The organism is Thauera sp. DNT-1 (assembly GCF_055393985.1).
Map to the genome: position 1 here is coordinate 2,308,587 of NZ_AP043752.1, position 223,997 is coordinate 2,532,583.

At 68.9% G+C, this 223,997-nt stretch carries 215 protein-coding genes, 1 tRNA gene, 2 pseudogenes and 1 riboswitch (2 of these 219 cut by a window edge); of the genes and pseudogenes, 121 read left to right on the forward strand and 97 right to left on the reverse strand.

Annotated elements, in window-relative coordinates:
• The 6 genes and pseudogenes from ACZ5PP_RS10625 to ACZ5PP_RS10650 form a co-directional block, all read left to right on the forward strand.
• Positions 1-184, forward strand: the final stretch of a protein-coding gene (locus tag ACZ5PP_RS10625; protein ID WP_464825982.1) for a Wzz/FepE/Etk N-terminal domain-containing protein. Its footprint begins 659 nt before the window's first position; 184 of the gene's 843 nt are visible here — the last part of the coding sequence; its start codon lies beyond the left edge, outside the window; the stop codon is at positions 182-184.
• A gap of 55 nt (positions 185-239) precedes the next feature.
• Positions 240-539, forward strand: a pseudogene (locus tag ACZ5PP_RS10630) (transposase family protein); the annotation flags it as partial.
• Positions 540-634: 95 nt separating this feature from the next.
• The gene (locus ACZ5PP_RS10635) at positions 635-1,861 is read left to right on the forward strand and encodes an oligosaccharide flippase family protein (RefSeq protein WP_464825983.1); all 1,227 of its coding nucleotides are present in this window, start codon (positions 635-637) and stop codon (positions 1,859-1,861) included.
• Positions 1,858-2,976, forward strand: coding sequence for a GDP-mannose 4,6-dehydratase (gene gmd / locus ACZ5PP_RS10640; protein WP_464825984.1), 1,119 nt, complete (start codon positions 1,858-1,860; stop codon positions 2,974-2,976). Before ACZ5PP_RS10635 ends, gmd begins: the two co-directional genes overlap by 4 nt.
• Before the next feature lie 37 nt (positions 2,977-3,013).
• Positions 3,014-3,985 (forward strand): GDP-L-fucose synthase, encoded by a 972-nt coding sequence (gene fcl / locus ACZ5PP_RS10645; RefSeq protein WP_464825985.1) that lies wholly within the window; start codon positions 3,014-3,016, stop codon positions 3,983-3,985.
• Positions 3,986-4,191: 206 nt separating this feature from the next.
• The gene (locus ACZ5PP_RS10650; protein WP_464825986.1) at positions 4,192-5,577 is read left to right on the forward strand and encodes an undecaprenyl-phosphate glucose phosphotransferase; all 1,386 of its coding nucleotides are present in this window, start codon (positions 4,192-4,194) and stop codon (positions 5,575-5,577) included.
• Positions 5,578-5,747: 170 nt separating this feature from the next.
• On the opposite strand, the gene ACZ5PP_RS10655 is transcribed toward ACZ5PP_RS10650, so the two are convergent.
• Positions 5,748-6,389 carry a Uma2 family endonuclease gene (locus ACZ5PP_RS10655; protein ID WP_464825987.1) on the reverse strand — a complete coding sequence of 214 codons (642 nt, stop codon included), beginning with the start codon at positions 6,387-6,389 and terminating at the stop codon, positions 5,748-5,750.
• A gap of 98 nt (positions 6,390-6,487) precedes the next feature.
• Between ACZ5PP_RS10655 and ACZ5PP_RS10660 the strand changes: the two genes are divergently transcribed.
• From ACZ5PP_RS10660 to rfbC, 4 genes are all read left to right on the forward strand, one after another.
• Positions 6,488-7,051 carry a Uma2 family endonuclease gene (locus ACZ5PP_RS10660; RefSeq protein ID WP_464825988.1) on the forward strand — a complete coding sequence of 188 codons (564 nt, stop codon included), beginning with the start codon at positions 6,488-6,490 and terminating at the stop codon, positions 7,049-7,051.
• 202 nt (positions 7,052-7,253) lie between these two features.
• Positions 7,254-8,807 (forward strand): phosphomannomutase, encoded by a 1,554-nt coding sequence (locus tag ACZ5PP_RS10665; protein WP_464825989.1) that lies wholly within the window; start codon positions 7,254-7,256, stop codon positions 8,805-8,807.
• Positions 8,808-9,138: 331 nt separating this feature from the next.
• Positions 9,139-10,017 carry a glucose-1-phosphate thymidylyltransferase RfbA gene (rfbA, locus tag ACZ5PP_RS10670; RefSeq protein WP_138860718.1) on the forward strand — a complete coding sequence of 293 codons (879 nt, stop codon included), beginning with the start codon at positions 9,139-9,141 and terminating at the stop codon, positions 10,015-10,017.
• On the forward strand, positions 10,014-10,550 hold the full coding sequence (gene rfbC / locus ACZ5PP_RS10675; RefSeq protein ID WP_043744885.1) for a dTDP-4-dehydrorhamnose 3,5-epimerase: 537 nt from the start codon (positions 10,014-10,016) through the stop codon (positions 10,548-10,550). Before rfbA ends, rfbC begins: the two co-directional genes overlap by 4 nt.
• Positions 10,551-10,940: 390 nt before the next feature.
• On the opposite strand, the gene msbA is transcribed toward rfbC, so the two are convergent.
• Complete coding sequence (gene msbA, locus ACZ5PP_RS10680; RefSeq protein ID WP_464825990.1) at positions 10,941-12,701, reverse strand: lipid A export permease/ATP-binding protein MsbA; 1,761 nt, start codon at positions 12,699-12,701, stop codon at positions 10,941-10,943.
• Between the two features lie 399 nt (positions 12,702-13,100).
• A complete protein-coding gene (gene polA / locus ACZ5PP_RS10685) occupies positions 13,101-15,920 on the reverse strand; it encodes a DNA polymerase I (protein ID WP_464825991.1) in 2,820 nt (939 codons plus the stop codon).
• A 23-nt stretch (positions 15,921-15,943) separates the two neighbouring features.
• Between polA and ACZ5PP_RS10690 the strand changes: the two genes are divergently transcribed.
• The 12 genes from ACZ5PP_RS10690 to ACZ5PP_RS10745 all read left to right on the forward strand — a co-directional run bounded on the left by ACZ5PP_RS10690 (position 15,944) and on the right by ACZ5PP_RS10745 (position 25,122).
• Complete coding sequence (locus ACZ5PP_RS10690; RefSeq protein WP_004300686.1) at positions 15,944-16,669, forward strand: LOG family protein; 726 nt, start codon at positions 15,944-15,946, stop codon at positions 16,667-16,669.
• 45 nt (positions 16,670-16,714) lie between these two features.
• Positions 16,715-17,035 (forward strand): DUF2782 domain-containing protein, encoded by a 321-nt coding sequence (locus ACZ5PP_RS10695; RefSeq protein ID WP_004300684.1) that lies wholly within the window; start codon positions 16,715-16,717, stop codon positions 17,033-17,035.
• Entirely contained in the window at positions 17,032-17,598 is a 567-nt protein-coding gene (locus ACZ5PP_RS10700; RefSeq protein ID WP_012586161.1) for a DNA-deoxyinosine glycosylase, read from the forward strand. Before ACZ5PP_RS10695 ends, ACZ5PP_RS10700 begins: the two co-directional genes overlap by 4 nt.
• A gap of 30 nt (positions 17,599-17,628) precedes the next feature.
• Positions 17,629-18,585 carry a homoserine kinase gene (locus ACZ5PP_RS10705; RefSeq protein WP_276658551.1) on the forward strand — a complete coding sequence of 319 codons (957 nt, stop codon included), beginning with the start codon at positions 17,629-17,631 and terminating at the stop codon, positions 18,583-18,585.
• 50 nt (positions 18,586-18,635) lie between these two features.
• Positions 18,636-19,643 (forward strand): BPSS1780 family membrane protein, encoded by a 1,008-nt coding sequence (locus tag ACZ5PP_RS10710; RefSeq protein WP_464825992.1) that lies wholly within the window; start codon positions 18,636-18,638, stop codon positions 19,641-19,643.
• Positions 19,644-19,656: 13 nt separating this feature from the next.
• Positions 19,657-20,460, forward strand: coding sequence for a BPSS1780 family membrane protein (locus ACZ5PP_RS10715; RefSeq protein WP_245537136.1), 804 nt, complete (start codon positions 19,657-19,659; stop codon positions 20,458-20,460).
• On the forward strand, positions 20,450-21,160 hold the full coding sequence (nadD, locus tag ACZ5PP_RS10720; protein ID WP_273422753.1) for a nicotinate-nucleotide adenylyltransferase: 711 nt from the start codon (positions 20,450-20,452) through the stop codon (positions 21,158-21,160). The genes ACZ5PP_RS10715 and nadD overlap by 11 nt, the downstream gene beginning before the upstream one ends.
• Before the next feature lie 30 nt (positions 21,161-21,190).
• The gene (rsfS, locus tag ACZ5PP_RS10725; RefSeq protein ID WP_464825993.1) at positions 21,191-21,538 is read left to right on the forward strand and encodes a ribosome silencing factor; all 348 of its coding nucleotides are present in this window, start codon (positions 21,191-21,193) and stop codon (positions 21,536-21,538) included.
• Positions 21,539-21,635: 97 nt separating this feature from the next.
• Positions 21,636-22,106 carry a 23S rRNA (pseudouridine(1915)-N(3))-methyltransferase RlmH gene (gene rlmH, locus ACZ5PP_RS10730; RefSeq protein WP_004324525.1) on the forward strand — a complete coding sequence of 157 codons (471 nt, stop codon included), beginning with the start codon at positions 21,636-21,638 and terminating at the stop codon, positions 22,104-22,106.
• Between the two features lie 206 nt (positions 22,107-22,312).
• Complete coding sequence (locus ACZ5PP_RS10735; protein ID WP_004324523.1) at positions 22,313-22,933, forward strand: Maf family protein; 621 nt, start codon at positions 22,313-22,315, stop codon at positions 22,931-22,933.
• Positions 22,934-22,946: 13 nt separating this feature from the next.
• Entirely contained in the window at positions 22,947-24,401 is a 1,455-nt protein-coding gene (gene rng / locus ACZ5PP_RS10740; protein WP_004324521.1) for a ribonuclease G, read from the forward strand.
• Positions 24,402-24,558: 157 nt separating this feature from the next.
• Positions 24,559-25,122: a Uma2 family endonuclease gene (locus ACZ5PP_RS10745; RefSeq protein ID WP_004324519.1), complete on the forward strand. Its 564-nt coding sequence runs from the start codon at positions 24,559-24,561 to the stop codon at positions 25,120-25,122.
• A gap of 57 nt (positions 25,123-25,179) precedes the next feature.
• On the opposite strand, the gene ACZ5PP_RS10750 is transcribed toward ACZ5PP_RS10745, so the two are convergent.
• The 5 genes from ACZ5PP_RS10750 to ACZ5PP_RS10770 all read right to left on the reverse strand — a co-directional run bounded on the left by ACZ5PP_RS10750 (position 25,180) and on the right by ACZ5PP_RS10770 (position 29,899).
• A complete protein-coding gene (locus ACZ5PP_RS10750; RefSeq protein WP_004324518.1) occupies positions 25,180-25,893 on the reverse strand; it encodes an ABC transporter ATP-binding protein in 714 nt (237 codons plus the stop codon).
• On the reverse strand, positions 25,890-26,639 hold the full coding sequence (locus ACZ5PP_RS10755; protein ID WP_004324516.1) for an ABC transporter ATP-binding protein: 750 nt from the start codon (positions 26,637-26,639) through the stop codon (positions 25,890-25,892). Before ACZ5PP_RS10755 ends, ACZ5PP_RS10750 begins: the two co-directional genes overlap by 4 nt.
• The gene (locus tag ACZ5PP_RS10760; protein WP_464825994.1) at positions 26,636-27,598 is read right to left on the reverse strand and encodes a branched-chain amino acid ABC transporter permease; all 963 of its coding nucleotides are present in this window, start codon (positions 27,596-27,598) and stop codon (positions 26,636-26,638) included. Before ACZ5PP_RS10760 ends, ACZ5PP_RS10755 begins: the two co-directional genes overlap by 4 nt.
• 8 nt (positions 27,599-27,606) lie before the next feature.
• Positions 27,607-28,527, reverse strand: coding sequence for a branched-chain amino acid ABC transporter permease (locus ACZ5PP_RS10765; RefSeq protein ID WP_012586168.1), 921 nt, complete (start codon positions 28,525-28,527; stop codon positions 27,607-27,609).
• Between the two features lie 199 nt (positions 28,528-28,726).
• Positions 28,727-29,899: an ABC transporter substrate-binding protein gene (locus tag ACZ5PP_RS10770; RefSeq protein WP_464825995.1), complete on the reverse strand. Its 1,173-nt coding sequence runs from the start codon at positions 29,897-29,899 to the stop codon at positions 28,727-28,729.
• A 530-nt stretch (positions 29,900-30,429) separates the two neighbouring features.
• On the opposite strand from ACZ5PP_RS10770, the gene ruvA reads away from it, so the two are divergent.
• From ruvA to ACZ5PP_RS10785, 3 genes are all read left to right on the forward strand, one after another.
• A complete protein-coding gene (gene ruvA / locus ACZ5PP_RS10775) occupies positions 30,430-31,032 on the forward strand; it encodes a Holliday junction branch migration protein RuvA (protein ID WP_004315748.1) in 603 nt (200 codons plus the stop codon).
• A gap of 64 nt (positions 31,033-31,096) precedes the next feature.
• Complete coding sequence (gene ruvB, locus ACZ5PP_RS10780; protein ID WP_004315749.1) at positions 31,097-32,152, forward strand: Holliday junction branch migration DNA helicase RuvB; 1,056 nt, start codon at positions 31,097-31,099, stop codon at positions 32,150-32,152.
• Between the two features lie 15 nt (positions 32,153-32,167).
• Complete coding sequence (locus tag ACZ5PP_RS10785) at positions 32,168-32,521, forward strand: hypothetical protein (protein ID WP_043744869.1); 354 nt, start codon at positions 32,168-32,170, stop codon at positions 32,519-32,521.
• Between the two features lie 99 nt (positions 32,522-32,620).
• Here ACZ5PP_RS10785 and ACZ5PP_RS10790 read toward each other — a convergent pair whose 3' ends face one another.
• The 6 genes from ACZ5PP_RS10790 to ACZ5PP_RS10815 form a co-directional block, all read right to left on the reverse strand.
• Positions 32,621-33,133: a helix-turn-helix domain-containing protein gene (locus tag ACZ5PP_RS10790; RefSeq protein WP_004315751.1), complete on the reverse strand. Its 513-nt coding sequence runs from the start codon at positions 33,131-33,133 to the stop codon at positions 32,621-32,623.
• A 230-nt stretch (positions 33,134-33,363) separates the two neighbouring features.
• Entirely contained in the window at positions 33,364-34,278 is a 915-nt protein-coding gene (xerC, locus tag ACZ5PP_RS10795) for a tyrosine recombinase XerC (RefSeq protein ID WP_004315752.1), read from the reverse strand.
• 4 nt (positions 34,279-34,282) lie between these two features.
• Complete coding sequence (locus tag ACZ5PP_RS10800) at positions 34,283-34,939, reverse strand: DUF484 family protein (protein ID WP_004315753.1); 657 nt, start codon at positions 34,937-34,939, stop codon at positions 34,283-34,285.
• Positions 34,940-35,091: 152 nt separating this feature from the next.
• Positions 35,092-35,925, reverse strand: coding sequence for a diaminopimelate epimerase (gene dapF, locus ACZ5PP_RS10805; RefSeq protein WP_004315755.1), 834 nt, complete (start codon positions 35,923-35,925; stop codon positions 35,092-35,094).
• A 17-nt stretch (positions 35,926-35,942) separates the two neighbouring features.
• Positions 35,943-36,815: a lysophospholipid acyltransferase family protein gene (locus ACZ5PP_RS10810; RefSeq protein ID WP_004315756.1), complete on the reverse strand. Its 873-nt coding sequence runs from the start codon at positions 36,813-36,815 to the stop codon at positions 35,943-35,945.
• Entirely contained in the window at positions 36,812-37,756 is a 945-nt protein-coding gene (locus ACZ5PP_RS10815) for a lysophospholipid acyltransferase family protein (RefSeq protein WP_004315757.1), read from the reverse strand. The genes ACZ5PP_RS10810 and ACZ5PP_RS10815 overlap by 4 nt, the downstream gene beginning before the upstream one ends.
• Positions 37,757-37,898: 142 nt before the next feature.
• On the opposite strand from ACZ5PP_RS10815, the gene ACZ5PP_RS10820 reads away from it, so the two are divergent.
• From ACZ5PP_RS10820 to ACZ5PP_RS10865, 10 genes are all read left to right on the forward strand, one after another.
• A complete protein-coding gene (locus tag ACZ5PP_RS10820) occupies positions 37,899-38,939 on the forward strand; it encodes an IS630 family transposase (RefSeq protein WP_464825996.1) in 1,041 nt (346 codons plus the stop codon).
• A gap of 173 nt (positions 38,940-39,112) precedes the next feature.
• On the forward strand, positions 39,113-40,276 hold the full coding sequence (metK, locus tag ACZ5PP_RS10825; protein ID WP_004315758.1) for a methionine adenosyltransferase: 1,164 nt from the start codon (positions 39,113-39,115) through the stop codon (positions 40,274-40,276).
• Positions 40,277-40,574: 298 nt separating this feature from the next.
• Positions 40,575-41,648, forward strand: coding sequence for a calcium/sodium antiporter (locus tag ACZ5PP_RS10830; RefSeq protein WP_004315759.1), 1,074 nt, complete (start codon positions 40,575-40,577; stop codon positions 41,646-41,648).
• Between the two features lie 192 nt (positions 41,649-41,840).
• Positions 41,841-41,945: riboswitch (S-adenosyl-L-homocysteine riboswitch) on the forward strand.
• Positions 41,946-42,047: 102 nt separating this feature from the next.
• The gene (ahcY, locus tag ACZ5PP_RS10835; protein ID WP_012586171.1) at positions 42,048-43,463 is read left to right on the forward strand and encodes an adenosylhomocysteinase; all 1,416 of its coding nucleotides are present in this window, start codon (positions 42,048-42,050) and stop codon (positions 43,461-43,463) included.
• A gap of 91 nt (positions 43,464-43,554) precedes the next feature.
• Positions 43,555-44,412 (forward strand): TlyA family RNA methyltransferase, encoded by an 858-nt coding sequence (locus ACZ5PP_RS10840; protein ID WP_464825997.1) that lies wholly within the window; start codon positions 43,555-43,557, stop codon positions 44,410-44,412.
• Positions 44,409-45,242 carry a methylenetetrahydrofolate reductase [NAD(P)H] gene (gene metF / locus ACZ5PP_RS10845; RefSeq protein WP_004300233.1) on the forward strand — a complete coding sequence of 278 codons (834 nt, stop codon included), beginning with the start codon at positions 44,409-44,411 and terminating at the stop codon, positions 45,240-45,242. Before ACZ5PP_RS10840 ends, metF begins: the two co-directional genes overlap by 4 nt.
• A 245-nt stretch (positions 45,243-45,487) precedes the next feature.
• The gene (locus tag ACZ5PP_RS10850; RefSeq protein ID WP_464825998.1) at positions 45,488-47,464 is read left to right on the forward strand and encodes a TonB-dependent receptor plug domain-containing protein; all 1,977 of its coding nucleotides are present in this window, start codon (positions 45,488-45,490) and stop codon (positions 47,462-47,464) included.
• Between the two features lie 6 nt (positions 47,465-47,470).
• Positions 47,471-48,022, forward strand: coding sequence for a YfiR family protein (locus tag ACZ5PP_RS10855; RefSeq protein ID WP_012586174.1), 552 nt, complete (start codon positions 47,471-47,473; stop codon positions 48,020-48,022).
• Positions 48,019-50,784 carry a response regulator gene (locus ACZ5PP_RS10860; RefSeq protein WP_012586175.1) on the forward strand — a complete coding sequence of 922 codons (2,766 nt, stop codon included), beginning with the start codon at positions 48,019-48,021 and terminating at the stop codon, positions 50,782-50,784. The genes ACZ5PP_RS10855 and ACZ5PP_RS10860 overlap by 4 nt, the downstream gene beginning before the upstream one ends.
• Entirely contained in the window at positions 50,781-52,892 is a 2,112-nt protein-coding gene (locus tag ACZ5PP_RS10865; protein WP_464825999.1) for a putative bifunctional diguanylate cyclase/phosphodiesterase, read from the forward strand. The genes ACZ5PP_RS10860 and ACZ5PP_RS10865 overlap by 4 nt, the downstream gene beginning before the upstream one ends.
• On the opposite strand, the gene ACZ5PP_RS10870 is transcribed toward ACZ5PP_RS10865, so the two are convergent.
• Entirely contained in the window at positions 52,885-53,400 is a 516-nt protein-coding gene (locus ACZ5PP_RS10870; RefSeq protein ID WP_004300241.1) for a YfiR family protein, read from the reverse strand. The genes ACZ5PP_RS10865 and ACZ5PP_RS10870 overlap by 8 nt on opposite strands.
• On the reverse strand, positions 53,397-55,412 hold the full coding sequence (locus ACZ5PP_RS10875) for a TonB-dependent receptor plug domain-containing protein (protein WP_464826000.1): 2,016 nt from the start codon (positions 55,410-55,412) through the stop codon (positions 53,397-53,399). Before ACZ5PP_RS10875 ends, ACZ5PP_RS10870 begins: the two co-directional genes overlap by 4 nt.
• A 69-nt stretch (positions 55,413-55,481) precedes the next feature.
• On the opposite strand from ACZ5PP_RS10875, the gene ACZ5PP_RS10880 reads away from it, so the two are divergent.
• Entirely contained in the window at positions 55,482-57,386 is a 1,905-nt protein-coding gene (locus ACZ5PP_RS10880; RefSeq protein ID WP_464826001.1) for a GGDEF domain-containing response regulator, read from the forward strand.
• Positions 57,387-57,594: 208 nt separating this feature from the next.
• On the opposite strand, the gene ACZ5PP_RS10885 is transcribed toward ACZ5PP_RS10880, so the two are convergent.
• Positions 57,595-59,112: a helicase HerA-like C-terminal domain-containing protein gene (locus ACZ5PP_RS10885; RefSeq protein WP_464826002.1), complete on the reverse strand. Its 1,518-nt coding sequence runs from the start codon at positions 59,110-59,112 to the stop codon at positions 57,595-57,597.
• A 273-nt stretch (positions 59,113-59,385) separates the two neighbouring features.
• Between ACZ5PP_RS10885 and ACZ5PP_RS10890 the strand changes: the two genes are divergently transcribed.
• The 5 genes from ACZ5PP_RS10890 to ACZ5PP_RS10910 all read left to right on the forward strand — a co-directional run bounded on the left by ACZ5PP_RS10890 (position 59,386) and on the right by ACZ5PP_RS10910 (position 62,207).
• The gene (locus tag ACZ5PP_RS10890; RefSeq protein ID WP_004300250.1) at positions 59,386-60,111 is read left to right on the forward strand and encodes a YebC/PmpR family DNA-binding transcriptional regulator; all 726 of its coding nucleotides are present in this window, start codon (positions 59,386-59,388) and stop codon (positions 60,109-60,111) included.
• Between the two features lie 67 nt (positions 60,112-60,178).
• Entirely contained in the window at positions 60,179-61,060 is an 882-nt protein-coding gene (locus ACZ5PP_RS10895; protein ID WP_004300252.1) for a DMT family transporter, read from the forward strand.
• 34 nt (positions 61,061-61,094) lie between these two features.
• Entirely contained in the window at positions 61,095-61,412 is a 318-nt protein-coding gene (locus ACZ5PP_RS10900) for a heavy metal-binding domain-containing protein (RefSeq protein WP_004300255.1), read from the forward strand.
• Positions 61,409-61,960, forward strand: a complete 552-nt coding sequence (gene ruvC / locus ACZ5PP_RS10905) for a crossover junction endodeoxyribonuclease RuvC (protein WP_004300257.1) — start codon at positions 61,409-61,411, stop codon at positions 61,958-61,960. Before ACZ5PP_RS10900 ends, ruvC begins: the two co-directional genes overlap by 4 nt.
• A 171-nt stretch (positions 61,961-62,131) precedes the next feature.
• Positions 62,132-62,207, forward strand: a tRNA-Lys gene (locus ACZ5PP_RS10910).
• A 307-nt stretch (positions 62,208-62,514) separates the two neighbouring features.
• Here the strand turns inward: ACZ5PP_RS10910 and ACZ5PP_RS10915 are convergent.
• From ACZ5PP_RS10915 to ACZ5PP_RS10935, 5 genes are all read right to left on the reverse strand, one after another.
• Positions 62,515-62,643: a hypothetical protein gene (locus ACZ5PP_RS10915; protein ID WP_012586180.1), complete on the reverse strand. Its 129-nt coding sequence runs from the start codon at positions 62,641-62,643 to the stop codon at positions 62,515-62,517.
• Positions 62,640-62,957 carry a HigA family addiction module antitoxin gene (locus tag ACZ5PP_RS10920; RefSeq protein WP_012586181.1) on the reverse strand — a complete coding sequence of 106 codons (318 nt, stop codon included), beginning with the start codon at positions 62,955-62,957 and terminating at the stop codon, positions 62,640-62,642. Before ACZ5PP_RS10920 ends, ACZ5PP_RS10915 begins: the two co-directional genes overlap by 4 nt.
• Positions 62,958-62,978: 21 nt before the next feature.
• Positions 62,979-63,260 carry a helix-turn-helix domain-containing protein gene (locus ACZ5PP_RS10925; protein WP_012586182.1) on the reverse strand — a complete coding sequence of 94 codons (282 nt, stop codon included), beginning with the start codon at positions 63,258-63,260 and terminating at the stop codon, positions 62,979-62,981.
• Entirely contained in the window at positions 63,253-63,579 is a 327-nt protein-coding gene (locus tag ACZ5PP_RS10930; RefSeq protein ID WP_041589916.1) for a type II toxin-antitoxin system RelE/ParE family toxin, read from the reverse strand. The genes ACZ5PP_RS10925 and ACZ5PP_RS10930 overlap by 8 nt, the downstream gene beginning before the upstream one ends.
• Before the next feature lie 432 nt (positions 63,580-64,011).
• Entirely contained in the window at positions 64,012-64,593 is a 582-nt protein-coding gene (locus ACZ5PP_RS10935; protein ID WP_004300281.1) for a phasin family protein, read from the reverse strand.
• Between the two features lie 149 nt (positions 64,594-64,742).
• On the opposite strand from ACZ5PP_RS10935, the gene ACZ5PP_RS10940 reads away from it, so the two are divergent.
• From ACZ5PP_RS10940 to ACZ5PP_RS10980, 9 genes are all read left to right on the forward strand, one after another.
• A complete protein-coding gene (locus tag ACZ5PP_RS10940; RefSeq protein ID WP_156147823.1) occupies positions 64,743-64,916 on the forward strand; it encodes a hypothetical protein in 174 nt (57 codons plus the stop codon).
• Positions 64,917-64,958: 42 nt separating this feature from the next.
• The gene (locus ACZ5PP_RS10945; RefSeq protein WP_004301215.1) at positions 64,959-66,281 is read left to right on the forward strand and encodes an IS1182 family transposase; all 1,323 of its coding nucleotides are present in this window, start codon (positions 64,959-64,961) and stop codon (positions 66,279-66,281) included.
• A 176-nt stretch (positions 66,282-66,457) separates the two neighbouring features.
• Positions 66,458-66,982, forward strand: coding sequence for a methyltransferase family protein (locus tag ACZ5PP_RS10950; protein ID WP_231570732.1), 525 nt, complete (start codon positions 66,458-66,460; stop codon positions 66,980-66,982).
• A gap of 599 nt (positions 66,983-67,581) precedes the next feature.
• Positions 67,582-68,250, forward strand: a complete 669-nt coding sequence (locus tag ACZ5PP_RS10955; RefSeq protein ID WP_245537134.1) for a response regulator transcription factor — start codon at positions 67,582-67,584, stop codon at positions 68,248-68,250.
• A 140-nt stretch (positions 68,251-68,390) separates the two neighbouring features.
• Positions 68,391-69,224, forward strand: a complete 834-nt coding sequence (locus ACZ5PP_RS10960; protein ID WP_043744847.1) for a MipA/OmpV family protein — start codon at positions 68,391-68,393, stop codon at positions 69,222-69,224.
• A gap of 39 nt (positions 69,225-69,263) precedes the next feature.
• Positions 69,264-69,656, forward strand: a complete 393-nt coding sequence (locus ACZ5PP_RS10965; protein WP_012586189.1) for a response regulator transcription factor — start codon at positions 69,264-69,266, stop codon at positions 69,654-69,656.
• A 48-nt stretch (positions 69,657-69,704) separates the two neighbouring features.
• Entirely contained in the window at positions 69,705-71,555 is a 1,851-nt protein-coding gene (locus tag ACZ5PP_RS10970) for a sensor histidine kinase (RefSeq protein ID WP_464827053.1), read from the forward strand.
• Positions 71,556-71,739: 184 nt separating this feature from the next.
• Positions 71,740-73,476, forward strand: coding sequence for an arylsulfatase (locus ACZ5PP_RS10975; RefSeq protein WP_464826003.1), 1,737 nt, complete (start codon positions 71,740-71,742; stop codon positions 73,474-73,476).
• A 42-nt stretch (positions 73,477-73,518) separates the two neighbouring features.
• Positions 73,519-74,304 (forward strand): hypothetical protein, encoded by a 786-nt coding sequence (locus ACZ5PP_RS10980; protein ID WP_464826004.1) that lies wholly within the window; start codon positions 73,519-73,521, stop codon positions 74,302-74,304.
• Between the two features lie 57 nt (positions 74,305-74,361).
• Here ACZ5PP_RS10980 and ACZ5PP_RS10985 read toward each other — a convergent pair whose 3' ends face one another.
• The 9 genes from ACZ5PP_RS10985 to ACZ5PP_RS11025 form a co-directional block, all read right to left on the reverse strand.
• Positions 74,362-76,734 (reverse strand): mechanosensitive ion channel domain-containing protein, encoded by a 2,373-nt coding sequence (locus ACZ5PP_RS10985; protein ID WP_464826005.1) that lies wholly within the window; start codon positions 76,732-76,734, stop codon positions 74,362-74,364.
• Positions 76,724-78,982 (reverse strand): tetratricopeptide repeat protein, encoded by a 2,259-nt coding sequence (locus ACZ5PP_RS10990; RefSeq protein ID WP_464826006.1) that lies wholly within the window; start codon positions 78,980-78,982, stop codon positions 76,724-76,726. The genes ACZ5PP_RS10985 and ACZ5PP_RS10990 overlap by 11 nt, the downstream gene beginning before the upstream one ends.
• Before the next feature lie 77 nt (positions 78,983-79,059).
• On the reverse strand, positions 79,060-79,731 hold the full coding sequence (locus ACZ5PP_RS10995; protein WP_464826007.1) for a DUF3313 domain-containing protein: 672 nt from the start codon (positions 79,729-79,731) through the stop codon (positions 79,060-79,062).
• 212 nt (positions 79,732-79,943) lie between these two features.
• Positions 79,944-80,723: a proteasome-type protease gene (locus tag ACZ5PP_RS11000; protein ID WP_464826008.1), complete on the reverse strand. Its 780-nt coding sequence runs from the start codon at positions 80,721-80,723 to the stop codon at positions 79,944-79,946.
• Between the two features lie 64 nt (positions 80,724-80,787).
• The gene (locus ACZ5PP_RS11005) at positions 80,788-81,735 is read right to left on the reverse strand and encodes an alpha-E domain-containing protein (protein ID WP_004300303.1); all 948 of its coding nucleotides are present in this window, start codon (positions 81,733-81,735) and stop codon (positions 80,788-80,790) included.
• 37 nt (positions 81,736-81,772) lie between these two features.
• Entirely contained in the window at positions 81,773-83,203 is a 1,431-nt protein-coding gene (locus ACZ5PP_RS11010; RefSeq protein WP_004300305.1) for a circularly permuted type 2 ATP-grasp protein, read from the reverse strand.
• Positions 83,204-83,362: 159 nt separating this feature from the next.
• Positions 83,363-84,325 (reverse strand): transglutaminase family protein, encoded by a 963-nt coding sequence (locus ACZ5PP_RS11015; protein ID WP_004300307.1) that lies wholly within the window; start codon positions 84,323-84,325, stop codon positions 83,363-83,365.
• 10 nt (positions 84,326-84,335) lie between these two features.
• A complete protein-coding gene (locus tag ACZ5PP_RS11020) occupies positions 84,336-86,942 on the reverse strand; it encodes a circularly permuted type 2 ATP-grasp protein (RefSeq protein ID WP_464826009.1) in 2,607 nt (868 codons plus the stop codon).
• Positions 86,943-86,948: 6 nt separating this feature from the next.
• Positions 86,949-90,425 carry a transglutaminase family protein gene (locus ACZ5PP_RS11025; RefSeq protein ID WP_464826010.1) on the reverse strand — a complete coding sequence of 1,159 codons (3,477 nt, stop codon included), beginning with the start codon at positions 90,423-90,425 and terminating at the stop codon, positions 86,949-86,951.
• 418 nt (positions 90,426-90,843) lie between these two features.
• Here ACZ5PP_RS11025 and ACZ5PP_RS11030 point away from each other — a divergent pair, with 418 nt between their 5' ends.
• The 4 genes from ACZ5PP_RS11030 to ACZ5PP_RS11045 all read left to right on the forward strand — a co-directional run bounded on the left by ACZ5PP_RS11030 (position 90,844) and on the right by ACZ5PP_RS11045 (position 93,955).
• Positions 90,844-91,962: a VanZ family protein gene (locus tag ACZ5PP_RS11030; RefSeq protein ID WP_464826011.1), complete on the forward strand. Its 1,119-nt coding sequence runs from the start codon at positions 90,844-90,846 to the stop codon at positions 91,960-91,962.
• Positions 91,963-92,118: 156 nt separating this feature from the next.
• The gene (locus ACZ5PP_RS11035; protein ID WP_012586197.1) at positions 92,119-92,442 is read left to right on the forward strand and encodes a (2Fe-2S) ferredoxin domain-containing protein; all 324 of its coding nucleotides are present in this window, start codon (positions 92,119-92,121) and stop codon (positions 92,440-92,442) included.
• Entirely contained in the window at positions 92,439-93,095 is a 657-nt protein-coding gene (locus ACZ5PP_RS11040) for an alpha/beta hydrolase (RefSeq protein WP_464826012.1), read from the forward strand. Before ACZ5PP_RS11035 ends, ACZ5PP_RS11040 begins: the two co-directional genes overlap by 4 nt.
• A gap of 248 nt (positions 93,096-93,343) precedes the next feature.
• Positions 93,344-93,955 carry a glutathione S-transferase gene (locus ACZ5PP_RS11045; protein WP_464826013.1) on the forward strand — a complete coding sequence of 204 codons (612 nt, stop codon included), beginning with the start codon at positions 93,344-93,346 and terminating at the stop codon, positions 93,953-93,955.
• A gap of 71 nt (positions 93,956-94,026) precedes the next feature.
• On the opposite strand, the gene ACZ5PP_RS11050 is transcribed toward ACZ5PP_RS11045, so the two are convergent.
• Genes ACZ5PP_RS11050 through ACZ5PP_RS11060 form a run of 3 tightly spaced genes read right to left on the reverse strand, consistent with a single transcriptional unit; the run spans position 94,027 to position 94,717 of the window.
• On the reverse strand, positions 94,027-94,170 hold the full coding sequence (locus ACZ5PP_RS11050) for a type II toxin-antitoxin system YoeB family toxin (RefSeq protein WP_464826014.1): 144 nt from the start codon (positions 94,168-94,170) through the stop codon (positions 94,027-94,029).
• 3 nt (positions 94,171-94,173) lie between these two features.
• Positions 94,174-94,452, reverse strand: a complete 279-nt coding sequence (locus ACZ5PP_RS11055; RefSeq protein WP_464826015.1) for a Txe/YoeB family addiction module toxin — start codon at positions 94,450-94,452, stop codon at positions 94,174-94,176.
• A complete protein-coding gene (locus ACZ5PP_RS11060) occupies positions 94,436-94,717 on the reverse strand; it encodes a type II toxin-antitoxin system Phd/YefM family antitoxin (protein ID WP_012586201.1) in 282 nt (93 codons plus the stop codon). The genes ACZ5PP_RS11055 and ACZ5PP_RS11060 overlap by 17 nt, the downstream gene beginning before the upstream one ends.
• A 196-nt stretch (positions 94,718-94,913) precedes the next feature.
• On the opposite strand from ACZ5PP_RS11060, the gene ACZ5PP_RS11065 reads away from it, so the two are divergent.
• Both ACZ5PP_RS11065 and ACZ5PP_RS11070 read left to right on the forward strand, forming a co-directional pair.
• Entirely contained in the window at positions 94,914-95,165 is a 252-nt protein-coding gene (locus ACZ5PP_RS11065; RefSeq protein ID WP_012586202.1) for a type II toxin-antitoxin system Phd/YefM family antitoxin, read from the forward strand.
• Positions 95,165-95,593, forward strand: coding sequence for a type II toxin-antitoxin system VapC family toxin (locus ACZ5PP_RS11070; RefSeq protein ID WP_464826016.1), 429 nt, complete (start codon positions 95,165-95,167; stop codon positions 95,591-95,593). Before ACZ5PP_RS11065 ends, ACZ5PP_RS11070 begins: the two co-directional genes overlap by 1 nt.
• Positions 95,594-95,623: 30 nt before the next feature.
• On the opposite strand, the gene ACZ5PP_RS11075 is transcribed toward ACZ5PP_RS11070, so the two are convergent.
• Positions 95,624-96,052, reverse strand: coding sequence for a putative toxin-antitoxin system toxin component, PIN family (locus ACZ5PP_RS11075; RefSeq protein WP_464826017.1), 429 nt, complete (start codon positions 96,050-96,052; stop codon positions 95,624-95,626).
• Positions 96,049-96,273 carry an AbrB/MazE/SpoVT family DNA-binding domain-containing protein gene (locus tag ACZ5PP_RS11080; protein ID WP_012586205.1) on the reverse strand — a complete coding sequence of 75 codons (225 nt, stop codon included), beginning with the start codon at positions 96,271-96,273 and terminating at the stop codon, positions 96,049-96,051. The genes ACZ5PP_RS11075 and ACZ5PP_RS11080 overlap by 4 nt, the downstream gene beginning before the upstream one ends.
• A gap of 87 nt (positions 96,274-96,360) precedes the next feature.
• On the opposite strand from ACZ5PP_RS11080, the gene ACZ5PP_RS11085 reads away from it, so the two are divergent.
• Complete coding sequence (locus ACZ5PP_RS11085) at positions 96,361-96,570, forward strand: hypothetical protein (RefSeq protein ID WP_464826018.1); 210 nt, start codon at positions 96,361-96,363, stop codon at positions 96,568-96,570.
• A gap of 2 nt (positions 96,571-96,572) precedes the next feature.
• Positions 96,573-97,007: a putative toxin-antitoxin system toxin component, PIN family gene (locus ACZ5PP_RS11090; RefSeq protein WP_464826019.1), complete on the forward strand. Its 435-nt coding sequence runs from the start codon at positions 96,573-96,575 to the stop codon at positions 97,005-97,007.
• Positions 97,008-97,187: 180 nt separating this feature from the next.
• On the opposite strand, the gene ACZ5PP_RS11095 is transcribed toward ACZ5PP_RS11090, so the two are convergent.
• Positions 97,188-97,520 carry a hypothetical protein gene (locus ACZ5PP_RS11095; protein WP_464826020.1) on the reverse strand — a complete coding sequence of 111 codons (333 nt, stop codon included), beginning with the start codon at positions 97,518-97,520 and terminating at the stop codon, positions 97,188-97,190.
• Between the two features lie 374 nt (positions 97,521-97,894).
• Here ACZ5PP_RS11095 and ACZ5PP_RS11100 point away from each other — a divergent pair, with 374 nt between their 5' ends.
• Entirely contained in the window at positions 97,895-98,245 is a 351-nt protein-coding gene (locus tag ACZ5PP_RS11100; protein ID WP_464826021.1) for a pilin, read from the forward strand.
• Between the two features lie 172 nt (positions 98,246-98,417).
• Here ACZ5PP_RS11100 and ACZ5PP_RS11105 read toward each other — a convergent pair whose 3' ends face one another.
• A complete protein-coding gene (locus tag ACZ5PP_RS11105; protein ID WP_004300513.1) occupies positions 98,418-99,779 on the reverse strand; it encodes an IS1380 family transposase in 1,362 nt (453 codons plus the stop codon).
• A 174-nt stretch (positions 99,780-99,953) separates the two neighbouring features.
• Here ACZ5PP_RS11105 and ACZ5PP_RS11110 point away from each other — a divergent pair, with 174 nt between their 5' ends.
• The 8 genes from ACZ5PP_RS11110 to ACZ5PP_RS11145 all read left to right on the forward strand — a co-directional run bounded on the left by ACZ5PP_RS11110 (position 99,954) and on the right by ACZ5PP_RS11145 (position 111,159).
• Positions 99,954-101,888 (forward strand): hypothetical protein, encoded by a 1,935-nt coding sequence (locus ACZ5PP_RS11110; protein WP_464826022.1) that lies wholly within the window; start codon positions 99,954-99,956, stop codon positions 101,886-101,888.
• On the forward strand, positions 101,863-102,804 hold the full coding sequence (locus ACZ5PP_RS11115; protein WP_464826023.1) for a glycosyltransferase family 2 protein: 942 nt from the start codon (positions 101,863-101,865) through the stop codon (positions 102,802-102,804). Before ACZ5PP_RS11110 ends, ACZ5PP_RS11115 begins: the two co-directional genes overlap by 26 nt.
• A gap of 2 nt (positions 102,805-102,806) precedes the next feature.
• Positions 102,807-104,012, forward strand: coding sequence for a glycosyltransferase (locus ACZ5PP_RS11120; protein ID WP_464826024.1), 1,206 nt, complete (start codon positions 102,807-102,809; stop codon positions 104,010-104,012).
• Between the two features lie 25 nt (positions 104,013-104,037).
• A complete protein-coding gene (locus ACZ5PP_RS11125) occupies positions 104,038-105,744 on the forward strand; it encodes an ABC transporter ATP-binding protein (protein ID WP_464826025.1) in 1,707 nt (568 codons plus the stop codon).
• A gap of 77 nt (positions 105,745-105,821) precedes the next feature.
• On the forward strand, positions 105,822-106,841 hold the full coding sequence (locus tag ACZ5PP_RS11130; protein WP_083768713.1) for a glycosyltransferase: 1,020 nt from the start codon (positions 105,822-105,824) through the stop codon (positions 106,839-106,841).
• Positions 106,842-106,859: 18 nt separating this feature from the next.
• On the forward strand, positions 106,860-108,902 hold the full coding sequence (locus tag ACZ5PP_RS11135; RefSeq protein ID WP_464826026.1) for an HAD family hydrolase: 2,043 nt from the start codon (positions 106,860-106,862) through the stop codon (positions 108,900-108,902).
• A gap of 7 nt (positions 108,903-108,909) precedes the next feature.
• A complete protein-coding gene (glf, locus tag ACZ5PP_RS11140) occupies positions 108,910-110,019 on the forward strand; it encodes a UDP-galactopyranose mutase (RefSeq protein ID WP_012586215.1) in 1,110 nt (369 codons plus the stop codon).
• Between the two features lie 15 nt (positions 110,020-110,034).
• Entirely contained in the window at positions 110,035-111,159 is a 1,125-nt protein-coding gene (locus ACZ5PP_RS11145; protein ID WP_043744811.1) for a glycosyltransferase, read from the forward strand.
• 26 nt (positions 111,160-111,185) lie between these two features.
• Here the strand turns inward: ACZ5PP_RS11145 and ACZ5PP_RS11150 are convergent, their stop codons facing one another.
• Genes ACZ5PP_RS11150 through ACZ5PP_RS11165 form a run of 4 tightly spaced genes read right to left on the reverse strand, consistent with a single transcriptional unit; the run spans position 111,186 to position 112,621 of the window.
• Entirely contained in the window at positions 111,186-111,632 is a 447-nt protein-coding gene (locus tag ACZ5PP_RS11150; RefSeq protein WP_043744809.1) for a type II toxin-antitoxin system VapC family toxin, read from the reverse strand.
• On the reverse strand, positions 111,632-112,027 hold the full coding sequence (locus ACZ5PP_RS11155) for an antitoxin (protein WP_231570729.1): 396 nt from the start codon (positions 112,025-112,027) through the stop codon (positions 111,632-111,634). The genes ACZ5PP_RS11150 and ACZ5PP_RS11155 overlap by 1 nt, the downstream gene beginning before the upstream one ends.
• A 35-nt stretch (positions 112,028-112,062) precedes the next feature.
• Positions 112,063-112,443, reverse strand: a complete 381-nt coding sequence (locus ACZ5PP_RS11160; protein ID WP_043745551.1) for a helix-turn-helix domain-containing protein — start codon at positions 112,441-112,443, stop codon at positions 112,063-112,065.
• The gene (locus ACZ5PP_RS11165; RefSeq protein ID WP_231570727.1) at positions 112,391-112,621 is read right to left on the reverse strand and encodes a type II toxin-antitoxin system HigB family toxin; all 231 of its coding nucleotides are present in this window, start codon (positions 112,619-112,621) and stop codon (positions 112,391-112,393) included. Before ACZ5PP_RS11165 ends, ACZ5PP_RS11160 begins: the two co-directional genes overlap by 53 nt.
• Before the next feature lie 334 nt (positions 112,622-112,955).
• Between ACZ5PP_RS11165 and boxC the strand changes: the two genes are divergently transcribed.
• Together boxC and boxB are read left to right on the forward strand one after the other, a co-directional pair.
• Complete coding sequence (boxC, locus tag ACZ5PP_RS11170; protein WP_464826027.1) at positions 112,956-114,632, forward strand: 2,3-epoxybenzoyl-CoA dihydrolase; 1,677 nt, start codon at positions 112,956-112,958, stop codon at positions 114,630-114,632.
• A 59-nt stretch (positions 114,633-114,691) separates the two neighbouring features.
• Complete coding sequence (gene boxB, locus ACZ5PP_RS11175; protein WP_043744803.1) at positions 114,692-116,113, forward strand: benzoyl-CoA 2,3-epoxidase subunit BoxB; 1,422 nt, start codon at positions 114,692-114,694, stop codon at positions 116,111-116,113.
• Positions 116,114-116,213: 100 nt separating this feature from the next.
• On the opposite strand, the gene ACZ5PP_RS11180 is transcribed toward boxB, so the two are convergent.
• Positions 116,214-116,552, reverse strand: coding sequence for a hypothetical protein (locus ACZ5PP_RS11180; protein ID WP_197068786.1), 339 nt, complete (start codon positions 116,550-116,552; stop codon positions 116,214-116,216).
• A gap of 129 nt (positions 116,553-116,681) precedes the next feature.
• Here ACZ5PP_RS11180 and ACZ5PP_RS11185 point away from each other — a divergent pair, with 129 nt between their 5' ends.
• Together ACZ5PP_RS11185 and ACZ5PP_RS11190 are read left to right on the forward strand one after the other, a co-directional pair.
• Positions 116,682-116,930, forward strand: a complete 249-nt coding sequence (locus tag ACZ5PP_RS11185; protein WP_464826028.1) for a CDGSH iron-sulfur domain-containing protein — start codon at positions 116,682-116,684, stop codon at positions 116,928-116,930.
• 10 nt (positions 116,931-116,940) lie between these two features.
• Positions 116,941-117,504, forward strand: coding sequence for a histidine phosphatase family protein (locus ACZ5PP_RS11190; protein ID WP_464826029.1), 564 nt, complete (start codon positions 116,941-116,943; stop codon positions 117,502-117,504).
• A gap of 60 nt (positions 117,505-117,564) precedes the next feature.
• Here ACZ5PP_RS11190 and ACZ5PP_RS11195 read toward each other — a convergent pair whose 3' ends face one another.
• A complete protein-coding gene (locus ACZ5PP_RS11195) occupies positions 117,565-118,137 on the reverse strand; it encodes a Uma2 family endonuclease (RefSeq protein ID WP_464826030.1) in 573 nt (190 codons plus the stop codon).
• Positions 118,138-118,250: 113 nt separating this feature from the next.
• A complete protein-coding gene (locus ACZ5PP_RS11200) occupies positions 118,251-118,808 on the reverse strand; it encodes a hemerythrin domain-containing protein (protein ID WP_004307717.1) in 558 nt (185 codons plus the stop codon).
• Between the two features lie 206 nt (positions 118,809-119,014).
• On the opposite strand from ACZ5PP_RS11200, the gene cutA reads away from it, so the two are divergent.
• From cutA to nusB, 6 genes are all read left to right on the forward strand, one after another.
• A complete protein-coding gene (cutA, locus tag ACZ5PP_RS11205; protein ID WP_004307720.1) occupies positions 119,015-119,362 on the forward strand; it encodes a divalent-cation tolerance protein CutA in 348 nt (115 codons plus the stop codon).
• Between the two features lie 93 nt (positions 119,363-119,455).
• Positions 119,456-121,297, forward strand: coding sequence for a protein-disulfide reductase DsbD (gene dsbD / locus ACZ5PP_RS11210; protein ID WP_464826031.1), 1,842 nt, complete (start codon positions 119,456-119,458; stop codon positions 121,295-121,297).
• 58 nt (positions 121,298-121,355) lie between these two features.
• Complete coding sequence (locus tag ACZ5PP_RS11215; RefSeq protein ID WP_276661492.1) at positions 121,356-121,964, forward strand: riboflavin synthase; 609 nt, start codon at positions 121,356-121,358, stop codon at positions 121,962-121,964.
• 34 nt (positions 121,965-121,998) lie between these two features.
• Positions 121,999-123,090: a bifunctional 3,4-dihydroxy-2-butanone-4-phosphate synthase/GTP cyclohydrolase II gene (gene ribBA / locus ACZ5PP_RS11220; protein WP_464826032.1), complete on the forward strand. Its 1,092-nt coding sequence runs from the start codon at positions 121,999-122,001 to the stop codon at positions 123,088-123,090.
• A 17-nt stretch (positions 123,091-123,107) separates the two neighbouring features.
• Entirely contained in the window at positions 123,108-123,611 is a 504-nt protein-coding gene (gene ribH, locus ACZ5PP_RS11225) for a 6,7-dimethyl-8-ribityllumazine synthase (protein ID WP_004307727.1), read from the forward strand.
• Entirely contained in the window at positions 123,608-124,108 is a 501-nt protein-coding gene (gene nusB / locus ACZ5PP_RS11230; RefSeq protein WP_004307729.1) for a transcription antitermination factor NusB, read from the forward strand. Before ribH ends, nusB begins: the two co-directional genes overlap by 4 nt.
• Before the next feature lie 382 nt (positions 124,109-124,490).
• Here the strand turns inward: nusB and ACZ5PP_RS11235 are convergent, their stop codons facing one another.
• Positions 124,491-125,510 carry an META domain-containing protein gene (locus ACZ5PP_RS11235; RefSeq protein WP_464826033.1) on the reverse strand — a complete coding sequence of 340 codons (1,020 nt, stop codon included), beginning with the start codon at positions 125,508-125,510 and terminating at the stop codon, positions 124,491-124,493.
• Positions 125,511-125,707: 197 nt separating this feature from the next.
• Here ACZ5PP_RS11235 and hypA point away from each other — a divergent pair, with 197 nt between their 5' ends.
• From hypA to ACZ5PP_RS11350, 23 genes are all read left to right on the forward strand, one after another.
• Complete coding sequence (hypA, locus tag ACZ5PP_RS11240; protein WP_464826034.1) at positions 125,708-126,049, forward strand: hydrogenase maturation nickel metallochaperone HypA; 342 nt, start codon at positions 125,708-125,710, stop codon at positions 126,047-126,049.
• A 285-nt stretch (positions 126,050-126,334) separates the two neighbouring features.
• Positions 126,335-127,303 carry a hydrogenase nickel incorporation protein HypB gene (gene hypB / locus ACZ5PP_RS11245; RefSeq protein WP_464826035.1) on the forward strand — a complete coding sequence of 323 codons (969 nt, stop codon included), beginning with the start codon at positions 126,335-126,337 and terminating at the stop codon, positions 127,301-127,303.
• A complete protein-coding gene (locus ACZ5PP_RS11250; protein WP_464826036.1) occupies positions 127,300-128,643 on the forward strand; it encodes a Kae1-like domain-containing protein in 1,344 nt (447 codons plus the stop codon). The genes hypB and ACZ5PP_RS11250 overlap by 4 nt, the downstream gene beginning before the upstream one ends.
• A 2-nt stretch (positions 128,644-128,645) precedes the next feature.
• A complete protein-coding gene (locus tag ACZ5PP_RS11255) occupies positions 128,646-128,912 on the forward strand; it encodes a HypC/HybG/HupF family hydrogenase formation chaperone (protein WP_012586228.1) in 267 nt (88 codons plus the stop codon).
• A 36-nt stretch (positions 128,913-128,948) separates the two neighbouring features.
• Positions 128,949-130,130 carry a hydrogenase formation protein HypD gene (gene hypD / locus ACZ5PP_RS11260; RefSeq protein ID WP_464826037.1) on the forward strand — a complete coding sequence of 394 codons (1,182 nt, stop codon included), beginning with the start codon at positions 128,949-128,951 and terminating at the stop codon, positions 130,128-130,130.
• On the forward strand, positions 130,127-131,188 hold the full coding sequence (hypE, locus tag ACZ5PP_RS11265) for a hydrogenase expression/formation protein HypE (RefSeq protein ID WP_464826038.1): 1,062 nt from the start codon (positions 130,127-130,129) through the stop codon (positions 131,186-131,188). The genes hypD and hypE overlap by 4 nt, the downstream gene beginning before the upstream one ends.
• 165 nt (positions 131,189-131,353) lie before the next feature.
• A complete protein-coding gene (locus ACZ5PP_RS11270) occupies positions 131,354-132,160 on the forward strand; it encodes a YXWGXW repeat-containing protein (RefSeq protein WP_276662887.1) in 807 nt (268 codons plus the stop codon).
• A 152-nt stretch (positions 132,161-132,312) separates the two neighbouring features.
• The gene (locus ACZ5PP_RS11275; protein WP_004330253.1) at positions 132,313-133,110 is read left to right on the forward strand and encodes an amino acid ABC transporter substrate-binding protein; all 798 of its coding nucleotides are present in this window, start codon (positions 132,313-132,315) and stop codon (positions 133,108-133,110) included.
• Between the two features lie 162 nt (positions 133,111-133,272).
• Positions 133,273-133,923, forward strand: coding sequence for an amino acid ABC transporter permease (locus tag ACZ5PP_RS11280; protein WP_004326833.1), 651 nt, complete (start codon positions 133,273-133,275; stop codon positions 133,921-133,923).
• 34 nt (positions 133,924-133,957) lie between these two features.
• Positions 133,958-134,710 (forward strand): amino acid ABC transporter ATP-binding protein, encoded by a 753-nt coding sequence (locus tag ACZ5PP_RS11285; RefSeq protein WP_004326831.1) that lies wholly within the window; start codon positions 133,958-133,960, stop codon positions 134,708-134,710.
• 799 nt (positions 134,711-135,509) lie between these two features.
• Positions 135,510-136,763 (forward strand): urea ABC transporter substrate-binding protein, encoded by a 1,254-nt coding sequence (urtA, locus tag ACZ5PP_RS11290; RefSeq protein WP_004326830.1) that lies wholly within the window; start codon positions 135,510-135,512, stop codon positions 136,761-136,763.
• Positions 136,764-136,947: 184 nt separating this feature from the next.
• On the forward strand, positions 136,948-138,579 hold the full coding sequence (gene urtB / locus ACZ5PP_RS11295) for an urea ABC transporter permease subunit UrtB (protein WP_464826039.1): 1,632 nt from the start codon (positions 136,948-136,950) through the stop codon (positions 138,577-138,579).
• Positions 138,580-138,589: 10 nt separating this feature from the next.
• The gene (gene urtC, locus ACZ5PP_RS11300; RefSeq protein ID WP_012586234.1) at positions 138,590-139,834 is read left to right on the forward strand and encodes an urea ABC transporter permease subunit UrtC; all 1,245 of its coding nucleotides are present in this window, start codon (positions 138,590-138,592) and stop codon (positions 139,832-139,834) included.
• Positions 139,831-140,697, forward strand: a complete 867-nt coding sequence (gene urtD / locus ACZ5PP_RS11305; RefSeq protein WP_464826040.1) for an urea ABC transporter ATP-binding protein UrtD — start codon at positions 139,831-139,833, stop codon at positions 140,695-140,697. The genes urtC and urtD overlap by 4 nt, the downstream gene beginning before the upstream one ends.
• Positions 140,698-140,703: 6 nt before the next feature.
• Entirely contained in the window at positions 140,704-141,396 is a 693-nt protein-coding gene (urtE, locus tag ACZ5PP_RS11310; RefSeq protein ID WP_004329020.1) for an urea ABC transporter ATP-binding subunit UrtE, read from the forward strand.
• A gap of 218 nt (positions 141,397-141,614) precedes the next feature.
• Positions 141,615-142,493: an urease accessory protein UreD gene (locus tag ACZ5PP_RS11315; RefSeq protein WP_012586236.1), complete on the forward strand. Its 879-nt coding sequence runs from the start codon at positions 141,615-141,617 to the stop codon at positions 142,491-142,493.
• 38 nt (positions 142,494-142,531) lie between these two features.
• On the forward strand, positions 142,532-142,834 hold the full coding sequence (ureA, locus tag ACZ5PP_RS11320) for an urease subunit gamma (RefSeq protein ID WP_004324669.1): 303 nt from the start codon (positions 142,532-142,534) through the stop codon (positions 142,832-142,834).
• Positions 142,835-142,845: 11 nt separating this feature from the next.
• Positions 142,846-143,199 (forward strand): urease subunit beta, encoded by a 354-nt coding sequence (locus ACZ5PP_RS11325; RefSeq protein WP_004324671.1) that lies wholly within the window; start codon positions 142,846-142,848, stop codon positions 143,197-143,199.
• Entirely contained in the window at positions 143,199-144,950 is a 1,752-nt protein-coding gene (ureC, locus tag ACZ5PP_RS11330; RefSeq protein WP_012586237.1) for an urease subunit alpha, read from the forward strand. The genes ACZ5PP_RS11325 and ureC overlap by 1 nt, the downstream gene beginning before the upstream one ends.
• A 37-nt stretch (positions 144,951-144,987) precedes the next feature.
• A complete protein-coding gene (gene ureE, locus ACZ5PP_RS11335) occupies positions 144,988-145,536 on the forward strand; it encodes an urease accessory protein UreE (protein WP_004324675.1) in 549 nt (182 codons plus the stop codon).
• Positions 145,533-146,306, forward strand: a complete 774-nt coding sequence (locus ACZ5PP_RS11340) for an urease accessory protein UreF (RefSeq protein ID WP_157277058.1) — start codon at positions 145,533-145,535, stop codon at positions 146,304-146,306. Before ureE ends, ACZ5PP_RS11340 begins: the two co-directional genes overlap by 4 nt.
• A complete protein-coding gene (ureG, locus tag ACZ5PP_RS11345; RefSeq protein WP_004324680.1) occupies positions 146,303-146,980 on the forward strand; it encodes an urease accessory protein UreG in 678 nt (225 codons plus the stop codon). Before ACZ5PP_RS11340 ends, ureG begins: the two co-directional genes overlap by 4 nt.
• Positions 146,981-147,018: 38 nt before the next feature.
• Positions 147,019-147,600 (forward strand): HupE/UreJ family protein, encoded by a 582-nt coding sequence (locus tag ACZ5PP_RS11350; protein ID WP_004324682.1) that lies wholly within the window; start codon positions 147,019-147,021, stop codon positions 147,598-147,600.
• Positions 147,601-147,630: 30 nt separating this feature from the next.
• Here the strand turns inward: ACZ5PP_RS11350 and ACZ5PP_RS11355 are convergent, their stop codons facing one another.
• Positions 147,631-148,521, reverse strand: a complete 891-nt coding sequence (locus ACZ5PP_RS11355) for a LysR family transcriptional regulator (RefSeq protein ID WP_464826041.1) — start codon at positions 148,519-148,521, stop codon at positions 147,631-147,633.
• A gap of 114 nt (positions 148,522-148,635) precedes the next feature.
• Here ACZ5PP_RS11355 and ACZ5PP_RS11360 point away from each other — a divergent pair, with 114 nt between their 5' ends.
• Complete coding sequence (locus ACZ5PP_RS11360; protein ID WP_273424608.1) at positions 148,636-149,238, forward strand: cysteine hydrolase family protein; 603 nt, start codon at positions 148,636-148,638, stop codon at positions 149,236-149,238.
• 604 nt (positions 149,239-149,842) lie between these two features.
• Here the strand turns inward: ACZ5PP_RS11360 and amaB are convergent.
• The 4 genes from amaB to ACZ5PP_RS11380 form a co-directional block, all read right to left on the reverse strand.
• A complete protein-coding gene (gene amaB, locus ACZ5PP_RS11365) occupies positions 149,843-151,348 on the reverse strand; it encodes an L-piperidine-6-carboxylate dehydrogenase (protein ID WP_043744755.1) in 1,506 nt (501 codons plus the stop codon).
• A 19-nt stretch (positions 151,349-151,367) separates the two neighbouring features.
• Positions 151,368-152,507, reverse strand: coding sequence for a saccharopine dehydrogenase family protein (locus tag ACZ5PP_RS11370; RefSeq protein ID WP_043744753.1), 1,140 nt, complete (start codon positions 152,505-152,507; stop codon positions 151,368-151,370).
• Positions 152,508-152,604: 97 nt separating this feature from the next.
• Positions 152,605-153,969, reverse strand: coding sequence for an ABC1 kinase family protein (locus tag ACZ5PP_RS11375; protein WP_043744751.1), 1,365 nt, complete (start codon positions 153,967-153,969; stop codon positions 152,605-152,607).
• A 53-nt stretch (positions 153,970-154,022) separates the two neighbouring features.
• A complete protein-coding gene (locus ACZ5PP_RS11380; protein WP_043744745.1) occupies positions 154,023-154,484 on the reverse strand; it encodes a DUF3429 domain-containing protein in 462 nt (153 codons plus the stop codon).
• A 239-nt stretch (positions 154,485-154,723) separates the two neighbouring features.
• Between ACZ5PP_RS11380 and ACZ5PP_RS11385 the strand changes: the two genes are divergently transcribed.
• From ACZ5PP_RS11385 to ACZ5PP_RS11400, 4 genes are all read left to right on the forward strand, one after another.
• A complete protein-coding gene (locus tag ACZ5PP_RS11385) occupies positions 154,724-155,716 on the forward strand; it encodes an NAD(P)/FAD-dependent oxidoreductase (RefSeq protein WP_043744742.1) in 993 nt (330 codons plus the stop codon).
• Between the two features lie 87 nt (positions 155,717-155,803).
• Positions 155,804-157,384 carry a cryptochrome/deoxyribodipyrimidine photo-lyase family protein gene (locus ACZ5PP_RS11390; protein ID WP_043744740.1) on the forward strand — a complete coding sequence of 527 codons (1,581 nt, stop codon included), beginning with the start codon at positions 155,804-155,806 and terminating at the stop codon, positions 157,382-157,384.
• 18 nt (positions 157,385-157,402) lie between these two features.
• The gene (locus tag ACZ5PP_RS11395) at positions 157,403-157,549 is read left to right on the forward strand and encodes a DUF2256 domain-containing protein (RefSeq protein WP_169316034.1); all 147 of its coding nucleotides are present in this window, start codon (positions 157,403-157,405) and stop codon (positions 157,547-157,549) included.
• 66 nt (positions 157,550-157,615) lie between these two features.
• Positions 157,616-159,124: a DASH family cryptochrome gene (locus ACZ5PP_RS11400; protein WP_082047800.1), complete on the forward strand. Its 1,509-nt coding sequence runs from the start codon at positions 157,616-157,618 to the stop codon at positions 159,122-159,124.
• Here the strand turns inward: ACZ5PP_RS11400 and ACZ5PP_RS11405 are convergent.
• The 5 genes and pseudogenes from ACZ5PP_RS11405 to ACZ5PP_RS11425 all read right to left on the reverse strand — a co-directional run.
• Positions 159,109-160,125 (reverse strand): annotated as a pseudogene (locus ACZ5PP_RS11405) (DMT family transporter); the annotation flags it as partial. The gene ACZ5PP_RS11400 and the pseudogene ACZ5PP_RS11405 sit on opposite strands and share 16 nt — an antisense overlap.
• Complete coding sequence (locus tag ACZ5PP_RS11410) at positions 160,008-160,394, reverse strand: group II truncated hemoglobin (RefSeq protein WP_043744734.1); 387 nt, start codon at positions 160,392-160,394, stop codon at positions 160,008-160,010. The pseudogene ACZ5PP_RS11405 and the gene ACZ5PP_RS11410, both read right to left, overlap by 118 nt.
• 448 nt (positions 160,395-160,842) lie before the next feature.
• Positions 160,843-162,351 carry an exonuclease domain-containing protein gene (locus ACZ5PP_RS11415; protein ID WP_464826042.1) on the reverse strand — a complete coding sequence of 503 codons (1,509 nt, stop codon included), beginning with the start codon at positions 162,349-162,351 and terminating at the stop codon, positions 160,843-160,845.
• Positions 162,352-162,423: 72 nt separating this feature from the next.
• The gene (locus ACZ5PP_RS11420) at positions 162,424-162,627 is read right to left on the reverse strand and encodes a heavy-metal-associated domain-containing protein (RefSeq protein ID WP_004316756.1); all 204 of its coding nucleotides are present in this window, start codon (positions 162,625-162,627) and stop codon (positions 162,424-162,426) included.
• Between the two features lie 77 nt (positions 162,628-162,704).
• Positions 162,705-163,901, reverse strand: coding sequence for a glycosyltransferase (locus ACZ5PP_RS11425; RefSeq protein WP_012586252.1), 1,197 nt, complete (start codon positions 163,899-163,901; stop codon positions 162,705-162,707).
• A 162-nt stretch (positions 163,902-164,063) separates the two neighbouring features.
• On the opposite strand from ACZ5PP_RS11425, the gene ACZ5PP_RS11430 reads away from it, so the two are divergent.
• Positions 164,064-166,631: an EAL domain-containing protein gene (locus ACZ5PP_RS11430; protein WP_276662968.1), complete on the forward strand. Its 2,568-nt coding sequence runs from the start codon at positions 164,064-164,066 to the stop codon at positions 166,629-166,631.
• 579 nt (positions 166,632-167,210) lie between these two features.
• Here ACZ5PP_RS11430 and ACZ5PP_RS11435 read toward each other — a convergent pair.
• The 7 genes from ACZ5PP_RS11435 to ACZ5PP_RS11465 all read right to left on the reverse strand — a co-directional run bounded on the left by ACZ5PP_RS11435 (position 167,211) and on the right by ACZ5PP_RS11465 (position 173,885).
• Entirely contained in the window at positions 167,211-168,047 is an 837-nt protein-coding gene (locus ACZ5PP_RS11435) for an EcsC family protein (RefSeq protein ID WP_004316752.1), read from the reverse strand.
• Between the two features lie 64 nt (positions 168,048-168,111).
• A complete protein-coding gene (locus ACZ5PP_RS11440; RefSeq protein WP_012586254.1) occupies positions 168,112-168,780 on the reverse strand; it encodes a DsbA family oxidoreductase in 669 nt (222 codons plus the stop codon).
• Positions 168,781-168,940: 160 nt separating this feature from the next.
• The gene (gene trhP, locus ACZ5PP_RS11445; protein WP_464826043.1) at positions 168,941-170,359 is read right to left on the reverse strand and encodes a prephenate-dependent tRNA uridine(34) hydroxylase TrhP; all 1,419 of its coding nucleotides are present in this window, start codon (positions 170,357-170,359) and stop codon (positions 168,941-168,943) included.
• Between the two features lie 130 nt (positions 170,360-170,489).
• Positions 170,490-171,254, reverse strand: coding sequence for an enoyl-CoA hydratase-related protein (locus ACZ5PP_RS11450; RefSeq protein ID WP_138861052.1), 765 nt, complete (start codon positions 171,252-171,254; stop codon positions 170,490-170,492).
• A gap of 273 nt (positions 171,255-171,527) precedes the next feature.
• Complete coding sequence (locus tag ACZ5PP_RS11455) at positions 171,528-172,253, reverse strand: hypothetical protein (RefSeq protein ID WP_464826044.1); 726 nt, start codon at positions 172,251-172,253, stop codon at positions 171,528-171,530.
• Between the two features lie 958 nt (positions 172,254-173,211).
• On the reverse strand, positions 173,212-173,379 hold the full coding sequence (locus ACZ5PP_RS11460; protein ID WP_464826045.1) for a death-on-curing protein: 168 nt from the start codon (positions 173,377-173,379) through the stop codon (positions 173,212-173,214).
• Positions 173,376-173,885: a type I restriction-modification system subunit M N-terminal domain-containing protein gene (locus ACZ5PP_RS11465; RefSeq protein WP_464826046.1), complete on the reverse strand. Its 510-nt coding sequence runs from the start codon at positions 173,883-173,885 to the stop codon at positions 173,376-173,378. Before ACZ5PP_RS11465 ends, ACZ5PP_RS11460 begins: the two co-directional genes overlap by 4 nt.
• Before the next feature lie 239 nt (positions 173,886-174,124).
• Between ACZ5PP_RS11465 and ACZ5PP_RS11470 the strand changes: the two genes are divergently transcribed.
• A complete protein-coding gene (locus ACZ5PP_RS11470) occupies positions 174,125-175,873 on the forward strand; it encodes an arylsulfatase (protein ID WP_464826047.1) in 1,749 nt (582 codons plus the stop codon).
• Between the two features lie 4 nt (positions 175,874-175,877).
• Positions 175,878-177,941 carry a cytochrome c3 family protein gene (locus ACZ5PP_RS11475; RefSeq protein WP_464826048.1) on the forward strand — a complete coding sequence of 688 codons (2,064 nt, stop codon included), beginning with the start codon at positions 175,878-175,880 and terminating at the stop codon, positions 177,939-177,941.
• Positions 177,942-177,967: 26 nt separating this feature from the next.
• Here ACZ5PP_RS11475 and ACZ5PP_RS11480 read toward each other — a convergent pair whose 3' ends face one another.
• Together ACZ5PP_RS11480 and ACZ5PP_RS11485 are read right to left on the reverse strand one after the other, a co-directional pair.
• Positions 177,968-178,786 carry a helix-turn-helix domain-containing protein gene (locus tag ACZ5PP_RS11480; RefSeq protein ID WP_464826049.1) on the reverse strand — a complete coding sequence of 273 codons (819 nt, stop codon included), beginning with the start codon at positions 178,784-178,786 and terminating at the stop codon, positions 177,968-177,970.
• A 40-nt stretch (positions 178,787-178,826) separates the two neighbouring features.
• Entirely contained in the window at positions 178,827-179,294 is a 468-nt protein-coding gene (locus ACZ5PP_RS11485) for a winged helix-turn-helix transcriptional regulator (protein ID WP_273424062.1), read from the reverse strand.
• Positions 179,295-179,427: 133 nt separating this feature from the next.
• On the opposite strand from ACZ5PP_RS11485, the gene ACZ5PP_RS11490 reads away from it, so the two are divergent.
• Positions 179,428-180,753, forward strand: coding sequence for a D-amino acid dehydrogenase (locus tag ACZ5PP_RS11490; protein ID WP_464826050.1), 1,326 nt, complete (start codon positions 179,428-179,430; stop codon positions 180,751-180,753).
• A 394-nt stretch (positions 180,754-181,147) separates the two neighbouring features.
• Positions 181,148-182,233, forward strand: a complete 1,086-nt coding sequence (gene alr, locus ACZ5PP_RS11495; protein WP_276662933.1) for an alanine racemase — start codon at positions 181,148-181,150, stop codon at positions 182,231-182,233.
• 113 nt (positions 182,234-182,346) lie between these two features.
• Here alr and ccmI read toward each other — a convergent pair whose 3' ends face one another.
• From ccmI to ACZ5PP_RS11585, 18 genes are all read right to left on the reverse strand, one after another.
• On the reverse strand, positions 182,347-183,570 hold the full coding sequence (ccmI, locus tag ACZ5PP_RS11500) for a c-type cytochrome biogenesis protein CcmI (RefSeq protein WP_464826051.1): 1,224 nt from the start codon (positions 183,568-183,570) through the stop codon (positions 182,347-182,349).
• Entirely contained in the window at positions 183,567-184,172 is a 606-nt protein-coding gene (locus ACZ5PP_RS11505) for a cytochrome c-type biogenesis protein (RefSeq protein WP_464826052.1), read from the reverse strand. Before ACZ5PP_RS11505 ends, ccmI begins: the two co-directional genes overlap by 4 nt.
• Positions 184,162-184,755: a DsbE family thiol:disulfide interchange protein gene (locus tag ACZ5PP_RS11510; protein WP_004314212.1), complete on the reverse strand. Its 594-nt coding sequence runs from the start codon at positions 184,753-184,755 to the stop codon at positions 184,162-184,164. Before ACZ5PP_RS11510 ends, ACZ5PP_RS11505 begins: the two co-directional genes overlap by 11 nt.
• A gap of 18 nt (positions 184,756-184,773) precedes the next feature.
• Entirely contained in the window at positions 184,774-186,750 is a 1,977-nt protein-coding gene (locus ACZ5PP_RS11515) for a heme lyase CcmF/NrfE family subunit (RefSeq protein ID WP_012586282.1), read from the reverse strand.
• 1 nt (position 186,751) lies between these two features.
• Entirely contained in the window at positions 186,752-187,195 is a 444-nt protein-coding gene (gene ccmE, locus ACZ5PP_RS11520; RefSeq protein ID WP_004314208.1) for a cytochrome c maturation protein CcmE, read from the reverse strand.
• The gene (gene ccmD / locus ACZ5PP_RS11525; RefSeq protein WP_004314207.1) at positions 187,192-187,422 is read right to left on the reverse strand and encodes a heme exporter protein CcmD; all 231 of its coding nucleotides are present in this window, start codon (positions 187,420-187,422) and stop codon (positions 187,192-187,194) included. Before ccmD ends, ccmE begins: the two co-directional genes overlap by 4 nt.
• Positions 187,422-188,207 (reverse strand): heme ABC transporter permease CcmC, encoded by a 786-nt coding sequence (ccmC, locus tag ACZ5PP_RS11530; RefSeq protein WP_004314205.1) that lies wholly within the window; start codon positions 188,205-188,207, stop codon positions 187,422-187,424. Before ccmC ends, ccmD begins: the two co-directional genes overlap by 1 nt.
• Before the next feature lie 57 nt (positions 188,208-188,264).
• A complete protein-coding gene (gene ccmB, locus ACZ5PP_RS11535; protein ID WP_004314203.1) occupies positions 188,265-188,933 on the reverse strand; it encodes a heme exporter protein CcmB in 669 nt (222 codons plus the stop codon).
• The gene (gene ccmA, locus ACZ5PP_RS11540) at positions 188,927-189,553 is read right to left on the reverse strand and encodes a cytochrome c biogenesis heme-transporting ATPase CcmA (protein ID WP_012586284.1); all 627 of its coding nucleotides are present in this window, start codon (positions 189,551-189,553) and stop codon (positions 188,927-188,929) included. The genes ccmB and ccmA overlap by 7 nt, the downstream gene beginning before the upstream one ends.
• 118 nt (positions 189,554-189,671) lie before the next feature.
• Positions 189,672-190,292 (reverse strand): NapC/NirT family cytochrome c, encoded by a 621-nt coding sequence (locus ACZ5PP_RS11545; RefSeq protein WP_004314200.1) that lies wholly within the window; start codon positions 190,290-190,292, stop codon positions 189,672-189,674.
• 23 nt (positions 190,293-190,315) lie between these two features.
• Complete coding sequence (locus ACZ5PP_RS11550) at positions 190,316-190,768, reverse strand: nitrate reductase cytochrome c-type subunit (RefSeq protein WP_004314198.1); 453 nt, start codon at positions 190,766-190,768, stop codon at positions 190,316-190,318.
• Positions 190,765-191,700 carry a quinol dehydrogenase ferredoxin subunit NapH gene (napH, locus tag ACZ5PP_RS11555; protein WP_004314196.1) on the reverse strand — a complete coding sequence of 312 codons (936 nt, stop codon included), beginning with the start codon at positions 191,698-191,700 and terminating at the stop codon, positions 190,765-190,767. The genes ACZ5PP_RS11550 and napH overlap by 4 nt, the downstream gene beginning before the upstream one ends.
• The gene (gene napG / locus ACZ5PP_RS11560) at positions 191,697-192,590 is read right to left on the reverse strand and encodes a ferredoxin-type protein NapG (RefSeq protein WP_040829263.1); all 894 of its coding nucleotides are present in this window, start codon (positions 192,588-192,590) and stop codon (positions 191,697-191,699) included. The genes napH and napG overlap by 4 nt, the downstream gene beginning before the upstream one ends.
• 68 nt (positions 192,591-192,658) lie before the next feature.
• Positions 192,659-195,205 (reverse strand): nitrate reductase catalytic subunit NapA, encoded by a 2,547-nt coding sequence (gene napA, locus ACZ5PP_RS11565; RefSeq protein WP_004314193.1) that lies wholly within the window; start codon positions 195,203-195,205, stop codon positions 192,659-192,661.
• A 1-nt stretch (position 195,206) separates the two neighbouring features.
• Positions 195,207-195,461, reverse strand: a complete 255-nt coding sequence (locus tag ACZ5PP_RS11570; RefSeq protein ID WP_004314191.1) for a chaperone NapD — start codon at positions 195,459-195,461, stop codon at positions 195,207-195,209.
• Entirely contained in the window at positions 195,458-195,994 is a 537-nt protein-coding gene (gene napF / locus ACZ5PP_RS11575; RefSeq protein WP_041589718.1) for a ferredoxin-type protein NapF, read from the reverse strand. The genes ACZ5PP_RS11570 and napF overlap by 4 nt, the downstream gene beginning before the upstream one ends.
• 125 nt (positions 195,995-196,119) lie before the next feature.
• Positions 196,120-196,764 carry a two-component system response regulator NarL gene (narL, locus tag ACZ5PP_RS11580; RefSeq protein WP_004314188.1) on the reverse strand — a complete coding sequence of 215 codons (645 nt, stop codon included), beginning with the start codon at positions 196,762-196,764 and terminating at the stop codon, positions 196,120-196,122.
• A complete protein-coding gene (locus ACZ5PP_RS11585; RefSeq protein WP_004314186.1) occupies positions 196,761-198,674 on the reverse strand; it encodes a histidine kinase in 1,914 nt (637 codons plus the stop codon). The genes narL and ACZ5PP_RS11585 overlap by 4 nt, the downstream gene beginning before the upstream one ends.
• Positions 198,675-198,930: 256 nt before the next feature.
• Between ACZ5PP_RS11585 and ACZ5PP_RS11590 the strand changes: the two genes are divergently transcribed.
• Entirely contained in the window at positions 198,931-199,632 is a 702-nt protein-coding gene (locus ACZ5PP_RS11590) for a Crp/Fnr family transcriptional regulator (protein WP_012586286.1), read from the forward strand.
• 53 nt (positions 199,633-199,685) lie between these two features.
• Here the strand turns inward: ACZ5PP_RS11590 and ACZ5PP_RS11595 are convergent, their stop codons facing one another.
• The 7 genes from ACZ5PP_RS11595 to ACZ5PP_RS11625 all read right to left on the reverse strand — a co-directional run bounded on the left by ACZ5PP_RS11595 (position 199,686) and on the right by ACZ5PP_RS11625 (position 207,132).
• Positions 199,686-201,134 (reverse strand): exonuclease domain-containing protein, encoded by a 1,449-nt coding sequence (locus ACZ5PP_RS11595; RefSeq protein WP_012586287.1) that lies wholly within the window; start codon positions 201,132-201,134, stop codon positions 199,686-199,688.
• Between the two features lie 112 nt (positions 201,135-201,246).
• Complete coding sequence (locus tag ACZ5PP_RS11600) at positions 201,247-201,435, reverse strand: DUF3460 family protein (RefSeq protein ID WP_004301132.1); 189 nt, start codon at positions 201,433-201,435, stop codon at positions 201,247-201,249.
• Between the two features lie 87 nt (positions 201,436-201,522).
• Positions 201,523-203,730 carry a RelA/SpoT family protein gene (locus ACZ5PP_RS11605; protein WP_004301131.1) on the reverse strand — a complete coding sequence of 736 codons (2,208 nt, stop codon included), beginning with the start codon at positions 203,728-203,730 and terminating at the stop codon, positions 201,523-201,525.
• A 17-nt stretch (positions 203,731-203,747) separates the two neighbouring features.
• Positions 203,748-203,963: a DNA-directed RNA polymerase subunit omega gene (gene rpoZ / locus ACZ5PP_RS11610; protein ID WP_004301130.1), complete on the reverse strand. Its 216-nt coding sequence runs from the start codon at positions 203,961-203,963 to the stop codon at positions 203,748-203,750.
• Between the two features lie 2 nt (positions 203,964-203,965).
• On the reverse strand, positions 203,966-204,580 hold the full coding sequence (gene gmk, locus ACZ5PP_RS11615) for a guanylate kinase (protein ID WP_004301129.1): 615 nt from the start codon (positions 204,578-204,580) through the stop codon (positions 203,966-203,968).
• A 132-nt stretch (positions 204,581-204,712) separates the two neighbouring features.
• Complete coding sequence (locus ACZ5PP_RS11620) at positions 204,713-206,041, reverse strand: ethylbenzene dehydrogenase-related protein (RefSeq protein WP_138861736.1); 1,329 nt, start codon at positions 206,039-206,041, stop codon at positions 204,713-204,715.
• A 224-nt stretch (positions 206,042-206,265) separates the two neighbouring features.
• On the reverse strand, positions 206,266-207,132 hold the full coding sequence (locus tag ACZ5PP_RS11625) for a YicC/YloC family endoribonuclease (RefSeq protein ID WP_012586290.1): 867 nt from the start codon (positions 207,130-207,132) through the stop codon (positions 206,266-206,268).
• Between the two features lie 91 nt (positions 207,133-207,223).
• Between ACZ5PP_RS11625 and ACZ5PP_RS11630 the strand changes: the two genes are divergently transcribed.
• From ACZ5PP_RS11630 to ACZ5PP_RS11660, 7 genes are all read left to right on the forward strand, one after another.
• Entirely contained in the window at positions 207,224-208,171 is a 948-nt protein-coding gene (locus ACZ5PP_RS11630) for a serine/threonine protein kinase (RefSeq protein WP_276656702.1), read from the forward strand.
• A 9-nt stretch (positions 208,172-208,180) separates the two neighbouring features.
• Complete coding sequence (locus ACZ5PP_RS11635) at positions 208,181-209,104, forward strand: PP2C family protein-serine/threonine phosphatase (RefSeq protein ID WP_012586292.1); 924 nt, start codon at positions 208,181-208,183, stop codon at positions 209,102-209,104.
• Positions 209,105-209,113: 9 nt separating this feature from the next.
• A complete protein-coding gene (gene rph, locus ACZ5PP_RS11640; protein ID WP_464826053.1) occupies positions 209,114-209,845 on the forward strand; it encodes a ribonuclease PH in 732 nt (243 codons plus the stop codon).
• Between the two features lie 36 nt (positions 209,846-209,881).
• Positions 209,882-210,487, forward strand: coding sequence for an RdgB/HAM1 family non-canonical purine NTP pyrophosphatase (gene rdgB, locus ACZ5PP_RS11645; protein WP_464826054.1), 606 nt, complete (start codon positions 209,882-209,884; stop codon positions 210,485-210,487).
• Positions 210,488-210,521: 34 nt separating this feature from the next.
• Positions 210,522-211,745 (forward strand): radical SAM family heme chaperone HemW, encoded by a 1,224-nt coding sequence (hemW, locus tag ACZ5PP_RS11650; protein WP_043744666.1) that lies wholly within the window; start codon positions 210,522-210,524, stop codon positions 211,743-211,745.
• Between the two features lie 87 nt (positions 211,746-211,832).
• A complete protein-coding gene (locus ACZ5PP_RS11655; RefSeq protein WP_231570724.1) occupies positions 211,833-212,084 on the forward strand; it encodes a FitA-like ribbon-helix-helix domain-containing protein in 252 nt (83 codons plus the stop codon).
• Complete coding sequence (locus ACZ5PP_RS11660) at positions 212,081-212,506, forward strand: type II toxin-antitoxin system VapC family toxin (RefSeq protein WP_004301098.1); 426 nt, start codon at positions 212,081-212,083, stop codon at positions 212,504-212,506. Before ACZ5PP_RS11655 ends, ACZ5PP_RS11660 begins: the two co-directional genes overlap by 4 nt.
• A 114-nt stretch (positions 212,507-212,620) precedes the next feature.
• On the opposite strand, the gene ACZ5PP_RS11665 is transcribed toward ACZ5PP_RS11660, so the two are convergent.
• From ACZ5PP_RS11665 to ACZ5PP_RS11695, 7 genes are all read right to left on the reverse strand, one after another.
• Positions 212,621-213,070, reverse strand: a complete 450-nt coding sequence (locus ACZ5PP_RS11665; RefSeq protein WP_245537140.1) for a DUF2703 domain-containing protein — start codon at positions 213,068-213,070, stop codon at positions 212,621-212,623.
• Between the two features lie 208 nt (positions 213,071-213,278).
• The gene (locus tag ACZ5PP_RS11670; RefSeq protein WP_464826055.1) at positions 213,279-216,503 is read right to left on the reverse strand and encodes an efflux RND transporter permease subunit; all 3,225 of its coding nucleotides are present in this window, start codon (positions 216,501-216,503) and stop codon (positions 213,279-213,281) included.
• Between the two features lie 16 nt (positions 216,504-216,519).
• Positions 216,520-218,073, reverse strand: coding sequence for an efflux RND transporter periplasmic adaptor subunit (locus ACZ5PP_RS11675; protein WP_273423616.1), 1,554 nt, complete (start codon positions 218,071-218,073; stop codon positions 216,520-216,522).
• 14 nt (positions 218,074-218,087) lie between these two features.
• Positions 218,088-219,395, reverse strand: coding sequence for a TolC family protein (locus tag ACZ5PP_RS11680; protein WP_464826056.1), 1,308 nt, complete (start codon positions 219,393-219,395; stop codon positions 218,088-218,090).
• A 131-nt stretch (positions 219,396-219,526) separates the two neighbouring features.
• Positions 219,527-219,874, reverse strand: coding sequence for a copper-binding protein (locus ACZ5PP_RS11685; protein WP_374616214.1), 348 nt, complete (start codon positions 219,872-219,874; stop codon positions 219,527-219,529).
• A 102-nt stretch (positions 219,875-219,976) separates the two neighbouring features.
• Positions 219,977-220,477 (reverse strand): cupredoxin domain-containing protein, encoded by a 501-nt coding sequence (locus tag ACZ5PP_RS11690; protein ID WP_464826057.1) that lies wholly within the window; start codon positions 220,475-220,477, stop codon positions 219,977-219,979.
• Positions 220,478-220,637: 160 nt separating this feature from the next.
• Entirely contained in the window at positions 220,638-221,102 is a 465-nt protein-coding gene (locus ACZ5PP_RS11695) for a hypothetical protein (protein WP_464826058.1), read from the reverse strand.
• Between the two features lie 186 nt (positions 221,103-221,288).
• Between ACZ5PP_RS11695 and ACZ5PP_RS11700 the strand changes: the two genes are divergently transcribed.
• The 3 genes from ACZ5PP_RS11700 to ACZ5PP_RS11710 form a co-directional block, all read left to right on the forward strand.
• A complete protein-coding gene (locus ACZ5PP_RS11700) occupies positions 221,289-221,969 on the forward strand; it encodes a heavy metal response regulator transcription factor (RefSeq protein ID WP_012586307.1) in 681 nt (226 codons plus the stop codon).
• Between the two features lie 2 nt (positions 221,970-221,971).
• Positions 221,972-223,375, forward strand: coding sequence for a heavy metal sensor histidine kinase (locus ACZ5PP_RS11705; protein WP_004322385.1), 1,404 nt, complete (start codon positions 221,972-221,974; stop codon positions 223,373-223,375).
• Between the two features lie 459 nt (positions 223,376-223,834).
• Positions 223,835-223,997 carry the beginning of a hypothetical protein gene (locus ACZ5PP_RS11710; protein ID WP_004322380.1) on the forward strand. 488 nt of this gene lie beyond the right edge of the window, so only the first 163 of its 651 coding nucleotides appear in the window; the start codon lies at positions 223,835-223,837; its stop codon lies beyond the right edge, outside the window.

Here is a 223,997-nt window from a genome sequence, read left to right on the forward strand (position 1 = left end):
GACGCCGCCGCAGACCCGCCCCACCAAACTGATCGGAGAAATCACCGCCCCGGCCAAACCGTCGAAGCCGAAAAAGGCGCTCGTGCTAGCGCTTGCGGCCGTGCTCGGTTTGACAGGCGGCGTGATGCTTGTCTTCGTGGCGGAATTCGTTGCGAGGATTAAGGCCAACGGCGCCCGCGCCTGACGCGTGGGCTCGGCTTTTGGCGGAGAGCGTGCGTGCAACGCAAAGAGTATCCCTGATGAACCGTCTGGACAAAATCAATGATCGACGCAAGCCGAGTCACGGCACCTTGCACGACTTCCGGGAGCTCTTGGTCCGCCTCATCGCTGCGGTGCTCTCGGGCCGCGATATGGTCGAGGACATCATCTTCTGGGCGCGCACCAAGGAGACGTGGCTGCGCCGTTTCCTCGTGCTCAAGAACCGCAACCTGTCAGAGGAAGCTTTACTCCCGATACTGCGTGCGCTCGATCCGACCCAGTTCGAGACCATGTCCCGGCGCTGGGTCGGCGTCGTCGTGAGTGCGCTCAGCGCCGACGCTCCAGCGTGCCGTTACATTCTCGAACGAAACCACCCGTCGAAAAAACACAACCCAAAACCCCCAAGCGGGCAATACATAGCTGCACTGAGCCACAATTGAGTAAAAAAATCTCAAGTAAATTAAGTATCTTGTGGGTCGCTTTCTCACTCGCCCTGCCTGCAGCATTTAACTTTGCCTTCTTGATTTTCGCAGCAAGAAATCAAACGATTGAAGAGTACGGCGCCATTGTTTTCGCCATCACCGTTAGTGTATTTATCAGCTCATTCTCAGATCTTGGCCTTCGAGACTTCCTCTTAACAAAAACCGCACTGAACCACAACCTATCAAAAGAAAGCAGCCTATTTTTCAATGGGACATTATTTTTCACAATCTTCACTACGGCAGCGTTTCTATACACTTACTTTTCCGCATCAGAACCGGCTTCAGCGATATTCGTATTACTACTGACGCCCGAAGCTTACGCTCTTGGCGTCTTGCAAAAAACACTATTCTTAAGATATCAAAAAGAAGACGACCTCATCTCCTTCTCAAAAATTGACTCACTTGCAAAAATATCCATTTCCGCAGCGAAGATCGCCGTCTATATTCAAACCAAGGACGCTTTTTACGCATTCTTGCTTTCCTCACTATCCAACTTGTCTCTATACGCAATCTGGCTCTTAAAGACACACCGAACGCAACAGGAGCCCCCTCCCCTATGGAAGATTGCAAGAAGCTCTGTTACGGAAATACTACCAAGGTACAGAATCTGGATTTTTTACACCCTATCTTTTTTCTCTTTTTATCTCTACTCCACCGCCGATAAGCTTATTATCGCAGGAACGCTCGGCGAGACGAAGCTCGCACTTTATATGGCAGCATTTTCGTTCGTCTCTCTTGGCCAAATTTTTGTCTCAGCCGTCTGGTCGCTTTACATGCCTAAGATATCGCGAGATTCAAAGGCAATCTCCAGAAAAATACTTTTCTCGCAAGCCATCCTTGCAGGCTGCTTTTTCTTTTTGATTTACCAGTTTCTCGGACCACCAGCGATCGAACTTCTCTTCCCTTCCGGCTATTCTGAATCCACAATAACAATTTCGATCCTATCGCTTTACTTTTTATTTAGATTTCCAAATGTAGTATTTGAAATCTACTGGGTCGCAGAAGAGCGCTACGATGCTTTTGTCAAACTTCGATTAATTACCGCAGCAATCAGCGTCACTGCAAACAGTCTTTTGATACCAACTCTTGGGTTTCAGTTTGCCGCTTGGACCATGGTTTTTTCCGAACTCCTCCTGCTCTTGCTGATCGTATTTTTTGAGACTAAGCCAACAACAAAATGAAAACAGCCCTCGTCACCGGCATCACCGGCCAGGACGGCTCCTACCTCGCCGAATTCCTCCTCGCCAAGGGCTATGAAGTCCACGGCATCAAGCGCCGCGCCTCGAGCTTCAACACCCAGCGCATCGACCATATCTACCAGGACCCGCACACCCCTAACCCGCGCATGGTCCTGCACTACGGCGATCTCACCGACTCGTCCAACCTCACCCGCATCCTGCAGCAGGTGCAGCCCGATGAGGTCTATAACCTCGGCGCACAGTCGCACGTGGCGGTGAGCTTCGAGTCGCCCGAATACACCGCCGACGTCGACGCCATGGGCACGCTGCGCCTGCTCGAAGCCATCCGCCTGCTCGGCCTGGACAAGAAGACGCGCTTCTACCAGGCCTCCACCTCCGAGCTCTACGGCCTGGTGCAGGAGATCCCGCAGAAGGAGACCACGCCCTTCTACCCGCGCAGCCCCTACGCAGTGGCCAAGCTCTACGCATACTGGATCACGGTGAACTACCGCGAGGCCTATGGCATGTACGCCTGCAACGGCATCCTGTTCAACCACGAGAGCCCGCGCCGCGGCGAGACCTTCGTCACCCGCAAGATCACCCGCGGCCTGGCCAACATCGCGCAGGGGCTGGAACAGTGTCTCTACATGGGCAACATGGACGCGCTGCGCGACTGGGGCCACGCCAAGGACTATGTCCGCATGCAGTGGATGATGCTGCAGCAGGATCAGCCGGAAGATTTCGTCATCGCCACCGGCGTGCAGTACTCGGTGCGCGAGTTCATCCGCTGGTCGGCGGCGGAGTTGGGCATCACGCTACGCTTCGAGCGCAAGGGGATCGAGGAGCGTGCGATCGTCGAGCACATTGACGGCAACAATGCCCCGGCGCTGAGGGCGGGCGATGTCATCGTGCGCATCGATCCGCGCTATTTCCGGCCTGCCGAGGTCGAGACCCTGCTCGGCGACCCGACCAAGGCCAAGGACAAGCTCGGCTGGACGCCGGAGATCACGGTGCAGGAGATGTGCGCCGAGATGGTCGCCGAGGACCTCAAGGTGGCGCAGCGGCACGCCTTCCTGAAGGCGCACGGGCACGACGTGCCGGTGGCCGTTGAAAATTGATCGACTTGGAGATCGCGGCTTGCGCCGCTCCTACAGAATGAACCCGACTGACACCATTTTCGTCGCTGGCCATCGCGGCATGGTCGGCTCGGCCATCGTGCGCCGCCTGCAGGCGCTGGGCTGCACCAACATCCTCACCGCCGGCCGCGACGCGCTCGACCTCACCGACCAGCACGCAGTCGATGCCTTCTTCGCCACCCACCGCATCGACCAGGTCTATCTGGCCGCGGCCAAGGTCGGCGGCATCCACGCCAACAACACCTACCCGGCCGAGTTCATCCACCAGAACCTGATGATCGAGGCCAACCTCATCCACGCCGCCCACACGCACGGCGTGCACAAGCTCATGTTCCTCGGCTCGTCGTGCATCTACCCCAAGCTCGCCGAGCAACCGATGAAGGAAGAAGCGCTGCTAACCGGCCTGCTCGAACCCACCAACGAGCCCTACGCCATCGCCAAGATCGCTGGCATCAAGCTCTGCGAGAGCTACAACCGCCAGTACGGCCGCGACTACCGCAGCGCCATGCCCACCAACCTCTACGGCCCGGGCGACAACTTCCACCCCGAGAACAGCCACGTCATCCCGGCGCTGATGCGGCGCATCCACGAGGCCAAGCTCGCGAATGCGCCCGAGGTTGTGATCTGGGGCAGTGGAACGCCGATGCGCGAGTTCCTGCATGTGGATGATCTGGCCGAGGCCGTGGTGCATCTGCAGAACATTCCGCAGGAGCGCTACGCCAGCGAAACCGAGCCGATGCGTTCGCACATCAATGTCGGCACGGGGACGGACGTGACCATTCGCGAACTGGCCGAGACCTTGGTTAGCGTGATCGGCTACCAAGGCACGCTCGTATTCGACGCCAGTAAGCCGGATGGGACGCCGCGCAAACTGATGGATGTCAGCCGACTGGCGCGACTCGGGTGGCAGGCACACATTTCGCTCCAGAATGGCCTGCATGAAGCCTACGCGTGGTATCTCGATAACACGAAGAAAACCCGATCATCATAATTCAATGAGACTGCCCCCTTGCCCGCGAAGTCGCCATTCTCACAGCACAAAACCGTATTCACTTGCGAGTCTAACTTTGGCGCCCCCAACGCAGCAGCATGCTCACTACGGTTGGTGATCTCTAGAAAGAATGAAGGCAACTGCCAAGGTGAACGCGAACACCCGAGCCTCTTTATCGGCTCTCACCTAAGCAGTATTCAAGCTTAATGCCTAACTCCCTCCGCTATTCCCCCACCTTTGCCGAGCGCTACCCCGTTGCGCTGATAGCCGCGTTGATCGACGTCGGCATCACGGTTTTCGGCGCTTATCTCGCCTATTTCCTGCGCTTCTCGCAGCTGGGAATGAGCACGCCCTACGTCCTCGCGACGGCAGTCTGGACTGGTGTGGCGGTTTTCTGCCTGTTCGTGGTGGGCATGTACGGCGCATGGCGCGGCAAGGGCTTCGGCTCGCAGGCTGCGCACCTCCTCGCGGGCTGGCTGCTTGCCGGTGCGGCGATGACGATGATCGGCTTTTTTGCAAAGCACGGGGCCGAATACTCGCGGATCTGGTTCCTTTCGACGCTCGGGATCAGTGCTGCGACGAGCATCGGGCTGCGCTTGCTCGCACACGTGGCCTTGCGTCATGCCCGGCGGGCAGGCCGGAACTTGAAGCAGGTCGTCCTAGTTTGCCCCGGTCGCGGGAACCTGCCGCGGCTTCCGGCCGAGAAGGTGCTGCACGAGCAAGGCTATTCGCTGGCGGCGGTCCTCAACTGCGCTGAGCCCGAGGACTGGCTCGCCGCACTTCCCGATCGGGTGAATGCGGCCATGGCTCATGAGGTCTGGTTGATGCTGCCCTTGAAGGACGGCGCCTTGATCCATTCCGCCGTCTATGCGCTGCGCCACCACGTGGTCGCGGTGCGCTTCATGCCGCAGCTGAACGATCTGCCGCTGCTCAACCACCAGGTAAGCCGGGTCGCGGGTTTCTACTCGATCGATTTGAGCGTGACGCCGATGGACGGCACGGCGCGGATCGTCAAGCGGGTGGAGGACGTCGTGATCGGGGGGCTGATCTTCCTGATGGTCCTGCCGGTATGCGCGCTGATCGCGTTGGCGATCAAGCTCACATCGCCTGGGCCGGTATTGTTCAAGCAGTACCGGACGGGGATCAACGGGCGGAATTTCAAGGTGTACAAGTTCCGCTCGATGGTGGTGCATGCGGAGGCGAAAGGACAGGTGACGCAGGCGAAGAAGGGCGACGCGCGGCTGACGAAGATCGGCGCATTCCTGCGCCGGACGAGCCTGGACGAGTTACCGCAGTTCTTCAACGTGCTGCAGGGGCGGATGTCGATCGTCGGCCCGCGACCGCATGCGCTGGCGCACAACGAGTACTACAAGGACTTGGTGGAGTCCTACATGCAGCGCCACAAGGTGAAGCCCGGCATTACCGGCTGGGCGCAGGTGAATGGGCTGCGCGGCGAGACCGACACCGTAGAAAAGATGCAGGCCCGAGTGGAACACGATCTCTGGTACATCGACAATTGGTCGCTGTGGCTGGATTTGAAGATCATCTTCTTGACGGTGTTCAAGGGGTTCGTGAATCCGAATGCGTATTGAGACGAGGTGTGCCCGGGCCAATCCTCCGTAGGAGCGGCGCAAGCCGCGAATGGTGCGCTTCCGATACGCACCACGCTCGTTCGACCGCCGGATTCGCGCCTTGCGGCGCTCCTACATGAACCGACGCGGGCTGGCCCCTATGTAGGAGCGGCGCAAGCCGCGAATGCGGCTTAGAGTTCGACGTCCTCGTACAGACCGTCAAGTGTCAGTGCAGCCCCGACGCTTTCCAGGCGCACCACATCCCCCTCTCCCGCCGGATGCAGCACCCACAGCCCTTCGCTGTTCTTGCGGAAAAGGTCGGCGTGCTTGCGGTCCTGCTCAATCAGCAGGTACTCCTGCAGGGTGTCGATCTGCTGGTAGTGCTCGAACTTGCGACCGCGATCGAACGCGGCGGTGGAGTCGGAGAGAACCTCGACGATCAGCGCCGGGTGCTGCTTGGCGAGGCTGGCCTCGGGCTGGCGGTCGTGCGGGTCGCAGGTGACGAAGACATCTGGGTAGAAGACGGCGTCGGCGCGGTCGACGCGCAGCTTCATGCCGGAGAGGAAGGCGCGGCAAGGCTTGCCGGAGAGTGCGGCACGGAGTTCGGCGTAAGCATTGCCGAGGATCGTGTAATGCGCATCCGTGCCACTGGACATGGCGAACACCTCGCCGCCGAGGTACTCGTGGCGTTCGGGCTGATCCTCTTCCCACGCCATGTAAGCGTCGATGCCGAAATCGGGTCTGCGCTTGGGCAAGTCCATGGCGGGAACTCCTTCGTTTGGTCGAGCATAGCGGGTCGATTCGGGAAAGAAAACCGGGGTCAGGTCTTTCATTTGCTCGCCGCCCCGCCCGTACCCTTCGGCGTGCATCGAGTGCCCCGCCCTCGCCCTGCTAGACTTCAGCCATATCACGGATCGGGAGCTCGCCCATCATGGCCCTGCCTCAACCCGCCGCGCGCTTCGAGCGCGCGGATTTCTTCGCCTGGGAGGCCGAACAGCCCATGAAGCACGACTACGTCGCCGGCGAGGTGTTCGCCCAGGCCGGGGCACGGCAGGATCATGTGGTCGTGGCACTCAACATCGCCGCCTCGCTGCGCCAGAAGCTGCGCGGCACGCCCTGCCGGGCCTACATCTCCGACATGCAGCTCGAGGTGATGCAGGCGGATGCGGTGTTCTACCCCGACCTGATGGTGAGCTGCCACCCCGAAGACCTCGCCGCCGAGCGCGTGCTGCATCATCCGCGCGTGATCATCGAGGTGTTGAGCGACAGCACCGCCGCCTACGACCGCGGTGCCAAGTTCGCCGCGGTTCGCATGCTCGACAGCCTGCAGGAATACGTGCTGGTCGACCCGGAGCGACGCAGCGTCGAGATCTTCCGCCGCCTGCCCTCCAACGACTGGCTGCTCGCCACCGGCGACAGCGCGCGCGGCCTGGTGCTTGCGGCACTGGAGCTGGAGATCGGGCTGGACGAGGTGTTCGAGGACGTCGGCGCCTGAGTCGCGGCAGCAAGAACGGTGCCCCCGGTTCTGCCTCTTGTAGGAGCGACGCAAGTCGCGATCCCGACGCCCCGGATCCCAATACGCCCGGTACAGCCGCAGCGCCGAATCGCGACTTGCGTCGCTCCTACAAAACACCGCAGCGCGCCCGGCACGCGAAGACGAGATCGATTTTCTCCACCCCCCGATTCACCGACATCCGATGAACACACGACTCCACCACCTCGCCGAGGCCCACAACGCGCGCTTCGGCACCAGCGGCGTGCGCGGCCTCGTCAGCGACCTCTCCGACGCGGTCTGCTACGCCTACGCGCAGGCCTTCCTGCGCAGCATTGCGACCGACAGCGCGCGCGTCGTCGTCGGCCACGACCTGCGCCCGAGCAGCCCGCGCATCGCCGCGGCCTGCATCCAGGCAATCCGCGACGCGGGACGCGAGGCGGTGTTCGTCGGCGCCCTGCCCACGCCCGCGCTCGCCTACTACTGCGCGCTGCAGCGCGCTCCGGGCATCGTCGTCACCGGCAGCCACATCCCCTTCGACCGCAACGGCATCAAGTTCTATCGCGCCGACGGCGAGATCGACAAGGCGGACGAGCAGGCGATCCTCGATGCGGAGGTGGCGGTGCCCGATGCGCTGTCGCCGGCGCCCCTGCCCGCGGTGGACGCCTCCGCGCTGGAGGCCTACGTGGCGCGCTACACCGCCTTCTTCGGCGAAGGCGCGCTCGCCGGGATGCGCGTGGCGCTGTACGAGCACTCGAGCGTGGCGCGCGACGTGCTGCGCACGGTGTTCGAGCGCCTCGGCGCCGAGGTCCTGTCGCTCGGGCGCACCGACACCTTCGTGCCGATCGACACCGAGGCCGTGCGCTCCGAGGACATCGCGCAGGCGCGCGCATGGGCGCAGGCGCATCGCTTCGACGCCATCCTGTCGACCGACGGCGACGCCGACCGTCCGCTGATCGGCGACGAGACCGGCACCTGGCTGCGCGGCGACGTGGTGGGCATCCTGTGCGCGCAGTATCTGCACGCCGACGTGGTGGTGACGCCGGTGAGCAGCAACACCGCAGTGGAGAAGTGCGGCGCGTTCCGGCAGGTGCTGCGGACGCGCATCGGCTCGCCCTACGTGATCGCCGGAATGGACACGCAGCGCGGCGCGGGGCGGGTGGTGGGCTACGAGGCGAACGGGGGATTCCTGCTCGGGAGCGATGTCGAGTACGGGGAGGCGATCGGGGCAAGTGCGGCGGAAACCGCCGGCGTTGGGGCGGGCAGCGTTGGGACGGGCGGCTTTGGATCTGCCGAAGTTGCGACGGATGGGCCCGAGGCGACGCAGAAATGCTTGCCCGCCGGCGCAGCACGGCTCAAGGCCCTGCCCACGCGCGATTCGCTGCTGCCGATGCTGGCCCTGCTGGCCATGGCGCGCGCCAAGGGCTGTCCAGTGTCGCAGCTGGCCGATGCCCTGCCGCGCCGCTTCACCGCGAGCGACCGCATCCAGAACGTGCCGACCGAGTTCAGCCGCGCCTTGATCGCGCGCCTGCAGCAGACCCCCGCGGAGGCGGCCGCGCTGATGGCGCCGGACGCCGGCGACGTGATCGCGATCGATACCACCGACGGCTTGCGCACGAGCTTCGCCACCGGCGAGATCGTGCACCTGCGCCCCTCCGGCAACGCCCCCGAGCTGCGCTGCTACGCCGAGGCCGCCGACGAGCCCCGCGCCCGCGCCCTGTGCGATGCCTGCCTCGCCCGCATCGCCGCCTCCGCGTAGGAGCGACGCAAGTCGCGATGGGCCGTCCAGACACCGATCCGCTGCGGACATCCGAACGCCGCGATCGCGACTTGCGTCGCTCCTACAGGCCAAGCCGAGCGCCAATGAACGCGCCGGTTCCCGTAGGAGCGACGCAAGTCGCGATCGCGGCGCCTGACCACGCAAGGACCGCATCGATGGCTCCCCGCACGCACGACGTGCATCGCGCCCTCCGACGGTCACGCCGGCGGCTCGATGGCGTAGACTTCCAACCGGAAACGACTCGCACCCCATCGCCGCACGCACTTCGTCACCAGACCGTCCGCTCCCTCTCACCCAGGACCTTCGAACCATGAAAGGCATCATCCTCGCCGGCGGCTCCGGCACCCGGCTGCATCCGATCACGCGCGGCGTCTCCAAGCAGCTGCTGCCGATCTACGACAAGCCGATGATCTACTACCCGCTGTCCGTGCTGATGCTCGCCGGCATCCGCGAGATCCTGGTGATCTCGACCCCGGACGACCTGCCCAACTTCCGCAAGCTGCTCGGCGACGGCTCGGACTTCGGCATCGCGCTGAGCTACGCCGAGCAGCCCTCGCCCGACGGCCTGGCGCAGGCCTTCCTGATCGGCGAGGATTTCATCGGCGACGACCACGTCTGCCTGATCCTGGGTGACAACATCTTCTACGGCTACGGCTTCAGCGCCATGCTGCGCGAGGCGGCGCGCCGCGAGCGCGGGGCGACGGTGTTCGGCTACCACGTCTCCGACCCCGAGCGCTTCGGCGTGGTCGAGTTCGACGCCAGCGGCAGGGCGATCTCGATCGAGGAGAAGCCCAAGGCGCCCAAGTCGAACTACGCGGTCACCGGGCTGTACTTCTACGACAACTCGGTGGTGGAGATCGCCAGGCAGGTGAAGCCCTCGGCACGCGGCGAGCTCGAGATCACCGACGTCAACAACGCCTACCTGCAGCGCGGCGATCTGCACGTGAGCCTGCTCGGACGCGGTTTCGCCTGGCTGGACACGGGCACGCACGATTCGCTGATGGAGGCGAGCCACTTCGTGCAGACCATCGAGGCGCGCCAGGGCCTGAAGGTGGCCTGCCTGGAGGAGATCGCCTACAACCAGGGCTGGCTGTCGGCCGCGCAACTGGCCCGCCAGGCCGAAGCGCTGAGCAAGACCGGCTACGGCCAGTATCTCAAGCGCCTGCTGCGCCAGGAGGGCGGGCAATGAAGGTGATCGAGACCGCACTGCCCGGGGTGCTGATCATCGAGCCGAAGGCCTTCGGCGACCACCGCGGCTTCTTCCTCGAGACCTTCCAGGTCGAGCGCTACCGCGAGGCGGGCATCACCCTGCCCTTCGTGCAGGACAACCACTCGCGCTCGCAGCGCGGCGTGCTGCGCGGGCTGCATTTCCAGACGACGCGCCCGCAGGGCAAGCTGGTGAGCGTGAGCCGCGGGGCGGTGTATGACGTCGCGGTGGACATCGACCCGAGCTCGGCGACGTATGGCAAGTTCGTCGGCGTCGAGCTCAACGACGACAACCACCGCCAGATGTGGGTGCCACCGGGCTACGCGCACGGGTTCTGCGTGCTCAGCGAGGTGGCGGACTTCCAGTACAAGTGCACCGATTTCTACTTCCCGGCGGACGAGGGCGGTCTGGCATGGAACGACCCGGACGTGGGGATCTCGTGGCCGATCGAAGCGCCGCAGCTGTCGGCGAAGGACGCGAACAACCCCCGCCTGCGGGATCTGAAGCGCGCGTAGGAGCGACGCGAGTCGCGATACACGGCTCCGATGCGGATCGCGGTCGGTCCATCGCCCGAGCGCGACTTGCGTCGCTCCCACGAAAACCGGCGCGGGCGTAGATGTAGGAGCGACGCGAGTCGCGATGCACGGCTCCGATGCGGATCGCGGTCGGTCCATCGCCCGATCGCCACTTGCGTCGCTCCTACGAAAACCGGCGCAGGCGTAGATGTAGGAGCGACGCGAGTCGCGATGCACGACTCTGATGCAGATCGCGGTCGTTCCATCGCCCGATCGCGACTTGCGTCGCTCCCACGAAAACCGGCGCGGGCCTAGATGTAGGAGCGACGCGAGTCGCGATTGCGGCGGCGGAGCGATCGCTGCGCGGCTCGATACGCGCACGATCGCAACTCAAGCTGCGGCGTCCGACTCGATCCCCATCGCCTGCAGGCGCGCGTAGACGCCGCCGCGGGCCACCAGCTCCGCATGCGTGCCGCGCTCGACGATGCGGCCGGCCTCCATCACCAGGATCTGGTCCGCCTTCTCGATCGTCGACAGCCGGTGCGCGATGACGATGGTCGTACGTCCCTCCATCAGGCGCTCGATCGCCGCCTGGATCAGCCGCTCCGACTCGGTATCCAGCGCGGACGTCGCCTCGTCCAGAATCAGGATGGGCGCGTTCTTCAGCAGCGCGCGCGCGATCGCGAGGCGCTGGCGCTGGCCGCCGGAAAGGAGCACGCCGTTCTCGCCGATCTCGGTATCGAAGCCCTGCGGCAGGCGGTCGATGAACTCGCGCGCGTTGGCCGCTTCGGCGGCGGCGACGATCTGCTCGCGGCTGGCGCCGGCGAGCTCGCCGTAGGCGATGTTCTGCGCCACGGTGCCATTGAAGAGCGTGACCTGCTGCGTCACCAGCGCGATATGGTGGCGCAGGTTGGCCAGCCTGTAGTCCTCGACCGCAACGCCATCGACCAGCAGCCGGCCCTCGTCGTGCTGGTAGAAGCGCGGGATGAGGTTGGCGAGCGTGGATTTGCCGCTGCCGGACTTGCCGACGAGCGCGATCATCTGGCCGGGTTCGGCCTTGAAGTCGATGCCTTGCAGCGCCTTGCCTTCGGCGCCGGGGTAGGTGAAGCCCAGCCCCGTCGCCTCGACGCGGCCGACGACGCGCTCGCGCTCGACCGTGCCGGCGTCGGGCTCGGGCGCCTCGTCGAGCTGCTCGAAGATGCTGTCGGCCGCGGCCACACCGCGCTGGATGCGCGCGCTGACGCCACCCAGCAGCTGGATCGCGCGCGGCAGCAGGCCGGCGGCGGTGATGTAGGCGACCACGTCGCCGGCCGAGGCGTCGCCGCGCACCTTCAGCACGGTAAAGAGCAGCAGGCCCATCGACGAATACACGATCAGGTGCATCAGCGCCGAGAAGGTCTCCTGCGTGCGCACCATCTTCAACTGGCGCCGGGTGTTGTCGGTGCTCGCCTTGCGGAAGCGCGCGGATTCGTAGGCCTCGCCGCCGAAGCTGCGTACCACGCGGTAGCCCTGGATGGTCTCGGAGGCGACGTGGGTGACCTCGCCCATCGAGGTCTGGATGTTCTTCGACAGGCGGCGGAACTTGCGGCTGGCGTTGGACACCAGCCAGGCGATCGCGGGCAGCACCACGAGCAGGGTCAGGGTGAGGCGCCAGTTCATCCACAGCAGGTAGCCGAGCAGCGCGACGACGGTGAGGCCCTCGCGGAACAGGATCTTGACCGCGTCGGTGGCCGCGTCGGTCACCATCGACACGTTGTAGGTGATCTTGGAGACGAGGTGGCCGGAGTTGTGCGCGTCGTAGAAGCGGTTGGGCAGCACCAGGAAGCTGCCGAAGAGCTGGGTGCGCAGGTCGTGGATGAGGCCGAGCGAGACGCGCGAGATGCCGTAGTTGCCGAGGAAGGTGCCGAGGCCTTCGACCAGCGCGATGACGACGATCATGAGCGGGATGGCGAAGATCAGGTCGAGCGCGTCCACCCAGGGCAGGCCGGTGGCGATCGGCGCGTCCGGGGTGGCGAGGCCGTCGATGAAGTATTTGAGCACGCTGGCCAAGCCCGCCTTGCAGGCGCCCGCGATGGCGAAGCCGAGGATGCTGAGCGCGAAGTAGCCGATGAAGGGTCGGGTGTAGCCGAGCAGGCGGAGGTAGACCTTCATGCTGCTCGCGGGCGGCTTCTCGACGGCGGGGGCGGGCGTGCTGGATGCGATCGGTTCGGGTACGGCAGTCATGGCCCGGATGATATGCCAAGCCCGCAAGCGCGCGGCAGGAACGATGGCCGCGGCGTTTCTCGTAGGAGCGACGCGAGTCGCGATCACGGCGCTTCCGGGACCGCCTGCGTCATTCGACCGCCGGATCGCGACTTGCGTCGCTCCTACCGGAGACTCCGGAAGCGCGGTGGTTCTCGTAGGAACAACGCGCGTCGCGATTGCGGCGCTTCCGGGACCGCCTGCGTCATTCGACCGCCGGATCGCGACTTGCGTCGCTCCTACCGGAGATTTCGGAAGCCCGGCGGTTCTCGTAGGAGCGACGCGAGTCGCGATTGCGGCGCTTCCGCCTCAGTGGGCCTCGTCCCAGTTGTCGCCGGCGCCGACCTCCACCAGCAGCGGCACCTTCAGCGTGGCGACGCCGCCCATCAGCCGGGGCAGCTCTTCCCGCACCGTCTCGAGCTCGGCCCCGGGTACCTCGAGCACCAGCTCGTCGTGCACCTGCAGCACCAGCTTCGACTTCAAGCCGGAGGAAGCCAGCCAGGCGTCGGTCGCGATCATCGCCTTCTTGATGAGGTCGGCGGCCGTGCCCTGCATCGGCGCGTTGATCGCCGCACGCTCGGCGCCGGCGCGGCGGCCGGCCTGGCTGGCACGGATGTCGGGCAGGTAGAGGCGACGGCCGAAGACGGTCTCGACGTAGCCCTGCTCGCGCGCCTCGGCGCGGGTGCGGTCCATGTACTCTGCAACGCCGGGGTAGCGCGCGAAGTAGCGGTCGATCCAGGCCTGCGCGGCGGCGCGCTCGATGCCGAGGTTCTTGGCCAGGCCATGCGCGCTCATGCCGTAGATGAGACCGAAGTTGATCACCTTGGCGTAGCGGCGCTGCTCGCTCGTCACCTCGGCCGGCGCCACGCCGAAGACCTCGCCGGCGGTGGCGCGGTGCACGTCCTCGCCGCGGGCGAAGGCTTCGAGCAGGCGGGCGTCGTCCGACAGGTGGGCCATGATGCGCAGCTCGATCTGCGAGTAGTCGGCCGAGACGATGAGATGATCGCGCGGCGCGATGAAGGCGGCGCGGATGCGGCGGCCTTCGGGCGTGCGGATCGGGATGTTCTGCAGGTTGGGCTCGGAGCTCGACAGCCGGCCGGTGACCGCGGTGGCCTGCGAGAAGCTGGTGTGCACGCGGCCGGTGCGCGGATTGACCATGCGCGGCAGCTTGTCGGCGTAGGTGCTCTTGAGCTTGGACAGGCCGCGGTGCTCGAGCAGGAGCTTGGGCAAGGGGTAGTCCTCGGCGAGCTTCTCCAGCACCTCCTCGTCGGTGGAGGGCTGGCCGGTGGCGGTCTTCTTGACCACGGGCAGGCCGAGCTTGCCGAACAGGATCTCGCCGAGCTGCTTGGGCGAGCCGAGGTTGAAGGGCTGGCCGGCGAGCGCATGTGCCTCGCCCTCGAGCGTGTACAGGCGGCGGCCGAGCTCCTCCGAGTGCTGGCCGAGCAGGAAGGGGTCGATCAGCACCCCGGTGCGTTCCATGCGCTGCAGCACGCCGAGCACCGGCATCTCGAGCTCGCGGTAAAGCGCTTCGAGCTGCGGCAGGGCCTGGAGCTGCGGGCACAGGTGCTGGTGCAGGCGCAGGGTGACATCGGCGTCCTCGGCGGCGTATTCGGTGGCGCGCGCGACATCGACCTCGTCGAAGCCGATCTGCTTGGCACCCTTGCCGCAGACCTCCGTATAAGGGATCGTCGCGAGGCCGAGATGGCGCTTGGCGAGCGAATCCATGTCGTGCGCCTTGTCGCTCTCCAGCACGTAGGATTCGAGCAGGGTGTCATGCGCGATGCCGCGCAGCGCGATACCGTGGTTGGCGAGCACGTGGGCGTCGTACTTGAGGTTCTGCCCGAGCTTGGCGTGCCGGTCGGATTCGAACCAGGGCCTGAGCCTGTCGAGCACCTCGTCCAGCGGCAACTGCTCCGGCGCCTCTGGCAACTGCGCGGCACCGCGGTGCGCCAGCGGCAGGTAGGCCGCCTCGCCCGGCTCGACCGCGAAGGACATCCCGACCAGCCTGGCCGCCATCGGGTCGAGGCTGGTGGTCTCGGTGTCGAAGGCGGTGAGCTCGGCAGCGGAGATCTTCGCCAGCCAGGCGTCGAAGGTCGGCCAGTCGAGGATGGGAAGATAGACCGGGGTCAGGTCTTTCATTTGCTCATCCGCGGAGATTGCGCACACCCCGCCCTCCCCTGGCGTCGTGGTCGCAGCCTCGGAAATCGGGGTCTGTCCCCGATTTTCCTGGCGGTCGAAGCGGCGCGCATCGGACGCGGCCTTCGAGGCGGCGACACTCTCCGCACCGCCATCCAGATCCTTCAGCCATGACTTGAACTCGAAGCGCTCGTAGAGCGCGCGCAGCGCCGCCTTGTCGTCCGCGCGCGCCGGCAGCTCGTCCAGCCCCACCGGCAGCTCCACATCCGTCGCCACCGTCACCAGCTTCCGGCCCAGCGGCAGAAAGTCCAGATGCCTGCGCAGGTTCTCGCCGACCTTGCCGCCCACCTTGTCGGCGTTGGCGACGAGGTTGTCGAGCGTGCCGTACTCGGTCAGCCACTTCACCGCGGTCTTGGGACCGCACTTCTCCACGCCCGGCACGTTGTCCACCGTGTCGCCCACCAACGCGAGGTAGTCGACGATGCGCTCGGGCGGCACGCCGAACTTGGCCGCCACGCCGGCCTCGTCGAGCACTTCCTCGCTCATCGTGTTGACCCAGCGCACGCCGGGGCGCACGAGCTGGGTGAGGTCCTTGTCGCCGGTCGAGATCACCACCTCCCAGCCGCGCTCGAGCGCCAGGCGGGTGAGCGTGCCGATGACGTCGTCCGCTTCCACGCCCTCCACCGACAGCAGCGGCCAGCCCTCGGCCCGCACCGCCTCGTGCAGCGGCGCGATCTGCGCGCGCAGGTCGTCGGGCATCGGCGGGCGGTGGGACTTGTATTCGGGATACCAGTCGTCGCGGAAAGTCTTGCCCTTGGCGTCGAAGACGCAGGCGCGAAATTCTGCCTTGTAGTCGCTTTCCAGCCGCCTTAGCATCGACAGCACCCCCCGGATCGCGCCCGTCGGCTCGCCCTGCGAATTGCGCAGGTCGGGCAGGGCATGGAAGGCGCGATAGAGATAGCTGGAGCCGTCGACGAGCAGCAGGGTGGGCATTCCGAATCCTAGAGAACAACAACATGACCGCGAAAGACAAACTCCCCCGCAGCGTGCCCGACAGCACCGCACCGCGCTTCAACGCGCGCGAATCCTGGCGGATCTTCGGAATTATGGCAGAGTTCGTGGAGGCGACCGAACGCCTGGCGGCGATCCGGCCGGCGGTCTCGATCTTCGGCAGCGCACGCACGCCGCCCGACCACAAGTACTACATGCTCACCGAAAAGATCGCCCGCCTGCTGTCGGATTCGGGCTTCGCGGTGATCTCGGGCGGCGGTCCGGGAATCATGGAGGCGGCCAACAAGGGCGCCTTCTTCGGCAAGAGTCCCTCGGTGGGGCTCAACATCCAGCTGCCGCTGGAGCAGGCCGCCAACCCCTACCAGGACATCTCGCAGACCTTCCAGCACTTCTTCGCGCGCAAGTTCATGTTCGTGAAGTTCGCCACCGCCTACGTGGTGATGCCGGGCGGCTTCGGCACCCTCGACGAGCTGCTCGAGGCGATGACGCTGATCCAGACCAGGAAGAGCCGCAAGATTCCGATCATCCTGGTGCACCGCCCGTTCTGGCAGGGCCTGCTCGACTGGCTGCGCGAGCGCCTGGTCGCCGAAGGCATGATCAACGCCGAAGACCTCGACCTGGTGCAGGTGATCGACGAGCCCGAGGAGGTGGTCGAGGCCATCTTCAAGCATTACGAGCGGCGCGGTTTCCAGCCCCTTCCGGCCGAGCGCGAGATGATGCTGAACCTTTGAGTGCCGCATTACCGGCTAGAATTGCAGCATCTTCCGGAGAACATCATGCGCCGCACCCTGATCGTCCTGTGGCTGGCCGCCGCCGTGCCGGCCTTCGCCCAGCAGCCCGCGAACCTCGAACCGATCCCCGAGCCGCCGCCGATGCCCGCCGAGGGCGCAGCCGACGAACCCGAGGTCACCATCGTCAAGCGCGGCGAGGACACCGTCACCGAATACCGCCTGCGCGGCAAGCTCTACATGGTCAAGGTCACACCGCCTCACGGCGTGCCCTACTACCTGATCGACAAGGAAGGCAACGGCCAGATGGTGCGCCACGACGGCACGCCCGAACTCGCCGTGCCGATGTGGGTGATCAAGTCCTGGTGAGCACGACCGCCGCACCGCTGGTGCGCAGCTTTGCCCCGCTGTTCCGCGCCGACGCGCGCGTGCTGGTGCTCGGTAGCATGCCCGGCACGGCCTCGCTCGCCGCCGCGCAGTATTACGCGCATCCGCGCAACGCCTTCTGGCCGATCATGGGCGCGCTCTTCGGCGCCGGAGCGGAACTCCCCTACGCGCAGCGGCTCGAGCGCCTCGCCGCCGCCGGCGTCGCGCTGTGGGACGTCATCGGCCGCTGCGAGCGCGCCGGCAGCCTCGACAGCGCGATCGCGCCCGACAGCATCGAGGCCAACGACTTCGCCGGCCTCTTCGCCGCCTGCCCCGACATCGGCCACGTCTTCTTCAACGGCACCGCCGCCGAGACCGCCTTCCGCCGCCATGTGCGCGGCCGCATCGCGCTGCCGCCGCTGCACTTCACCCGCCTGCCCTCGACCAGCCCGGCGCACGCCGCGCGCGGGCTGGAGGCCAAGCTCGCCGCCTGGCAGGTCGTGAAGGCTGCAGCGCACCGCGCGGCCGCAGCCCGCATCGACATCCCGGCCGCCCAGGCCGCCTGACCCCATCCGACCGTCTTACCCGGAGTCCGCATGTCCGTCTTCACCCCCGTTCCCGAATCCGTGCTCGCCGACTGGCTCAAGGACTACGCCATCGGCCGCCTGGTGGAACTCGAGGGCATCTCGGCCGGCGTGCAGAACAGCAACTTTTTCGTCACCACCACGCTCGGGCGCTACGTGCTGACGCTCTTCGAGGGCATCCCGCGCGCCGAGCTGCCCTACTACCTGCACCTGATGGCGCACCTGTCGCGCCACGGCCTGCCCGTGCCGGGCCCGATCGCCAACCGCCACAACGAATACCTCGGCACCCTGCAGGAGCGCCCCGCCGCACTGGTGGTACGGCTCTCTGGCCGCTCCGAGATGAGCCCCGGCCTGGCGCATTGCGGGAGGGTCGGCGCCATGCTCGCCGGCCTGCACCTGGCCGGCCAGTCCTACGGCCGCCGCCAGGAAAACCCGCGCGGCGCCGCCTGGCGCGCCGCCACCGCGCAGGTGCTGCGGCCCTTCCTGCCCGCCGACGAACAGACCCTGCTCGACGCCGAGATCGCCTTCCAGGCCACGATCGACGTCGCCGCCCTGCCCGCCGGCGCGATCCACGCCGACCTCTTCCGCGACAACGTGCTGTGGGACACCGATGCCGACGGCGGGGTGCGCATCGGCGGCGTCATCGACTTCTACTTCGCCGGCTACGACGCGCTGCTGTTCGACGTCGCCGTCACCGTCAACGACTGGTGCTCCACCCCCGACGGCGGGCTGGATGCCGAGCGTGCCGCCGCGCTGCTCGACGCCTACCACGCCGAGCGCCCTTTCACCGACGCCGAGCGCGCCGCCTGGCCGGCCATGCTGCGCGCGGCCGCGCTGCGCTTCTGGATGTCGCGCGCGGCCGACTTCCACCTGCCGCGCGCGGGCGAGATGGTGCTGGTGAAGGACCCGAACGAGTACCGCGACATCCTGCGCCTGCGCATCGCCGCGGCGCCGCCCCTGCCGCGCTGACGCCGCCCCACCCGCTCTGTCACGCCCGCCCCATCCCCGACCCGACGCCGATGAACGCCACCCTGCCCCCGCCCCGCCGCCCGCATCCGCCGCCGCCCGCCCCCGGCGACGTGGTGCCCGGCCACGCCCTCGACTGGCTCGCCGCCGGGTGGCGCATCTTCATGCGGGCGCCGCTGGTGTGGGCGCTGCAGGCGCTGATCTTCTTCGTGATCCTCGCCGCGCTCGGCATGGTGCCCTTCCTCGGCTGGGCGGCCGCACCCGTGACCCTGCCGGTGCTGGTCGCAGGCATGCTCTCCGGTGCGCGCTCACTCGACCGCGGAGACCGCCTGCACGTCGGCCAGCTCTTCGACGGCCTGCGCCAGCATGCCGGCAACCTGCTGCTGGTCGGCCTCTTCCACCTCCTCGGCCTGCTGCTCGCGGCGCTGGCCGCGGCGGCGATCGGCGGCAGCGCGATGCTCACCGGCGCGGCGGCGGGCGCGCTCGGCGCGATCGCCGGGGCGGGCGTCGCCGCCGGCGGCATGATGCTCGGCGTGGTGGTGTTCACCGTTTTGTGGGCCCTGCTGATGATGGCGCTGTGGTTCGCCCCGGCGCTGGTGATGCTGCACGAGGTCGCGCCGCTGGATGCGATGAGGCTGTCCGCGCGCGCCTGCTTCCACAACCTGCTCGCCTTCGTGGTGCTCGCCGCGCTGCTCTACGTGCTGGTGTGGGTGGCGATGATCCCCGCCGGCCTGGGCATGCTGGTGCTGGTGCCGATGATCGCCGGCGCGCTTTACGCGGCGTGGAAGGAGACCTTCTCGCCGCTGCTGCCGGCCCCCGCGGCCCCGCCCGCGCCCGCAGCGGGGGCGACGTCGGGCGAAAGCGTCCCGCCCGCCCCCGTGCTGCTCGCGCCTGCGGCCGACCCCGCGCCCGATGACGCAGCCCCCTCCGCGGCACCGCCCGCTCCCGAACCGGGCCCCCACCCGGACCTCGCGCCCGGCTCCACTCCCGCCCCCGCGCCCGGCCCCGAATCCGATCCGGCTCCCGACTCCGCGCCAGCGGACACGCCCCCGAAACCCTGACCCCTGGAAACGAATGCAAGCACGACAACTCCCCATGCCGCGCGGCTGGGCCTGGCTGCGCGAAGGCCTGCAGCTGTGGCGGCGCAATCCGGCGCTGCTCACCTTCGCCACCTTCGGCTACCTGCTCTCAATCATCGTGATCAGCCTGGTGCCGCTGCTCGGCCAGCTCGTCGCCTCGCTGCTGATGCCTGCGCTCTCGGTCGGCGTGCTGAACGCCTGCCGCGCCATCGACGGCGGACGCAAGACCGGTCCCGACGTGCTCTTCTCCGGCTTCAAGTCCAACCTGCAGGGCCTGGTGGTGGTCGGCGGGCTCTACCTCGCGGCCACCCTGGTGGTGCTGATGCTGGTGATGCTGGTCGACGACGGCAGCCTGGCCGCTGTGATGCGCGGCGAGGACATGGACGCGCAGGCCGCGGCCGACTCCTCGCTCGGTTTCACCCTGGTGGTCGGCCTGGTGCTGAGCACGCCGGTGATGATGGCCTACTGGTTCGCGCCCGCGCTCGCCGGCTGGTGGAAGCTGCCCGCACCCAAGGCGATGTTCTTCAGCTTCTACGCCTGCCTGCGCAACTGGCGGCCCTTCGTCGCCTACGCGCTCGGGCTGGCGATCTTCGCCGGCCTGCTGCCCGGCCTCGTGGTCGCGGTGCTCGGCCTGCTCTCGCCCACGCTGGGCAGCGTGGCCGCGCTGCCGGTGCCGCTGATCATCCTGCCGATCGTGTTCGCGAGTTTCTACACCGCCACCCGCGACGTGTTCGGCCTCCCCGAGAGCAACCCCGCGCGCGATCCCGCCGCACTCGACGACGCGCGCGATGGCGACTGAGCCCGCGCCTTCGCCGGCCAGAGCCGCTTTCGAGCCGCCCGCCCGGGCCCCGCTCGGCGTGCTCGGCGGCACCTTCGACCCCATCCACACCGGCCACCTGCGCCTCGCCGAAGAAGCGCGCGAGGCGCTCGGCCTCGACGGCGTGCGCTTCATCCCCGCCGGCCAGCCGCCGCACCGCGGCGAGCCCGGCAGCACCGCCGAGGACCGCCTCGCCATGGCACGGCTCGCCACCGCCGGCAACCCCGGCTTCAGCGTGGACGACGGCGAGGTGCGCGCGCAGCAGAAGAGCTACACCGTGCCCACCCTCGAGCGCCTGCGCGCCGAGATCGGCCCGCAGCAGCCGCTGGTGCTGATCCTCGGCGCCGACGCCTTCGCCGGGCTGCCGACCTGGCACCGCTGGACCGATCTGTTCGCGCTCGCCCACATCGCGGTCGCCAACCGCCCCGGCTACGCGCCCCACGGCCGGCGCTGGCCCGCCACCCTGTCGCCCGCGCTCGACGCCGCCTGCGCGGGCCGCCACACCGCCGACCCCGCGGATCTGCGCCGCGCACCGGCGGGCCGCGTCGTCCCCTTCGACATGACCCCGCTGGCGATCTCCGCCTCGCTGATCCGCGATCTGGTGCGCGACGGCCACAGTGCCCGCTATTTGCTGCCGGAATCGGTTCTCGACTATATTGCCGCGCACCATCTCTACCGCTGAGCGCCCCGCGCCGGCCCACACAGGATCCGAATGGACACCCCCTCCCTCGAAAAGATCGTCGTCGCCGCCCTCGAAGACATCAAGGCACGCGACATCGAAGTCATCGACACCTCGAAGCACACCCCCCTCTTCGACCGCATCGTCGTCGCCAGCGCCGAATCCGGCCGTCAGACCCGGGCGCTCGCGCAGAACGTGCACGACAAGGTCAAGGAAGCCGGCGGCGAGATCATCGGCACCGAAGGTCAGGAGACCGGCGAGTGGGTGCTGGTCGACCTCGGCAACATCGTGGTGCACGTGATGCAGCCCGCGGTGCGCGCGCACTACAAGCTCGAGGAACTCTGGAACACCCCGCCGTCCAGCCGGCGCAACGCCGCCTGATGAGTAGCGCCCCGCGCGAGCGGCCGCCTGCGTACGGCGCGGGTGGCGGTCGCGTTTTTCGACGCATGCTCGTCCACGCACGCGCGCAGGTTCAACCATGAAACTGATCATCGTCGCCGTCGGCCACCGCATGCCCGCCTGGGTGCAGGCCGGCTTCGACGAGTTCGCCCGCCGCATGCCGCGCGAGCTGCAGTTGCAGCTCGTCGAGGTCAAGGCCGAGCCGCGCAGCGGCGGCAAGACGGTGGAGGCGATGATGGCGGCTGAGGCCGCGCGCATCGAGGCCACCCTGCCGCCGCGCTGCCGCCGCGTGATCCTCGACGAGCGCGGCGCCGACCTGAGCACGCTGGCGCTCGCGCGCCGGCTGGAGTCCTGGCAGGGCGCAGGCGACGACGTCGCGCTCATCGTCGGCGGCCCCGACGGCCTCGCCCCCGCGTTCAAGGCGGGCGCCCACGAGGCCATCCGCCTCTCCAGCCTCACCCTCCCCCACGCCTTGGTGCGCCCCCTGCTGGCCGAGGCGCTCTACCGCGCGTGGACGGTACTCAAGAACCACCCCTACCACCGCGAGTAGCGCCTGCAGCATCGGCCGATCGCGACTTGCGTCGCTCCCACACGAACCACCGCGCCTCCGAAGGCGCCCGTGGGAGCGACGCGAGTCGCGATTGCGGCGGTGATGCCGGCACGGCGGCGCGGGCGGGCGGTGAAACCCGTTAGAATCGCGCCACCCGAGCCCGACCGGCGCCGACCGGCGTCGCGGATCCTGCGGAACGCCATGCCATGACCCTCACCCCGCGCATCTACCTTGCCTCCACGAGCCCCCGCCGCCGCGAACTGCTGCGCCAGATCGGGATCAATTTCGACGTGCTGACCTTTCGCGCCGGCGAGCGCGGCGAGGACGCCGACGTCGACGAGACCCCGCTGCCCGACGAAGCGGTCGAACGCTACGTCGAGCGCCTCGCGCTCGCCAAGGCCCAGGCCGGGATGCGGCGGGTGCTGTGGCGCAAGCTGCTGCCGCATCCGGTGCTCGCCGCCGACACCACGCTGGAGGTCGACGGCGAGATCGTCGGCAAGCCGCGCGAGGCCGCCGAGGCGCACGCCATCCTGGAGCGCCTGTCCGGCCGCCGCCACCGCGTGCTGACCGCGGTCGCGATGAGCGACGGCGAGCGCACGCGCAGCCGGCTGTCGGTCAGCGAGGTCGCCTTCCGCACGCTGAGCGAGCACGACATCCGCCGCTACATCGCCACCGGCGAACCCTTCGACAAGGCCGGCGCCTACGGCATCCAGGGTCACGCCGCGATCTTCATCGAGGAGATCCGCGGCAGCTACTCGGGGATCATGGGCCTGCCGCTGTTCGAGACCGCCGCCCTGCTCGAGATCTTCGGCCACCCCGTCCTGTGAGCACACCCCGTCCATGAGCATCGAATTCCTCATCAACTTCACCCCGCAGGAAACCCGCGTCGCGATCGTCGAGCAGGGCGTGGTGCAGGAGCTGCACGTCGAGCGCACCGCCAGCCGCGGCATCGTCGGCAACCTCTACCTCGGCAAGGTCGTCCGGGTGCTGCCCGGCATGCAGTCGGCCTTCATCGACATCGGCCTCGAGCGCACCGCCTTCCTGCACGTGGCCGACATCTGGAGCGACCGCCAGAACGGCGAGGGTGCGCGTCCGATCGAGAAGATCCTCACCGAAGGCCAGAGCCTGATGGTGCAGGTGCTCAAGGACCCGATCGGCACCAAGGGCGCACGCCTGTCCACCCAGGTCAGCCTCGCCGGCCGCCTGCTCGTCTACCTGCCGCAGGAAAAGCACATCGGCATCTCCCAGCGCATCGAGGACGAGGCCGGGCGCGAGGCGCTGCGCAGCCGGCTGGTCGCGCTGGTGCCCGAAGACGAGCCGGGCGGCTTCATCGTGCGCACCATGGCCGAATCCGCCACCGACGCCGAGCTCGCCGCCGACATCGCCTACCTGCGCAAGCTGTGGCGCGAGATCTCCGGCTCGACCGTGGGCCTGTTCCCGCCGAAGCTGCTGCACGAGGACCTCGGGCTGGGCCAGCGCACGCTGCGCGACCTCGTCACCGACGAGACCTCACGCATCCGCGTCGACTCGCGGGAGAACTTCCAGAAGCTCGCCGCCTTCGCCGCCGAGTACACGCCGCAGGTGCTGCCGCTGCTCGAGCACTACAGCGGCGATCGCCCGCTCTTCGAGCTCTACAGCGTGGAGGAGGAGATCCAGAAGGCGCTCGCCCGCCGCGTCGATCTCAAATCCGGCGGCTACCTGATCATCGACCAGACCGAGGCGATGACCACCGTCGACGTCAACACCGGCGGCTTCGTCGGCGCGCGCAACTTCGACGACACCATCTTCAAGACCAACCTCGAGGCCAGCCAGGCCATCGCCCGCCAGCTGCGCCTGCGCAACCTCGGCGGCATCATCATCATCGACTTCATCGACATGGAGAACGTCGAGCATCGCGAGATGGTGCTGGAGGAGTTCCGCAAGGCGCTGTCGCGCGACCACACCAAGATGAGCATCAACGGCTTCACCGCGCTCGGCCTGGTGGAGATGACGAGGAAGCGCACGCGCGAATCCCTCGCCCACCTGCTGTGCGAGCCCTGCCCCACCTGCAGCGGCCGCGGCGAGGTCAAGACCGCGCGCACGGTGTGCTACGAGATCCTGCGCGAGCTGCTGCGCGAGGCACGCCAGTTCAACGCCCGGGAGTTCCGCGTGCTCGCCGCGCCCAACGTGATCGACCTCTTCCTCGACGAGGAGAGCCAGTCGCTGGCGATGCTGTCGGACTTCATCGGCAAGAAGGTCTCGCTGCACGCCGAGGGCAGCTACACCCAGGAGCAGTACGACATCGTGCTGCTGTGAGCGTGGCGGGGCTCCCCGCCCGCAGCGCCCCTTGGCGCGAACACCCGGCCGACACCGCGCGCTGCCGCGCGGTCCGCGGGCGTGCTGGCCGGCACGAGGACTGCCACCGTATCATTCGTCGTCGATCTGCCGCCCACCTGCCGCAACGGAGGCCCTCATGAGCAACGCCCTGGCACGCCCCGCCCCGATCAGTGTCGAGGACTACCTCGAAGGCGAGACCCGGAGCGAAATCAAGCATGAATACCTCGACGGCGAGGTGGTGGCGATGGGCGGCGCCAGCGCGAGGCATGGCCTGGTCGTCACCAGCCTCGGCCTCGCGATCGGACCGCACGCCCGCCGCAAGGGCTGCCAGCTCTTCATCGCCGACATGAAGGTCCGCGTCGAGCACACCGGCCAGACCTACTTCTATTACCCCGACATCGTGCTGGCCTGCGCGCCCGACGACCGCGAGACCTATTACCGCCGCAGTCCCTGCCTGCTGGTGGAGGTGCTGTCGCCGAGCACCGAGCGCATCGACCGCCGCGAGAAGCTCTTCGCCTACCAGGCCATCCCCTCGCTGCGCGAATATCTGCTCGTCGATCCGGACAAGCGCTCCGTGGAGATCTACCGCTTCGGCGACCCGGTGCGCCACGAGACCTGCGCCGAGGGCGCCTTCCGGCTGGACTGCCTGGATACGGAGATCACGCTGGACGAGGTGTACGCCGACGCCGAAGCGCCCTGAAGCCCGCCGGCTCGGCCCCCCCCCGGTCGCGCCGCGAAGCGGGAGCGTCCGCCCCGCTCACACCCCCAGGTAGCGCCCCCACAGCTCGCGCCGCGCGTCCAGCTCGGCCGAGCTGCCCTGCCAGGTAATGCGCCCGCGCTCCAGGATGAGGTTGCGGTCGGCGAGCGCCATCAGCCTCTCGACGTATTTATCCACCACCAGCGTGGTCTGCCCCTGCGCCTTGAGGAGCGCGAGGCAGCGCCAGATCTCCTCGCGGATCACCGGGGCGAGGCCTTCGGTGGCTTCGTCGAGGATCAGCAGGCGCGGGTTGGTCGACAGCGCACGCGCGATCGCCAGCATCTGCTGCTCGCCGCCGGAGAGCTGGTTGCCGAGGTGGTCGGCGCGCTCGGCCAGGCGCGGGAAGAGCGCGTAGAGCCGCGCCGGCGTCCATGGCTCGGCGACGCCATTGCGGCGCGCGGCGAAGGCGACGAGGTGTTCGTGCACCGTGAGATTGGGGAAGCACTGCCGGCCCTCGGGCACGATCGCCACGCCGAGGCGGGCGATGGCGTCGGCGCGCTCGGCGTGGATCGGACGGCCTTCGAAGACGATCTCGCCGCGCTGCGGGCGCAGGCCGCCGACGATCGTGCGGATCGTGGTGCTCTTGCCCATGCCGTTGCGCCCGAGCAGCGCCACCACCTCGCCGGCGCGGATGTCGAAGTCGAGGCCGAACAGCACCCTGCTGGTGCCATAGCCGGCCTCCAGGCCGCGGCAGCACAACAGCGGCGCGTTCATCCCGCCACCTCTGTCCCCAGATACACCGCCTGCACCTCGGCATGCCCCTTGATGTGGGCGGCGTCACCCGAGGTCAGTACCTTGCCGTACACCAGCACCGAGATGCGGTCGGCGAGCTGGAACACCGCGTCCATGTCGTGCTCGATGAGCAGGATCGCGGTCTCGCCGGCGAGACCGCGGATCAGCGCCACCATCTGCTGCGAATCCTCCGGTCCCATGCCGGCCATGGGCTCGTCGAGCAGCAGCAGCCTGGGCCGCGCCGCGAGCGCGAGCGCGAGGTCGAGCCGCTTCTGCAGGCCGTGGGCCAAGGTGCCGGCGTTGCGCTCGAGAACCTCGGCCAGGCCCGTGCGCTGCGCCAGCGCCTCGGCGCGCTCCTGCAGCGCGTGCTCGGCGTCGCGCCGCGACAGGCAGCGGAAGCTCGACCCCGCCTGCGCCTGCACCGCGAGCAGCAGGTTGTCGCGCACGCTGTCGTTGCGGAACACGCTGCTGATCTGGAAGCAGCGCGCCAGGCCGGCACGGGTGCGCGCGTGCGGCGTCAGCGCGGTCAGCTCGACACCGTCGAGCACGATGCGCCCGGCGTCCGCCGGCAGCAGTCCGGAGATCAGGTTCACCAGGGTGGACTTGCCCGCGCCGTTGGGGCCGATCAGCGCATGGATCTCGCCCGCCTCGACGGCGAGGGAGACATGGTCGGTGGCGAGCAGGCCGCCGAAGCGCTTGACCAGGCCCTCCGCCCTGAACAGGCTCATCGCGCGCCCTCCTGGCCGGCGCGGCGCTCGAGCAGCGCCGCCACGCCCTGCGGCGCGTGGAACACCACCAGCAGCAGCAACAGCCCGAGCGGCCAGTGCCAGTAGTCCGTGTACAGCTTCAGCACCTCCTCCAGCGTCAGCCACAGCGCCACCCCGAGCGGCGCGCCCCAGCGCCGGCCGGCGCCGCCGAGCATCACCATCACCAGCAGCAGCGCGGACTGCGTCCAGTGCATGATCGACGGGCTGACGAAGGCGTTGTGGCTGGCGAGCAGGCCACCGGCCAACCCCGCCACCGCGCCGGCGGCGACGAAGCCGGCGAGCTTGAGCCGATAGACCGGGTAGCCGAGCGCCACCATGCGCGTCTCGTTGTCGCGGACGCCGCGCAGCGCATGGCCATAGCGCGAATGCGCGACCCGGCTGAAGAGCGCGAACACCGCCGCGGCGATCGCCAGCACCACCCAGTAGAAGACCTGCGCATGCGCGCCGTCCAGCCAGGCACCCAGCGCCAGCGGGGTGTACAGGCCGTAGCCGTCGTCGCCGCCATACGTGCGCAGCGACACCGCGAGGTAGTGCAGCATCTGCGCGAAGGCGAGGGTGATCATGATGAAGTACACCCCGCGCGTGCGCAGCGACACCGCGCCGATCGCCGCTGCGAACAGCCCGGCAAGCACCGCCGCGCTGCCCCAGGCCAGCCAGGCCGACGAGACCCCGGCCTCGACCAGCGCCACCACGGTGTAGGCCCCGACGCCGATGAAGCCCGCGTGGCCGAGCGCCGCCATGCCGCCGTAGCCGAGGATGAAGTTGAGGCTGGCCGCCGCGATCGCCACGATCAGCACCCGGCGCACGAAGCCGACGTAGTACTCCAGCCCGAAGGCCGGCGCGATCAGCGGGAAGGCCGCGAGCAGGGCCAGCACCAGCCAGGGCAGGCGGCGCGCGAGGCCGGGGAAGCGTTCGGGCATCGCGTCCCTCAGCCGCGCGCGGGGAACAGCCCCGCGGGTTTCAAGCTCAGCACCGCCGCCATCAGCACGTACATGGCGATGCCGGCGAGCGCCGGGCCGAGGTCGGCCGCCACCGCGGGCGGCAGCACCGCGCGCAGGGCCGGCGGCAGGAAGGCGCGCCCGGCGGTGTCCACCAGGCCGACCAGCAGCGCGGCCACGAAGGCGCCGCGCACCGAGCCGATGCCGCCGATGACGATCACCACCAGCGCCGGGATCAGGATCGCCTCGCCCATGCCGATCTGCACCGCGCTGATCGGCGCCATCAGCGCCCCCGCCAGCGCCGCGAGCGCAGCGCCGAGCGCGAACACGAAGGCGAACACCCCGCCCACGCGCACGCCCATGTGCTCCGCCATCTGCCGGTTCGAGGCGCCGGCGCGCACCAGCATGCCGATGCGGGTCTTGTTGACCAGCAGGTGGAGCCCGAGCGCCACCGTCAGCCCGGCGCCGATCAGCAGCAGGCGGTAGGACGGATAGGGCAGGCCTTCGAGGAGCGCGACCGGCCCGGCCAGCGCCGCCGGGGTCGAGGCCAGCAGCGGCGCCACGCCCCAGATCGCCTTCACCGCGTCGTCGGCGATGAGGATGATGCCGAAGGTGGCGAGCACCTGGACGAGGTGGTCGCGCCGATACAGCCGGCGGATGACGAGGAACTCCGCCACCGCCGCGATCGCCACCGTCACGCCGACCGCGACCAGCACGGCGAGCGCGAACGCGCCGCTCGCCTCATGCACGCGCGCGGCGATGTAGGCCCCTGCCATGTAGAGCGAGCCGTGGGCGAGGTTCATGGTATCCATGATGCCGAACACGAGCGTGAGCCCGGCGGCGATCAGGAACAGCATGAGCCCGTAGCCCAGGCCGTTGAGCAGCTGCTCGAAGACGAAGATGGCATCCATCGGATTTCAGCCCGGCGCGTCCGAAGCCTCTGTGTAGGAGCGACGCCAGTCGCGATCCGCCCATGGAGCATCCCGCCGCACTCGGGGCAGCAGTGAGCTCCAAATCATGAAGCTGCCGTTCGGATGGTGCATCGCGGTGAATCGCGACTTGCGTCGCTCCCACGGCGGCCCCATGCCCCGCGCGCGCGGACCTCGGGTCTCACATCCTGCACGCGCCCACGTAGGCGTCCTGGTGCTTTTCGAGCGTGGTGCCGACCAGCTTGTTGGTGATGCGGCCCTCGGCATCCTTGCCGACCTCGCGCAGATAGTAGTTCTGCACCGGGAAGTTGTTGGCGCCGTACTGGAATTCGCCGCGCAGGGACTTGAAGCTGGGATTCTTGAGCGCCTTCAGCACCGCGTCGCGGTCGTCGATCCTGCCACCGACGTCGCGCACCGCGGCGTCCATCGCCATCAGGGTGTCGTAGGCCATCGCCGCATACACCGACGGGTAGCGCCCGGCGTACTTCTGGCGGAAGGCGGCGACGAACGCGGCGTTGGCGGGGTTCTGCAGGTCGTGCGTCCAGTGCGCGGTGTTGAGCACGCCGAGCATCGGCTTGCCCACCGCCTGGATCACGTCCTCGTCGGCCGAGAAACCGGGGGCGATCAGCGGGATGTCCTCGAGGCCGCCACCGACGAACTGCTTGACGAAGTTGATCCCCATCGCGCCGGGCAGGAAGAAGAACACCGCGTCCGGCTTGGCGGCGCGGATCTGCGCGATCTCGGCGGCGTAGTCGATCTGGCCGAGCTTGGTGTAGATCTCGTCCTTCACCGCGCCCTTGTACAGGCGCTTGAAGCCATTCAGATGATCCTTGCCCGCCGGGTAGTTGGGCGCGATCAGCAGGACGTTCTTGTAGCCCTTCTCGTTGGCGACCTTGCCGGCGGCCTCGTCGTAGGTGTCGTTCTGGTACTGGGCGAAGAACCAGGGGCTGCACTTCTCGCCGGCGTAGGCGCTCGGACCGGGGTTGGCCGACAGGTAGGGCACCTTGGCGGCGAACAGCGCCGGGCCGACGGCGAGCGCGGCGTTGGAGCCGATCGGGCCGGTGAAGAAGTGGATGCCGTCGCGTTGCAGGAAGCGCGCGACGAGCTGGTTGGCCTGCTCCGGGTTGCCGCCGAAGTCGCTGCGGATGAACTCCGCCGGCTGGCCGCCGAGCTTGCCGCCGAGCTTCTCGATCGCCAGCTCGAAACCGTCGCGCGCCTCGGCACCGAGCGCCGAGAAGGGACCGGAGAGGTCGAGCGCGATACCGACCTTGATGTCGGCGGCGTGGGCGGTGGCGTTGAGGGCGGCAGCGCCGCACAGGGCGAACGCGACGGACAGCTTCTTCATCTGCAGCATGGGGTCTCCTCGATTGTTCTCTTTGCCGCTCGCAACGCCGGCGTCGAAGCGCCGCGCCACGCGCGAAGGCCGCCGATTCTACCCCAGCCCGGCCGCGCCTCGCGCCGCCGGCCGCCCCTGGAGGAACGACATGGCTTCGGCAAACTCCGCAGGATCGATGCAGGTCGCGATCGGCCCCTCAACCGGGCATCGACACGAATCTCCCGGGCCGCACTCGCGACTCGCGTCGCTCCTACAAGAACGGCAGGTTCTCCAACGCGCCCGTAGGAGCGACGCAAGTCGCGATCGGCTCCTCGATTGGGCATCGATACGAATCTCCCGGGCCGCCATCGCGACTCGCGTCGCTCCTACAAGAACGGCGGGTTCTCCGACGCGCCCGTAGGAGCGACGCGAGTCGCGATAAGGCGATGAATGGAGCGGTAGCGCCGCACGAAACGCCGCACCCCGGCCCGCGCTGCTGTATGAAACCGCAGGCCGCACGCCTGCGGCCTGCTAGACTTGCACATCCGCATTTCGCACGCCCGCCCCTCATGATCGGACGCATCACCGGCACCCTGCTGGAAAAGAACCCGCCGCAGATCCTCGTCGACGCCCACGGCGTCGGCTACGAGATCGACGTGCCGATGAGCACCTTCTACAACCTGCCCGCCACCGGCGGCACGGTCAGCCTGCACACGCACTTCGTCGTGCGCGAGGACGGCCACTTCCTGTTCGGCTTCGCCACCGAGGAAGAACGCGCCACCTTCCGCCAGCTGCTCAAGGTCTCGGGCGTGGGCGCGCGCATGGCGCTTGCGGTGCTGTCCGGGCTGTCGGTGAACGACCTCGCCCAGGCGGTGGCGCTGCAGGAGGCCGGGCGGCTGGTGAAGATCCCCGGCATCGGCAAGAAGACCGCCGAGCGCCTGCTGCTCGAGCTGCGCGACAAGCTCGGCAAGGCGCTGCCCAGCATGACGGGCGCGCGACTCGCCGCGGCCGCACCGGGCGCAGCCCCGGACGCGAAGAGCGACATCCTCAACGCCCTGCTCGCGCTCGGCTACAACGAGCGCGAGGCGCTGTCCGCGATGAAGGGGCTGGCCGAGGACGTCGGCGTCTCGGACGGCATCCGCCAGGCGCTGAAGGCGCTGTCGAAGGCATGATGCGCATGCACCCCGCTCGCCACGCCGTCGGCTGCCGCCCTGCAAGCTCGGCCAGGACACGCCCATGATCGAAACCGACAAGCTCAAGGCTGCCGCCCCCGCCGAGCGCCTGATCTCCGCCGCCCCCGCCGACCGCCAGGAAGACGCGATCGAGCGCGCGCTGCGTCCCAAGCGCCTGGCCGAGTACGTCGGCCAGGTGAAGATCCGCGAACAGTTGGAGATCTTCATCCAGGCGGCGCGCAATCGCAGCGAGGCGCTCGACCACGTGCTGCTGTTCGGCCCGCCCGGGCTGGGCAAGACCACGCTCGCCCACATCGTCGCCGCCGAGATGGGCGTGAACATGCGCCAGACCTCCGGCCCGGTGCTCGAGCGCGCCGGCGACCTCGCCGCGCTGCTCACCAACCTCGAACCGCACGACGTGCTCTTCATCGACGAGATCCACCGCCTGTCGCCGGTGGTCGAGGAGATCCTCTACCCGGCGCTGGAGGACTTCCAGATCGACATCATGATCGGCGAAGGCCCGGCGGCACGCTCGGTGAAGCTCGACCTGCCGCCCTTCACGCTGGTCGGCGCCACCACCCGCGCCGGCATGCTCACCAACCCGCTGCGCGACCGCTTCGGCATCGTGTCGCGGCTGGAGTTCTACACCGCGGACGAGCTCGCCTTCATCGTCGGACGCTCGGCGCGCCTGCTCAATGTGGAAATCGAGGACAACGGCGCGCTCGAGATCGCCCGCCGCGCGCGCGGCACGCCGCGCATCGCCAACCGCCTGCTGCGCCGGGTGCGCGACTACGCCGAGGTGAAGGCGGGTGGCCGCATCACCGCCGCGGTCGCGGACGCGGCGCTGCGCATGCTGGACGTCGACAACCTGGGCCTCGACCTGATGGACCGCAAGCTGCTGTCGGCGATGCTGGAGAAATTCGGCGGCGGCCCGGTCGGCCTGGACAACATCGCCGCGGCGATCGGCGAATCGACCGACACCATCGAGGACGTCATCGAGCCCTACCTGATCCAGCAGGGCTACCTGCAGCGCACCCCGCGCGGGCGCATGGCGACGCAGTCGATCTGGCAGCACTTCGGCCTCGTGCCGCCGCGCATCGGCGGCGACCTCTTCCAGTAGGCGACGGGGCCGACCGTGCGCTCGCTGCAGGTGGTGATGCTGATGCTGTGCGTGCTGGGCGGGATGTTCCTGCTTGTGCGAGCGCCCGAGTTCTTCATGCCCGCACAGTGGGACCCCTCGATCGGACGCAGCTTCGATCCGCTCGCCTCGCGCCTGCTCGGCGCCGGACTGCTGGCGCTCGCCACCGCGGGAGCGGGCTATCTTCACGCGATGTACTACTCGATGCCGCGCCGCCTGCCCGGCCCGGCAGCGCAGCGCCGCCACTTCGCCCTGCTGCTCGCCGCCCTGGTGCTGATCGGCGCGGCGCTGGCGCGCGCCGAGGTGGGGCCGAATCCGGAATATCGAGCGCCCTTGCGCACGGGTTCGTAGGGAGCACTGCGGCCGCAAAGCCACACGTTGCCCGGCGCGAGGCTGCTGCGGCTCGCGTCCCTCCTGCAGAAGCCTGCACGCCCCTGCGCGCGGCCTGCTTCAGTCGTGCTCGTCGTCGAGCAGGGTGCGGACGTGGTCGGCCGTTTCGAGGAGCTCGCCGAGCGCGCGCGAGCTGAGCATGGAGCCGAACTGCTCGAGCGCGATCTCGGTGATGAAGAGGTGTCCGTTGTCTTCGCGACAGATCCAGCCCAGCTCGATCAGGCGCCCGATCTTGCGCCGCACCGTCTCGCGCGGCAGACCGGTGGCGGCGGCGATCGAGTAGGCGTTGCAAGGCTTGAGGCCGCAATCCGCCGGGCGCGTGTCGCGCGGCACCGAGGGTGTCGCGGTGATCGGACGGGTGCTCTCGCGGCGCGCGACGCCGTTCTGCAAGGCGCCGATATTATGCAGTGCGATCTCGCCGAGCAGGATGGGGAGCAGGATGTCGCGGTCGAAGTCTTCGAACCAGCGCCGCAAGCTGCGGATCTCGTGGCGCGCGAGCACGAGCGCGACCGCCTTGATCGTGCGGCGTGCCGACGCCGCATTCGGGTGTTCCGGGTGCGCTGTTGGGCTCATTGGGCTGTCATGGCACGCTTCACCCTTTTTTGTTGATTCCGGGAGCTAGCGGCGTTTTTTAGAAAATTCTTAAATTAACAGACGCCATGAGCATAACCCAAGCCGAACGGGCTCAATACTCGGGAATACCCATAATGGGGAGAGTCATATTGTGACCCCAACCGCCCTCTTCTGCCGCTGCGATTCCCCGGATCGGGGCGTGCGCGCCGGGGTGGCGAGCGCGTGACGGGCTACTTGCGCGCGCGCGGATGTGCCGCGTCGTACACCGCGGCGAGATGCTGGAAATCGAGATGCGTGTAGATCTGCGTGCTGCGGATGCTGGCGTGGCCGAGCAGTTCCTGGACAGCGCGAAGATCGCCGCTCGATTGCAGAAGATGACTCGCAAAACTGTGCCGCAGCATGTGCGGATGCACATGCACGCCGAGCCCGAGCGCCTGAGCGCGCGTGCCCAGCCGGCTGGCGATGCCGCGGGTGCTCAGGCGGTGGCCGTCGCGGGTCACGAACAGCGCGCGCTCGCCCGCCGCAGCGAGGCCGGCGCGGATCTCCAGCCAGGGGCGCAGGGCCGCGATCGCCTTGCCGCCCACCGGCACGGTGCGCTGGCGCTGGCGCTTGCCGGTGACCGTGACCAGGCCCTCGGCGAGGTCCAGCCCGGAATCGATGTCGAGTCCGGCGAGTTCCGCAACTCGCAGACCGGAAGAATAAAAAAGCTCGAACATCGCAATATCCCGAATTTCTAGCAAATTCTGCGGCTCTGGATCGAGCAGCGCGTTCGCCTGCTCGGGCGAGAGCACGCGCGGCAGCGTCGAGGGGGATTTGGGCGGACGGATGCCGAGCGCCGGATTGATGCGCACGCCGTGCTCGCGCACCAACCAGCGGTAGAAGCCTCGCCACGCCGACAGATGGCGGGCGATCGAGCGCCCCTGCTGGCCCTCGCCATGCAGGCGGGCGACGAAGCGGCGGATGTCGGCGGGCTGCAAGGATTCGGGCGGGTGCTCCTCGGCGAGGCGCAGCAAGGCCTGCAGGCCGGCGCGGTAGGCGGTCAGCGTCAGCGGCGAGACCCGGCGCTGGGTGGCGAGCCAGGCCAGCCAGGCCTGCATGCGCTCGGGCAGCGCGGCCGGCGCCTCGGCGGACCGCCGCGGGCCCATGGATTCAGCCCGCGCGCGCCGCCAGCGCCGCGGCGGCGAGGTCGGCGATGCGGCCCAGGTAGAGCGTGCCCATGCCGGCGTAGAAGCGCTCGGGCTCGGCGCTGCCGAGCGCGAGCAGGCCGATGCAGTTGCCGCCTACGCGCAGCGGCATCAACGCCAGCGAACGGATGTGCGGCGCGGCCTCGCCGAACCAGCTCGTCATCTCGATGCTCTCGGGCACCCCGCACCATGGGTGGCGCAGGTTCTCGACCTGGCGGCGCGCCGCTTCGCCGACGCCGAAGGCCTCGGTGTGCACCACCCCGCCCCCGACCTCTCCCCACAGCTTGAGGCTGACGTGCGGCACGGAGAAGTCGTCGCGCAGGCTGTCGGCCAGGCCCTGGCGCACCGCGGCGGCCGAGCCCGCCTGCAGCAGCGCGACCGACAGGCGGTGCACCTTGGTGCTGATGTCGTCGTTCTCCTCCCCGAAGCGGATCAGCTCGGCAAGCTTGAGTTCGAGCGCACGGATCTTGTCGCGCAGGGCATGGAGCTGGCGCTCGGCGAGCGAGATCGCCTGGCCGCCATGCTGCGGATGCGGCACGGTGAGCTCGCTGAAGAGCTCGTGATGCTGGTTGAGGAAATCGGGGTGTTCGCGCAGGTAGCGTGCGACATCTTCTGCATTCATCGATGCTGCTCCAGGCGAGGCGGCTGCCGCCCCGCGTCGATCGTTCGTGGATGGCCGCCGCATCCGGCGCGGTCGGCCGCGAGTCGGCCGGCACGATGCCGCACAGGCGCATCGCGTCCGGCCCGGCAAAATCCGGACTCGGGCGGGCTCCCTCAGGCGAGCTCCATCTCGCCCTCGAAAACCGTGACCGCCGGTCCGGTCATGCGCACCGGCGTGCCCGGGCCGTCCCAGGCGATCTCCAGCTCGCCGCCGCGGGTATGCACCCGCACCGGCGTCTCCAGCAGGCCGCGCAGGATGCCCGCCACCACCGCCGCGCAGGCGCCGGTTCCGCAGGCCAGGGTCTCGCCGGCGCCACGCTCGAACACGCGCAGACGCACCTCGTGCGCATCGACCACCTGCAGGAAGCCGGCATTGACCCGCGCCGGGAAGCGCTCGTGGCGCTCGATCCGCGCGCCCTGCTCCACCACCGGCGCGGCATCGACGTCGGCCACCACCTGCACCGCGTGCGGGTTGCCCATCGACACCGCGGTGATCGCCACCGTGTCGCCGCCCACCTGCAAAGGCTGCACGACCGCGTCCGAGTCGGACACGAACGGCACCTTCGCCGGCGCCAGCTCCGGCACGCCCATGTCCACCGTCACCAGGCCGTCCGCGCGCAGGCGCGGCGCGATGATGCCGGAGCGGGTCTCGACACGGATTTCGGCCTTGTCGGTGAGCCCCTTGTCATGCACGAAGCGCACGAAGCAGCGCGCGCCGTTGCCGCACTGCTCGACCTCGCCGCCATCGGCGTTGAAGATGCGGTAGCGGAAATCGACATCCGGCCGCGCGGCGGGCTCGACCACCAGCAGCTGATCGCAGCCGACGCCGAAATGGCGGTCGGCGATTGCCTTGACCCGCGCCGGGGTGAGGTCGACCGGCGCACGCGTGGCGTCGATGACGACGAAGTCGTTGCCCAGGCCGTGCATCTTGGTGAAGCGCAGTTTCATCTTGCTGTTCCAGTGTTTCAGTAGATCCGCGGCTCGCCCTCGGGCCGGGTCTTGAAGCGGCGGTGCACCCAGTAGTACTGCTCGGGCATGGTGCGCACCACGCCTTCGAGCCAGGCGTTCATGCGCAGCGTGTCGGCCTCGACGTCGTCCGAAGGATAGTCGGCCCAGGGCGCGCCGAGCTCCAGCACGTAGCCCTGTCCGCCGGGCAGGATGCGGGTGATGCAGGGCACCACCGCCGCACCCGCCAGGCGCGCCAGGCGCGGCAGGCCGGTGATGGTCGCCGCCTGCACGCCGAAGAAGGGCACGAAGATGGACTCCTTGCGGCCGTAGTCGAGGTCGGGCAGGTAATAGAAAGGGCGGCCGGACTTCATCGCCTTGACCGTGGCGCGCACGCCATCGTGGCGCGACAGCAGCAGCTGGTCGTTGAAGCGGCTGCGGCCATGGTGCAGCCAGTGGTCGAAGACCTTGTCCTTCTGCGGCGAATACACGCTGACGAAGTCGCCCTCGAGCGTGAGCCGGGTGCCGGCCATGTCGAGGCCGAGGAAGTGCGGCGCCAGCAGCAACACCGGGCGGCCCTCGGCGCGCAGGCGCTGCAGGTGCGCCAGGCCCTCGATGCGGACGGTGGCGCGCAGGCGCTCGGGGCTCGCCCACCAGGCCAGGCCGCGCTCGAGCATGCTGCGTCCGATGAGGGCGAAGTTGCGCCGCGCCAGCGCGCGCCGTTCGGGCTCGGAGAGCTCGGGAAAGCACAGCCGCAGGTTGGTCAGCGCGACCTTGCGGCGCGGCACCACCACCCAGTAGAGCAGCCGGCCGAAACCGCTTCCCACGCGTGCGAGCAGCACCAGCGGCAGCCAGTGCAGCAGCCAGATCAGGCCGATGACCAGGCGGCTCATGGCGCGCGCTCCGCGTCCGTGCCGGCGGGGTCGGCGGCGGAAGTGGTCGCCGAGGGGTTGGCGGCATCGGCGCCCGCATCCCCCTGCGGGGCGGCGTCCTCGCGCTCGCGCCGCGGACCCTTGTAGCGGTTGTAGCCCCACAGGTACTGCTGCGGGCACTGCAGGATCATGCGCTCGACCTCGCGGTTGATGATCGCGACGTCGGTGTCGATGTCGCCGGTAAGCGCCTCGGCAGGCGCCTGCAGGCGGAACACGTAGCCCTCGCCGCGCGGCAGGCGCTCGGCCCAGGTGTAGATCACGCGCACGCCCTTCACCGCCGCCAGGCGCGCGGCCAGCGTCATCGTCCACGCCGGCTTGCCGAAGAAGGTCGACCACACGCCCTCTCCCGCGCCCGGCACCTGGTCGGGCAGCATGCCCACCGCCTCGTGGCTGCGCAGGGTCTTGACCAGCTTGCGCACGCCGGATAGATCGGCCGGCGCGGTACGCATCTGTCCGCGCGCCCGGCCCGCCTCCATCAGCGGTTGCAGCACCTCCTTGCGCGGAGGGCGATAGAGCACGGTGATCGGAATCCTGGCGGCGATGCACTGGGCGGTGATCTCGAAGCAGCCCAGGTGCGGGGTGATGAAGAGGATGCCGGCGCCCTCGGCGCGCGCGGCCTCGACCAGCTCCCAGCCCTCGGTGCGCACCGCGCTCGCCACCACCTCGGACGCCGGCCGGCCCCAGATGAAGGGCAGCTCCAGCGCCTGGCGGCCGGCCTCGACGATCGCCGCACGCAGCACCGTCTCGTCCTCGCGACCGATGGCGTTGAAGAGGTTCTCGCGCACGCGGCGGGCGTAGGACGGCGAAGCCTTGTAGGTCAGCCAGCCCGCCCAGCCACCGAGGCGGTGCAGCCAGGACAGGGGCAGGCGAGAGAGGAGGCGGAATGCGCTTTGCGACAGCACCAGGTTGAGATCCGATATGGATGCCGGAACCGGCTTCAGGCCCGAATGCTTACACAGCCGGGCGTCCCGGTCTATAATCCGCGCTCCACCGCCGAGTTATTAACCCGGCCCTTAAATAAACTGTTTTCTCTATAATGTGTGCATGGAAAAGATCGATGCACGCAAGCTGGGTCCTGAAGGGCGCGAGACGCTGCGCAAGATGGTGCTGCGCCTGAATACGCAGTCTGGAATGAACGGCGTGGAGTTGGCGAAGATCGCCGGCGTCCATGTGCGCACGGTGCAGGCGTGGCTGAGGAAAGCGCGCACGGACGGTGTCGGGGCGCTGGTCGAGAAGACGCGAGGCCGGCCCTATGGGGCCTGCCGGAAACTGACGATGGCGCAGGAAGTGTGGGTGCGCCAGCGCATCGTGGGCGCGGTGCCCGAGCAGTTGAGCTTGCCTTTCGCCCTGTGGACCCGGCGGGCGATCCAGGCCTTGGTGGAGCAACAATTCGGACTGCAGTTGTCCGATCGTCTCGTAGGCAAGTACCTGAAGCGCTGGGGCTACACCGCTCAGCGCCCGGTCAAAAAAGCGATGGAGCAGCGTAACGATCTGGTCCAGGCTTGGCTGCGCGAGCGTTACCCTGCCATTGCCGCGCGCGCCAAGGCCGAGGGCGCGGTCATCTACTGGGCCGACGAAACGGCCGTCAAGGAAGACACGAACTGGATTCGAGGCTTTGCGCCGGCCGGTCGCACGCCGGTGCTCGAGGCGTCGGCCCGCTGGGCCAAGCTGTCGATGATCTCGGCCATCACCAATCGGGGCGAGATCGCTTTCCAGATCGTCGAGGGCACGATCAACGCAGAACGCTTTATCGAGTTCCTCGACCGACTGATCGCCAGTGCGGCGAGCAAGGTGTTCCTGATCGTCGATAACCTGAGGGTGCATCACGCCAAGCTCGTCCAGGCCTGGGTCGAGCCGCGTCGTGCGCAGATCGAGTTGTTCTACTTGCCGCCCTATGCGCCCGAGTCCAATCCGGACGAATACCTGAACCACGACTTCAAGACCGCCCTGCGCCTGGAGCCTCCCAGCCGCGATGATTCGCAGCTCTTGAAGAAGGCCCACGCCATCATGGACCGCATCGCATCGCTCCCCGAGCGTGTCCGGTCCTACTTCGAGCACCCGGCCGCTGCATATGCTGCGCAGTGAGCGTATTTAAGGGCCGGGTTAATAACTCGACAACTTGCAGGGCGGTGGGGCGGCCGCGGTGCCGCCCGAACCAAGTACTGCTAAAGCGTCGGCTGCTCGACGAAATCCCCGGAGCTGGCCGCAGACGCAAGGCCATGGCAACGGGGATTTTTGTTTTCCAAGGAGCAGCACGAATGGCTGAATTTCTCTTCACCTCCGAATCGGTCTCCGAAGGTCATCCCGACAAGGTCGCCGACCAGGTCTCCGACGGCGTCCTCGACGCCGTGCTGGCCGAAGACCCCAAGGCGCGCGTCGCCTGCGAGACCCTGGTGTCCACCGGCCTGGTGGTGATCTCGGGCGAGATCACCACCACCGCCCACCCCAACTACCGCGAGATCGCGCAGGACGTGATCCGCCGCATCGGCTACGACAACTCCGACATCGGCTTCGACTACAAGAGCTGCGCGGTGCTGGCGGCGATCAACCGCCAGTCGCCCGACATCGCCCAGGGCGTGAACAACGCCAACGACGACCCGCTCGACCAGGGCGCCGGCGACCAGGGCCTGATGTTCGGCTACGCCACCAACGAGACCGCCAGCCTGATGCCGCTGCCGATCCACTACGCTCACCGCGTCATGCAGCGCCAGGCCGAGGTGCGCAAGGATGGCCGCCTGCCCTGGCTGCGCCCGGACGCCAAGAGCCAGCTCACCGTCAAGTACGTCGACGGCAAGCCGGTGGCGATCGACACCGTCGTGGTGTCCACCCAGCACGACCCCGACGTGACCCAGGAGCAGATCCGCGAGGCGGTGATCGAGCTGATCATCAAGCCGGTGCTGCCGCCCGAGCTGATGCAGGGCGACGTGCGCTACCTGGTGAACCCCACCGGCCGCTTCGTGGTCGGCGGCCCGCACGGCGACTGCGGCCTCACCGGGCGCAAGATCATCGTCGACACCTACGGCGGCGCGGCCCACCACGGCGGCGGTGCGTTCTCGGGCAAGGATCCGTCCAAGGTCGACCGCTCGGCCGCCTACGCCGGTCGCTACGTGGCCAAGAACGTGGTCGCCGCCGGCCTCGCCGACCGGTGCGAGGTCCAGGTCGCCTACGCGATCGGTGTGGCGCGCCCGGTTTCGCTGATGGTCAACACCTTCGGCACCGGCAGGATCGCCGACGAGAAGATCGTCGATCTCATCGGCCGGCATTTCGACCTGCGCCCGAAGGCGATCATCCAGACGCTCGACCTGCTGCGCCCGATCTATTCCCGCACCGCCGCCTACGGCCACTTCGGCCGCGACGAGCCGGGCTTCACCTGGGAACAGACCGACAAGGCCGCCGCCCTGCGCGCCGACGCCGGACTCTGAGCCGGAAGCGCCCTCAGGAACGACGCGAGTCGCGCTCGGGCGGCGCTGCGGCGCTGGCGCGGGTTCCGAGCGCTGCAATCGCGACTTGCGTCGCTCCTACGCAGGTCAGCCGCGCTCGGGAATGCGCACGCGGGAACGCCGCGAGTCGCGCTCGGGCGGCGCTGGCGCGGGTTCCGGGCGCTGCAATCGCGACTTGCGTCGCTCCTGCGCAGAACCGCCGCGCATCCGTCCCGGTAGAATCCGGAACTCGCGGACGCCCGCCCCGGTCTCTGCCCCACCACGTCGCCCAGAGTCGCCCATGCTCCAACAAGTCCTGATGTTCGCCCTCGGCCTCACCGTCCTCGTTGTCGGTGCGGACGTCCTCGTACGTGGCGCCTCGCGGCTGGCGGTCTCCTTCGGCGTTTCGCCGCTCGTCGTCGGCCTCACCGTGGTCGCCTTCGGCACCAGCGCGCCGGAGATGGCGGTATCGGTGGGCTCGGCGCTCGCCGGCAGCCCCGACCTCGCGCTCGGCAACGTGGTCGGCAGCAACATCTGCAACGTGCTGCTGATCCTCGGCATCTCGGCGCTGATCACCCCGCTGCTGGTGGACGAGCAGATCATCCGCCAGGAGATCCCGATCATGATCGGCGTGTCGGCCCTGCTGGTGGTGATGGCGCTCGACGGCCATCTGGGCCTGGTCGAGTCGATCGTGCTGTTCGCCCTGGTGATCGCCTACACGGTGTTCCTGATCGTGCAGTCGCGGCGCGCCTCCAAGGCGGTGCAGGAGGAGTTCGGCACCGACCTCCCCACCTCCGCCTGGGACCGCCACTGGGCGGTGCAGGTCGGGCTGATCGCGACCGGACTGGTGATGCTGATCGTCGGCGCCGACTGGTTGGTGGAAGCGGCGGTGGCCTTCGCGCGCGCCTTCGGGGTCAGCGACCTGGTGGTGGGCCTCACCGTGGTCGCGGTGGGCACCTCGATGCCCGAGATCGCCACCTCCATCGTCGCCGCGATGCGCGGCCAGCGCGACATCGCGGTGGGCAACGTGGTCGGCAGCAACATCTTCAACATCCTCGCCGTGCTCGGTGCCTCGGGCATCGCCTCGGGCACCGGCCTGCCGGTGTCGGAGGCGGCGCGCAACTTCGACCTCTGGGTGATGCTCGCGGTGGCCTTCGCCTGCCTGCCGATCATGATCACCGGGCGCGAGATCGCGCGCTGGGAGGGCGGCGTGTTCCTCGCCTACTACGCCGCCTACACCGCCTGGCTGGTGCTGCAGGCCCAGCAGCACACCAGCCTGCCGGCCTTCTCGGGGATCATGCTGGGCTACGTGATGCCGCTCACGGTGATCACCGTCGTGGTCAGCATCGTGCGCAGCAACGGCAGGCGCGCATAGGCGGGGCGATCGGGCTGCGTGCCTCGCATGCCGGGCCGCCTGATCGCGACTGGCGTCGCTCCTGCGGGAGCCGGCGGCGACCGGGGCCGGATGTGGGAGCGACGCCAGTCGCGATCCCCGCGATCGTGATGCCCGCGGCAGCAACCGACCCCTCGAGTCCACGCCCGCCTGCCGCTTTGGTATCATTCGCTTGTTTCCGAGGAGCGCTGCGAGGCGCCGGCCGCATCCGCTGCTGCCAGGCCCCCAGGCTCGGACCCCGCCCTGCGGCGGGTATCAGTACAACGGCGCTCACCTGCGAATCGTCTTCAACCCTGCCGGGTTCGGGATGTCGGGTGAGCCGCCTGCAGCGACATGCTGCCCTCCCCCCGCTTTCCGCCCGGCCATAGCATGGAGCTTCACATGAACGCCGTGGCTGACACCCAATTCACCGATTTCGTCGTCGCCGACCTCGCGCTCGCCGCCTGGGGCCGCAAGGAAATCCGCATCGCCGAGACCGAGATGCCCGGCCTGATGGCGATCCGCGAGGAATACGCCGCCAGCCAGCCGCTGAAGGGCGCACGCATCACCGGCTCGCTGCACATGACCATCCAGACCGCGGTGCTGATCGAGACGCTGACCGCGCTCGGCGCCCAGGTGCGCTGGGCCTCGTGCAACATCTTCTCGACCCAGGACCACGCCGCCGCGGCCATCGCCGCCGACGGCATCCCGGTGTTCGCGGTCAAGGGCGAGTCGCTGAAGGACTACTGGGACTATACCCACCGCATCTTCGAATGGTCGGACGGGGGTTACAGCAACATGATCCTCGACGACGGCGGCGACGCCACGCTGCTGCTGCACCTGGGCGCACGCGCGGAGCAGGACCTCTCGGTGCTGGCCAAGCCGGGCTCGGAAGAGGAGACCATCCTCTTTGCCGCGATCAAGGCCAAGCTCGCTACCGCCCCCACCTGGTACTCGACGCGGCTGGCGCACATCAAGGGCGTGACCGAGGAGACCACCACCGGCGTGCATCGCCTGTACCAGATGCACGCGCGCGGCGAGCTCAGGTTCCCGGCGATCAACGTCAACGATTCGGTCACCAAGTCGAAGTTCGACAACCTCTACGGCTGCCGCGAATCGCTGGTCGACGGCATCAAGCGCGCCACCGACGTGATGATCGCCGGCAAGGTCGCGGTGGTGGCCGGCTACGGTGACGTGGGCAAGGGCTCGGCCCAGGCCCTGCGCGCGCTGTCGGCCCAGGTGTGGGTGACCGAGGTCGACCCGATCTGCGCGCTGCAGGCGGCGATGGAAGGCTACCGCGTGGTCACGATGGAATACGCCGCCGACAAGGCCGACATCTTCGTCACCGCGACCGGCAACTACCACGTGATCACCCACGACCACATGGCGAAGATGAAGGACCAGGCCATCGTCTGCAACATCGGCCACTTCGACAACGAGATCGACGTCGCCAGCATCGAGCAGTACCAGTGGGAGGAGATCAAGCCGCAGGTCGATCACGTGATCTTCCCCGACGGCAAGAGGATCATCCTGCTCGCCAAGGGCCGCCTGGTGAACCTCGGCTGCGCCACCGGCCACCCGAGCTACGTGATGTCGAGCTCCTTCGCCAACCAGACGATCGCACAGATCGAGCTGTTCACCCGCACGGCCGACTACCCGATCGGCGTGTACACCCTGCCCAAGCACCTCGACGAGAAGGTCGCCCGCCTGCAGCTGAAGAAGCTCAACGTGCAACTCACCGAGCTGACCGACGCGCAGGCCGCCTACATCGGCGTGCCCAAGCAAGGCCCGTACAAGTCGGACGCGTACCGCTACTGAGCCCCGGGGGCGGCGCAGCCCCCGGCAGGAGCGCCTTCCGGCGCTCCTGTACAAAGGCTCTTCACGCCTCACCCCCTGACTCCTCACGCCCATGAGCATGAACTCCTTCCACGCCCGCCAGGGCAAGCCGCGGCCGGCCGCGCAGGGCAAGGGCCCGGCGGACCGCCACGGCCTGCTGCGCGTCGACCAGCTGCTGGTGGCGCAGGGGCTGGCGGCCTCGCGCACCGCGGCGCGCGCGCTGATCGAGGCCGGGCGGGTGAGCCACGAGGGCCAGCCGGTCGCCAAGCCGGCGCTGGAATTGCCGCCCGACGCACGGCTCGCCGTCACCCCCGCCGACAGCGACCGCTTCGTCTCGCGCGGCGCGCTCAAGCTCGAAGGCGCGCTCGCGCGCAGCGGGCTGGACGTACGCGGCGCCACCTGCCTCGACATCGGCCAATCCACCGGCGGCTTCACCGACTGCCTGTTGCAGGCCGGCGCAGCGAGGGTGGTCGGGGTGGAGGTCGGCCACGACCAGCTCCATCCGCGCCTGCGCGCCGATGGGCGCTGCGTCACCCTGGAGGGCGTCAACGCCCGCCAGCTCGACGCCGCCGCGCTCGGCGGACACTACCCGCCGCACGGCTTCGACCTGCTGGTGTGCGACGCCAGCTTCATCTCGCTCGCCCTGCTGCTGCCGCAGTGGGCCGCGCTGCTCGCACCCGCCGGCCACGTGCTGGCGCTGGTCAAGCCGCAGTTCGAGGTCGGCCCGCAAGGCCTGGGCAAGGGCGGCATCGTGCGCGACCCCGCGCGCTACACCGAGGTCGAGGCCCGCCTGCGCGCCGCAGCGGACGCCGCCGGCCTCGTCATCCTCGACTGGTTCGACTCGCCGATCACCGGCGGCGACGGCAACCGCGAATTCTTCTTCCACGCCATCCGCAGGTCGGGCGGCGACACCCACCGAAGCGAACCATGAAACCCGAAATCTCCATCGAGTTCTTCCCGCCCACCACGGCCGAGGGCGCCGAGAAGCTGCATGCCACCCGGGAGAAGCTCGCCGCGCTCGAGCCGGCCTTCTTCTCGGTGACCTACGGCGCCGGCGGCTCCACCCGCGAGCGCACCTTCGCGACCGTGAAGGAGATCGCCGCTGCCGGCCACGAGGCCGCGCCACACCTGTCCTGCGTGGGCTCGTCGCGCGACAGCATCCGCGAGATCCTGCAGGAATACGCCGCCGCCGGCATCCGCCGCATCGTCGCGCTGCGCGGCGATCTGCCCTCGGGCGCCGGCGCGGCGGGCGAGTTCCGCTACGCCAGCGAGCTCGTCGAGTTCATCCGCAGCGAGACGGGCGACCGCTTCCGCATCGAGGTCGCAGCCTACCCCGAGTGGCACCCGCAGGCGAAGAGCCCGAAGGACGACCTCGCCGCCTTCAAGCGCAAGGTCGAGGCCGGCGCCGACTCGGCGATCACGCAGTATTTCTACAACCTCGACGCCTACCTGAACTTCGTCGACGCGGTGCGCAGGATGGGCGTCGACGTGCCGATCGTGCCCGGCATCATGCCGATCGGCAGCTTCAGCAAGCTGGCGCGCTTCTCGGATGCCTGCGGCGCCGAGATCCCGCGCTGGATGCGCAAGACCTTCGAGAGCTACGGCGACGACAGCGACGCGATCCGCGCCTTCGGCCTCGACGTGGTCACCCGGCTGTGCGAGAAGCTGCTCGCCGCGGGCGCGCCCGGCCTGCATTTCTACAGCATGAACATGGCCGGCCCGACCACCGAGATCTGCCGGCGGCTGGGGCTGACTGCCTGATCTCCCGGCAATCCTGGACGGGATCGTAAGGTGGGTGTGACGTATGCGGCTCAAGCCCCTGTGGCGTATGCCGTATAGTCCTCCGATCAGCACATCTTCTTCCGCCCCACGCCTCGTGCTGGCGGCCAGGATCCGCCACCATGTATTTCGCGCCTTTCTCCTCCGGTCCTGCCCAAGGCATTGATCGGTGCGTGGCTGGCGCGGACCTCTGCATATCTGCCCGGCGCCAACTGGCCCGGCTGCTGTTGACCGGCGCCCTCGCGCTGCCCTTCGCCGCGGCGGCCGACACGCCCCCTGATCTGAGCCTGGAGCAGTTGATTGCGCTTCCGGTGGAGAGCGCGGCAGAGTACGAGCGGGTAGCGGTGGTCGGCGCCTCAAAATACGAGCAGACGAAGGACCGGGTTGCCGCCGCCGTCACCGCGATCACCCGCGACGAGATCCGCAGCTTCGGCTGGCGCACGCTCGACGAGGCGCTCGCCACCCTCCCCGGCGTGCATACCACCTACGACCGCCAGTATTCCTACGTCGGCGTGCGCGGCTTCGGTCTCGCCGGCGACTACATGACGCGCGTGCTGGTCACCATCGACGGCGTGCGCGTCAACGAGCCGATGTACGACGGCGCCCCTTTCGGTCGCATGCTGCCGCTCGACATGGACCTGGTCGAGCGCATCGAATTCATCCCCGGCCCGGGCGGCGCGATCTATGGCCAGAACGCCATGTTCGGCGTCGTCAATGTGATCACCCGCAAGGGTGCGGCACTCGACGGAGGAGAGTTCTCGGCTTCGTGGCAGTGGCCGCAGGCGACGCGCAAGGCGCGGGCGAGCTGGGGCAAGCGCCTCGACAACGAGCTCGAGCTGCTGGTCTCGGCCACCGTCCTGCGCAGCGACGGCGACGACCTGTGGATGGACTTCGGCAATGGCGACAGCGCTACGGTGCGCGGCCAGGACGGCGAGCGCGACCAGGAGTTCAACCTCAGCGCGAGCCGCGGCCCGTGGTCCTTCGGGCTCGCGCACGGCGACCGCCGCAAGGACGACCCCACCGGCGTGTTCGGCACCGACGCCTTCGCCTCGGGCACCTTCCAGGGCGACCGCTACACCGTCGCCCACCTCGGCTACGGTGCCACGCTCACCGACACCTTGTCGCTGTCGGCGCGCGCCTTCGCCGGCGACTACCGCTACGAGAGCACCCTGATGTATGACGGCGAGGGCTACGAGTACCCCGCCTCCGCCGCCTGGCACGGTGCCGAGCTGCAGCTCGTGTCGACCGCCGTGGCCGGCCATACGCTCCTGTTGGGTACGGAATACCAGCGCATCGACCAGAACATCGTCCATCCGGACATCGGCTACCTCCTGCGCGACCGCCGTGACGGTTACCGCGCGGGACTCTTCGTGCAGGACGAATGGCAGATCACCGACGCTTTCGCCAGCACGCTCGGCCTGCGCGCCGACCACAATGACCTCACCGGCACCGAGTTCAGCCCGCGCGCTGGCCTGATCTGGAATGCCGGCAAGCACAACACGCTCAAGCTGCTGTACGGTCGTGCCCACCGCGCGCCCAACGCCTACCAGATGTACTACGACGATGCCTACCTCATCGAGGATGGCACGATCGGGGCCGGCCAACGCGCCAACCCGAGCCTGGGTGGCGAAGTGGTCGAAACCACCGAGCTGGTGCTCGACCATATCGCCTCGGCCAACCTGCACCTGCGCGCCTCCCTCTACCGCTGGAAGATCGACGACCTGATCAATCTTGTCGCCGACGCCGATAGCGTCGGCCAATATCAGGCCGTCGGCAGCGTCGAGAGCCGTGGCCTGGAGCTCTCCGCCGACCACACCTGGCGCAACGGCGCCCGCCTGCGCGGCAACCTGTCCTTCCAGCACGCCACCGGCGCGGCGGGCGAGCGCGTGGAGAACTCGCCGCGCATGCTCGGCCGGATGAACTTCTCCACTCCGCTGGCAAATCTGCCACTGCGCATGGGCGTGGAGTTCGCCTACGACAGCAAGCGCCGCAGCCCGGCGGGCAACACGGTCGACGCGTACTGGCGTTCGAACCTGCACCTGGTGGCCGAGCGCTGGATCCAGGGCGCCGAGGTGTCACTGAGTGTGATGAACCTGTTCGACGAAGACTACGCCCATCCGAGTGGCGGCGCGCCCATCCACACCATGGACCGCATCGCCCAGGACGGCCGCAGCCTGCGGGTCAAGTTCGACTACCGCTTCTGACCCAGCATGCTCTCACTTTCCATCCGCCCGCCACGACGCCGGCTGCGAGCGTTCATCCTCGGGGCGCTGCTGGCTGGCGTGGCGAACCTCGCACATGCGGGCGACATCACCGCCGAAGAGTACAGGGTCAAGGCATCCTTCCTGTTCAACTTCGCCGCCTTCACCTTCTGGCCGGAGGGTGGAGGTGAAACCCTGTCGATCTGCGTCTATGGTGGCGACCCGTTCGGCTCGCATCTCGACGCGCTCATGGACCGCAAGGTGGGCGAACGCAGCGTGCGCGTACGGCGTGTGGGCAGCGTCGACGCCCTCGTGGACTGCCAGCTCGTGTTCGTCCCCCGACAGATGATCGGCAACCTGGGCCGGGTGCTCGACGGCGTGGACGGCCAGCCCGTCCTCACCGTGGCCGACAGCCCGGGCGCCCTGGCGAGCGGCGTGGTGTTGAACATGGACAGCAGCGCAGGTCAGATCCGCTTTTCTGTCAACCTCGCGGCGGCCCGCCGCCAGGGGCTCGGGCTCAGCTCGAAGCTCCTCAATCTGGCCACCGAAATCAAGCGATGAAGATGTCCCACGACGAAGACGACAACCGCATCACCCTCGGCGAAAAGCTGCGCCGCGTAAGCCAGCGCGCGCTCGGCGCCGCGGTGGCGATGCTCGCGGTGGCGATCACCCTCGGTAGCTTCTTGATCAGCACGCTCGCGCTCGAGAGCAATACTCGGGTGATGGCGCGGGTGCTTGCCGACAATGCCGCCGCCGGCCTGATGTTCCTCGACCACGACGCCGCCACGCGCGTGCTCGCGACCCTGGAGCGCCTGCCGGACGTACGCGGCGCAGCGATCTTCGATGTATCCGGAGCCCCTTTTGCGCGTTACGGCAAGTTCATCGAACAAGGCCGGGAGACGGTGGACTTTTCGGCCGAGCACGCGCACTTCAGCTTCGAGACACTGCACCTGACCCAGCCGATCGTCGAGGGCGGGAACGTGGTCGGGGTGCTCGACCTCGACCTCGATCTGCGTCCGCTCTACCTCCAGGTGCTCGCCCACGGCTCGATTACGGTGCTCGCCGCGGCGATCGCGCTGCTGCTCGCCACCCACACGCTGCGCCGGCTCAACCGCGCGGTGTTGCAGCCACTGTCGACCCTGTCTGCGCTGATGGAGCGCGTCGCCCACACCGAGGACTACAGCGCGCGCGCCGAACCCAGCCGTATCATCGAGCTCGATTCCCTCGCCAGTGGCTTCAACCGCATGCTCGGCCAGATCGCCGAGCGCGATGCACGCCTGGCAAGCCATCGCGACCACCTCGAGGACGAGGTCGCCACACGCACCGAGGAGCTCCTGCGCGCCAAGGAGGCCGCAGAGGCTGCCAGCCAGGCCAAGAGCGACTTCCTCGCGACCATGAGCCACGAGATCCGCACGCCGATGAACGGGGTGCTCGGCATGACCGAGCTGCTCCTCGACAGCGGCCTCAACCACGAGCAACGCCACTTCGCCGAGGCGGTCGAGAACTCCGGTCGCCACCTGCTGGGCATCATCAACGACATCCTCGACTTCTCGAAGATCGAATCCGGCCACCTCGAGCTCGAAGCGGTGGAGTTCGAGCTCGGCGACCTGCTCGAGGACACGCTGGCGATGTTCGCCCAGCCAGCCGAGAAGAAGCGCCTGGAGCTGATCGCCGACCTGCCCCCCGAGGTGCGGCGCTGCGTGCGCGGCGACCCCTTCCGCCTGCGCCAGATCGTCGGCAACCTGGCCAACAATGCGATCAAGTTCACCGAGCGTGGCGAGGTCGTGGTGCGTGCCCGTCTGCTCGGCGAGGGCACTGACGGCTATCGCCTGCGCATCAGCGTCGAGGACACCGGGATCGGCATCCCGCCCCATGCGCAGCAGAAGATCTTCGAGCAGTTCTCCCAGCTCGACGGCTCCACCACCCGCCAGTTTGGCGGCACCGGCCTCGGCCTGGCGATCTGCCGCCGCCTGGTGGGCCTGATGGGCGGCGAGATCGGTGTCGACAGCCGGCCCGGAGCGGGCGCCTGCTTCCATATCGACCTGTGCCTGCCGGCGGGGCAAAGCACCGCCGAAGCCCTGCGCTGCGACGTCGCGCTCGAGCGTGTGCACGCCCTCGTCGTGGATGACAATGCCACCAACCGCGAGATCCTGCTGCGCCAGCTCCACGGCTGGGGCATGCAGGTGGAATGCTCTGCCGACGGCGCGGGCGCGCTGGATCGGCTCGCACGCGCCGCCACGGCCGGCGAGGGTTTCGAGCTCGCCGTACTCGACATGCACATGCCGCACATGGACGGCTTGCAGCTGGCCACCGCGATCCGCGCCAACCCGGCGCTCGCCGGCGTGCGCCTGGTGGTGCTGACATCGAGCTACTCCAGCGCCAGCGTGCGCGAGCGCGAACGCGCCGGCATCCTGCGCTGCGTGCACAAGCCGATCCGCCAGGCCGAGCTGTTCGAGGTTCTATGCAGCGCATTGCGCGCTGTGGACGCAGTGCCAGCGGCCACCGCAGTTGCGGACGAGTGGCGACCGACGCGCGGCGGGCGCGTGCTGCTGGCCGAGGACAACCCGGTGAACCAGCAGGTCGGCCTCGCAATGCTCGCCAAGCTCGGCATCGCGGTTCGTGTCGCCAACGACGGCGAAGAGGCAGTGAAGCTGGCTGCGACCGAAGCCTTCGACCTGATCCTGATGGACTGCCACATGCCGGTGCTGGACGGCTACGAGGCGAGCGCGGCAATCCGCGCATCGGAGCACGCACCGCGCGTACCGATCGTCGCGCTCACCGCCAACGTCATGGAAGGCAACCGCGAACGCTGCCTGGCGGCCGGCATGGACGATTTTCTCGCCAAGCCCTACGCGCTCGAGCAGCTCCAATCCACCCTGCAGCGCTGGATGGCGGCAACGCCCGCGAGCGCGCCGGCGACGCCTTGCGACGCCGCGACCGAAGCCGAGGCGACCGAGGTGACAGAGGCGGCGATCGATCGGACCTTCATCGAGCAGTTCCGCGAGCTCGACCCCGACGGCGGCATGGCACTCGCCGCGCGCATCCTCCGCGTCTATGCCGAGAGCAGCGCCCCCCCCTTCGCCGAGATCGAGCGCGCCACCGCCGCCGGCGACGCCGCGGGACTGCGTCGCGCCGCGCACAGCCTCAAGTCGAGCGCGGGGAACGTCGGCGCCAGACGCCTCGCGGCCCTCCTCAAGGACTTCGAGAGCCTCGGCAAGGACGGCCGGATCGACGACGCGCGCGCCGGCCTCGCCGCGCTGCGCACCGAGCATGCGCGCACGCTCGACGCCATCCATGCCCTGATCGAGGAGTTCGGTCGATGAGCTCGACTCGCATCCTGGTCGCCGACGACGATCCGACCGCACGCCTGCTGATGCAAGCCGCGCTCGGCAAGAGCGGCTTCGAGGTCGCCGTCGCCGAGGATGGCGAGGAGGCCTTGCAGGCCTTCGCGCACGCCACCTTCGACATGGTGCTGCTCGACGTGGAAATGCCGCGCCTGGACGGCTACGCGGTCTGCCGCGAGCTGCGCCGCCGCTGTGGCGACGCGCTGCCGATCCTGATGGTCACCGGCATGGACGACACCGCATCGATCGAGGCCGCCTTCGAGGCCGGCGCGACCGACTTCGTCGCCAAGCCGATCAGCTGGCCGCTTCTTGGCCACCGCGTCCGCTACGTGCTGCGCGCCACCCGCGCCGCCACCGCGCTGCGCATGGCCAACGCGCGCAACGCGGCCATGCTCGACGCCTTCCCCGACACCCTGCTGCGCCTCGACGCGGCCGACCGCATCGTCGAGCTGCGCGCAGCCCCGACCGGCGTGCCCAGCTGCTGCATGCCGGCGGTCGGCCAGACCCTGGCCGAAGCCTATCCGCACGAGGTGGCGACGCTGCTCGCGCAAGCGCTCGACGAGGCCCGCCGCAGCCGGCAGCCGAGCACGGTGGATTTTCCTCTCGCGTGTCGGACCGGACGCCCCTGCCACCAGGAAGCACGGGTGAGCGCAATCGACGACGGCGAGGCCCTCTGCCTGCTGCGCGACATCACCGAGCGCAAGGAGTATGAGACCCGCATCCACCACCTCGCCTATTTCGACAGCCTGACCGGGCTGGCGAACCGGCGCAGCTTCCTGGAGCGGCTCGAGCGCGAGATCCGCCGCGCCCTTCAGAACAAGTGGCGCCTGGCCGTGCTCTTCCTTGATCTGGACCGTTTCAAGAGCATCAACGACACCCTCGGCCACGCTGCAGGGGACGCCCTGCTGCAGCAGGCCGCCGAGCGCCTGCGTGCGATCACCCGCCCGGGCGACATCGTGGCGCACGACACTGATCGCATGGGCACGGCCGAATTCGCTCGCCTCGGCGGCGACGAATTCACCGTGCTGCTGCCGACGATCTCCCGACCGGACGACGCGCTGGCGATCGCCGAGCGCATCCGCGCCAGCATATGCGCTCCATTCGCGATCGAGGGCCAGGAGCTCTGCGTCACCACCAGCGTCGGCATCGCCGTCTTCCCGGACGACGGCGAGGACGCCGCCACGCTGATCAAGCACGCCGACATCGCGATGTACGACGCCAAGGCCAACGGACGCAACGGCTGCCGCTACTACAACCCTGCGCTGACCGCGGAGGCGGTGCATCGCGTGGAACTCGAGGCCGGGCTTCGCCGCGCGCTCGCCCACGACGAGCTCGTGCTGATGTACCAGCCGCAGGTGGAGGTGCGCGACGGCAGTATCGCCACCGTCGAGGCCCTGGTGCGCTGGCAGACGCCCGACGGCAGGCTGGTGCCGCCGCTCGAGTTCATCCCCTTCGCCGAGGAATGCGGCCTGATCGACGCCATCGGCTCCTGGGTGCTGCGTCGCGCCTGCCATGACGCAGCACAATGGCAGCGCCGCGGGCTCGACCTGCGCGTCGCGGTCAATCTGTCGCCGGTGCAGTTCCGCGCCAGCGGGCTGCTCGACAGGATCCGCGAGGCCCTCGCCGACAGTGACCTGCCCGCCGAACGGCTGGAGCTCGAGATCACCGAGAGTGCGCTGATGGCCGACGATGCCGACACCCATGCCACGCTGGCCGCACTGCGCACGCTTGGGATCGGCATCGCACTCGACGACTTCGGCACCGGGTACTCGTCACTGAGCTGCCTCAAGCGCCTGCCGCTGGACAAGCTGAAGATCGACCGCAGCTTCGTCAGCGGCCTGCCCGACGACGTCGACAACCACGCGATCGTGCGCGCGATCGTCGCGCTCGCACGTCACCTGGGCTTCCGCATCACGGCCGAGGGCGTCGAGACCGCGGCGCAGGCCGAGCTGCTCGGCGAGCTCGAGGCCGACAGCCTGCAGGGCTACCTGTTCAGCCGCGCGGTGCCGGCCGCGGAGCTCGAAGCGCTGGCCTCGCGCAGGTGGCCGCCGGCGCGCGGCACCCAGTTCCGCATCGACTTCAGTTGAGCGGCTGGCGCAGGTTGCGCGCGAGCCCGAGCAGCGCCGCGCTGGGCTTGAGCCCGGCACGGCGGCTGCGCTCGACATCGATCTCGAAGGCCAGGCGCCGACCCTCGGGCACGATCACCACCGCGACCGGTTGCGGCTGCGTTGCGTCGGTCACGGTCAGCACCGGCGCATCGCCGAGCAAGGCTGCGATGTGTGGCAGGCTGGGCGCCTCGTCCCTGCCGACGTAAAGCAGGTCGCAGTCACGGATCGCGGTCAGCGCACCAAGCCGCGCCACCGCCACGCTGCGCCCATGCACGGACTTGCCCTGCAGCCGGCGCATCGCCTCGGCCACGCCGTCGTCCCCATAGACGCAGAAGTTGAAGCTCGCGCGCGTCGCCGGCGGCCACTGCGTGAGCACGGCGAAGTTGTAGGCGTAGGTGGCCTTGAGGTCGAACTCGGGCAACGCCTGTGCGAGCACGCCCTGCGAAGTCGCCAGCGCGAGCCCGAAAAACAGGTTGCGTGCGCTCATAGCGCGTACCCGACCTGCAGCCAGACGCTGCGCCCGTCCATGCGCAGGCCGTCCTGTGCCACGTCACCGGGCCGCCAGTCGAAGCCCGACACGGTCTCGTAGTCACGATCGAACAGGTTGCGCACGCTCAGCGAGGCCGACAGGCCATGCCAGTCGCGCTCGGTGGACAGGGTCAGATTGGAAAGCGTCACCCCGCCCAGCATGCGCCGCTCGCGGGTCAGGCGCGGGCCGAGATATTGCGTCTCGAGGCCGGCACGCAGCGCCTCGCCCGGCAGCAGGAAGGTGAAGGCGAGCTTGCCGAGCAGGTCGGGCGAGTTGACCGCGTCGCGCCCGTACACATCGCGCGAGCGCTGCCAGGCCACGCTGGCGCGCGCACGCGCCCCGCGCTCCCAGACATGCTCGATCTCGGTCTCGACGCCGCGCGCGCGGCTGCTTCCCTCGGGAACCTCGTCCCCGTCCGCGTTCTCGATCGGCAGGTCGCTGCGCCGGTAGCGGTACAGGGAGCCGGTGAAGCGCGTGTGCGGCGCGAGCTGGCGCTGCAGCACGAGCTCGGTGGCGGCGACGTACTCGGGGACGGCCGTGTCGTCGGACGTCCAGCGGTCGTTGGCGTTGGGCATCTTGAAGGCCTCGCTGTACGAAGCCTTCCAGGTCGTCGCCGGATCCTGCTGCCAGATCAACGCGGCACGCGGGCTGAGGTTGCCGTCGAGATCGTCGGCGTCGTCGTGACGCACGCCCAGGTTGAGCGTCCACTGCTGGTTCAGCCGGTAGTCGTCGGCGACGTAGAGACTGAAGGTGCGGCGCGAAAGCTCGCCGTCGTCACGATCCGTGACTTCGCCGGCGGGCGAGAGGAAGCGGCGGTCGAAGGACTGGCGGTGGTCGTCGCGCAGCTCCGCGCCGAACACCAGCGTGTGGTCGACGAACCAGCGCCCGACGAACTTCTGGTCGAAGCGCCACCACGCGCCGTGGTAGTCGCGCACGCCGTACTTCTCGCCGTCGTCGTACTCGCCGCCCTCGTCGAGGGCGTATTCGCGCTGGTTCCAGTAGGCGTAGCGTCCTAACATCAGACTGGACGAGGAATACAGCTGCAGACCGAGGTCGGTCTCGTGGCGCACCCCGAGGAAGGCGCTCTCGTCGCGCGTCGGGAACGGGGTGTTGAAGGCGGTGTATGCGGAGGGGTTCGTGGGTACGCTCTTCTCGCGCTCCACCCACGCCGCCTGAACGGTCCAGCCCGACCACGACAGCTTTCCGAACACGCGCTGGTTACGCTCGCCGTCGAGCCCCTCGGCCACGCCGAAGTTGGTCGCGGGCGTGTCGTAGGCGGGGAAGTACAGGTTGCGGCCATCGACGTCGAGCGTCGAGGCCGAGAGCAGGACCTCGGCGCCGTTGTTGAAATGCTTGCCCCAGGTGGCGCGCTGGCGGCTGGCGCCGCGGCTGGAGATCTCCGCCGACACGCGCGCACCGTCGAAGTCGCGCCCGCGCCGGGTGACGACATTGAGGATGCCGAGCAGCGCGTTGTTGCCGTAGGTCACCGAGCCGGTTCCCGGCACGTACTCGACGCGATCGACCAGTTCCAGGTCGATCAGGCCGGATTCGTCGATGTAGGCCTGGTCGAAGAGGTTGTCCTGCACCGCGTAGCCGTCGATCAGCAGCATCACGCGGCCGGCGTAGTCCTCGACGTCGCCGAAGCTGCGCCCGCCCATGTAGTGGTAGGTGCGCTCGTCGGTGGTGTACAGGCCGCGCATGCCGTTGATGACGTCGGCGAGCGTGCGGTAGCCGTAGGCGCGGATGTCGTCGGCGGTGACGATCGCCACCGCCGCGGGCGAGTCGCTCACCTGGCGTGCGAGCCGCGACGCGGACACGAAATCGCGCAGCAGCAACTCCTCGAAGGGCAGCGCGGTCAGGTCGTCCTGTGCGGCGCCAGCCTCGGACGGGAACGCGAGCAGCACGCCGAGGCCCAGCACGGCCAGCTTCAACCGACGAGGATCCACGACCTTTTCAGCTCCCCACTCCATTCCTGCATATTGGCTGACGCCCGAATCGGGTATCTTATCAGGCTGGTCCCGCGCCCGGCCGTACCCCCGATGAAAACCCTCGAACACATTCCCCTGAACGGCGAACTCCCCAGTCCGAAAGGAGTCGCGCTGGCGATCCTCGAACTGTGCCGCAAGGACGACGCCACGATCGCCGAAGTGGCGCGCATCGCGCAGACCGACCCGGCGCTGGCGAGCCGCCTGATTCGCCAGGCCAACTCGGCGGCGCACGGTGGCGGACGGCCGGTGGCCTCGGTCACCGAGGCGATCATGCGCCTGGGCATGGGCACGGTGCGCAACCTCGCGCTCGGCTTCTCGCTGGTGGACCAGTACCAGAACGGGCCCTGCGGACAGTTCGACTACCAAAGCTTCTGGTCGCATTCGCTGCTGATGGGGCTGGCGATGCAGCGGTTCAGCAACATGACGGGGGTCGGCTCGAGCGAGGAGCTCTTCGCCTGCGGCCTGCTCGCCCAGGTGGGCCGGCTCTCGCTCGCCACCGTCTATCCGGTCGAGTACGGCCGCCTGCTCGACGGCCAGGAAGGCGCCGCGCGCAGCCTGGTGGCGCTCGAGCAGGAGCACCTGCAGACCGATCACAACGAGCTCACCGCCGCGCTGCTCGGCGAGTGGGGCATCCCCGGCGCGCTGATCGAGCCGATCTACCACCACGAGGACCCGGAAAGCTCCGGCTTCTCGCGCGGCTCGCGGCCCTACCAGCTGGTACATCTCTTCTACCTTGCGCGCCGCATCGCCGACCTCGGTCTCGCCGGCGAGAGCGAACGCAACGCCTGCACCGCCGAATTGCTGCTGCTCGGGGGCAGGATCGGCCTCGACGCCGAACAGCTCGGCGCCACGGTGGACGACCTGGTGCAGCAGTGGCGCACTTGGGGCGAGCTGCTGCGCGTGCCGGCCTCGGCGCTGCCCTCGTTCGCGCACATGTCGGCGGCGCACGCGATGCGCGACGAGAAGAGCGATGGCGCGGCGGCGCTGCGCGTGCTGCTGGTCGACGACGACCCCACCACGCGCTGCATGATGGAGGGCGTGCTGTCCGGGGCGCTCGGCCACGCGGTGGTGTGCGCCAACAACGGTCGCGAGGCGCTTGCGCTGGCGGTCGAGACCCAGCCGCAGATCGTCGTCACCGACTGGATGATGCCGGGCATGGACGGGCTGGACCTCGCGCGTGCGCTGCGCGCGACCGAGTGGGGGCAGACCATGTACCTGATCATGCTCACCGGGCATGAAAACGAGGACGAGGTGAGCGAGGCCTTCGAGGCCGGGGTGGACGATTTCCTGGTGAAGCCGGTCAACGTGCGCACCCTGCGCGCGCGTCTGCGCGCCGCCCGGCACTACGTGCAGCTGCTCGAGGCGTGGGAGCGCGACCGTGCCCAGCTCAAGCAGTTCGCGGCCGAGCTGGCGATCAGCAACCGCCGCCTCGCCCACGCGGCGATGACCGACCTGCTCACCAACCTGCCCAACCGCCGCTCGGGCATGAACGCGCTCGCCAAGGCCTGGGCCGCCTCCAGCCGCTTCGAACAGCCGCTGTCGGTGATGATGCTCGACATCGACCACTTCAAGCGCATCAACGACAGCCACGGCCACGCGGTGGGCGACACCGTGCTGCGCGACGTCGCCCAGGCCATCCAGCACTCGGCGCGCAAGGACGACAGCATGTGCCGCATGGGTGGCGAGGAATTCCTCGTGATCTGCCCGAACACCGACCTCAAGGCGGCGGTCCAGGCCGCCGAGCGCCTGCGCCGCATGGTCGAGCGCCTGCGCATCCAGGCCGGCGAAACGGAAATACAGATCTCGGTGAGCATCGGCGTGGCCACCCGCGAGGTCGGCATGACCGAGACCGACGCGCTCGTCAATGCCGCCGATCGCGCCCTCTACCGCGCCAAGCAAGCCGGCCGCAACCGCAGCTGCGTGGTGGTGCAGGGGCAGATGCGGTGCTTTCCGTGAGGCGTCGGGAACCGGCCTGCGCGCGGCGCGAATCGGCCGCGGCAGCGCTGAAGCGCGGGATCGCGACTTGCGTCGCTCCTACGAGACCGCCGCGCTCCCGAAGGCGCCTGTAGGAGCGACGCAAGTCGCGATCCGGTAATGGACACCGCGGCGCGCGGCGCTTGCCCGCGCGGCCGCCGGAAGGGATGCAATCTCCCTCCCGTCCCCTTCAGCGCTTGCCGCCCAGCAGCGAGCCCAATATCCCGCGCACGATCTGCCGCCCCAGGCTGCTGCCGATGGTGCGCGTGACCGTCTTGGCGGCGATCTGCACCAGTCCGTCGCGCTTGCCGCCACGCGGGCCGGTGGCGCCGAAGAGGATGTCGCTGACCACACTGCCGGTATCCTCGCCGCCGACCTCCTTCGCCGCCGCGCGGCCGGCCTCGACCGCGGCCTTGGTCGCGGCGCTGGCCTTGAGCAGCTCGTAGGCGGATTCGCGGTCGACCGCCTTCTCGTAGTGGCCGTAGATCACCGAGCCGGCGATCGCCGCCCGGCGCTCGGCGGGCTCGAGCGGACCGAGGCGCGAATCGGGCGCGATGACGTTGCAGCGCTCGGTGATCTGCGGCCGGCCTTTTTCGTCGAGGAAGGAGATCAGCGCCTCGCCCACGCCGAGTTCGGTGATCGCCGCCACGGCGTCGAAGGCCGGGTTGGGGCGCATGGTGTCGGCGGCGGTCTTCACCGCCTTCTGGTCGCGCGGGGTGAAGGCGCGCAGCGCGTGCTGGACGCGGTTGCCGAGCTGGCCGAGCACGGTGTCGGGCACGTCGAGCGGGTTCTGGGTAACGAAATACACGCCCACGCCCTTGGAGCGGATCAGGCGCACCACCTGCTCGATCTTCTCGATCAGCGCCTTGGGCGCGTCGTTGAACAGCAGGTGGGCCTCGTCGAAGAAGAACACCATCTTCGGCTTGTCGGGGTCGCCGACCTCGGGCAGCTGCTCGAAGAGCTCGGACAGCATCCACAGCAGGAAGGTGGAGTAGAGCTTGGGCGAGTGGTAGAGCTTGTCCGCGGCGAGCACGTTGATCACGCCGCGGCCATCGGCGTCGGTCTGCATCAGGTCGGCGATGTCGAGCATCGGCTCGCCGAAGAACACGTCGCCGCCCTGCTCTTCCAGCGCCAGCAGGTTGCGCTGGATGGCACCGATCGAGGCGCTGGAGATGTTGCCGTACTCGGTGGTGAAGCTCTTCGCGTTCTCGCCCACGTACTGGACCATCGCGCGCAGGTCCTTGAGGTCGAGCAGCAGCATGCCGTTGTCGTCGGCGATCTTGAACACCAGCGTGAGCACGCCGGTCTGGGTGTCGTTGAGGTTGAGCAGGCGCGCGATCAAGAGCGGGCCCATGTCGGAGATGGTGGCGCGCACCGGATGGCCCTGCTCGCCGAACACGTCCCAGAACACCACCGTGTTGGCACGCGGGGTGTAGTCGTCGATGCCGATTGCGGCCAGGCGCTGCATCAGCTTGTCGGACCTGACGCCCGCGGCGCCGATGCCGGAGAGGTCACCCTTGATGTCGGCGACGAACACCGGCACGCCGATATGGGCGAAGGATTCGGCGAGCTTCTGCAGGGTCACCGTCTTGCCGGTGCCGGTGGCACCGGTGATGAGGCCGTGGCGGTTGGACAGGCGCGGCAGCAGGCAGATGTCCTTGAACTGGTCCTTGTCGTGCGCGCGCGCGATCAGCATCGGGTCGGCCATTTCATGCTCCTCGGGATTCGGTTCGGAATGCGCCGAGTTTAGCAGCCCCGCCCGCGGCCTCCCATGGCCCCCGCAGGCGCGGTGGTTCTTCGTGGGAGCGACGCAAGTCGCGATTGCAGCGCATGAAATCCGCGCCAGCGCCGCAGAAACCTCCGATCGCGACTTGCGTCGCTCCTACGTCGCGGTGGCGCCCGCTGCACCCGAGGCGCACACACGGAGCGGGCGCTATAATGCGCGCCTCTTCAATCGCTCGGGCAGCACAGAGGTTCCAATATGGCGGGTCACTCGAAATGGGCCAACATCCAGCACCGCAAGGGTCGTCAGGACGAAAAGCGCGGTGCGGCGTTCTCCAAGCTGGCGAAGGAGATCACCGTCGCCGCCAAGATGGGCGGAGGTGATCCCGGCTTCAACCCGCGCCTGCGCCTGGCGGTCGACAAGGCCAAGGGCGTCAACATGCCCAAGGACAAGATCGACAACGCGATCAAGAAGGGCACCGGCGAGCTCGAGGGCGTGAGCTACGAAGAGATCCGGTACGAGGGCTACGGCATCGGCGGCTCGGCGGTGATGGTCGACTGCCTCACCGACAACAAGACCCGCACCGTGGCCGACGTGCGCCACGCCTTCTCCAAGTACGGCGGCAACATGGGCACGGACGGCTGCGTGTCCTTCCAGTTCAAGCACTGCGGCCAGCTCCTGTTCGCCCCCGGCACCAGCGAGGACGCGCTGATGGAAGCCGCGCTCGAAGCCGGCGCCGAAGACGTCGTCACCAACGACGACGGCTCGATCGAGGTCATCACGGGCCCGTGGGAGTTCACCACCATCAAGGAAGCGCTGGAGAAGGCCGGCTTCACCGCCGAGTTCGGCGAGGTCACGATGAAGCCCGAGAACGTCATCGAGCTCGCCGGCGACGAGGCCGCGCGCATGCAGAAGCTGCTCGACGCGCTCGAAGGCCTGGACGACGTGCAGGAGGTGTACACCTCCGCCGAATTCGACGAGTAAGCTCTCCCGACTGCCCCCAGGAAAGCGGCGCCCGGCGCCGCTTTTTGTTTTTCACGGACCCACCGCGATGCCGACTCCGCCCCTGCTCACCCGCCTGACGCCGCTGCTGTTCGTGCTGCTGTGGAGCACCGGCTTCATCGGCGCCAAGTTCGGCCTGCCCTACGCCGAGCCACTCACCTTCCTGAGCAGCCGCTACGTGCTGGTGATCGCTCTGATGAGCCTGCTCGCGCTGGCGATGCGCGCGCCCTGGCCGGCCAGCCCGCGCGAGGCGCTGCATATCGGCGTCACCGGCGTGCTGGTGCAGGCGCTGTACCTGGGTGGCGTGTTCATGTCGATCCACCGCGGGCTGCCGGCGGGCATATCGGCGCTGGTGGTGGGCATGCAGCCGCTGCTCACCGCCGCACTGGCCGGCGCGCTGCTCGGCGAGCGGGTATCGGCGCGGCAGTGGGCCGGGCTCGCGCTCGGCTTCGGCGGCGTCGCGCTGGTGGTGGGCAGCAAGGCGAACGTGGATGGCGTCGATGGCGGCGCGCTGATCCACATGCTCGTCCCCGCGCTGGCCGCGCTGCTCGGCATCACCGCCGGCACCCTGTACCAGAAGCGCTTCTGCCCGCGCTTCGACCTGCGCACCGGTTCGGTGATGCAGTTCCTGCCCAGTCTGGCGATCACCGCACTGATCGCCAGCCAGACCGAGACGATGCGGATCGAGTGGACCGGCGACTTCGTCTTCGCGCTCGGCTGGCTGGTGCTGGTGCTGTCGATCGGCGCGATCAGCCTGCTCAACCTGCTGATCCGCAGCGGCAGCGCGGTGAACGTGGCGAGCCTGTTCTACCTGACGCCGCCGACCACGGCGCTGATCGCCTGGGCGATGTTCGACGAGAAGCTATCCGCACTCGCCATCGCCGGCATGGCCATCGCCGTCTCGGGTGTATGGCTGGCGCGCAAGGGCTAGAATCGGGGCTCCTCCCACTCCGCAGGAGCATGCCATGCTGATGACCACCACCTCGAGCCTCGACGGCCAGCCGATCCGCCAGTACCTCGGCGTGGTCAATGGCGAGGCCATCATCGGTGCCAACCTGTTCAAGGACATGTTCGCCTCGATCCGCAACGTGGTCGGCGGCCGCGCGGGCAGCTACGAGCGCACGCTGGCCGACGCCCGCCGCATCGCCATGGAAGAGATGGAGGAAGCCGCGCAGAAGCTCGGCGCCAACGCGGTGATCGGCATCGACGTCGACTACGAGGTCCTCGGCCAGGACAACGGCATGCTGATGGTGTGCGTGAGCGGGACCGCGGTGAAGATTTGAGCGCTGCCGCAAGCACGCACGTCGCCACCCGCATCCTCGGCCTCGACCCCGGGCTGCGCATCACCGGCTTCGGCCTGGTGGACCAGCTCGGCACCCAGCTGCGCTACGTCGCCAGCGGCTGCATCAGGACCCGGGACGGAGAACTCCCCGCCCGCCTCAAGACCCTGCTCGACGGCGTGCGCGAGATCGTCGACACCTACCGGCCGGATGTGGTCGCGGTCGAGAAGGTCTTCGTCAACGTGAATCCGCAATCCACCCTGCTGCTCGGCCAGGCCCGCGGCGCGGTGATCTGCGGCGCGGTGGCCTGCGACCTGCCGGTGGCCGAATACACCGCACTGCAGGTCAAGCAGTCGGTGGTCGGCTACGGCAAGGCGCACAAGGAACAGGTGCAGCACATGGTGCAGCGCCTGCTCGCGCTCGACGCCAGCCCCGGCCCCGACGCCGCCGACGCGCTCGCCTGCGCGATCTGCCACGCCCACGGCTCGCGCGGCCTCGGCGCCCTCCCCGGCGTCGGCACGCGTCGCCGCGCCGGCCGCATCCTGGGCTGAGCGCGGCCGGGCCTCCGGAAGCGTGGCATTTCCAGCGGAGTGCCAGAAGGCGCAAGCGCGGTGGCCGGGTTCCGCGCCTGCGCCGGACGAAAAATCTGTTGCACTGCGCCAAACCTGCGCGTATAATGCGCGCTCTTCGATCGGGCGCCAATCCGATCCGCCGCAAGGCACGGGGGTATAGCTCAGTTGGTAGAGCAGTTGACTCTTAATCAATTGGTCCTAGGTTCGAGTCCTAGTGCCCCCACCAACAAATTCAAGCACTTAGGCCAATCTTTCGAGGTTGGCCTTTTTGCTTTTTGGCGTTTGGGTAGGAATGGAAAACGTCGGCCCTTCCCGATGCCACGCGCTCGGCCACCTCCGCCTAGCAGCAGCGCCAGCATGTCCGCGAAAATGTCCGGCCTCGGTCTGGGGCGCGTTTCGCTACCCTCTTGCCCTGGCGGCGTGCCAGAAAAGAAACCCGGCGCGGGGCCCGTCTTGGTGGTGATGCTGGCGCTGGTCAAGCGTGCGCGGCCTGTCGGGTCAGTTGTGTGCGTCAAGTTGTGCAAAAGGGTTGATCAGGTAATCGGTTGATTCCGGGTTGCCGGGCGCGGGCGGTGAATGCGGGTGCCCGGCCCGGGATGCCCTTCGGCGTGTTCGATGGCCTCTTGCAGACCGAGCTTGATGCTCTCGAATGCGGCTTTCATGGCAGTCTGACTGCCGCCACTTCTGGCGCTCGCTGCACCACAGGCGCACCAGCGGCGCGAGCCTTCCACAAGCCATAGGCGTCTTGCTGCGCAATCCAGGCGTCTGCACTGCCTCCGTTCTCCACGCCAAGCCAACCTTCGAGGCGCAAGGCCATTTCCGGCGATATTGCAGCGCGGCCGTTCAGCACGTGAGACAAGGCGGCGCGGGTCACGCCAAGTTGCGCGGCGGCGTCGGTCACGGTCAGGCCCAGAGCAGGAAGAACATCCTCCCGGAGCGCTTCGCCAGGGTGCGGCGGGTTGTGCATCCTCGTCATGGTGCTGCCCTCAGCATTCGGTCAGGCGCTGCGCTCCAGGCGCACCACCGCGCGGCTTCCGGTCGCCTCGGCATAGCGGGCCAGCGTGCGCATGCTCGGCATGGTGCGGCCACTCTCCAGGCGGGCGATGGTCGACTGCGTCGTGTGCATGCGCTCGGCAAGCTCGGATTGAGTCAGGCCGGCGCGGGTGCGGGCGGTGATGAGTTCGCGGGCAAGCTCGAACTCCGGCGCTTGCGCGTCGTACTCGGCGCGGGCCTCGGGGTTCGCCAGAATGCGGGCCTTCAGGGCGGCAAGCTCAGTCATTGGTCAGGCTCCTCAGTCGCGCTTGGGCCGTTTCGATGGCCTTGCGCGGAGTTTTCTGGGTCTTCTTGGTGAAGACGTGCAGGACCGTCAGGCGCTGCCCGGTGCGGGCCACATAGACGGCGCGGGCGATGCCGTCGCGGCCGGTCATGCGCATTTCCCACAGTTTCCCTTCCAGCGGCCGAATATGCGGCATGCCCACCTTCTGCGGGCCGAAGGATTCCAGCAACTCGGCAATGTGCAGGAAGCGGGCTTGCATGTCGGCGGGCAGCGCCAGCAATTCGGCCTCGGCCTCCGGGATAACGGTAACGGTCCAGTGCATAGAGTATCGCATTTCTGATATGTTCCCGCGCATGTCGTCAGGCGGCGCGCTGCCCCAGGGCGGACCACGTTCGAAGGCGCGCGCTCCGCTTGGCGGATGGCCTCTAGCCGTGCCTCCCAGGCCACCAATGCGGCGCACTTCTCGTCGGTGCAGGCGTGCCGATCGTAGTGCGCGGCCTGCACTCCGCGAATGCCGTGGGATAGCGGTTGCGCGCGGGTGCCCTTGCGGATACCCAGGCCGGCAAGCATGGTCTCCACCGTGCGGCGGATGTCGCGCATCTTGAAGGACTCGCCACCGATGCCGGCGCACCCTTCGGCGGTGCGGTTGCTCACCAAAAAGGCCAGCTCTTCCGAGCCGGCCTTCCTGCGTTCCACGGCGGGTGGATTCCCCCGCCTCCACTGCCAGGTCCCCGCTCCGGCGGGTCCGCCTCGCTCAGGCCGCGCTGCGGATGAGCGAGACCGTGGCGCTGGTGCCGCGGTCGAGGGCTTCGAGCGCGGCGCTGGCGGCCTGGTCGACGTGGGTGCGCGCGGTGGAGCTGGCGTGGGCGGCAGCACGGGTGACGCCGTCGTAGGCGGTCGAGGCATTGGCGACCACGGAGCGCAGGGCGTGCACCGCGAGCGCGGAGCCTGCGGGGGCGCTGCGGTTGAGCAGTTCGAGGGTGAGGATCACACCCTGCAGCCATTGCGACATGCCGGCCTCGAACAGGCGCAGCGCGTCGGCCTGGGCCTGGGCGGCGACCGTGCCCGCGGTGGTAAACCAGGCGTGGCCGTGACGCAGCACCGGGGTGATCGAGCCGATCTGGAGTTCGACCAGGGTGCGCGGCTCGCGCGCCGCGGCGGCCGCCTGGGTGAAGGCGATGGTTTCGTCGAGCAGCGCGCGGCCGGTGTTGAGGTTGAGCGCGGTCAGGTGCTCGACCCCGGAGAGCAGGCCGTCGCTCGCGGTGGCGAGTTCGTGGATACGGACCTCCGCGGTGTTGCGGAAGGCGGAAAGCATTTTCTCGGGCGAGACGTTCATGGTGTACTCCTTGCGGTGGACGACACCTGGGTGCCGACTCGGCGTGATGGAACTTGCGGCATTATGGTGCACTGCAACAAAAGACAATGCAAGTCCTTTTGGAAACGTTCCAGAATCATGCACTTGCCTTCCTTCGGGGAGCCCCGTCGATGAGCCTTTCCGGCACCCAGATCGCCAGCCTCGTACTGTGCTGGCTGGCTTACGCCGCGCTGCACTCCCTGCTCGCCTCGCTGCGGCTCAAGCGCGTGGTGGCGGCGCCCTGGCCGCGGCTGGCGCCGGCCTACCGGCTAGGAGTCTGCGCGGCAGAAGCCAAGCGTCGGTGAGTTAAGTCCTCGCGGGCGTTTCGGGGCCGGTAGACTGTCGAGATGACGAGCTATCTGCCCTATTGCCCGCAGCAGCAGATGCTGCTGCCCCAGGCGCTGCAGGAGTGGCTACCCGAAGGCCACTTGGCGTACTTCATCAGCGACGCGGTCGACGGGTTGGATCTGAGCGCGTTCCACGCCCGGTATGCCGGTGGCGGACCGCGCAACCAGCCGTTTCATCCGGCCATGATGGTCAAGGTGCTGCTGTATGCGTACGCCACGGGCGTGTTCAGTTCGCGCAAGATCGCGCGCAAGCTGCACGAGGATGTGGCGTTCCGGGTCCTGGCGGCAGACAACTTCCCGGCCCACCGCACGCTGAGCGACTTTCGCGCGGTCCATTTGAAGGAGCTGAGCGAGTTGTTCGTGCAGGTGGTGCGACTGGCCCGCGAGATGGGGCTGGTCAAGCTCGGGACGGTGGCCATCGACGGCACCAAGGTCAAGGCAAACGCCAGCCGCCACAAGGCGATGAGTTACGGCCATATGGTGAAGGCGGAGGCCGAGTTGAAACGGCAGATCGAGGCGCTGCTCAATCGGGCCAAGGCCGCCGACGACGCCGAGCGGAACGAGCCCGAGTGGGATGTGCCGGCCGAGATCGCGCGGCGCGAGGCGCGGCTGACGGCGATTGCTGAAGCCCGGGCGCGGCTCGAGCAGCGCCAGCGCGAGGCCGATCAGGCGCGCGGGCGCAGCGACGATGACGAGCGTCGCCCGCGCGGCGGTGACGGCAAACCGAAGGGCGGGCGCTACAAGCGCGACTTTGGAGTGCCCGAGGACAAGGCGCAGGAGAACTTCACCGATCCGGACAGCCGCATCATGAAGCGCGCCGGCGGCGGTTTCGATCCGAGCTACAACGCCCAGACGGCGGTCGACGAGACCGCCCACATCATCGTGGCGGCCGAGCTGACCAACAACGCCAGCGACGCCGGGCAACTGGCGGGGGTACTGCAGGCCGTGCGCGACAACGTCGAACACCGACCGCGCCAGGCGCTGGCCGACACCGGCTACCGCTCGGAGCAAACGTTCCGGGAACTCGACGGGTGCGGGACCGAACTGGTGGTGGCGCTGGGCCGGGAAGGTAAGCGCCGACTCGGCTTCGATCGCGAACGCAATCCGCACACCGCGCAGATGGCCGACAAGCTCGAGAGCGAGGCGGGCAAGAGCGCCTACCGAAAACGGAAATGGATCGCCGAACCGCCCAACGGCTGGATCAAGAACGTGTTGGGATTCCGGCAGTTCAGCCTGCGGGGCCTGGAGCGCGTCAAAGCGGAGTGGAAGCTCGTCTGTATGGCGCTGAACCTGCGCAGGATGAGCACATTGAGGACGGCATGACGGGAAAAGGGGGCAAACCTGTCCCCGTTGCCGTCCGGCATGCGCGCCGCGCCGTCGCAAAGCAACTTGACCACGGCCTCAGTCTCGTGCCGCACCTCGCGGTTCGCCAATCATTCTGCTAGAAAACACGCTCTGGAGTTCTGCCGCGCAGACTCCTAGCCTTCAACCTGCTCGCGGTGGTCCTGCTGCTGCCGCCGCTGTGGCTCACCTTCGCCTGGCGCGCGCCGCTGCTGTGGTCCTGGCAGGGCGGCTGGGCCTGGCTGGCGAACGGGTTGGCGGTGGCGGCGGCGGCCGGCTTCCTGTGGTCGACGCGCTACTACGACATGGGCGTGTTCTACGGCAGCACGCAGTGGCGCACACGCGAGCACGCCGCCGAGGATCCCGGGGGCCTGACGCTGTCGCCGCTGCACCGCCACGTCCGTCATCCCTGGTACAGCCTCGGCCTGCTGATCCTGTGGACGCGCGACATGGACGAGGCGCGGCTGACGAGCGCGCTGTGCATCACGCTCTACCTGTGGCTGGGCTCGCTGCTCGAAGAGCGCAAGCTGCTTGCCTTCCACGGCAAAGCCTACGCGCGCTACCGCGAGCGCGTGCCCGGGCTCGTGCCCTGGCCCGGCCGCAGCCTGAGCGCGGACGAGGCGCATGCGCTGTGTACTCGACGACAGGCTCGGGACGCCACTCCGATGCACGACGACGCCTGATCCTCGCCCGGCAAGCCCATAGGCGCGGCCCGAGGCCATCACCCGCCGGCCCTCGTCGATATCCTCGGCCGGCCAGCGCACCGAGCACGCGGGTCGGACCAGCCTCACGCTCACAGGCCAGGATGCCTGCGCAGACAAGGCCCGGCAGGTGGTCCTTTGCCTCTACGGCCAGCCCCAGGCCTGGGCAACAGACGCTGCCGCCCCGTTGAACACCCGTTTGGACTGGATCTGATAGATTGTTCGCATAGAAAATGTCGATGCGCGAAAATTGGGGTGTGAGGACCGGTAGACGCTACGCAGGAGGGTGCTGCGGATGCCCCCCTCCAGACTCGACGCAGTCGGATTGGCGCAGATCGGAGCGGGCCTTTCCCTTTGCCTCCTTACGCGCCCGCGCCCAACCCGGCCGCGTGCCTGAACCACGACTTCAAGACCACATCACGCTTGGAGCCGCCCATCCGCGATCACAACACGCTATTGCAGAAGTCGGAATCATCATGGAGCGCGTCACCGGCCTGCGAGAGGAAACTCGCTCCTGCTCCAAACATTCGGCCGCAGCCTACGCTGCACGGCAAAGATATTCGAGGGCCGGTTTAATGATCATGGAAGCAGAGAAACCGGACATGTCCGCAGCACCCACGATATTCGTCATCGATGACGATGAGGACGTCCGTACCAGTCTGTCACGGCTGCTGCGCGCCGCCGGCTGGCAAGTCGAGACCTTCGCTTCGGCAGGCGACTTCCTCGAGCGCCCCGCCTGCGCCGGTACAGCTTGTGTATTGCTCGATGTCGACATGCCGGAAATGACAGGTCCGCGCTTGCACGAAACGATGCTCGCACGCGGCATCGACATGCCGGTCATCTTCCTCACCGGAAAGGGAGACGTGCCCACGACCGTCCAGGCAATGAAGCGCGGCGCCGTCGATTTCCTGCTCAAGCCGGTGGAAAACGATACGCTCTTTGCCGCCATCGAGATCGCCCTGCGACGTCACGACAGCGATCAGGCGCGCCGACGGGAACAACTCGGCATCGCCATGCGCCTGGATCGCCTCTCGGCCCGCGAGCGCGAAGTCATGGAACTGGTCGTTCTGGGCCGCCTCAACAAGCAGATTGCAGCGGAACTGGGCATCGCCGAAAAGACCGTCAAGATTCACCGCGGGCGAGTCATGGAAAAAATGGAGGTCCAATCCGTGGCTGCACTGGTCCACCTGTTGGACCGCGCCGACGACAGAGCGCCAGCCGGTGGCGGCGACCCGCCCCTCCAGCGCTAGCCCCGTTTGTTTCACCCCTGGCGCAGGCGGGAACCGCCCCCCGGTTACCCGAACTGCGCCAAAGCCAATAAGACCAAGAGGCGATTACGGTCGGGCGGCGGCCCGCCTACCATCGGTTCTCCCTGACCTCCTGGAGAGACATGATGCGACATTCCGGCAAGCTGCTTGTTGGCCTGGCCGCGTTCGTGACGATGGTTACCGGCAACATCACCGCAGCACGGGCGCAAGGCTTTCTCGAACTCGAGCAAACGCCTGCCTTCATTGGCTTGGGCGCCGGCAGCGTCCCGGATTACAAGGGCTCGGACGATCGCAGCGGCGGCGTCGCCCCCTACGCCCGCTACACCTTCGCCGGCCAGCAGCGCTACGTGCAACTGTTCGCCAACGAATTGAGCCTCAACCTGGTCGACAGCCAGAAATATCGCTTCGGGCCGGTGATCAACTACCACTTCGGCCGGGACAGCGACGTCGAGGACGACGTGGTCCGCCAGATGAGGGACATCGACGGCACCGTCGAACTCGGCGTCTTCGGCGACATCGCCTGGGTCGATGCCGCCAACCCGCGCAATCGCCTGATCGTCGGCGGCATGCTGCTGCAGGATGCCGGCGGCGAAAGCGACGGCCTGCGCGCAAGGCTCTCGGCCCGCTACTGGCGCCAGGTGCACCGCGCCGTGGACGTGCATGTCGGCGCCGGCTTCATGTACGGCAACCGCAAGTACAACGATCACTACTTCGGCATCAATGCGGACAACGTGGGCAGCGCGCCCCTCCCGGCCTACAAGGCAGACAGCGGCGTACACGAGGCCTACATAAACCTGGGAACAGCCCTTTACCTGAGCAAGGAATGGGTGCTCGGCGCCGGCCTGCGCTACGGTCGGATCACCGGCGATGCCGCCGACAGCCCCCTGGTCGACCAGCGCGGCAGCGAGAACCAGGTCATCGGCGGCATTGGTGTGGCCTACATCGGGTGGCGTTGACTGCGGAGGATCGATCACCGGGCCGGCAGGAGCTCATGCATGCGCGATGGTTCGAACGCCCTGAGCATTCACATCGTCGATGACGACGAGATGGTCAGATGCGGGCTGGCACGGCTGATGCGTTCCGCCGGCCACTCGCCGCTGAGCTTTGCCGACGGCGAGTCCCTGCTGACCCACCTGCATCAGGCCGTTCCCGACTGCGTCCTGATCGACATCACGCCCACCGGCAGACTCGGCATCAAGCCGCAGGAAAGACTGCGGGCGCGACTTGCCGATATTCCCTTGATCGCCATCTCTGCCCGCGACGACGAGGAGACCGTTCGCCTGGCCCGCCAGCTGGGCGCCCGCTTCTTCTTTCACAAGCCGGTAGATGGCCTGGCACTGCTCGATGCCATCAAGTGGGTGACGGGAGACCCGGCGGCCCGCCGATAGTCCGGAACAGGCTTGGTAGGCCACCCGCTTGGCGTTACATTCCGGGACATGCCGGGCTTGAACCTGATCGACGTAATCTGGCCGATGATGGCCGCCACCAGCTTGACGCTGGCGGTCATCTTTTTCTTCATCTGGATTCACCTTCGGGCCCAGCGCGATTACCTGGCTTTCGCCCTGTTCGCCGTCTGCGTCTGGTTTTACACGTTCGGCGAGTGGTCGCTGATGCGGGCGACGACGCCCGAGGCCTACGGCGACACCCTGCGCTGGATGATGGTCGTGGTCCCGATCGGGGTCATCCTCCTGGCCGCGTTCATCCGCTGGCACCTGCGCGCAGGCCGCGACTGGCTGTTCTGGAGCGTCTGCGGCCTGCGGCTGCTCGGCATCCCGCTCAACTTCCTGTTCGGGGCCAATGTCGTCTATTCGGAGATCACCGAGCTCCAGCAACAGGCGACCATGTTCGGCGACAGCATCGCCATGCCGGTCGGCGTCCCGGGGCCCTTCCACTGGCTGGTCAACAACCTCGCCGACATCCTGCTGGTCCTCTTTCTCGCCGACGCAACCCATTCCGCCTGGCGCCGCGGCGACGCTCTGACCCGGCGGCGCGCCCTTTTGGTCGGTGGCGGCACCATCCTGTTCTTCCTCATCGCCGCGGGCCATGCCACGCTGCTGCACGCCGGACTGGCATCCTCGCCATATCTGATCAGCATCAGCTTTCTCGGCATCGTCCTGGTCATGTCCTATCAGCTGGGCTTCGATGTCTTCCGCTCGGTGCACCTGGCCATCCAGCTGCGCGAGAGCGAACAGCGGATGGACCTGGCCGTCCATGCCGCGCACCTCGGGCTCTGGGAATGGGACATCGAGCGCGACGTCTTCTGGGCCAACGACACCGGCTATGCGATGTTTTCCTTTCTGCCCGGCGAGCGCGTGGACTTCGACAGGTTCAGCCAGCGCATCCATCCCGAGGAGAGAGCCGCAGTCGTTACCGCCGTCCACGATGCCCTCGCCAACCATCGCCGCTACGAGAAGGAATACCGCATCGTCCTGCCCTCCGGCGACACCCGCTGGATGCACGCCTGGGGGCAGGCCGAATACAGCGCCAGCGGCAAGCCGACCAAGCTGCTCGGCGTCGTCCTCGATGCCACCGAGCGCAAGCTGGCGGAGCAGCGCCAGGACGAGATCGAGAGACTGGCCAACCGCCAGCGCGACGAACTCGCGCACCTGTCGCGCGTCGCCATGCTGGGCGAGCTTTCCGGCGCTCTCGCCCATGAGCTGAACCAGCCGCTGACCTCGATCCTCAGCAATGCCCAGGCGGCCCAGCTGTTCATCGCCCGCGGCGTGGTGAGCGCCGACGAGATCGGCCCCATCCTCGACGACATCGTCAAGGCCGACCGCCGTGCCGGCGACATCATCCGGCGCCTGCGGCGGTTGCTCAAGAAGGACGACTCGACGCGGCAGTGGCTCGACCTCAACGAGGTGGTCAGCGAGGTCCTGCGGCTGACCAACAGCGACCGCGTTTCCCGCGGGATCACCATCCAGCTCGAGTTGTCGCCGGACCTGCCTCCTGTCTATGGCGACGAGGTGCAATTGCAGCAGGTCCTCCTGAACCTGCTGAACAACGCCTGCGATGCCATCGAGGCCGTCGACGCGCTGCCGGCGCTGACCGTCCGCACCGTATGCGAGGCCGGCAACGTCATCGTCTCCGTGGCCGACCGCGGCAGCGGCATCGGCGCCGAGGACATGGAGCGCATCTTCGAGCCCTTCGTCACCACCAAGGCCAAGGGCCTGGGCTTGGGCCTGTCGATCTGCCGGACCATCATCCAGGCTCACGGCGGCCGGCTCTGGGCCGAAAACGGGCAGGACGGCGGCGCGGTCTTCCACTTCGTGGTGCCTGTCGCGTGACCCCTGCCAATCGCCGCCCGGGCCGCTGGCGGACGGATCGCCGGCTCGTCCGGCGGTAAGACCAAGGTCTGATTTCTCGCCCCAGCCCCGGCGCATAACCTTCTCCTCCATGCCGGGTGGAGCGCGTGTGCGCTCTCCGGCGCATCGGTCCACCCCGGACCGTCTTCGACGGAAGGAGAAAACAATGACCATTCCCCGCAACACCCCCAACCCGTCCCCGGGCAGTCGCTGGCGGAAACTCGCCGCCTGCGCCGGGATGCTGATGGCAGCCGGCCTCGGCCTGTTGCATGGCGCCCCCCAGGCCAGTGCTGCCGAGCCGGCCAAGAAACCCAATATCCTGCTGATCGTTGCCGACGACATGGGCTATTCCGATGTCGGCGCCTTCGGCGGCGAGATCGAGACCCCGAACATCGACGCGCTGGCCCAGCGCGGCCTGAGCGCGACCAATTTCTACGTCGCCCCGACCTGCTCGCCGACCCGCTCGATGCTGCTCACCGGCACCGACAACCACGTCGCCGGCTTTGGCGTCATGTCCGAGTACACGGGGCCGCAGCAGAAGGGCAAGCCCGGCTACGAAGGCCATCTGAACCAGCGCGTGACCAGCATCGCCACCCTGTTGCGCGATTCCGGCTACCACACCTACATGGCCGGCAAATGGCACCTCGGCGAGGAGAAGGGACAGTGGCCGGCCGACCAGGGCTTCGAGCGCGACTTCACCCTGATGCAGGGTGGCGGCAGCCACTGGTCGGATATGGGTTATCCCAACCCCCAGCATCCGAACCTGACCTTCACGCGCAACGGCAAGCTGCTCGACAAGCTGCCCGACGACCACTTCTCGACGGCGGCCTTCAGCGATTTCATCACGCAGTCGATCGACGAGAACAAGGCCGACGGCAAGCCCTTCTTCGCCTATCTCTCCTACCAGGCGGTGCATAGCCCCTTCGCCCTGCCGGACGACTGGATCGACAAGTACAAGGGACGCTACGACCAGGGCTACGATGCACTGCGCGCCGAGCGCCTGGCGCGGATGAAGGCGATGGGACTGGTCGGCGCCGACGTCAGCCTGGCACCGCGCATGCCCAACGTGCCCGCGTGGGACAGCCTGACGCCCGAGCAGAAGAAGATTTCCGCCCGCAAGATGGAAGTCTATGCGGCGATGGTGGCCAACATGGACCACCACATCGGCCGCGTCCTCGGCCACCTGAAGGCCAACGGCCAGCTCGACAACACGCTGGTGCTGTTCTTCTCCGACAACGGCGCCGAACCGGTCGAACTGCTCGAGCTCGCGGCCTCGGTCGATCCGGCGATGAAGGTCTGGCTGGAGAAGAACTGGGACACCAGGCCGGAAAACTGCGGCCGCAAGATGTCCGTCTGTGACTACGGCGCCGCCTGGGCCCAGGTCGGCTCGACCCCCTTCAACTACTTCAAGCACTACACCGCCGAGGGCGGCATCCGCTCGCCGCTGATCGCCGCCGGTCCCGGCGTCGTCTCCGACGGCCAGACCACCCGGGCCGTCCTGCACGTGACCGATGTCGTACCGACACTCCTCGAACTCGCCGGCGTCAGCCACCCGTCGCAGCGCGGAGGAAGCGATCAGGCAGCGCTGACCGGCAAGTCGATGCAGCCTGTCCTCGCCGGCAAGGCGCAGGACATCCGCAGCGCCGACGAATGGATCGGCTGGGAGCTGTTCGGCAACCGCGCCCTGCGCCAGGGCGACTGGAAGGCCCTGTCCCTGCTGAAGGCAGCCGGCGGCACCGGCGAATGGCAGCTGTACAACCTGAAGGACGACCCGACGGAGTCACGCGACCTGGCGTCCAGCCAGCCAGCCAAGCTCGCGGAGCTGACCCGTCTGTGGGACCTCTATGCCAGCCAGAACGGCGTCATTCTCACCGGTGATGGTCCGTTCAAGGGCAGGAAATAAGCGCCGGATCAGTCGGTCGATGACGAAACCAGGAGCAACACGATGAGGAAGATCGCTTACCGACTGCCGCTGGCCCTGGCCGGTCTGCTCGCGGGCCTGGGCCCGCTGGGCGCTGCCCAGGCCGCAGATGAATGGGACGTCGCCGTCACCCCCTATCTCTGGGCCACCGGCATGAAGGGCGACACGCAAGCCGGCAGGCTGCCGAAGACGAGCGTCGACATGAAGTTCTCGGACATCATGGACACCCTGGACTTCGGCCTGATGGGCCAGCTGGAGGCGCGCAAGAACCGCTGGGGCGTCTTTGTCGACGCCATCTACATGAAGCTGTCGGATAGCGCCGAAGCCTCGCCGGCGGTCCTCGGCGGCTCCCCGGACCTGCACGCCAAGGCGAGGATCAAGCAAAGCACGCTGGCCGCCGCGCTGACCTACCGGGCGCTCGAGGGCCCGTCACCGGTCGACCTGTTCGGCGGGCTCCGCTACACCAGGCTCGACGTCGATGTCGATCTCGACGCCAGCGTCTTCGGCGGCGCGGTCGGCGTGCAGATGAAGCGCGACGCCACCGAGGACTGGGTCGACCCCTACATCGGCGTACGTGCCCAGCACAGCCTGAACGACAAATGGACGCTGGTCGGCTATGGCGATGTCGGCGGCTTCGGTGTCGGCGCCGACTTCACCTGGCAGGCCTCGCTGGGCGCCACCTACGATCTGTCCAAAACCACCTCGGCCAGCTTCGGTTACCGCTATTTCAGCGTCGACTACGACGACGACGGCTTTCTCTACGACATGGAGAACGAAGGCCCGTACCTGGGCGTGAGCTTCCGCTTCTAAGGCTGCCCCCGGAGCGGCTTCGGTCGCTCCGGCATGTCCCGCCCACAGACCCGAGAATCACGCCTCGCCGGCCATCACCCTGACGGCGAGCGGCACCGCCGATTCCAGACGCACCTGGCGCTGCGGGAGCGGAATCTCGATGCCGTGCTCGGCAAAACTGGCTTCGATCATGAAGCGCAGGTCGCTGAGCACCAGGTTGCCGCCACGCCGCCCCGGCCCGACTTCCAGCCAGACATTCAGCGAGAACCTCAGCGCATTGTCGCCAAAATCGGCAAACAAGACCTCCGGCGCCGGCTCGGCAAGCACCAGCTTGTGCCGTCGGGCCGCCTCCAGCAGCAGGTCGGAGACCTGGCGAACCGGCGAGCCGTAGGCGACGCCGACATTCAGCACATGCCCCACCTTCCGGCTGGACAGCGTCCAGTTGGTGACGTTCTGCTCGAGGAAAGTGCTGTTGGGCACCAGGGTCTCGATGCCGTTGAGGTCGCGGATGGTGCAGGAGCGGACATTGATGTCGGTGACCTCGCCGCGGATGCCGCCCACCTCCACGATGTCGCGCGGCTTGAACGGCCGCTCGAGCAGCAGCATGACGCCGCTGATCAGATTTTTCAGCAGGGTCTGCATGCCGAAGCCGGCGCCGATGGCGATGGCTCCGCCAAGGAAGGCGAAGGCGGTCAGCGGTATCTTCACTGCATCCAGCGCCAACAGCATCAGCACGACCAGGGTGACGGCGAGAAGCCACTTGCGGGCGATGCGCGCACTGGTCTCCTCGACGCCGCGACGGATGGCCAGGCGCATGCCAAAGTGGCTGAGGACAGCCACCAGCAGATAGCCGACCACGACGATCAGGATCGCCTCGACCACCTTGGACACGGTGATGCCACGGGTGCCCAGGATCTTCTTGCCATCGACGACCACGCTGTCCTCGACCGCCACCAGCTCGAAGTTCCACAGCGCCTCGAGCCCTTCGCCGGCTCGTGCCAGCCAGTCGCCCGCCTGCTTGCGCGGCGCCTGTTCGCCACTGCGCACCTCCTCGTCGGCCACCCAGCGCAGCAGCAGGTTGCGCGTCTCGTCGACCTCGCTCAGGGTGCTCAGGTGGAGCCGCTCGCGCTCGCCGAGCACTTCGGCCAGGCCCTGGCGGAAGGCCGCTTCGCCAGGATCGGCGGCCAGCCGCTGCAGGTTCCGCTGCTTGGCGATCTGGCCGACGACAAGCTCGATCTTGTTGCGCAAGTGCTCGATGGACGGATCGATCACCCTCAGCAGGCGGCGGCTCTCCGCGAAACCCCTCCGCTGCTCGGCCTTGCCCATCCCGCCGGCGGCGAATACGGCATGACGCAGTTCCCAGAAGGTACGGCGCATGTCCAGGGTGACCAGGGCGACATTCAGTGCATCGAGGGCATCCAGCGCATTGCGCTGACGCTCGACCGCCAGCTGGTACGCCCATTCACGCTGCCGCAGCTCGCCGGGGCCGGCCGCGCTGTTGCGCGCATCGGCACGGGCCAGTTCGCCGGCCAGGCGCTCGCGCTCGTTGCTGGCGTGCTCCATGGCCCGAATGGTCTGCGAGCGGCGTTCGTCGATATCCGCCTGCAGGCGCTCGAGATCGCCGTCATCGAAGCGCAGGGCGCGCTCCACCTCGGCGATGTTGCGCTGGCGGAACTCGACCTCCTGGCGGTGGGCCGCGATACCGGCCTCGATGACCTGCCGCTGCGCCGCCAGGGCGGCCGCATAAGCACCTGCCGCGCGCTCCTCGAGAACGGCCAGGTCCCGTTTCCAGGCGGCGACCGAAGCCTCCTCGGGCGACGCCGATTCGAGCGCTTCCTGCGCCAGGCGCCGGCGCTCCCCGGCCTTGACCAGGTTGTCGCGGGTATTGTCGAGCTGGAGCGTGAGGATGCGCAGGCGCCCCTCCTCGCTGCGCAGCTTGAGCTGGCTCGCCTGCAATTCGGCGCGCAGGCCATCGGCCAGCAGAACCGAATACGGCGGCTGGCCTTCCGGCCCAGGCCAGGCTTGTCGCCTGGCGGTCGCCTCGTCGGCGGTCTTCTGCTGCTCGGCCAGGCTGCCCAGGGCATTGAGATGCTGACGATAGGCGAAGGCTGTCAGGCGCAGCAGGCGGATCCGTTGCTGCAGGTCGGCCAGCGGAACATCGGCCGGGGCGCCGGCCGCCAGGCGATCCGGACCATCCACCGCGGCCAGTTCGCGCTGAACATCCGCCAGCGACTGTCTCAACGTTGCCACAGAGGGCGCGTTGAGCGCCGGTTCGCCGTCCTTGCCGGCGGCGAGCCGGCCGCTCAAGTCCTTCAGCGGCGTCTGCGCCGTTGCCGGCCCGCTGCCGGCAGCCAGCAAGGCGACCAGCAGCGCTGCGCGCCACCACCTGCGCCAGCGCGCCGGCGCACCCTCCGCGCATGGCCCGCCCCGCGTGACGCCCTCAGCGTTCACGCAACGCCTCCTGCAGGGCTCTGGCTTGCCGGTCCCCCGGGAAGCGCTCGAGCAATTCCTCGGCATAGGCGCGCGCCCTGACCATGTCCTTCTGGTCGCGACTGATCGTCGCCAGGGCGAAAAGGACATCGCGATTGCCCGGATGCTGCGATTGCGCCTGACGCAGGATGCGCAGGGCGCCTACCCCGTCGCCACTGCCCTGCAGGGCCAGGGCATAGACATAGCTGTAGTGGGCATTGGCGCTTTCCGCTTCGGCAGCCTCGCGCAGCCACTGCAGGGCTTCACCGCGGCGTTGCTGGCGGATCAGATTGAGGCCGAGGGTATGGCGCAGGTCGGCATCGAAGGTGATCCTGTCGATGCCCTCGCGCAGCAGGTGTTCGCCCTCGCCTTCGCGCTGCTGCAGGCGGTAAAGGTCGGCCAGGTTGACGTAGGCCGGGACGAAACGAGCATCCAGCCGCAGTGCCGTCCGGTAGGCCTGCTCCGCCCGCTCGCCGTTGCCCATCGACAGGGCGAGCAGGCCCTGGCTGACATGACTCTCCGGCAGATCGGCGTTGACCTGAAGCGAAGCTTCGTACTCGGCCACACCGCGCAGCAGTTCCTCCCGCTGGGCCGCCGGCAGTCGCTCGCGCAGCAGCGGGGCAAGCACCCGGACAGCCTCGAGGCGTACCGTCCGCTCGCTGTCGCGCAGGCTGCTCCAGCCCTGCTCGAAGCGGGTGCGCGCATCCGCCACCTCGAGGAAGCGCAACGAGGCGGCGCGCACCAGCGGCTGCCGATCCGCCAGCAAGGCCTGCAGCTCGGGCGTCGGCGGCACCGCCCCCAGGCCGGCCAGGCGGCTGGCGGCGCTGCCGCGGACAATCGCCGGCTGCTGCGGATCGCTCGCCACCGCCAGCAAGCGGGCACCCCCGTCGGCCGCACCGGTGGCGGCCGCATGGAAGGCTTCGGCAAAATGCGGCCCGCGCATCCGGCTCTCGGGATACCACCGGGAAAGGGCACGGGCCGCCCATTCGTGGCCCTGCTGCGCATGGCATCCGGCACAGGCGTTCGGCGTGCCCAGCCTGACGGAGAGATCGGGACGCGGCACACGGATGCTGTGGTCGGCGCGCCAGTCATGGACCATGTACGCCCGCTGCGGCATATGGCAGCTGGTGCAACTGGCCCCCGGGCTGCCCGCCGGGTGATGGTGGTGCGCCGGGGTGTCGTAGCGTGTCGCCGGATGGCAGCTGGCGCACAGGGCATTGCCCTCGGCCCGCAGCTTCAGGCTGTGCGGCTCGTGGCAGTTGGTGCAGGCGACGCCGGCCGCATGCATCCGGCTCTGCGTGTAGGAGGCGTACTCGAAGACCTCGTCCTTGATCTGGCCGTCGGCAAAGTACAGCTGCTCCTCGAGCAGGGCCAGGCGATGGCTGTTGCCCAGCGGGCGGCCACCGCCGTCATCGGACCAGATCGGCCCGCGCCGCGAATGGCAGCGGGCACAGGCCTCGACCTGCGCTGCAGCGCTGGCCGGCGTGCTTGGCCGCGGCTTGCCGCTGACCGGGTCGAAGGCCCAGGTGGTGGTGGCCGCGGCAGCCAGCGCAACCGTCAGTCCCTTGTCGCCCGCCGGACGCCTTGCCGCCGGCAGCGCGGCCCAGTCGGCGTGCTTGCCGCCGGCACCGTGGCAGGCCTCGCAGGCGACGTTGATCTCGCTCCAGGTCGTCCGGTAACGATCGGCCGCCAAGTCGTAGTTCTTCTGCAGATTGGTGGAGTGACACTCGGCACATTGATGGTTCCAGGTCTGGCTGCGCGCCGTCCAGTGCTGCGGATGGCGGTGATCCATCGGCTCATTGGGGTAAAGATGGAACCAGCGCTGGCCGCCGACGGCCGCCGGCCGGCTGTCCCAGGCGATGCCCAGCGCCTGGACATGGCCATTGGGCAACTCGATCAGGTACTGCTGCAACGGCGTCCAGCCGAAGGTGTATTTGATCCGGAAGTCCTGCAACTTGCCATCCGGGCCATCGGTGCGCACGAAATAGCTGCCGTCCTTGCGATAGAAGCGCGAGGTCACGCCATGCGCGGTGAAGGTGGTGTCGTTGAAGTCGCCCAGGACCTTGTCGGTTGCCGCCACGGCCATCGCCAGCTCGTGATGCGAGCCGCGCCAGGCCTCGGCCTCCGCCTGATGGCAGGCGACGCAGCGGGTACTGCCGACATACCCGGAGCCAGCCACCGACCAGGGGGCCAACAGCAGGGCAAGAATGAAGACGGCGAGTTGCCTCATGTCAAGTCCGCTCCTGCGTCGTCACCACCCGGTCGCATGCCATGCCGGCAGCGACCGGGTCGCCCACGTCGCCCCCTCTAGTTGGCAGCCTTGGCGGCCTGCATGAAGGCGGCGGCATCCTTGGCCCAGGCGTCGATGGCCGGTTGCATCTGCTCGAGGGTCAGCGTGTCCTTGACGGTCTTCAGCTTGGCGCCTTCACCTTCACGCATGCCAGCGGCAACGAGCTGGCCGGTCGCGGTGTCGGTCACCTCGTATTCGAGAGCCAGAACAGCCCGTTTGGTGGTCTGGCCCATGGTCAGCACGAAGGCGACGGGCAGCAGCTGGTAAGGCTTCAGACCCTCGTCCTTGGCCGCTGCTGCGGTGACCGCCGGACGCATTCGCAGGACATTGGGCCCAGGCTTGTCGACTACGCGCACCACCGTCTGCAATTCGCGGCGAAAGGCCTCGTCGAGGGCGGCAGCGATCTGGTTCAGCGTGGCCATGCCCAGCTGTTCCGTCGGCTGCGGCGCCGGATGGAAGACCGTCTTGTCCACCATCACGGCGTCGTACTGAGCGAACGAGATCCCCGGGGCGACCCAGCGCCTGGCGCGTTCGCCCGACGGCGAACGGACCTCCTCCATACTGGCGTAGGTGGTGTCCTTGAGGAAACCGGACGGGGCGCCCAGATCTTTCTTGTCGTCGGCCAGCGCCTGATTGGCAAGGACACTGGCCGCCAGGGCCATGCCCATCAAATATGCAGGGAAACGCATCGCATTGCTCCTGAAGGCACATGAAGGGGGAGGTGTCCTGATCGTAAGCTGCCGACCGTTCGCCGACTATCGGGCTTTGGTCTTACAGCCAGGCTGAAGATCGCCTCGCGCGCCCCCTCGGGCCGATCACCCTCGACGTGGTGAAACCCCCTCATGCATCCGCCTTGAGATTCCAGGGCAGAAGGGCTGCGCCGTTGGCAGGCCTGCTTCGATCAGGACGACACCACCCCGATCCGCGGCGGCGCCTGATCCTCCCCCGGCCAGCGCGACCAGTCGGGGTCGGGCAGCGCGTTGAAGACCTGGCGCAGGCTGGCGCCCCACTCCTTGTGGATCATGTCGAAATAAGGGTTGTCCCAATCCACGCTGACGTGGCGGGCGACGCGCAGTTCGTCGCGGCGGTAGATCAGCAGGTCGAGCGGCAAGCCCACCGACAGGTTGGAGCGGATGGTCGAGTCCATCGAGATCAGCGCGCACTTGGCGGCCTCGTCGAGCGAGGTCTTGCTGGTGACGATGCGGTCGATGATCGGCTTGCCGTATTTCGACTCGCCGATCTGGAAGTACGGCGTGTCGATCGAGGCCTCGATGAAGTTGCCGGCCGAGTAGATGTTGAACAGGCGCGGCGACTCGTCGCCGATCTGCCCGGCGAGGATGAAGCTGGCGTTGAACTCCACGCCGAACTGCTTGAGCGCCTCGGCGTCCTGGCGATGCACGCCGCGGATGGTCTCGCCGACCAGGCGGGCGCACTCGAACAGGGTCGGCGCGTTCCACAGGCTGTCGCGGTCCTGCACCGCGGCGTGCTCGCGCAGCAGGCTGATCACCGCCTGGGTGATGGCGAGGTTGCCGGCGCTCATCAGCACCAGCACGCGGTCGCCGGCACGCTCGAACACGGTCATCTTGCGGAAGGTGTTGATGTGGTCCACGCCCGCGTTGGTGCGCGAGTCGGACAGGCAGACCAGCCCCTCGTCGAGGCACATGGCGACGCAGTAGGTCATGGGTTCGATCCCGTCGGTTCATTGGCCCGGCCCCGGGTCCGGGCCGGAAGACGCCGCGTACCGGTCATGCCGCGACCGGAACCAGAAAGTTCTCGCCGATGCTGTCGCCGAGGCGGTTGATGCGCACCAGGAAGCGCTCCAGCCAGGGATGCAGGCCGGCATCGAAGATGTCGTCCATGCGCCCGTAGTGCAGCGTCGCGTGCAGCTCGCCGGCCTGGCGTGCGGCCTCGGCCGAGTGGATGCTGGCGATCTCGCCGAGGATGCCGTTGATCTCGTCCAGGCAGGCGTGCAGGGAGCGCGGCATGTCGGCGTTGAGGATCAGCAGCTCGGCCACCTTGTAGGGTGTGATCACGTCGCGATACACGTGGCGGTAGGTCTCGAAGGCCGACACCGAGCGCAGCAGCGCCCCCCACTGGTAGAAGTCGGTCGAGCTGGTGAGTCCCTCGGCCTTGGGCAGCAGGCTGTGGTACTTCACGTCGAGCAGGCGCGCGGTGTTGTCGGCGCGCTCGAGGAAGGTGCCCAGGCGCACGAACTTGAAGGCCTCGTCGTGCAGCATGGTGCCGAAGGTCACCCCGCGCAGCAGGTGGGAGCGGAACTTCACCCACTCGAAGAACTCGCCGAGGTCGGTGGCGCGCAGCTTCTGCGGCGTCATCTCGCGGATCTCGAGCCAGGTCGCGTTGGTGGTCTCCCACATCTCGGCGGTCAGCGTGCCGCGCACCGCGTGCGCATTCTCGCGCGCGGCGCGCAGGCAGTTCCACACGCTCGAGGGGTTGTCGCGGTCGAGCACGACGAACTCGATCACGTCGCAGGCGGAGAGCGGCCTGCCGGTGCGGGCGAAGGCCTCCGACAGTTCGCTGATGTCGAGGATGGCGGACCAGCTCTCGGTGTCGCCGCCGTTGGCCCCGGGCAGCAGCGACATGCGGTAGGACACGTCGAGCATGCGCACGGTGTTCTCGGCGCGCTCGGTGTAGCGCGCCATCCAGTACAGGTGGTCTGCGGTTCGGCTCAGCATGGGGGTTCTCCTTGGCAATTGCGCGGCGGCAGGCGGCTCAGCCCACCACCCAGGTGTCCTTGGTGCCCCCGCCCTGCGAGGAGTTGACCACCAGCGAGCCAGCCTTGAGCGCGACGCGGGTGAGGCCGCCCGGCACCATGCGGATCTCGCGTCCGCCCGAGAGCACGAAGGGACGCAGGTCGATGTGGCGCGGCGCGATGCCGGCGTCGACGAAGGTCGGGCAGGTGGACAAGGACAAGGTCGGCTGGGCGATGTACTTCTCCGGCGCGGCGAGGATGCGCTGGCGGAACTCCTCGATCTCGGCCTTGGTGGCCGCCGGCCCCACCAGCATGCCGTAGCCGCCGGCGCCATGGACCTCCTTGACCACCAGCTCGGGCAGGTGGGCGAGCGTGTAGGCGAGGTCGTCGGGTTCGCGCAGCATCCAGGTCGGGACGTTGTTGAGGATCGGCTCCTCGCCGAGGTAGAAGCGCACCATCTCGGGCACGTAGGGGTAGATCGACTTGTCGTCCGCCACCCCCGTGCCGACCGCGTTGGCCAGCGTCACCCGGCCGGCGCGGTAGGCCGACATCAGGCCCGGCACACCGAGCATCGAGTCGGCGCGGAAGACCTCGGGGTCGAGGAAGTCGTCGTCGAGGCGGCGGTAGATCACATCCACCCGCCGCGGCCCCTGGGTGGTGCGCATGAACACGGTGTCGTCCTCGACGAAGAGGTCCTGGCCCTCGACGAGCTCGATGCCCATCTGCTGGGCGAGGAAGCTGTGCTCGAAGTAGGCGCTGTTGAAGGCGCCCGGGGTGAGCAGCACCGCGGTGGGGTCGAGTACGCCGGCCGGCGCCACCGCGCGCAGGGTCTCGAGCAGCAGGTCGGGGTAGTGCTCGACCGGCTGCACGTCGTAGCGCGAGAACAGGTCGGGGAAGAGCCGCATCATCATCTTGCGGTTCTCCAGCAGGTAGCTCACCCCCGAGGGCACGCGCAGGTTGTCCTCCAGCACGTAGTAGTCGCCCTTGCCGTCGGCACCCGCGGCACGCACCAGGTCGATGCCGGCGATCATCGCGTACAGCCCGCCGGGCACGTGCACACCCTTCATCTCGGGGCGGAACTGGGCGTTGTCCAGCACCTGGTCGGCGGGGATGCGTCCGGCGCGCAGGATCTCCTGGCCGTGGTAGATGTCGGCGAGGAAGGCGTTGAGCGCGCGCACGCGCTGGCGCAGGCCGGCCTCCAGCGTGCGCCACTCGTCGCCGGGGATGATGCGCGGCAGCAGGTCGAAGGGGATCAGGCGCTCCTTGCCGCCGTCGGCGCCATAGACGTTGAAGGTGATGCCGACGCGGTGGAAGGCCAGGTCGGCCTCCTTGCGCTTGCGCGCGATCAGCTCGCGCGGGGTGTGCCCGAGCCACTCGCTGTAGGGCTGGTAGTGCGTCCGGATCGTGCCGTCGGCGGCGTGCATCTCATCGAAAGGCTTGGCGGCGTTCATGGCGTGCTCTGCGCGGATGGTTTATCGACTCCCTCGCAGGGCCTACAGCAGAAAGCGTGCCAAGCCCATGAAACGCGCAAAGCCGCGCCGACAACGGGGTCGGGCACGTCGACGTCCGCGGGCACCGCGCTGGTGCGCACCATGGTGGCCGCCGACGCATCAATCTGGTGCGTCGGCGGCACGCGCCGGGCGCCCGCCCCGCCGTGGGGGCGGGCCCTCCTCCACCGGCATCACCGTCACCGCGACCTCGACGCCGTGCCCGCCCCCGCCGAGAATGACGCCGCGCAGCGGACACACGTCGCCGTAGTCCCGCCCCCAGGCCAGCGTGATGTGACCGCTGCCAGGCTGCAGGTCGTTGGTCGGATCGATGTCGATCCAGCCCGCGCCCGGGCACCACAGCGCCACCCAGGCGTGCGAGGCGTCGGCGCCGATCAGGCGCGGCTGGCCCGGCGGCGGCTCGGTGAGCAGGTAGCCGGAGACGTAGCGCGCAGCCAGGCCGAGCGCGCGCAGACAGGCGATCATCAGGTGGGAGAAGTCCTGGCACACCCCACGGCGCGCCGCGAAGACCTCCGCCACCGGGGTGGCGACGCTGGTCGCCGCGGGATCGAAGCGAAAATCGGCGTGGATGCGCGCCGACAGCGCGAGCAAGGCGTCGAGCACCGGCCGCCCCGGGGTGAAGCTCGCCAGCGCATAGTCGGCGTACTGCGCCGCCTCGTCGCCCAGCGCCACGAAGGGCGAAGCGAAGCGGTACTGCCCGGCGTCGCGCGCGTCGGCGCGCAGCGGCGCGTGGCCGGAGAGGCCGTCGCGCAGGTGGTCGCGCGCGGTCTCCCAGGGCGGACTCGCCGCCGGCTCGGGCCAGGCCGGCGGGTCGACGCGGATGCGGCTGCGTGCGCGCACGACGAGTTCCGTGTGCGGCGCGTGCAGCGCGAACGCGGTCACCGGGTTGCCGAAGAAGTCGCTGCGCTCGCTACGCCGGGCCGGCGCCGGCGCGATCTCCAGGTGGTGCGCGAGGGTGCGCTGGCCGGCGCATTCGCGCGGGCGCAGGTGAGCCACCTGCTGCGACAGCGCCACCGCACTGTCGTAGCGGTAGGTGGTGTCGTGGAGGATCTCGTAGAGCGCCATCGCCGCCGCCCTACAGCGACACGGTCGCCCGGCTGCGGGCGTCGAGGTGGGTGAAGTAGCGCCGCGCCAGCGCATCGGCGAGCTCGTTGCCGCCGCGCCAGATGTCGTCCAGCACCTGCCGCAGGGGCTCGCAGTGGCGCGCCTGTGCGGCCGCGCGGCTACGCGCGCCGGCCAGCTCGTGCACGAAACAGTCGCACAGCGCGAGCGCGTCGAGCGCGGCCAGGCGTTCGCGCAGCGGCGCGGCGAGCGCGGCGCCGTCGGGCAGCAGGGCGACGTGCTCGGCGAGCGAATCGAGCTGGTAGCGCAGCGCGCGCGGGTTGTCGCCGTCGAGCATGACCAGCTCGGCCACCGGCTGCGGGGCCAGGCCGCGCGCGTGGCGGCTGCGGTAGCGCAGCTCGGCGTCGGTGATCGCGAGCAGCACCTTGAGCCCGCCTTGCGAGGGCTCGAGCAGCAGCGCCGACAGCGCGGCGGCGAGAAACTGCAGGCGCTCGATGCGCCGCCCGATCGACAGGAAGCGCCAGCCGGCGTCGCGCGGCATGCTCTCGATGACGAAACCCGACAGCGTCACCAGCGACAGCAGCGACTCGTCCAGGCGCTGCAGCGCCTCGCCGAGGCGCGGGGCCTGAGCCGGCGCCGCGGCAAACTCCGACAGGCGGTTGTAGATGCGCCAGCTGTCCGGCGACAGGCGGTCGCGCACCAGGGCTGCGACGCGCAGCACCTGGCGCAGGTTGGCCACCACGCTGCCGGGCTGGGCGGGATCGAAGAGCGCCTGAGCGAGCGGCGCGGGGGGTGTCGGTGCCGCGTCGGCCTCCCCCGCCACGGTGGCGAGCAGGCCGCGCTGCCGGCACAGCGCCTGCAGGACCGCGGTCACCTTGCCATCCTCGCCCAGCCACGAGGCCTCGCCGGCCTCGCCCAGGCGCGCCAGCGTCTCGCGGCCGAGGCGGGCGGCAGCGTCGGCGCGCTCGCTGTAGCGTCCGAGCCAGAAGAAGTTCTCCGCCACCCGGCTCGACAGGCCGAGCACGCGCGCGCCCCCGGCAAAGGGCGCGAGCTGGCCGGGCACGATGCGCGGCACAGGACGCGGCCGTGCCGGCGAGCCGAGCACCCAGGCGTCCTTGCTGCCGCCGCCGTGCTGCATCGACACGATGCGCATGTCGGCCTCCGAGGCCACCCGGACGAGCCCGCCCGGCAGCACGCGAAACCCCTCCGCCCCCGCCGCCGCGAACACGCGCAGCCCGATGTTGCGCGCGACCAGCGCGCGCGCGTCGCGCGCGGGCGCCTTGTTCCCGGCGCCGCCCGCCTCGTCCGCCAGCACCGGGGCCTGCGAGAGGTTGACCATCTCCTGCGCGACGAAGTCGAAGGGCCGCAGCGCGATCCGTGCCGCCAGCGCGTCGAGCTCTGCCCCCGGCAGGTCGCCGCAGAACACCGGCCGCGCACCCAGGGTGGGGTAGGCCGGCTTGATCACCAGCTCGCGCAGGTGCTTCAGCGCGTATTCGCAGGCCGCCGGCTCGCCGCACCACCAGGTCGCCACCGAGGGCATGCGCAGCTTGCTGCCGAGCAGGTGCTCGCACAGCCGCGGCAGGTAGCCGAGCAACGCCCCGGTCTCGAGGATGCCGCTGCCGAGCGCGTTGGCCACCGTCACCATGCCGGCACGCACCGCCGCCACCAGGCCGGCGACGCCGAGCGCGGAGTCTTCGCGCAGTTCGAGCGGATCGCACCACAGGTCGTCCACCCGGCGCAGGATCACATGCACCCGGCGCAGGCCCTCGAGCGTGCGCAACCAGACCTTGTCGTCGCGCACGGTGAGGTCCTGGCCCTCGACGAGCGGGAAACCCATCTCGCGGGCGAGGAAGGCGTGCTCGAAGTAGGTCTCGTTGTAGGGCCCGGGCGTGAGCACCACGATCAGGGGATCTTCCCCGGCCGCCGCGCCGTCGGCCGGCGCGAGCTCGACGAGGCCGTCGCGGAAGCCCTCGAAGAAGGGCACCAGCGGCTCGACGCCGGCGGCGCGGTAGAGCTCGGGCAGCACGCGCGCGACCACGCTGCGGTTCTCCAGCGCGTAGCCCGCACCCGAGGGCGCCTGGGTGCGGTCGGCCACCACCCACCAGCGCCCGTCGGGCGAGCGCGCCAGGTCCACCGCGTACAGGTGCAGGAAGCGCCCGCCCGCCGGCCGCGCGCCCACGAGCGGGCGCAGAAAGCCGCTATGGCCATAGATGAGCGCGGGCGGCACCAGGCCCTGCTCGAGCAGGGTCTGCTCGCCGTAGAGGTCGGCGAGGATGCGGTCGAACAGGGTGGCGCGCTGGATCACCGCGGCCTCGATCTGCGCCCACTCCGCCGCGGGCAGCATGTAGGGCAGCAGGTCGAGCTCCCACGGGCGCGCGAAGCCGCGCGGATCGGCATACACGTTGTAGGTGATGCCGTTCTCGTGGATCTGCCGGCCGAGCGCGGCCCGCCGCGCCGACAGCTCGTCGGCGGGCATGGCGGCGAGGCCGTGGAAGAAGTCCCGCCAGTGCGGCCGCAGCACCACGACGCTGCCGATGCGTTGGCAGAGCTCGTCGTAGCGGTCGGGCCGCGCGACGTAGCGGGCGAGCAGCGCGGGCGGGCTGTGCGGCTGCACCTGCATGGCGGGTCAGCCCTGGCGGCGCAGGTCGAGGGTGAAGGGGAAATCGGCGTTGCGCGTGGCGGGCGCAGGTGCGACGCGGCCCGGCGTGTGGCCGGTGGTGGTGAAGCGGGCCAGGCGGCGGCCTTCGGCCTCGTAGGGGTTCACCGGGTAGCTCTCGTGGTTGCGCCCGCCCGGATGCGCCACGTGATACACGCAGCCGCCCATCGAGCGCTGCATCCAGCCATCGACCAGGTCGAACACCAGCGGCGCGTGCACGCCGATGGTCGGGTGCAGGCAGGACGGCGGCTGCCAGGCACGGTAGCGCACCCCGGCGACGAACTCGCCCACCGTGCCGGTGGGCTGCAGCGGCACGGCGCGGCCGTTGCAGGTCAGCACGTGGCGGTCGTCGTTGAGCCCGGACACCTTGACCTGCAGGCGCTCCACCGAGGAATCGACGTAGCGCACCGTGCCACCGGGCGCCCCCTCCTCCCCCATCACGTGCCAGGGCTCGAGCGCCATGCGCAGTTCGACCCGCACGCCGCGCGCGGCGAACTCGCCGTACCTGGGGAAGCGGAACTCGAAGTGCGGCGCGAACCAGTCGAACTCGAGCGGGTAGCCGAATTCGCGCAGCTCGCCGACGACGTCGCGGAAATCCTCCGCCACCCAGTGCGGCAGCAGGAAGCGGTCGTGCAGCTCGGTACCCCAGCGCCGCAGCCGACCCGGGGCATAAGGCTGCTGCCAGAAGCGCGCGATCAGCGCGCGCAGCAGCAGCTGCTGGGCCAGGCTCATGCGCGCGTGCGGCGGCATCTCGAAGGCGCGCAGCTCGAGCAGGCCCAGCCGCCCGGTGGCGCTGTCGGGGCTGTAGAGCTTGTCGATGCAGAACTCGGCGCGGTGGGTGTTGCCGCTGGCGTCGATCAGCAGGTTGCGCAGCAGGCGGTCGATGAGCCACGGCGGCACCTGGATGCCCGGCTCCGGCATCTGCTGGAAGGCGACTTCGAGCTCGTGCACCGAGTCGTGGCGCGCTTCGTCCACCCGCGGCGCCTGCGAGGTCGGGCCGATGAAGAGCCCCGAGAACAGGTAGGACAGGCTGGGGTGGTTGTGCCAGTAGCTCAACAGGCTGCGCACCAGGTCGGGCCGCCGCAGGAAGGGCGAGTCGCCCGGCGTGGCACCGCCGAGCACGAAATGGTTGCCACCGCCGGTGCCGGTATGACGGCCGTCGAGCATGAACTTCTCGGTCGACAGGCGCGCCTGCCGAGCCTCCTCGTAGAGGGTGCCGGTGCGCTCGACGAGTTCGTCCCAGCTCGCCGCGGGGTGGATGTTGACCTCGATGACGCCCGGGTCGGGGGTGATGCGGAAGTGCGCCAGGCGCGGGTCGGACGGCGGCTCGTAGCCTTCGAGCACCACCGGCAGCTTGAATTCGGCGGCGGTGTCCTCGATGGCGGTGACGATCTCGAGGTAGTCCTCCAGCGCGGCAGTCGGCGGCATGAAGAGATGGAGCAGGCCGCCGCGCGGCTCGGCGCACAGCGCGCTGCGAGTGATCCAGGCGGCGGACTCGAAGGGTGCCGGACGGCGAGCGGGGTCGGTGCGCTCGTCGCGGCGATCCAGCGCGGACGTACCGGGCCGCGGCACCGCGGCCTCGCCCTGCACCCCATGGAAGCCGGCATGTTCGACACGGCTCGGCGTCCACCCGCCGCCGTGGGCGGCGAAGGGGAAGCCGAGGCCGCTGTCGGCGCCGAGCGTCGTGCCCGTCGGCCGCAGCTGCTGGCGCAGCTCGGCGTGCGCGGGCAGCGTCGGGAAGGGCTGGTTGGGGTCGGCGGGGTGGATCGAGGGCAGGTCGCCCTTGCCCGCCCAGGGCTGGGAATCGAGCGGCAGGCGGTAGCCGATCGGCGAATCGCCGGGGATCAGGTACAGGCGCTCGGCACGCAGGAACCACGGCCCGCTCTGCCAGCGATCGGCGCCGACGTGATCGCGCACCAGCGGCAGCACGTGCCCGACGACCTGCCTCAGCCCCTGGTCGAAGACCTTGGCGAGCCGCGCGCGTTCGAGCGGATCGTCCACCCGCGAATCGTGCGGATCGACGTTGGCCGGCAGCCGGCGCTCGCGCCACAGGTAGTACCAGGCGTCCTCGAAGGCCGCCATCATCCACTGCGTATCCACGCCGAGGCGCTCGCCGACGCGCGCGAGGAAGCGCGCCGCCACGGCCTCGTCCACCGCGGTGCCCGACAGCTCGCGCGCGAACAGCTCGGGCTTGCGCCAGATCGGCTCGCCGTCGCGCCGCCAGTAGCAATTGAGCGACCAGCGCGGCAACTGCTCGCCCGGATACCACTTGCCCTGGCCGAAGTGCAGCAGGCCGTGCGGCGCATAGTGGTCCTTGAGGCGGAACATCAGGTTTTCGGCCAGGGTGCGCTTGCTCGGCTTGCTGGCATCACGGTTGTGCGGATCGAGCGCGTCGCTGTTCCAGGCCGCGCCGTCGCGGTCGTCGAGTGCCACGAAGGTGGGCTCGCCGCCTTGCGTGAGGCGCACGTCGCGGGCCTTCAGGTCGGCGTCGATGCGCTGCCCCAGCACCTCGATCGCCGCCCATTGTTCGTCGGTATAGGGCTTGGTGACGCGCGGCGCCTCCCACACGCGCTCGACCTTCATGTGATGCTCGAACTCGCATTCGCATTCATCGGTGAAGCCGGTGATCGGCGCCGCCGACGAGGGCTCGGGCGAGCAGGCGAGCGGGATGTGGCCCTCGCCGGCGAACAAGCCGGAGGTCGGATCCAGGCCCACCCAGCCGGCACCGGGCAGATAGACCTCGCACCAGGCGTGCAGGTCGGTGAAGTCCACCGCGGTGCCCGAGGGGCCGTCGAGCGACTTCACGTCGGGCACGAGCTGGATCAGGTAGCCGGACACGAAGCGCGCCGCCAGGCCGAGGTGGCGCAGCAACTGCACCAGCAGCCAGGCCGAGTCGCGGCACGAGCCGCTCGCCAGCGTCAGCGTCTCTTCCGGCGTCTGCACGCCCGGCTCCAGGCGCACCAGGTAGCGGATGTCCTGCTGCAGGCGCTGGTTGAGCGCGACCAGGAAATCCACGCTGGCCCGCGGCGCGCGCGGGATGGATTCGAGGCAGTCGATGAACTTCGGCCCCAGCGCGGCAGCCGGCGCCTTCGCCAGGTAGGGCGCGAGCTCGACGCGCAGGGCGTCCTCGTAGGCGAAGGGGATCTTCTCCGCCGCGGGTTCGAGGAAGAAATCGAAGGGGTTGATGACCGACAGCTCGGCCACCAGATCGACCTCGATGCGCAGTTCGGTAGCCTTGTCGGGGAAGACGAGGCGGGCGAGATAGTTCGACTGCGGGTCCTGCTGCCAGTTGATGAAGTGGCCGGCGGGGTCGACCTTCAGCGCGTAGGCATGGATGGGCGTGCGGCAGTGCGGCGCCGGGCGCAGGCGCACGACCTGCGGCGACAGCGCGACCGGGCGGTCGTAGCGGTAACGGGTGACGTGGTTGAGCTTGACGTGGATGGACACGGCGGCCTCGCAGGGAGCGTAGTGGGGCGACACCGGGTGTCAGCAAGAAGCGTGCAAGCCCGCGCGACGCCTGGCTTCCGCCGTTTCCGCTGGCACTGCCCCTTCCGTGCAGGCGCAGTCGCGCACCATTTGCGCCCGGAGCGCACCAGCGCGGTGCGGCACCAGCGCGCCAGCGCCGGCATCGCGACTTGCATCGCTACGGCGAAGAGGCCTCGGAGGCGTGGCGCATTCTCGTGGGAGCGGCGCAAGCCGCGATCGCAGGCGTGCAGCAGGCAAGGACGCTAGTCGCAGTGCCGCCGCCGGAGTCGCGACTAGCATCGCCCCTGCGGAGGACCCTGTAGCGTGGCACCAAAGCTCGAGCGCATGGACACCCCGTCCCGGGGTGCTGCGATCCGGCCCAGCTGGCACAATGCGGCGCATGGCCGCACGGTCGCCCTCCTCCCTCGCTCCCGCGTTCGCGCTCGCCTATGCGCTGCTGGTCGCTTATGCCTGCCTGCATCCGCTGACCGGCTGGCGCGACAGCGGCTTGCCGGCGTTCGACTGGCTGTGGGCGCCATGGCCGAAATACTTCATCCTCGAAGATCTCCTCTTCAACATCCTCGGCTACCTGCCGCTCGGGCTGCTGCTGGCGGCGGCGCTGCCGGCGCAGTGGCGCTTCACGCGCAAGGCGCTCGTCGCCGCGCTGCTCGCCGGGCTGTTCAGCTTCGGCCTGGAGGCGCTGCAGAACTACCTGCCCAGCCGGGTGGCGAGCAATCTCGACCTCGGCGGCAACGCGGCCGGCGGCCTGCTCGGCGCACTCGCCGGCGCGCGCTGGGGCAGTGCGCTGCTCGGGCCGCAGGGGCGGCTGCAGCGCTGGCGCGCGCGCAGCGTGATCGGCGGGCGCAGCGGCGAGGCCGGACTGGTGCTGATCGGGCTGTGGCTGCTCGGCCAGCTCGGCGCCACCGACCTCGTCTTCGCCAGCGGCGACCTGCGCAGCCTGCTCGGCATCCCTGCGCCGCTGCCCTTCCGCCCCGAGCGCTTCATCGCCTTCGACACCGCGCTCACCGCAAGCGGGCTGCTCGCGATCGGACTGTTCGTGCGCTGCATGACGCGCGGGGCCAGCCCGCTGCCGGTATTGGCGGTGATCGCCCTCGGCATCGGCGCGAAGTCGCTGGCGACGTGGATCTTCTTCGAGCCGGGGGCGCCGCTCGCCTGGCTCACCCCGGGCGCCGAGCGCGGCCTGGTGATCGGCGGCGCGCTGCTGCTGCCCGCGCTGCTGCTGCCGCGCCTGGCCCAGCACGCGATCGCCGGCACCAGCCTGCTGCTCGCCACCGCGCTGGTGAACCTGATCCCGGAGAACCCCTACCTGCCCTTCGACCGGCGCCTGGCCGGGTTCAGCAACGTGTTCAGCTTCCACGGACTCACCGGGCTGGTCGACAGCCTGTGGCCCTACGCCGCGCTGGCCTACCTGTCGGCGCTCGGGCTCTGGCGGGGCGAGCACCTCGCGGCCGCCCCTGCGAGCGCGCAGCCGGCTCCGCGCCGCCGAGCCCGCCGCTAGGCATCGGGGCGGCGGCCGCAGCCAGGCCCCGCGGCCAGGTCCCGCGGCCACAACCCCGCCGCAAGCCGCACACGCGGCGAGCGCCGCCTATAATCTCGCGACGTTCCCGCGGATCGGCGCCGGCACGGCGTTCGACCCGATACCCAGAGAGCCACCATGAGCTACTTCAAACACCACGTCTTCTTCTGCTGCAACCAGCGCCAGCCGGGCGAGTCCTGTTGCAACGACCACAAGGCGAGCGAGCTGCAGACCTACGCCAAGGAGCGCACCGCCGCGCTCGGTCTCAAGGGCAAGGGCAGCGTACGCGTCAACAAGGCGGGCTGCCTCGGCCGCTGCGACGACGGTCCGGTGATCGTCGTCTACCCCGACAACGTCTGGTACACCTACGTCGACAAGGAAGACATCGACGAGATCATCGACTCGCACCTGATGCAGGGCCGCGTGGTCCAGCGCCTGCGCCTGCCCGAGGACGCCGCATGAGCCGCCCGCTGCCCACCGAAACCGTCCTGCTGCGCGGCCCCGCCGGCAACATCGAGGCGCTGATCGACGCCCCCGCCACGGTCAAGGGCATCGCGCTCGTGTGCCATCCCCACCCGCTCTTCGGCGGCGCCAACACCAACAAGGTCGCGCACACGCTCGCGCGCGCCTTCCGCGATCTCGGCTACGCGGTGATCCGCCCCAACTTCCGCGGCGTGGGCCAGAGCGAGGGCACGCACGACCACGGCGAAGGCGAGACCGAGGACATGCTCTCGGTGATCAGCTGGGCGGAGTCGCGCTGGGGCGCGCTGCCGCTGGCGCTCGGCGGCTTCTCCTTCGGCGGCTACGTACAGGTGCGCGTCGCCAAGCGCCTGGCCGAGGGCATCGCGCCGCCGCGCCAGCTCGTGCTCGTGGGCATGGCCGCGGGCGAGACCACCGGCAGCGGCCGCAGCTACGACACCCCGGCGCTGCCGACGAACATCCCCGCGCTGGTCATCCACGGCGAGAACGACGACACCGTCGCGCTCGCCAACGTGCTCGACTGGGCGCGGCCGCAGGAACAGCCGATCATCGTGATCCCCGGCGCCGACCACTTCTTCCACGGCAAGCTGCACCTGATCCGCGAGCTCATCGCGCGCAACGTCGCGCACGCCTGAACACTGCCGCCGGCAATCGCGACTTGCGTCGCTCCTACGAAACCCAGGCGCTTACAAGATTGCCGTAGGAGCGACGCAAGTCGCGATTCCAGCACCGGACTCCGCGCCGCGCCCGAATCCGTGCCGCGCCCGCCTCCGCACCCCGCCGGCCTTCTCGCGACGCGGGCCGCGATCCTTCCGGTTTCCCTGATTTCCCCCCGCCCGCCTGCGGCGTACGCTGGGTCGGCCATCACCGGAGACCCGCCATCATGAAACTGCTCGCCTCGCTGACCAGCCCCTACGCGCGCAAGATCCGCGTCATCCTCGCCGAAAAGGCGCTGCCCTTCGAGCTCGTGGTCGACTCGCCCTGGGAGGCCAACACGCGGATCCCCGAGCTCAACCCGCTCGGCAAGGTGCCGGTGCTGATCACCGACGAAGGCGAGACCTTCTTCGACTCGCCGGTCATCGCCGGCTACCTCGAGACCCTCGGCGCCCCGCCCACGCTGCTGCCGCCCGCCGGGCTCGACGCGGTGCGCGTACGCCAGACCGAGGCGCTCGCCGACGGCGTCACCGACGCGGCGGTCGCCGCCCTGCTCGAATCGCGCCGCCCCGACGGCGAGCGCAGCGAACGCGAGATCGCCCGCCAGAAGGACAAGATCGACCGCGGCCTCGCCGAGCTCGAACGCCGCCTCGACGGCCGCCACGCCTTCAACGGCGGCCCGATGCAGCTCGGCGACATCGCGGTCGCGGTCGCGCTCGGCTACCTCGACCTGCGCTTCCCCGATGTCGACTGGCGCAGCCGCCACCCCGGCCTGGTGCCCTTCGCCGAGCGCATGTTCGCCCGCAGCAGCCTGCGCGACACCCAGCCGCCGGCAGGCTAGGCGGGCTGGGGGTCAGCGGGGGCGCCGGATCGACGTGGGGATGAGCAAATGTAAGACCCGAGCCCAGGTCTTCACTGGTCGTGATAGCGGCAGGCGCTCACCACCAGCGCCTGGCCATCGACGCAGCAGGCCAGCCGGTGGGTATCATCGATGCGGCGCGACCCGAAGCCTGAGAGGTTTTCCTTGAGGGGGAAAGACCTGGCCCCAGCCCCCAAAAATCAATAGTGATAGCGCCCCTGCAGAAACTCGATCCGATCAGCCTTCACCAAGTACACGCAGCGGTGCTCCTGCGTGATGCGACGTGACCAGACATCCGAGCCCAGATACTTCAATGGCTCCGGGCTGCCGATACCCTTGAAGGGATCGCGCGGCACCGCCTTGACCAGTTCCAGCAGCCGTTTGGCCGTGCGACGCTCCGTCTCCACCCAGTCGCTCAGGTCTTCCAGGAACTCGGGCTGGAAGACCGCGACATGTCTGGCATCAGGCTTCGAGACCATAGTGCTCCTCGAGGGCATCGACGGCAGTCGGGACCACCTCGCCGGATCGGGCGCGCGCCAAGGCCGCCAGCAGACGCTCGGCATTCCTGGGCGAGCGCAGCAGATGGGCCGTTTCCATCAGGCTCTGCAATTCATCGGCAGCAATCATTGCGACCGCCCCCCCAGAGCGGCGGCGGACCACAACCACTTCGCGGTCATCGACGGCACGGTCCATCAAGGTCTTGAACTGCTCACGGGCTTGACTGTAAGTGGTTTCGATGGTCATCGCGGCCTCCTTTATCTGTACAGATAAACCGTACAACCCGCAGCCGTGCGCTGCGCATCGGCCGCCACAGGGCTGGACGACGCGTGAGCAAATGAAAGACCCCAGGACCTTCCCGCAGTTGCGCGCGCCCCCGAGCGTGACACCCTCATCCGACGCGAGTACACTCATTTGGTCAGATAGTCACCAAGGCGCCATCATGCGTACGCTCACCCTTGCCGAAACCAAGTCACACCTGTCCGCCGTCGTCGATCAGGTCATCGCCGGCGAAGAGATCGTGATCACCCGCCGCGGTCAGCCCGTTGCCCGCATCGTGCCCGAACGCACGCGACCCGCCGCCGACGCCGCAGCCCTCACCGCCGAGCTGCGCGACTTCGTGCTCGCTCAAGCTCCGCAAGCCCGCACGGCAGCCGAGGTCGTGCGCGAAGCCCGCGATGGGGCGCGCTACTGATGGCGCTGTACGCGGACACCTGCATCCTGCTACCCCTGTTCTTTCGCGACGCCAGCACCGAAGCGGCGCTCGCGTGGCTCGAGGAGGCGGGCAACGAGACGATCCTGATCAGCCCATGGACGCGCACTGAGTTCGCCAGCGCAGCCGGAATCATGGCGCGCAGGGGCGACGTTTCTGCGGCGCTCCACCAGCAGGGACTCGCCCGCTTCGACCGCCTGGCCGATGCGCGACTCGCCGTCGAACCGATCGACGGCACGGATTTCGAGCGCGCAAGGAACTGGATTGCCGACTACCGCAGCGGACTCCGTGCCGGCGATGCGCTACATCTGGCCGTATGTGCGCGGCTGAATGCGAGGCTGTGCACTGCGGACGCAGCCCTGGCACGGGCGGCGTCCGAGGTCGGGGTGGCGGTGCAGCGGGTGGCGTGAGCAACTGCACGATTTGAGCCCAGGCTCACCCTAACCCCGCCCCTGCAACCACTCCGAAAACTCCGCCACCGTCAGGATCGGAACCTTGAATTCCGCTTTGACCGCATGCAGGTCGCCATCGCCACTGACAAGGACATCGGCCTCGGCGACGACCGCGAGCACCAGAAAGATGAGGTCGTCGGGATCCCGAATGCCCGGCAGCCCATCGGGCGGGGCCTCGATCCGGACGGTCTCGACATACGGCAGGAACTCCGCCAGCAGCGCCTCCTGCTCATCACGCCCGAGCTTGAACTTCGGGTAATTCAGCACCCGCAAGAGCTCGCTGACCGTGTCATGACTGGCCAGGGGGACACAGCGCCCGCCCTGCCAGGCCTCACGCAGCCATGCAGACCGGCCGCGAGAAAAGATCAGCGCCGACACCAGGCAGTGGGTGTCGAGCACCACGCGCGGCAGCGTCATGCGTGCTTTCTCGCCCAGGCAATCGCATCCTCGACGTCATCCTGCGTGATGCCGAGCGCCTCGAGCTTTGCCCGCACGGCATCCCCCTGCTGCAGCCGAACCGGCGTCAGCACGATCTTGCCGTCCTGGACCGTGACGTCGTAGTAGTCGGTTTCGCCCACGCGCTGGACGATGGCCTTGGGCAAGGTGACCTGGTTCTTGCTCGTACGTTTGGCCAGCATGATCGGCCTCGAAAAGTAATGAAGTAAGGAATCTGATTTTAGCTGCTTGTTGCGAAGCGCCCGCAAGGAAATGCACACAGGGGACAGATGCCGATTTCGCCTCAAGGCAAGCCTGTCGCCGCGCTCGTCGATGCGCGCCTGTTCGAGCGCATTCGTCGCATGCAGGCGCGTTTCGACGCGCTTTGCCAGCGGATCGAGGCAGGATACGACGGCGTCCCTGAAGAAGCAGGCATCGCCGAAATCGAGGCCGCGGTTGCCGCCGCGCGGCGCGCGCACGCGCACCCGACGGCAGGCTGAGCGTGCCGTCCGCCCTGCGCGTCGTCCTCGACACCAAGGTCCTGTTGTCCGGCCTGGCCTACCCGGGGAGCCTGCCTGGCCGGATCGTGGCCGCGTGGCGGCACGGCTCGATCGACGTGGTGTTATCGACCTTCATCCTCGACGAACTGCGGCGCGTGCTGCCACGGCTGTCCGCCCGCCACGGCCTGTCCAGCCGCGAAATCGACGACCTCGTCGATATCCTGTCGATCCAGGCCGAGCTCGTCGAACCGGAAGCGGTCTCGGACGACGCCGTGCGCGACGACAACGACCAGCCCGTGCTCGGCACCCTGCTGGCGGGCATGCGTACGGGAAGCCTCGACTACCTGATCACCGGGGACAAGGACCTGCTCGCCCTGGCCCGCACCGACCCCATCCTCACGCCGGCCGCGTTCTGGACTCGTCACGGCGGGGTGTAGCACGCGCACCGGCTGGCATGACGTCGGGCGGTGGCATGAGCAGATGAAAGACCTGACCCCAGGGGCAACGATGGCGACGTCCCGTCGATGGCGGGTACGCGTGAGCAGGTGAAGGACCTGACCCCGGGATCTGGCCCCCGGGATCTGATCTGCTCCGTGCAGTTGCCAGCATCCGCGCCATCAGATCCGATGACAACGGCACCTTGTCCGATTGCCCGATGCGGGCGAGATTGTGTAGCCGAAGAGGAAGGCCGTGTCGATCCGGCCGGTGAGCGCAGCAAGACTCAGCCGCAAGGCGTCGGCAAGGCCGCGGGTCTTCCTGATCCAGGCCTGCAACTCCGGGAAGACAGGGTGCGCGGTATTCGCACAGAACCGCAGCTGGTTGCCCACACGCTCGGCGCGCAGCAGCCCGGCGTCGTCGCAGAGCGCATCCAACGCCCTCTTGAGCGTTCCCGGTGCGGCACCGCTCACTCGGGCGAGCTCGCGTAAATGAATCTGCTGGCCCGGCCGCATGAGCAATACCCCGGCACCTTGCGACGGTACTGGTTGGGGGAAAGCAAGCGAGAAACGTCTGCGTTGTCCAGCAGGGGAGCCAAGCGGTGCAGCGACCGCTTGCCTGGCAGCGAAACGACGGCTCCGTGAAACTTGGCTCGAGCCCGGCGAAGTGAGGGCTGTTCAGCGGCCCCGACTACACATGCCTCGCGCGCCAGCGAGCCGCCTTTGTCACATGTTGACAACCCGTTCCGGGATGCTTGTCACGTTCGGCCCCGGAATCGTGTCAAGGCGGTGGAACTGCGTCACGGAAAACCGGTGATTCGAAGCTGGCACGGGGATTGCATAGAAGTAGGCAAGCGGACTTCCGTGCTTTTCCATCAAGGAGAATTGACATGAAAAAGATGCAACAAGGCTTCACCCTGATCGAACTGATGATCGTCGTGGCGATCATCGGCATCCTGGCTGCGGTGGCGCTGCCGCAGTATCGCGATTACACGCAGCGTTCGGCGAACGCTGCCTGCCTCGCGGAGGCTAAGGCCTATATGTCGAGCGCGGTCTCTGATGCAGCCGACAATCGCACGCCAACGGCGTTTTCCGCTAGCGCCTGCGCTTCCGGCCCGAACATGACCATCGCTGACTACAATGCAGGAAATACCATCAGTTTTGTCTCCAACCTGAATCCGTGTTCTCTACAGCGCATACCCGCTCCGCGAGCCCCAGCGCATGATTCTTCTGCTGCCTGACTCCCAATCTCAGCTCACCGCAGCCCCGAGCGCCGTCCTTTCATGGCCCGGAGCGCCGGCGAGCCGGGCTTCCGGCGGGTGCGCTATGTCATTTCCCTTCTCCCGCGCGGCCGTCGCCCTTCCGCCGCAGCGAAATGGCCTCGATTCGGAGAATTCGGCCGCCGGATTTGCATCACGGCGAAGCCACCGCGCACAGTCGCGCCTGCACCGTGGTGAACACCTTCACATGCGCGGCCACGCCGCGCCCGAAGTCCAGCACCAGGCGCCGGGCGTGTTCGACGAACTTCGCCGCGCGGTACATCACCTCCTGCAGCACCGTCTTGATGCGCCGGCGCTTGGCCGGGTGGCGGATCGGCGAGAGCTCGCCGGCCAGCCCGAGCTGGCCGATCAGGCGCAGGCAGTTGTAGGCGAATGCGGCCAGATGCACGACCGCGTCGTTGGTGTCGAACTTACCCGAGGGCAGGCGCTCGAGGTCCAGGTCGGTCTTGATCTCGGAGTGGAACTGCTCGTGCGTGCCGTGGTGCTTGTAGAGCTCGATCACCTCGGCCATCGCCCCATCGAGGCTGGTCCACCAGCCTTCGATCTCGATCTCGGGCGCCAGCAGGTGCTGGCCCTTCTTGTCGATGGTGCGCTCGGTCACCCGCACCACCAGGCGCAGCGTGCGCTTGGCCTTCTTCCAGGCACGATCGATCTTCAGGTCCAGCAGCCCCACCCGCTTGCCCACGCGCGCTTCTTCGAACGCACCGGCGGCCTCGGCCCGATCCACCCAGGCGGTCTTGTCCTGGCGGCGCGGGTTCCACTTGGTGAGGTAATCGAACGAACGCCCGAGTTCGGCCCAGCGATCGCGCTCGTCGGCCAGCGCGAACAGCAGCCGCGCGCTATCGAAGCCGCTATCGGCGCGCCACAGCAGCTTCGCATCGGCGGCGCACACCCGGCGCAGGCGCGGGAGCGCGCGCTCGAAGAAATACTCCGTCTCCAGCGCCGAGTGGTGCGAACCCGCGCGCAGTTCCAGGCCGAGGTTCCAGCCCTCGTTGCCCAGGTACAGCGCGATCGGCGTGTAGCCGTCGACACCCTGGTAGGTGCGGCTGACCGCTTCCTTCTTGGTGTCGGAGTTGTCCATCACGAAGGTGTCCAGGTCGGCGCAGACGTAGCCCTTGTGCGCCGTGATCGGCGCCTCGGTGCGCTCGAGCAGGCGCAGGCTCAGCTCGTCGGTCAGCTCGCGCAGCTCGGCCGCGCGGGCATCGAGCCGTTGGCGCATCCACACGCTGCCGGGCACCTTGGCGAGCCCGAGCGCTTCCTTGAAGAAGCGGTCGCCGCGAAACGGCTCGATCGCCTCGAAGTCGCTCTTGCCCAGGCTCAGCAGCCCGACCACCGACTTGACCAGATCCGAGCTCAGCATGCCCTGCGACACTGGCAGCCTCGGGTCGATCACCGCCTGAACCTGTGCCGCCTGGCAGCACTGCCCGATCAGCGCCAGGCCCGAGTACGAGGTCAGGTTGAGCTTGGCGGATTGCTTGACTTCGAAGCGCGGCATGGTCGGTTGGGTGAATGAGTCGGATGCGTAATTGTACAATTACATCAATGCGTTAGGCTGGATTTCCGGCTAAACGAACACGGATTCAGGTCCAAGGCTCAAGGCAGCTCGAGCCTGAAGAAGGATCCCGATTGTAACGCTGGAACTGGGGCGTGTGAACTGAATTAAGTCTATTTGCGAGGAGCAGCACCGATCAGAAAGCGCCGAAAGGCGCTTTTTGATTTTTCAATCAAAATCAACGCCGATTTGGGTTGCCAAGGAAAGTTCGGATTGCTAATTCCCGCTTCGTTTTTCCATTTGCTTGCTGTCGCAGTGGCTGCCTTGGCCGCGGCGCTATACGTCCCAGGCCTGAGTGGCGGCTTTATTCTCGATGACGGATTCAATATCCTGCAGAATCGATTGCTCTACATCGAGCAAGTTGATATCGAGAATTTGAGCAATGCGGCGCTGAGTTTTCATGACGGTAACGGTGCGCGTCCCTTACCGATGCTGAGCTTTGCACTGGATTACTGGCGCGCCGGCGCGATGGACCCAAGCACCTTCAAGACGACCAACGTGCTGATTCACGCGATCACAACCGTTTGTCTGGCGTTCTTGCTGAAGAAGCTGCTTCTACTGGTTCGCTGGACTCCGCAAGCAGCATCGTCAGGTGCCTTGATCTTGGCCCTGATCTGGGCGATACACCCCCTGCAGGTATCCTCAGTCATGTACGTAGTGCAACGCATGCAGACAATGGTGACCCTGTTTGTCGTACTTGCAATGTGGGCATATCTAACCATGCGGCAGACACAGATCAGCGGCGGACGCGGCCGCTGGTGGGGTATATTGACGTTGATCCTATGGGGACTAGCCTTGGGGTGCAAAGAGGATGCTGCATTGTTGCCGGCGTATCTTCTTTCCATCGAATTAACAGTATTGCAATTTCAGGCAGCCAAACCGGAAGACGCCAAGGGTCTTCGTCAAAGCTTTATCCTTCTCGCCATTCTGGGCAGTCTTGCGTATTTCCTTGTCGTGATTCCGTATTATTGGCACTGGGATGCGTACCCCGGGCGCAATTTTTCGAGCCCCGACCGCCTTTTGACCCAGGCGCGAGTCCTCGTGATGCATTTGGGTCAGATCCTGCTCCCGCTCCCCGATCGAATGCCGTTCATGTACGACAATCTGGTCATCTCACGCGGACTCTTGCAGCCGCTTACAACCCTGCCGTCCATCCTGCTGATTTTGGTGTTGATCGTATGGGCTTGGCGATGGAAGCTGCGCAGACCTTTGTTTTCCTTGGGGGTTTTTCTATTCTTTGCCGGACACTTCATCACCAGCAATGTAGTTGGACTTGAACTCGTATTTGAGCATCGCAATCACTTCCCGCTGATCGGTGCTTTATTGGCAATAGCGGATCTCCTACTTTTCTTCTGGCAACGGCTCGAGCTAACCTCCCGATCCGCAGCCCCCGCGCTTCTCTGCATTACAGCTCTGCTGAGCGCCGCAACTGCCTCGCATGCACATACCTGGGGAGATAGCGTCAGGCACGGTCAAAAACTGATCGAACTACTGCCCGATTCGACTCGGGCCTGGACCCAGCTAGGCGGAGCGCATTTTGATCGATACAAGGCCACCAAAGGTGAAGAACATCTGATCAAGGCAATCGAAACCACTGAACTCGGACTCACGCACATCGCATCGCCATCGCTTGCTTCGAACTTGGTCATCTACAAATCGACGTTGGGCTCAGTGACGAATTCGGACTGGGAGCGATTTCACCGTTTATTGCGCGACTCACCATATAGTTGGCAGAGCAAGTTCGTGGTCTGGACTTTGATGAGCAACGCGGAGCGCGGCTTGTACGTCGATGGAGAGCGCGTAATAGATTCGATAGAGATACTTGGAGAAAAGACGCGACTGAGAGCGTCCGAGTCACTTCGCATGGCCGTATTCATCTTCAAGTCCTCGCAGCAGGAGAGAGCCTTGCCCTTTTTCGTGCGCTTTGTCGAAGCCCCTGACGCTGAGAGTGCAGAAGTTGACAGGATCATCGGCGAGCTTCGAAATAGCGACCGAGCTGACTGGGCACAGCAACTCGAGGTGGCACGTGGAAAGAAAAACAAGCGCGGTTGAGCTGGCTGCGGCGCCCTCCGAGCCAACCAGCCACATCCAGAATCCAGCGACCACTACGCGCGCACCATCTATCTCGTTTGCACTGCCCGCCAAGAACGAATCAGCCAGAGTTGCGGGCCTCGTCACCTCGATCAGTTGGTTGTTTCCGGCCGCCGAAATCATCGTCGTCGACGACGGCTCCACGGACGACACCGCTGCGCTGGCCCGAGCCGCCCGCGCGCACGTGATCTCCCACCCCTACTCCAAAGGCAACGGCGCCGCCATCAAGACCGGCGCACGCGCGGCGAGTGGCGACGTGATCGTCTTCATGGACGCCGACGGCCAGCACGACCCTGCCGACATCCCAGCCTTGCTGGCCCGCCTCGACGAAGGCTACGACATGGTCGTCGGCGCGCGCCAGGCCGGCTCGCAGGCAAGCCTTGGTCGCGGCCTCGCGAACCGCTTCTACAACCGCCTCGCGAGCTACATGACGGGCCACAAGGTGGAGGACCTCACCTCCGGATTCCGCGCCGTGCGCGCCGACAAGTTCCGCGAATTCCTCTATTTGCTGCCGAACGGCTTCTCCTATCCGACGACCAGCACCATGGCCTTTTTCCGTGCCGGATACTCGGTGGCCTACGAGCCGATCCACGCAGCAAGACGAGTCGGCAAGAGCCACATCCGCCCGCTGCACGACGGCCTGCGCTTCCTGCTGATCATCTTCAAGATCGGCACGCTGTATTCGCCGTTGAAACTGTTCGCGCCTTTGGCACTGACGATGTTTCTGCTGGCAACGGGTTGGTACGGACATACCCTGCTGGAGTATGGACGGTTCACGAACATGAGCGCCTTGCTGTACACCGGCAGCGTGGTCACCTTCATGATGGGGCTGATCTCGGAGCAGATTACGGCGCTGATGTACAAGGAGCGGGAATAGGCATGACAGAAGCCCGATTGCCGGCGCTGCTTGTTCTAGCATCCACTTATCCGCGCTGGGAGGGCGATCCGGAACCCGGTTTTGTACATGAGCTGGCAAGACGATTGACCGATCGATTCCGGGTTCTTGTGCTGTGTCCGCACGCTGAAGGCGCGGCCCCGGTGGAGACGATGGATGGCGTCGAGATCATTCGCTACCGCTACGCACCGGCAGCACTGGAAACGCTGGTCAACAATGGCGGCATTGTCACCAATCTGCGCAACAAGCCGTGGAAGCTCTTCCTGGTGCCAGGATTCGTCTTGATGCAGGCGTGGTATGCCCTGCGCTTGTGCCGGCAGCGCGGGATTGATCTGGTGCATGCACACTGGCTGATTCCTCAGGGGCTGATTGCCACGCTGCTGGGCAAGCCGTTTCTTGTGACTTCCCATGGAGCCGATCTGTACGCACTGCGCAGCAGGCCGTTCCGGGCGCTCAAGCGCTTCGTGTTGCGCAAGGCACGAGCAACCACCGTTGTCAGTAGCGCGATGCGTGATGCGGTAGGCGAGTTGGACGTGGATGTCGCGCAAGTCGCGGTCGTCCCGATGGGCGTGGAGATGGCCCGGCTGTTTGTTCCGGGTGACGCGACGCAGCGTTCCCGCGGCGAGCTGCTTTTTGTGGGCCGCCTGGTGGAAAAGAAGGGGCTGCGCTATCTGCTGCTTGCTTTGCCCGCCGTGCTGCGCGAGCGCCCCGACGTCACCTTGACCATCGCTGGCTTCGGCCCGGACAAGGACCCACTCGAGGCTCAGGTCCGCGAATTGGGCTTGCAGGACGCAGTGCGCTTCCTAGGGGCGGTGGCGCAGAAGGATCTACCCGACCTGTATCGGCGTGCGGCACTTTTTGTGGCGCCCTTCGTCAGGGCGAAATCTGGCGATCAGGAGGGGCTTCCCGTGGCTTTGATGGAAGCCGTGGCTTGCGGCTGTCCCGCCATTGCCGGCGATGTGGCAGGGTTGCGGGATATTCTTGGCGCACAGGCTGAAACCTGCCTGGTCAACCCGCAGGACATCGACCAGCTGGCCGAAGCCATTCTCCGCCAATTGCGGCAGCCCGAAGAGGCTGCACAGCGGAGTCTGGCCATGCGCACGGCCTTGCGGGCGCATCTGAGCTGGGAACATGTGAGTGCGCGTTATATGGAACTGCTGCAAGGCGCTCACGAGAAAAGCAATAATTGACCGGCTGAGGGCACCGTAGAACACCATGCGCAACACCCTGCAGAAAGTCTGGCAACTCTTCACCGCTGCCGAGCAGCGCAAGGCGCTGGGGATGCTGATGCTGGCCCTGCTCATGGCGCTGGCCGAAACACTGGGCGTGCTCTCCATCATGCCTTTTCTTTCCGTGCTGGCACGGCCCGGCGTGATCCAGGAGACACCCTGGCTGCACGGGCTCTACACCCAGCTGAACCTTGCCCAGCCGCAAAGCTTCATCATGGCCCTGGGCTTGGCCTCCATCGTGCTGGTCATCGCATCGTCCGCTTTCAAGACCATCACACAGCACCTGCTCAACCGCTTCGTGCACCTGCTTCGCCACTCCATCAGCAGCCGGCTGATGGCCCGCTACCTGGCCCAGCCCTACGAATTCTTCATCAGCCGCAACAGCGCGGAACTGTCCAAGACCATCCTGGCGGAGGTCGACCTGGTCATGGCCAACCTCATCCAGCCGTTCTCACAGGTCATCGTGCAGGGCATCGTGGTGCTCGCCATGCTGGCGCTGGTGTTCGCCTACAACCCACTCACCGCGCTCGCCATCGTGCTGGTGGTCGGCACGCTGTATGGGCTCATCTATCTGCTGGTACGCCGTCACCTCAGGCATATTGGCACCGAAATGGTGGAGGCCAACCGCCAGCGCTATCAGACCTGCAACGAAGCCCTGCAAGGCATCCGCGACATCAAGATAACTCGCGCAGAAGCTGCATACCTGCAGCAATACCAGCACGCCTCGCGCACCCAGGCGCGCCACATGGCCGCCAGCGAGACCCTCAGCCAGACTCCGCTTTACCTGGTGGAAGCGACCGGCTACACCGGCCTGATCCTCATCGCGCTGGCGCTGCTGCTTAAGAGCGACGACGTGGCTCACGTACTGCCCGCGCTCGGCCTATACGGCTTTGCTGCCTACCGCATGCTGCCCGCCGCGCAGATCATGTATCGCGGCTTTGCCCGCCTGAATTTTGCCAGCGCAACCCTAGACAGCTTGCACCGCGACATGTCGCTCCCATTGCCCACCGCCGCGCCCGCAACCCAGCCGGCCATCGTGCCCCGGCAGGAAATCCGCCTGACGGGCATCCGCTACGCCTACCCTTCCACGCCGGACAGACCCGTCCTGGACTACTTCGACCTCACCATCCCGGTCAACACCAGCATCGGCATCAAGGGCCCCAGCGGTGCTGGCAAGAGCACCGTCATGGACATCCTGCTCGGCCTGCTCGGCCCGCAGGCAGGCACACTGAGCGTGGATGGAGAAACCATCACCGCGCACAACTTGCCGGCCTGGCAGGCCGCCATTGGTTACGTGCCGCAGCACATCTACATCGCTGACGCGAGCGTCGCCGCCAACATCGCCTTTGGCATCCCCCGGGACAAGATCGACATGCGGGCGGTCGAGCGCGCTGCCCGCGCCGCGCAGATCCATGACTTCGTCACCCGGGAACTGCCCCAAGGCTACGACACCCCCGTGGGCGACCGTGGCATCCGCCTGTCGGGCGGGCAGCGCCAACGCATCGGCATCGCCCGCGCGTTGTACCGCGACCCTCCCGTGCTGCTGATGGACGAGGCGACCAGCGCGCTGGATGGCGCGACCGAGGCGGCGGTGAACGAGGCTATCCGTAGATTGTCAGGCAGAAAAACCATTGTGGTGATAGCCCATCGAGCGGCCTCTCTCTTAGCTTGCGACGAATTATTCAACATATAGGCCTGACACGTGAATGCCAACGCCTGAGCGCCACCATCACCCTCGACTCTTAAATCCAATTTCGACGACTTGATTTCATGGCAACCACAAGCCGCAGCCCAGATTCAGAGTTTCGCGACATAGAATCGGATCTTGTGCCGAAAAGATCCGAAAAAATGCAGGAAAAAATTTATCCACTTGTATCCATTGCCTTGGCCACATATAACGGCCAGCAATACTTGGAAAAGCAATTGATTTCCCTGATCAATCAGGACTATCCAAACTTTGAGATCGTCATTTCCGACGACTGCTCCAGCGACAACACCTGGAGCATTCTGGAAAGCTATGCAAGGCAGGATCTACGCATCCGTCTTTTGCCACGCGACTTCAATCGTGGATATGTAAAGAACTTTATTCGAGCGTTTGGAGAGTGCAGGGGGCAACTAATCTCGCCCAGCGATCAAGACGATATCTGGCATCCAGAGAAAACGCGCCGCCTTGTCGAGAATATGGGCGAAGCCACGTTGATATATAGCAACAATCGTCTTATCGACGAGAATGACAAACCGCTAGGCAAGACCTTGTCTGATTCTCTGAAAGGCAAAATGATTCAAGGAAACGACTCAAGAAATCTGCTTTTTTGCAACTCTATATGCGGCCACGCGATGTTATTTCGCAAAGATTTGCTATCCACTTCAGAAAAACTGGATACCACCTTATACATTGACTGGACAATCGCCTTTCTAGCCGCCGACAAAGGCCATATAAAATATCTAGACGAAGTATTGGTTGACTGGCGTCAACACAGACGTTCATTTACAGCATACAACCGAGACAATACACCTCTTCAAAGAGAAAATCGGCTAAGAATCGAAGAAGCCAACTTAAACACCTTCTCTTCCATCAAAGGACAAAACCAAACCTTTTCTCTAGCCACAAAAAGAGCATGGAATGCATGGCACAAGAGCTATCTAAACCTATCTATGCTGATATTCATCTTAAAACACGGAAGAATAACTCACAAATTTCACTCCGCAAGACACCCCGCACTTAAATATATAATCGGCCACAAACTGAAAAAGATATTACGACCAAACTATTATGAGAAATTGGACTAGAATTCCAAGCAGCCTGTCGTGCGCATTCTAAATTCATTCGACGTATTCGACACTTGCGTCACTCGGATGTATGCGCACCCACGCGACCTGTTTTATGAATTGGGTCTGCGTGTCGCCCCTGCGTCCAGCGGAGAGTCGGCGCGCGAACGCTTTGCGCGGCGTTTCCAGCGCGCTCGCATTCGGGCAGAAAAACTTGCCAACTGGAGTGCGCGCCGCAGGGGGCACGCGCACGCATCGATCGACGCCATCTACCAGAAGGTTAACTGGTTTATACGTCTGGATCGACCAGCCGCCGAACTGATCGAGGCTGAACTGACGCTGGAGGAGGAAAGCCTTTACCCTATCGAAGAAACCATGCTTCAGCTGAATGCCTTACGTGCAGCTGGGCATCGCATCCTGTTCATTTCCGACATGTACATTCCTGCGTCAATGCTGCGCCCCATGCTTGAGCGCATGGGCGTAATGGAGGAAGGCGACCGGTTGTATGTGTCATGTGATATTGGCGTCTCGAAGCACAATGGAAAGCTGTTCCAACATGTCCTGCAAGCCGAGGGGCTGAGGGGAGAGCAACTGCAGCACACCGGCGACAACGCTCATGCAGACATTCGAATGGCCGAAAAACTGGGCATCCTGACCCGGCATTTCACCGCAGCCCATTTGACTGAACACGAGACGCGGATCGCGGGTTCCCGGCTGCCCCGTCATCCTGGCGCGTCGCGGCAGGCCGGTTTCAGCCGGCGCTGCAGGCTGGTCATGCATTTGATCCACGGCAATCCAACTCATGTGCTGGATGACGTGATCTTCAGTGTAATCGTACCGTTTCTGCTGGCCTATGTCCTATGGATACTGGATGACGCGCGAAAGCGCGGCATACAACGACTGTATTTTGTCGCCCGCGATGGTGAGGTGTTGCTCAAGATCGCCCGCGAACTGAAACCCGATGGTATCGAGCTACGCTATCTGTATGGATCAAGGCGTGCCTGGCTGCCTCCGTCCATTTCAACTGACGATGTCGATTGGAAGCGTTTGCTTGCAGTAGCAGGGAACGCAAATGCACCTGTCGACATCACGGCGCGCGCTGGATTGAGTGAGGTCGAACAAGCCAGTGTCCGGGTCATTCTGAGTCTGGACGAAAATACCTGGCGCACGGCGCTGGCATTTGAAGATGCATGCACATTCATCGACACACTGACAGCAAACCCGCGATCCAGAAAAGTTCTATTGGATTCGGTAGCTGCCAAGCGAGAAGCCGCACTGCACTATTTACGCCAGGAAGGCCTTATGGACGGGGTCAACTGGGCCTTGGTGGATGCGGGCTGGTCGCTGAACGGACAAGCCGCGCTGAAACGCATGCTCTCAACCGTTTCGCCATCCAGTCACCAAATTCAAGGCTATTACATCGGCCTTGCTCGTGATTGCTTGCCCGAAGCTCGCGCAGGCAGGGCCTATGCCTTCTGCCCTCCCCCTGGCAGCATTTTTTCTCGCCGTCGCGTAGTGCTCGAGCACTGTTTTCTGCCAGCCAGTCACGCAAGTACGCGCAGCTATTTTCTCAAGGGAGGCCACGCAACTCCTGATTTCAGCGCTGACTCCCGGAACAACGAAGAACTCGAATACGCTCTTCGACTTCATACCGTAGCTTTAGCGTCAGCAAGATTGCTGAAGCAACAGCCGGCAATCGGCGACTTGATGCGAAGGTTCCGTACTCAACTGACGAATTCGGCCGCCGGATTCATCTGCGCCCCTGGCGTGCAAGATGCAATTGCCTATTCTATGCTTACTGCGGTAGCCGACATGCGACAGGAACGCGAGTTTTCCCGGAGCTTGTGCCGACCGCTGTCTTTGGCCGATGTGTGGACGACGATGGGCATGGCTTTTTCAAGGAGGATGGCCTTTAAATCGCCTGCCTGGATGTGGCTGGAGGGATCGATCGCCCTTTCACCTTCATACGTCGCCTTTCCCCTGAGGTTCATGCTTCGGATCGATGACTTTCTGAACAGAATCAAGTCACTGCGTTTCCCACGGTGCAAATCTTCATCGCGGATCGATCAAGGCAAGACCTGAGAATCGAATGTCAATGTTGCATGGCAGAATCCTCATCGTCGGTGCCGGCTTTGCCGGCAGCACCGTCGCCCGCGCACTGGCTGAGGCGAGCCACACTGTGCAGGTCATCGACCGCCGCGCGCACGTCGGCGGCAACGCCTTTGACGAAGCCGACGCGCATGGCGTCCTGGTACATCGCTACGGGCCGCACATCTTCCACACCAACAGCGAGAAGGTGTGGGAATTCCTTTCCCGTTTCACGGAGTGGCGTCCTTATGAACACCGCGTGCAGTGCGTGGTGGCTGGGCAGCGCTATCCCTTCCCAATCAACCGCAACACGCTCAATCAGCTCTATGGGCTGAATCTGGACGAGGCCGGGGCCGCCGCGTTCTTCGAACGGGTTCGTGAGGCGCGCGACCCGGTGCGTACCAGCGAGGACGTGGTGCTGAACAGCGTCGGACGCGACCTGTACGAGAAATTCTTTCTCCACTACACGCGCAAGCAATGGGGCATGGAGCCCTCGCAGCTCAAGGCCGGCGTGGCGGCGCGCATCCCCACCCGCACCAATACGGACGACCGCTACTTCACCGACCGCTTCCAGGCCATGCCGCTCGGCGGCTACACGCGCATGTTCCAGAACATGCTGGACCATCCCAACCTTACGGTACGAACGGGAACGGACTTTGCCGACCTGGACCGTTCCGCTTTCAGCCACATCGTCTATACCGGCCCCATCGATGCCTTCTACGGCCAGTGCTACGGCGCACTGCCCTACCGCAGCCTGCGCTTCGAACATGAGCATGTGCCGAACGTTGCGCAATACCAGCCAGTGGGCACCGTCAACTACCCGAACGACCACGCCTACACGCGCATCACTGAATTCCGACACCTGACCGGGCAGATGCACAGCGGCACATCCATCGTGCGCGAATACCCGACGGGCGAGGGCGACCCTTATTACCCGATCCCCCGCGACGAAAACGAAGTCCTGCTCAAGCAATACGAGGCGCTAGCCGCCCGTGAGGAAAACGTTACCTTCGTCGGACGTCTGGCGCAGTACCGTTACTACAACATGGACCAGGTGGTGGCGGCGGCGCTGGTGGCGGCACAGCGGATCTGCGAACGCCTGCGACAGTGAGATGCAAACCTAGCCATGCGCATCGCCTTCCTCTGCAAACGCCGCTACATGGGCAAGGACGTGATCCTCGACCGTTACGCCCGGCTCTATGAGATTCCTCGCCAGCTTGCCCATCTGGACAACGAAGTGGGCGCTTTCTGCTTGGACTACCACGCAGCGGACACCGACGGTTGCTGGGAACATGAGGCAGCGCCGGGCAGGCTGAGATGGCATTCGCTTTCGGTCGGAAGAACCCGTCTGCCCAGGCTGGCGGCCTACCCTTGGCATTTGCTGCGGCAACTGCGCGCCTTCAAGCCCGACATCCTGGTGGGTGCCTCCGATATTCCCCACGTGGTGCTGGCACGGTGGCTGGCCAGGCGCTTGCAAGTTCCCTACGCAATAGACCTCTATGACAATTTCGAAGGCTTCGGCCAGGCCCGTATTCCCGGCTTCGTGCCGGCACTGCGCCGCGCCGTGCGCGACGCAACTGTCGTAACCACGACCAGCGAACCGCTTCGCCAGAAGGTGCTGGCCGACGGCGCCCGGGGCACCGTCATCGCCATGCCCAGCAGCGTGGACCTTGCGGTCTTTCACCCCGGCGACAAGGCGCAGGCCCGCCAGGCCCTGAGCCTGCCGCAGGACGGCAAACTGGTCGGCACGGCCGGTGGCCTGTACCGGGAAAAAGGCATCGAGCCACTGTACGCCGCCTGGCCAGCGCTCGCAGCCAGCCGCCCCGACGTGCATCTGGTGCTGGCCGGCCCACTGGAAAACGGCTTCGCGCCTCCACAGGGCGAGCGCGTGCACTACCTCGGTCACCTCGCACACGGCCAGATCGCCAACCTGTTTCGTGCGCTGGATGTGGGCATCATCTCCATCCTCGACACCCCCTTCGGCCGCTACTGCTTCCCGCAGAAGGCGTACGAAATGCTTGCCTGCAAGCTACCGGTCGTGGCCACCGCCATCGGGCAGATGCGCGAAGTGTGCGGCAGCACGCCGCAGGCGCTTTTTGCCCCAGGCGATTCGACGGCACTCACCCGCGCCGTGCTGTGGCAATTGCAGTCGGGTTCCACGCCAGCCGTGCCCATCGCCGACTGGAAGACGCTGATTGGCAGCATCGAACCCGTGCTGAAGAGGCAGTCAGGAGCAGCAGCAGGGGGATGACAGCAAGCGCTCCGCGAACCCCATCCTCAAGGAAACCCTGGGGTCAGGACTTTCATCCACTTATCTTTCCGCTCCAGCCAATCCTCCAGCCGCAAGCCCGGAACGCGCTCGAATTCGCCCAAGTTGTGCGTGACGAGGATGAGGTCGAGCGCGCGAGCATGCGCCGCGATCAGCAGATCGTTGCCGTCGATGGTTTTTCCCGCCCGCTCCAGACCGGCACGAATTTCAGCGTACAGCCGATCCGCATCGCCGTCAAAAGGCATCACGTCGATGCAGCCGAGCAACGCCTCCACCCTCTGCGTCAGCACGGCCGAGCCGCGTTTCGCCGCGCCATGGCGCAACTTGCAGGCGACGACGATGTTGGTGCGGGCCGCTTCGGCGTCGAGCTGCGCCAGCCGTTTCGTTGCCGCCCCCTGCGGATCCTTGATCAGGCTCGACGGGATGTTCGTGTCCAGCAGATCGCGCGCCGGCATCAGAACACGTGCTCCTGCCCGGGCGGCGGGTCGGCGATCTCCGGGAAGGCCTCCTCCAGCGGTGTACAGCCGGACGACAAGGCCAGCAGCCTGTGACGTGGCGCGATGGGCTCGATGATCAGCCGCTCTCCTTCCTTTCGGATGATGGCCTCGGTGCCTTCGAGCTCGAACTCGCGCGGAATCCGGATCGCCTGATTGCGTCCATTGCGGAACAGGGAAACGTGGCGTTCGCGGATCATGGTGCTCTCTGAAGAATGCACATGCCAAAGCCCATGCTCAGCAGGAACTCGAGTCCAATTGAGCTTGGCGTCGGTCCCGCCGACCTCAATCCTGCACACCGCGGGCTCGCAGCGCTCGGTCTTCGCGCAGTCGGCGGTGACCTGCTTGCCGAACACCAGGAGTGAATCGGCTACAGACCCCGATCTCGCGCTCAGGCTGCGGCGACTTCGCGCAGCGGGTAGGGCTGGATCAGTACGTCGGCAGGCAGGCCGAGGCCGGAGGACAGGCGGCGGATCATCCCGATGGACAAGGGGCGCGCCCTGTTCATGATGTCGGCCACGCGGCCGCGCGGACCGATATACGGTTCCAGGGCTTTCCGGGTCAGCCCGCGTGAATCCATGACGTACTCGAGGAATTCGATCGGGTCGGGCGCTTCGATGGGAAAGCGCGCAGTCTCGTACGCTTCCACCAGCATGGCGAGCACTTCCAGCCGATCGGACTCGGCGCTGCCTGTGGGCACGTCCCACAGGCGCTCGACCTCAGCCAGTGCTTCGGCGTGCTCGGAATCGGTGCGGATGGGCTTCAGTTCCACGGCAGGCATTCTCCTGGATGGTTTCAGCGTCGACCTGGTCGTACTCGGCATGGGTGCCGACGAACCGGATGAACATCGTGGTCGACGTGTATCGCACGGCCACCACCAAGCGGTAGTCGTTGCCCTTGATATTGAACACCACCCGGTTGTTCGCCAGAAAGCCGGCACTCCGATGCACGGCCTCGATGTCTGTTGGCGTTCGCCAGTTGGCGATAGGGGACAGACCCCAATTTCTCGCTCTGTAGCGCAGGCAACTCGGGAGATCGCCGAGTGAACCATTATCCGTCGCCGTAGTCTCGCCAAGACAGGTACCGATTCACCGCCGCACCGCCGCTCAGGTACGCTCGCGCGTGCGCCTGATCGGAGGGTCTCGCATCCTGGAGGCGCGTGAGCCCTCGTCCGCGAAGGCCGATACCGTACTCGACACGCCGGGCCGGATGGGCGTGCAGCGTTTCACCCGAAGCCGGCAACTCGTCGCGAGCGGATCCGCGCCAACAAGGAGGAAGCCTGCCGTGAACACGATCGACACCAAGGCTGCCGAGCCGCAGGACGCCCGCATCGACTACCGCACCGAGCCATCGCAGTACCGCCACTGGCAACTCGCCTGTGCGGGCGAGGTGGCCACGCTCACGCTCGACATCGACGCGGACGGCGGCATCCGCCCGGGCTACAAGCTGAAGCTCAACTCCTACGATCTGGGCGTCGACATCGAGCTGCACGACGCGCTGCAGAGGATCCGCTTCGAGCACCCGGAGGTGCGCATCGTGGTGTTGCGGTCGGGCAAGCCGAAGATCTTCTGCTCGGGCGCGAACATCCCCATGCTCGGCCTGTCGACGCACGCGTGGCTGGTGAACTTCTGCAGGTTCTCCAACGAGACGCGCAACGCCATCGAGGACGCGAGCGCGCACTCGGGCCTGAAGTTCATCGCCGCGTGCGAGGGTACGGCCGCCGGCGGTGGCTATGAGCTCGCGCTCGCGTGCGACGAGATCGTGCTCGTCGATGACGGCAACTCGGCCGTCTCGCTGCCCGAGGTGCCGCTGCTGGGTGTGCTGCCCGGCAGCGGCGGCCTGACGCGCATGACCGACAAGCGCCGCGTACGCCGCGATCACGCCGACATCTTCTGCACCCTCGCCGAAGGGGTGCGCGGCGCGCGCGCGAAGGCGTGGCGCCTGGTCGATGAGGTGGTGCGCGCGCAGGCCTTCGACGCCCACATCGGCGAGCGCGCGGCCGTGCTCGCCAGGGGTTCGGATCGGCCGGCCGGCGCCGAGGGCGTGGCGCTGCCGCGCCTCGGGCGCACGGAGGACGCGACCGGCTATCGCTACGGGTTCGTCGATGTCGCGCTCGACGAATCCGCGCGCACCGCCAGGATCACGGTGCGCGCACCGGCGACGGTCTCCGCGCGGAGTGCTGCGGAGATCGCCGCCGAAGGGGCGAACTGGTGGCCATTGAGGATGGCGCGCGAACTCGACGACGCGATCCTGATGCTGCGCACCAAGCACCTCGAGCTCGGCCTGTGGGTGCTCGCCACCGAGGGCGATGGAGACGTCGTGCTCGACATCGACGCGACGCTCGAGGCCAACCGGGACGACTGGTTCGTGCGCGAGACTATCGGCATGCTGCGACGCACGCTGGCGCGCCTGGACGTGTCCTCGCGCAGCCTGTATGCGCTCGTCGAGCCGGGCTCGTGCTTTGCAGGCACGCTGCTCGAGATCGCGCTCGCGGCCGATCGCAGCTACATGCTCGACGCCCCCGGGCAGCCCAACGCGATCGCGCTCTCCACGATGAATTTCGGCGCCTTGCCGATGATCAATGGCCGCTCGCGCATCGCCGCACGCTTTTACGAGGAGGCCGAGCCGATCGCCACGGCCAGGACGCGCATCGGAGAAAAGCTCGCGCCGGGCGACGCGCTCGCGCTCGGGTTGGTGACCGCGGCCCCGGACGACCTGGACTGGCGCGACGAGGTGCGCATCGCGCTCGAGGAGCGCGCCGCGCTCTCGCCTGATGCGCTTACCGGCCTCGAGGCGAACCTGCGCTTTGGCGTCTTCGAGACCATGAACACGCGCATCTTCGGCCGCCTTTCGGCGTGGGAGAACTGGATCTACAACCGACCGAACGCCGTCGGGGAGACCGGCGCACTGAAACGCTTCGGCTCCGGCAGGAAGGCGCAGTTCGACTGGAAGCGCGTATAAGGTTTACGACAACCGTCGATGGGTGGTCGATCGTAGGAACGAGTGTGAGGAGCACGGCGATGATCAACTACAGCGAACGCATCCCGAACAACGTCGATCTGTCGGGAAATCGCACACTGCAACGGGCACTTGAGCGATGGCAGCCGTCCTTCCTGCAGTGGTGGGACGACATGGGTCCGGACGGCTCGTCGAACTACGACGTCTATCTGCGCACCGCAGTCGGCATCGATCCCAAGGGTCGGGCGCATTTCGACTACGTGAAGATGCCCGACTACCGCTGGGGCATTTTTCTCGCACCGTCCGAGGGCGACAGGAAGATCGGCTTCGGCGAGCACAAGGGCGAGCCGGTGTGGCAGGAAGTTCCAGGCGAGTACCGCTCCACGCTGCGCCGCATCATCGTGACCCAGGGCGACACCGAGCCGGCCTCGGTCGAGCAGCAGCGCCACCTCGGCCTGACCGCGCCCTCGCTCTACGATCTGCGCAACCTCTTCCAGGTCAATGTCGAGGAAGGCCGCCACCTGTGGGCGATGGTGTATCTGCTGCACGCACACTTCGGCCGCGACGGCCGCGAGGAGGCCGAGGCGCTGCTCGAGCGCCGCTCGGGCGATGCCGACAAGCCGCGCATCCTCACCGCGTTCAACGAGAAGACGCCAGACTGGCTGTCGTTCTTCATGTTCACGTTCATCACCGATCGTGACGGCAAGTTCCAGCTCGCCTCGCTCACCGAGTCGGCCTTCGACCCGCTCGCGCGCACCTGCAGGTTCATGCTGGCCGAGGAGGCGCACCATATGTTCGTCGGCGAGTCCGGAGTCGCCCGCATCATCCAGCGCACCTGCGAAGTCATGCGCGAGCTCGAGACGACGGACCCCGCCAGGCTGCGTGCGGCCGGCGTGATCGACCTGCCGACGCTGCAGAAGTACCTGAACTTCCACTACAGCATCACCGGCGACCTGTTCGGCGCCGAGCTGTCGTCGAACGCCGCGACCTATTACACCAACGGGCTGAAGGGCCGCTTCGGGGAAGACAGGCTCGACGACGACCACGAGCTGCACGAGGACGCGTACGCGATTCCCGACGTCGCCGACGACCGTATCGTCGAGCGCCACGTGCCGGCCCTGTCGGCACTGAACGAACGCCTCCGCGACGACTGGATCCGCGACCTGCAGGCCGGCGTCGAGCGCTGGAACCGCATCCCGGCCAGGTTCGGCTTCGACCTCGCTTTCAAGCTGCCGCACAAGGGCTTCCACCGCAGGATCGGCGTGTTTGCCGGCGCACACGTGAGCCCGGAAGGCGAGCTGATGAGCGAGGCCGAATGGACACACCGCCAACAGGAGTGGCTGCCCACCGCGACCGATCGGCTGTTCGTGCATTCGCTGATGGGCCGCTGCCTCGAGCCGGGCAGATTCGCCAACTGGATCGCACCACCGGCGCGCGGCGTCAACGACCAGCCGGTCGAATTCGAGTACGTTCGCTTCAACTGACCGACCGGGGAATAGGGGGAAGGAGAATAGGGGACAGACCCCAATTTCTCCCAAGAGCCCGCCGCGTTCCCCTGGCGGGCTTTTCCTTGCTGCGCTTTCTCTACTCCGACTCGAACAAGTCCCTGCTCGCCGGCACTTCCGCATGTTTCGGCGGGCGCCCCGCCCTGCCCGGCGTAACGCGGCGGCTTAGCGCGCTCGCAAGCTGGGCGGCGAAACGATCGTTGCCGAGCGCGTCGTTGCCGTTGGTCGCCGCGCGGATCTGGTCCACTTCGCTGGGCGCCAGGGCGTTCCGAAAGAGCCCGCGGTAACGCTCGGCACGAATCCGGGGATCGGCGTCGAGGGCCGTGAAGACGGCATGCGGCCGGATCAGCCCGTCCGCTTCACCCTGCGCGTTGCAACGCCAGCTCGACCAGCGGTAGGCGCCGGGCTCATCCACCATACCGCCCCTCCCACAGCGTGCCGCTGCGCGCATAGGCACGATTGACACGCCCTGCGGTCCGGCGCAAGGTTTCTCAGAGGCTGCGCCGCAGCCGACCGGCAAGACCACAAACCCAAAGGAGACAAGGCGATGTCCGAACAACGCGAACCCCATGTCGCGCAGAAAGCGCCCTATGCCGTCGAGGTCGAGGCGGGCAAGAAGTATTTCTGGTGCGCCTGTGGCCTGAGCAAGAACCAGCCCTTCTGCGACGGCTCGCACAAGGGCAGCGGGTTTGCTCCCACCGCCTTCACCCCCGATAAATCGGGCACGGTCCATCTGTGCGGCTGCAAGCACACCGCCAACGCGCCGTATTGCGACGGGACCCACACGAAGCTTTGACCGGCCGGCCATGCGCTTCCTGCTTGCCTGCCTGGGCCTGTTGCTGCCGATTGCCGGCGCCTGCGCCGAGACCGGCGAGGCAGCCTTGTGGGCGGCCTTGCGCGAGGGCGGGCATGTCGCGCTGATGCGCCATGCGATCGCACCCGGCGTCGGTGACCCGGCGGGCTTTCGGCTGGACGACTGCACCACCCAGCGCAAGCTGTCGGCGCAGGGTCGGGCGCAGGCGCGCGCGATCGGCGAGCGCTTCCGTGCCAACGGCATCACCACCGCGGCGGTGTTCTCCAGTCAGTGGTGTCGCTGCCTCGATACGGCGCGCGAACTGGCGCTGGGCGAGGTGGCGGCGTTCCCGGGGCTGAACTCCTTCTTCGCCGGCCGCGGCGAGGAGGCGCGGCACACCGCTGCGGTCCGCGCGCTGATCCGGGAGCGCGCGCACAGTCCCCTGCCGCTGGTGCTGGTGACGCATCAGGTGAACATCACCGCGCTGACGGGGGTGTTTCCGGCCTCGGGCGAGATCATCGTGCTGCGGGTCGACGGCGACACGCCGAGCGTGGCCGGCCGCATCCGGACCGATTGAGACAGCCGGCTCGCCTCTTCCTGCCGTGCATCGCGGGGACGGCGAAAACGCCCACCCGCGCTACTCGCCCTCCACCCCTTCGAAGACCTCGGCCACCGGGCAGCGCAGGCCGACGCTCGCGAGCTCCAGCTGCTCGTCGAGGGCGAAGGGGTAGAGCACCCAGTGCCCGCTGTCGTCGCGCCGGAAGACCTCGATACGACGCTGCTCGAGCGAGACGAGGACGTACTCCTGCAGCGCAGCCAGCGTGCGGTAGGCGGCGAACTTGTTGCCGCGGTCGTAGGCCTCGGTGGACGGCGAGAGCAGCTCGACGATCAGCAGCGGGTGACGCTTGACGTGGCTGGCCTCGGCGCTGCGGTCGCGCGGGTCGCAGGTCACGAGGATGTCGGGGTAGAAGAAGCTGTTGGCCGCCTCGACGTGGACCTTCATGTCGGCGATGAAGGGCTTGCAGGGAGTGCCGCGCAGGTGCGCATGCAGGCCGGCGAAAAGGTTGCCGGCTGCCGTACCGTGCGCGTCCGACGCGCCGCTCATGGCGAAGACCTCGCCATCGACGTATTCGCTGCGGGTGGGCTGATCCTGTTCCCAGGCCAGGTAGTCGTCGGGGCCGAACGGGATCTTGGGCTGGGGCAGGCTCATCGGGCGTCCTCGCTGCAATTCGTTGCGGTTTGCGCTTCGAGCATAGCGGCGAGGGACGGGACAGGCAATCGAGAGGCCCGTCTTCCGGGTCGTCGGACGACGAGTGCAGCGGCTCAGCTCACCGGTGCATAGAGCGGATACAAGGTGTCCTCCTCGCGCTGGATGCGGTCGACCAGCACGGCGCCGACGCGCTCGAGGTCGGCGGCGAAGCTCGCGGCGAGCGCCGGGTCTTCGCCGAGGCGGACGTAGCGGGCGAGGAAGGCGATCACCTTCTTGCCGATCTCGTCCATGTCGTGGCGGAACTCGTGCATCAGCGCGTGGCTCACCGGATCGTCGGCAAGGGTGTGCTCGAGATACACGTACAGGCGCACGTTCTCGACCAGCAGATGGGCGTGAAGGTCGACGCGGAAGCGCTCGAGCAGGGGCACGACCTCGTCGAAGCGCCCTGCGTGCGCGGCCTCGCGGATGGCGCCGAAGCGTTCGAGCATCAGACGATGATCGCGCACCAGGCGCTCGACCAGTTCGGGGCTGTAGCGGATGGTGGTGCCGGGAGCGAAGCTCTCGGAGTCCTCCATGGAATGCGCGGGTTCGGGGGCAGGAACCGTGGCGGACGAGGGCGCGGCCTCCGCCTTGGCCTGGTGCTTGCCGAACAGCCAGTCGAGCAGGAACATGATGTGCTCCGGATGGAGCCGCGGAGGGCGGCCGATGCGTGAAGGATTCCGACGCTAATACAGGTGCATGATGGACTTCCATGGCACAGATCAAATCCGCGCCGGATCCATCCGCGACACCCGGCATTGCCGTGCTTGATCCCGCGCAGGGCGTCCGCGCCCGCGCTGCGGGATAATCGCGGGCGTTCCACGACGGATCCGCCACCATGCCCGCCAGCTCAGCCACCACGCCGCGCGCCCTGCTCGTCTTCACGAACCTGCCCGACGCCGCCAGCGCCGAGGCCCTGGCGAACGCGCTGATCGACCGGCAGCTCGCCGCCTGCGTGAACATGCTCGCGCCCTGCACCTCGGTGTATCGCTGGCAGGGCGCGACCGAGACCGCGACCGAGGTACCGCTGCTGATCAAGACCACGCCGGCGCGCTACGCCGCGCTGGAGGCGGCGATCCGGGCCCACCACCCCTACGAACTTCCCGAGATCGTCGCGGTCCCTGTGACGCAGGGCTTGCCCGGCTATCTCGACTGGGTCGCCGCCGGAACGAGGGACGACGACTGAACGCCCGCCGGCGCGTCCCCGGCATCGCCCCGCCCGATCGACCCGTCCGCAGGCGCCGCAGCGCGCCCGCCCACCGCCGCCTAGAAGACCACGATGCACCGCCTTTTCCTCCTGCTCGCCCTGATCGCGAGCCTGCTCCTGCCCGCCGCGGCCCGCGCCAACCCGATCGAGCCCGAGAAGGCCTTCGCGATGCGCGCGCAGGCGCTCGACGCGCAGACCATCGAGGTGGTGTTCGAGATCGCCAAGGACTACTACCTCTACGGCGACAAGTTCCGCTTCGAGGCCGAGCCCGCCGGCGTGGGCTTCGGCGCGATGGAAAAGCCAGCGGGCAAGAAGCACAAGGACGACTTCTTCGGCGAGGTCGAGACCCACCGCGGCGAGCTGCGCATCCTGGTCCCGGTACAGGCGCCCGCCGGCACCACCCGCTTCGAGCTCTTCGCCACCAGCCAGGGCTGCTGGGATGGCGGCATCTGCTATCCGCCCACCACGCAGCAGGCCTCGATCGACCTCGCCGCGCCGCCGAAGAAGGCGGGCGGCTTCCTCGACAGCGTGCTCGGCGGCCGCGCGGGCACCGGCGGCGCCGCTTCGCCCACCCCGGTCGCGCTTGCCGCGCCGGAGGACGGCAGCGGCGGCGGCGCCGTCTCCAGCGACGAGAGCGGCGACATCGCCCGCCTGCTTTCCGGCGCCAGCGTGCCGATCATCCTGCTGAGCTTCTTCGGCTTCGGCCTGCTGCTCGCCTTCACCCCGTGCACCTTCCCGATGATCCCGATCCTGTCGGGCATCATCGTCGGCCAGGGCAACAAGGTCTCGCACACGCGCGCCTTCGTGCTCTCGCTCGCCTACGTGCTGGGCATGGCGGTGACCTACGCGCTCGCCGGGGTCGCCGCCGGCATGACCGGCACCATGCTGTCGGCGGCGCTGCAGAACGTGTGGGTGCTGTCGGCCTTCGCGCTGATGTTCGTGCTGCTGTCGCTGTCGATGTTCGGCTTCTACGAGCTGCAGCTGCCCAGCACGCTGCAGAGCAAGCTGGCCAACACCGCCAGCCACGGCAAGGGCGGCCACCTCGGCGGCGTCACCCTGATGGGCGTGCTGTCGGCCCTCATCGTCGGCCCCTGCGTGGCGGCACCGCTGGCCGGTGCGCTGCTCTACATCGCGCAGACCGGCGACGCCGTGCTCGGAGGCTGGGCGCTGTTCGCGATGGGCCTGGGCATGGGCGCGCCGCTGCTGGCGGTGGGCGTGGCCTCGCGCAGCCTGCTGCCCAAGGTCGGGCCGTGGATGGAAGGCGTCAAGAAGGCCTTCGGCGTGATGCTGCTCGCGGTTGCGCTGTGGATGATCACCCCGGTGATCCCGCCCCTGGCCACCATGCTGGGCTGGGCCGCGCTGCTGCTGTTCTCGGCGATCTTCCTGCACGCGATCGACCCGCTGCCGCCGCAGGCCAAGGGCTGGCAGCGCTTCTGGAAGGGTGTGGGCGTGGTGCTGTTGTTGGCCGGCGCGGCGATCCTGGTGGGCGCGCTCGCCGGCTCGCGCGACCCGCTGCAGCCCTTGTCGGTGCTGCGCGCGCAGGCCGCGGCGCCGGTCGATGTGCCGCAGTTCGAGAAGGTGGACTCCATCGCCGAACTCGAGGCCCGGCTCGCCACCACCGATCGCCCGGTGCTGCTCGACTTCTATGCCGACTGGTGCGTGTCGTGCAAGGAGATGGAGCGCTTCACCTTCAGCGACGCCGCGGTCGCCGCGCGCATGAGCCGCATGCTGCTGCTGAAGGCCGACGTCACCGCCAACACCGACGAGCACAAGGCGCTGCTCAAGCGCTTCGGTCTTTTCGGCCCGCCCGGCATCCTCTTCTTCGACGCCGCGGGCAAGGAGCGCGCGGGCCTGCGCGTGGTGGGCTTCATGAAGGCGGCGCCGTTCGCGACGGTGCTGGACCGGGCGCTCTGAGCGAGGTCGGGGTTTTTCCCCTACAATCCCGCCTTTCCCCTTACGGTTCAAACCCTTCATGTTCTCCGGCATCGTCGCGGCCGTCGGCCGCATCGAACACGTCGCGGCGCTCGCGGACGGCGTGCGCATCACCGTCGACACCAACGGCCTCGACCTCTCCGACGTGATCGTCGGCGACAGCGTGGCGCACAGCGGCGTGTGCCTCACCGTGGTCGAGATGGACGGCCCGCGGCTGCGCTACGACGTCTCGCGCGAGACGCTCAACTGCACCGTGGGGCTGGACGCCGTCGGCGGCGAGGTCAACCTCGAGAAGTCGCTGCGCCTGGCCGACCGCCTCGGCGGCCATCTCGTCACCGGCCATGTGGACGGCGTCGGCGAGGTGGTGAAGTTCGCGCCGATCGGCGAGAGCCACGAGCTGGTGATCCGCGCCCCGGCGGCGATCGCCGGCTACATCGCGAAGAAGGGCTCGGTCACCGTCAATGGCGTCAGCCTCACGGTCAATCGCGTCGAGGGCCGCGACTTCTGGATCAACCTGATCCCGCACACGGTCGCGGTCACCAACCTCAAGCACCTCGCGCCGGGCAGCAAGGTCAATCTCGAGATCGACCTCATCGCACGCTACGTCGAGCGCATGCTCGAGTGGAAGAACGACGCCGCGCAGGCCTGACCCGCGCGCCCCAACGCAACACAAAGGAAGCAGCATGAGCGCACTCGCGCCGATCACCGACATCATCGCCGACATCAAGGCCGGGAAAATGGTCATCCTGGTCGACGAGGAAGACCGCGAGAACGAGGGCGACCTCGTCATGGCGGCCGAATTCGTCACCCCCGAGGCGATCAACTTCATGGCCAAGCACGGCCGCGGACTGATCTGCCTGACGCTCACCGACGAGCGCTGCCGCCAGCTCGGCCTGCAGCAGATGGTGCGCGACAACCGCACCCCGCACGGCACCGCCTTCACCGTGTCGATCGAGGCCGCAACCGGCGTCACCACCGGCATCTCGGCGCACGACCGCGCGCGCACCGTGCAGGTCGCGGTCGCCCGCCACGCCAGGCCGGAAGACATCGTCACCCCGGGCCACATCTTCCCGCTCACCGCGCAGAAGGGCGGCGTGCTGATCCGCGCCGGCCACACCGAGGCCGGCTGCGACCTCGCCCAGCTCGCCGGGCTCGAGCCCGCCGCGGTGATCTGCGAGATCCTCAAGGACGACGGCACCATGGCGCGCCTGCCCGACCTCGTCGAGTTCGGCCAGGCGCACGGGCTCAGGATCGGCGCCATCCGCGACCTCATCGAGTACCGCGCCGCCAACGACAACCTGGTCGACAAGGTCGCCGAGAAGGATGTGGACACCGCCCACGGCCGCTTCCGCCTCACCGCCTTCGAGGACAAGACCTCGGGCGACGTGCATTTCGCCCTGTCGCACGGCGACATCCGCCCCGAGCGCGAGACCCTCGTGCGGGTGCACGAGCCGATCTCGGTGCTCGACTTCCTCGACGCCGGCAGCGGCCACCATACCTTCCCGGTCAATCAGGCGCTCGCGACCCTGGCCGCGGCCGAGGCCGGCGTGATCGTGCTGCTCTACCGCCCGATGTCCGGCCGCGAGCTGCTCGCCGGCCTCGACGGCGGCCACGACCGCCCCACCGCGAAGTGGGACGCGCGCCTGTTCGGCGTCGGCGCGCAGATCCTGCGCGCGCTGCACGTCGGCAAGATGCGCCTGCTCGCCAGCCCGCGCAAGATCCCGAGCATGACCGGCTTCGGTCTCGAGATCACCGGCTTCGTCGACAAGAACTGACCACGAGATCCCCCAGCATGCAACGCAACCAATCCGAGAACGCCCGCCAGGGCGCCCGTTACGACGGCATCGACGAGATCGAGCCCAACTTCGCCGGCGCCGGCGTGCGCGTCGGCATCGTGATGGCGCGCTTCAACCTCGACATCTGCGAGGGCCTGCTGTCGGCCTGCACCGACGAGCTGCTAGCCCTCGGCGTCGCGCGCGAGGACATCCGCATCGTCACCGTGCCCGGCGCCCTGGAGATCCCGCTCGTGCTGCAGACCATGGCCAGGAGCGGCCGCCACGACGCGCTGGTCGCGCTCGGCGCGGTGGTCCGCGGCGAGACCTACCACTTCGAGCTCGTCTCCAACGAGATGGGCGCGGGCGTCACCCGCGTCGGCCTCGACACCGGGCTGCCGATCGCCAACGGCGTGCTCACCACCGAGGACGACGACCAGGCGGTCGCGCGCATGCACGAGAAGGGCGCCGACTGCGCCCGCGCCGCGGTCGAGATGGCCAACCTGCTGAAGGTGGTACGATGAGCGACATCGACAACACGCAAGCCGAAGGCGCCGCCGGCGCGCCCAACCCCACCAGCAAGATGGCCCGCCGCCGCGCGCGCGAGCTCGCGCTGCAGGGGGTGTACCAGTGGCTGCTGTCGGGCAACAACGCCACCACCGTGCAGCGCCACCTCGAGTCCGAAACCGAGAACCTCGACAAGATCGACCGCGAGCTGTTCGTGAGCCTGCTGCGCGGCGCCACCGGCGCGGCCGACGAGCTGCGCGGCTGCTTCGAGCCGCTGCTGTCGCGCCCGGTCGCCGAGCTGTCGCCGATCGAGCACGCGATCCTGCTGCTCGGCACCCACGAGCTGCGCCACAACCTCGACACGCCCTACCGCGTGGTGATCAACGAGGCCATCGAGCTCGCCAAGGGCTACGGCGGCACCGACGGCCACAAGTTCGTGAACGGCGTGCTCGACAAGCTCTCCACCCGTCTGCGCCCGGAAGAGGTCGAGGCGGCGCGCGCCAAGCGCGGCTGAACGCGTTCGCATTCGCGCGCGAGCGGGGCCGCACGGCACGTGCATGGCCCGCGCACGGCCCCGGCGCCAAAGATCGCGACTTGCGTCGCTCCTACGGAAAACCGGCACAGCACCTGAAGCCCCCGTAGGAGCGACGCAAGTCGCGATCACGGCGCCCCACCGACCGCCGCATCGACAGTAGCCGCGGATCGCGGCGCGAGCCCGCCCCACCCCCGACACCCCCGACACCCCCGACACCCCCGACACCCCCGACACCCCCGACACCCCCGACGCCTCCGACACCCCCGACGCCCCCGTGGGAGCGACGCAAGTCGCGATCACGGCGCTGCAGCAAGCGCCGCACCGGTGAACATGTGATCGACCGCGGCTTCGTCTCCCGCCCTCACCGCCCGCCCATGCGCCGCGCGCGCATCACCACCCGATCGCCCGCACGCAGCTCCAGCCCGCCGTCACCTGCGATCGCAAAGCCCGTCACCCGCGCGGCGGCCGCCATGAAGCGCTGCTCGTCTTCCATCGCACGCGGCTCGCAGGCCATCTTCGTCGCCCCCAGCGGCGACAGCCGCAGGCCCTCGCCCGACAGCACATAGCTGCCGAAGTAGCGGTTGCACGCGGCCAGGCCGGCAAGCCTGCCGTCGGCCACGAAGCCGAGCGTCATCCGCGCCGGATCGGCCACCGCGCGGCCGTCGAGCTCCACCACCGCCCAGGGCTCACCCTGCAGCAGTTGCGCGGGATCGCCACCGCAGCCGCGCAGCACGTGGTCCTGCCAGCGCACCTCGACGCTGTTCGGGTGCGTCATCCCGCTCATCGTGTCGACACACACGCGGTCGAACACCAGCGCCTCCAGCTCGCCGCCGGCGCTCATGCCCTGGTAGCTGCGCATGCCCGCCGCCTCCACGATCAGCGGCGCAGCGGCGAACGCACGCGAGGCGCCGCCGTCGGCGATCAGCTCCAGTCCGTGCGCGCCGATGTCGAGCCGCCACGCCGGCTCGTTCCCCACCGCGCGGAACAGCGGCTTCTCCGCCACCCGCCGGCACTCCGGCTGTTCGACCCCGGCGAGGCTCAGCCGCGCGGAGTTGCCCTTGACCCAGATGCCGGTACGCTCGTCGTCGACCGACACCATCCGCATGCCCGAGGCGCTGCGCTCGGGCCGCAGCGTGAACACCTTCCCGTCGACGCCGAGGGTGGCGAGCTCGCCGAAGTGGCGCAGCTCGACCCTGCGCTCGCCGCAGCGGAACTCGAGCGGCGGCTGGGGATCGAGCGCCGGCGTGGGGTCGGCCGGGCGCTCGGCCACGGCCTGGGGGGATGCTTCGGCGGCCAGCGCAGGCGCGGCAGGGCTGAGCAGGCTGCAGCCGCCGACCAGGCCGGCGAGGAGACCGAGGCCCAACAGGGAAGAGGTTTTCATCGCGAGACTCGAGGACAGGGAAAGACGGTCCGTCATTCTAGGGGTCCGCCGCCCCCTGTGCCTTCCCTCGCCCATCCGCCCAAGCACTCGCCGCCCCGCACCGCCCGCCGGCTGCCCCCGGCGCTTTGCGCAGTCCGCCTTCGCGTTTCGCTTCTCTCCGCCGCCTGGGGTAAGCTCGAAGACCGAGGAGAGTCACGATGCATGAGATGTCCCTGGCCGAGGGTGTGCGCACCCTCATCGAGGACGCCGCGGCGGCCGACGGCTTTGGCCACGTGCGCGCGGTCGTGCTGGAGATCGGGGAACTCGCCGCGGTCGAGGTCGAGGCGCTGCGCTTCTGCCTGGACGTGGTGCTGGCCGACACCATCGCCGCCGGCGCCGCAATCGAGGTCGAAACCCTGCCCGGCGCCGGCTGGTGCCCCGCTTGCGCGCAAGAGGTGCCGATGCACCAGCTCTACGACCCCTGCCCGCACTGCGGCGGCTACCGCGTGCAGACCACTGCCGGCCGGGAGATGCGCGTGAAGGCGCTGGAGGTGGACTGAAGATGGGCCGGCGCTCGAAGGCCAGACGCGGCTCCGGTCACGCAAGGCGGCGCCCCGCCCGGACCCCCGATGTTTACACTGGGCTCCAGTACGCGATGGTTGCACCGGGCTCCGGTGCGCGATGGTTTTTTGTAGGAGCGACGCAAGTCGCGATCCAGCCGCACGGGCAAGCGCCTGCGCCCGCCCCCTCGCCGCAATCGCGACTTGCGTCGCTCCTGCGTCCACCTGAACGGCCGCGGTCGGGTCAGGGGCGTGATCCTTACAGGCAGCAAGGAGAAACGAGAGATGTGCACGACATGTGGTTGCGGCAGCGGTGAAACCCGGATCGGCGCGCTCGGTGGCGGGCGCCCCGCGGGTGGCGCACACCCGCGGCCCGGCGCGACGCGCACATGGCGTGCCGTCGGCGGGCACGCTGCCACCCCGCCCCGCGGCTTGTCGCCCGACACGTCGTCATCCTCGCCCGTTACCGCCGCGGACACGACGCCCACCTCGCACCCCGCCGCGCCCGGCCACCACCATCTCGACTTCGGCAGCGGTCCGGCGCACGCCCACGCGCCCGGCCTCAGCCAGGCGCAGATGGTGAAGATCGAGCGCGACATCCTCGGCAAGAACGACGCGCGCGCCGCGGAGAACCGCGCCTGGCTGGCCGAGCGCGGCATCTTCGCGCTCAACCTCGTGTCCAGCCCGGGTTCGGGCAAGACCTCGCTGCTGGTGCGAACCCTGCAGCTGCTCGGCGGGCGCGTGCCCGCCGCGGTGATCGAGGGCGACCAGCAGACCGAATTCGACGCCGAGCGCATCCGCGCCACCGGCGTGCCGGCGCTGCAGATCAACACCGGCAAGGGCTGCCACCTCGACGCCGACATGGTCGCGCGCGCGCTGCCGCGCATGGCGCTCGCCGCGGACAGCCTGCTACTGATCGAGAACGTCGGCAACCTGGTGTGTCCGGCCGCGTTCGACCTCGGCGAGGCGCACAAGGTGGCGATCTTCTCGGTCACCGAGGGCGAGGACAAGCCGCTCAAGTATCCCGACATGTTCGCCGCCGCCGACCTGATGCTGCTCAACAAGACCGACCTGCTGCCCTACCTCGCCTTCGACACCGAGCGCGCGATCGACTTCGCGCTGCGGGTGAATCCGCGCCTGCGCGTGGTCCGGACTTCAGCCACCACCGGCGAGGGCCTGGACGAATGGATCGCCTGGATCGAGGCCGGACTCGCCGCCGCGCGTGCACGGCGTGCCGCAGGCCTGCGGGCATGAACATCGCCAGCCCGGCCACCGGCATGGAAACGAAGGGAGCGTCCCTGTCGAGCCCAGCCACATCCACCCCGATCGGCGGGGCGCTGGGGCTGCCCTCCGTCGGCGCCGGCGGTCTCCCGGAGGCGCTGCCCATCCTCGCCCTCGGCGCCTGGTTCAAGCACGCCGCCTGTCTGCTCGAGGACGGGCGCGCACAGTTCGGCCCCAACCTCGGCGACCTCGACAACGCCGACGCCTGCCGTGCGGTGGAGCCGGCCGCGCTGGCCCTGCTCGCGCGGGCGGCGACCCCGGTACGCGCGATCGCCCACGACCTGCACCCGGACTTCCACTCCACCCGCGTCGCGTGCGCGCTCGCGGCGCGCCTGGGCGTGCCTGCGATCGGCGTGCAGCACCACCACGCCCACGTCGGCGCGGTGCTCGCCGAGCACGGCCGCTTCGACGCACGCCCGGTGCTCGGACTGGCGCTCGACGGCGTCGGCCTCGGCACCGACGGCGAGGCCTGGGGCGGCGAGCTGCTGTGGGTGGCCGGCGGCGAGTTCGTCCGCCTCGGCCACCTGCGCCCGCTGCGCCTGCCCGGCGGCGACCGCGCCGCGCGCGAGCCCTGGCGCATGGCCGCCGCGCTGCTGCACGCCAGCGGCCGTGGCGACGAGATCGCGCGCCGCTTCCCCGGGCAGCCGGCGGCGGCGCTGCTCGCCCAGGTGCTCGCCCGCCCGACGCTGAGCCCGCCGAGCTCCAGCCTCGGCCGCCACTTCGACGCCGCCGCCGGCCTGCTCGGCCTGTGCGAGGTCATGCACAACGAGGCCGAGGCGGCGATCGCGCTCGAGCGCCTGGCCTCCGGCACGGCCGCGCCGGAGGTGACTCCCGGCGACTGGCGGATTTGCGACGCAGGCGGTGCGCTGCGCGGACAGGCCGATGGAGCGCGCTCGCGCACCGACCGCGGGGCGCCCGCAGCAGGCTCCGTCCCGCAGCCGGACGACCGCGCGCATCCCTACGCCGGCGCGCAGCCGCCCGGAGGGACGCTCGAACTCGATCTCCACCCCCTGCTGCTGCGCCTCGCCGACGAACCCGAGCCCGCGCGCGGCGCGGCACGCTTCCAGGCCACCCTGGCCGCCGCGCTCGTCGCCTGGGTCGAGGAGGCACGGCAGCGCACCGGCTGCGCCACGGTGGTGCTGTCGGGCGGCTGCCTGCACAATCGCCTGCTCGCCGACGCGCTCCACGCCGCCCTGCCGGCGCGCGGTTTCGAGGTGCTCGGCGCGCGCCGCCTCTCTCCGGGCGACGCCGGCCTCGCGCTCGGCCAGGCCTGGGTCGCCATGCACCGGCTCGCTGCAACCAAGGAAGACTGAACATGTGCCTCGCCATCCCCGCCCGCATCGTCGAACTGCTCGCCGGCGACCAATGCCGCGTCGAGCTCGGCGGCGTGCGCAAGGAGATCTCGCTCGCCCTGGTCGACGGCGCCGCCGTCGGCGACTACGTGATCGTGCACGTCGGCTATGCGCTGACCCGGCTCGACCCCGAAGAGGCCGCACAGACCCTGGCGCTGATCGCCGACGCCGGCATCGACCCCGCGCGCGCGCTCGGCGGCGAGCACCCCGCACCCGGTGCGGCGCGCTGAAGTGCGCCATCGAGTAATGGAATACGAGGCTGCGCGATGAAATACGTGGACGAGTTCCGCGACGGCGCCCTCGCCGCCGGGCTGGCGCGCGCGCTCGCGCGCGAGGTCGACCCCGGCCGCGACTACGCCTTCATGGAGTTCTGCGGCGGCCACACCCACGCCATCTCGCGCTACGGCGTGGCCGACCTGCTGCCACCCAACGTGCGCATGATCCACGGCCCCGGCTGTCCGGTGTGCGTGCTGCCGATCGGTCGCGTGGACATGGCGATCGGCCTCGCGCTGGCGCGCCCCGAGGTGATCCTGTGCAGCTACGGCGACTGCCTGCGCGTGCCCGCCTCCGACGGCCTTTCGCTGCTGAAGGCCAAGGCGCGCGGCGCCGACGTGCGCATGGTGTACTCCGCCGCCGACGCGCTTGCGCTCGCCGTGCGCGAACCCGCACGCGAGGTGGTCTTCTTCGCGATCGGCTTCGAGACCACCACGCCCCCCACCGCGCTCGTGCTGCGCGAGGCCGCCACGCGCAGGCTCGCCAACTTCAGCGTGATCTGCAACCACGTGCTGACGCCGCCGGCGATCACCGCGATCCTCGACTCGCCCGCAGCCAGCCGGCTCGGGGCGCTGCACCTGGACGGGTTCATCGGCCCCGCCCACGTGTCCACCCTGATCGGCAGCCGCCCCTACGAAGCCTTCGCCGCCCGCTACCGCAAGCCCGTGGTCATCGCCGGCTTTGAACCGCTCGATGTGATGCAGGCGATCCGCATGCTGGTGCGCCAGGTCGACACGGGCCGTGCCGAGGTCGAAAACGAGTTCACCCGCGCGGTGGTGCGCGACGGCAACCCGAAAGCGCAGGCGATCGTGTCGGAGGTGCTGGCGCTGCGCGACGAGTTCGAGTGGCGCGGCCTCGGCGTGCTGGCGCGCTCCGCGCTGCGCATCCGCCCCGCCTTCGCGCCTTGGGACGCCGAGGCGAAGTTCGGTCTCGACTACCGTCCCGTGCCCGACCACCGCGCCTGCGAATGCGGCGCCATCCTGCGCGGCGTGAAGAAGCCGACCGACTGCAAGCTCTTCGGCACCGTGTGCGCCCCGGAAACGCCGATGGGCTCGTGCATGGTGTCCTCCGAGGGCGCCTGCGCCGCGCACTACAACTACGGGCGCTTCCGCGACGTTCCGGTACATGTCGTCGGCACCTCCGCCCCCCCGAATCCGGACCAGGAAACCGCATGAACACCGTCAAAACCGGCTACGTCCGCCCCCTGGACCTGCGCAAGGGCCGCGTCGACCTCGGCTTCGGCGCCGGCGGGCGGGCGATGGCGCAATTGATCTCCGAACTTTTCCTGCGCGCGTTCGCCAACGACTGGCTCGCCCGCGGCGACGACGGCGCGGTACTGCCCGCGCCCGCAGCGGGCGAGCGCCTGGTGATGGCGACCGACGCCCACGTGGTGAGCCCGCTGTTCTTCCCCGGCGGCGACATCGGCAGCCTGTCGGTGCATGGGACGGTGAACGACCTCGCGGTGATGGGCGCACGCCCGCTGTACCTCGCCGCCAGCTTCATCCTGGAAGAAGGCTATGCGCTCGCCGACCTCGCCCGCATCGTCGAATCGATGGCCGCCGCGGCGCGCACGGCCGGGGTGGCGGTGGTGACCGGTGACACCAAGGTGGTCGAACAGGGCAAGGGCGACGGCGTGTTCATCACCACCACCGGGGTGGGGGCGCTGCCGGCCGGGCGCGATCCGGGCGGCGCGCGGGCGCGGCCGGGCGACGTGGTGCTGGTGTCGGGGCGCATCGGCGACCATGGCATGGCAATCATGGCGCAGCGCGAGTCGCTCGCCTTCGACTCCGAGATCGTCTCCGACAGCGCGGCGCTGCACGGCCTGGTCGAGGCGCTCTACGCCGCGGTGCCGGCCGAGGCGGTCCGCGTGCTGCGCGACCCCACGCGCGGCGGACTGGCGACCACCTTGAACGAGATCGCCGCGCAGTCGGGCGTGGGCATGGAGCTCGACGAGGCGGCGATCCCGGTGTCGGCGCAGGTGCAGGCTGCCTGCGAGCTGCTCGGGCTCGACCCGCTCTACGTCGCCAACGAGGGCAAGCTGGTGGTGCTGTGCGCTCCGGAGCACGCCGGCGCGGCGCTCGCCGCGCTGCGCGCGCATCCGCTCGGCACCGAGGCGGCGCGGATCGGATGCGCCACCGCCGACCCGCAGAACTTCGTGCAGCTGCGCACGGGCCTGGGCGGGCGGCGCATGGTGGACTGGATCGCCGGCGAGCAGCTGCCGCGGATCTGTTGAGAGATCGCGTCGTCACAACTGATTACCTCGCCGCCCACCCGGCGCGCCCCCTTTCGCCTATCGTGCGCTTGGAGACAGCAGAGACGCGGAAGGGGGCGGCGGGCGGCAGCGCCCCGCCCCCGGCCGCCCCGCATGTCGCCCCCCTCTCCGTGGCAGGACGCAACCATGACCATCCGCTCGCCCCTTTCGCCCATGCTGCTCGCAGCCGCGCTGGCACTCGGCGGATGCGCGGTGGTCCCGGTCGACGACTACGGCTACTACGAGGACGACCGCTACTACGAGCGCGAGACGGTGATCGTCACGCCGCCCCCCCGCATCGAGTACCGCGGCCTGCCACCGGCCGCCGGCTACATCTGGATCGATGGCTACTGGAACCGGGTCGGACCGCGCCCGCACTGGGTCCCGGGCTACTGGAGCCCACCGCGCATGCATTCGCGACCGCTCGCGCAGCCGCCGCGCATCGATGTGCGCCCGGACGGGCGCGGCGACCGTCGCGACGAACACGACCGCAACCGCTGGCGGAGCGACGACGCGCGACGGGACGACCGGCGCTGGAACGAGCGCAGCCGCGACGATGTCCGCCGCGATCGCGACAGCCGGCCCTGGCCCGGCTTCTCCCCCCGTGGCGACGGCGCTGGTTCTCCCGATGGCCCGCAGCTGCGCGATCGCCGCGACCTGCGCGACGAGGCCCGCCCCCCGAGGATCTTCCAGGAACGCCCGCCCGGTGGACGTGAAGGACTGCTGCGCGCCGAACCGCCGCGCGATCGCGCTGCGCGCCCCGAGCTGCGCCCCGCAGGTGCCGCAGGCGAGGCGCGCGAGCCCCGCCGCAGCGAGGCTGGCGGGCGACCGCCCGAGGGTTTCCGGGGGTTTCGCCGCGACGACGACGGCGAGGCGCGACGCAGCTTCCGGCGCGAAGCCAGGGACGGCGGCAACGCCCCCGAGGCACGCGGACGCGAGCCGGCGGGCAACTGAGCGGCCACGCGCGCGAGCTCTGCGGGCAGCGGCAAGGTTGCTCGCCTGACGCAGTGCAGCGAGAATCACGGTTTTGGCGCCGGCACCCCGGCGCCCTCTCCGTGGCGGGCCCACCCGGCCCGTCCCCGACCACCCTCCCGGGCAAGACCAAGATGAAACTCTCCTCGCTGCTGATGCTCTCCCTCACCGCCGGCGCACTCCTCGCCGGCTGCGGCAAGAACGAAACCGCGCCGGCCGCCCAATCCGCCGCAGCCCCCGCCGCCCCGGCGAAGATCGTCATCGGCCTCGACGACAACTTCCCGCCCATGGGCTTCCGCAACGAGAAGAACGAACTGGTCGGCTTCGACATCGACCTCGCCAAGGAAGCGGCCAAGCGCCTCGGCATCGCCGTCGAGTTCAAGCCGATCGACTGGAGCGCCAAGGAAGCCGAGCTCAACGGCAAGCGCGTCGATGCGCTGTGGAACGGCCTCACCATCACCGAGGAGCGCAGGAAGAACATCGGCTTCACCAGCGCCTACATGGAGAACCACCAGATCATCGTGGTGCCCGCCGCGTCGGCGATCAAGACCAAGGCCGAGCTCGCCGGCAAGGTGATCGGCATCCAGGACGGCAGCAGCGCGGTCGACGCGGTGCAGAAGGACCCGGTGGCCGCCTCCTTCAAGGAGCTGAAGAAGTTCGGCGACAACGTCACCGCGCTGATGGACCTCACCACCGGCCGCCTCGACGCGGTGGTGCTCGACGAGGTCGTGGGCCGCTACTACACCGCCAAGAAGCCGAACGACTACGTGGTGCTCGACGACCACTTCGGCACCGAGGAATACGGCGTCGGCACCCGCAAGGACGACACCGCGCTGCTGGCCAAGCTGCAGAAGGCGATGGACGAGATGAAGGCCGACGGCAGCGCCGCCCGCATCTCCACCGAGTGGTTCGGCAAGAACATCATCAAGTAAGCCGGCTGCGGAGATCGCGGCTTGCGCCGCTCCTACGTCGGCCCCGTGTAGAAGCGGCGCAAGCCGCGATCTCCTCCGCTCCCCCCACTCGGGCGCCAACGCCGCCCGCGCCGACGCTCCCGCGCGCCTCCTACCTGCCCGCCGCTCGCCCGGCGTCCCGCCATGGACTACATCCTCAGCATCCTCGGCCCGCTCGCCGAGGGCTCGCTGGTCACGCTGCAGCTCTTCCTGATCACCCTGCTGCTGGCCGTGCCGCTCGGCCTGGCGCTGGCGCTGGTGCGCATCTCGCGCTTCCGCGTCGCCAGCCAGGCGGTCAACGCCTACATCTGGCTGATGCGCGGCACGCCGCTGATGCTGCAGATGCTGTTCATCTACTATGCGCTGCCCTTCGTGCCGGGGATCGGCATCCGCCTGCCCGACTTCCCGGCGGCGATCGTGGCCTTCGCGCTCAACTACGCGGCCTACTTCGCCGAGATCTTCCGCGCCGGCATCCAGTCGATCGACCGCGGCCAGTACGAGGGCGCCAAGGTGCTCGGCTTCTCCTACGGCCAGACCATGCGCCGCATCGTGCTGCCGCAGGTGGTCAAGCGCATCCTGCCGCCGATGAGCAACGAGACCATCACCCTGGTCAAGGACACCTCGCTGATCTACGTGCTCGCGCTCAACGACCTGCTGCGCGCCGCGCGCGGCATCGTGCAGCGCGACTTCACGATCACCCCCTTCATCGTCGCCGCCGCCTTCTACCTGATCATGACGCTGGTGCTGACCTGGCTCTTCCAGCGCCTGGAGAAACGCCATGCCGTCTATGACTGAGGCCGCCGCGATGACGGGGCCGATGACGAGCCCGATGATCCTCGCCGACGGCATCCGCAAGCGCTTCGGCGCCAACGAGGTGCTCAAGGGCGTGTCGCTGACGCTCGCCAAGGGCGAGGTGGTGGCGGTGATCGGGCCTTCGGGCTCGGGCAAGAGCACCTTCCTGCGCTGCCTCAACCATCTGGAAACGATCGACGCCGGGCGCATCGTCATCGAGGGCGACGTCCTCGCCGACAACGACACCGGCGGCCGCGCGCGCTACGTCGCCGACGCCGAGGTGCGCCGCATCTGCGCGCGCATGGGCATGGTGTTCCAGCACTTCAACCTGTTCCCCCACCTCACCGTGCTGGAGAACGTGATCGAGGCCCCGATCACGGTGAAGGGCCTGAAGCGCGAGGCCATCCTGCCCAAGGCCGAAGCGCTGCTGCGCAAGGTCGGCCTCTTCGACAAGCGCGACGCCTACCCCTCGCGCCTGTCCGGCGGACAGAAGCAGCGCGTGGCGATCGCACGCGCGCTGGCGATGGAGCCCGACATCATGCTCTTCGACGAGCCCACCTCGGCGCTCGACCCCGAGCTCACCGGCGAGGTGCTGCGCACCATGCGCCAGCTCGCCGACGAGCACATGACCATGCTGGTGGTGACGCACGAGATGGGCTTCGCCCGCGAGGTCGCCAGCCGGGTGGTGTTCATGGACGGCGGCGAGCTCATCGAGTCGCGCCCCGCGGCCGAGTTCTTCGCCAACCCGCAGCATCCACGCACGCGCGCCTTCCTCGACAGCATGCTGTAGCAGGCGGGCGTCGGCCGACACGGCGCGGGTGGAACGGGGAATCGCGACTCGCGTCGCTCCCACCGAAAACCGGGCGATGCGCTTGGGGACACGACCGTAGGAGCGACGCGAGTCGCGATTGCAGCCCGCTTCCCCCGCCAACGCCCGTCGCAGTCGGACGACCCGATCGCGACTCGCGTCGCTCCTACAGGCCCCGGATCGCGTCGGGGCGGTTTTCGTGGGAGCGACGCAAGTCGCGATTGCAGCCTCCTTCCCCCGCCAACGCCCGTCGCAGTCGGACGACCCGATCGCGACTCGCGTCGCTCCTACAGGCCCCGGATCGCGTCGGGGCGGTTTTCGTGGGAGCGACGCAAGTCGCGATTGCAGCCTCCTTCCCCCGCCAACGCCCGTCGCAGTCGGACGACCCGATCGCGACTCGCGTCGCTCCTACGGGCCCCGGATCGCGTCGGGGTCGTTTTCGTGGGAGCGACGCAAGTCGCGATCGGCCAGGGCACCGGGTACCTCGACAAGACCCGCCGCGTGCACGCGGCCGGGAGTTTGCTGCACTGCGATGGTGCCCGTCTTCCGGGTACTGCATCGGCGCGGGGCGCGGCATCGCCGACAAAGGCGCGCTGCAGGGACGCCAGGAGAGCGGGTACAAGATCCGTCGGCGTGCCACGAGCGCATCAACGGCGCGGATTTAGGCCGCGTCCCACACTCCGTCCAGCGATTTTCCGACAACTTGGCACGCCCCTTGCGGAGGGTTCATCGACGCAGCCTGCGCTGCGCTCGACTTCCACCCACTGCAAGAGGTCCGTCCATGAACCGTCGCAACTTCGTCAAAGCCCTCACGCTTTCGGCTTCCATCGCCGCGATCGGCCTGCCCGCCGGCGCGCACGCCGCCGACACCATCAAGGTCGGCATCCTGCATTCGCTGTCGGGCACGATGGCGATCTCCGAGACCGCGCTCAAGAACGTGGCGCTGATGACCATCGAGGAGATCAACGCCGGCGGCGGCGTGCTCGGCAGGAAGCTCGAGCCGGTGGTGGTCGACCCGGCCTCGAACTGGCCGCTGTTCGCCGAGCGCGCGCGCCAGCTGCTGGCGCAGGACAAGGTCGCGGCGGTGTTCGGCTGCTGGACCTCGGTGTCGCGCAAGTCGGTGCTGCCGGTGTTCAAGGAGTTGAACGGCCTGCTCTTCTACCCGGTGCAGTACGAGGGCGAGGAGCTCGAGAAGAACGTCTTCTACACCGGCGCCGCGCCCAACCAGCAGGCGATTCCCGCGGTCGAGTACCTGATGAGCGAGGAAGGCGGCGGCGCGAAGCGCTTCGTGCTGCTCGGCACCGACTACGTGTATCCGCGCACGACCAACAAGATCCTGCGCGCCTTCCTGAAGAGCAAGGGGGTGAGCGATGCGGACATCCTGGAGGACTACACGCCCTTCGGCCACGCCGACTACCAGACCATCATCGCGCGCATCAAGCAGTTCGCCTCCGAGGGCAAGAAGACGGCCGTGGTGTCGACCATCAACGGCGACTCCAACGTGCCCTTCTACAAGGAACTGGGCAACGCCGGACTGAAGGCGACGGACGTGCCGGTGGTGGCCTTCTCCGTCGGTGAGGAGGAGCTGCGCGGCGTCGACACCAAGCCCCTGCTCGGCCACCTCGCGGCGTGGAACTACTTCATGTCGGTCGACAACCCGCAGAACAAGGCCTTCATCGACAAGTACCGCGCGTGGGCGAAGAAGAACGGCGTGCCCAACGCCGACACCGTGGTCACCAACGACCCGATGGAGGCCACCTACGTCGGCCTGCACATGTGGAAGCAGGCGGTCGAGAAGGCCGCCAGCACGGACGTCGACAAGGTCATCGCGGCGATGGGCGGGCAGAGCTTCAAGGCGCCGTCGGGCTTCACGCTGACCATGGACGCGACCAATCACCACCTGCACAAGCCGGTGCTGATCGGCGAGGTGCGCGCGGACGGCCAGTTCGACGTGGTATGGCAGACCAAGGGGCCGATCCGCGCCCAGCCGTGGAGCCCGTTCATCGAGGGCAACGAGGGCAAGCAGGGGCTGTGATCGTCCAGAAGATCGGGGTCCGACCCCGATTTTCGCCGCCGGTCCGGAGCGCGGCGGTTCTCCTGCAGGAGCGGCGCAAGCCGCGAGCCTCTTGCGGCGAGATCCCGCACGCCCCCTTGGCCCCACGCCTGCCGAACCGCCCGCCGCCCCAGCCGTTTCCCCGCAACTGAAGATGGAGCCGACGATGTTCGGACCGACAAGACGACCATGGCTTCTCGCCGCCGTGCTGTGCGTGCTGACGGCGCTCGCCGCGCTGCCGGCGCGGGCGGCGCTCGACCCCACGCTGGTGCGCGGACTGGGCGGTGACTTCAACGCCCGCGTCGCCGCGATCGACGCGCTCGGCGTCTCCGGCGGCGACGAAGCCGCGGCGCTGCTGGACGCGCTCGAAAGCGGGCGACTCGGCACGCTCGACGGCCGGGTGGTGATCGTCGCGCCCGACGGGCTGCGCGACGCCGCCAGCGGCGAGGCGCTCGCCGCCGAGGCCGGGGCCGCGACCCGCATCACGGTGAACAACCGCCTGCGCCGTGCGATCGGCACCGCGCAGGCCGCGCTCGCGCTGTCCGCGCCGCAGCCCGCGCAGCGCCTCACCGCGGCCAACACCCTGCGCGAGAACGCCGGCCCGGCCCTGCTGCCTGTGCTGGCGCGCACGCTCGAGGCCGAGCCGGACGCCGCGGTGCGCGAGGTGCTGCTCTACGCCAGCGCCAAGCTGGAGCTGGCCTCGCCCGACCCCGCCCTGCGCCTGAAGGCGGCGCAGGCGCTCGGCGCATCGTCCGATGCCGCGGTCAAGAACCTGCTCGCCGCGCTGCTGGAGAAGCGCGGCGAAGGTGCAGCGGCGAGCTGGGTCGAACCGGACGCCGAAGTGCGCGCCGCGGCCGCGGCCTCGATGCGCGCGATCGATCGCCGCATCGGCCTGGCGCAGACCGCCGGCACGCTGTTCTCCGGCCTGTCGCTCGGCTCCATCCTGCTGCTCGCCGCGCTCGGCCTGGCGATCACCTATGGCGTGATGGGCGTCATCAACATGGCGCACGGCGAGCTGCTGATGGTGGGCGCCTACGCCACCTTCCTGGTGCAGGGCGTGTTCCGCGCCCATTTCCCCGAATATCTGGACTTCTACGTGCTCGCCGCGATCCCGGCGGCCTTCCTCGCTGCGGCCTTGGTCGGCATCGCCATGGAGCGCCTGGTGCTGCGCCACCTCTACGGCCGCCCGCTGGAGAGCCTGCTCGCCACCTGGGGCCTGTCGCTGGTGCTGATCCAGGCCGCGCGCGTGCTCTTCGGCCCGCAGAACCTGGAGCTCGCCAACCCGTCATGGATGTCGGGCGGCGTCGAGCTCGCCGGCGGCGTGGTGCTGCCCTACAACCGCATCGTCATCCTAGGCTTTGCCGCCTTCGTGCTGGTGCTGATCTGGCTGATGATGCAGAAGACGCGGCTGGGCATGTTCGTGCGCGCCGTCACCCAGAACCGGCCGATGGCGGGCTGCGTGGGCGTGCCCACCGCGCGGGTGGACACGCTGGCGTTCGCGATCGGCTCCGGCGTCGCCGGGCTGGGCGGGCTGGCGCTGTCGCAGATCGCCAACGTCGGCCCGGCCATGGGCACCGGCTACATCGTCGACGCCTTCATGGTGGTGGTGCTCGGCGGCGTCGGCCAGCTCGCCGGCGCGGTATGGGCGGCGCTCGGCCTCGGCATCGTCGCCAAGTTCCTCGAAGGCTGGGCGGGCGCGGTCGTGGCCAAGATCCTGGTGCTGGTCTTCATCATCGCCTTCATCCAGAAGCGTCCGCAGGGCATCTTCGCCCTCAAGGGCCGCTTCGCCGACAGCTGAGGCCGCCGCCATGCGCACGCCCTTCATCCTGAGACTGTTCCACAGCATGCCGCGCGGCGGCTGGATCGCGCTGGCGATCTTCGCCGCCGTGGCCTGGATCGGCGTGCCGGTCGCGCACCTCGCGCTGCCCGAGAGCCATCCGCTGCACGTCTCCGCCTACACCGTCAGCCTGCTCGGCAAGATCCTGTGCTACATGGTGGTCGCCGTCGCCATGGACCTGATCTGGGGCTACGCCGGCATCCTGTCGCTCGGCCACGGCCTCTTCTTCGCCCTCGGCGGCTACGCCTTCGGCATGTACCTGATGCGCCAGATCGGCCGCGACGGCAGCTATGGCGCCGAGCTGCCCGACTTCATGGTCTTCCTCGACTGGAAGGAATTGCCCTGGTACTGGGCGGGCTCGGATTCCCTGCTGTGGGCGCTGTTCCTGGTGGTCGCGCTGCCCGGGCTGGTGGCCTTCGTGTTCGGCTGGTTCGCCTTCCGCTCGCGCATCAAGGGGGTCTACTTTTCGATCATCACCCAGGCGCTGACCTACGCCGCGATGCTGCTGTTCTTCCGCAACGAGACCGGCTTCGGCGGCAACAACGGCTTCACCGACTTCAAGCGCATCCTCGGCCACGACATCACCTCGCCCGGCATGCGGGTGACGCTGTTCGCGCTCTCGGCGGCGCTGCTGATCGCCTGCCTGGTGCTCGGCCGCTACCTGGTGAGCTCGCGCTTCGGCCGCGTGCTGGCGGCGATCCGCGACGCCGAGAGCCGGGTCATGTTCATCGGCTACAACCCGCTGCACTACAAGCTCTTCATCTGGACGCTGTCGGCGATGCTGTGCGGGCTGGCGGGCGCCTTGTACGTGCCCCAGGTCGGCATCATCAACCCTTCGGAGATGTCGCCGGCGAACTCGATCGAGATCGCGGTGTGGGTGGCGGTGGGCGGGCGCGGCACGCTGGTGGGCGCAGTGCTCGGCGCCGGCATCGTGAACCTCGCCAAGAGCGTGTTCACCGTCTACCTGCCGGAATACTGGCCCTTCGTGCTCGGCTTCCTGTTCATCGTCGTCACCCTCTACCTGCCCGACGGCGTGGTCGGCCTGTGGCGCAAGCTGCGCGCGCGCCGCGCCGCCGCGCGCCTGGACGACACCCGCAGCGCCGCCACGCCTGCGCCGGGCGCAGCCGCGGCGGCCCCGGGCACGCCCCCCGTCACGAGCGGCGCGCACGGCTTCGCCGCCCCCCCCACCGACACCGCCAAGGGAGCGAACGCATGATCCCCACCCTCGAGATCGAACGCGAGCGCACCCGCCTCGACGCCGAGCGCGAGAACGAGCGCGAGCACTGGGACGGCTCGGCCGCGGACGGGCGGGTGTTCCGGCCCGGCGAGCTCGACCTGTCGCACAAGGTCATCCTCTACCTCGACGACATCACCGTGAGCTTCGACGGCTTCCGCGCGCTCAACAAGCTCAGCCTGACCATCGACGCCGGCGAGCTGCGCTGCATCATCGGCCCCAACGGCGCCGGCAAGACCACCATGATGGACGTGATCACCGGCAAGACGCGGCCCGACTCGGGCACCGCCTTCTTCGGCCAGACCATCGACCTCACCCGCCTGACCGAACCCGAGATCGCCCACGCCGGCATCGGCCGCAAGTTCCAGAAGCCGACCATCTTCGAGCAGCACACGGCCTTCGAGAACCTCGAGCTGGCCATGAAGGCCGACAAGCGCGTGCGCCGCACCCTGTTCGCCAGCCTCATCGACGACGAGCGCGACCGCGTCGCCGCGGTGCTGCGCCAGATCCGCCTCGACCAGGCCGCCGACCGCCCCGCCGGGCTGCTCTCGCACGGCCAGAAGCAGTGGCTGGAGATCGGCATGCTGCTGATGCAGGAGCCACGCCTGCTGCTGCTCGACGAGCCGGTCGCCGGCATGACCGACGACGAGACCGAGCGCACCGCCGAGCTGTTCACGAGCCTCGCCGGCAAGCACTCGCTGGTGGTGGTCGAGCACGACATGGCCTTCGTCGAGGCGCTCGGCGGCACGGTCACGGTGCTGTGCGAGGGTTCGGTGCTGGCCGAGGGGGATCTCGCCACGGTGCAGGCGGATCCGCGCGTGATCGAGGTCTACCTGGGGCGCTGAACGAACATGCTCAAAGTCGACAACCTGAACCAGTACTACGGCGGCAGCCACATCCTGCGCGGCCTGTCCTTCGACGTGCCCGTCGGCAAGGTGACGACGCTGCTCGGGCGCAACGGCGTGGGCAAGACCACGCTGCTGAAGACCCTGATGGGCCTGGTGCCCGCCGCCAGCGGCAGCATTTCCTTCCACGACCAGGACATCACCCGCGCGCCGTCCTGGAAGCGCGTCGCCGCCGGCATCGGCTTCGTCCCGCAGGGGCGCGAGATCTTCCCGCGCCTCACCGTCGAGGAGAACCTGCTCATGGGCCTGGCCACCCGGCCACGCGGCAGCGCCATCCCGCCGCGCATCTTCGACATGTTCCCGGTGCTGAGGCAGATGATGGGCCGGCGCGGCGGCGACCTCTCCGGCGGCCAGCAGCAACAGCTCGCTATCGGCCGCGCGCTCGCCTTCGGCCCCCGGCTGCTGATCCTCGACGAGCCCACCGAGGGCATCCAGCCCTCCATCATCAAGGACATCGAGCGCGCCATCCGCAGCCTCGCCGAGACCGGCGAGATGGCCATCCTGCTCGTCGAGCAGTACTACGACTTCGCGCGCGCGCTCGCCGACCAGTACCTGGTAATGGAGCGCGGCGAGATCGTCATGCGCGGCGCAGGGGCGGACATGGACCGCGACGGGGTGCGCGAGGCGCTCGCGGTGTGAGGGTCGCCGCGTCGCGGGGCGCGGCGGGTCCGGCGGGTCTGCGCGGTCGCGCTGCGCCGCCGCACCGCGCTGGTGCGCCCGCAGGCGAACGCACCAGGACAGGGCATCGACGGATCTCCGCCGCGCCGCGCAGCCCCACCGTCGCACCCGCAACACCCCTGTCAGGCGCAGCCATCGGGCGTTCAGAGAGCTGGCCCGGGTCTTGCTAAACCTCCCCCATGTACCCGCCGCTGCCTCCCCTCGCCTCTTCGCTATTGCCCCCCGCCGGCGCCGCGGTATCCACGCCCTGGCGCGCCGGGCTGAGCCTGGAATACGAGAAGCGCGGCGCACGCAGCGTGCTCGCACGCCGTGAGCACTTCGGCCCGCTGCGCGTGCAGCGCGCGCTCTACCCGGAAGGCGAGGCCGTCTGCCACACCCTGCTGGTGCACCCGCCCGCCGGCATCGTCGGCGGCGACGAGCTGCGGGTGGACCTGCGCATCGGCGCGGGCGCGCACGTGCTGCTGACCACCCCGGGTGCCGGCAAGTGGTATCGCAGTGCCGGCGCGCGCGGCGTGCTCGCGCAGCACATCGCGGTGGCGACGGGCGCGGTGTGCGAGTGGCTGCCGCAGGAGAGCATCGTCCATGAAGGCGCGCTCGCCGGGCTCGCCACCGAGGTGCGCCTGGAAGGCGATGCCTGCTTCATCGGCAGCGAGATGCTGTGCTTCGGCCGCACGGCCTCCGGCGAACGCTTCGCCCGCGGCGAGCTGGCGATGCGCACCCGCATCGAGCGCGACGGCCGGCCGGTCTGGCTGGAGCGCGGCGTCGTGCATGGCGGTGGCGGGCTGCTCGCCGCCGCGCCCGGCCTGCACGGCCAGCCGGTGAGCGCGAGCCTGCTGATCGCCTCGCCGCGCTGCGACGAGGCCTTGCGCGATGCCTGGCGCGCGCTCTCGCCCGCGGCCGGCGAAGGCGCGGTGAGCCTGCTGCCGGGCGTGCTGGTGGCGCGCTGGCTGGGGCCGGCCTGCGAGCCCGGCCGGCAGTGGTTCACCCGCCTGTGGGCGACGGCGCGCCCGGCAGTCGCGGGACGGGCGGCGCACACGCCGCGGATCTGGAACACCTGAAACCCATGGGCGGCAGCGCGCCGCCGCGGAGGAAGACGATGGAACTGAGCCCACGCGAGAAGGACAAGCTGCTGGTGTTCACCGCCGGCCTGCTCGCCGAACGCCGGCGCGCGCGCGGCCTGAAGCTGAACTACCCGGAGGCGGTGGCGCTGATCACCTGCGCGATCCTCGAGGGCGCGCGCGACGGCCGCACGGTGGCGGAGCTGATGGGCTACGGCGCGACCCTGCTGACGCGCGCGGACGTGATGGCGGGCGTCGCGGAGATGATCCCCGACATCCAGGTGGAGGCGACGTTTCCCGATGGCACCAAGCTGGTGACCGTGCACAACCCGATCGTGTGAGGAGCAGGCCGATGATCCCCGGAGAACTCTTCGTCGCCGACGGCGACATCGAACTCGCCGCCGGCCGTGCCACGCGCACGCTGGTGGTGAGCAACACCGGCGACCGCCCGATCCAGGTCGGCTCGCACTACCACTTCGCCGAGACCAACAGCGCGCTCGACTTCGACCGCGCGGCGGCGCGCGGCTTCCGCCTGAACATCGCCGCCGGCACGGCGGTGCGCTTCGAGCCCGGGCAGTGGCGCACCGTCGAGCTGGTGGCGCTCGATGGCGAGCGCGAGGTGTACGGCTTCAACGGCCTCGTCATGGGACGGCTGGACGAGCCCGCGACCGCGCCCGCCGCGCACCGGACGCAAGGGAGCCTGTGATGGCGACGATCTCGCGCCGCGCGTACGCGGAGATGTTCGGCCCCACGGTGGGCGACCGGCTTCGCCTGGCCGACACCGAGCTGGTGATCGAGGTGGAGAAGGACTTCACCATCTACGGCGAGGAGGTGAAGTTCGGCGGCGGCAAGGTGATCCGCGACGGCATGGGCCAGGGCCAGGGCGTGGCCGCCGACGTGGCGGACACCATCGTCACCAACGCGCTGGTCATCGACGCGGTGGCGGGCATCGTGAAGGCCGACGTGGGTCTCAAGGACGGCCGCATCTGGAGGATCGGCAAGGGCGGCAACCCCGACATCCAGCCCGGGGTGACGATCCCGATCGGCGCCGGCACCGAGGTGATCGCCGGCGAGGGCATGATCCTCACCGCGGGCGGCATCGACAGCCACATCCACTGGATCTGCCCGCAGCAGATCGAGGAGGCGCTGAGCTCGGGCGTCACCACCATGCTGGGCGGCGGCACCGGGCCGGCGACCGGCACCTTCGCGACCACGTGCACGCCGGGCCCCTGGCACATCCACCGCATGCTGGAGGCGGCCGAGGCCTTCCCGATGAACCTCGGCTTCTTCGGCAAGGGCAACGCCAGCCTGCCGGCGCCGCTGAAGGAGCAGGTGCAGGCCGGCGTGATCGGGCTGAAGCTGCACGAGGACTGGGGCACGACGCCGGCGGCGATCGACAACTGCCTGACGGTGGCCGAGCAGATGGACATCCAGGTCGCCATCCACACCGACACGCTCAACGAGTCGGGCTTCGTCGAGACCACGCTGGCGGCGTTCAAGGATCGCACCATCCACACCTTCCACACCGAGGGCGCGGGCGGCGGCCACGCGCCGGACATCATCCGCGCGATCAGCCGCCCCAACGTGCTGCCGTCCTCGACCAACCCGACGCGGCCCTACACGGTCAACACCATCGACGAGCACCTCGACATGCTGATGGTGTGCCACCACCTCGATCCGAGCATCGCCGAGGACGTGGCCTTCGCCGAATCGCGCATCCGCCGCGAGACCATCGCCGCCGAGGACATCCTGCACGACACCGGCGCGTTCTCGATGATGTCGTCCGACTCGCAGGCCATGGGCCGGGTGGGCGAGGTGGTGATCCGCACCTGGCAGACCGCGCACAAGATGAAGCTGCAGCGCGGCTGGCTGGCGCCGCGGCGCAGCGCGGCGGCGGCGGTGCCGGACGCGGTGGCCGTGGTCGAGGGCAGCACCGCAAACGACAACTTCCGCGTCAAGCGCTACATCGCCAAGTACACGATCAACCCTGCGCTGACCCACGGCATCGCCCACGAGGTGGGCTCGATCGAGCCGGGCAAGCTCGCCGACCTGGTGCTGTGGCGCCCGGCCTTCTTCGGCGTCAAGCCGAGCCTGGTGATCAAGGGCGGCATGATCGCCGCGGCCGCGATGGGCGACCCCAACGCCTCGATCCCGACCCCGCAGCCGGTACATTGGCGGCCGATGTTCGGCAGCTTCGGACGCGCGCTGAAATGCGCGGTGACCTTCGTGTCGCAGGCCGCGCTGCACAACGCCGCGGTGGCCGCGCTCGGGCTGCAGAAGCCGCTGGTGGCGGTGAAGGGCTGCCGCACGCTGACGAAGGCCGACATGGTGCTCAACGACGCCACGCCGCAGATCGAGGTCGATCCCGAGACCTATGTCGTGCGCGCCGACGGCGAGCACCTCGCCTGCGAACCCGCCACCGAGCTGCCGCTGGCGCAACGCTATTTCCTGTTCTGAGCGCAGCGCACCGGAACCGCACTGGAGACCTTCCGCCATGCCGATGACCGCAGAAACCCTGGCCGACTTCGTGATGCCCGCTCCCGCCACCGACGTGCTGCTGATCGAGCAGTTCCACGAGGGCGACGAGCCGGCGAGCGAGGTGCTCGAGCTCGACTTCGGCGCCCGCACCAAGAGCCGCCTGCGCACCCGGCTCGCCTCCGGCGCCGAGGTGGGCCTCTTCCTGCCGCGCGGCACCATCCTGCGCGGCGGACAGAAGCTGCGCGCACGCGACGGCCGCATTGTCGAGGTGCGCGCCGCCGCCGAGGACCTGCTCGAGGCGCGCTGCGCCTCGGCGGTGGCGCTGGCGCGCGCCGCCTTCCACCTCGGCAACCGCCACGTCGCGGTCGAGGTCGGGCACGACGAGGCCGGCGACTGGCTGCGCCTCCAGGCCGATCACGTGCTCGAAGGCATGCTGGTGGGGCTGGGCGCACTGGTGAGCGCGCTGCGCGCGCCCTTCGAGCCCGAGGCCGGCGCCTATGCGCCCGGCCACCAGCACCCGGGCGACGGCAGCGGCGCGCGCATCCACCTCATGAGCGGGCAATGAGCGCCGCCACCCATCGCCCGATGCCGGCGCCGGCAAGGCCATGCGCAGCCGCTGTCATCGAATGCAACGCCGCGGGAGCGGGTCGCGGCCTGTTGCCGCTGGTGCGCCTGCTGCAGCTCGCCAGCCCGGCACTGCCCGTCGGCGCCTACACCTACTCGCAAGGCCTGGAGTGGGCGGTGGAGAGCGGCCTCGTGCGCAGCGAGGCGGAGGCCGCGGCGTGGATCGGCGAGCTGCTGGAATGGAGCCTGGCACGCTTCGAGGTGCCGCTGCTCGGTTGCCAGCTCGCGGCGTGGTCGCGAAACGAAGACGCCGAGCTTGCGCGGCTCAATGACGACTTTCTCGCCAGCCGCGAGACTGCCGAGCTGCGCGCCGAGACGGTGCAGATGGGCTGGTCGCTGGTGAGGCTGCTGGCCGAGCTGGATGCGTTTGCGTCGATTCCCGGCTGGCGCGCACGCCTGCTGGCGATCGAGGCCCCCGCCTTTCCCACCGCGTGGTCGGCCGCCGCCGCGGCCTGGCAGGTAGCGCCCGGCGAGGCGCTCGTCGCCTACCTGTGGGCCTGGCTGGAGAACCAGGTGATGGCCGCGGTGAAGGCCGTGCCGCTCGGCCAGAGTGCCGGGCAGCGCCTGCTCGCCACGCTCGGCGCCCGCATCCCGGCGCTGGCGGCGGCGGCGCTCGTGCTGCCCGAGACGGCCTGGAGCAACTACACCCCCGGCCTGGCGATCGCCAGCAGCCGGCACGAGACCCAATACACGAGGCTGTTCCGATCATGACCCCGATTTCTGCCCTCCACGCCGCGCATGCCCCCACGACCGCCCGTGCACACGCCGGACCGCAGCGCGGCCCCCTGCGCGTCGGCATCGGCGGCCCGGTCGGTTCGGGCAAGACCGCGCTGACCCTGGCGCTGTGCCTGGCCCTGCGCGACAAGTACGACATCGCCGTGGTCACCAACGACATCTACACCGCCGAGGACGCCCAGTTCCTCGTGCGCAACGAGGCGCTCGCGCCCGAGCGCATCATCGGCGTGGAGACCGGCGGCTGCCCGCACACCGCGATCCGCGAGGACGCCTCGATCAACCTCGAGGCGGTCGAGCGTCTGAACGCGCGCTTCCCCGGGCTGGACATCGTCTTCGTCGAATCCGGCGGCGACAACCTCGCCGCCACCTTCTCGCCCGAGCTCTCCGACCTGACGATCTACGTGATCGACGTCTCCGCCGGCGACAAGATCCCGCGCAAGGGCGGGCCGGGCATCACCCGCAGCGACCTGCTGGTGATCAACAAGATCGACCTCGCGCCGCTGGTAGGTGCCTCGCTCGAGGTGATGGACCGCGACGCGCGCAGGATGCGGGGAGATCGCCCCTTCCTGTTCTCGAACCAGAAGACCGGACAGGGCCTGCGTGAGATCATCGACTTCATCGAGCGCCAGGGCATGCTGGCCGCCGCCTGAACACCGCAAGACCTTCCCGCACTCCTGGAGAATCCACCATGACGATCCGCTTCCGCTCCGTGCTCGCCGCCAGTGCGCTCGCAAGCCTCTCGGGGGCCGCGCTCGCCCACCCCGGGCACGCACCCGCCAGCTTCGCCAGCGGCTTCGCCCATCCGCTCGGCGGGCTCGACCACCTGCTCGCCATGCTGGCGGTGGGCCTCTACGCCGCACGCCAGGCGGGCGCTGCAAGCCTGCTGCTGCCCACCGGCTTCGTGCTGGCGATGCTCGCCGGCGCCGGCCTCGGCGCGCTCGGCCTCGCCCTGCCCGCGGTCGAGGCCGGCATTTCCGCCTCGGTGCTGGTGCTGGGCCTGCTGATCGCGTTCGCCGCCCGCCTGCCGCTGGCGGCGAGCCTGCCCCTGGTCGCCGCCTTCGCGCTCTTCCACGGCCATGCCCACCACGCCGAGATGGGCGACGCCACCCTGCTCGGCTACAGCCTCGGCTTCGCACTCGCGACCGCGGCCCTGCACGCGGCCGGCCTGACGCTCGCACGCGCCTTCCCCGACAGCCGCGGCGGACGCCTTGCGCTGCGCCTGGGCGGCGGGGGAATCGCCGGCGTGGGCGTCGCCCTGCTCGGCGGCTGAAGCCTCCGCGGCAAGACCGCCGCGCCGGTGCTAGGGCGGCGCGCTCCGGGGAGACGGCACCCTGCCGGCGAAACCCGCCGCCGCCTCGTCGAAGCGCTCCACCAGCCAGTCCGCGGTCGCGGCGACGCGCGCGAGCGGACGGGCGTCGGGGTGGATCAGCATCCACAGCTCGCGGTACAGGATCGGCTCCGCGCCGGACAGGCGGACCAGGCCGGGGTCCGCATCGGCGACGAAGCAGGGTAGCAGGCCGTGGCCGATGCCGCCGGCCACCGCGCGCACGAGGCCGCGCAGGCTGTTCGAGCGCAGGCGGATGCGGCCCTCGCCCAACATGGCGTGCAGGCGGCGCATCTCCGGGGTGTGGTCGAGGTCCTCGTTGTAGGCCACCCAGTCGCCGGCGCTCACCGCCAGGTCGCCGCGCGCCGCGCCGTAGAGCGCGAAGCCGATCCCGGCGAGCTTGCGGATGAGGAAGTCGCCGCTCGCCGGACGCGCCAGGCGGATGGCAATGTCGGCCTCGCGGCGCGCGACGTTGAGGTTGTCGTTGCTGGCGACGAGGTCGACGCGCAGCTCCGGATGGCGGGCGTACAGGCCGGGCAGCCGCGGCACCAGCCACTCGCCGATCAGGGCGCTCACCGCGGTGATCCGCACCACGCCGCCGACCGCGCCGGCACCCGCCTCGGCCAGGCGCGTGATGCCGGCCACGTCCTCTTCGATGCGCGCAGCCCGCTCCAGCACGCGGGCGCCCACCGCGGTCGGCCGCCACAAACCCTCGTCGCGCTCGAACAGCGCCGTGCCCAGCCCCTCCTCCAGCGCGCGCAGGCGGCGCGCCACCGTGGTCTGATCGACCGCCAGCCTGCGCGCCGTGGCGGCGAGCGTGCCCTCGCGGCCGAGGGTGACGAGGAAACGCAGATCGTCCCAGTTCATGTGCCGGAATCCATGCAAATCTGCAGCAGTGTAGAGCAGGAATGTGCATTTACGCAGGCCGTCGGCCGCCTGTACGCTGCCACCATCGTTTCTCGACCCCACAAGGAGCCCCCCATGAGCACCGCATCCATCCCCCTTCGTCAGCTTTCCGGTCTGCCCGCTACCCCGGCCCGCCTGTCCGAGTCGGCGCTCGTCATCGTCGACGCCCAGAACACTTACCGCGGCGGCGTGATGCAGCTCGAAGGCGTGGAGCCGGCCCTGGACGAATGCGCCCGCCTGCTGGCGCGCGCGCGCGCGCTGAAGATCCCGGTGGTGCACATCCAGCACGACTCCGGCCCCGGCTCGCCCTTCGACCCGAGCGCCGAATGCGGCGCGATCGCCGACAAGGTGGCGCCGGTGGCCGGCGAGGCGGTGGTGGTCAAGCACTACCCGAACTCCTTCGTCGGCACCGAGCTCGACGCGCACCTGAAGGCCGCGGGGGTCAAGAACCTGGTCGTGGTCGGCTTCATGACCCACATGTGCATCAACTCCACCGCGCGCGGCGCCTTCAACCTCGGCTACGCGGTCGCCGTGCCCGCCGCGGCCACGGCCACCCGCGCCCTGCCCGCGCCCGACGGCAGCGTGCTCGCGGCCGCCGCCCTGCAGGTCGCCGCGCTCACCGCGCTCGCGGACCTGTTCGCGGTCGTGGTGGCCGACGGCGCGGCCATCCCGGACTGAGCGCATAGGCGGGGAACACCCGAGAGACCACCCATCGCCATACGGGAGCGACGCGCGTCGCGACCACGGCGCCCCAAATCCGCGCCGCCGTACCGGCACCGCCCGATCGCGACTTGCGTCGCTCCCACGCCCGCCCCCGAGCCCCGGCGGGAAGCCGTGCCGCCCTCCTGTAGGAGCGACGCAAGTCGCGATCACGGTGCCCCAATCCGCGCCCCCCCGTCCCGGCACGGCCCGATCGCGACTTGCGTCGCTCCCACGCCCGCCCCCGAGCCCCGGCGGGAAACCGTGCCGCCCTCCTGTAGGAGCGACGCAAGTCGCGATCACGGCGCCCCAAATCCGTGCCGCCGTCCGGCACCGCCCGATCGCGACTTGCGTCGCTCCCACACCCGCCCCCGAGCCCCGGCGGGATACCGTGCCGCCCTCCTGTAGGAGCGACGCAAGTCGCGATCACGGCGCCCCAAGTCCGCGCCGCCGTAACGGCACGGCCCGATCGCGATTTGCGTCGCGCCCACACCCGCCCCCGAGCCCCGGCGGGAAACCGTGCCGCCCTCCTGTAGGAGCGACGCAAGTCGCGATCACCGCTTCTTCCACGCGCGGCCGGACGTCAGCCGGCCGGCTCGAAACGCACCCCCTGCGCCAGCGGCAGCGCGTCGGAGTAGTTGATCGTCGCGGTCATCCTGCGCATGTAGGCGCGCCAGGCATCGGCACCCGCCTCGCGCCCGCCGCCGCTGTCCTTCTCGCCGCCGAAGGCGCCGCCGATCTCGGCGCCACTGGTGCCCGCATTGACGTTGGCGATGCCGCAGTCGCTGCCGGTGGTGGAGAGGAAGCGCTCGGCCTCGCGCAGGTCGGTGGTGAAGATCGCCGACGACAGGCCCTGCGGCACCGCGTTCTGGCGCGCGATCGCATCCTCCAGCTCCGCGTACTCGAAGCAGTTCAGCAGCGGCGCGAAGACCTCCTCCATGCTGTTCGTCACGGAGGGCGGATGCTCGACCAGGGCCGGACGCACGTACCAGGCCGCGGGGAAACGCTCGGCGAGCACGCGCTCGCCACCATCGATGCGCGCCCCCGCCGCGCGCGCCGCGGCGAGCGCTGCCTGCATGCGGGTGAAGGCCTCGCCCCCGATCAGCGGCCCGACCAGGGTGTCGGCCGCACGCGGATCGCCCACCACCAAGCCGGCAAACACCGCGCGCAGGCGTTCGAGCAGTTGCTCGCGCACGGCCGCGTGCACGAACAGCCGGCGGGTGCTGGTGCAGCGCTGGCCGGCGGTGCCGACCGCGCCGAACACGATGGCGCGCAGCGCGAGCTCGAGGTCGGCGCTCGGCGCCACGATCACCGCGTTGTTGCCGCCGAGCTCGAGCAGGCTGCGCCCGAGCCGCTGCGCCACCCGCGGCGCCAGCGCCCGCCCCATCGCGCAGCTGCCGGTGGCCGAGAGCAGCGCCACGCGGCGGTCGTCGGCGAGCTGCACGGCGCGCTCGGCGCCGCCCACGATCACCGCCGACAGCCCGCGCGGCACCTCCTCCATGCCCGCCGCCGCCTGTTCGAGCAGGCGCTGGCAGGCGAGCGCGCACAGCGGGGTGCGCTCGGAGGGCTTCCACAGCAGGGAGTCGCCGCACACCAGCGCGATCGCCGCGTTCCACGCCCACACCGCGACCGGGAAGTTGAAGGCGGTGACGATCGCCACCGGGCCGAGCGGGTGCCAGCTCTCGCGCAAGGCATGGCCGGGGCGCTCGGAGGCGATGGTCAGGCCGTGCAGCTGGCGCGACAGGCCGACCGCGAAGTCGCAGATGTCGATCATCTCCTGCACCTCGCCTTCGCCCTCGCTGCGGATCTTGCCGCACTCGAGGGTGACCAGTTCGGCGAGCAGGGCCTTGTGCTCGCGCAGCGCCTGCGCCAAGCGGCGCACCAGCTCGCCACGGCGCGGCGCCGGCACGCGGCGCCAGGCCTCGAAGGCCGCCACGCTGCGCGCGATCGCGGCATCGGTGGTGGCGCCATCCTGCGGCGCGAGGCGCGCGAGCAGGCTGCCGTCGATCGGGCTATGCACCGCCAGCGCACCTTCGCGCAGGCGGGGGGCGTCGAGGCCGAGGGGAAGGAAGCGGGCGTTGCTCAACATGCTGGGGTCCTCCTCGGAGTCACATGCCGGAGGCCGGCCCGGCGAGGACGCCGCTGGCGGCGCAGCGCACCTCCTCGCTGTCGGTCAGGAAGTGGCGGCCGAAGCGGTTGGTGACGAAGTCGCAGAAATCCACGTCCTCCTGGCGCACGAAGCCCGCCTGCGGCAGGCGGCCGGCGGCGAGCAGGTCGAGCACCGCGCACAGCGCGCTCGCGGTGGTGAGCTGGATCGCGCTGCGCAGGCGGCCGTTGACCTCGGCCGCATAGAGCTTGCGCGCGAAGGTCTCCTGCATCAGCAGGCCCTCGCGCCGGCCACTGACGGTGACGAAGACCAGCACCACGTCCTGCATGGTCACCGGGATCGCCGACTCCAGGATGTCCTTGAGCAGCGCGCGCCGCTCGCCCAGGCGCAGATCGTGCAGCAGCAGCTTCATCACGTCGCGGTGGCCGCGGTAGCGCACGGTGCGGTAGTTGAGGTTGCGCACCCGGCCCTCGAGCGTGTCGCACAGCGTACCCAGCCCGCCCGAGGTGTTGAAGGCCTCGTAGTCGTCGCCGTCGAGCGAGAAGTGCTCGAGCTCCTCGAGCGCCGGCATCTCGCGGCGCACCCCGTCGACGATCGCCTCGCAGGGGTTGAGGTACTCGTTGATGAGGCCGTCGGTGCTCCAGGTCAGGTTGTACTTGAGGCCGTTGGAGGGGTACTTGGGCAGTGCACCGACGCGCATGCGCACGTCGCGCAGCTCGTCGAAGCGCGCGGCGAGGTCGTGGGCGACGATGGAGATGAAGCCCGGCGCCAGCCCGCATTGCGGGATCAGCGCACTGTGCGCGCCGTTCGCCAGCTCGCGCACCCGGCGCGTGCTGGCGACGTCCTCGGTGAGGTTGAGGTAATGCACCCGCTGCGCCACCGCGGCCGCGGCGATGCGCATGCCGATGTCGAAGGGCCCGGCGTCGATCACCGCCCAGCGCCCTTCCAGCTCCGCGGCGAGCGCATCGGCATCGGCGACGTCCAGCGCGCAGGCCTGCACGCGCGCGAGCTCTGCCCCCACGCGCTCGACCGCGGCGGGGTCGCGATCCGCGACCGTCACCGCATAGTCTCCGCTCCCGGCGAGCAGATCGGCGATCACCGTGCCGATCTTGCCCGCGCCGACGATCAGGATGTCCCTCATGACGCCCTCCCCGCGCGGATTGGCTGGTTTCAGGCCTTGAGACCCTGCGCACGGGGAAATGGTTGCGCGGCGCGGGCCGCGGGGCGCCGGCGCCTCGTCAGCCCAGCCAAGGCGCCGCCAGCGCCGCCACGTCCACGCGCGCGCGCAGCCGCGCCGCGAGCAGGTACAGGCCGCCGAGCTTGCGGTGCAGGAAGAGCGCATCGGCGGGCGGGGTGTGCCAGAAGTCGCGCTCCATGCTCAGCTTCAGCCCGGCATCGCGCAGGCGCAGCGGCAGGTCGCTGGTACCGAAATCGTAGGCGCCGGGGTGGCGCACCGGCTCGCAAGCGATCTCGAAGAGGTCGATCACCGCATCGCGCTGATGGGCATGGATATTGTCCTGGAAGTAGCCGATCGCCTGCGCCGCCTCGCCCATCGTGACGCGGTCGCCACGCACCGAGCCCGCCATCAGGCGGCGGTAGGCCTCGACCACCGGCTCGGCGTAGGGCCGGGTGGCGCCGAAGTCGAGCAGGACCACACGGCCGCTGGCGGCGTCGAAGCGGTAGTTGGCGAAGTTGGGGTCGGTCTGGATGAGGCGGAACTCGAACAGCTCGCGGAACAGCAGGCCGATCAAGAGGCTCGCCACGCGGTCGCGCAGCGCCTGGTCGGCCGCCTGCGGGTCGGCGAGCGTCTCCACCGCCACGCCCTCCACCCAGCTCATCGCCAGGATGTCGCTGCGGGTGAGCGCATCGACCGCGCGCGGCAGCACGAAGTGTTCCGCATCGCCGAGCAGGCCGCCGAAGCGGTGCAGGCTCTCGGCCTCGCGACGGTAGTCGGCCTCCTCGTGGAGCTGGCGCTTGGCCTCGGCGAGCAGCGGCGCGAGATCGAGCGCCTTGGGCAGCAGCCCGGAGACGCGCAGCAGGGTGGCGACGTTGTCCACGTCGCTGTCGATGCTGCGCCGCACGCCGGGATATTGCAGCTTGATCGCCAGCTCCTCGCCATCGCGGGTGCGCGCGCGATGCACCTGGCCGATCGAGGCCGCCGCGCACGGGGTGAAGGAAAAGCGCTCGAAGCCCTGCTCCCAGCCCTTGCCCCAGTGCGTCTCCAGCACCTCGACCACCTGGCTCATCGGCATCGTGCGCGCGTCCTCGCGCAGGCGGGCGAGGATGTCGGCGAGTTCGGGCGGCAGCAGGCTGCCGGCGTCCATCGACATCAGCTGGCCGACCTTCATCGCCGCACCGCGCAGCTGCGCGAGCTGTTCGGCGACGCGGCGGGCGTTGGCCGGGGTGAGCACCAGCTCGCTCACCTTGGGTCGTTTGCCGGCGGCGAGCTGGCGCGCACCCTCGGCGAGCATGCCGCCCGCCACCCCGGTGGCGAGACTGCCCAGGCGGGCAAGACGGGACAGGCGGCCGCCCGGTACCACGACGCTGCGCGCGGCATCCGCGACGGGAATGCTCGGGTCGATGGCGCTGGCGGCGGTGTTCATGGCGTGCTCCTCGGTGGAGATTCGGGCCGGGCTCGGGTGGGCAAGTGCAGACTTCAGTACGGCCATTGCACGAAGGCGCCGCTGATCAGCGCGATGCAGGCGACGGTGGTGAGGCGCAGGCGCAGCGGCAGATACCACTCGGGCAGACCGGCCACGCGCGCCAGACGGCGGTCCTGCACGTAGTGCAAGACGAAGCCGAGCACCAGCAGAACCGCGGCGTCCGACGGCACCAGCAGCAGCGCCGGCCAGGCAATCTGCGAGGGCACCACGCTCCACAGCAGGCTGCGCACGCGAGTACGTTCGTCCAACCCGGGCAGCGCCATCGCGAAGCCCCAGTGCAGCGCGCACACGAAACTGAGGATCACGGCGCCGTAGGCGAACAGCGCGTCGCTCCAGGTGATGCCATGATGGGCGTCGAGCAGGCTGGCGGGGGCGAGCACCACGAAGGGGATCAGGCCGGCGTAGCCGAGCCGGTTGGCGGTGCGGCGGACGGAGTCGGGAAGCAGGACGTTCATGGTCGCGGCTCGCGGGGGAGGAGGAAGGGCAGGCTTGGGGGCGGAGGGACAGAGCGGAGTCCGGGGTGGGCGTCGTGGCCGGCCCTGCGCCGCCAACGGAGGCTCGGATTCGGCTTGCGCGACTTGGCCATGCACGCCCCGCGCTTGAGTTCATCTTATGAAGCCAATCCTATTTTGTCCAGGACAAAAAGAGTATATTCAAGGTCGTGTCCAACTCCCCCCTTCCTCCCGGATCGCCCATGAACGCCAATCCACACGTTGCAATCATCGGCGCCGGGATTGCCGGCCTGGCCTGCGCGCGCAGCCTCGCCGACTCCGGAGTCCGCGTCACTGTCCTCGACAAGAGTCGCGGCCCGGGCGGGCGCACCAGCACCCGCCGCGGCGAGGGCTGGGCCTGCGACCACGGCGCGCAATACTTCACCGCGCGCCACCCGGACTTCATCGAGGAACTCGCGGCCTGGCAGGCGGCGGGGGTGGCGGCGCCGTGGCCGGCGCGCCTCACCGTCTTCGACAGCGACGGCCGCCGCGGCGTGCACGGCGAGGAGGCGCGCTTCGTCGGCACGCCGCGCATGACCGCGCCCGCCCGCCACCTGGCGCGAGGCCTGGACCTGCGCGTGCAGCTGACGGTGAGTGCGCTGCAGCGCTACCCGCACGGCTGGGAGATCGCCACCGCCGAGCGCGGGATGCTGCCCGAGGCCTTCGACGGCGTGCTGCTCGCGGTGCCCTCGCCGCAGGCGGTGCCGCTGCTGCTGCCCTTGTCGCCGGCGCTCGCCGCGACGGCGCAGGCGGCGCGGATGCAGGCCTGCTGGGCGCTGATGGCGCGCTTCGATGCCCCCCTGGCGGTGGATTTCGACGCCGCCTTCGTCAATCGCGGGCCGCTGCGCTGGGTCGCGCGCGACCGCTCCAAGCCGGGGCGGGACGGGCTGGAGACCTGGTCGCTGCACGCGAGCGCGGAGTGGAGCGAGGCGCACATCGAGGATGCGCCCGAGCGCGTCGCCGTGGCGCTGGTCGGCGCCTTCGAGGAACTCGGCGGGCGCATGCCGCTGGGATGGGCGGCGCACCGCTGGCGCTACGCGATCACCGAATCCGCGCTCGACGGCGGCTGCGCCTGGGATGCCGCGCAGGCCTTGGGCCTGTGCGGCGACTGGGCCAACGGCGGCCGCGTGGAGGGCGCCTGGCTGAGCGGGCGCGCGCTCGCGCGCCGGGTGCTCGACGGCCTCGCGGCGGGCTGAGCGTGCGCGCATGAATGCGCTGCCGGGGTCGAGCATGACCGCGCCCGCGACGCGTCCCGCTCGCGCACGCACGCGCAGGAGCACGCCGTGAGCTACGGCCTGGTCTGGTTCAAGCGCGACCTGCGCCTCGCCGATCACGCCGCCTTGGCCACGGCCGCGCGGCGCGGGCCGGTGCTGTGCGTGCTGATCGTCGAGCCGTCGCTGTGGGCGCAGCCCGACGCCGCGCGCCAGCACTACGAGTTCATGCTCGAAAGCGCACGCGAGCTGCACGCCGGGCTGGCCCGCGTCGGCGGTCGCCTGCACCTGCTGGTGGGCGAGGCCGTCGCGGTGCTCGATCGCCTGCACGCCGCAGCGCCCTTCGACACCCTGCATTCGCACGAGGAGACCGGCAACGCCGCGAGCTACGCGCGCGACCGCGCAGTGGCGCGCTGGTGCCGGGCGCGCGGCGTGCGCTGGCACGAGCCGGCGCAGTTCGGCGTGGTGCGCCGGCTCGACGACCGCGACCGCTGGCAGGCAGCGTGGGAGGCGCAGGTCGCCGCGCCGCAGGTCGAGCTGCCCGAGCCCTCGCGGCTGCGCTTCGTTGCGTTACCCGCTGCCCTGCAGCCGGGCGCCGGCGCGACCTGGCCGGATCGCGGCGCGATCGCCGCCGTGCGTGCGCCGACGGCCGTGGCCCTCGGGCTCGACGCCTTCGAGCCGCCCCGGCGCCAGCGTGGCGGGCGGCACGCGGCGCTGGAGGTGCTGCACGACTTCCTCGACGCGCGCAGCGGGCAATACCGCGGCGGCATCTCCTCGCCGCTGAAGGCACCCACCGCGTGCTCGCGGCTGTCGCCCTACCTGGCCTGGGGCTGCCTGAGCCTGCGCGAACTGGTGCAGGCCACCCGCGCGCGCGTCGCCGCGCTGCCCGAGGGCGACCGCCGCCGCGCCGGCCTGGCGGCCTTCCTCAGCCGCCTGTACTGGCACTGCCACTTCATCCAGAAGCTGGAGAGCGAGCCGACGCTGGAGTTTCGCAACCTGCACCGCGGCTACGACGGCCTGCGCGAGCCGGAATGGAACCGGGCGCATTTCGACGCGCTGGTGGGCGGGCGCACCGGCTGGCCACTGGTCGACGCCTGCGTGGCGATGCTGCGCGCGACCGGCTGGCTCAACTTCCGCATGCGCGCGATGCTGGTGTCGGTGGCGGCCTACCCGCTCTGGCTGCACTGGCGCGAGGTCGGCCTGTGGCTGGCGCGCGCCTTCCTCGACTACGAGCCCGGCATCCACTGGAGCCAGCTGCAGATGCAGTCCGGCACCACCGGCATCAACACCACCCGGGTGTACAACCCGATCAAGCAGGCGCGCGACCACGACCCGCAGGGCGTGTTCGTGCGGCGCTGGCTGCCGGCACTGCGGCGGGTGCCGGACACCTGGCTGTTCGAGCCCTGGCGCATGCCGGAGTCGGTACAGGCGCGCTGCGGCGCGCGCGTCGGCGAGGACATCGCGTTGCCGGTGGTCGATCTGGAGACCGCCACGCGCGCCGCCAAGACGCGCATCCACGCACTGCGCGCCCAGCCCGAGGTGCGCGCGGCGAAGGCGGCCATCGTCGAGCGCCACGGCTCGCGCAAGCCGCCGCAGGGGCGGCGCAAGACGGCGGCGGGGTCGGCGTCGGGACAGCTGGACCTGGGGTTTTGAGGGGGCAAGGCGATGCGGATGCGGCGCAAGGGGGATCTGCCGACGAAGCCATGCGCGGGGTGTGGGCGGCCGTTCGCGTGGCGGAAGAAGTGGGAGCGCGTGTGGGACGAGGTGCGCTTTTGCTCGGAGCGCTGCCGGCGGGAGCATGGCAAGCCGGGGCGCTGAACGACGACTTTTTGCGGCAGGCCGCTGAGAACAGGCGGGCCTCGAGGGCTTTGCGGGTGGGTGTCGATGCTTTCGGACGTGGTGATCTTCTGGTTTCGCAACGATCTGCGCGTGGGTGACAACCTCGCGCTGGTGGAGGCCTGTGCGTCCGCCGGGCGCCTGCTTCCGGTTTATTGCCACGACCCCTCCGCCGATGCACCGACGCGCTGGGGCTTCGTGCGCCGCGGGCCGCATCGGCGCGCCTTCCTGGAGGCGGCGCTGGGCGACCTGGATGCGGCCCTGCGGGCGCGCGGCAGCGCGCTGCTGCAGCTGAACGGCGCGCCGCGCGCGGTGCTGCCGGCGCTCGCGGAAGCCGTGGGGGCGGCCGTGGTGGTGTGCGAGGCGATCGCGGCACCCGAGGAGGAGGACGAACTCGCCGCGCTACGCGCCGCCGGGCTGAAGGTGAAGGCGATATGGCAGTCCACCCTGCTCGACCCCGCGGCGCTGCCTTTCGCGGCGGCGCGCCTGCCCAAGGTGTTCACCGCCTTTCGCCAGGCAGTGGAGTCCGCCGGCCTGCAGCCGCCCGCGCCCCTGCCGGCGCCGCGGACCCTGCCGCCGTGGCCACCGCTCGATCGACGGCCCCGCAGGAGCGACGCAAGTCGCGATCTCCGCGCCGGGCGCTCGCCGGGAGTGGAGCGTGCGGAACCGGGGAATCGCGACTTGCGTCGCTCCTACGGGGGCTCCTGCGGGGCCGCCGATGCGCTCACCGTGGAAATCGGCGAACAGGCCTCGTTTCCGTGGTGGCAGCCGGCATTCGCCGGGGGCGAGCGTGCGGCGCTCGCGCATCTGGCACGCTATTTCGCCGGCGATCGGCCGCGGCACTACAAGGCGACGCGCAACGGGCTGAGCGGCGTCGACTTCTCCAGCAAGTTCTCGCCCTGGCTGGCGCAGGGCGCCTTGTCGGCGCGGGTGGCCTTGGCCGCGCTGCGCCGCCACGAGATCGAGCAGGGGCCGAGCGACGGAAGCTACTGGCTGTGGTTCGAGCTGCTGTGGCGCGACTACTTCCGCCTCCTGCATCTGCAGCACGGCCGCCGTCTGTACCGGGCGCGCGGGCTGAACGAAGGCGCAGCGCAGCCCGCGCACGACGCCGTTGCGTTCGCGGCCTGGCGCGTGGGCGGCACCGGCCATCCCTTCATCGACGCCGGCATGCGCGAGCTCGCGGCCACCGGCTGGCTGTCGAACCGCATGCGCCAGATCGTCGCCAGCTACCTGATCCACGACCTCGGCTGTGACTGGCGTGCCGGCGCGGCGTGGTTCGAGGCGCAGCTGGTCGATTACGACGTGTATAGCAACCAGGGCAACTGGCTCTACATCGCCGGCCGCGGCACCGATCCGCGTGGCGGGCGGCGCTTCGATCCGGACCGGCAGGCGGCGATGTACGACGCGGACGGCGCCTATCGCGCGCTGTGGGCCGAGCCCGAGCCGCGCACGCGGGCCAGCGCCGCTGGCGGCAGCGCGCCGAGCAGGGCCCCGGCCGACACCACCACGATGCCGACGATGGTGGTCGTGCCGAGGGCCTCATCCAGGATCAGATAGGCGCCGATCGCGGTAAACGCGGGCACCAGCGCCAGCATCATCGAGGCTTCGCCGGCGCCGACCTTCTGCACCGCGTAGCTGTAGAAGCCGGCGGCGAGCATGGAGGCGATCACGCCCTGGTACACGCACTGCAGCGCGATCTCGCCCCAGCTCGCGGCGCCGATGCCGGAGGGCAGCCAGAGCAGGTAGATCGGCATGAAGACCAGCGCCGAGAAGCTCGCGATGCCGAGGATGCCGAACTGCGGCTTGACCTGCCAGCGCCGCATCAGCAGGCCGAAGATCGCCCACGCCAGTGCGGCGGCGAGGAAGAGCAGGTCGCCGATCCAGGCGCTCCCCTGCGCCGGGGCGAGCAGGCTCTCGAAGCCGATCAGCAGCAGGCCGGCGGTCGAGAGCAGCAGGGCGACCACGGTCGGGCGGGCGATGCGGAAGCCGCTCGTCACCGCCATGATCACGATGGTCCAGAACGGGATGCCGCCGTTCACGAAAACCCCCGCGTGCGCGCTCGGCGCGAAGGCGAAGCCCCAATACACGCACAGCCCGTAGGCCAGCCCGCCGACGCAGGCGAGCACGGCATGGCGCGGCCAGTCGCGCATCGGCACGAAGCGCAGGAAGAAGGGCAGCGCGATCGTGCCGGAGACGCCGTAGCGCATCGCGGCGATGTCGAAGGGGCTGAAGCTGGTGGTGGCGCCGAAGCGCGACACGAGGTTGAAGCCGGACCAGAACACCACCACGGCGAGTGCGGCGAGCAGACCCCGGACGGCGTCGGAGTGGGAGGGGTGGGGCGTGGTCAATTCGGCTCCGGATAAGGTACGGGTGGGCGGCGGTGATCGTCGGCGCGCCAGGACCGGGAGCGGCCGGGCGCGCCGGGCGGCCGCGGGCGGCTTCAGCCCGGCTGGTTGCGCATGAAGTCGGCGGTCTTGAAGAAGCTCTGCAGCAGGCGCTCGCGCATCGGCTCGGCGATTCCCGCCTCCTCCATCGCCAGCAGCATGCAGGCGACCCACTGGTCGCGCTCGCGGGTGCCGATCGCGAACGGCATGTGGCGGGCGCGCAGCCGCGGGTGGCCGAACTGCTGCACGAATAGGTCCGGCCCGCCCAGCCAGCCGGAGAGGAACATGAAGAGCTTGTCCCGGGAACCCTGCAGGTCTTCGGGGTGCAGCGCGCGCAGCTCGGCGAACTGCGGGGTTTCGGCCATGAGGCCGTAGAAGCGGTCGCACAGGCGGGCGAGTACGGGTTCGCCGCCGATCATGTCGTAGGGGGTGGTCGGGTCCATCGTGGTCCACGGGGGCTGTGGGGGGGGTTGCGGCACCTCGAACCAGGCGCACCGACCAGGATTGTCGCAGACTCGGGCAGCGCTTGCGCGGTTCGGCGCCCGGCGGTACGCGCGGCGAGGCATCCACCTCCGGCGCGGCCGGATTGCGGCCGCGGGAACGGGCTGGCTGGCGTATCCGAAACCGCACTCGTCGCCGGCTGCGCCGGTTTTCCGTGGGAGCGACGCGAGTCGCGATGACGGCCACCCGGCTGCGACGAGCGTCGGCGGGTGATCAGACGTTGCCATCGCGACTTGCGTCGCTCCTACAAAATCCGCCTTGCATCCCGGATGCTGCGCCGGCAAGGACCGCCACGCCTCGGGATCCGTCCCGGACAAGACCGCGACGCGTCGGGAACTGCGCCGGCTGCGCCCGACTCGTGCCCCGCCCCCCGGGGGGCATGGCTGCGCCTCAGAGCTGCACCACCGGCAGCCGCCTCACCGCCTTGACCAGGATCTTGTAGACGTCGTGGTCGAAGGCCGGGCGGCCGGCCTCCAGCAGGTCGGCGAGCATGGCTTCGTCGGTGGCGGTGCCGAGCCAGCGCCAGCCGTCGACGACGTGGATGGCCTCGCCCTCGCGCAGGCCGACCGGGCCGGGCCAGGTCCAGTGCTCGACCTTCAGCGCGTGCAGGGCCTCGATCAGGCGCAGGGCGTGGGCCTGGGGGGATTCGCCGCCGTGGCAGGCGCCACGGCAGCGCTTCAACTGGAAGTCGAAGCAGCGCGCACCTTGCGGGGGTTTCTCCAGGCCGAGCAGCGGCGGGCACAGGGCGTGGTCGCGGGCGAGCGCGCGCAACCGGTTGGTGGCCTCGCGGCGGGTGCGGAAGAAACCGTAGAGGTCGTCGCGGCGGCCGAAGTCGAGGTCGGCCGCATGCACCAGCTCCAGCCGCCAGTCGCCGACGATGTCGGTGGCGAGCCGCCAGGTGCACAGCTCGCGGTTGCGGCGCAGCTGGCGGTTGTGGGTGGGCTGCAGGCGCTTGACCAGTTCGGCTTCCTTCAGCAGCGCGCCGACCTCGCCGGCGGTCGCGATCCATTCGATGCGGCGCACCTGCTGGGAGAGGCTGAGCTCGCGGTCGCTGCTGTGGTCGGCGGCGAAGTGCGACAGCACCCGGGTGCGCAGGCGCGTGCTCTTGCCGATGTAGAGCGGCAAGTCCTGCAGCGGCGCGTGGCGCTTGCGGTCGCGCGCGCCGGTGCGCGCCCTGCCGGGTCCGAGCGGATCGGCCTCGGCTTCGGCGTCGGCTTCATCGGCGCCCCCAGGCTGGCTGCTCTCGCCCCCGCGCTCGCCGTAGAACAGATACACCCCCGGCGTGTCGGGCAGGTCGGCGATCTGCTCGGGGTCGAGGTGGGGGGGCAGGCTGGGGTGGCCGATGAGTTCGCGCACCGCGGCATCGATGTGACCGGGCGGAAAGCGTTCGTGGATCTTCTGCCAGAACTGCCACAGCAGCCGGGCGTCGCCGAGCGCACGGTGGCGGTCGGCCACCGCCAGGCCGTGGCGCTCGATGAGGTGGTCGAGACCGTGGCGGCGGTGGTCGGGGAACAGCCGGCGCGACAGCTTGACGGTGCACAGCACCTGCGGCCGCATGTCGAGCCCGGCGCGGCGGAAGGCGGCGCGCAGGTGGCCGTGGTCGAAGCGTGCGTTGTGGGCGACGAAGAGGCGGCCGTCGAGGCGGTCGAAGACCTCGTCGGCGATGTCCTCGAAGCGCGGCGCGTCGGCGACCATGTCGTCGTCGATGCCGGTGAGGCGCTGGATGGTCTCGGGGATGCGCGACGCGGGACGCACCAGCGTCGACCACTCGCGCACGCCGTCCTCATCCACCTGGACGATGCCGATCTCGGTGATGGATTCGCGTTGGGCGGGGCCGCCGGTGGTCTCGATGTCGACAAAGGCGAGGCCGCCGGGAAAGCTGCGGAGGGTGGGCGTCAAGAGGGGGCGAACCGGCGGATGGGGTCGCTCTTCGAGCGTGCGCGGGCGCGCGGGTTCCCGTGCCCGCCGTGTTCAGCGCACGCCGAAGCCGGCGTCCTCGATGGCCTGATGGATGTCGGCCTCGGCGACGAAGGCGCCGTGCTCGATGGTGGCCGCGCCGGTCGCGAGCGAGATCTCCAGCCAGCCGATGCCGGGCAGGTCCTGGATGGCATTGGTCACCAGGCGCAGGCACTCCTCGTCGCGCATGCCGGTGATCGTGAGCGTGGTGGTGTTCATGGGCAGCTCCGTGTCCGATCGGCGCATCTTGTGCGCAGGCACGGACGCGCGCAAGCCCGGACCGCCTGCCAAGCGTCTCAGCGGGTGGAGACGACCTGCGACGCGTGCACCGGCGGCACAGACTGCGGCGCGGCGAGCAGCCTGCGGTAGAGCGCGGCGAGCCGCCCGGCCATCACGCCGTCGGCCCACTCCGCGGCGTAGCCCCGCGCCTCGGCGGCGAGGCGCCGACGCAGGCGGGGGTCGGCGAGCACGACGTCGACCACGGCGGCGAAGCCGTCGGGATGGTCGGGCGCGATGCGTGCGCCGCGCTCGGGGCGCAGGATGTCGGTGGTGCCCATCGCGGACAGCGCGACCACCGGCAGCCCGGCGGCCATCGCCTCGAGCAGCACCAGGCCCTGCGTCTCGGTGCGCGAGGCGAACACGAACACGTCGGCGGCGGCGTAGCAGTCGGGCAGGCGGCGACGGCGCTCGAGATAACCGACGAAGCGCACGGTGCTGCCCAACCCGGCGGCGAGCGCCTGGCGCTGCAGGCGGGCGTTCGCCGGGCCCTCGCCGGCGACCACGAGGACGAAGTCGGGGCGGCGCGCCTTCAGCCGGGTGGCGACCTCGAGCAGGAAGCCGATGTTCTTCTCGTGCGCGACGCGGCCGATGTAGAGCGCCATCGGCGCATCTTCCGGGATGTCGTAGAGGCGGCGGAAGTGCGGACCGTCGCCGGCGGCGAAGTCCTGCAGCGGGATGCCGGTGGGCAGGACCTCCATCGGGCTGCGCACGCCGTAGCCGGCGAGGCGCTCGTGCATCGCGGTCGAGGGCACCACCACCGCATCCACCGCATTGCACTGCGTGCGCGACACCCGCCGCGCCAGCCCGCGCAGCACGCCCGCGGGCAGGAAGGGCAGGTAGTGGTGGAGGTATTCCTCGAAGAAGGTGTGATAGGTCAGCAGTACCGGCCTGTCCTGGGCGCGCGCGGCGCGCAGTCCGGCACGATGGGCGAGGAAGGGGGTCTGGATGTGTACCAGGTCGCAGACGGCGGCCTCGCGCAGGGCGGCGGCATGCATCGCGCGCGCATCGACCAGGCGGTCCTCGGGGTCGAGCGGCAGGCGGCGCCCCGCGACGCGCACGATGCCGGGCTCCTCGGCCTCGCCGGCGTAGCGCGGCGCGATCAGGCGCACCTCGACGCCCTGCGCGGCAAGCGCGCGGCGAAAGGTCGCGATCGACGTGGACACGCCGTTCACACGCGGAAAGAAGACGTCGGAGACCATCAGCACGCGGATCATTCGGCCAGCATGCGCCGGGCGTGTTACCGCAGGGTGAAGGCCTCCCTGCGGGTTAGCCGGGGTCCGCCTGCAGGGCCACGGGTGCGACAATGTGCGCAGCCGCCTCAGGTTTCAGTCGGCTGGAGCCGTTATACAGAATCTAAAGCCTGTGCCGAGTCCCCCATGAACCGTCCTGAATCCGACCGCCTCCTGAGCGAGGAGGCCTTCTCCATGCCCGGCAACGACGAGACCCGCGTCGGCGAGATCATCGGCCGCAACCTGCTCGAGTGCGCCCCGGACGAGCCCCTGCACGAGGCCGCGCGGCGCATGAGCGAGCGCCGGGTGAGCTCGATCCTGGTGGTCGAGGACGACCGTGTGGTGGGCATCTGGACCGAGCGCGACGCGTTGCGGGTGGATTTCGACGACCCCACGACCTTCGCCCTGCCGGTACGCGCCGTGATGAGCTCGCCTGTGCGCGTGGTGTCGACGGCGACGCCGCTGCACGAGCTGACCGTGCGCTTCCGCGAGGAGCACGTGCGCCACTACGTGGTCGAGGACGAGACCGGCCGGCGCGTGGGCATCGTGTCGCAGACCGACGTGGTGCTGAACCAGGGCATCGAGCACTACCTCAAGCTGCGTCGGGTGGATGCGCTGGTCAAGGGCGGCCTGCATGCGCTGCCCGCGGCGGCGGGGCTGGGCGAGGCGACGCGGCGCATGCGCGAGGGCGGGGTGGACGCGGTCGTGGTGGATTACGGCGCGGCGGACGCCTCCGCGCCCGCGGGGCGCTACGGCATCCTCACCGAGCGCGACGTCACCCGGCTGGTGGCGCAGCGCACGGCCGACCGCGCGCTCGGCGAGCTCGCCAGCCGGCCGCTCGTCACCTGCCGCGCCGACGACAGCCTTTACCGCGTGCGCATGCTGCTCGCCGAGCGCCACATCCGCCACATCGGCGTGCTCGACGCCGAAGGCGAACTGGTCGACCTGGTCAGCTTCAAGGACATCCTCAGCGGCATGGAGCTGGCGTACGTGCATGAGCTGCACGACGCCCTGCGCGCGCGCGACCTCGCGCTGAGCGCCTCGCAGCGCGACCTCTACCTGGCCGAGAAGGTGATCGAGAGCTCGCTCGAAGGGGTGATGGTCACCGACGCGCACGCGCGCATCCTCTCGGTGAACCCCGCCTTCACGCGCATGACCGGATATGCGCCGGAAGAGGTCGTCGGGCTCAATCCCTCGGTACTCAACTCCGGCCGCCAGAGCCCCGCCTTCTACGCCCGCATGTGGGACGGCCTGCTGGGCGACGGCCAGTGGCAAGGCGAGGTGTGGAACCGGCGCAAGACCGGCGAGGTGTATCCGCAGCTGCTGCACATCACCGCGATCCGCGACCGCGAGGGCGTGCTCACCCATTACGCGGCGCTGTTCACCGACATCAGCCGGCTCAAGGAGACCGAGGCGCGCATCCGCGACCTCGCCTATTACGACCCGCTCACCGGCCTGCCCAACCGCCGCCTCCTCGACGACCGCCTGCAGGTCGAGCTCGCCCACGCCGCACGCCTGCGCTGCCGGCTGGCGGTGATGTTCGTCGACCTCGACCGCTTCAAGCGCATCAACGACAGCCTCGGCCACGCGGTGGGCGACAAGCTGCTGGTCGAGATCGCCGCCCGCCTGCGCGCCAGCCTGCGCGACGACGACACCGTCGCCCGCATGGGTGGCGACGAGTTCCTCGTCGTGCTCAACAACCTGTCCGGCCCCGACGAGGCGGCGACGATGGCGCGCAGGATGGTCGCGGAGCTGCGCCGCCCGGTGAATGTCGAGGGCCGCGAGCTGGTGGTGACGACCAGCGTGGGCGTCGCCGTGTACCCGGACGACTCGCGCGACGCCGACACCCTGGTCAAGCACGCGGACGTGGCGATGTACCGCGCCAAGGACGAGGGGCGCAACAGCTTCCAGCTCTTCGAGCCGGCGATGAACGCGCGCTCGCTCGAGCGCCTCGCGCTCGAGACCGCGCTGCACCGAGCCCTGCCGCGCGACGAGCTGCAGCTCTACTTCCAGCCGGTGATGAAGGCCGAGGGAGGCGAACTGGTCGCGGTCGAGGCCTTGCTGCGCTGGCGCCACCCCGACCTCGGCCTGGTGTCGCCGGCCGACTTCATCCCGCTCGCCGAAGACACCGGCCTGATCGTGCCGATCGGCGAATGGGTGCTGCGCAGCGCCTGCGAGCATCACCGGCGCTGGTGCGAGGCGGGCGGCGCACCGCTGCACATGATGGTGAACATCTCGGCGCGCCAGTTCCGCGAGGAAGGCTTCGCCGCGATGGTCGGCAGCGTGCTCGCCGAGACCGGCATGACGCCGGGCGACCTGACGCTGGAGCTCACCGAAAGCATGCTGATGGACGACACCGACCGCGCGCTCGCGCGCCTCGACCATCTGCGCGCGCTCGGCGTGTGCCTGGCGATCGACGATTTCGGCACGGGGTATTCGTCGCTCGCCTATCTCAAGCGCTTCCCGATCGACGAACTCAAGATCGACCGCCTGTTCGTGCGCGGCATCGACCGCAACACGCGCGACGCGGCGCTGGTTTCGGCGATCGTCTCGCTCGGCCACAGCCTGGGCCTGCGCGTGGTCGCCGAGGGCGTCGAGACCGCCGCCCACCTCGACGTGCTGCGCCGCCAGGGCTGCGACCTGGCGCAAGGCTTCCACTTCAGCCCGCCCTTGCCCTGGGAAGAGTTCGTCAAAGCCTACCCGCCGGCGGGCTGAGCGCCGCGGTCCTCGTACGGCCAAATCGCGACTTGCGTCGCTCCTACAGGGGCTGCGCCGGGGGCGGTTGTCCCGGAGCGCGGTGCTGCGGTTCTCGTAGGAGCGACGCCAGTCGCAATCGGCCGCAACAATCCACGCGCCGCGGTCCTCGCACGCCCGAATCGCGACTTGCGTCGCTCCTACCGGGGCTGCGCCGGCGGCGGTTGTCCCGGAGCTCGGCGCTGCGGTTCTCGTAGGAGCGACGCCAGTCGCGATCGGCCGCAATCCACGCGCCGCGGTCCTCGTACGGCCGAATCGCGACTTGCGTCGCTCCTACCGGGACTGCACCGGGGGCGGTTGTCCGGAGCGCGGCGCTGCGGTTCTTTTGTAGGAGCGACGCCAGTCGCGATCGGCGGCAATCCACGCGCCACGGTCCTCGCACGGCCAAATCGCGACTTGCGTCGCTCCTACCGGGGCTGCACCGGCGGCGGTCGTCCCGGAGCACGGCGCTGCGGTTCTCGTAGGAGCGACGCCAGTCGCGATCGGCGGCAATCCACGCGCCGCGGTCTTCGTACGGCCGAATCGCGACTGGCGTCGCTCCTACAGGAAACCGCTACGGTTTCCGGGGTGGGGGCGTCCGACCGCCTGCCACGCCGCGCGCACCGCCTCCTCGCCGTAGCGGCGTTCCAGCCGCCGCACGGTGAAGTGACCGCGGCTGACGGCCTGGAAGTGGTCCATGAACATCAGGTTGATCGTCGCCCCCGCGGCGGCGCCGATGCCCGGCACGAGCATGCCGGCGGCCTTCTGGGTGAGCTGCACCTTGTAGCGCGCCGCCACCATCGTGATCAGCCGCGCCAGCGCCGGCGCGCCTTCGCTCGACAGCCCCTTCTGGGCGAAGTGGCGCGCGGCCTCCGACACCGTGGTGGCGAGGGCCGCGCGCACGGCGTAGTAACCCGCCTCGGCCGCGTCGTCGCTGCTCGCGTTGCCGCCGAGGGCGAACACCTCGAGCGCGGCCAGCCTCGCCTGCGCGCTGCCGATGTCCTCGCCCTCGCCACGCGCGATGTCGAGGATGGAGCGCATGATCAGCACGGTCGACAGCGGGATCTCCACCGTCAGCCCGGCGACCCCGAAGGCGCCGCCGCCCGCGCCGCTCACCGAGCCGAGCAGCTTGTGCAGGCGCGGAGAGGCTGGCTGGGCGGCGGGCTGCAGGGTCTTCGCGGCGGTGTCCATCGCCTTCATCAGCGCGTCGTGGGCGAGCCCGCCGATGCGCTCGCGCCAGCTCGCCGGCAGGCGCGCCATGCCCTTCTCCAGCGGGCTGCCGACGAAGCTGCTCAGGCGCGCGGCCAGGCTGGGCCGCTCGAGCAGCACGCGCGCCTCGGCGAGCGCGCGCAGGTCGGCGGCGTCGAGCATGTGGCGGGTTTCGTGGCTTGCGTTCATCGCGATCGGGTCCGGTGAGGGTGTCCCTGCTCAGACGCGTCGGTGGCGGCGGGCGTTCCCGCCCTCAGGACGGTTTGCCGGTTTCCAGCGCCTGCAGCAGCGCGGCGCCGATCACCGCGGCGGACTGTGCGCCCGACAGGCTGAGGCGGCGGTCGAGGATGAAGAAGGGCACGCCCTCGATGCCCTGGCGACGCAGTCCCGCGGCCATGCGCTGCACCTTGTCGGCATCGGTGCCGCGCTCCAGCCACTCGCGCACCAGTTCGCGGCGGTCGCCGCAGGCGGCGGCGAGATCGGCCAGGGTGTCGAGGTCGCCGATGTCGCGCCCCTCCTGGAAGTGCGCGGCGAACAGCGCGTGGGCGAGCGCGCGCACGCGCTCCGGCTTGTGGCCGTGGGCCTGGGCGCGATAGAGCAGGCGGTGCGCGGCGAGCGTGTTCGGGCGCGTGGCGATGCGCTCGAAGGCGTACTGCAGCCCGTCGCCGGCGGCAGCCTCGCGCACCTGGTCCAGCACCGCCTCAGCCTTCACCGGACCGCCGAACTTGCCCTCCAGGAAGGCGCGGTAGGGCTCGCCCGCGGGCGGAGTGTCCGGGTTGAGGAAGAAGGGCAGCCAGTTGATGCGCGGCTCGATGTCGGGGCGCGTCGCGCGCAGCTCGGCGAGCGCGCGGTCGAGGCGGACGGCGCCGAGGAAGCACCACGGGCAGACGAAGTCGGAGACGAGGTCGATGTTCAGGATCATGGGGAGGGGGTGAGTTTCGATGTACGGCTGGGGAAGCGGGGATGCGGGCACGTCGTCCGCGGCGGGGCTCAGGTTAAAGGATTCCTGAACACCGCGCGTCCACGTTGAAGCCCGCCTTGATGGCGACACACGACCGCGCCCGGCCGGCGGTGGTCGCGCTTCACAGAAAGCGCGCGATGAAGCAGGGTCGCGCCGGGTCCGCATCCGCCGGCAGCGCCAGCCAGACGCGCCGGCCGCTGCCCGGCACACGCTGGATTGCCTCGCCATCGGCGCCGAACAGCCGCTCCAGCACCGCCTCGGCGTTGCCGCCCGGCTGTACGAACTCCAGCCGGTCGCCAACGCCGAAGCCGTTCTTGACCTCGACCTCGGCCAGGCCGCGTGCGGCGTCCCAGCCCACCACCTCCCCCACCAGCAGGCTGCGCCCGGATTCGGAATGGCCGCGCAGGTAGTTCTGCTGCTCGGGCGTGGAGTGGCGCTGATAGAAGCCGTCGGTGTAGCCGCGGCTGGCCAGGCCCTCGAGTTCGCCGAGCAGGCGTACATCGAAGGGCCGCCCTGCCACCGCATCGTCGATCGCGCGCCGGTAACCCTGGGCGGCGCGGGCGACGTAGTAGGGGCTCTTGGTGCGGCCCTCGATCTTGAGCGAATCGACGCCGATCTCGACCAGGCGCTGCACGTGCTCGATCGCGCGCAGATCCTTCGAGTTGAGGATGTAGGTGCCGTGCTCGTCCTCCTCGATCGGCATCCGCTCGCCCGGGCGGGTGCCCTCCTCCAGCAGCCACACCTTGCTGCCGCCGAGGTGGCGCGGACCGCCGCCGAGCGCCAGCCCCTGCGCGGTGTCGAGCGCGCTGCGGGTGGCGGTGCCCACCGCGCCGGCGTCCTTGGGGTTGCCGATCGGCGTGGCGCCGCAGGCCTGCACGTCGCCGGCGGCGTCCTCGGCGGCCTCGTGCAGCTTGTAGTCCCAGCGGCAGGAGTTGGTGCAGCTGCCCTGGTTGGGGTCGCGGTGGTTGAAGTAGCCCGACAGCAGGCAGCGCCCGGAGTAGGCGATGCACAGCGCACCGTGCACGAAGACCTCCAGCTCCATGTCCGGGCAGGCATCGCGGATCTCGGCGACCTCGTCCAGCGACAGCTCGCGCGACAGGATGATGCGCTTGACCCCCACCGACTGCCAGAAGCGCACCGAGGCGTAGTTGGTGGTGTTGGCCTGCACCGAGAGGTGGATCGGCACCTCGGGCCAGCGCTCGCGCACCATCAGGATCAGCCCGGGGTCGGCCATGATCAGCGCGTCGGGCTGCAGCGCGATCACCGGCGCCATGTCGTCCTCGAAGGTGCGCAGCTTGGCGTTGTGCGGATAGATGTTGGCGACGAGATAGAACAGCTTGCCGGCGGCGCGGGCCTCGGCCATGCCGGCGGCGAGCGTGTCGAGCTGGCCGAAGTGGTTGTTGCGCACGCGCAGCGAATAGCGCGGCTGGCCGGCGTAGACCGCGTCCGCGCCATAGGCGAAGGCGGTGCGCATCATGTCGAGGGTGCCGGCGGGGGCGAGCAGTTCGGGGCGGCGCGGGGCCGGGGTGGAGGCGGGCATCGGGGGCGGGCGGGCAAAAGCGCATTTTACCTGCGCGGGCGGGGGGCGCCGGCGGTGGATTCTTGCTGCGATGAGCGATCTGCCGCACCTCCGCCACGTCACCCGGCTGCGGCGGCCGGCATTCAAGCCCTCAACGATGCTCGAATCTCGGCTTCCGCTTTTCCGTGAACGCGGCAAGCCCCTCGCGAAAGTCATGCTCGGAGAAACACGCGTGGAACAGCTCGCGCTCCAGGGCAAGGCCGGCATCGAGCCCCACCTGCGCCCCATTGACCGCGGCCTTGATCCTGCAGGCGACCGGGCTCGAGTACGACGCCACCAGCCGGGCGACCGACATGGCAGCGGCTTCGAGCGCCTCATCCGGAACCACGCGCGACACCAGGCCGGCGACAAGCGCCTCGTCCGCGCTCAGCGCGCGCCCGGTGAGCAGCAGATCCATCGCGACATGCTTGCCCACGACCCGCGCCAGCCGCTGCGTACCGCCCGCGCCCGGCATGGCGGCCAGCGTGATCTCGGGGTGGCAGAAGCGCGCCGAAGCTGCGGCGACGACGATGTCGCACATCTCCACCAGCTCGCACCCGCCACCCGCCGCCAGTCCCCTCACGGCAACGATCAAGGGCTTCCGGAGCCGGGGTGGCGCGGAAACGCAGCCAACAAACCCCGTCGCCCTGGCCTGTTCGGCGCTCATGTCCAGCATCTCCCGGATGTCCGCCCCGGCACAGAAGTGCTTCAGCGACGTGGAGATGAGGATCGCCCGCACGTCTTCGCGCGCATCCAAGGCCAGGAGCGCATCGTCGATTTCCTTGCAGAACTGCAGGTCCAGCGCATTCAGCGCATCGGCGCGATTCAGCTCAAGATGGCCGACGCCATCAGCGCATTCGACGGCAACCGAGGTCATTGTCGTTGCCTCCGCTGTACGCAGATTCAAGAATTTCGTTGTCCACTTGGAATGACTGCAGTCGACCCAATGTTGCCGTTAAGACTTGAGGAAAGCTGCCGATCGCCATTCTAGATACTCCCCCGGGGGCGGGAAGCACCGAGTGAGACCACCAGGCAGGACCTTGATGCCTGAAGCGTAGGGCGTAGCCCTTTAATCTTAGACGCGATTGCCCGAATTTACGCCAACAAACCGGAGCAGTGTTCTATTGGTTCGAACGGCTCTTCGGCGATACTATGGCGAAAGCACCCAGTTGGCTGCTTCTGATTGCTCTTGTTCCAAGAACGATTTAAACCAATTCCATTTTGCTTTTGCACCTACGGGGAGATCAGAAACAAGATTATCCTCCACGATACGCTTGTACTCCATAAAGGTGCGCTCAATACCCCCGTGTGATTTGTCCGCGATGTAGAAGTCGTGGAGACCATTAACAATCAGCGTTTCACGGTCGCGAACGCACATGCGCGACCCACCCCCAAACCCCTTGATCCAACATTCTTTGGCTGATTCGGAAAGTACGATACACGGGTTTTCACCAGCGGCCTCCAACCGATACGCTTCTTGATATGCTGGACCCACGATGTTGCCGTCACTGTGCCACACATTTCCCACGGCAATTCCTCCACGCAGGAGATAGCCGGCGCCCAAGAAGCGATGTGAAAGTTGGATGCAGCGCATAATCAATATGTCAAGACCACTGTAATTCTTGACTTCAGAGTCGGTGATTGGAGCGCTAAGGATGATGGAGTCGGAAACGTAGGTGTGCTTCGGAATGAGACGTGCTGGCACTGTGCTGAAAACACCGTTATTCAGTAGAGGAATTGAAGTTTCTAGCATATCAATAAGCGATTGCAGTTCTTCTAGTACCGAAAATTCGTGAACGGACTTGTCAACAAGCATGCCGAATCCGAGCACATCGATGAACGCAACCGCTCGTTCTTCGTAGGTAATGTTTTTCATTTTCGTTTCCTAATTCGAGCCACCGAGGAGGGTAGTCGAACCAAAGACGCAGCACGGCGAGCAGTCACCGCATCAAAATGTCAGCTATTCGGCAGTAAGTATTCGTATAGACGGCCGAGTTGCCATTCGGAGCAGACCCCTCTGACCACCAGCGCTGGAGGAAAGTTAAGCTCCTTTCCCATTCATATATTGCAGCGTCCGCGAGATTGAATGCCTGCTCGATTTTCTCAGCCATATCCCATGGAAAAATAAGCGAACTTAAGTCGCCTAGATCATCCTTTGCGACAAAGAGTTCGTTGTCTTGTGCGACGGACATAATTATTTGACACGGCCAGTCGAACGAATAATTGTACGGGATGGCGCGGATGTCGGCGCTTCGTGTCTTGTTTTTTTCATACCGGAAGAGACGTCCGAGCGTTGAACTAGGGGCAACTCTCCCGTAGATGCGCGACGAAAGCGACCGTAGTTCTCCGTACCTCGCGCGTTCATGCTTATCTCTTTCCTCTAGCCGACGATATTCGGCGGCTTCACTGTCTAGGAGTTTCTGGATAAAGCAGTGGGTCATGGCGTTAAAGCATTGAATGAACGAAATATGTGGCGGAGTTCGTTGCTCGGCTCTGTTTATTCAGAACCTATTGCTTCTTGCCTCAAGCATCACGAAGGGACGTCGATTCCTTCCGCAAAGAGCACGAGTGAACCGTAAGGCCGTGTATTTTTATTTAGGGGACAACCCTGTAGAAGCAGGAACCACACTCAAGGCAAGAGAAGAGGCAGCAATAGCAGCATCCGATAGCTTAGTAGCCTGCGGCTGCCTATCTTCCACATAAGTAGAGAGCATACCGCCGCGCCCGTTTGGCCGCTATCCGAATCGGGTGGCGACCGGCAGTTCCTGGCCGATGGTACCCCCTCAGCATCATCGCCGGACTGAGACACCCTCCCGCTGCAACGGAGCCTTGACTCAATCGAGTTCGCCTTCCGCGAAGACGTTGCGCAGGTGCCGCCCGATCACCGTCCGGTCCCGGCCGAACAACTGGCTCAAGTGCTCCTGGCGCAGCCTGACGGTATCGCCTTCCAGCCTGACCTCGACCGTGCCGGCATCGCCGCGGTGGATGACGAGTTCGCTCATCCCGCCAGCCCCTCGATCATCTGCTTGATCCGGTCCATCGAGCGCTTCAGGTCGGCGTCGATCTCCGCCAGCGGCCGCGGCGGCTCGAAAACGTAGAAGTGGCGGTTGAAGGGGATCTCGTAGCCGATCCGGGTCTTATCGTGGTCGATCCAGGCGTCGGGGGCGTGGGGCAGCACCTTGCGCTCGAACCAGGCCTGCACGTCCTCGAACAGCGGCACGTTCTCGGTGTCGCGCAGCGCGCTGTCGGGCTGGGGCTTGCCCTTCTGCTTGCCGCGCTCGCCGAGCTCGATGTGGGCGAACTTTTCCACCGCCAGGTAGAGCAGCCCGGCCTGCTCCTTGTCGCGGTGTTCGGCGAGCGCCGCGGCCTTGGTCGGCGCCAGCACGCAGTCGAGCCGGCGCAGCACGGTGAAGGGCAGGATCACGCGGCCGTATTCGGACTGCTTGAAGTCGCCGCGCAAGAGGTCGGCGACCAACCAGATGAGGGCGGAGAGGGCTTGCTGGTTCATGGGGTCGGGGTCGTCGGGCGGGGATCGCCTGCGATTATGGGCAGGACGATTGGCCGGCCCACGCTCGACTGCCTCGCACGGGACGCCGGGCCGGACATCCGGCGGGCGGCAGAACTGCCGTCCAGTCTTGGCCCGACGTTCCACCCTGCGGAACATTTTCAGATCGCGCAGCTTTTCTCGAGAATTGAATTAAATTTATGGAACCGGCCAGAAGCCGGGCTTATTCCAGGAGACAGACAATGAAAGCAGCGCTCGCGACCCTGCTGATCCCGGTGGCAACGCTCGCCATCGGCGTCCAGGCCGGCCACGCCGCCTCGCCGGTCCAGCACGACCGCCCCAACATCCTGCTGATCATGGCCGACGACCTCGGCTACACCGACCTCGGCAGCTACGGCAGCGAAATCGCCACTCCCAACCTCGACACCCTGGCCGACACCGGGGTCAAGATGACCCAGTTCTACGCCTCGCCGTTCTGCTCGCCGACGCGCGCGATGCTGATGTCCGGCACCGACAACCACCTCGCCGGCTTCGGCGACATGGCCGAGCTGATGCTGCCCGAGCAGCGCGGCAAGCCGGGCTACGAGGGCTACCTCAACGAGCGCGTGGTGCCGATGGCGCAGGTGCTGCGCGACGCCGGCTATCGCACGCTGATGACCGGCAAGTGGCACCTCGGCGTGCCCGAGCAGTACAGCCCGGCCGCGCGCGGCTTCGACCAGTCGTATGCGCTGGTGCATGGCGGCTCCAGCCACTGGAGCGACGGCGCGGGCATCGTCGCCGCCGATCCGGCCAAGCCGCCGAAGGCCATCTACCGCGAGAACGGCAAGGAGACGACGCTGCCGAAGGACTTCTTCTCGTCCGACTTCTTCACCTCGCGGCTGATCGAGTACATCGACGCCGGCAAGGGTTCGGGCAAGCCCTTCTTCGCCTACCTCGCCTTCACCGCGCCGCACTGGCCGCTGCACGCGCACGACGCCGACATCGCCAGGTACGAGCAGCGCTACAAGGACGGCTACGACAAGCTGCGCCGCGAGCGCCTCGAGCGCATGAAGAAGCTCGGCCTGGTGGCCGCCGACACGCCGGTGTTCGAAGGCCACCCGCTGTGGCCGAAGTGGGACAGCCTGAGCGCGGCGGAGAAGGAATCCGAGGCGAGGCGCATGGCGGTGTACGCCGCGATGGTCGACAACATGGACCAGAACATCGGCCGCATGCTCGACTACCTGAAGAAGACCGGGCAGCTCGACAACACCTTCATCTTCTTCCTGTCCGACAACGGCGCCGACGGCAACTCGGTGTACGACGTGGCGCGCACCCGCGAGTGGATCCACAAGGACATGGACAACAGCATCGCGCACATCGGCAAGTCCGGCTCCTACGCCGAGTACGGGCCGGGCTGGGCGCAGGTGGGCTCGACGCCGTTCCGCATGTTCAAGTCCTTCATGTACGAGGGCGGCATCGCCGTGCCGGCGATCGCCTGGGGCCCGGGCGTCAAGGGCGGCAAGCTCGAGTCGGCGATGGCCCACGTGACCGACATCGCGCCCACGCTGTTCGAGCTCGCCGGCGCGAAGCACCCCGGCACCGAGTACCAGGGCAGGCCCGTGCTGCCGCTGCGCGGCGCCTCGATGCTGCCGCTGCTGCAGGGGCGCGGGCAGGCCGTGCATGGCGCGGACAAGGCGATCGGCTGGGAGCTGGGCGGGCGCAAGGCGCTGCGCAAGGGCGACTGGAAGATCGTGTCGGCGAACCAACCCTGGGGCACGGGCGACTGGGAGCTCTTCAACGTCGCCCAGGACCGCAGCGAGAGCCGCAACCTCGCCGCCGCCAACCCGCAGAAGCTGGGCGAGATGCTGGTGGCCTGGCGCGACTACGTGCGCGAGACCGGCACGCTGGAGATCCGCAACCTCGCCAACCGCCCCGGCTACAGCAACGGCGCGAAGTACTACGAGGACCTGAAGTACGAGGCCACCCTCGTCCCGCGCACGGCCAGGCCCTGAGCGCATGCGCCTGCCCGCCCTGCTCCTCGCCTGCGTCCTGATGGTGCCGGCCGCGTTCGCGGCCGCCCCGCAGGCGGGGACGCGGCCCGACCACGTCGCCGACCGCGACTGCCTCGCCTGCCACCCCGACCAGGCGGGCGCCTGGGCCGAATCGAAGCACCGCCATGCGATGCCGCCGGCGACGGCGCAGACCGTGCTCGGCGACTTCGGTGAGGCCGGCTCCGGCGAAGTCCGCTTCGGCGAGGGTGCGGCGGCGGCGCGCTTCTTCCGCCGCGGCGGCGACTTCATGGTCGCCGCGCAAGGGCCCGACGGGCGCACGCAGGCGCTCGCGGCCAGCCACGTCTTCGGCATCCGGCCGCTGCAGCAGGTGCTGCTGCCGCAGCAGGGCGGACGCCTGCAGGCCTTCACGATCGCCTGGGATACCACGCGCAAGACCTGGTTCTCGCTGCACGCCGACGGCCCGGTCGCCCCGGGCGACAACCTGCACTGGAGCGGGCGCTACCAGAACTGGAACCTGATGTGCGGCGAGTGCCACACCACCGCCTACCGCAAGGGCTACGACGACGAGCACGACCGCTACGCCACCACCTGGGCCGAGGCGAACGTGGGCTGCCAGGCCTGCCACGGCGCCGGCCGCGCGCACACCGAGAACGCACGCAGGCGCGCCGCCGCGGGCGAGCGCGGCCAGGCGCCGCTGCCCACCCCGAACCGGGCGCTGGCCGGCGCGCACGCCCAGGTCGACCAGTGCGCCACCTGCCACGCGCGCCGCACCCGGCTGGTCGAGGACGCCGTGGCCGGCGCGCCGCTGTTCGACCAGTTCATCCCCGACAACCTGCGCCCCGGCCTCTACCACGCCGACGGCCAGCAGCTCGACGAGGTCTTCGAGTACGGCTCCTACCGCCAGAGCCGCATGTACCAGGCGGGCGTGGCCTGCACCGACTGCCACGACCCCCACCGCGGCCGCCTGCGCGCCGAAGGCAACGCGCTGTGCACGGCCTGCCACAATCCCGCCCCCGACCGCGGCCGCTTCCCCGGCCTGCAGGCGAAGGACTACGACGCGCCCTCGCATCACTTCCACCGCGGCGGCGGCGCCGGCAGCCAGTGCGTCGACTGCCACATGCCGAGCCGCAACTACATGGTCGTGCATCCGCGCCGCGATCACGCCATCCGGGTGCCGCGCCCCGACCTGGGCGCGCGCACCGGCGCGCCCGACGCCTGCACCGGCTGCCACGCCGACCGCGGCGCCGAGTGGGCCGCGGCGGCGATCGAGCGCCACCACTGCAAGCGCACGCATCCACCCCACTACGGCGAGATCCTCGCCGCCGCACGCGCAGGCGCCCCCGGCGCGGCCGGGGGCCTGGCCGCGCTCGCCCGCGACGCCGCCGTGCCCGCGATCGTGCGCGCGAGCGCGATCGAGCAGCTCGCCCAGCTCGACCCCCAGGCCGTGCCCGCCGCCGCGCTGCGCGACCCCGACCCCGCGCTGCGCACCAGCGCCGCGGCCGCCTTCGCGCTGCGCCCCGCCGAAGAGCGCCTCGCGCAGCTCGCCCCCCTGCTCGCCGACCCCGTGCGCGCGGTGCGCATCACCGCCGCGCGCGCGCTCGCCGACCTGCCCGCAACCGCGCTCGCGCCCGAGCTACAGGACCGCCAGCGCGCCGCGCTGGCCGAGTTCGTCGCGGCACAGCAGGCGATGGCAGACATGCCGAACGCCCAGCTCAACCTCGCCGGGCTGGCGCTCGCGCAACGCGATCCGCTCGTGGCGGAGCAGCGCCTGCGCCGCGCGCTGCAGCGCGAACCCGCGCTCGACAGCGCACGCCTCGGCCTGGCCACGCTGCTCGCGCAGACCCGCCGCGAGGACGAGGCCGAGCGCGTGCTGCGCGACGGGCTCGCCCGCGCCACCAGTCCCGGCGAGCTCCACCTCGCCCTCGGCCTGCTCGCCGGCCAGCGCCAGCGCTGGGAGGAGGCCGCGCGCGAGCTGCGCACCGCCGACGCCCTGCTGCCGGGCCATGCGCGCGTGCGCCGCAACCTCGACGCCGTGGAACGCTACCTGGAGCGCACCCGCCCGCGCTGAAGGGCTCCGCGACGGCGCGGCGGTGCTCAGGGCTGGCGCGGCGACGCGAGCGCGGCCGCGATCGCTGCGGCGCAGGCCTGCAGGTCGGCCAGATGCGCCTCCACCACCTTCGCGCGCAGGTCGTAGCGCCGCGGCCACACCAGGTTGATCGCCCCGCGCACCCCGCCATCGGCGAGGATCGGCACGGCGATGGCGTCGAAGCCGTCGTCGAAGCCCGCCATGTCCTCGAACGAGCCGCCGAAGAGCGCGTCGCGCACCGCATAGCCGCGCTGTCGCGTCTCCTCCAGGAGGGCGTCGATCTCGCCCTCGAGGACCGCCGCCGTGCGCGGATTCGACGGCGAGGCGGCGCACCAGTGGGCGAGCACCGCTTCGCGTTCGGCCGCAGCGCAGAAGGCAAGCCAGGCCCGCCCGGGCGCGGAGAGCAGGATGTCCACCCGATAGCCGATGCGGTAGCGCGGATTGAGCGCCAGCCCGGAGAGGCGGCGGGAGCTCTCCGCGACCTCCATCGCGAAGTCGCGGTACACCAGCAGGTCGGACGGCCACAGCACCGTGCGCTGCAGCGCCACCAGGTGCGGCGCCGCGGCCTCGACCAGGCGCGGATCGATCGCGTGCCCGCTCGGCGCCGCGGTCCACGCCAGCGAGCGCCGCCACAGCCCGTCGTCGATCGATCGCCACGCCAGCCCGCCCCGCTCCAGGGTGTGCAGGATGCGCAGCAGGGTCGGCTTGGGGAGCGCGCTGGCGGCGTGGAGCGCGCGCAGCGAGCTGCCCTCCTGGGGGCCGAGCAGGCGCAGCACCTCGATGCCGCGTTCGAGGGCACGGATCGAGGTGCCACGTTCCGAACTCATGCGTGGCGGCTCCTGTCGTCCATCCGGGACCTCCCGCGGCTCATGACATGGGAGGAATATAGAGGCTCTCCTTCACCTCCTCCATCACCACGTAGCTGCGCGACTCGGTCGCCGAGGGCAGCTTGAGCAGGATGTTGCCGAGCAGGCGACGGTAGTCGCTCATCTCCGAAATGCGCGCCTTGATCAGATAGTCGAAATCGCCCGACACGAGGTGGCACTCCATGACCTCGGGGACGAAGGCGAGCTCCTTCTTCACGCGCTCGAAGGCGTCGTTCGACTTGGCGGCGAGCTTGAGCTCGACGAAGACCAGCAGCGGGCGGCCGAGCGCGCGCGGGTCGACGCGGGCGTGGTAGCCGGTGATCACGCCCTCGCGCTCCAGGCGGCGCACGCGCTCGGTGCACGGGGTCGCCGACAGGCCCACCTGGTGGGCGAGCTCGGTCATCGTCAGGCGCCCGTTCTTCTGCAACAAATCCAGTATTTTCAGGTCTGTACGGTCGAGGTCGCGCATTTCACTGCGCCGCCGGCAAGGCGGCCTCCAGATTGGTGATCTTCACTGATTGGCGATATCAGTTTAGTGACTTTCGCTAGTAAGGCCTCATTAGACTGCCGCAATTCCATCGAATACAGGCAGGAGACGCGAAATGAACGTGATCGTACTCGGCAGCGGCGTGATCGGCACCACCACCGCGTGGTATCTCGCCCAACGCGGCGCGCGCGTCACCGTGATCGACCGCCAGCCCGGCGCCGCACTCGAGACCAGCTACGCCAACGCCGGCCAGGTCTCGCCCGGCTACTCCACACCCTGGGCCGCGCCCGGCATTCCGCTGAAGGCGCTGAAGTGGCTGTTCCAGCGCCACGCCCCGCTCGCGATCCGCGCCGACGGCAGCCTGTTCCAGCTGCGCTGGATGGCGCAGATGCTCGCCAACTGCTCGAGCGCGCGCTACGCGGTGAACAAGGAGCGCATGATGCGCGTCTCCGAGTACGCCCGCGACTGCCTGCGCACGCTGCGCGCCGACACCGGCATCGCCTACGAGGAGCGCAGCCGCGGCACGCTGCAGCTGTTCCGCACCCAGGCCCAGCTCGACGCCGCCGCGCGCGACATCGCTGTGCTGGAGGAGTGCGGCGTACCCTACGAGCTGCTCGACGGCGACGCGCTCGCCGGCGCCGAGCCGGCGCTGGCCCGTCGCCCCGGCAAGCTCGCCGGCGGCCTGCGCCTGCCCAACGACGAGACCGGCGACTGCCAGCTCTTCACCACCCGCCTGGCGGCGATGGCGGAGGCGGCCGGCGTGACCTTCCGCTTCGGCACTGAGGTGCGCGAACTCGTGCGCCGCGGCGGCCATATCGAGGGCGTGCGCATCGCCGGTGCCGACGGCGTCGAGCACACGCTGGTCGCCGACCGCTACGTGCTCGCCTTCGGCAGCTACTCGCGCGCGCTCGCCTCCAGCCTCGGACTGGACTTGCCGGTGTATCCGGTGAAGGGCTACTCGCTGACCGTGCCGCTGGTCGACGCCGCGCGCGCGCCGGTGTCCACCGTGCTCGACGAGACCTACAAGGTCGCGGTGACGCGCTTCGACGAGCGCATCCGCGTCGGCGGCATGGCCGAGCTCGGCGGCTTCGACCTGCGCCTCAACCCGCGCCGGCGCGAGACCCTGGAGCTGGTGGTGAACGACCTCTTCCCCGGTGGCGGCGACGTCAAGGCGGCGGAGTTCTGGACCGGCCTGCGCCCGATGACGCCGGATTCCACCCCGATCATCGGCGCCACGCCCTTCCCCGAGCTCTTCCTCAACACCGGCCACGGCACCCTGGGGTGGACGATGTCCTGCGGCGCCGGCGCGCTGGTCGCCGATCTGGTCGTCGGCCGCCAGCCGGCGATCCGCCACGACGACCTCGGCCTCGCGCGCTACGGCGCCGAGCACCGCAGCATACCGGTGGCCGGCGCCCGCCAGCGTCCGCTCGGCACCGTCTGAAGCGCGCTTGCGCGGCTTCGTGAGCCACAGCGCGTGCCCGGGGCGCGGCATCGCGACTCGCGTCGCTCCTACAGTGCCCCGGCAGCGTGGGCGGCCCCTGTAGGAGCGACGCAAGTCGCGATTCCACGGCTCCATGTGCTGCGGCGGTGATCCGCGCGCCCGATCGCGACTTGCGTCGCTCCTGCGGCGCGGCTCCGGCAGCGTGGCGGGCCCTCGTGGGAGCGACACGAGTCGCGATTCCACGGCGCGGGGGCCTCTGTGGGAGCGACGCGAGTCGCGATTCCACGGCGCGGGAGCCTCTGTGGGAGCGACGCGAGTCGCGATCGGGCCGCGCATTGCGGCGCTGGCGAATTCCCCGCACCATTTTGCCTTTCCACCCCTTCCGATCCCCGCCATGCGTCCCGCCCGCGCCCTCATCGACCTCTCCGCCCTGCGCCACAACTATCTTCTCGCTCGCGAGCGCCACGGCGGGCGGGCGCTCGCGGTGGTCAAGGCCAACGCCTATGGCCACGGCGCGCTGCGCTGCGCGCAGGCCTTGCGCGACGAGGCCGACGGCTTCGCGGTAGCCTTCCTCGGCGAGGCGCTGGAGCTGCGCGCGGGCGGCATCGATGCCCCCATCCTGCTGCTCGAGGGCGTGTTCGCCGCCGACGAGCTCGCCGAGGCGGCGCGCCAGCGGCTGTGGATGGTCGTTCACCACGAGGAGCAGCTGTGCATGCTGGAGCGCACGCCGCTCGCCGCACCGGTGGATGTGTGGCTGAAGGTCAATAGCGGCATGAACCGCGCCGGTTTCGTCGGCGACGCGGTGGCGCGGGCCTGGCGGCGCCTGCAGGCGAGCGGCAAGGTCGGACGCATCGTGCTGATGACGCACTTCGCGCGCGCCGACGAGCCCGAGCTCGGGACCACGCTGGAACAGTTGCAGCGCTTCGAGGCCGCCACCGCCGGCCTGCCCGGCGCGCGCAGCGTGGCCAACTCGGCAGCGATCCTGGCCTGGCCGCAGGCGCGCCGCGACTGGGCGCGCCCGGGCATCCTGCTCTATGGGGCCGATCCCATGCCCGCCGAGGGCAACGGCCTGCGTGCGGTGATGACGCTGGAGAGCGCGGTGATGGCGGTGCGCGAGATCGCGCCCGGCGAGGCGCTCGGCTACGGCGGCCGCTTCGTCGCCGAACGCCCGACGCGGGTCGGCCTGGTGGCGATGGGCTACGCCGACGGCTACCCGCGCGTGGTGCCCGACGGCACCCCGGTGGCGGTGGAGGGCCGCGCGAGCCGGATCATCGGCCGGGTGTCGATGGACATGCTGACGATCGACCTCACCGCGCTGCCCGAGGCCTGCCTGGGCAGCCAGGTCGAGCTATGGGGCAAGCAGGTGCCGATCAACCACATCGCCCAGGCCGCGGGCACGATCAGCTACGAGCTGCTGTGCAACGTGAAGCGGGTGCGGCTGGAGTATGCGGACGCGCGAGGCGTGGGAGGCAAGGCGTAGGGAGCGAGGCGTCAGCTGCGGCGGGCGATCGAGCGTCCACCGGCTTCCTGAAGCCTCTCAGCGCAGCTTGCGGAGGTTTTGCTCCTTGCCCCCGACGCCTCGCACCCGACGCCTCACTCCCGTACCCGATCGATCGTCACCGTCACGCCTTCGGCATCCGGCGCCACCGGAGCGCTGACGCCCTCGAGGTCGCCGGGGCGTGCGGTGGCATCGCCACCCTTGGAGACGCGCGCCGCGATCACGACGCGCTCGGGCACCGCGGCGTCGCCCATCATCAGCCTCGCGCCGTCGAAGTCGAAATTCACCGGCAGCTCGCTGCCCTTGAAGCGCAGCGCCGCCAGCGGGGGGCCGCCGGCCGGGCCACGCACGAACACGAACACCGCGTCCTCGGCCGCGACCTGGCCGGCGAGCGCGCCCTCGACCTGCAGGCGGCCGGCGACCTTGAGCGGCGAGGCCGGCGGCGGCGCGGCATTGCCTTCGTTGGTGGCGAGCGGCGCCATGCCGGCCTTCGCGCGCGCCTCGTTGATGCTCGCGCGCACGCCGCGCGCGACGTCGTCGCCCGGGGGGATCAGGGCGAGGATGCGCTCCCAGTAGCCGGCGGCGGCGGCGAAGTCGTCGCGCTGGTAGGCGGCGGTGCCAGCCAGCGCCAGCGCCTTGGGATGCTTCGGTTCCGCCTCGAGCGCACGCAGCACCAGCGCCTCGGCATCGCTCCCGACCTTGCCGGTCTGCGCGGCGACCACGTCGGCCCAGTCGGAGAGCACGTCGGGGTCGTTGGGCACCAGCTTGTCGAGGCGTTCGTAGGCGGCGGCAGCCTTGGGGAAGTCCTTCAGCACCAGGTAGGTCCGCGCCAGCATCGCCCAGCCCTCGGCGTTGTCGGGGTTGGCGGCGAGGTGCTTCTCCAGGCTGCCCACCATCTCGGTGACCTGCTCCTGCGTGAAGCCCTGCTGGCCCTCGACGTTCTTCGGGTCGAGCGCGGCGGGCTCGCCGATCATCAGGTAGGTGCCGACGGCAAGCGCGGGGATGGCGAGGCCGGTGGCGAGCGCCCACGCCTTGCTCGGCCGGCGGTCGGCGCTGTCGGCCGTCTCGGCGGCCACCTCGGCCTCCTCGAGGGCACGGCGCTCCAGCTCCTCGCGGCTCTTCGCATGGGTCGCGGCGTCGATGCGGCCCTCGGCGAGCTCGGCGTCGAGATCGGCGAGCTGCTCGCGCAGCACGGTCAGCACCATCGCGCTCTGGCGCATCTGCGCCTGGCCGCGGCGGCCGTAGCCGAGCAGCGGCGGCAGGATCAATAGCAACGCGCCGGCCACGAGCAGGCCGGCGAAAACGAGGAAGGCGGTCACTTGCGGGACTCCGGGGATGCGGGATTCGAGGCGGCGTCCCCGCCGCCGGCGAGCAGCGCACGCGCGCGCTCGCGGTCTGCGGCGCTGAGCGCGCCCTCGGCGGCGATCTCGCTGCGGCGCCGGCGCAGGCGCCAGGCCAGCCAGCCGGCGCCCCCCAGCAGCAGGGCGAACGGCCCGACCCAGAGCAGCCCGGTCACAGCCTTGAAGGGCGGCTCGTAGAGCACGAAGTCGCCGTAGCGCTCCACGAGGTAGTCGATCACGTCGTCCTTGTCCTTGCCCGCGGCGAGCTGTTCGCGCACCTGGTTGCGCAGGTCCACCGCGAGCGGCGCGTTGGATTCGGCGATCGACTGGTTCTGGCAGACGAGGCAGCGCAGCTTGTGCGACAGCTCCATCATGTCGGCTTCGAGCTTGGGATCGGCGGCGACCGCCGGGGCGACGCCCGGGTCGCTCGCGGTGGCGATGCCGACGGGGGTGATGGCCGGGCCGCCTTCGGCCGTGGCGGCATGGAGAGGCGCGGCGATCAGCGCGGCGAGCGCGCCGACGCCGAGCACGCGACGCAGGCCGTGGAGCCCGGACGGGACGAGCTTGGGATCAGCCGGCACGACGCAGCTCCTCGACCTTGGGCATGATCTGGGTCTGCAGCGACTCGGGAGTGATCGGGCCGATGTGCTTGTAGCGGATGCGGCCTTCGCGGTCGATCAGGAAGGTCTCGGGCACGCCATACACGCCGAAGTCGATGCCGACGCGGCCGTCGATGTCGAGCACCGAGAGCAGGTAGGGGTTGCCGTGATCGGCGAGCCAGCGCCGTGCGCGCTCGATCGCCATCGTGGTCTCGGCCTCGAGCGCCATGCCGCGGGTGCTGATCGCGCCGTCGCCGCGCACTTCCTTGTAGTTGAGGCCGACCACCGGCACCAGCTTCTGCGCGGCCATGCGTACCAGCACCGGGTGCTCCTGGCGGCAGGCCACGCACCACGAGGCCCACACGTTGAGCAGCCAGACCTGGCCGCGCATCTCCTCGAGCGCGAAGGTCTGCTCGGGCTGGTCGAGACGGGCGAGGCGGAAGTTCGGCGCCGGCTTGTCGATCAGCGGCGAGGGCACCTCGCGCGGGTTGAGGGTGAGGCCGAAGGCGAGGAAGCCGGCGAGGCCGAAGAACAGCAGCAGCGGTACGAGAAACTTGGCTTTCATGGTTTTCCCAGGTCGAACTCAGGCGGCGACGCGACTGCCCACCGCCGCGGCGGCGTCGCGCGCGGCCAGGCGGCGATAGCGGCGGTCGGCGGCGGCGAACACGCCTCCGAGGCCCATCAACACGCAACCTGCCCAGATCCAGCTGATGAAGGGCTTGTAGTAGAGGCTGACGATCCAGGCGCCGTCCTCGAGCTGTTCGCCGAGCGAGACGTACACGTCGCGGAACACGCCGATGTCGAGCGAGGCCTCGGTCATCGGCATGCCCTGGGCGAGATAGACGCGCTTCTCGGGAGTGAGCATGTCGAGCGAGCGGCCGTCGCGCAGCAGTTCGATCCTGCCGCGCGCGGCGTCGTAGTTGGGGCCGTCGGCATCCACCGCGCCACGGAAGACGAAAGTGTAGCCGGCGAGCTCGGCGTGCTGGCCTTCCTTCATCTTGACGTCGAGGTGGCGGTCCAGGCTGCCCACCATGGTGACGCCGATGATGAAGATGCCGATGCCGAAGTGGGCGAGCCACATTCCCCACCACGACGCGGTTATCGAACGCAGGCGCGAACCGGCCGAGGCCCCGGCGCGCTCGCCGAGGCGGCGGACGAGCAGTTGCAGGCTGGCGAGCACCACCCAGGCCGCGAGCGAGAGGCCAAGCGCGGTGCGCCAGGTGAGGTGATCCACCGCCCACGCGCTGCCGACGCCGATCGCCACGCTGGCGACGAAGGCGGGCGCCACGCGGCGCACCTCGGCGAGGAGCTCGTCGTCCTTCCAGCGCAGGAAGGGGCCGAACACCATCAGCACCACGACCGGGGTCATCAGCGGCACGAACACCGCCTCGAAGTAGGGCGGCCCGACCGAGATCTTGCCGAGGCCGAGGGCGTCGAGGAAGAGCGGATACAGCGTGCCGAGCAGCACCGAGGCCGAGGCCACGGTGAGCAGGACGTTATTGGCGAGCAGGGCGGTCTCGCGCGACACCAGGCCGAAGCTGCCGCCGCCCATGAGCTTGTTCGCACGCATCGCGTACAGCAGCAGCGAGAAGCCGATCACGATCACGAGCAGGGCGAGGATGTAGAGGCCGCGCCTGGGGTCGGTGGCGAAGGCGTGCACGCTGGTGATGACGCCCGAGCGCACCAGGAAGGTGCCGAGCAGCGACAGCGAGAAGGCGCCGATCGCCAGCAGCACCGTCCAGCTGCGGAAGGCGCCGCGCTTCTCGGTGACGGCGAGCGAGTGCATCAGCGCGGTGCCGAGCAGCCAGGGCATGAAGGAGGCGTTCTCGACCGGATCCCAGAACCACCAGCCCCCCCAGCCGAGCTCGTAGTAGGCCCATCCCGAGCCGACCGCGATGCCGGCGGTGAGGAAGACCCAGGCGATCGTGGTCCACGGCCGCGACCAGCGTGCCCAGGCGGCATCCATCCGTCCCGACAGCAGCGCCGCGATCGCGAACGCGAAGGCCACCGAGAAGCCGACGTAGCCCATGTAGAGCAGCGGCGGATGGATGATCATCCCCGGGTCCTGCAGCAGCGGGTTGAGGTCGCGGCCCTCGGCGACGGCCGGCAGCAGGCGGTCGAAGGGGTTGGAGGTGACCAGGGTGAAGGAGATGAAGCCGGCGCTGACCAGACCGAGCACGCCCAGCACGCGGGCGAGGAAGGCGTCGGGCAGGTGGCGCGAGAACACCGTCACCGCGACCGTCCACAGCGACAGCGACATCGCCCACAGCAGCAGCGAGCCCTCGTGGTTGCCCCACACGCCGGTGATCTTGTACATCAGCGGGGTGGCGCTGTGCGAGTTGGTGGCCGCGAGCTGGACGGAGAAGTCGCTCTGGATGAAGGCCCAGGTCAGGCAGAAGTAGCTGAACAGGATGAAGAAGAACTGCCCCTGCGCCGCGGGGCGGCCGACCGCCATGAGCGCCGAGCTGTTGCGCTGCGCGCCGACCAGCGGCACGACCGCCTGCACCAGCGACAGCACCAGGGCAAGAATGAGGGCGAAGTGTCCGAGTTCGGGGATCATGTCACTGGCTCAAGGTCTGGGCGGCCTTCTGGGCCTGTTCCACGGCGTGGGCGGCCTCCGGCGGCATGTAGTTCTCGTCGTGCTTGGCGAGCACCTCGGTGGCGCGGAACACGCCGCCCTCGAGCCTGCCCTGCACCACCGCGCCCTTGCCCTCCTTGAAGAGGTCGGGCAGCGTGCCCTTGTAGGTCACCGGGATGACCCTGGCGGTGTCGGTGATCGCGAAGCGCACCGTTACACCGTCGGCCTCGCGCTGGATCGAGCCGTCCTCGACCATGCCGCCGATGCGGAAGGTCTTGCCGGTGGGCGCCTTGCCCTCGGAGACCTCGGTCGGCGTATGGAAGAACACCAGGTTTTGCTGGAAGGCGCTCAGCACCAGGGCGACCGCGGCGAACAGCAGGGCCACCCCGCCGCCGACCAGCATCAGACGTTTGCTACGGGCTTTCATGTTTCCGACTCCATGGCGGGCATCGTGCCTTCGCCGTTACGCTTGCCTGCATCCTTGCCCACCGCGCGGCGCCAGCGCAGCAGGCGACGGGTGGTGTCCTTCCGACGCTGGAACACGAGCACGAGTTCCAGCGCGATCAACGCGAACGCGAGGCCGTAGCTGCCCCACACGTAAAAGGCGGCACCGCCCATGTCCCAGAACGCGGACCAGCTCTCCCACTGCTGCATCAGGCACGCCCTCCGGCGGTTTGCGAAAGCTTCGCGGCGCGCTCGAGCTCGGCGCCGACCCACTCGGTGTGGCGCTCGCGCTCGAGGATCATCGGCCGCACCCGCCACAGCACCACGGCGAGGGTGTAGGCCCACGACGCCAGCGCCATCACCAGCATGCCGGTGAGCATGGTGGTCGCCATCGACGGCGCCTTGGTGAGGCTCACCGAGGCGCCCTGGTGCAAGGTGTTCCACCACTGCACCGAGAAGTAGATGATCGGCACGTTGACCGCGCCCACCAGCGCGATGATTGCGCCGGCGCGGTCGGCGCGACGCGGATCCTCGATCGCGCGCGTGAGCGCGATGAAGCCGAAGTAGAGGAAGAGCAGCAGCAGCTGCGAGGTCAGGCGCGCATCCCACACCCAGTAGGCGCCCCAGGTGGGCTTGCCCCACAGCGCGCCGGTCCACAGCGCGACGAAGCAGAACATCGCCCCGGTGGGGGCGAGCGCCTGGCTCATCACAAAGGACAGGCGGGTGTTCATGACCAGCCCGACCGCCGACCAGAAGGCCATGACGAGGTAGATGAACATCGACATCCAGGCCGCCGGCACGTGGATGAAGATCACCCGATAGACCTGCCCCTGGGTGGCGTCGGTGGGGGCGACGAAGAAGCCGAGCCACAGCCCGACCGCGGTGAGGACGACGGCGCTCGCGGCGAACCAGGGCGCGAGACGACCGGCGAGAGGATAGAAATTCTGCGGTGCAGCAAACCGCAGCAGGCTGCGACCGCGTTCGGGATTCGTCATGCTTCGAGGCTTCGCTTTCTCGGCCCGCCGCGCCCGCCTGGGGGCGCGGCTGCGTCGTCAATCGGTTGAAATTCTGAGCGCTGCCGCGCACGCCACCGGCGCCAGCGCGAGCGCCCCCGCCAGACCACCGCCGAGCAGCAGCAGATGGGCGGCGGCACCGCTACCCGACAGCTCGGCCTCGACCGCGCCGGCACCGAAGATCAGCACCGGGACGAACAGCGGCAGCACCAGCAGGGCCAGCAGCATGCCACCGCCGCGCAGCCCGAGGGTCAGCGCCGCGCCGACCCCACCGAGCAGCGCGAGGATGGGCGTGCCGAGCAGCAAACTTAGTATCAGCACGGGCAGCCCGCCTTGTTCGAGGTCAAGCAGCAGACCCATGGCCGGCGCCACCGCCACCACCGGCAGGCCGGTGCTGAGCCAGAACGCCAGCACCTTGGCCATCACCCACAGCGCAGCCGGCTCGCTAGACAGGAGAAGCTGCTCGAGAGTTCCGTCGCTGTAGTCCTGCGCGAACAGGCGATGCAGCGAAAGCAGGCAGGCGAGCAGCGCCGCGACCCACAGCACGCCGGGCGCGATCGCGCGCAGCTGGTTGGGCTCGGCGCCGACGCCGAAGGGGAACAGGCACACCACGATGATGAAGAAGGCGAGCGTGACGAGCACGTCGGCGCGCCCGCGCCAGGCCAGCAGCAGGTCGCGCCGCAGCACGGCGAGGAAGGTGCTCAGCATGCGAAGACTCCGACGTCGAGCACCTCGGGCGGGCGCGCGAAGGGCGCGTCCTGGTGGGTGGTGAGCATCACCATGCCGCCCGCTTCGCAGTGCTGCGAGAGCGTGGCGGCGAGATCGGCGACCGCACGCACGTCGAGCGCGGTGAAGGGCTCGTCGAGCACCCACAGCGGGCGCGCGTTCGACAGGAACAGCCGCGCCAGGCCGACGCGGCGGCGCTGGCCCTGCGACAGCACGCGCGCCGGCAGGTCGAGCTGGTCGGCGAGGCCGATGCGCTGCAGGGCCTGCACGCAGTCCTCCGCGTCGACCGCGTCGCCGGCGGCAGCGCAGGCGAAACGCAGGTTCTCCAGCGGGCTGAGGAGGTCATTGAGCGCGGCGGCGTGGCCGAGGTAGAGCAGGTCGCCGTGGAAGGCCTCGCGCGCGCGCCGGATCGACTCGCCGCGCCAGCGGATCTCGCCGGCCTCGGGCAGCGCCAGCCCGGTGACCAGGCGCAGCAGGCTGGTCTTGCCGACCCCGTTGGGCCCGGCGACGCGCAGCAGGCCACCCGCCTGGAGGCGGAAGGCGAGGTCGCGGAACAGCAGGCGATCGCCTTTCAGGCAGGCGAGACTTTCGACTTCGAGCATGGGGACGGATTGGAACACAGGCGGCCCGGGATGCGCCATCCCGGCACACACCGGAAAGGCGCGCCCCGCGGCGCACCGCTCGATGCGGCGCAGCGCGGGGCGGGGGCTGCGGCGCAGCTCAGTCCTTCTTCGCGGGCGGGTGCATCACCTCGGGAGCGACGCCTTCGCGCGGCGCGCCGATGTGCTGGTCGACCGGCGGCAGCGAGTGCGCGATGCCCTTGTGGCAGTCGATGCAGGTCTTGCCCTCGGCGAAGCCGGCCTGGTGCATCTGGTTGGAGCGACGGCCCTGCACCGAGTAGTCGAAATACTCGTAGTTGTGGCAGTTGCGGCACTCCTGCGAGTTGTTCGCCTTCATGCGGTTCCACTCGTTCTGCGCCAGGCGCAGGCGCTCGGCGGCGAACTTCTCCGGCGTGTCGATGGTGCCCATCACCTTGCCGTAGAGCTCGCGCGAGGCCTTGATCTTGCGGATCATCTTCGGGCCCCACTCCTTGGGCACGTGGCAGTCCGGGCAGGTCGCGCGCACCCCGGTGCGGTTCTGGTAGTGGATGGTGTTGCGATACTCCTTGAAGACGTTCTGCTCCATCTCATGACAGGAAATGCAGAACTTCTCCGTGTTGGTCATCTCCAGGGCCCAGTTGAAGCCCCCCCAGAACACCACGCCCGCGGCGACGAGCAGGACGATGGCGCCCCAGCCCGCACCGCGGATGCGCTGCATCAGGCTCTTGTTGTTGTCGGTCATGTCGATCCCCGTGTGTCGATTCTTCAGCGCAGGCCTTCCGCGCGCTGGAACTTGTTGCCGACCAGCGGCTTGGCGTCGGTCTGGGGCACATGGCACTGCATGCAGAAATAGCGGCGCGGCGAGATGTTCGACAGTTCGCCGCCGTCACGATCCTTGAAGTGGGTCAGGCTGACCTTGGTGGCGCCCGACTCCTTGTAGCGGCTCCAGGCGTGGCAGTCCATGCACTTGTTGAAGTTGATCGTGACCTCGTAGCCCTCCACCTTGTGCGGGATCAGCGGCGGTTGCTGCACGTAGTCGCGCTCGATCGGCGCCTGGTCGGGAATCGGCTTGTAGTTGCCGACCTGCAGCTCCTGCTCGGCCACGTCGGCGCCGCGAATGCTCTTCACCGCCTGCGCCATCGCCGCGGGCGGCACCATGGCACCGAAGCCGACAGCGGCGACGAGCGCGAGCACCAGATTTCGGGTTTGTTTGTTCATGACTCGCTCCTGTTGAATCGGGTCGTAATGCGGAAAACGTCCTTGCCGCACACATCCACGCAGCGTCCGCAGGTGGTGCAGTCGGCATCCAGAATGAGGGGGTGGTCCTGGCCTACGCCCTTGAGCGCGGGCCGGATGACCTGGGGCTCGGGGCAGACGGCGAAGCAGTCCATGCAGTCGTTGCACGCGCTGCGCTTGGCGGCCGAGACCTTGACGACGGCGGCGCGTCCGAGCAGGGCGTAGAAGGCGCCTTGCGGGCACAGGTGGCCACACCAGCCGCGCGGGGCGATGAGCAGGTCGTAGAAGAAGATGCCGCCGACGATGCCCCAGGCCAGTCCGAAACCGAAGATCAGGCCGCGGTGGAACATCGACACCGGATTCACCCACTCCCACGCCAGCGAGCCGGTCGCCGCCGCGATGACCAGCACGAAGCCGAGCAGCCAGTAGCGCGTGCTGCCCGACGGCACCTTGCCACCCTTGAGGCCCAGCCGCCGGCGCAACCAGGCGGCGGCGTCGGTGACGAGGTTGACCGGACACACCCACGAGCAGAACAGCCGCCCACCGAAGAGCAGATAGAAGGCGAGCACGATGCCGGCGCCGAGCAGCGCCTCCCGGTAGGGCCAGTGCCCGGCGGCGAGCTGCTGCACGACCAGGAAGGGGTCGGTGAGCGGCAGCACGCCGAGGGTGAGGCTGGACGACAGGTTGCCCTTGACGATCCACCACCCCAGCCATGGCCCGACGAGGAAGAGTGCGAGGATGCCGAGCTGCGACGCGCGCCGCAGCAGCAGCCACTTGTGCGCGCGCAGCCAGCCCTTCGCCTCCACCGCCTCGCGCCCGGGACGTGCGACCACGCCGCGCATCGCGGCGCCGCGCACGCTGGTGGGCGGGACCTTGCGTTCCGGCACGCCGCCGGCGCCGAGTCGCGCGCTCATGGCTTCCACCCCGAGTCGAGACCACCGCCCGCCGGCTTCGCGGGAACGTAATCCGGCACCTGCGCGGGCGCCTGGACCGGCCCTTGCCCGGGTTCGACCCGAGTGTCACCGTAGGCCTTGCCTTCGAGGCCGCGCACCGGCAGCTCGACCTGGTCGCCGATGAGCGACTTGCCGGCGGCCTCCTTCTCTTCCCAGCCACGCAGGTAGTGTTCGGCCTTCGAGCCTTGCGCCAGCTTGATCGGCAACACCTTGATCGCCGCCTCGCCGGGCAGCACGCAGGCCTTCTCGCACTTGCCGCAGCCGGTGCAGTGCTCGGAATGCACGGTCGGCAGCAGCATCGCGTGACGGTCGGAGCGCGGGTTGTGCATGCGCTCGAGAGTGATCGCCTGGTCGATGACCGGGCACACCCGGTAGCACACGTCACAGCGCAGGCCGAGGAAGTTGAGGCAGTTCTCCTGGTCGATCAGGACCGCCAGCCCCATCTTCGCCTTGGTGATATCGACCAGCGCACGGTCGAGCGCGCCGGTCGGACAGGCCACCACGCAGGGGATGTCCTCGCACATCTCGCAGGGAATGTCGCGCGCCTCGAAGTACGGCGTGCCCGTCGCCACCCCGTCGCCGAACTCGGCCAGCTTCAGGGTCTTGTAGGGACAGTCGCGCACGCACAGGCCGCAGCGCACGCAGGCCGCGAGAAAAGCGTCTTCGGGGAGAGCGCCGGGCGGACGGATGGCCGTCGCCGGCAACGCCGACGCCTGCTTCGCGTACATCCCGGCACCGAGCGCGAGCAGACCCGCACCGCCGGCGACGCCCGCCGCATCCTTTAGGAAGCGGCGGCGCGAAGCCGGAGCGACGGGTTCAACGCGTCCGGTCGATTGCACCTTGTCGTTCATCAGCATCGCGAGCCCCGCCCTCCGCGCGTCCCCCCGGTCGGCGGGGGCCGGACTCGCGCCTCCTCTCATCAGACCTTAAGGACCTTCACCGCGCATTTCTTGTAGTCGGTCTCCTTCGAGATCGGGCAGGTGGCGTCGAGCGTGAGCTTGTTCACCAGCCGGCCTTCGTCGAAGAAGGGCACGAAGATGAGCCCGACCGGCGGCTTGTTGCGGCCGCGGGTCTCCAGGCGGGCGACGATCTCGCCGCGCCGCGACACCACCTTGACCGCCATTCCGCGCTGCAGGCCGCGCTTCTGCGCGTCCTCGGGGTGCATGAAGATCTGTGCCTCGGGCACCGAGCGGTGCAGCTCGGGCACGCGCCGGGTCATCGAGCCGGTGTGCCAGTGCTCCAGCACGCGGCCGGTACACAGCCACATGTCGAACTCGGCGTCGGGCATCTCGGGCGGATCCTGGTAGGGCAGCGCGAACACGACCGCCTTGTTGTCCTTGTGGCCGTAGAACTTCACGCCCTCGCCCGCCTTCACGTACGGGTCATAGCCCTCGCGGAAGCGCCACAGGGTCTCCTTGTTGTCCACCACCGGCCAGCGCAGGCCGCGCGCCTTGTGGTAGACGTCGAAGTCGGCGAGGTCGTGGGCGTGGCCGCGACCGAAGGCGGCGTACTCCTCGAACAAGCCCTTCTGCAGGTAGAAGCCGAGCTCCTTCGACTCGTCGTTCATGTAGCCCGGAATCGCATGCCCGTTGGCCTTCTCGACGTCGGCGAGCGGGAACTTGTTCACCTGGCCGTTGGCGTAGAGCACGTCGTACAGGGTCTTGCCGCGGTACTCGGGCTTCTTGGCGACGAGCTCCTCCGGCCACACTTCCTCGACCTTGAAGCGCTTGGCGAACTGGATGTACTGCCACAGGTCGGACTTGGCCTCGCCCGGCGCCGACACCTGCTGGCGCCAGAACTGGGTGCGGCGCTCGGCGTTGCCGAAGGCGCCTTCCTTCTCGGCCCACATCGCGCACGGCAGGATCAGGTCGGCCGACAGCGCGGAGACGGTCGGATAGACGTCGGACACCACCACGAAGGCCTCCGGGTTGCGCCAGCCCGGGTAGATCTCGTCATTGACGTTGGGGCCCGCCTGCATGTTGTTGGTGGTCGTGGTCCAGTAGCACTTGAGCTTGCCGTCCTTGAGCGCGCGGCTCTGCGCCACCGCATGCAGACCGATCTTGGGCGGGATCGTGCCCTCGGGCAGCTTCCACAATTCCTCGGTGAGCGCGCGGTGCATCGGGTTGGTGACCACCATGTCGGCCGGCAGGCGGTGGGCGAAGGTGCCGACCTCGCGCGCGGTGCCGCAGGCCGAGGGCTGACCGGTGAGCGAGAACGGGCTGTTGCCGGGCTCCGAGATCTTGCCCACGAGCAGGTGGACGTTGTAGATCATGTTGTTCACCCAGGTGCCGCGGGTGTGCTGGTTGAAGCCCATGGTCCAGAACGACACCACCTTGCGGTTCGGGTCGGCATACTGCTCGGCCATCTTGACCAGGCGATCCTCCGGCACGCCCGAAAGCTTCGACACCTTCTCGGCGGTGTACTCCGAGACGAACCTGGCGAACTCGTCGAAGCTGATGTCCTTGGCCGCGCCGGTGTCGCCCTTGGGCTTGCCCTCGGCACCCGGGTAGCCGTTGCTCGTGGCCTTGGCTTCCAGCACATGGTTCGGGCGCAGGCCGAAACCGATGTCGGTCTCGCCGATCTTGAACTTGACGTTGCGCTCGACGAAGGCCTTGTTCACCTTGCCGTTCTGGATGATGTAGTTGCAGATGTAGTTGAGGATCGCCAGGTCGGTCTGCGGCACGAAGATCATCGGGTTGTCGGCGAGCTCGTAGGAACGATGCTCGAAGGTCGACAGCACGTGCACCTGGCAGCCTTGCTTGGACAGGCGGCGGTCGGTGATGCGGCTCCACAGGATGGGGTGCATCTCCGCCATGTTCGAGCCCCACAGCACGAAGGTGTCGGCGTTCTCGATGTCGTCGTAACAGCCCATCGGCTCGTCGATGCCGAAGGTGCGCATGAAGCCGGCCACCGCCGACGCCATGCAGTGGCGCGCGTTGGGATCGAGGTTGTTGGTGCGGAAGCCGGCCTTCATCAGCTTCGAGGCGGCATAGCCCTCCCACACCGTCCACTGGCCCGAGCCGAACATGGCGACGGAGTCGGGGCCGTGCTCCTTGATCGCCTTCTTCCACTTCTGCTCCATGATGTCGAAGGCCTGCTCCCACGAGATCGGCGTGAACTCGCCGTTCTTGTCGAACTGGCCGTTCTTCATGCGCAGCAGCGGCTTGGTAAGGCGGTCCTCGCCGTACATGATCTTGGACAGGAAGTAGCCCTTGATGCAGTTCAGGCCGCGGTTGACCGGCGAGTCCGGATCACCCTGGGTGGCGACCACGCGCCCGTCCTGCACGCCCACCAGCACCGAGCAGCCGGTGCCGCAGAAGCGGCAGGCCGCCTTGTCCCAGCGCACCTTGGTGCCGCCCGCGCCGGGCTGCTGCGCCTCGGCGACGACCGGGATCCCGATGCCGGCGGTGGCGGCCGCCGCGGCGATCGCGTTGTTCTTGATGAATTCGCGTCGATTCATGCTCATGTCAGACCTCCGTCAATTCCAGACCTTCATCGGTGTATTCGTAGGCGATCGTCAGCCCCTGCACCTTGGGCAGCAGGTTCACCGCCAGGATCGAGTCGGTCACCGACCAGCCCGCGCCGTCCTCGATGGTGATGACGATGTTGCCCTTCTCGGCGGACTGCCCGTGCAACTCGACCCCGGGCACCTTCTTCAGGCCCTCGACGATCTCGGGGAAATCCGCGGGAAAGGCCCGCACGACCAGACTTGCAATATTCATGTTGCGCTCTCCGTAGGGAGGGGATTGCGCACGCGCGTGTCGATCGCACGCGTCGGGCACGGGCCGATGCAGGCGCCGCAGGCGGTGCACGCGGCGGCGTCGAGTTCGGGATGGGCGACGCCCCCGAGGCGGGGACGGAAGCGGATGGCGCCCTCGGGGCAGGCCTCGCCGCACACGCGGCATTCGACGCCGCGCGCCGCCAGGCAGGCTGCGCCGATCACGGCGACACGATCCCAGGGCGCAGCGGACGCGTCCTCGCGCCAAAGCGCGCGAGGTTCGCAGGCGGCGACGCAATCGCCGCAGAAGCTGCATTCGCCGCGGCTGAAATCGACCCCGGGGAAGCCGCCGTCCATGCGCACCAGGATGGTGGTGGGACAGGCCTCGATACAACGCTCGCAGCGCGTGCAACGCGCGACGAAGTCGTCCTCCTCCAGCGCCCAGGGCGGGCGGAGTGCGGGCTCGACTGCGCGCGTGCGTCCGAAGAGGAAGTTCCGGCGGGAACTCGCCGCGCGCGGAGATGCGGAGGAAGCCAAGGACGATCCAGCAAATTGCGCAGCCGCCATTACAGCCCAGTAGCAGCAGTCAATTATTGACCTGAGTCAACCTGCGAACTCATCTCAATACAGCCGGGCTTGCCGCGCGCCCCCTTCCCCGCCGCTCAGGCCCGCAGATGCTCCACCGCCCACACCGCGGCCTCGACGCGCGAGCGCAGCTCGAGCTTGCGCAGGATGTGCTTGACGTGGACCTTCACCGTACCCTCCGCGATGTCGAGCTCGCGCCCGATCTGCTTGTTGGGGAGCCCGGCGGCGATCTTCTCGAGGATGCGCAGCTCCTGCTCGGTGAGCCCGGCGGCGCCCGCCGATTGTGGCCGCGACTCGCCGCGCAACGCGGCGGCGAGGAGGTGGTTGAGCTGCGGGGGGATCACCACCCGCCCGGCGGCCACGGCCTGCAGCGCCTCGAGCATGGCCTCGGGCTCCATGTCCTTGAGCAGGTAGCCCTCGGCGCCGCCGCGCAAGGCGGCCACCACATCCTCGCCGGAGTCCGACACGGTGACCATCACCACGCGCGCCTCGCTGCGCGCCGCGCGCAGGCCGCGCAGCATGTCGAGCCCGTCGCCGTCGCGCATGTTGAGGTCGAGCAGGACCAGGTCGGGGCGCAGCTCGCGCGCGAGCACGAGCCCTTCTGCGCCACTGGCGGCCTCGCCGACGAGGACGAAGGCTGGAATCGTGCGCAGCAGCTGCACCAGTCCGCGTCGGAACAGCGGGTGGTCGTCCACGATCAGCACGCGACAGCTCTCGTTCATGTCTCCGTTTCCTTCTTCGCATCACCCTGCGCCATCGCCGCCATGCTCGCGTTGGCGGATCGGAAGCGCACGCACACCCGGGTACCGCTCGGCAGCGCCGGCCCGATGTCGATTTCCCCGCCCATGCTGCGCGCGCGCTCGCGCATGATCGCCAGCCCGTGGTGGTTGCGGGCATCCGCCGGCGGCGCGCCGATGCCGCAGCCGTCGTCGCGCACCTCCAGCAGCACCTCGCCATCCGCGCCGCCACGCAGCGCCACCCAGGCATGGCGTGCCGAAGCGTGGCGCACCATGTTCGACAAGGCCTCGCGCACGATCTGCAGCACATGCACCTCCTGGTTCGGGCTGAGCTGGCAGGCGCCGAGCTCCACGGCGAGCTCGACCTCCAGACCGCCGCGCGTGCCGTATTCGCGCGCCGCATCTTCCATCAGGGTGGCGAGGTCGGCCGACAGGCCGAGGCGGAAGGACACCAGCAGCTCGCGCAGCTGACGGTAGGCGGCGCTGATGCCCTCGCGCAGGTCGGCCAGGATCGGCTCCGCCTCCGCCGTGCGCGCCGGATCGGCGAGTGCGCGCTGCAACAGGCTGACCTGGATCTTCATGTAGGACAGCGCCTGCGCGAGCGAATCGTGCAGCTCGCGCGCGATCACCGAGCGCTCCTCCTGCAGTGCGAGCAGGCGCTCCTGCTCGGTGCGCCGTGCCGCGCCGAGCGCCATGCCAATGTGGCGCGACAGCGCCTCGACGAGCTGGCGCTGCCAGTCCTCGAGGCGCGCGCCGTCGGACAGCGACAGGCGCAGCATGCCGTGATGGTGCTCGCGGTCGCGCAGCGGAAAGCGCAGCAGGGTCGGCGACAGCAGCGCCAGCGCCTGCCCCTCCGAGCCGGCCCGGCAGGCCGCGCAGGCGTCCTCGCCGCGCTCGGCGCGATCCGGACAGGGCCCCATGGACGAGGCGATCACCGCCGCGGGGGCGCCGGGGCGCGGCTCGATGCAGACGAAGGAGCCCTCCAGCCCGGCGACGCGGTCGATGTCGCGCAGGGTCGCCTCGTAGGCGTCGGGCGCGCTCGGCGCCTGGTAGAGCCGGGCGATGGCGTGGTAGAGCAGCTCGAGCGAACGGTTGCTGCGCTGCAGCTCGGCGGTCTTCTCGGTGACGCGCAGCTCGAGCAGGTGATAGTGGCGGGCGAGTTCGTCGGCCATCAGGTTGAAGGCGCTGCCGACCTGGCCGAGTTCGTCCTCCCCGGTGTAGCGCACGCGCACGCCGAAATCACCGCCGGCGATGCGGCGTGCGGCGTCGAGCAGGCCACCGAGCGGGCGCAGCAGCGCCCGCTGCAGCAAGACGATCACCACCAGCACCACCCCCAGCGTCACCGCCGCGGCGAGCGCGAGGATGCGGCGCAGCTCGTCGATACGGCGCTCGTTCTCCTGGCCGAGCACCGCGACCAGGCTATCGACCTGACCGACGAAGTCGTCGACCCCGGCGAGCAGCGTCTCGACCTCGCGCGCATCCGGCGGCACAGGCCCGGCGAGCGCCTCGATCCGCGGCCGCACCGAGCGCTCCCAACCCGCCTGCACGCCGCGGTAGGTCGCCGCGAAGAGCTCTCCCGGGGCCTCGTCCACGAAGCGGCGCAGCGCGGCCTGCTGCAGCTCGCGCTCGATGTCGGCCATCGCCGCGCGCGTGCGCTCGGACACACCGATGCGGCCCTTGAGCGCATCGATCGCGATCAGGTTGGCGATCCGCTGGGTATGGCCGCGCAGGGTGCTGGCCACGGCGATCGCCTGCACGCTGTCGCGGCTGCGATCCACCACGACGAAGGATGCGCTCATGCCCGCCAGCCCGATCAGCGTCATCGCCACGAGGGCGACCGACACCAGCAGCATGATCGAGCGCCTCACGAGCAGGCGGGGGACCGCCAGATACATGTGAAATCTCCATCCGGACGCGATCCGGGACAACAACGTGGACATACCCCTTCCACTTCGATCCTCGGCTGCAACGCCTGCAAGCCTCGACCTTTGCGTCTACTTTTCAGTGACTTGCCAAAATCCGCGGATACCTCTTCGGAGGTATGCCAAAAACACGCGCGCGCCCCGCTGCAGGTCGCGACGCCATGCAGGGTGGAAACCAGCGGCTAGTCTACCGACTGGAAAACCACGCCGACGTCCGCAGGAGATCCGCATGAGCTGCAGGCCCCCCTCCCTCGCCCCCGACGCCAGCGACCTGCTCGCCCGCTTCGCTCCCTTCGACATGCTCGACCCTTGCGCCCGCGAGCGCGTGCTCGCCGCCGCGCGGCCGATCCACGCCGTCCGCGGCGAACTCCTCGTGCAGCAGGAGGACTGTCCGCGCGGTATCTACCTGGTGCTCGACGGAAGAGTCAAATGCTTCGTCCTCTCGCCCTCGGGCGGCGAGAAGATCGTCCGCCTCGCCGAGCCCGGCAGCTTCTTCGGCGAGGAGGCCGCGCTGATCAACCGCCCACACGTGGCCAACGCCCAGGCGATCGGAACGAGCGAGCTGCTGCTGGTGCCGACCGCCGCGCTGCGCACCGCGATGGTGAGCTCGACCGCCTTTTCGGTGTCGATGAGCAACCGGCTCGCGGAAGCCAGCTACGATCTGATGTCGACCATGCAGGTTCAGTTCCAGCTCAGCGGCACGCAGCGCGTCGCCCACTACCTGACCCGGCTCGCGCCGGAAGATGCCGAGCGCTGCGAGATCCGCCTCGACATCGACAAGCAGACCATCGCCGCGCAGCTCAACCTGACCCCGGAAACGCTGTCGCGCATCCTCTCGCAGCTCACCCGCGACGGCATGATCCAGCCGCGCGGCCGCCGCGGCATGGTGCTCAGCAAGCTGTCGCAGCTGCGCGACTGCGCGGCGCACTAGGCCGCGTCCGGCGCATCGTTCGTGGCCGGCACCACCGCGGCAGCCTGCGCCGCTTAACCGCCCCGCTCCCCTTCGCCCGCCTGCGCGGCGAGCACGCGCACCTGCGCGAGATGGGCCGGCACCGCCAGCCAGCGCGCGAGGATGCGCCAGACGTCGGCGTCGAAGGCGCGCGGCGCCGCGGCGAGGGCGAGCGCGCCGGCCTCGTCCTGCGCGCTGCCCAGGTGGCACCAGCGGTCGAACACCTGCAGCCGGTGCGGGCCGTGCGCGCGCACCTCTTCCACCGCCACCGGCCCCGCCCACGGCCAGGGCTTGACGCCCACCCCGGCGAGCGCGCCGGCGAGGCGGGCGTCGTGCTCCTCGGGGGTCTCGCGCCGCGCGCACACGCCCGCGCAGCGCCGTGCGGCGTGCGCGGTGCAGGGGCCGCTGCCGCCCTCGAGGCCGAGCCGGCGCGGGCACAGCCGGTACAACAGCGCCAGCTCGCGCAGCAGGTTGTCCGCCTCGCGGCGGTTGCGGAACACGCCATGGAGGTCGTGCCAGTCCGCCGGGTCGGTGCCGGCGATCGCCACCGTCTCGTAGATCGGCGCGCGCCGCCGCCTGGGCAGCAGGCGCAGCGCGAAGGCGGCCTCGGCGGGCTCCTGCGGACGGTTGTACGGCGGTGCCAGCGCACGCAGCAGGGCGTTCTCGCGCAGCGAGGTGTCGAGCTCGCCGGCGGTCTCGATCCACTCCACCCGCTTCACCCGCGCCGCCAGCTCGGCGTCGCGCCCCTTGCGCGCACCCGCGCCGAAATGCTCGCGCACCCGCGCGCGCAGACTCTGCGCGCGCCCGACGAAGAGTGCCGGGTCGCGCGCGCCCGCAGGCGGTGGCTCGGGCTGGGCGTGGAAAAGATAGAGCCCGGGGGCGTCGGGCAGGGCCTCGAGCATGCCTTCGGGCAAGCCGGGCGGCTGCGTCGGCGCCTTCATCGCGCGTGCGGCTGCGCGCGCCAGCACCTCGGGCGCGAAGCCGGCCTCCAGCCCGCGCACGAACTGCCACAACACCTCGACGTCGCCCATCGCGCGGTGGCGCGCGGCGCAGACGAGGCCGTGGCGCTCGATCAGCGCATCCAGTCCATGGCGGTGGTGTTCGGGGTAGAGGGCGCGCGACAGCTTGACGGTGCACAGCACCGGCGCCTCGAACTCGCGACCGATGCGGGTGAAGGCGTTGCGGATGAAGCCGTAGTCGAAGCGCGCGCTGTGGGCGACGAAGACGCAGCCCTCGAGCAGCGCGGCGACCGTATCGGCCAACACCTCGAAGGCGGGCGCCTCGGCCACCATGGCGTCGGAGATGCCGGTGACCTCCTCGATCAGCGGCGGGATGGGCTGGCCGGGCGCGACCAGACTCTCCCAGCGCGCGACGACCTCGCCGTCCTCGACGCGCAGGATGGCGATCTCGGTGATGCGGTCGCGCACCGGGTGCGCGCCGGTGCTCTCGACATCGATGAAGGCGAGACGACTCGGCAGGCTCATGTCGGCCTGACGCGATGCCGGAGGCGAGCTTGCAACGGAGGGACGAGGCGCCGCGGCCGGAGCGGGCGGCGGCGCGAGCACAGCCGCGTCACCCCCGGCGCGTCATGCCGGATCAGTTGTTGATGTCGTAGTAGTAGGGCTTGACCGGCACGCGGGCGGCGGCGACGCGCTTCTGCTCCTCGACGCTCTGCGGCTTGTCCCACCACAGGGCACGGCCCTCTTTCTGCTCGTCGCGCTGCTCCGGGTGCTTCTCCATCCACTCGCGCATGAACTTGGTGTGATCGGATTCGTACATCGCCATGTCGGGTCCCCCGTGGGTTCACGTGCGGCGCCACAGAGGCGTCGCGGTCGGCGCGCATTCTAGCAGCGTCGGCGGACGGCGGGGTCCTCAGCCGACGCGGCCGTCGGCCTTGACGCGTCCGATGCGCACCACTTCCTGCACCCTGCGCACGCCGCGCATCACGCGCGCCAGGTGCATGCGGTCGTGCACCTGCACGGTGAAGTTGAGCGCGGTGTATTCGCCCTGTCCGCCATCCATGCTGACGCTCTGGATGTTGCTGTCCTCCTCGGCGATCGCACTCGCCACCCGCGCCAGCACGCCGCAGGCGTTGTGGCTGAGCACGCGGATGCCGACGTCGAACAGGCGGTCGTCGACCATGTGCTCCCACTCGACATCCACCCAGCGCCCGCGGTCGCCGCGCAGCTTGGCCACGTTGGGGCAGTCGTGGGTGTGGACTTCGAGGCCCTGGCCCTTGCGCAGGGTGCCGATGATCGGGTCCCCCGGGATGGGATGGCAGCAGCGCGCGAGCTGCACCGCCACACCTTCCGAGCCGCGGATGCTGATCGCCCCCGCCGGCTTGGGCTTGACCACGTCCGGGCGACCGGACTCGAGGTCCTGCGCCTCGGCGAGGCGGCGCGCGACGATGACCGGCAGGCGCTTGCCGAGCCCGAGGTCGGAGAAGACCTCCTTCTTGTGGCGCACGCCGCGGTCGCGCAGGAAGCGGTCCCAGGCGAAGCTGGAGATCTGCCCGAGGGTGAGCCCGTGCGGGCGCAGCGCCTGGTTGAGCAGGCGCTCGCCGAGCGTGACCGACTCGTCCTGCTGCGCGTTCTTCATGAAGTGGCGGATCTGCGCGCGCGCCTTGCCGGTGCGCGCGTAGGACAGCCAGGCCGGGTTGGGGTTGGCGTGGGCCGCGGTGATGATCTCGACCTGGTCGCCATTGCGCAGCTCGCTGCGCAGCGGCATCAGGTCGCCGTTGATGCGGCAGGCAACGCAGCGATTGCCGACGTCGGTATGCACCGCGTAGGCGAAGTCGACCGGGGTCGAGCCCTTGGGCATCGAGAAGATCTTGCCCTTGGGCGAGAACACGTAGACCTCGCCGGGGAAGAGGTCGATCTTGACGTGCTCGAGGAACTCGGTGGCCTCGCCCGAGGCCGACTGCAGCTCGAGCAGGGACTGCAGCCAGGAGTGCGTCTTCTGCTGCAGCTCGGTGAGGGTCTTCTCGTCTTCCTTGTACAGCCAGTGCGAGGCCACGCCGGTCTCGGCGATGTGGTGCATCTCGCGGGTGCGGATCTGCACCTCGACCGGCATGCCGAAGGGACCGATCAGGGTGGTGTGCAGGCTCTGGTAGCCGTTGGCCTTGGGGATGGCCAGATAGTCCTTGAACTTGCCCGGCACCGGCTTGTACATCGAGTGCAACGCACCGAGCGCGAGGTAGCAGCTCGGCACGTCCTTGACGATGACGCGGAAGCCGTAGATGTCGAGCACCTGCGAGAAGGACAGGTGCTTCTCGACCATCTTGCGGTAGATGCCGTAGAGGTGCTTCTCGCGCCCCTGCACCTCGGCGGCGATGCCCCACTGCGGCAGGCGCTCCTCGATGCTGGCGAGGATCTTGCCGACCACCTCGCGGCGGTTGCCGCGCGCCGAGCGGATCGCCTTGGCGAGCACCTCGAAGCGCAGCGGGTACTTGTTGCGGAAGGACAGCTCCTGCAGCTCGCGGAAGAGGTCGTTGAGCCCGAGCCGGTTGGCGATCGGCGCGTAGATCTCGAGCGTCTCGTTGGCGATGCGGCGGCGCTTGGCCGGACGCATGTGGTCCAGCGTGCGCATGTTGTGCAGACGGTCGGCGAGCTTGATGAGGATGACGCGCAGGTCGCTCGCCATCGCCAGCAGCATCTTGCGGAAGTTCTCCGCCTGCGCCTCTTCCTGCGAGCGGAACTCGATCTTGTCGAGCTTGGAGAGGCCGTCGACGAGTTCGGCGGAGACCTTGCCGAAGCGCTCGGCGATCTCCGCCTTTGTGATGTGGGTGTCCTCCATCACGTCGTGGAGGAGCGCGGCGATCAGCGCCTGCGGGTCGAGGTGCCAGTCGGCGACCAGCGAACACACCGCCACCGGGTGGCTGACATAGGGCTCGCCGCTGACGCGGAACTGGCCGGCGTGGGCATCGGCGGAGAAGTGGTAGGCCGCCTCGACGCGGCCCACGTCCTCGGGCCGGAGGTAGGTCTGCAGCTTGGTCTTGAGCTGCTGGAAGTCGAGCGCGAGCACGCTCGACACCGGCGGGCGGAAGACTTCGGGGGCTGGGCCTGCTTCGGCGGCTTTCATGCAACCCCCGGGCGATTTCAGGCCTGGCCGCGGTTGAGCATCTCGAGGCCGACCTTGCCCGCTTCGATCTCGCGCAGCGCGATCACGGTCGGCTTGTCCCGGTCGAGCGGATCGACGTCGATCTGCGGCGTGCCGCCAGCGGTGAGCTGGCGGGCACGATAGGTCGCCGCCAGGGTGAGCTGGAAGCGGTTCGGGATCCTCTTGAGGCAGTCTTCTACGGTGATGCGGGCCATGTTCAATCCTGTTCGAGAAAGGCGAAGTACTCGGGATGCCGCTGGTGCTGCTTGGCGCAGCGCAAACGCGCGGCGCGCACCACGGCGACGAGGTCGTCGAGTGCGGCATCGATTTCGTCGTTGATTATAACGTAGTCGAATTCCGCGACATGGCGCATTTCCCCGCGCGCGCCGAGCAACCTGCGGCTGATGACCTCGTCGCTGTCGGTATTGCGACCGCGCAGGCGGGCCTCGAGTTCATCCATCGAGGGCGGCAGGATGAAGACCCCGACCGCGTCCGGGAAGTGCTTGCGCACCTGCTGCGCGCCCTGCCAGTCGATCTCGAGCAGGGTATCGCGCCCGGCCTCGACCTGCTGCTTGAGCCACACGCGCGAGGTGGCGTAGTAGTTGCCGTGCACCTCGGCCCATTCGAGGAACTCGCCGCGGTCGCGCAAGGCACGGAAGGTGGGCACGTCGACGAAGTTGTACTCGCGCCCGTCCTGCTCGCCGGGGCGCGGCGCGCGCGTGGTGTAGGAGATCGACAGCTGCACGCGCGGGTCGCGCTGCAGCAGCCCGCGCACCAGGGTGGTCTTGCCGGCGCCCGAGGGCGCGGTGACGATGAAAAGGGTTCCGGCCATGGTCGTTGTCTCAGGGCCGGTGCAGCGCACCGGCAGAGGGATGGGAGGCGGCCGACGCAGCAGAACGGCCGCCGAGGGGAGCCGCCGGGCGGGCGGCAGCGTGCTGCAACCGCAAGCGTTGCCGGAAGGCGCTCACTCGAGCGCGACCGAGGAGATGGTGGCTTTCGTGCCGACCCCCAGGGTCAGCGGGAAGGACACATGATGGAAACGCGTTGTGACGTTGTCGTCATGAACGGCAAAGCCCACGTTGACGACGCCGCCCGGCTTCAGGGCCTTGTCGTCGTCGGCATGCCCGGTGTCGAGCTTGCGCGTCCACAGCACCGTCCACTGGCCGTCCGCCCACTCGCCGCGGACGTCGGCATTGTCCGCCGCCGAACCGCTCGCGTCGGCGCGTGAGAGCAGGCGCCCGGGAAGGACGTCGCCCTTCTTCCAGCCCGCGGCCGGATCGTAGGCCACGGCGTTGTCTTCCCGGATCAGCGCGTGCGGCTTCGACGCGTTGCCGACATCCGCGAGCGCAAGCGCCTTCACACCGACTTTCGCCGGGTCGAACATGAACTTCGGCGTCATGGTCTTGCGGTCGACGTTCCAGCCGAACGGGCCCTTGCCGGCGTCGACGAGGCGATAGTCGAGCACGTAGCCATCGTCGGCCATGCCCACCGGATTGCTGCGATGACCGCGCCACTGCATCAGCTCGACGAAGGCGCCCGCCTCCTTGAGGCGGGCGATCTCCTCCGGCGTGCGGGTCTCGTCCCAGCTCGCCGCCTCGTCCGTGCGCGTGGCCGGCAGATACTTGCGCACGTCGCTTTCCTTGTGCGTCTGGCCGATCAGCGGATGGGCCTGGACCTGCTCCTTGGTCGGCTCTCCGGGCATGTCGCGCATCCCGGTGTGGCAGGTCAGCCAGCAGCCCTGGTTGGCGAACATCGGCACCTTGCCGTCGTCGATCATCACCGACAGGCGATCCTCGTAGAGCGGCGGCTGGGCGCCGCTGCGCACTGCTTCCTTCGAGCGCGGCCCGCCGATGAAGGCCCACTTCTCGCCGTCGTACATCATGTAGTCGTGCATCTGCCCGGCCCGCGCCATCTGCGTCTTCCACTGGAAGCGGAGGTACAGATTGGCGTCGTCATGGGCGGCCTGGACCTGGAGCGCGATCGCACCGAGCTTGCCGGCGATCGGGACCGGTTCGTGCCGCCCGCCCTTGACGAGGGTGGCGCCGAGTTCGGCCTCCTCGCCCTCGTGGCAGGACAGACAGGCTTCGCCCTCCCTGACCTTGGCATTGGCACGCTTGTGCTCCGCGCTGCGCAGCCAGCCGTAATCGACCTGCCCGGGATAGAACAGCGTCACCGTCTGCACCGGGATGGCTGCCCAGTCAGCGGGAGCCGCGGCGAAGGCCGGTGTCGCTGCAGCAGCCACACAAGCGGCGAATGCTGCGGCGCCGGAAGCACTCCATGTCGATGTAGTCATCATTTCTCTCCGTCTGATCCGGGGACAAACATGCGCGGAGGCTGCCGGGCGCTGGCGATTGCAGCGCTGCCGTGCCCGCCCGCACAAGGGTCTCCAGGCCAGCCGGAAAAAACCTGAAGCGGCCGGGTGGAGGCCCTCTTGTTACCACGAACGGCACGTGCTCGATAGACCGTAGACCGGCACCCGGCCCTTCCACCTCCCCGCTCCCCGGGGGCGGACATTCCTCACTCGAGGTTCTGCACCTGCTCGCGCATCTGCTCGATCAGCACCTTCATCTCCATCGCGATCGCGGTGATGTCGGTGGCGGGCGACTTGGAGGCCAGGGTGTTGGCCTCGCGGTTGAGCTCCTGCATGAGGAAGTCGAGCCGCTTGCCAGCGGCGCCGGCGCTCTTCAGGATGCGCTCGACCTCGTCGAGGTGGGTGGACAGGCGGGTCAGCTCCTCGTCCACGTCGATGCGCTGGGCGTAGAGCGCGACCTCCTGGCGGACGCGGTCCTCGTCCAGGCTGGCGACGGCGTCGCGCAGCTTGGCGGTCAGGCGCTCCTGGTACTCGAGCACCACCGCCGGCATGCGCGGGGCCGCCTGGGCGACGAGCTCGCGCATGCGTGCGACGCGCTCGCGGATCATGTCGGCGAGCTTGTCGCCCTCGCGCTGGCGGGTGGCGACGAGCTCGTCGAGCGCGGTGTTGGTCAGCTCGACGATCGCCGGCAGCATCTCGTCGAAGCCGAGGCTGTCGTCGGCGAGCATGCCCGGCCAACGCAGCAGCTCGTTGACCGACAGCGGCGCGGCGTCGGGGAAGCGCGCACGCAAGCCGTCCTGCGCAGCGGCGAGCTGGTCGAGCAGCGCGCCGTTGAGCGCCATGCTGCGCGGCGCGGCGTGGCCGGCCTGCAGGTTGAGGCGACATTCGACCTTGCCGCGGCCGAGGCGCGCGGAGATGCGCTCGCGGATCGCGGGCTCCGCGGCGCGCAGGTCGTCGACGATGCGGAAGCCGAGATCGAGATAGCGCGAGTTGACGCTGCGCAGCTCGAGATGAAGGCTGACACTACCCAGGTCTCGCGTCTGAACCGCGAAACCTGTCATGCTCTGGACCATGGGGCGCTCCGGGGACCGCGCCCGATCGGATAAACTGGGCGCCTGGATCAGGAATGAAACCGCGAAAACAGCGATTCTAGCGCTCTCGAAGATGCCGTCTCAAGCCAACTGCGCGCTGCCACCGGGGTTTCAGCTCGACCAGTACCGCATCGAGCGGCAACTGTCGCTGGGCGGCTTCTCGATCGTCTATCTCGCGCGCGACGCGCATGGCATGGCCGTGGCGATCAAGGAATACCTGCCCAACTCGCTCGCCCTGCGCAAGGAAGGCGAGACCGAACCGCAGGTCAGCGAGGAGCATCGCCTCGCCTTCCGCTACGGCATGAAGTGCTTCTTCGAGGAAGGCCGCTCGCTCGCCAAGCTGATGCATCCGAACGTGGTGCGGGTGCTCAACTTCTTCCGCGCCAACGGCACGGTGTACATGGTCATGCAGTTCGAGCGCGGCCGCACCCTGCACGACTACATCCGCAAGCACCGCGGCGAGGTCAAGGAGATGCTGATCCGCGCGGTGTTCGCGCGCATGCTCAATGGCCTGCGCGAGGTGCACGCGCACAAGCTCATGCACCTCGACATCAAGCCGTCCAACATCTACCTGCGCAACGACGGCACCCCGGTGCTGCTCGACTTCGGCGCCGCGCGCCAGACCCTGATGAGCGACCAGCCGGTGCTCAAGCCGATGTACACGCCCGGATACGCCGCGCCGGAACAATACGAGAAGGGCGCCCAGCTCGGTCCGTGGACCGACATCTACAGCGTGGGTGCGAGCCTGCACGCCTGCATCGTCGGCAGCCCGCCGCCGCGCGCGGACGAACGCGCGCGGGAAGACACGCTCCAGCCCCTGGCGAGGACCCAGGCCGGGCGCTACAGCCGGCAGCTGCTCGAGCTCGTCGACTGGTGCCTTCACCTCGACCCGCAGCAGCGCCCGCCCAGCGTGTATGCGCTGCAGAAGGCGCTGATCCATCAAGAAAACGCCCCCGAGCGTCCGGAACACTGGTTCTCGGACTTGGGCAGCCGGCTGCGCTCCTTCATCGGCCGCAGCTGAGGACCCGCCATGCGCTTCACCATCTACCAGGAAAGCCGCCCCGGCAAACGACGCGACAACCAGGACCGCATCGCCCACTGCTACTCGCGCGACGCCCTGCTGATGCTGGTCGCCGACGGCATGGGCGGCCACCTGCACGGCGAGGTGGCGGCGCAGATCGCGGTGCAGTGCATCGCCGAGCGCTTCCAGGCAGAGGCGCGGCCGCTGCTGCCCGACCCCCAGCTGTTCCTCGCGCGCGCGATCGAACGCGCCCACCACGCCATCCTCGACCATGCGCTCGACCGCCAGCTGCCGGAGGCGCCGCGCACCACCCTGGTCGCGTGCGTGATCCAGCGCGGCGCGGCGTACTGGGCGCACGCCGGCGATTCGCGACTCTACCTGCTGCGTCGCGGCCACCTGGTCACGCGCACGCGCGACCATTCGCGCACCCAGCTGATGATCGACCAAGGCGTGATCAAGCCGGAGGAGGCCCACCTCCACCCCGGGCGCAACCGCATCTATTCCTGCCTCGGCGGCAACTACAACCCGCAGGTGGAGTATTCTCCGCGCACCCCGCTGCGCGACGGCGACCTGCTCGCGCTCTGCACGGACGGCGTGTGGGGCCCGATCGACGACGACGGCCTGGTGGTGAACCTCACCGCCGGCGTGCTCAGCCGGGCGGTGCCGCGGCTGATGGACATCGCCGAGCGCAAGGCCGGCGCCAGCGCCGACAACCTGTCGATGGTGGCGATGTGCTGGCACGACGAGAACGCCGTCGGCGCCGCGACCGTCGAATCGATCTCCACCCGCACCATGGAACTGGACGGCTTCGAGTCCCGCCTGGACCTCTCCGGCCCGGGTCCGACGGCCGTCGCCGAACTCGACGAGGACGAGATCGAGCGCGCCATCCGCGAGATCAACGCCGCCATCCACAAATTCGACTCCCGCTCCTAGGACCTCACGATGCGACCCAGCCTGCGCCAGCCCGACCAACTCCGCGCCATCCGCCTCACCCGCGGCTTCACCTGCCATGCCGAAGGCTCGGTGCTGGTCGAATTCGGCGCCACCCGCGTGCTGTGCACCGCCAGTGTCGAGGAGACGGTACCCGGCTTCCTGCGCGGCAAAGGCCAGGGATGGGTGACCGCCGAATATGGCATGCTGCCGCGCGCCACTCACACGCGCAGCGCGCGCGAGGCTGCCAAGGGCAAGCAGAGCGGGCGCACCCAGGAGATCCAGCGCCTGATCGGGCGCAGCCTGCGCGCGGTGGTCGACCTCGGCGCGCTCGGCGAGTGCCAGATCGTCGTCGACTGCGACGTGCTGCAGGCCGACGGCGGCACGCGCACCGCCGCCATCACCGGCGCCTGCGTCGCCGTGCATGACGCGCTGGTCGGCCTGGTCGCCGCGGGCAAGCTCGCCCACAATCCGATGCGCGAGTTCGTCGCCGCGGTGTCGGTCGGCATCCACCAGGGCGTGCCGGTGCTCGACCTCGACTACGCCGAGGACTCCGACAGCGACACCGACATGAACGTGGTGATGACCGAGGGCGGCGGCCTGATCGAGGTCCAGGGCACGGCCGAGGGCACCCCGTTCTCGCGCGCCGAGCTGGACGCCCTGCTCGACCTCGCCGAACTCGGGGGCCGGCAGCTGTTCGAATTGCAGCGTGGCGCGGTGCGCTCGGCCATCTTCACGGCCTGAGCCCGGCCCGCGCCAGGCTTCGCCAGGAGAACAAGCATGAGCAAACGACTCGTCCTCGCCAGCAACAACGCCAAGAAGGCCGCCGAGATGCAGGCCCTGCTCGCCCCGCTCGGCATCGAGGTGCTCCCGCAGTCCGTGTTCGGCGTCGGCGAAGCCGAGGAGCCCCACCCCAGCTTCGTCGAGAACGCCCTCGCCAAGGCCCGCCACGCCTCCGCCGCCACCGGCCTTCCGGCGGTCGCCGACGACTCCGGCCTGTGCGTCGAGGCGCTCGGCGGCGCGCCGGGGGTCATCTCCGCCCGCTTCGCCGGCGAACCCAGATCCGACGCGCGCAACAACGCCCTGCTGCTGGAAAAGCTCGCCCACCTCCCAGAGCCCGCGCAGCGCCGCGCCTATTTCTATTCGGCCGTGGTGCTGGTGCGCCACGCCGACGACCCGCGCCCGCTGATCGCCGACGGCGAATGGCACGGCGAGATCCTCCCCGCCGCGCGCGGCGAAGGCGGCTTCGGCTACGACCCGCTGTTCTGGGTTCCCGAACTGGAGCAGACCGCCGCCGAGCTGGATTCGGCGCTCAAGAACACCCTCAGCCACCGCGGCGCCGCGATGCGCCACCTGCTCGACCGCCTCGCCGAGCACCCTCTTTGAGCTGCAGCGCAGCCGCAACGGAACGGATTCCGCCGTGACCACCCGCCGCATCATCCCGCTGACGCCGGCCACCGGGGCCGCGAGCGCCCGGCCCCTGCCCGAACGCCCGCAGCTCGAGGCCCCGCCGCCGCTCTCCCTGTACGTGCATTTCCCGTGGTGCGTGAAGAAGTGCCCCTACTGCGACTTCAACTCCCACGCCCCGCGCGAGGGCGGCATCCCCGAGCAGGCCTGGCTAGCCGCGGTGCTCGCCGACCTGCAGCACGCCCTGCCCCAGGTCTGGGGCCGGCGGGTGCATAGCGTCTTCATCGGCGGCGGCACGCCCAGCCTGATGTCCGCGACCACGCTCGACGGCCTGCTCACCGGCATCCGCATGCTGCTGCCGCTCGACCCGCTCGCCGAGATCACGCTCGAGGCCAACCCGGGTACGGTCGAGGCCGGACGCTTCCGCGACTACCGCGCCGCCGGCGTCAATCGCCTGTCGCTCGGCATCCAGAGCTTCGACGACGCCATGCTGGCGAAGATCGGCCGCATCCACGGCGGCGAGGAGGCGCGGCGCGCGATCGAGGCCGCGCGCACCCACTTCGAGCGCGTCAACCTCGACCTCATGTATGCCTTGCCCGGCCAGACCCTCGACATGGCGCTCGCCGACCTGGAGACCGCGATCGGCTTCGGCGTGCAGCACCTGTCGTGCTACCACCTCACCCTCGAGCCCAACACGCCCTTCGCCCACGACCCGCCCGCGCTGCCCGACGACGACACCGCCGCCGACATGCAGGAGGCCATCGAGGCCCGCCTCGCCGCCGCCGGCTTCACGCACTACGAGACCTCCGCCTTCGCCCGCCCGCACGAGCAGAGCAGGCACAACCTCAACTACTGGACCTTCGGCGACTACCTCGGCCTCGGCCCGGGCGCGCACGGCAAGCTCTCCAGCCACGAGGGCATCCGCCGCGAGATGCGCCACAAGCACCCGGGGCGTTACCTCGAAGGCGCGGCGCGCGGCGACTTCATCCAGGAGGCGCGCGAGGTGTCGGTGGCCGAGCTGCCCTTCGAGTTCATGATGAACGCGCTGCGGCTCACCGAGGGCGTTCCGGCGAAGCTGTTCGCGGCGCGCACGGGGGTGCCGATCGAGGCCATCACCGACGAACTGGCGCGGGCGCGCGAACGCGGGCTGCTGGACACTGCGGACGGAAAACTGCGGCCGACGCTGCAGGGTCGGCGGTTTCTGAACGAGTTGCTGCAGGGGTTTCTAAAGGACTGAACGAACCCCGCCATGCCGAGCGCACTGGATTGACAGGGCTGCACGCACTGCTGACACTGCATTCATTGCATGCAAACGGAGTCCGACGTGGCCGCACTGACGATTCGTAATGTCGACGATGCCACCAAAGCGGCGCTGCGCATCCGTGCAGCCCAGCATGGGGTGTCGATGGAAGAAGAGGCACGGCGCATCCTGCGCGAGGCCCTCTCGCGCACCAGCACACCCTCGCCACTCGGGCAGCGCTTGCTCGAGCGCTTCGCCGGCGTGGCCGGCGCGGAATTCGAGCTACCGCATCGCCAGCGGCCACGCACGCCACCCGACTGGGATGCAGGGGCATGATCCTGCTCGACACCAATGTCCTCTCCGAGTTCATGCGCCCACAGCCATCGGGTCAAGTCGTTGCCTGGCTCGACCAGCAATCCGCCCACGAGCTGCATACCAGCGCCATCAGCCGTGCCGAGATCGAGCTGGGTCTGGCCCTGATGCCACCCGGCAAGCGGCAGGCCGGGCTGAGCATGGCAGCACAGGCCATGTTCGAGGAGGACTTCGCTGGCCGTTGCCTTCCGTTCGACGAAGTCTCTGCCAGCCACTACGCACGGATCGTCTCTGGCCGCACCCGGCGCGGCCAGCCAATCAGTGTCGAGGATGCCCAGATCGCCGCGATCGCGTTGACGCACGCGATGGCGCTTGCCACCCGCAACACCCTGGATTTTGCCGAGATCGAGGGCTTGGCCGTGATCGACCCCTGGCGAGCGGATTGAGACCGGTGGCCCCGCGGACAGAGGACGAAGAGACGTTGCTGCCACGGGAGACTGATGAGGGCAAAGAGAAACCTGCCGAGCGGGTCGGGTCGCCGCATTTCGGGCGTCCGCTGATCAAGCGCCGGGACGGCAGCCTGGCTGCTGGACACAGCAGCCGGACCCTTCGTCGCCGCCAGCGCCGAGGGATGCGGCCGCGGCCAGCAGTGCAGCCTTCAGGATCAGTTGTTCGGGAATCGCCTCGAAGGTCTCGCTGCCGATCTCCAGCGTCCGGCACTCCGCCCCGCCACAGACCGAGCAGCAGGTGCTCTTGCCGACGCTCGCGTCGAGCCAGTCCTCGATCGAGCGCCCGGCGATCCAGATCCGGTTCGATTCCGAAGGCATGCCCTTGAAGGCGTCGAGCGCGATCTCCCGCGTCTCCAGGACGGGCATGATGCCCAGCGGCCGCAGCACGTCCCGCAGCGTGGGCATGACCTGGACGATGGCATCGTGCGCGCTGCCGCAGCGCTCGCAGGTGTCGCCTTCCGGCGTGACGAGTCGCTGCCAGAGGATTTTCAGGGTCTTCATGTCGATCGGCATCCTTATGAAGCGGGCTCGGGACTGAAACGGCCGGGCGGCGTCGAGCAGTCCGGCGACACCGGGTACTGAAGGATCTTCGCAGGGATTTCCGCCGGGCAAGCATCGCCATGGTCTTCATGATGTTCAGCGGTAACCCGGCGATGGAGCCTTGGAAACAGCCTGCGCCCATGATGCGGTCGCACCACTGACCGCTGCATTACAGATCCGACACCGTGGCCAGCGCCTGCGCGGGTGCGTGCCTGGCGCTGCGGCGCAGCTCCCACTGCTTGACCAGCGCATAGAGCGCCGGGATCACCGCCAGCGTCAGCAAGGTCGAGGACACCATGCCGCCCACCATCGGCGCGGCGATGCGGCTCATCACCTCGGCGCCGGTGCCGGTACTCCACATGATGGGCAACAGGCCGGCCATGATCGCCACCACGGTCATCATCTTCGGCCGCACGCGCTCGACCGCGCCTTCCATGATCGCCGCGTAGAGATCAGCGATGCCGGCCGCGCGGCCCTCGGCCTGCCTGCGCGCGCAGACTGCCTTCCATGCGTGGTCCAGGTAGATCAGCATGATCACGCCGGTCTCCGCCGCCACCCCGGCGAGCGCGATGAATCCGACCGCCACCGCCACGCTCATCTGGTAGCCCAGCCACCACATCAGCCACACCCCGCCCACCAGCGCGAAGGGCACCGACAGCATCACGATCAGGGTCTCGGTGAGCCGGCGGAAGTTGAGGTAGAGCAGCACGAAGATCAGCGCCAGCGTCACCGGCACGACGATCTTCATCTTCTCCTTGGCGCGCTCCATGTTCTCGAACTGGCCGCTCCAGGTGGCGTAATAGCCCTGCGGGAACGCGACTTCCTCGGCCACCGCCTGCTGCGCGCGCTTGACGAAGGCGCCGAGGTCGGCCTCGCGGGTGTCGACATACACGTAGGCCGCGAGCAGCGCGTTCTCGGTGCGGATGCCCGGGGCGCCACGCGTCAGCTTGACCTCGGCCACCTGGCCGAGCGGGATCGGGCCGTTCATCGTCGGCACGAAGACGTCGGACGCGAGCCGCGCCGGGTCGTCGCGCAAGCCGCGCGCATAGCGTACCGACACGCCGTAGCGCTCGAGGCCCTCGACCGTGGTCGTCACCATCTCGCCGCCGAGCGCGGTGGCGATCACGTCCTGCACCATGTCGATGGTGAGCCCGTAACGCGCGAGCTGGTCGCGGCGTGGCACGATGTCCACGTAGTAGCCGCCGGCCACGCGCTCGGCGTAGGCGCTGCTCGCGCCCGGCACCTTACGCACCGCCGCTTCCACCGCCTGCGCCACCTTCTCCAGCGTCTCCAGGTCCTTGCCGAAGACCTTCACCCCCACCGGGGTGCGGATGCCGGTGCTCAACATGTCGATGCGGGCCTTGATCGGCATGGTCCATGAGTTGGCCAGCCCCGGGAACTTGAGCGCAGCGTCCATCTCGGCGATCAGCTTGTCGGTGGTCATCCCCGGCCGCCACTGATCCTGCGGCTTGAGGTTGATCACCGTCTCGAACATCTCGAGCGGTGCCGGGTCGGTCGCGGTGTTGGCGCGGCCGGCCTTGCCGTAGACGGATTCCACCTCGGGGAAGGTCTTGATGATGCGGTTCGTCGTGGCGAGCAGGCGTCCGGCCTCGGTCACCGACATCCCCGGCAGCGCCGCCGGCATGTAGAACAGCGTGCCTTCGTTCAAGGTCGGCATGAACTCGGAGCCGATCTGGCGGGCGGGAACGACGGTCGCGGCCATCGCCAGCACGGCGAGCACGAGCGTGAGCACCTTGAAACGCAGCACGCCCTGGATGATCGGGCGGTACAGCCAGATCAGCAGCCGGTTCACCGGGTTCTTCGCCTCGGGCAGGATGCGCCCGCGCACGAAGAACAGCATCAGCACCGGCACCAGGGTTACCGACAACAGCGCGGCCCCGGCCATGGCGAAGGTCTTGGTGAAGGCGAGCGGCGAGAACAGCCGGCCCTCCTGGCCTTCGAGCGCGAACACCGGCAGGAAGGACACGGTGATGATCAGCAGCGAGAAGAACAGCGCCGGCCCGACCTCCTTGCACGCGAGCACGATCGCCGCCGCGCGCTGCGGCTGGGTGGCGCCCTCGGGCAGGCGTTCGATGTGCTTGTGCGCGTTCTCGATCATCACGATCGCCGCATCCACCATCGCTCCGATCGCGATCGCGATGCCGCCCAGGCTCATGATGTTCGAGCCCAGCCCGAGCGAGCGCATGGCGATGAAGGCGAACAGGATGCCCAGCGGCAGCGTGATGATCGCCACCAGTGCGCTGCGCACATGGAGCAGGAAGATCACGCACACCGCGGCGACGATCAGGCTCTCCTCGAGCAGCGTCCATTTCAGGTTGCCGATCGCGCGCTCGATGAGCTCCGAGCGGTCGTAGACCGGCACGATCTCGGCGCCCGCCGGCAGGCCCGGCGTGATCTCGGCGATCTTGGCCTTGACGTTGGCGATCACGTCGAGCGCGTTCTGGCCGAAGCGCGCCATCACGATGCCGGAGGCCACCTCGCCCTCGCCGTTGAGCTCGGCGATGCCGCGCCGCTCGGCCGGCACCAGCTCGACGCGGGCGACGTCGCCCACCCGCACCGGGGTGCCGCGCTCGGCCTTCAACACGATGCCGGCGATGTCGTCCACGCTGCGCAGGTAGCCCCGGCCGCGCACCATGTACTCCTTCTCGGCGAGCTCCACCACGCGGCCGCCGACGTCGCGGTTGGAGGCGCGGATCGCCTGCGTGACCGCATCGAGCGTGATGCCGTAGCCGGCCAGGCGCAGCGGATCGACCGTGACCTGGTACTCGCGCACGAAGCCACCAAGGCTGGCGACCTCGGACACGCCCTGCGCCTTGGTGAGCTGGTAGCGCACGTACCAGTCCTGCAGGCTGCGCGTGTCGGCCAGGCTCATGTCCTTGCCGAGCACCGCGTACTGGTACACCCAGCCCACGCCGGTCGCGTCCGGCCCGATCTGCGGCGCGACGCCCTGCGGCAGGCGGCCGGCAGCCGAGCTCAGGTACTCGAGCACGCGCGAGCGCGCCCAGTAGATGTCGGTGCCATCCTCGAAGATCACATACACGTAGGACGCGCCGAACATCGAGAAGCCGCGCACCACCTTCGCGCGCGGCACCGCCAGCATGGAGGTAGTGAGCGGATAGGTGACCTGGTCCTCGACCACCTGCGGCGCCTGGCCGGGATAGTCGGTGTAGACGATCACCTGCACGTCGGACAGGTCGGGCAGCGCGTCGAGCGGCGTGTGCTTGACCGCATACACGCCACCACCGATCAGGAACAGCGTGGCCAGCAGCACCAGGAAGACGTTGCGTGCCGACCAGTCGATGACGCGATCGAGCAGGCCGGCCGTTGTCGGGTTGGCGGCCGTGTCGGTGGGCACAGCGCTTGAAGGTTCCATCACGGGGGCGTGCATCTCAGTGCCCCGCATGGCCGGCGGCGGCCGGTGCCGCCGCGCTGCTCGCAATTGGCTCGATGCCGGTGACGATGTACTCGCCCGGCTCGCCGGCCTCGAACACGAAGCGCACCGCCGAGCCTGGGGCGATGTCCTTCACCAGCGCCGGATCGGCAAGCTTGAAGTCCATGGTCATCGCCGGCCACTGCAGGGCAGGGATCTCGCCATGCGTCATCGTCACGCTGCCCGTTTCGGCATCGAGGGCATCGAACGTCCCTTGGGTTTCGTAACGGGTCGGGCTCGCTCGAGCCTGATCGCCGGCCCCGGGTTCGACCAGATTGGAGAGCGCCGCCTTGAGCTGGCTCTCCGAGTCGATCAGGAAGTTGGCCGAAACCACCACGCGATCCCCCGCCGCGACGCCTTCGAGCACCTCGACCACATCCCGGCCGCGCGCGCCCAGCTTCACCGGCTGCGGCCTGAAGCGCCCTTCGCCGAGCGCGAGCAGCACGACCCGGCGCGCGCCATCGTCGATGATCGCCGAGCTGGGCACCACCGCCTTCGGCGCTGGGTCGCCCGCCGCCAGGGCGACCTGGGCGAACATCCCCGGGCGCAGCAGGCCCTCAGCGTTGTCCAGTTCGAGCCGTACCCGGGTACTGCGGGTGGCGGCGTCGAGCGTCGGATACAGATAGCCTACCCGCGCCTCGAAGCTGCGGCCGGGGTACGCCTCGAGCGTGACCTGCGCACGCTGGCCGGGTTGCACCCGGGCGAGATCCTGTTCATAGACGTCGGCGATGATCCACACCTTCGACAGGTCGGCGATGCGGAACAGCGCCTCGCCGGGCATGAAGCGGCCGCCCTGGATGGCTTCCTTCTCCAGCACGACGCCGCTCACCGGTGCGTGGAAGACCTGGCGTGCGCCGGCCTGGCCCGCCACCTCCAGATTGCGCAGGCGCGCACGCGTCGCCTCGGCCAGACGCCGCGCGGATTCGCTCGCGACCGGATCCTCAGTGGCGCTCTGGCGGGCAAGACGCTCGGCGATGCGCAACTCCTCGCCAGTCGATTGCAGTTCCGGGCTGTAGGCGGTAAAGAGCGGCTGCCCCTTCTTCACCGGGTCGCCGACCGCATTCACATGCAGGCGCTCGATCCAGCCCTCGAAGCGCGGCGCCACCACGACCTGGGTGCGCTCGTCGATCTCGATCCGGCCGCTGGCACGCACGGCGGAATCCACCGCGCGCAGCTCCACCGCGGCGGTCTTCACGCCCAGGGTCTGGATGCGCGCCGGGCTCACCACCACCGTGCCGCTGTCGTCCGGCTGGTCGTCGGCATAGACCGGGATGTAGTCCATGCCCATCGAGTCCTTCTTCGGCACCGGCGAGGTATCGGGTAGCCCCATCGGGTTGCGGTAGTAGAGGATCTTGCGCTCCCCTTCGGCCGCGGCCGCGGGTGCGGCAGGCGCTGCGGCCGCGGTGGCGTTCGCGGCGCCGAGCGGCGCGGCGGGCGTCGCCGCATGTTGCACCTGTGCGAACCAGTACCCCGCACCCGCAGCGATCGCCACAGCGATGGCAATCGTCGTCATCCGGACAGCAGCGCTCAATTCAATTCCCCTGTCAATTTCCTGATCTCGGTCAGCGCCAGCCGGGTCTCGAGCTCGGTCTGGAGTTGGCGCATGCGGATGTCGATGAGCTGGCGCTCGGCTTCGATGACGCTGTCGAAATCGACCGTGCCGCTGGCGAGTGCCGCCCGGCTGGCATCGCGCGTGGCCCGGGCCCGCGGCAGCAGCGTGTGTTCGAGCAGGCGCAAGGTCTCGCGGCCCTGCGCATACATGGACCATGCAGTGCCGAGTTCTCCGGAAGCGCGCGCCCTGGCGTCCTCGCGACGCGCTTCGGCGGCGATCAGCATGTACTCGGCTTCGCGCTCCCGGGCGCGACGGCTGGACTGCTGCAGCGGGATCATGACCTCGAACATCACGTCCCACGAGGCCTTGCCCTCATCGGGACGGTTGTTGCGCACGCCCACGGCGAAGTCCGGCAAGCGGTCCTGATAGGTCCGTTCGCGCTCGGCACGCGCCACGTCGATGCCGTAGGCGGCCGCATTCACGTCCGGGTTGGCGCTGGCCGCCGCCTTGAAAAGGGCACCCGCTTCCAGCTGCCCGGGCAAGGGCGCAGGATCGGCGGGCGCGGCCAGCGGCGCATCGTGTGCCCGGCCGAGCAGACCGTTCAGTCCCGCGGCCAGGCCCTTGCGCCGCTGTTCGACCTCCACCAGGGCGAGGCGCTGGGCCGTGATCTCGCGCTGAATGCGCAACACCGCCTGCTGCGGCAGCAGACCCAGCTCGTAACGAGCCAGGCTGAGTTCCTCCAGGCTTTGCAGCAGGGTCAGGCCCTCGCGGTTGAGGACGCGCTCCCGGTCGGCCGCGTAGTAGCGCAACCACAGCGTCTCGATCTTTGCCGCGAGCTCGGCCCAGGAGGCGTCGCGCATCGCATCGGCCTGGGTGGCCTGCGCCTCGGCGGCCTTCACCGCGAGGTCGCGCTTGCCCCACCCCGGCAAGGGCTGGGTGATGCGGTAGCGCGTTTCACCCACCTGGCCGGGCAACAGCGAGGCCGAACGTCCGCTCATGGTGTTGGTGGCATCCATGAGCTCGATCTCGAAGGTGGGATCGGGCAGTGCGCCGGCAGGGGTGACGCGCTCCTGGGCGGCGGACGCTTCCGCACGGGCCGCGGCAAAGCCGGGGTTGCTCTGGCGCGCATACTCGATCAGCGCCTGGGGGCTCGCGCCGAGCGTCGGGGTGTCGGGCACGCCTTGCGTCCAGGCATGACTGCTTCCCAACGTGAGCGCGAACACCAGCGCGAGCGCTGCGGGGCGTGGCAGGCGGGAGGAGGATTCTGCGAATGTGGGTTTCATCGGGGAACGATTCCGGCAGGCGGTGAAGTGCACGCGCAGGCCCTCCGCCACCCGCCTCATCGTTCGTCCACCGAGGGGTTCCCCCCGGTCGGATGGTCAGAGTGGAACGCGACGCACCTGCGAGGCAAGCGTCACTGAGCAGCTTCGAGAGACGTCACGGTCAGCGCACCGCCGACCTTCTCGACTGCGAAGCGGATCCTGTCGCCGACCTTGACCTGATCGAGGAGGTTCGGCCGCGCCGCGCGGAACACCATGGTCATCGCCGGCATGCCGAGCGATTCGAGCGGGCCGTGGGCGATGGTGAGCTTGCCGGCCGACTGGTCGATCTTCTTGACCGTGCCCTCGGCGAGCTTGGCGTCGGCCTCGCTCGCGGCACTCGCCCCGCCGTGATGGGCACTGTGGTCGGCCTGCGCAAACGCCGCCGGGGCAGCGCCCCCCAGCACGGCCAGGAGGGCAGTGGTGATGAGGGTCTTCTTCATGATGGGCTTCTCCAAGGATTGAAAATCCGTGCAAATTCGAAAGTCCCCACGATTATGCGAAGCGCCCACCGACAGGACGCTGACGCACGGATTACATTTCTGTCAGCCAACCTTGATCGTGCCGATCATGCCGGCCTGAAAATGGCCGGGAATCAGGCAGGCGAACTGGAAGTCCCCCGCGCGGTTGAAGTGCCAGATCATTTGCCCGCGTCCACCCGGGCCGACATGTGCCATCCACGGCTCGTCATGCTCCATCCCGGGGAAGCGCCGCATCAGTTCGGCGTGCTCGGCGAGCGTCGCGGGCGTGCCGACGACCATCTCGTGCATCACCGTGCCGCGATTCTCGTGGGTGAAGCGGATCGTCTCGCCCAGGTGTATCGCGATACGGTCGGGGACGAAACGCATTGCATCGGTCATCACGATGGGGATCGTTCTCGCAACGGATCTCTCATCGCCCGCGATTCCCCATTCCTGCTGTTCCTTGGGGGCATCGGACGCAGCCTTGTGGGGATGCTCGGCCTTGCCATGGGCGAACGCGCTGCGGTGAGCGGCAAGCACACCGGCCGCAAGGCTGGTGGCGAGGAATCGACGACGGCTTCTCATGGGGATCTCCATCTGCCTGGCAGGTGAATCAGCACCACGGCCACGCCCACCCCCCCACCATCGTGGATGACCTGTCTCTGCATGGGGAAATCCGTTTGCTGATCTTCTCCTGAGCCGGACGCGGGGCGATCGACGAGGTCGGCGCCCCGCATCTCGAGGCTCAGTTGGGCATCGCCGGCTTGACCGCCGGATGCATCTTCATCATGTTCTGCATCATGCCCATGTGCTCTTGCATCATCTTCATGTGCTCCTGCACGAGCCTCGGGTCCATCATCATGCCGCCCATCCCTCCAGCCCCGGGTCCAGCCGCGGCGCCCTTCATCATCGGGCCGGCGCCCATCGGTCCTCCCTGCATCTGGCCGCCCATCATCGGGCACCCGGCGGGCGTGCCCTGCGATGCCGCCTCCAGGGCCTTGATCTGCTCCTCCATCAGGGCCATGCGACGTTCGGGGTCGGTCTCGGCACGGATCGACTTCATGCGGGCCTGAAGTGCGGGGCCACTCGCGGCGGGCGGCCAGGGCTGCGCCTGCTCGGTCGTCTGAGCGAGGACCGGACTGCCGTGCAGGGCTGCGGCCAGAGCGGCAACGGGCATGAGCCCGGCGAGACGGAATAAACGCAGTTTCATGATCGATCTCCCATCGGTTGCGGGGTTCCGTCGCGATACGGAACGATGTGCCACGCAGGGCATGTTGCGCCCGCCCGCCTGTCGTCGGCCTGACCTGGACATTACATTTCTGTAATTCCGCCTGCTCTCCCGCACCCCGGAGGCAGAATCGGTCACCGGCAGCACGAACCGAGTAGGAGCGAAGCAATGAAGATCCTGATCGTCGAAGACGAAGTGAAGACCGGCGACTACCTGCGCCAGGGCCTGACCGAGGCCGGATTCGTCGTCGATCTCGCGCGCGACGGCCTCGATGGACTTCACCTCGCGCTCAGCGGCGACTACGACCTCATCGTGCTGGACGTGATGCTGCCGTCGCTGGACGGCTGGGCCATCCTGCAGACACTGCGTCGCAGCGGTCGCGAGAACCCGGTGTTGTTCCTGACCGCCCGTGACCAGATCGAGGACCGCGTTCGTGGCCTCGAGCTTGGCGCCGATGATTACCTGGTCAAGCCCTTCGCATTCTCCGAGTTCCTCGCCCGGGTCCGCACCCTGCTGCGCAGGGGGCGGAGCCATGAACCGGACACCCTGCGCTCGGCGAATCTCGAACTGGATCTGCTTCGCCGCCGCGTGACGCGCTGCGGGCAGCGCATCGACCTGACCGCCAAGGAATTCGCCCTGCTCGAACTGCTGCTGCGGCGCAAGGGTGAAGTGTTGCCGCGCTCCTTGATCGCCTCCCAGGTGTGGGACATGAACTTCGACAGCGACACCAATGTGATCGAGGTCGCTGTACGCAGGCTGAGGGTGAAGGTCGACGACCCCTTCGAGCCCAAGCTGATCCGCACCGTGCGCGGCATGGGCTACGTGCTCGAAGCGATGGAGCCGAGCTGACGATGATCCGCATCCACTCGCTGACGGCGCGCCTGGCGACGCTGTTTGCCGTCCTCGCCGCGAGCCTGCTCGTGCTGGTGGCGGTGCTCTTCGGCCGCATGCTGGACGCGCATTTCCAGGAGCTGGACATGCACGAGCTGCAAGGCAAGGTCACGCTGATCCGCAACACGCTGCAGGATGAGGCTGCGAGTGGCGGACGCGCGGAACGCATCCAGGCGCTCGAGCGCTCCTTCGTTGGACACGAAAGCGTGGGGGTGCTGCTACGCGACGTGGACGGGCGCGTGCTGAACGTCATCCATCCCGAGCACTTCACCGCTGCCCAGCGGGCTGGAGAACCCCCATCGGGCGTGGTGACCGACTGGACGGTCGATGGGCGCCCCCATCGAGGGATCGAGGTCGGCATCGCGCTGCCGCGCAGCGGGTCGAAGGACCAAACGATCGCAGCGCTGGTCGCACTCGATCTGTCGCACCACGTCCATTTCCTCGCGTCGGTGCGCAACGCCACCTGGGCGGGCGTGGTCGCGGCAGCCATGGCGGCCGCGCTCTTCGGCTGGTTTGCGGCGCACCGGGGCCTCGCTCCCCTGCGCCGGGTCACCGAAACCGCCCGCCGGCTGTCGGCACGACAACTCGCCGAGCGTCTCTCCATCGACGATGCACCGCTGGAGGTGCGCGACCACGCCGAGGCGTTCAACGGCATGCTCGCCCGGCTCGAGGCCGCGTTCCAGCGCCTCGGCGACTATTCGGCCGACATCGCGCACGAACTGCGCACGCCGATCTCGAACCTGATGACCCAGACTCAGGTCGCGCTATCGCGGCCACGGACGATCGACGAGTACCAGGACATCCTGGCGTCGAACCTCGAGGAGTACGAGCGCATCGCGCGCATGGTCAGCGACATGCTGTTTCTCGCCAAGGCCGAGGAGAACACACTGGCGCATGCCAGCGAACCCGTGGACCTGGCGCTCGAGGCGGATGCACTCATCGATTTCTACGAGGCCCTGGCCGAAGAGCGCCAGGTCCGCATCGTTCGGGAGGGGCAGGCGAGCGTCCAGGGTGATCGACTGATGCTGCGGCGCGCCTTGTCGAACCTGATTTCGAACGCCCTGCGCCACACGCCGGACGAGGGGCAGATCACGATCAGGATTGACGCGGACGCCACCGACATCCGCCTCGCCGTCTGTAATGTCGGCGATCCGATCCCCGGCGACCAGATCGAGCGGATCTTCGAGCGCTTCCATCGCGGCAGTGCCCAGCGCGAGTCCCGCGGTGAAGGCGCAGGGCTCGGGCTTGCCATCACACGCTCCATCGTCCAGGCCCACGGGGGTCAGATCAGTGCACAGTCGGCTGAAGGTGCCACATGCTTCACCATCACCTTGCCCGGGCACCGGGCGCCATCGTCTTCTTGATCCAGCGAATTCGGCACGGGTTCGGGCGTTCTGACTGGCTGCAACGAGGGGCCCCTCCCTGCGGACGACAGCCGACGACTTCTCTGCGAGTCCCCGGAGTCAGCCGGACGGGCTTGATCGAGTGGGGATTCAGGACCTTTTTCCACGATGCGCGGGTGGGCGAGCCGAAAGCGCCGCAGATCCGCCTGACCGTGGCTTCGCCGCAGCGCGCGCTCGAGCAGGCTTTCGACGACCCCGGCCTGGGTGTCATCCGCCTCGATGGAACGGCGAGGCGTCTGGCGGGTTCGTCGGCCTCGACCCTGACGAGTGCGTTCGGCTGCATGGATCACCCAAGGACCCGGACCATGCGCCGGACATGGAGCGCGCATCCCCGCTACCGAGCACCCACATGATGGGCAAAGCTTCGACCTGCCGCCGCGATCCTCCGGCGGCCTCCAGCATCCCGCATGGAACACGAACATGACCATACTGACCCCCGCGCAGCGGCGCGCCACCTGCATCCACGAGGCCGGCCATGCGGTGGTGTTCGCGCTCGGCGGCGTGTCGGTCTACCGGCTGGCGGTGGCGGCGGAAGGGGCCGAGGCCTGGCGCACCGACATCCGCAACGGGCGCATGTGCACCG

Excerpts from the sequence above, each read along its gene's own strand:
- urtC (WP_012586234.1), top strand. The coding sequence starts at position 138,590 with ATGCGCACGCCCTTCATCCTGAGACTGTTCCACAGCATGCCGCGCGGC.
- ACZ5PP_RS11420 (WP_004316756.1), bottom strand. The coding sequence starts at position 162,627 with ATGAACACCACCACGCTCACGATCACCGGCATGCGCGACGAGGAGTGC.
- ACZ5PP_RS11275 (WP_004330253.1), top strand. The coding sequence starts at position 132,313 with ATGAAACTCTCCTCGCTGCTGATGCTCTCCCTCACCGCCGGCGCACTC.
- ACZ5PP_RS11285 (WP_004326831.1), top strand. The coding sequence starts at position 133,958 with ATGATCCTCGCCGACGGCATCCGCAAGCGCTTCGGCGCCAACGAGGTG.
- msbA (WP_464825990.1), bottom strand. The coding sequence starts at position 12,701 with ATGAAGGTCTACCTCCGCCTGCTCGGCTACACCCGACCCTTCATCGGC.
- ACZ5PP_RS11545 (WP_004314200.1), bottom strand. The coding sequence starts at position 190,292 with ATGACCGACAACAACAAGAGCCTGATGCAGCGCATCCGCGGTGCGGGC.
- ACZ5PP_RS11410 (WP_043744734.1), bottom strand. The coding sequence starts at position 160,394 with ATGGACCCGACCACCCCCTACGACATGATCGGCGGCGAACCCGTACTC.
- ACZ5PP_RS11020 (WP_464826009.1), bottom strand. The coding sequence starts at position 86,942 with ATGCAGGTGCAGCCGCACAGCCCGCCCGCGCTGCTCGCCCGCTACGTC.
- ACZ5PP_RS11030 (WP_464826011.1), top strand. The coding sequence starts at position 90,844 with ATGGCCGCACGGTCGCCCTCCTCCCTCGCTCCCGCGTTCGCGCTCGCC.
- xerC (WP_004315752.1), bottom strand. The coding sequence starts at position 34,278 with ATGGGCCCGCGGCGGTCCGCCGAGGCGCCGGCCGCGCTGCCCGAGCGC.
- ACZ5PP_RS11620 (WP_138861736.1), bottom strand. The coding sequence starts at position 206,041 with ATGACTACATCGACATGGAGTGCTTCCGGCGCCGCAGCATTCGCCGCT.
- ACZ5PP_RS11590 (WP_012586286.1), top strand. The coding sequence starts at position 198,931 with ATGAGCTGCAGGCCCCCCTCCCTCGCCCCCGACGCCAGCGACCTGCTC.
- ACZ5PP_RS11635 (WP_012586292.1), top strand. The coding sequence starts at position 208,181 with ATGCGCTTCACCATCTACCAGGAAAGCCGCCCCGGCAAACGACGCGAC.
- ACZ5PP_RS11070 (WP_464826016.1), top strand. The coding sequence starts at position 95,165 with ATGGCGCTGTACGCGGACACCTGCATCCTGCTACCCCTGTTCTTTCGC.
- ribBA (WP_464826032.1), top strand. The coding sequence starts at position 121,999 with ATGAGCGCACTCGCGCCGATCACCGACATCATCGCCGACATCAAGGCC.
- ACZ5PP_RS10990 (WP_464826006.1), bottom strand. The coding sequence starts at position 78,982 with ATGAGGCAACTCGCCGTCTTCATTCTTGCCCTGCTGTTGGCCCCCTGG.
- ACZ5PP_RS11340 (WP_157277058.1), top strand. The coding sequence starts at position 145,533 with ATGAGCGCCGCCACCCATCGCCCGATGCCGGCGCCGGCAAGGCCATGC.
- hypD (WP_464826037.1), top strand. The coding sequence starts at position 128,949 with ATGAAATACGTGGACGAGTTCCGCGACGGCGCCCTCGCCGCCGGGCTG.
- ACZ5PP_RS10715 (WP_245537136.1), top strand. The coding sequence starts at position 19,657 with ATGCAAGCACGACAACTCCCCATGCCGCGCGGCTGGGCCTGGCTGCGC.
- ACZ5PP_RS11325 (WP_004324671.1), top strand. The coding sequence starts at position 142,846 with ATGATCCCCGGAGAACTCTTCGTCGCCGACGGCGACATCGAACTCGCC.
- ACZ5PP_RS11455 (WP_464826044.1), bottom strand. The coding sequence starts at position 172,253 with ATGAAAAACATTACCTACGAAGAACGAGCGGTTGCGTTCATCGATGTG.
- ACZ5PP_RS11075 (WP_464826017.1), bottom strand. The coding sequence starts at position 96,052 with ATGACGCTGCCGCGCGTGGTGCTCGACACCCACTGCCTGGTGTCGGCG.
- ACZ5PP_RS11235 (WP_464826033.1), bottom strand. The coding sequence starts at position 125,510 with ATGAAAACCTCTTCCCTGTTGGGCCTCGGTCTCCTCGCCGGCCTGGTC.
- ACZ5PP_RS10945 (WP_004301215.1), top strand. The coding sequence starts at position 64,959 with ATGACGAGCTATCTGCCCTATTGCCCGCAGCAGCAGATGCTGCTGCCC.
- ACZ5PP_RS11385 (WP_043744742.1), top strand. The coding sequence starts at position 154,724 with ATGAACGCCAATCCACACGTTGCAATCATCGGCGCCGGGATTGCCGGC.
- ACZ5PP_RS10980 (WP_464826004.1), top strand. The coding sequence starts at position 73,519 with ATGAGGAAGATCGCTTACCGACTGCCGCTGGCCCTGGCCGGTCTGCTC.
- ccmE (WP_004314208.1), bottom strand. The coding sequence starts at position 187,195 with ATGAAAGCCCGTAGCAAACGTCTGATGCTGGTCGGCGGCGGGGTGGCC.
- ACZ5PP_RS10665 (WP_464825989.1), top strand. The coding sequence starts at position 7,254 with ATGAACACACGACTCCACCACCTCGCCGAGGCCCACAACGCGCGCTTC.
- ACZ5PP_RS11465 (WP_464826046.1), bottom strand. The coding sequence starts at position 173,885 with ATGAACCAGCAAGCCCTCTCCGCCCTCATCTGGTTGGTCGCCGACCTC.
- ACZ5PP_RS11705 (WP_004322385.1), top strand. The coding sequence starts at position 221,972 with ATGATCCGCATCCACTCGCTGACGGCGCGCCTGGCGACGCTGTTTGCC.
- ACZ5PP_RS11040 (WP_464826012.1), top strand. The coding sequence starts at position 92,439 with ATGAGCCGCCCGCTGCCCACCGAAACCGTCCTGCTGCGCGGCCCCGCC.
- ACZ5PP_RS11125 (WP_464826025.1), top strand. The coding sequence starts at position 104,038 with ATGCGCAACACCCTGCAGAAAGTCTGGCAACTCTTCACCGCTGCCGAG.
- urtA (WP_004326830.1), top strand. The coding sequence starts at position 135,510 with ATGAACCGTCGCAACTTCGTCAAAGCCCTCACGCTTTCGGCTTCCATC.
- ACZ5PP_RS11375 (WP_043744751.1), bottom strand. The coding sequence starts at position 153,969 with ATGAACACCGCCGCCAGCGCCATCGACCCGAGCATTCCCGTCGCGGAT.
- ACZ5PP_RS10920 (WP_012586181.1), bottom strand. The coding sequence starts at position 62,957 with ATGACGAGGATGCACAACCCGCCGCACCCTGGCGAAGCGCTCCGGGAG.
- ACZ5PP_RS11595 (WP_012586287.1), bottom strand. The coding sequence starts at position 201,134 with ATGAGCCTGCCGAGTCGTCTCGCCTTCATCGATGTCGAGAGCACCGGC.
- ACZ5PP_RS10760 (WP_464825994.1), bottom strand. The coding sequence starts at position 27,598 with ATGCCCGAACGCTTCCCCGGCCTCGCGCGCCGCCTGCCCTGGCTGGTG.
- ACZ5PP_RS11360 (WP_273424608.1), top strand. The coding sequence starts at position 148,636 with ATGAGCACCGCATCCATCCCCCTTCGTCAGCTTTCCGGTCTGCCCGCT.
- ACZ5PP_RS10710 (WP_464825992.1), top strand. The coding sequence starts at position 18,636 with ATGAACGCCACCCTGCCCCCGCCCCGCCGCCCGCATCCGCCGCCGCCC.
- ACZ5PP_RS11315 (WP_012586236.1), top strand. The coding sequence starts at position 141,615 with ATGTACCCGCCGCTGCCTCCCCTCGCCTCTTCGCTATTGCCCCCCGCC.
- glf (WP_012586215.1), top strand. The coding sequence starts at position 108,910 with ATGTCAATGTTGCATGGCAGAATCCTCATCGTCGGTGCCGGCTTTGCC.
- polA (WP_464825991.1), bottom strand. The coding sequence starts at position 15,920 with ATGCCCACCCTGCTGCTCGTCGACGGCTCCAGCTATCTCTATCGCGCC.
- ACZ5PP_RS10975 (WP_464826003.1), top strand. The coding sequence starts at position 71,740 with ATGACCATTCCCCGCAACACCCCCAACCCGTCCCCGGGCAGTCGCTGG.
- ACZ5PP_RS11010 (WP_004300305.1), bottom strand. The coding sequence starts at position 83,203 with ATGAACGCCGCCAAGCCTTTCGATGAGATGCACGCCGCCGACGGCACG.
- ureG (WP_004324680.1), top strand. The coding sequence starts at position 146,303 with ATGACCCCGATTTCTGCCCTCCACGCCGCGCATGCCCCCACGACCGCC.
- ruvA (WP_004315748.1), top strand. The coding sequence starts at position 30,430 with ATGATCGGACGCATCACCGGCACCCTGCTGGAAAAGAACCCGCCGCAG.
- ACZ5PP_RS11215 (WP_276661492.1), top strand. The coding sequence starts at position 121,356 with ATGTTCTCCGGCATCGTCGCGGCCGTCGGCCGCATCGAACACGTCGCG.
- ACZ5PP_RS11270 (WP_276662887.1), top strand. The coding sequence starts at position 131,354 with ATGACCATCCGCTCGCCCCTTTCGCCCATGCTGCTCGCAGCCGCGCTG.
- ACZ5PP_RS11350 (WP_004324682.1), top strand. The coding sequence starts at position 147,019 with ATGACGATCCGCTTCCGCTCCGTGCTCGCCGCCAGTGCGCTCGCAAGC.
- ribH (WP_004307727.1), top strand. The coding sequence starts at position 123,108 with ATGCAACGCAACCAATCCGAGAACGCCCGCCAGGGCGCCCGTTACGAC.
- ACZ5PP_RS11000 (WP_464826008.1), bottom strand. The coding sequence starts at position 80,723 with ATGACCTACTGCGTCGCCATGTGCCTCGACGAGGGGCTGGTCTGCCTG.
- ACZ5PP_RS10735 (WP_004324523.1), top strand. The coding sequence starts at position 22,313 with ATGACCCTCACCCCGCGCATCTACCTTGCCTCCACGAGCCCCCGCCGC.
- ACZ5PP_RS11185 (WP_464826028.1), top strand. The coding sequence starts at position 116,682 with ATGTCCGAACAACGCGAACCCCATGTCGCGCAGAAAGCGCCCTATGCC.
- ACZ5PP_RS10865 (WP_464825999.1), top strand. The coding sequence starts at position 50,781 with ATGAGCTCGACTCGCATCCTGGTCGCCGACGACGATCCGACCGCACGC.
- ACZ5PP_RS10745 (WP_004324519.1), top strand. The coding sequence starts at position 24,559 with ATGAGCAACGCCCTGGCACGCCCCGCCCCGATCAGTGTCGAGGACTAC.
- urtD (WP_464826040.1), top strand. The coding sequence starts at position 139,831 with ATGATCCCCACCCTCGAGATCGAACGCGAGCGCACCCGCCTCGACGCC.
- ACZ5PP_RS11680 (WP_464826056.1), bottom strand. The coding sequence starts at position 219,395 with ATGAAACCCACATTCGCAGAATCCTCCTCCCGCCTGCCACGCCCCGCA.
- urtE (WP_004329020.1), top strand. The coding sequence starts at position 140,704 with ATGCTCAAAGTCGACAACCTGAACCAGTACTACGGCGGCAGCCACATC.
- ACZ5PP_RS11015 (WP_004300307.1), bottom strand. The coding sequence starts at position 84,325 with ATGGCGCTCTACGAGATCCTCCACGACACCACCTACCGCTACGACAGT.
- ACZ5PP_RS11600 (WP_004301132.1), bottom strand. The coding sequence starts at position 201,435 with ATGGCGATGTACGAATCCGATCACACCAAGTTCATGCGCGAGTGGATG.
- ACZ5PP_RS11625 (WP_012586290.1), bottom strand. The coding sequence starts at position 207,132 with ATGGTCCAGAGCATGACAGGTTTCGCGGTTCAGACGCGAGACCTGGGT.
- ccmC (WP_004314205.1), bottom strand. The coding sequence starts at position 188,207 with ATGACGAATCCCGAACGCGGTCGCAGCCTGCTGCGGTTTGCTGCACCG.
- ACZ5PP_RS10655 (WP_464825987.1), bottom strand. The coding sequence starts at position 6,389 with ATGAAAGACCTGACCCCGGTTTTCTTTCCCGAATCGACCCGCTATGCT.
- ACZ5PP_RS10820 (WP_464825996.1), top strand. The coding sequence starts at position 37,899 with ATGGAAAAGATCGATGCACGCAAGCTGGGTCCTGAAGGGCGCGAGACG.
- ACZ5PP_RS11630 (WP_276656702.1), top strand. The coding sequence starts at position 207,224 with ATGCCGTCTCAAGCCAACTGCGCGCTGCCACCGGGGTTTCAGCTCGAC.
- ACZ5PP_RS11045 (WP_464826013.1), top strand. The coding sequence starts at position 93,344 with ATGAAACTGCTCGCCTCGCTGACCAGCCCCTACGCGCGCAAGATCCGC.
- hypA (WP_464826034.1), top strand. The coding sequence starts at position 125,708 with ATGCATGAGATGTCCCTGGCCGAGGGTGTGCGCACCCTCATCGAGGAC.
- ACZ5PP_RS11080 (WP_012586205.1), bottom strand. The coding sequence starts at position 96,273 with ATGCTGGCCAAACGTACGAGCAAGAACCAGGTCACCTTGCCCAAGGCC.
- ACZ5PP_RS11195 (WP_464826030.1), bottom strand. The coding sequence starts at position 118,137 with ATGAGCCTGCCCCAGCCCAAGATCCCGTTCGGCCCCGACGACTACCTG.
- ACZ5PP_RS10810 (WP_004315756.1), bottom strand. The coding sequence starts at position 36,815 with ATGAGCCGCCTGGTCATCGGCCTGATCTGGCTGCTGCACTGGCTGCCG.
- ACZ5PP_RS11255 (WP_012586228.1), top strand. The coding sequence starts at position 128,646 with ATGTGCCTCGCCATCCCCGCCCGCATCGTCGAACTGCTCGCCGGCGAC.
- hypB (WP_464826035.1), top strand. The coding sequence starts at position 126,335 with ATGTGCACGACATGTGGTTGCGGCAGCGGTGAAACCCGGATCGGCGCG.
- ACZ5PP_RS11480 (WP_464826049.1), bottom strand. The coding sequence starts at position 178,786 with ATGAGTTCGGAACGTGGCACCTCGATCCGTGCCCTCGAACGCGGCATC.
- ACZ5PP_RS11180 (WP_197068786.1), bottom strand. The coding sequence starts at position 116,552 with ATGGTGGATGAGCCCGGCGCCTACCGCTGGTCGAGCTGGCGTTGCAAC.
- ccmB (WP_004314203.1), bottom strand. The coding sequence starts at position 188,933 with ATGCTGAGCACCTTCCTCGCCGTGCTGCGGCGCGACCTGCTGCTGGCC.
- ACZ5PP_RS10860 (WP_012586175.1), top strand. The coding sequence starts at position 48,019 with ATGAAGATGTCCCACGACGAAGACGACAACCGCATCACCCTCGGCGAA.
- ACZ5PP_RS11120 (WP_464826024.1), top strand. The coding sequence starts at position 102,807 with ATGACAGAAGCCCGATTGCCGGCGCTGCTTGTTCTAGCATCCACTTAT.
- ureE (WP_004324675.1), top strand. The coding sequence starts at position 144,988 with ATGCCGATGACCGCAGAAACCCTGGCCGACTTCGTGATGCCCGCTCCC.
- ureA (WP_004324669.1), top strand. The coding sequence starts at position 142,532 with ATGGAACTGAGCCCACGCGAGAAGGACAAGCTGCTGGTGTTCACCGCC.
- ACZ5PP_RS11475 (WP_464826048.1), top strand. The coding sequence starts at position 175,878 with ATGCGCCTGCCCGCCCTGCTCCTCGCCTGCGTCCTGATGGTGCCGGCC.
- ACZ5PP_RS10790 (WP_004315751.1), bottom strand. The coding sequence starts at position 33,133 with ATGAGCCCAACAGCGCACCCGGAACACCCGAATGCGGCGTCGGCACGC.
- ACZ5PP_RS11130 (WP_083768713.1), top strand. The coding sequence starts at position 105,822 with ATGGCAACCACAAGCCGCAGCCCAGATTCAGAGTTTCGCGACATAGAA.
- urtB (WP_464826039.1), top strand. The coding sequence starts at position 136,948 with ATGTTCGGACCGACAAGACGACCATGGCTTCTCGCCGCCGTGCTGTGC.
- amaB (WP_043744755.1), bottom strand. The coding sequence starts at position 151,348 with ATGTTGAGCAACGCCCGCTTCCTTCCCCTCGGCCTCGACGCCCCCCGC.
- nusB (WP_004307729.1), top strand. The coding sequence starts at position 123,608 with ATGAGCGACATCGACAACACGCAAGCCGAAGGCGCCGCCGGCGCGCCC.
- ACZ5PP_RS11665 (WP_245537140.1), bottom strand. The coding sequence starts at position 213,070 with ATGAAGACCCTGAAAATCCTCTGGCAGCGACTCGTCACGCCGGAAGGC.
- ACZ5PP_RS10895 (WP_004300252.1), top strand. The coding sequence starts at position 60,179 with ATGCCGACTCCGCCCCTGCTCACCCGCCTGACGCCGCTGCTGTTCGTG.
- ACZ5PP_RS10650 (WP_464825986.1), top strand. The coding sequence starts at position 4,192 with ATGCCTAACTCCCTCCGCTATTCCCCCACCTTTGCCGAGCGCTACCCC.
- ACZ5PP_RS11515 (WP_012586282.1), bottom strand. The coding sequence starts at position 186,750 with ATGATCCCCGAACTCGGACACTTCGCCCTCATTCTTGCCCTGGTGCTG.
- rlmH (WP_004324525.1), top strand. The coding sequence starts at position 21,636 with ATGAAACTGATCATCGTCGCCGTCGGCCACCGCATGCCCGCCTGGGTG.
- ACZ5PP_RS10705 (WP_276658551.1), top strand. The coding sequence starts at position 17,629 with ATGTCCGTCTTCACCCCCGTTCCCGAATCCGTGCTCGCCGACTGGCTC.
- ACZ5PP_RS11440 (WP_012586254.1), bottom strand. The coding sequence starts at position 168,780 with ATGATCCTGAACATCGACCTCGTCTCCGACTTCGTCTGCCCGTGGTGC.
- ACZ5PP_RS11585 (WP_004314186.1), bottom strand. The coding sequence starts at position 198,674 with ATGTATCTGGCGGTCCCCCGCCTGCTCGTGAGGCGCTCGATCATGCTG.
- ACZ5PP_RS10695 (WP_004300684.1), top strand. The coding sequence starts at position 16,715 with ATGCGCCGCACCCTGATCGTCCTGTGGCTGGCCGCCGCCGTGCCGGCC.
- metK (WP_004315758.1), top strand. The coding sequence starts at position 39,113 with ATGGCTGAATTTCTCTTCACCTCCGAATCGGTCTCCGAAGGTCATCCC.
- ACZ5PP_RS10800 (WP_004315753.1), bottom strand. The coding sequence starts at position 34,939 with ATGAATGCAGAAGATGTCGCACGCTACCTGCGCGAACACCCCGATTTC.
- gmd (WP_464825984.1), top strand. The coding sequence starts at position 1,858 with ATGAAAACAGCCCTCGTCACCGGCATCACCGGCCAGGACGGCTCCTAC.
- ACZ5PP_RS11470 (WP_464826047.1), top strand. The coding sequence starts at position 174,125 with ATGAAAGCAGCGCTCGCGACCCTGCTGATCCCGGTGGCAACGCTCGCC.
- ACZ5PP_RS11660 (WP_004301098.1), top strand. The coding sequence starts at position 212,081 with ATGATCCTGCTCGACACCAATGTCCTCTCCGAGTTCATGCGCCCACAG.
- ACZ5PP_RS10770 (WP_464825995.1), bottom strand. The coding sequence starts at position 29,899 with ATGCTGCAGATGAAGAAGCTGTCCGTCGCGTTCGCCCTGTGCGGCGCT.
- gmk (WP_004301129.1), bottom strand. The coding sequence starts at position 204,580 with ATGGCCGGAACCCTTTTCATCGTCACCGCGCCCTCGGGCGCCGGCAAG.
- napG (WP_040829263.1), bottom strand. The coding sequence starts at position 192,590 with ATGAACGACAAGGTGCAATCGACCGGACGCGTTGAACCCGTCGCTCCG.
- ACZ5PP_RS11005 (WP_004300303.1), bottom strand. The coding sequence starts at position 81,735 with ATGCTGAGCCGAACCGCAGACCACCTGTACTGGATGGCGCGCTACACC.
- ccmD (WP_004314207.1), bottom strand. The coding sequence starts at position 187,422 with ATGCAGCAGTGGGAGAGCTGGTCCGCGTTCTGGGACATGGGCGGTGCC.
- ACZ5PP_RS11100 (WP_464826021.1), top strand. The coding sequence starts at position 97,895 with ATGAAAAAGATGCAACAAGGCTTCACCCTGATCGAACTGATGATCGTC.
- dsbD (WP_464826031.1), top strand. The coding sequence starts at position 119,456 with ATGCACCGCCTTTTCCTCCTGCTCGCCCTGATCGCGAGCCTGCTCCTG.
- ACZ5PP_RS10660 (WP_464825988.1), top strand. The coding sequence starts at position 6,488 with ATGGCCCTGCCTCAACCCGCCGCGCGCTTCGAGCGCGCGGATTTCTTC.
- trhP (WP_464826043.1), bottom strand. The coding sequence starts at position 170,359 with ATGCCCGCCTCCACCCCGGCCCCGCGCCGCCCCGAACTGCTCGCCCCC.
- ACZ5PP_RS10925 (WP_012586182.1), bottom strand. The coding sequence starts at position 63,260 with ATGACTGAGCTTGCCGCCCTGAAGGCCCGCATTCTGGCGAACCCCGAG.
- ACZ5PP_RS11675 (WP_273423616.1), bottom strand. The coding sequence starts at position 218,073 with ATGACGACGATTGCCATCGCTGTGGCGATCGCTGCGGGTGCGGGGTAC.
- boxB (WP_043744803.1), top strand. The coding sequence starts at position 114,692 with ATGATCAACTACAGCGAACGCATCCCGAACAACGTCGATCTGTCGGGA.
- ACZ5PP_RS10965 (WP_012586189.1), top strand. The coding sequence starts at position 69,264 with ATGCGCGATGGTTCGAACGCCCTGAGCATTCACATCGTCGATGACGAC.
- ACZ5PP_RS11605 (WP_004301131.1), bottom strand. The coding sequence starts at position 203,730 with ATGAAAGCCGCCGAAGCAGGCCCAGCCCCCGAAGTCTTCCGCCCGCCG.
- ACZ5PP_RS11035 (WP_012586197.1), top strand. The coding sequence starts at position 92,119 with ATGAGCTACTTCAAACACCACGTCTTCTTCTGCTGCAACCAGCGCCAG.
- ACZ5PP_RS11695 (WP_464826058.1), bottom strand. The coding sequence starts at position 221,102 with ATGAAACTGCGTTTATTCCGTCTCGCCGGGCTCATGCCCGTTGCCGCT.
- ACZ5PP_RS11060 (WP_012586201.1), bottom strand. The coding sequence starts at position 94,717 with ATGACCATCGAAACCACTTACAGTCAAGCCCGTGAGCAGTTCAAGACC.
- ACZ5PP_RS11145 (WP_043744811.1), top strand. The coding sequence starts at position 110,035 with ATGCGCATCGCCTTCCTCTGCAAACGCCGCTACATGGGCAAGGACGTG.
- ACZ5PP_RS11380 (WP_043744745.1), bottom strand. The coding sequence starts at position 154,484 with ATGAACGTCCTGCTTCCCGACTCCGTCCGCCGCACCGCCAACCGGCTC.
- rpoZ (WP_004301130.1), bottom strand. The coding sequence starts at position 203,963 with ATGGCCCGCATCACCGTAGAAGACTGCCTCAAGAGGATCCCGAACCGC.
- ACZ5PP_RS10960 (WP_043744847.1), top strand. The coding sequence starts at position 68,391 with ATGATGCGACATTCCGGCAAGCTGCTTGTTGGCCTGGCCGCGTTCGTG.
- ACZ5PP_RS11095 (WP_464826020.1), bottom strand. The coding sequence starts at position 97,520 with ATGCGGCCGGGCCAGCAGATTCATTTACGCGAGCTCGCCCGAGTGAGC.
- rsfS (WP_464825993.1), top strand. The coding sequence starts at position 21,191 with ATGGACACCCCCTCCCTCGAAAAGATCGTCGTCGCCGCCCTCGAAGAC.
- ACZ5PP_RS10915 (WP_012586180.1), bottom strand. The coding sequence starts at position 62,643 with ATGAAAGCCGCATTCGAGAGCATCAAGCTCGGTCTGCAAGAGGCCATC.
- napH (WP_004314196.1), bottom strand. The coding sequence starts at position 191,700 with ATGAGCGCGCGACTCGGCGCCGGCGGCGTGCCGGAACGCAAGGTCCCG.
- hypE (WP_464826038.1), top strand. The coding sequence starts at position 130,127 with ATGAACACCGTCAAAACCGGCTACGTCCGCCCCCTGGACCTGCGCAAG.
- ACZ5PP_RS10875 (WP_464826000.1), bottom strand. The coding sequence starts at position 55,412 with ATGGAGTGGGGAGCTGAAAAGGTCGTGGATCCTCGTCGGTTGAAGCTG.
- ACZ5PP_RS10930 (WP_041589916.1), bottom strand. The coding sequence starts at position 63,579 with ATGCACTGGACCGTTACCGTTATCCCGGAGGCCGAGGCCGAATTGCTG.
- ACZ5PP_RS11430 (WP_276662968.1), top strand. The coding sequence starts at position 164,064 with ATGAACCGTCCTGAATCCGACCGCCTCCTGAGCGAGGAGGCCTTCTCC.
- ACZ5PP_RS10955 (WP_245537134.1), top strand. The coding sequence starts at position 67,582 with ATGGAAGCAGAGAAACCGGACATGTCCGCAGCACCCACGATATTCGTC.
- ACZ5PP_RS10885 (WP_464826002.1), bottom strand. The coding sequence starts at position 59,112 with ATGGCCGACCCGATGCTGATCGCGCGCGCGCACGACAAGGACCAGTTC.
- fcl (WP_464825985.1), top strand. The coding sequence starts at position 3,014 with ATGAACCCGACTGACACCATTTTCGTCGCTGGCCATCGCGGCATGGTC.
- ACZ5PP_RS10870 (WP_004300241.1), bottom strand. The coding sequence starts at position 53,400 with ATGAGCGCACGCAACCTGTTTTTCGGGCTCGCGCTGGCGACTTCGCAG.
- ACZ5PP_RS11200 (WP_004307717.1), bottom strand. The coding sequence starts at position 118,808 with ATGTTCCTGCTCGACTGGCTGTTCGGCAAGCACCAGGCCAAGGCGGAG.
- ACZ5PP_RS11510 (WP_004314212.1), bottom strand. The coding sequence starts at position 184,755 with ATGAAAGCCAAGTTTCTCGTACCGCTGCTGCTGTTCTTCGGCCTCGCC.
- ACZ5PP_RS11370 (WP_043744753.1), bottom strand. The coding sequence starts at position 152,507 with ATGAGGGACATCCTGATCGTCGGCGCGGGCAAGATCGGCACGGTGATC.
- ACZ5PP_RS11150 (WP_043744809.1), bottom strand. The coding sequence starts at position 111,632 with ATGCCGGCGCGCGATCTGCTGGACACGAACATCCCGTCGAGCCTGATC.
- ACZ5PP_RS10755 (WP_004324516.1), bottom strand. The coding sequence starts at position 26,639 with ATGAGCCTGTTCAGGGCGGAGGGCCTGGTCAAGCGCTTCGGCGGCCTG.
- ACZ5PP_RS11570 (WP_004314191.1), bottom strand. The coding sequence starts at position 195,461 with ATGAATATTGCAAGTCTGGTCGTGCGGGCCTTTCCCGCGGATTTCCCC.
- rph (WP_464826053.1), top strand. The coding sequence starts at position 209,114 with ATGCGACCCAGCCTGCGCCAGCCCGACCAACTCCGCGCCATCCGCCTC.
- ACZ5PP_RS11435 (WP_004316752.1), bottom strand. The coding sequence starts at position 168,047 with ATGAACGCAAGCCACGAAACCCGCCACATGCTCGACGCCGCCGACCTG.
- ACZ5PP_RS10940 (WP_156147823.1), top strand. The coding sequence starts at position 64,743 with ATGAGCCTTTCCGGCACCCAGATCGCCAGCCTCGTACTGTGCTGGCTG.
- dapF (WP_004315755.1), bottom strand. The coding sequence starts at position 35,925 with ATGAAACTGCGCTTCACCAAGATGCACGGCCTGGGCAACGACTTCGTC.
- cutA (WP_004307720.1), top strand. The coding sequence starts at position 119,015 with ATGCCCGCCAGCTCAGCCACCACGCCGCGCGCCCTGCTCGTCTTCACG.
- ACZ5PP_RS10995 (WP_464826007.1), bottom strand. The coding sequence starts at position 79,731 with ATGCGTTTCCCTGCATATTTGATGGGCATGGCCCTGGCGGCCAGTGTC.
- ACZ5PP_RS11685 (WP_374616214.1), bottom strand. The coding sequence starts at position 219,874 with ATGAAGAAGACCCTCATCACCACTGCCCTCCTGGCCGTGCTGGGGGGC.
- ccmA (WP_012586284.1), bottom strand. The coding sequence starts at position 189,553 with ATGCTCGAAGTCGAAAGTCTCGCCTGCCTGAAAGGCGATCGCCTGCTG.
- ACZ5PP_RS11670 (WP_464826055.1), bottom strand. The coding sequence starts at position 216,503 with ATGGAACCTTCAAGCGCTGTGCCCACCGACACGGCCGCCAACCCGACA.
- ACZ5PP_RS10750 (WP_004324518.1), bottom strand. The coding sequence starts at position 25,893 with ATGAACGCGCCGCTGTTGTGCTGCCGCGGCCTGGAGGCCGGCTATGGC.
- ACZ5PP_RS11065 (WP_012586202.1), top strand. The coding sequence starts at position 94,914 with ATGCGTACGCTCACCCTTGCCGAAACCAAGTCACACCTGTCCGCCGTC.
- ruvB (WP_004315749.1), top strand. The coding sequence starts at position 31,097 with ATGATCGAAACCGACAAGCTCAAGGCTGCCGCCCCCGCCGAGCGCCTG.
- ACZ5PP_RS10900 (WP_004300255.1), top strand. The coding sequence starts at position 61,095 with ATGCTGATGACCACCACCTCGAGCCTCGACGGCCAGCCGATCCGCCAG.
- ACZ5PP_RS11460 (WP_464826045.1), bottom strand. The coding sequence starts at position 173,379 with ATGAGCGAACTCGTCATCCACCGCGGCGATGCCGGCACGGTCGAGGTC.
- ACZ5PP_RS11105 (WP_004300513.1), bottom strand. The coding sequence starts at position 99,779 with ATGCCGCGCTTCGAAGTCAAGCAATCCGCCAAGCTCAACCTGACCTCG.
- alr (WP_276662933.1), top strand. The coding sequence starts at position 181,148 with ATGCGTCCCGCCCGCGCCCTCATCGACCTCTCCGCCCTGCGCCACAAC.
- ACZ5PP_RS11085 (WP_464826018.1), top strand. The coding sequence starts at position 96,361 with ATGCCGATTTCGCCTCAAGGCAAGCCTGTCGCCGCGCTCGTCGATGCG.
- ACZ5PP_RS11690 (WP_464826057.1), bottom strand. The coding sequence starts at position 220,477 with ATGAGAAGCCGTCGTCGATTCCTCGCCACCAGCCTTGCGGCCGGTGTG.
- ACZ5PP_RS11485 (WP_273424062.1), bottom strand. The coding sequence starts at position 179,294 with ATGCGCGACCTCGACCGTACAGACCTGAAAATACTGGATTTGTTGCAG.
- ACZ5PP_RS11395 (WP_169316034.1), top strand. The coding sequence starts at position 157,403 with ATGCGGCGCAAGGGGGATCTGCCGACGAAGCCATGCGCGGGGTGTGGG.
- ACZ5PP_RS10840 (WP_464825997.1), top strand. The coding sequence starts at position 43,555 with ATGAGCATGAACTCCTTCCACGCCCGCCAGGGCAAGCCGCGGCCGGCC.
- napA (WP_004314193.1), bottom strand. The coding sequence starts at position 195,205 with ATGAGCATGAATCGACGCGAATTCATCAAGAACAACGCGATCGCCGCG.
- ACZ5PP_RS11490 (WP_464826050.1), top strand. The coding sequence starts at position 179,428 with ATGAACGTGATCGTACTCGGCAGCGGCGTGATCGGCACCACCACCGCG.
- ACZ5PP_RS11355 (WP_464826041.1), bottom strand. The coding sequence starts at position 148,521 with ATGAACTGGGACGATCTGCGTTTCCTCGTCACCCTCGGCCGCGAGGGC.
- ACZ5PP_RS11550 (WP_004314198.1), bottom strand. The coding sequence starts at position 190,768 with ATGAACAAACAAACCCGAAATCTGGTGCTCGCGCTCGTCGCCGCTGTC.
- ACZ5PP_RS10880 (WP_464826001.1), top strand. The coding sequence starts at position 55,482 with ATGAAAACCCTCGAACACATTCCCCTGAACGGCGAACTCCCCAGTCCG.
- ACZ5PP_RS11280 (WP_004326833.1), top strand. The coding sequence starts at position 133,273 with ATGGACTACATCCTCAGCATCCTCGGCCCGCTCGCCGAGGGCTCGCTG.
- nadD (WP_273422753.1), top strand. The coding sequence starts at position 20,450 with ATGGCGACTGAGCCCGCGCCTTCGCCGGCCAGAGCCGCTTTCGAGCCG.
- ACZ5PP_RS10830 (WP_004315759.1), top strand. The coding sequence starts at position 40,575 with ATGCTCCAACAAGTCCTGATGTTCGCCCTCGGCCTCACCGTCCTCGTT.
- ACZ5PP_RS11450 (WP_138861052.1), bottom strand. The coding sequence starts at position 171,254 with ATGACCTCGGTTGCCGTCGAATGCGCTGATGGCGTCGGCCATCTTGAG.
- ACZ5PP_RS11700 (WP_012586307.1), top strand. The coding sequence starts at position 221,289 with ATGAAGATCCTGATCGTCGAAGACGAAGTGAAGACCGGCGACTACCTG.
- metF (WP_004300233.1), top strand. The coding sequence starts at position 44,409 with ATGAAACCCGAAATCTCCATCGAGTTCTTCCCGCCCACCACGGCCGAG.
- ACZ5PP_RS11250 (WP_464826036.1), top strand. The coding sequence starts at position 127,300 with ATGAACATCGCCAGCCCGGCCACCGGCATGGAAACGAAGGGAGCGTCC.
- ACZ5PP_RS10765 (WP_012586168.1), bottom strand. The coding sequence starts at position 28,527 with ATGGATGCCATCTTCGTCTTCGAGCAGCTGCTCAACGGCCTGGGCTAC.
- ahcY (WP_012586171.1), top strand. The coding sequence starts at position 42,048 with ATGAACGCCGTGGCTGACACCCAATTCACCGATTTCGTCGTCGCCGAC.
- narL (WP_004314188.1), bottom strand. The coding sequence starts at position 196,764 with ATGAACGAGAGCTGTCGCGTGCTGATCGTGGACGACCACCCGCTGTTC.
- ACZ5PP_RS11055 (WP_464826015.1), bottom strand. The coding sequence starts at position 94,452 with ATGGTCTCGAAGCCTGATGCCAGACATGTCGCGGTCTTCCAGCCCGAG.
- ACZ5PP_RS10970 (WP_464827053.1), top strand. The coding sequence starts at position 69,705 with ATGCCGGGCTTGAACCTGATCGACGTAATCTGGCCGATGATGGCCGCC.
- ACZ5PP_RS11400 (WP_082047800.1), top strand. The coding sequence starts at position 157,616 with ATGCTTTCGGACGTGGTGATCTTCTGGTTTCGCAACGATCTGCGCGTG.
- ACZ5PP_RS10690 (WP_004300686.1), top strand. The coding sequence starts at position 15,944 with ATGACCGCGAAAGACAAACTCCCCCGCAGCGTGCCCGACAGCACCGCA.
- ACZ5PP_RS10890 (WP_004300250.1), top strand. The coding sequence starts at position 59,386 with ATGGCGGGTCACTCGAAATGGGCCAACATCCAGCACCGCAAGGGTCGT.
- rdgB (WP_464826054.1), top strand. The coding sequence starts at position 209,882 with ATGAGCAAACGACTCGTCCTCGCCAGCAACAACGCCAAGAAGGCCGCC.
- ACZ5PP_RS11190 (WP_464826029.1), top strand. The coding sequence starts at position 116,941 with ATGCGCTTCCTGCTTGCCTGCCTGGGCCTGTTGCTGCCGATTGCCGGC.
- ureC (WP_012586237.1), top strand. The coding sequence starts at position 143,199 with ATGGCGACGATCTCGCGCCGCGCGTACGCGGAGATGTTCGGCCCCACG.
- ACZ5PP_RS11425 (WP_012586252.1), bottom strand. The coding sequence starts at position 163,901 with ATGATCCGCGTGCTGATGGTCTCCGACGTCTTCTTTCCGCGTGTGAAC.
- ACZ5PP_RS10935 (WP_004300281.1), bottom strand. The coding sequence starts at position 64,593 with ATGAACGTCTCGCCCGAGAAAATGCTTTCCGCCTTCCGCAACACCGCG.
- rng (WP_004324521.1), top strand. The coding sequence starts at position 22,947 with ATGAGCATCGAATTCCTCATCAACTTCACCCCGCAGGAAACCCGCGTC.
- rfbC (WP_043744885.1), top strand. The coding sequence starts at position 10,014 with ATGAAGGTGATCGAGACCGCACTGCCCGGGGTGCTGATCATCGAGCCG.
- ACZ5PP_RS10855 (WP_012586174.1), top strand. The coding sequence starts at position 47,471 with ATGCTCTCACTTTCCATCCGCCCGCCACGACGCCGGCTGCGAGCGTTC.
- rfbA (WP_138860718.1), top strand. The coding sequence starts at position 9,139 with ATGAAAGGCATCATCCTCGCCGGCGGCTCCGGCACCCGGCTGCATCCG.